This is a genomic window from Streptomyces sp. NPDC091387, from assembly GCF_044756945.1.
Lineage (GTDB): Bacteria > Actinomycetota > Actinomycetes > Streptomycetales > Streptomycetaceae > Streptomyces.
Genome location: NZ_JBIVTZ010000011.1, coordinates 111,841 through 333,531, shown reverse-complemented (window position 1 = coordinate 333,531; position 221,691 = coordinate 111,841). Strand labels below are relative to the sequence as shown.

Sequence of the window (221,691 nt, the reverse complement as noted above, 5' to 3'; positions counted from 1 at the left end):
ATGTCGATGCAGTAGACGTCCTCGTCGACCATGCGCTGCAGGCCGCGGATCTGGCCCTCGATGCGCCGCAGGCGCTTGAGGTGTTCCGCCTTCTGGTGGTGGTATCCGTGTATGCCCCGGTCGTGATCGGTGACGATCGCGTCCGCGGGAGCCGTGGCGTCCGCCGGGGTCGTGACGTCCGCGACGTCCGGCGACCGGTCCGCCCCGGTGGCCTCGGTGGTGCTCATTACTGCCTCCCGTTTTCCCTTTACCCTGCCGTTTATATACCCCTGGTGGGTATATCCTAACGAATTCAGCTGAAACGTGACCGGGGCCCCGTGCTGATCACTGTGCCTGATGCGCGACACTGAAGAATGCCGGTTAGCCGTGGCCGGATGATGCGCCTAGCATCAGCCTGACCGAATCCAAAGCACCCCGAGGACCCCACGTGCGCTTTCGTCTGACCCCCAGGGAGACGAGCTTCTACGACATGTTCTCCGCGTCTGCGGACAACATCGTCACGGGCTCGAAACTCCTGATGGAACTGCTCGGGGCGGATTCTGCCTCCCGAGTCGAGATCGCGGAGCGTATGCGGGCAGCGGAGCACGCGGGGGATGACGCCACCCACGCGATCTTCCACCAGCTGAACTCCTCCTTCATTACGCCGTTCGACCGCGAGGACATTTACAATCTCGCGTCGTCGCTCGACGACATCATGGACTTCATGGAGGAGGCGGTCGACCTCGTCGTGCTGTACCAGGTCGATGAGCTCCCCAAGGGCGTCGAGCAGCAGGTCGAGGTACTGGCACGGGCGGCGGAACTGACCGCCGCGGCCATGCCGAACCTGCGGACCATGGACAACCTCACCGAGTACTGGATCGAGGTCAACCGCCTGGAGAACCAGGCCGACCAGATCCACCGCAAGCTGCTCGCCCAGCTCTTCAACGGCAAGTACGACGCCATGGAGGTGCTGAAGCTGAAGCAGATCGTGGATGTGCTGGAAGAGGCTGCCGACGCGTTCGAGCACGTCGCCAACACGGTGGAGACCATCGCGGTCAAGGAGTCCTGAACCACGTGGACACCTTTGTACTGATCGTGACCATCGGCGTCGCGCTCGGTTTCACGTATACGAACGGCTTCCACGACTCGGCGAACGCCATCGCCACCTCGGTCTCCACCCGGGCGCTCACCCCGCGTGCGGCACTGGCCATGGCGGCGGTGATGAACCTCGCCGGCGCGTTCCTCGGCAGCGGGGTCGCCAAGACCGTCAGCGAGGGCCTGATCGCGACGCCCGTGGGCGACAAGGGGATGGGAATCCTCTTCGCCGCGCTGGTCGGCGCGATCATCTGGAACCTGGTCACCTGGTACTTCGGCCTGCCGTCGTCGTCCTCCCATGCCCTGTTCGGCGGCATGGTCGGTGCCGCGCTCGCGGGCGGGACGCTGGTGCACTGGAGCGGGGTGCTCGACAAGGTCGTCATCCCGATGTTCATCTCGCCGGTGATCGGCCTGGTGGTGGGCTATCTGGTGATGGTCGCCATCATGTGGATGTTCCGTAAGTCCAACCCGCACAAGGCCAAGCGCGGTTTCCGGATCGCGCAGACGGTCTCGGCCGCGGGCATGGCGCTCGGTCACGGTCTGCAGGACGCGCAGAAGACGATGGGCATCGTGGTGATGGCCCTGGTCATCTCCGGCCACGAGACGTACAGCGACCCGATCCCGGTCTGGGTGAAGCTCGTCTGCGCCCTGATGCTGTCGCTGGGCACGTACGCGGGTGGCTGGCGCATCATGCGGACGCTCGGCCGCAAGATCATCGAGCTGGACCCGCCGCAGGGTTTCGCCGCGGAGACGACGGGGGCGTCGATCATGTTCGGCTCGGCGTTCCTGTTCCACGCGCCGATCTCGACGACGCACGTCATCACCTCGGCGATCATGGGTGTGGGCGCCACGAAGCGGGTGAACGCGGTGCGGTGGGGTGTCGCGAAGAACATCATCCTGGGGTGGTTCATCACGATGCCGGCCGCGGCGCTGGTCGCCGCTGCGAGCTACGGGATCGTCGTGCTGCTGTTCGGCTGACGCCGGTCCGGGCAGCACGGGCTTTATGTGGGTCCGCCCCGCTCTCCTGTGGAGAGCGGGGCGGACCCTTCGCCTTGTGGTGGCACCGCCATGCAGCACCTCAAGGCCGTCTGTGGGGGAGGTTCCGGCTCAGCCGAAGCGGCCGGAGATGTAGTCCTCCGTGGCCTGGACGGACGGGTTGGAGAAGATGCGTTCCGTCTCGTCTATCTCCACGAGCTTGCCGGGCATGCCGACCGCCGCGAGGTTGAAGAACGCCGTGCGGTCGGAGACGCGGGCCGCCTGCTGCATGTTGTGCGTCACGATGACGATCGTGAAGCGTTCCTTCAGCTCGCCGATCAGGTCCTCGATGGCGAGGGTGGAGATCGGGTCGAGGGCGGAGCACGGCTCGTCCATCAGCAGCACGTCCGGCTCGACCGCGATGGCGCGGGCGATGCACAGCCGCTGCTGCTGGCCGCCGGAGAGGCCGGAGCCGGGCTTGTTCAGCCGGTCCTTGACCTCGTTCCAGAGGTTCGCGCCGCGCAGCGACTTCTCCACGATGTCGTTCAGGGCGCTCTTGCGGTAGTTGCCGTTCAGCCGCAGGCCCGCCGCGACGTTGTCGAAGATCGACATGGTCGGGAACGGGTTCGGGCGCTGGAAGACCATGCCGACCGTGCGGCGCACGGTGACCGGGTCGACGCCGGAGCCGTACAGGTTCTCGTCGTCCAGCAGCACCTTGCCCTCGACGCGGCCGCCGGGGGTGACCTCGTGCATCCGGTTCAGGGTGCGCAGGAAGGTGGACTTGCCGCAGCCGGACGGGCCGATGAAGGCGGTCACGGAGCGGGGTTCCACGGTCATGGAGATGTCGTCGATCGCCTTGTGGGCGCCGTAGTAGGCCGACAGGCCGCTGATGTCTATGCGCTTGGCCATCTGAATCACTGCTTTCTCTTGGCCGCCTCAGCGGCCGGCCACGCGGCGGAGCCGCATATTCAGTGCTGTGGGGCCTTCCAGCGGGCTATGCCGCGGGCCACCAGATTGAGGATCATGACGAAGGCGATCAGGACCAGGGCGGCGGCCCAGGCGCGGTCGTACGACGCGGTCTCGCCGATCTTGTACTGCTCGTAGATGTAGAACGGCAGTGAGGACTGGGCGCCTTCGAAGGGGTTCGGGTTGATCAGCTGACTGCCGAAGACCAGCAGGATGATCGGTGCGGTCTCTCCGGCGATGCGCGCGATGGCGAGCATGACGCCGGTGGCGATGCCGCCGATCGCGGTCGGCAGGACCACCTTCAGGATGGTCCGCCACTTCGGGATGCCGAGGGCGAGGGAGGCCTCGCGGAGCTCGTTCGGTACGAGCTTCAGCATCTCCTCTGTGGAGCGGACCACGACCGGGATCATCAGGATCGTCAGGGCCAGCGCGCCCATCAGGCCGGAGGGTTCGAGGCCCGCGATCAGCATGATCGAGAGGATGAACAGGCCGGCCACGATGGACGGGATGCCGGTCATCACGTCGACGAAGAAGGTGACGGCCTTGGCGAGCGAGCCCTTGCCGTACTCCACCAGGTAGACCGCGGTGAGCAGGCCGAGCGGGGCGGAGATCACCGTGGCGATGCCGACCTGTTCCAGCGTGCCGATCAGCGCGTGGTAGACACCGCCGCTGTCCTCGGACCCCAGGACACCGGCCATCGAGTGCGTCAGGAAGTAGAGGTCCAGGCGGCCCGAGCCGCGGCTGACGGCCGTCCACAGGAGCGAGGCCAGCGGGACGATGGCGATCAGGAAGCACACCCACACCAGGCTGGTGGCGAGGCGGTCCTTGGCCTGCCGGCGGTTCTCCACGAGGCTGGTCGCGACGTACGAGATCACCAGGAAGAGCAGGGCGGAGACCAGGCCCCACTGGACCCGGCTGTGCCAGCCGGCGGCCGCACCGATGCCGACGCCGAGGGCGATCGACAGGGCGGCGAAGCCGAGCGGGGCCAGGCGGGGGAGCGTCCGGCTGCTCAGGCTGTTGCCCGGTACGGGCGGTATCGGGGCCCGGCGGTCCTGGACGCTGGTGGATGAGTGGCTCATGCGTTGGCCCCCGAGTACTCCTTGCGGCGGGCGATGATGAGCCGCGCGGCGCCGTTGACCAGCAGGGTGAGGACGAAGAGGACCAGGCCGGAGGCGATCAGGGCGTCGCGCCCGAACGCGTCGGCCTCGCCGAACTTCGCGGCGATGTTCTGGGCGAACGTCCCGCCGCCCGGGTTGAGCACGTGCAGCGAGATGAGGAAGCTCGGCGAGAGGACCGTGGCGACAGCCATCGTCTCGCCGAGCGCGCGGCCCAGGCCGAGCATCGAGGCGGAGATCACGCCGGAGCGGCCGAACGGCAGCACCGAGAGGCGGATGACCTCCCAGCGGGTGGCGCCGAGCGCGAGCGCGGCTTCCTCGTTCATCTTCGGGACCTGGAGGAAGACCTCGCGGCTGACGCTGGTCACGATCGGCAGGATCATGATCGCGAGCAGGATGCCGACGGTGAAGAGCGAGCGGGCGACGCCGACCTCGGTCTTCTCGAAGATGTACGTCCAGCCGAAGAACTGGTCGAGCCAGAGGTTGAGGCCTTCGAGGTACGGCACGAGGACGAGTGCGCCCCAGATGCCGTAGACGATGCTGGGCACCGCGGCGAGGAGATCGACGACGTACGCGATCGGGGCGGCCAGTCGGCGCGGTGCGTAGTGCGAGATGAAGAGGGCGATGCCGACAGCGATCGGAACCGCGATGACCATCGCGATGATCGAGCTGACGACGGTCCCGAAGAGCAGGACCGCGATGCCGAAGACAGGGGGGCTGCCCGCCGGGTTCCAGTCGAAGGTGGTGAAGAAGTTGCCTTCGTCCTTCGAGAGGGCGATGCCGGCGCGGTAGCTGAGGAACACGGCGATCGACGCCATGAGCACGAGCAGCAGGATGCCGGAACCCTGGGACAGGCCCAGGAATATCTTGTCGCCGAGGCGACCGGACGGCCTGGGGCGGGTGCGCCCGCCCGGCCGGGCCGGTGGTGTCTCTGTCTGTGTGGTGGAAGCCATGGTCTTTCCGGTCTGTGTGGGGGAGCGGAGGGCTCCCCTGGCGGCGGTGCACCGGATGGGGGTGGTGGGGGCCGGCCGGTCCGGAGGGGTGTGCCGGACCGGCCCGCCTGTTGCGTCTGCGTGCGTTACCGCGGTGGTGCCTGTGGTGCGGTTCGGTTACGAGAGGGAGGCGACCGTCTCGCGGACCTTGGTGTTGATCGCCTCGGGGATCGGGGCGTAGCCGGCCTCGGTGAGGAGCTGCTGGCCCTCGGCGGAGGCGGTGTAGCCCAGGAAGGACTTGACGGTGCCGAGGGTGTCGGCCTTGTTGCCGGTGTCGCAGACGACCTCGTACGTCACCAGGACCAGCGGGTAGGCGCCCTCGGCCTTGGTGGTGTAGTCGAGGTCGAGCGCCAGGTCCTTGCCGGTGCCCTTGACCTTGGCGGCGGCGATGGCCTTGGAGGCGTTCTCCGAGGAGGCCTTGACCGGGGCGGCGCCGCCGGTGTTGATGTCGACGGTGGTGATCTTCTGCGACGAGGCGTAGGAGAGCTCGAAGTAGCCGATCGAACCGTCGACGGCCTTCACCTGGGAGGCGACGCCGGAGGAGCCGGACGCGGCCTGGCCACCGGGGGCCGGCCACTTCTTCTCGGCCTCGTACTTCCAGTCGCTCGGGGCGGTGGCGGCGAGGTACTTGCCCAGGTTCTGGGTGGTGCCGGAGTCCTCGGAGCGGTGGAAGGGCTGGATCGGCTTGTCCGGGAGCTTGGCGCCGGGGTTGAGCTTGGTGATCGCCTCGTCGTTCCACTTCTTGATCTTGGTGTCGAAGATCTTGGCGAGCGTCGGGGCGTCCAGCGTCAGGCTGTCGACGCCGTCGAGGTGGAAGCCGACCGCGATCGGGCCGCCGACCATCGGGAGGTTGATGCCCTGGCCGGTCTTGCAGACCTTCTTCGAGTCGGCGACCTCTTCGGGCTTCAGCGCCGAGTCGGAGCCGGCGAAGCCGACGGTGCCCTGGTTGAAGGCGACGATGCCCTCACCGGACGAGGAGGAGTTGTAGTTGATCTCCACGCCGGAACAGGCGGCCATGTAGTCCTTGACCCACAGGTCCATGGCGTTCTTCTGGGCGCTGGAGCCGGAGGCGCGCAACTGGCCCTTGGCGCCGTCGCACTTGACGTTCGAGGCGGCCTTCGTCTTGCCGCCGCTCCCGCCGGTGTCGCCGCCGCTGTTGTTGTCCGAACCGCACGCCGTGAGGACCAGGGCGCCGGAGACGGCGAGGGCACCGAGCGCGGTGGCACGAAGCCGGTTCTTGCGCTGAAGCTTCACTTTCGGGTGTTCCTTCCAGGAGCCGCCGAGGTTGTTTTCGTTCTACGACGGCGTGCGAGGTGATGGGTGGTACGGATGTTCTGCGCGGTGCGGGAAGCTTTTTTGGGTGGTGCGGTGGTTCGCCGCGCACCGTGTACCGCCGAAATTAGGCAGAAGAGGTGAAGCGGTTTGCGGGGGTGAGTGAACGGAAGGTGAACCGTGTCGGGCGGCCTGGTTCCGGGGCGCGGACCGGGTTCCGGGCAGCGGTTTCTCCCGGCCCGGACCGGACGGGGGCCGCGTCCTCGGAACGCCGGCCGGGCCGGAGCGGGCCGGGAGGGGCTACGGCTGCGGCAGCGTCGGGCGGGCCGTGTCCAGCAGGGCGCGGTCGCGCGGGTGGGTCAGGCGGGCGCGGGCGGCCTCCGGCGCGAGCCACACCACCTCGTCCACCTCGCGGTTCGGGACGAAGGCGCCCGCGGTGGCCTCGGCGGACCAGTACGTGACCTCCTTCGGGCGTCCGTTCGCCAGGTACCGGACCACGGGGAGCACGGCGCCCGGCACGCAGTGGTGGCCCGTCTCCTCCAGGACCTCGCGCAGAGCCGCGTCACGCGGGGACTCGCCGCGTTTCAGCTTGCCCTTGGGGAACGACCAGTCGTCGTAACGCGGCCGGTGCACGAGGCAGATCTCCACGCCGTCGGCGCCGCCCGCGCCGTGCCCGCCGTGCGGCGGGCGGCGCCAGAGCACGCACCCCGCCGCCCGCACCGTGGTGCTCATCGCGCGGTCACGGCCGCCGCGTACGGCCAGGTCTCCCGGAACACCGTGCGCGCCGCCCCCACCTCGTGGCGCTGGTCGGCGTGGAGCACCCCCAGGGCGTACGCGGTCGCCGGTGCGATCCGCGGTGTGCGGGCCGCGGACGCCGCGGCGGCGGCGGCCTCCGCCGCGTCCCGGTGCAGGTCGAGCGCGTGAACCGGGCCGGCCAGGACCGGGTCGGGGGCGCCGCGCACCACCTCGTGGGCGTACCGGTGCAGCCGCAGCAGCAGCCGGGTCTGGTGCCAGGGCGCGTCCTGCGCCTCGTTGTACGGCTCGGCCGTCCCGTCCGAGGAGAGGGCCGCCACCGCGCCGAGCAGCCGCTGTTCGGCCCGGTCGGCGGGCTCCCCCAGCAGTTCGGCGGCGGGTGCGGCGGCCGCCGGGGCGAGCGGGACCTCTGAGGCGAGCAGCGCGACCGCGTCGGCCACCGCGTGGAAGCGGGAGGAGCCGAGGGCCTGGAGCGCCGCGGAGTGGGCGCGGGTCCGGGCGAGGGTCAGCTGGCGTTCCAGCAGTGCGCCGGCGCGCGCCGCGCCGACGCCGAGGCCGGCGCGGTCCTTGGCGGCGCTGTCACCGGAAGAGGTGCGGGCCGCGGGCAGCGGTGTCCCCGAGAGCCCGTGCAGCGCGTCCAGGAGCCGGTTCAGCCGGTCCGCGTAGGCGTGCTCGCGGGCGAGCGTGCCGGACAGCCAGGCCAGTTCGGTGCGCAGCTGCTCGGCCCAGAGCGGGTCGAGCGCGGTCCGGAAGGTGTGCAGGGTGCCGCCGATCCGGCGGGACGAGCGCCGGAGCGCTCCGGCGGCCTGCTCGGCGGCCTGCGGACCGGCGTCCGTGGGGGCACTGTTCTCGCGGTGCAGGCGCAGACTCCGCAGGAAGTCCGCTGCCTGTGCCCGGAGATACGGTGCGAGCACCGCCCCCGCGGTCACGTCCGTCTGGGTCTGGTGGTCAGGGCGTCGCACGCCGGCGCCTCCGCGCGTCAATGAGCATTTCCTGTACGTGCCGCAGCGGCCGGCCCTCCGCGTCCGTGGCGTGCCGGGTCCAGTTCCCGTCGGGGCCCAGGTGCCAGGAGGAGGTGGTGTCGGCCATGCCCGTCTCCAGGAGGCGGTTGAGCGCGGCCCGGTGGGCGGGGTCGGTGACCTTGACCAGGGCCTCGATGCGGCGGTCGAGGTTGCGGTGCATCATGTCGGCGCTGCCGAACCAGACCTCGGGCTCGCCGCCGTTGCCGAACGAGAACACCCGGGAGTGTTCGAGGAAGCGGCCGAGTACGGAGCGGACCCGGATGTTCTCGGAGAGGCCGGCGACGCCGGGGCGGATCGCGCAGATGCCGCGCACCCAGATGTCGACCGGGACACCCGCCTGCGCGGCCCGGTAGCAGGCGTCGATGATCGCTTCGTCGACCATCGAGTTGACCTTGATGCGTACGTAGGCGGTGCGGCCGGCCCGCTGGTGCGCGATCTCCTTGTTTATCCGGGCGATCAGCCCGTCCCGCAGTGACTTCGGGGCGACCAGCAGGCGGCGGTAGGTCTCGCGGCGCGAGTAGCCGGAGAGCCGGTTGAAGAGGTCGGAGAGGTCCGCGCCGACCTGCGGGTCGGCGGTGAGCAGGCCGAGGTCCTCGTACAGCCGGGCCGTCTTGGGGTGGTAGTTGCCCGTGCCGACGTGCGAGTAGCGGCGCAGGGTGTCGCTCTCCTGGCGGACGACGAGCGAGAGCTTGCAGTGCGTCTTCAGGCCGACGAGCCCGTAGACGACGTGGCAGCCCGCCTCCTCCAGCTTGCGCGCCCACTTGATGTTGGCCTGCTCGTCGAAGCGGGCCTTGATCTCGACGAGTACGAGGACCTGCTTGCCGGACTCGGCGGCGTCGATGAGGGCGTCCACTATCGGGGAGTCGCCCGAGGTCCGGTACAGGGTCTGCTTGATGGCGAGGACGTCCGGGTCGCCCGCCGCCTGTTCCAGGAAGGCTTGGACGGAGGTGGAGAAGGAGTCGTAGGGGTGGTGCAGCAGTACGTCGCGTTCGCGCAGGGCGGCGAAGATGTCGGGCGCGGAGGCGGACTCGACCTCGGCGAGGTCGCGGTGGGTGCCGGCGATGAACTTGGGGAACTTCAGCTCCGGCCGGTCCAGCGACGCTATGCCGAACAGCCCGGTGAGATCGAGCGGTCCGGGCAGCGGGTAGACCTCGGCGTCGGACACCTTCAGCTCGCGGACCAGCAGGTCCAGCACGTACGGGTCGATGGACTCCTCGACCTCCAGGCGGACCGGCGGGCCGAAGCGGCGCCGCATGAGCTCCTTCTCCAGGGCCTGGAGGAGATTCTCGGCGTCGTCCTCCTCGACCTCCAGGTCCTCGTTCCTGGTGACCCGGAACATGTGGTGGGCGAGGACCTCCATGCCCGGGAAGAGCTCCTCCAGGTGGGCGGCGATGACGTCCTCGATGGGGACGTAGCGCTGCGGGGAGGCCTCCAGGAAGCGGGTCAGCAGGGGCGGGACCTTGACCCGGGCGAAGTGGCGGTGGCCGCTGACGGGGTTGCGCACGACGACGGCGAGGTTGAGCGAGAGGCCGGAGATGTACGGGAAGGGGTGCGCCGGGTCGACGGCCAGCGGGGTCAGTACGGGGAAGACGCGCTGGCGGAAGAAGGTGAACAGGCGGGCCTGCTCCTTCTCGGTCAGCTCGGGCCAGCGGATCAGCTGGATGCCCTCGTCGGACAGGGCGGGGGCGACGTCCTGCTGGTAGCAGGCGGCGTGCCGGGCCATGAGTTCGCGCGAGCGGGTCCAGATCAGGTCGAGGACCTCGCGGGGCTGGAGTCCGGAGGCGGAACGGGTGGCGACACCGGTCGCGATCCGGCGTTTCAGGCCCGCCACCCGGACCATGAAGAACTCGTCCAGGTTCGAGGCGAAGATGGCGAGGAAATTAGCCCGTTCGAGGAGGGGGGTCGAGGGGTCCTCGGCCAGTTCCAGAACACGTTCGTTGAACGCGAGCCAACTGCGTTCCCGGTCCAGGAACCGGCCCTGCGGCAGCTCGTCCCCGTCGACATCGGGCTCGTACGCGTCGGCGTCGGCGTCGATGTCGGGGTCCAGATCGGCCGCCGTGGACAGGGCGGCGCTGCCGGAGGAGGGGGAGGCGACGGCGTGCGGCCGGTGTGCGGCGAGGGAGCCGACGGACGGTTGAGCGGTGGGCTGGACCGGGACCTCGGAGCTGGGCTGCTGGCTCATGGACCCATTCTTCCGCGCGGAGCGCTCCGGGGGCGCGTCGGAGGGGTGCGAGATCGCGGAGATCGCACGCTCGGCGCGTTCTCTGCCGGGAGTTCTCCCGTTGCGGGGGGACGGCACAGCTGGCTGCATTGTGTGAGGGTCGCAAGGGCGTCTGAATGCCCGGTAACGACGACATGACATGCAGGAAGCGGTGTGGCCGTGTCCGGGGGCGGCCGCGGCCCCCGGACACGGCTTCCGGTGGCTCCTCAGCCGTGGCTGCGGCGCAGGATCCGGAAGGCGACGGCGACGGCGGCGGCCGCGAGGACCAGCAGGATGCCGGTCTCCATCAGCTGCAGCGGCCAGAAGTGCGAGACCGGGTGGTAGTCGACGTACTGCGCGGCGGCGCCGTGCCGGGTCAGGCACGCGTCGAAGTCATCGGCGCTGACGCAGGTGGCGTCGTCCAGCCGGGTGCCGCTGCCGGTCATCCAGCCGACGGCGACGTCCGAGGCCTGCGACGGGTAGCGGAACTCCTTCCCGAGGGCCGTGGTGTCCGTGCGCATCGGCCACAGACCGCTGCGTACGGAGTTCATGACCAGGGCCACCGCGGCGTAGGCGACGGCGGTGACGGCCATCGCGGGCAGCGTGCGTCGGATCAGTACCGCGGCGAGTGCGCCGAGGGCCAGGCAGAGCAGGGCGTACCCCACGGGGGCGGGGCCCATCGCCCCGTACACCTGCGGCTCGAACCACTGGACCGGGTAGTTCGTGCCGCGCGCCCGGAACCAGGCCCAGGCGTACACGGCCGACAGGACGGAGACCCCGGCCACGGTGAGGACGGCGGGTACGGCGAGCTTCGCGGCCAGCCAGCGGGTGGGCGTGACGGACTGGCTCCAGGAGAGCCGGTAGGTGCCGTCCTCCAGCTCCCGGCCGATCATGGGCCCGGCGACGAACAGGCCGACGACCGCGGGCAGGACCATCATGACGACGCCCGCGTACCCGAGCAGTCGGTTGAAGTGCAGCTCGACGCTGAGGAAATGGCGGACGGGGATGCCGCAGCCCTGGACGGTGTGCCGCACCGAGCAGCCGGTGCCGGCGAAGGTGGTGGCGGCGGCGGACGTCACCCACCAGGCCACGGCCACCAGGGCGATCCCGGCGAGCGCGAGCGCCCCCGTGATCCACAGGACGCGGCGGTGCTGGAGTACGACGACGCGGGCCGGGCCGCGCAGGGCGAGGGCGCTCATGCCGCGTTCACCGACTCACGGGTCAGGGCGTCCGCGCTCGGCGTGAGCAGCGCGGGTGCGCCGGGGGAGCGGAGGTGGGCGAGCAGGAGCTCCTCCAGGGACGGTTCCGCGGTCTCCCAGTCGGTGCCCACCGGGCCCTCCTTACGGACGAGTGCGGTCAGCAGCCGTCCCGTGGTGCGGGATTCGACGACGGTGTGCGGGGCGAGGTCCCGTACCGGGCCGGTGAGCAGGGTGTGCGCGGTGAGCAGGTCGTCCGTCTCGCCGCCGAGGCGGATGCGGCCGCCGTCGACGAGCAGGAGGTAGTCGCAGGCGCCCTCCAGCTCGGCGAGGATGTGCGAGGACATCACGATGGTGGTGGAGTGCTCGGCGGCCTCGGCCATCAGGGCGCCCATCAGCTGGTGCCGGCCGAGCGGGTCGAGGTCGGCCATCGGCTCGTCCAGCAGCAGCAGTTCGGGCCGCTTGCCGAGGGCGAGGGCCAGTGCGAGCCGGGTGCGCTGCCCGCCGGACAGGGCGCGGACCCTGGCGTCCCGGGGGAGCGGCTCGACGATGCGCTCCGCGGCGTCCTGGTCCCAGGTGTCCGGGTTCAGCTCGGCGCCCGCCCAGAGGGTCTCGGTGACCGTCAACTGCGGGTACAGCGGCTTGTCCTGGGCCACGAAGGCCATGCGGCGGCGGGCGTCTCCGGGCGCCGAGCCCAGCACCCGTACCGTCCCCTCGGCCGGCCGGAGGAATCCCGCGGCCAGGCTCAGGAGGGTCGACTTCCCCGCCCCGTTGGGCCCGACGAGGGCGCACACGCGCCCGGCGGGCAGCCGGAACGAGCAGTCGCGCAGCGCCCAGCCCCCGCCCCTGCCCCGATACCTCATTCCGAGGCCCTCGGCCTCGATCGCAGCGCCTGTCATCCGGCCTGGTCCCCCTCGAAAGTCTTGGTCAGTACAGCGGTGAAGAGCGCGCTCACGTCGTCCTTGTCCAGGCCGGCCGCGCGGGCGCGGGCGGCCCAGTCGGCGAGTTCGGCGCGCAGCGGGGCGTCGTCGGCCGCCGCCGCGCCGCCGAGGGTCCGGGTGACGAAGGTGCCGAGACCGCGCCGGGCCTCGACGAGCCCTTCGCGTTCCAGCTCCCGGTAGGCCTTGAGCACGGTGTTCGGGTTGATGGCGGTGGCCTCCACGACCTCGCGTGCGGTGGGCAGCCGGTCGCCGGGCTCCAGCAGGTTCAGCCGTAGGGCCTGTTTGGTCTGCTGGACGATCTGGAGGTACGTGGCGACGCCGCTGCGCCGGTCGATGCGGAACTCGACCGCTGCGGACTGTGCCATGTTCACCCCTTTCACTAATTGAGTAGTGAAAGGGTGGCGTAAAAAAGAGGCGGCGTCAACCGACGCCGCCTCCAGAGGTGTTGTGGCCGCTCAGGACTCCGTGCGGTACATCAGGTCCACCTCGTGCGTGGTGAAGCCCATCCGCTCGTAGACCGCCACGGCCGCGGTGTTGTCCGCGTCGACGTAGAGCATCGCGGTCGGCAGCCCCTCGGCGGCGAGGTGGCGCAGCCCGATCGCGGTGAGCGCCTTGCCCAGGCCGCCGCCCTGCGCGTCGGGCCGGATGCCGACCACGTACACCTCGCCGAGCTGCTCCTCGGCGTGCGCCTTCGTCCAGTGGAAGCCGACCAGCTCGGCGGCGCCGTCATCGGTGGCGCGCTCGGCGAGGAAGAAGCCCTTCGGGTCGAACCAGGGCTCGGCCTTGCGGTCGTCGAGGTCGCGCTGGGTCAGCGAACCCTGCTCGGGGTGGTGGGCGAAGGCGGCACGGTTCACGGCCAGCCAGGCGGCGTCGTCCTGGCCGGGCACGAACTCACGGACGGTGACACCCGGCGGCAGCACCGGCTCCGCGATGTTCAACGGGCTCAACGGCCGCCGCAACTGCCGCAGTTCACGGAAGAGCGAGAGGCCGAGCACCTGCGCGAGATGGCGCGCCGCGGACCTGCCGCCGTGCGCCCACACCCGCAGCCGCTTACCGGTGGCGGCCAGCAGCGCCGCCCCGAGCGCCCGCCCGTGCCCGTGCCCGCGGTGCGCGGGGTGCACGACCAGCTCGGCGGCCGGCGCCTCCACCGGGTCGGTGTCCTCCAGCTGCGCGTACCCGACCAGCACGCCCCCGGCGGTCAGCAGGAAATGCCGCACGCCTTCCCGGTGCCCGCCCCGGAGCTGAAGCCGCCCCTGCTCGGACACGGCCTGCCTGCCGTCGGAGCCGGCCGCCTCGGCGAGGAGCCCGGAGACGGCCTCCGCCTGCTCGGGGGAGAGGGCGTCGAGCGTCTGGATCTCGCGTCCGGGGGCGGGGAGGGGTACATCAGTCGTCATGCCTACGAGCGTACGGGGGCGGGGGCGCGGAACGGCGGGTGGCGCCGGGCCCGGACCCCCGACCGGCCGGAAGTCCGGCTCACCCGGCGTCCGGCGGGGTGTGCAGCACGTTGTCCGCGATGCGGGAGAGGTCCTCGGCGCTCGGGAGCAGGGCGCGGACCCCGTCGGGCAGCGCGGCGTACGTGCTGACGGCAAGGGGCTGGTTGTGGCCCCGCAGCGCGTACTCGACCATCGCCCGGTCGCGGCTCTCGGCGATGAGGATGCCGAGGGTGGGCCCGTCGTGCTCCTTGTCGCGGACCAGGTCGTCGACGACCGAGACGTAGAAGCCGAGCTGCCCGAAGTGCCCGGGAGCGGCCTTGCGGGTCTTGAGCTCCAGCACGACGTAGCAGTGCAGCTTGCAGTGGTAGAAGAGCAGGTCGATGCGGTATTCGCTGTCGCCGACCACGACGGGGTACTGGCGGCCGACGAAGGCGAAGCCGACGCCCAGTTCGGTCAGGAAGCGGACCAGGTTGGCGACGAGGGCGTCCTCCAGGTCCCGTTCGGCGGGCCGCCCCTCCAGCTCGGTGAAGTCGAGGCGGTACGGGTCCTTGAAGATCTGCCGCACCGCGTCGGAACCGGCGGGGAGCGTGACGTCGAAGTTGTTGGCCGCGGCACCTTCGGCGAGGTGCAGTTGGTTGTGGATCATCGAGCCCAGATGGTCGCGGGACCAGCCGTGATGAACGGCGTGCTGGGCGTAGAAGTCCCGCTCGAAGCGGGTCTTGCACTTGTCCATGAGGAGCTGGAGGTGCCCCCACGGCAATTGCGCAGCAGCTTGCTGCGCAAACTGCTCACCCCAGATCCGGGCCAGCTGCTGCATGTACTGAAGGTTGCGGGTGCTGAACCCCCGCTGGTTCGGGAACTCCGTCCGCAGCTCGGTGGCGATCCGGTCGACGACCTTCGTGCCCCACTTCTCTCCGCGCTGCCGCTCCAGGATCGTCCGTCCGATCGCCCAGTACATCTGGAGCATTTCGGTGTTGACCTTGAGCTGTGCGCGCACATGTGCGCCCCGCACGTTCGCCTTCAGGTCGTCGGTCATCTCGTGGAAGCCCGGCGGCAGTCCTGACCCTTCTGATCCCTGCTGAGCAGGGACGACGGTCTTCGGTGTGGTGTTGCTGTCCATGGCGTACAGATTTGCGGCCTTGATGCGGGCGGTGACGTTTCTGCTTGCATATGTACGCCATATGGGTGAACGGCCCTGTTCCGCTCAGTCGGCAACCAGTTCGTAACCCCGCACACCTGTCGCGCTACGCGCGTTGACTCTAGGCTGCGGCACGCAGGCTCCAGACTCGTCACCACTCTCAAACCTCCCGCTGAACTCACAAGGGGACCGATGTCAGCGACACCGCAGAAGAACCGCGCGTCCCGGCGGGTGCTCGCCGCCGCGGCCGGTCTTGCCACCGTCGGAGCGCTCGTCGCGGCCATGCCGGCCGGGGCGCAGGAGCGCGGCCACGGCAAGGACCACGGGCACCACAAGCCGGCCCGGACCGTTGATGTGCAACTGCTGTCCTTCAACGACCTGCACGGCAACCTGGAGCCGCCGGCCGGCTCGGCCGGTACGGTCAACGAGACGCAGGCCGACGGCACGACCAAGGCCGTTCCGGCCGGGGGCGTGGAGTACCTCGCCTCCTCGCTGCGCACCGCGCGCAAGGGCCACCCGTACTCGATCACCGCGGCCGGCGGCGACATGGTCGGCGCGAGCCCGCTGCTGTCGGGGCTCTTCCACGACGAGCCGACCATCGAGGCGCTCAACAAGATCGACCTCGACGTGACGAGCGTCGGCAACCACGAGTTCGACGAGGGCTCGACCGAGCTGACCCGCCTCCAGAACGGCGGCTGCCACCCGGTCGAGGGGTGCTACGAGAAGGGCAAGAAGTTCAAGGGCGCCGACTTCCCGTACCTCGCCGCCAATGTGACGAGCGAGAAGACCGGCAAGCCGATCCTCAAGCCGTACACGGTGTGGAAGAAGAACGGCGTCAAGATCGGCTTCATCGGGGTGACCCTGGAGGGCACGCCGAACATCGTGACCGCCAACGGCGTCAAGGGCCTGAAGTTCCACGACGAGATCGAGACGGTCAACAAGTACGCCAAGGAACTGGACCGGCAGGGCGTCAAGTCCATCGTCGCCCTGATCCACGAGGGCGGCGCGCCCGCCTCGTCGTCGTACAACTACGACTGTGACAGCCCGGCTGCCGGTGACGGCATCTCCGGGCCGATCACCGACATCGCCAAGGGCATCTCGCCGAAGGTCGACGCGCTGGTGACGGGCCACACCCACCAGGCGTACGTGTGCACCATCCCGGACCCGGCGGGCAACCCGCGCCTGGTCACCTCGGCCTCGTCGTTCGGCAAGCTGTACACGGACACGACGCTCACCTACGACCGCCGCACCAACGACATCGTGCGCACCGCGGTGAAGGCGCCGAAGGCGAAGGGGTCGAAGCACCACCCGCGGCCCAAGCCCGCGAACCCGGTCTCGGCGAACCACATCGTCAACCGGGACCAGGCCCCGGCCAACGACATGACGGCCCTCATCGCGCGCTGGAACACCCTCGCGGCGCCGATCGCGAACCGGCCGCAGGGCTACATCTCGGCCGACATCAACGGCCGCGGCTCCACGGCCCCGGAGAAGCCGCTCGGCAACCTGATCGCGGACGCGCAGCTGGAGGGCCTCGCGCCGGCGGACAAGGGCGGGGCGGTCGTCGCCTTCATGAACCCGGGCGGCATCCGATCCGACCTGGTGTACAAGGCGTCGGGCAGTGAGGGCGACGGCGTGGTGACGTACGGCGAGTCGTTCACCGTGCAGCCGTTCACCAACATGATGAACGTCCTCGACCTGACCGGCGCGCAGCTCGTCAGCGCGCTCCAGCAGCAGGTCAGCGGTGCGAACCAGGCCAGCCCGAAGATCCTTCAGGTGTCGAAGGGCCTCACGTACACGCTGGACATGACGAAGTCGGGTGCCGACCGGGTGGTCGCCGGCACGATTCGGCTGAACGGCGAGGCGATCGACCCCGCCAAGACGTACCGCGTCGCGATGAACGAGTTCCTGGCGGGCGGCGGCGACGGCTTCGCGGCGCTCGGTGAGGGCACCAACAAGCTGGTCGGCGCCTCCGACCTGGACCTGTTCAACGAGTACCTGGCCGCGCACTCCACGGCCGCCGCGCCGCTGGCGCCGCCGGCGACGGACCGGATCACGGTCGTCCAGTAGCACCGGCTACGAGGGATGGCCCCTGCGCCCGAGCGCATACCCGCTCGGGCGCAGGGACCGCGTTCGAAAACCGAAGGCCCGCCACGGGAAGTGGCGGGCCTTCGGCCTGTCAGGCCGGTCCGGGGACGAAGATCTCGTGTCCCCCGACTCGGCGCCACAGGACATGCGTCTCACCTGGACGGAGCTCGTCTCCGTACTGCCAGGTGGCACGGCCGTCGGGCGCCCATGTCATCTCCATGACGGGGCGTGCGCCCTGTCGCACGGAGATGCCCTGAACCGGCTTGACCCGGAGCCCGGGTCGGAACTGCCCTCGCTCCACATCCGGAATGAACTTCTTCCGGATGACGTCTTCGAAGCGCCTTCGCTCTTCAGGCTTCAGAGACTTGAAATCGCGCTTGAAGTGGGCAGTCGTCTCAAAAGTCGGCAATCGGGCCTCCCGGTGTCAGACGTCATTCCTCGTCGAGGTGCGCGAACATGCTGTCCGCGTCCTCATGGACGGCAGTGCGCCCGGCCGCGATGTCCTCGCTGGCCCTGCGCTCGCCGTCCTGCCACTCCGGAGTCCAGAACCAGGCCTGGTCGGAGCGGATCTTGGTGAGCCCGTGCACCGTGACTTCACCGGCGCTGGTGATCTCGAACTCAAGCTCGTCACCCTGATCCACCCCGAGGGCGGTGCGAATCGCCTTGGGCAGGGTGACCTGCCCGTTCGTGCGCAGTGTGGCTGTGGCTGTAGTCAAAGTGATGACCTCCTACCTCTGTCGCCATCCCCGCCAATCTATCACGCAGAATAAAAAAATTCGCACTCTGCGAAATTCGCAATATGACAAAATCTCTTCGGGTGACCGGATGGACCGGCCCGGACGTCGTCCCGCGGACCTCACCCGGTTCGGGCTGGTGAATCGCGGCCACTGTCATCTGTTCTCCATGACGTGCACCGGTCATAATCTGACGGCTGACCCCACACGGCACACGGAGGCCCTCCCGCATGAGCCCGTACACCGCCACCCGCCGGAACTTCCTGGCCGGCGCCCTGGCCGTATCCGCCACCGCCCTCCTGGGCGCGGCCCCCGCCCATGCCTCGGCCCGCAAGGCGCTCACCACCCAGGACTGGATGAGCGGCATCGCGGACGCCACCGCGTTGCAGCGGCTCACCATCCCGGGCTCGCACGACTCCGGCGCCCGCTACGGCGGCCCCTGGACCGCGTGCCAGAACACCACGATCGCGGAGCAGCTGAACAGCGGGCTGCGCTTCCTCGACGTGCGGTGCCGGATCACCGGCGGCTCCTTCGCGATCCATCACGGGGCCTCGTACCAGAACCTGATGTTCGGCGATGTCCTGGGCGCCTGCCGGGACTTCCTGGCCGCGCACCCCACCGAAACCGTGCTGATGCGGGTCAAGCAGGAGTACTCGGAGGAGAGCGACGCGGCGTTCCGCGCGGTCTTCGACGACTACCTCGACGTCAGGGGCTGGCGGCCGCTGTTCCACATCGATCCCGCACTGCCCTCGCTGGGCGGCGCGCGCGGCAAGGTCGTCCTGCTTGCCGACAACGGTGGTCTTCCCGGTGTGCGTTACGCCGATCCGGGGCTCTTCGACATCCAGGACGACTACATGGCGGAGCCGTTCGCCAAGTATCCCAAGATCGAGGCCCAGTTCCGCAAGGCGGCCGAGCAGCCGGGCAAGCTCTTCATGAACTACGTCTCGACGGCCGCCCTGCTGCCGCCTCGCGGGAACGCGGACCGGCTCAACCCGCAGGTCCAGTCGTTCCTCGACGGCTCGGGGACGGCCGGCTGGACCGGTCTCGGCATCGTCCCGCTGGACTTCCCGGCGACCCGGTCGGGGCTGGTGGAGTCGCTGATCCGGCACAATCCGGGGGCCTGAGAAGCCGTTTCCGGGTCACGACGGGGAGCCGGTGGCGCGTGCGGCCCTTTTGACGGCGTAGGCGCACAGCCGGGTTCCGTAGAGGTCCAGGGCGTCGTCGGGATCGTCGTCGTAGTGGGCAGCGACTTCGTACCACCGGTCCCAGGCGTAGAGCCGGGCGTGGCGGCGGTCGTCGTCGGTACGCGGCGGGGTGTCCGGCTGCCTGCTGCCCAGCCACCGCTGCCACTCCTGGTGGGTGGCGGGGTCGGCTGAGAGCTCGCCTTCCTGTGCGGCGGGCCGGTCCCGGGCGAGAGCGGCGGCGATGTACGCGGCCGGTCGTGCGGGGCGCCATCCCACGGCCATCCCGATGAGTTCGGCGGCGATGTCGTGGGCCTCCAGGCCCCGGTCGATCAGCGGGCGCAGTGCGAAGGCCAGACGGCGCAGGCCCTCCGGCTGGGTCCAGCCGACGAGCGGCCGCACCCGCCGCGCGATCTGGATGTCACGGGCCACCTGCCACGGGCTCCGGACCGGCGAAGTTCTGCTGCGTCGCGCCCTGTTGCGCGCTGTGGCCCTCGCGGGTCGCGCGCACGTGCGCGAGGTGTAGTTGAAGCCCCCGTCCAGATCAGCAGTCGGTACGTCGTGGTGCCGCCCAGGAGAATGGGGTGCAGCCTGTGCACAACCTCGCCTGCGAGTGAGCCCGTTGCCCACAGGGTGTGGATGCGGCCGGACGGCGGTCTTCGCCGCGAGCGCCCGTCCCTTGTCCGTCACTCCGGCGACCCGCGCCCGGTACCCGGCACCGTCGAGCCGGTGCCCCATCGCCTCGTCGTACGCGGCCGGGACCGTCGCCGCGTAGATCGTCGCGGTTGCCGTGTACGGGCGGCCCGGGAGCCGGAGGTTCTTCTTCGTGCCGTGCCGGTGCCACGCCAGCGCGCCCAGTTCCCGCAGCACCCGGACGTGTCGCTTCACCGTCGCCGTCGACACCCCGCACCGTGCGGCAGTGCCTTCGAGGTCGTACAGGACGAGGCCCAGCCGGTAATCCATCCTGGCCGCCAAGTCCCGGGCCACGGTCAGCGTCGTCTCTGTTGCGCGCGGGTGCAGACGGGCGCCGACCAGCCACGTCACGGCAGGCAGCCACGCCCGGGGCTGGGCTTGCCGAGCGGGCGTCGAATCGACCTCTTGCATGGCGCGGGGAACGGGTGCCCAGGCCGGAACCGGGCATGGCGAAGAAGCGCGGCGCGAAGCCGCGCCGGTGGTGGAGCGCATGACGGTCCGTCGGAGTAGGCGCAGGCCGGGGGCGGCGGGCCGGATGGCCTGCCGCCCCCGCTTGTGTGGTGTGCCGGGACGGTTACGCCCGGCCGTCGTCCGTGCCGGGCCGCCCGAGCGTGAACCAGACGACCTTGCGGCCGGGGTGGTGCCCGCCTGCGGTGTTCGCTCCCCACGCGAGGGCGAGGCTCTCCACGATCATGAGCCCCCGCCCGCGCTCCTGTTCGGGCCCCACGCACAGTGCGCGCAGGAGCGGCGGAGCGGCGGGACCATCGTCCGTGACGGCGACGGTGACCCGCTTGCGGTTGACCGCGACGTGGACGCGGATCAGGGGCGTCCGGGTGTGGCGGTGGGCGTTGGTGACCACCTCGGTGACGCAGATCTGCGCGTCCTCGACCAGGTCGTGGTGTCTGCTGAGGCTCAGCAGCGAGGTGACGAAGTCCCGCGCGAGTTTGGCCGCGCCGGCGGTGTTCGGCAGGGTCAGCCGGTAGGTCTCGCCGCCGAGTGGATTGCTGGGCCGGGGAGTTGCAGTGGCCTGGCTCATGTCGTTCTCCCAACGCGCTGCGGTCTGAACGGGTGTGTCGCTCGTTGAACGGTGGCAGTCGCCGTACGGGGCAACGCAGCTCTGTACGACTGCACTTCGGCTTTTCCTGCATGCCGACCGGTGCAGGTACTACCGTAGTGATGTGTATCAAGTGTTGTAGATCCATTCATAACTAGACCGCGAAATAGACCCCTTCGAGGGATGCGGACACACTGGGATTCGACAAGAGGAGAGGCTGATGCCACCGAGGAAGCCCCCTACCGCGCGACAGTGCCGGCTGGGTGCGGAGCTGCGCAGGATGCGCGAGCGGGCCGGCTTGCTGCCGACCGAAGCCGCCGCCCTGCTGGGTACGGACCGCACCACGATCAGCAACACCGAGTCGGGGAGATTCGGGGTCAGCGGCACGCGCGTGCGCACCTGGGCCGCCGCCTACGCTTGCCCCGACGCCGCCTATGTGGAAGCGCTGGTCGGTATGGCCGAGGAGCGGATAAAGGGGTGGTGGGAGGACTACCGCGGTGAACTCTCGGTGAGCGCGCTCGACCTGGCGGAACTGGAGCACCACGCGGCGGGGTTCCGGTCCGTGCAGATCATGCATATGCCCGGGTTGCTCCAGACGGAGGACTACGCACGTGCTGTCTACGCGGAAGCGCTGCCCGCGCCGACCCCGGCCGGTCTGCGGCGGAGGCTGTCGCACCGGCTCAGGCGGCGGGACGTTCTGGACCGCCCGGACCCGCCCATGTGTGTCTTCCTGATCCATGAGGCGGCCCTGCGGATGCGGTACGGAGGGCGGAAGGTCGCCGCCGGTCAGCTCGACCACCTGTTGAAGGAGTCGGAGCGGGACAACGTCACGGTGCGAGTGATCCCGTTCTCGGCGGGCGGCTTCCCGAACTCCGGCAGTTCCACTCACTATGTCTACGGTCCGGTCGCGCAGCTCGACACGGTGCAGACGGACACGCCGAGTGGTTCCGGCTTCGTGGATGCCGAGGCGCGTCTTCTGACCTTCCGTGCGGTGCTTGACCGGACGGAAGGCCGATCGCTCGATCCGCAGAGTTCAAGAGACTTCATCAAGGAAGTCGCAGAGCAAGTATGAAGGCGTGAGAAGCATGGATATTCAGTGGCGAAAGTCGTCCAAGTCCGCCGATGCCGAAGGCGACAACTGCCTGGAACTCGCTGAGAGCGGAGGGGAGATCCTCATGCGGGAAAGTGACAACCCGGACGTGATTGTCCGGACGACCCGCGTCAAGCTCCAGGCGTTCCTGAGTGGTGCGAAGGCCGGCGAGTTCGATGATCTGGTGTAGCTGACCGCGTTTCGCCTCTTTCGGTAGCCCCATCACGCAGGGTCGGGGCCACCCGTCCCGCTCGGTGGGACGCACAACAAGCGTGAAGGCGTGAGAAACATGGATATTCAGTGGCGCAAATCATCAAAGTCCTCCAATGCGGACGGGGCTGAGTGCCTGGAGCTTTCGTTTGGCGGTGGCGAAATCCTGATGCGTGAGAGCGACAACCCCGACGTGGTCATCCGTACGAGCCGCGCGAAGCTGCGGGCGTTCCTGGGCGCCGCGAAGGCCGGCGAGTTCGATGACCTGGCCTAGGGCCTGTCTCCCTGATGAGCCGATCCTCTGATCGGTACCCCCTGAGTGCCTGGGGCGTCGCGGCCGGGAGGCCGCTATCGCAGAAGTGTGCGATCAGCACACGCTGGTGCGGTGGAAACTTGTGGCGATGGTCCCTCTCGTGGGTGACGTTGAGCAGCGTGACCACGAGACCAGGGCGTGAGGTAGGCCGTGTGCGGCAAGATCGGGAACCAACGAGGCTGCTGTGCGGATGGGTTGAGACTTCGAACATCTCCCTCAGTGGCACGGCGGCCTCGTGCGTTCCGTCCCCGCGGCCGCCGGCAACTCCGCTACCCAATCGGTGGCCACCCTGAAAGGGTTCAATTGCGGCCGCGCCAATCACCAGGCGAAGGAGTCACCCATGGGAACCTTGCCCTCTGGCGTCTACCGCATCTTCACCAGCAGCGCCGACTCCACGGCGCAGTACCTCACTGCCCAGGAAAGCGGTGCGACCGTTCTGCCTCGGGGGTCCGCGCCCGCAAGGGAGCAGGAGTTCAGGGTGGAGGTCATCAAGGACGGCGTCGCCGCCATCCAGAGTCCCGCCAACCTGTTCCCCTCGCGTTCCGTGAGTTACAAGGAGCCGGAGAAGGGCGAGAGGGTGATCCTGGGGCCGATGAGTGACTTCCCCACCCGCGAGTGGAAGATCACCAAGGGTTCGAAGCAGGGAACCTTCACCATCGGCGTCGCAGAGGGCGGAGAGTCTCTGGTGCTGGCGCTGGCTCAGATTCCGCTCTTCCCGCCTCCGCTCGAACTGGCGACCTCCGACAGGGCTCTCGACTGGACGTTCGAGCTCGCCGAACAGGGCTGACATCCGCGCGGCGTCCGGATGAGGACACCGTCCCCATTCGCACGGCGTGCGGTCTCGTGAAGCACGTCGCTGTCGGCTCTCCGCCTACGGACGCGCGTGGGGTTCTCGATCACTGACGGCGGTTACCGCCGGGCCCAGATGAGGATCGCGGCGAGGTGGAGTGCTGCCTGGTAGGCGATGGCGAGCTTGTCCGTTCGCATGGCCAGGCCGCGCCACTGCTTGATGCGGCCGATGCACCGCTCGACGGTGTTGCGTTCCTTGTAGGACTCGGCGTCGAAGGCAGGTGGCCTGCCGCCCTGAGGGCCACGTCGTTGGCGGTGGCGGACCTGGTCTGCGGGATGACGGCCCGGATGTGACGGCCTCGCAGGTGGGCGCGGATCGCGCGGGAGGAGTACGCGCGGTCCGCGAGCACCGCGCCCGGCCGGGTCCGGGGTCGTCCCCCGCCGGTACGCGGGACCCGGATGGCGGCCATGACGGTGGTGAACGCGGGAGCGTCACCGGCCTGTCCGGCAGTGAGCACGATCGCCAGCGGACGGACGTTGGAGTCGCTGGCCAGGTGGACCTTGGTGCTCAGGCCGTCTCGCGAGCGTCCAAGCGCGTGGTCGGGCGGCTCACCTCGGCCGGTGTCACCCTTTGCGGGCACCCGCGGCGTGCTGGTGGGCCCGGCAGACGGTTGAATCCACCGAGACCGTCCAGCCGATGTCGTTGTCCGCGTCCGCTGCGGCGAGAACAGCCGCGAAGACCTTGGCCCAGGTGCCGTCGGCCGCCCACCGAAGCAGCCGTTTGTGCGCGGTCTAAAACGAGCCGAGCTCCTGGGGCAGGTCCCGCCAGGGCGCGCACGTGCGGTACTTCCACGCGATCGCTTCCAGGGTGCGGCGGTGGTTCGCCCATCGCCGCCCGCGGACCGGATCGGCCGGCATCAACGGCTCGATCCGGTCCCACATCACATCACTGATCACCAATCGGACAGACACATCCGATCAACAGCTCAACCCATCAAAGAGACACGCTCTAGCTGACCGCGTCTCGTCCGTCTCGGGTGGCCCCCACCGGCGCAGGGTGGGGGCCACCCGTTCTGCTGTCAGCTGCCCGCTGAGTGTGGCGGGTTGTCCGTCTCACTCGTTAGAAGTCAAACGCTTGATACGGATCTACGTCACGCGCTAGCCACGTGACGTGGCGCCACGGGCTGACCCGGTGGCGATCAACACCCCTGGCCTCTGCGCGGTTTGGTGGTTCCGACGGGCCTCCTTGCCCGCCGCTCGTCACGCCGGTTGCGGGCAAGGAGGTCCCTCGGGTGAGCCTCAGGAGGCGACGTGGTGAGTAATCCCGAACCCGCGGCCCCCGCCGCACAAGCGTTCTGGTGCGAGCGGGTCACGTTCCGGACGATAGAGGCGGACGAGATCGCTGAGGTCCGCTGCTCTTCCACCCCGAGGCCGACGGACGCGATCCGGCAGATCCGGGTGGACGTGCGTTCGCTCGCACCCGAACTCCCGCCCCTGGAGCGGCACCGGGCGCTGAGTTGGGTCGACGGCGGAGGCTGTATCGGCGCTCTCGGGTCCCTGCACCGGGGTGAGCCCTGCGGATTCTCGCTCAGTCATCGCGGTACGTGGATCGAGTGGACCGTGCGTCCCCACGCGGTCCTCCACGTCGGCGGCAGGACGCGGCTCCCCGTTCTACGTGACTCGCCTCGGGTTTTCACGGGGTGGGTTTGTCCGATGCTCGATCAATCGTCGACTTCACCCCGCCGCGCGAGCAGGACCTGACCGTTGCCGGCCTCGGCCATGCTGCTCGACCTGGTGCGGCAGTTCAGTGTGCCGAGACCGCGCTCCGTCGAAGCCACCGCCGCGCCGGCCAGCGCTGTGACCGGGATGGTTCACCGTGGCCAGGAGACGGCTCGCGGGGCGAGCGCGGTCCGCAAGACGACTGGTATTACTGATGCATGCAGGAAGAAGCCGCGCGCTCGGCGATCGACACGTTCATCTCCGCGTTCAACGCCTCGGACGACAGCTATGTGACGGAGCTGCTCTCCCAGGCCCTGACCTCGGACGTGGTCTTCTGGGGACCGTTGGGCCGCAGTGAGGGCATCGTGGCGGTCGAGCGGTTCGTGCTGGACATCCGGCGCCACCCTGCGGGGACCGGCACGATGGTGCGCTGTTCGGCGGTGGACATACCGGACGAGTGGGCCCGGTACCAGTGGGTCTTCACGACGCCGGACGGAGGCCCCCGCCTGGCGGGGACGGACGTCGTCCATCTGCGGCGGAGCCTCATCGACCAGATCATCGTCTTCGCGGGGGAGATCGAGCCGTCCGCCTGATGGCGAACGATCCGAAGGACCGGCATGTGCTGGCGGCGGCAGTCCGGGGACAGGCGCACGCGGTAGTCAAGCTGAACGTGCGGGATTTTCCGGCGGGCACGGTGGAGCCGTACGAGATCGAGGTGCTCAGGCCGGACGACTTTCTGCTTTACCTGCTCGACCCCACTCCGGTGGACGTGTTCGCGGTACTGCGGACTCAGGCGGAGAGCTACCGGCGCGATCCGCGTGATGTGCATGGACTGCTCGACCGACTGGCTGTCGGAGGGGCTCCACAGTTCGCGGCGGAGTTCCGGCGGCGCCTCTGAACCCGCCCCCTCACCCCACCGGCGCGTCCGGCGGCGGCTGCGGTGCCCCCGGCAGGCGGATCGTGGCCACCGTGCCGTCGCCGTCGTCCGCCGGGAGCAGGGCGATCTCGCCGCCCGCCTGCTGGACCGTCCGCGCGACGATCGACAGTCCCAGGCCGGAGCCGGGGAGCTGGCGGGCGGAGGGGGAGCGCCAGAAGCGTTCGAAGACGTGGGGGAGTTCGTCCTCGGGGATACCCGGTCCGTGGTCGCGGACCGTCAGTTCTCCCCGGTGCAGGACCACGTCGATCGTGCCGCCGGCCGGGCTGAACTTCACCGCGTTGTCCAGGACGTTGACGACCGCCCGCTCCAGCGCGGCCGGTTCGGCGCGCACGTACCAGGGGGCCAGCTCCGCCGTGATGGTCAGCTCGGGGCCGCGCAGGCGGGCCCGTTGCAGGGCGGTGCGGGCGATGTCGTGCAGGGCGACCACCTGGAGCGGGCCGGGCTGGGCGGCGTCCGGGCGGGCCAGTTCCTGGAGGTCTCCGATGAGCGAGGCCAGCTCCGTCATCTGGGCCTTGACGGAGGACATCAGCGCCTTGCGGTCGTCCGGCGGGATCGCCCGGCCCGTCTCGTCGCTGCGGGCGAGCAGCTCCACGTTGGTGCGGAGGGAGGTGAGGGGGGTGCGCAGCTCGTGGCCCGCGTCCGCGATCAGCTGGGCCTGGCGGTCGCGGGAGGTGGCGAGGGAGGCCGTCATCGAGTTGAAGGAGCGGGAGAGCCGGGCGATCTCGTCCTCGCCCTCGACCGGGATGCGGACGGTGAGGTCCTCGGTGCGGGCCACGTGCTCGACCGCCTCGGTCAGTTCGTCGACCGGGCGCAGTCCGGACCGGGCGACCCAGAGGCCCGCGGCGCCCGCGCCGACGACGCCGATGCCGGAGACGAGGAGGAGGACCCAGGCCAGGGTGGAGAGGGGTTTGTCGATCTCGCTCAGCGGGCGGGCGACGGAGACGCCGAGGGTGAGGTCGGCGGGCGGCAGACCGGGCCCGCGCGACACCGTCACCGGCACCGCGTAGGTGAAGACGCGCATCTTCACCCCGACGGCATCGGTCTCGGAGTGAAGTGTCGCGCTCCGCCGGCCATCGACGACCGCGAGGTCGGCCGCGGTCACCGGGAGCGCGGCCGAGTCCGGGGCGGTGCAGGCCGTCCCCTGGGCGTCGATGAGCTGGACGGTGAAGCCGGTGTAGGGCTGGGGCTGCAGCTTGCTGGCGCGGGTGCAGTACTGGTAGAGGCCCTTCAGATATTCGTTGTCGACCTTCGTGGAACGCAGCGTCGTGTCCCGCTGCTGCTCCAGCTGCGCCTTCGTCACGAACCAGCAGGCCGCCGCGACCGCCGCCACCGCCACGGCCACCGCCACGGTGACCAGCAGGGCGAGCCGGGAGCGGAGCGGCAGGGCGCGGAAGCGGTGCAGGGGCCCCGTCACCCCTCGCCCCCGCCCGGCCGCAGGGCGTATCCCACACCCCGCACCGTGTGGACGAGGCGCGGTTCGCCGCCCGCCTCCGTCTTGCGGCGCAGGTACATCACGTACACGTCCAGGGAGTTGGAGCTCGGTTCGAAGTCGAAGCCCCAGACCGCCTTGAGGATCTGCTCGCGGGTCAGCACCTGGCGCGGGTGCGCGAGGAACATCTCCAGCAGGGTGAACTCGGTGCGGGTCAGCTCGACGCGGCGGGTGCCGCGGCTGACCTCGCGGGTGGAGAGGTCCATCCGGAGGTCGGCGAAGGCCAGCACGTTGTTGTCGGGGAGCTCGCCCGCCGCGGCCGCGTACGAACTGCGGCGCAGCAGGGCCCTGATCCGGGCGAACAGCTCGTCCAGCTCGAAGGGCTTGACCAGGTAGTCGTCGGCGCCCGCGTCGAGCCCGGTGACCCGGTCCCCGACGGTGTCGCGGGCGGTGAGCATCAGGATGGGCGTGGTGGTGCCCGTGGCGCGGATGCGGCGGGCGGCGGTGAGCCCGTCCATCCGCGGCATCTGGATGTCGAGGACGATGAGGTCGGGGGCATACGACTCCGCCTTGGCGAGGGCGTCGAGACCGTCGACGGCGACCTCGGTGCCGTAGCCCTCGAACGCGAGACTGCGTTGCAGGGCCTCGCGCACGGCGGGCTCGTCGTCGACGATCAGGATGCGCTGCGGATCGTCCTCGGCGGGGCTCATCGCTGCTTCGTCCTCTTCTCGGTCCGTACGGGCTGCGGCGCCGCCCTCCAGCTTCTCAGCCTCGCACGGCCCGGACGCGGTGGCGTGGATCAGGAGCTGTCGCCGGCCCGCAGGGTGTCCAGGTCGGCCTTGAGGGTGTTGACCGGGATGGCGAAGCCGAGGCCGACGCTGCCCGCGGAGCTGCCCGAGCTTTCGGACGAGCTCGCCGAGTACATGGCGGAGTTGATGCCGATGATCTCGCCGTTCATGTTGATCAGCGCACCACCGGAGTTGCCCGGGTTCAGCGAGGCGTCGGTCTGGAGCGCCTTGTACGTGGTGGTGGAGTCGCCGGTGTCGCCGTTGAACTGCTTCCCGCCGAACTCGAACGGCCACTGCTGTCCGCCGCCCTGGCCGCCCTCACTCTGCCCCTGGCTCTGGCCGCTGTCGCCCTCCTTGGCGACCGTGACGTCCCGGTCGAGCGCGGACACGATGCCGCTGGTGACCGTGCCGGTCAGGCCCTCGGGCGAGCCGATCGCGACGACCTGGTCGCCGACGGCGACCTTGGAGGAGTCGCCGAGCGTGGCCGTCTTCAGCCCGCTCGCACCCTGGAGCTTGATCAGCGCGAGGTCCTTGTCGGGGTCGGTGCCGACGACGTCGGCGGTGTACGTCTTGCCGGTGCTGAGCGTCACCTTGACGGTGGAGGAGCCCGCGACGACGTGGTTGTTGGTGACGATCTCGCCGTCGGACGTGATGATCACGCCGGAGCCGGTGGACTGGCCCGCGGACGAGGTCGCGCTGATCTCGACGATCGTCGGTGACAGGGCCGCGGCCACACCGGAGACGGTGCCCTTGCTGCTCTGCGAGACGGTGGTGCCCGGGATGATGCCGCTGCCGGTGCTGGTGGTGCCCTGGTCGGTGAGCTGCCCGATCACGGTGGCGGTGCCGCCGCCGACGATCGCCGCCGCGACGGCCACCGCCGCGAGGAGCGCGACCGGGCGGCGGACCCGCCGCCGGGAGGCGGGCGGCTCCGGCGCGGGCTGCGGCAGTCCGGGGGCGGGCCACACGGGGTCACCGCCGCCCGAGCCCGCCGGCGGCGCGGGCTGGTATGACGGCGGCGGCGGGTAGGCCGCGTCGCCGTTGCCGTACGAGGGGTACATCGGGTACTCGCCGCTCGGGCGCTGGCTCTCTGTCATGTCTACGAGAGTGTCCAGCGAAGATGAGAGGAGCGTGAGGACGCTCTGAGAAGCCCGGCAGAACCTCGTATGCCCGATATAAGGACCCGTCCGAGCGGGTCTTCATATCGGGCATACAGGGTTCAGGACAGGACCCGGGCCGCCGGGGGTTCGCCGCAGCCGCAGGAGCGCCGGACGACCAGCGCCGAGGGGAACTGCTTCAGCCGCTCCCGCCGCGAGCCCGACACCCGGAGCGAGTCGTCGAGCACCAGGTCCACGGCCGCCCGCGCCATCGCCGGGCGGTCGGAGAAGACCGTCGTCAGCGGCGGATCGGTCAGTCCGGCTTCCTTCACGTCGTCGAAGCCCGCCACCGCGAGCTCGCCCGGCACGTCGATCCGCAGCTCGCGTGCGGCCCGCAGCACCCCGATGGCCTGGTCGTCCGTCGCGCAGAAGATCGCCGGGGGACGGTCGGGCCCCGCGAGGAGCTCCAGGGCCACCCGGTAGGCGTCGTAACGGTTGTACGGGGCCTGGAAGAGCCGGCCCTGGGTCGACCGCCCCGACTCGTGCATCGCCCGGCGCCAGCCCTCGACGTGGTCGGCGACCGGGTCGCCGACCACCGGGGTCGACTCCACGCCGCCGAGGCACGCCACGTACTCGTTGCCGTGCTCCAGCAGGTGACGGGTGGCGAGCTGGGCGCCGCCGACATCGTCCGTGACGACCGCGACGTCGTCGATCGCCTCGGGCCGCTCGTGCAACAGCACGACCCGGGCGTCCCACGCCTCGATCTCGGCGGCGGCCCGCTCGCTGGGGCCCTGGCTGACCAGGATCAGCCCGGAGACCCGCATGCCGAGGAAGGCCCGCAGATAGTGGACCTCACGCTCGTCGCGGTAGTCGGAGTTGCCGACGAGCACCATTTTCCCGCGCTCGGCGGCGGCCTGTTCGACCGCGTGCGCCATCTCCGCGAAGAACGGCTGCCGCGCGTCCGGCACGATCATCCCTATGAGGTCGGTCCGCCGCGAGGCCATCGCCTGGGCGACCCGGTCGGGCCGGTAGCCCAGCTCTTTGATCGCGGCGAGCACCCGCTCGCGCGTGGCCGGGGCAACCGGCCTGGGTCCGTTGTTGATGACGTAGCTGACGACCGCGGTCGACGTCCCCGCCAGTCTCGCCACATCGTCCCGCGTCACCTTGGCCACGCGCGGCAGTCTACGCGGATGGACCTACCTCTTGGCAGGCCGGACCGGGGCTTCTTCCGAGACCTCGGTAACCTCCGGCTGCTCCGAACGGGTGAGGGTTTCCGCGGCTGCCTTCGCGGCTGCCGCCTTGGCCTCCTCCGCGGCGGCCCGCTCCACCTTCTCCGGTGCCACGAAGCGGTAGCCCACGTTGCGGACGGTGCCGATCAGCGACTCGTGCTCGGGGCCGAGCTTGGCGCGCAGCCGCCGGACGTGTACGTCGACCGTCCGCGTGCCGCCGAAGTAGTCGTAGCCCCAGACCTCCTGGAGCAGCTGGGCGCGGGTGAAGACCCGGCCCGGGTGCTGCGCCAGGTACTTGATCAGTTCGAATTCCTTGAAGGTCAGGTCCAGGACCCGGCCCTTGAGCTTGGCGCTGTACGTCGCCTCGTCGACCGAGAGGTCGCCGTTGCGGATCTCCATCGGGGAGTCGTCGGAGGTGATCTGCTGCCGGCCGGTGGCCAGCCGCAGCCGCGCCTCGACCTCGGCGGGACCCGCCGTGTCCAGCAGGACGTCGTCGATCCCCCAGTCCGCGGTGACGGCCGCGAGACCGCCCTCCGTGACGACGAGGATGAGCGGGCAGCCGGGTCCGGTGGACCGCAGCAGCTGACAGAGCGAGCGGACCTGAGGCAGGTCGCGCCGTCCGTCGATGAGAATGACGTCGGCACCTGGGGTGTCGACGAGAGCGGGGCCTTCGGCAGGCGCCACCCGCACGCTGTGCAGCAGGAGGCCGAGGGCGGGAAGCACCTCCGTCGACGGTTGGAGGGCATTCGTCAGGAGCAGCAGTGAACTCATCGCCGCCCACCTGCCTGGGTCGTCGGTCGATGATCGTGCACGGTTGGCTCGCCCATTACGTCGGTCCTCCTCGTTCCCTGCGAGAGGGGCACTCCCGGGCGGGGCCCGGGGGAGTATGCGGCACTGCTTCGTACGCTTATTCGTCTGTTGCCGTACGACGTTTCGTCATACGGGATTTACGGGTGTGGCCTCGCGCCCGGGGCCGCTGAGCTTGTTGAAACGTCTCCGTAACAACGCGTGGAAAGCACAAAAGGACCCGGGGGCTGCATTGCCCGGATCCTCTTCCCAGCAGAATAGCCCACATGAGTTCTGTGTCCGAGGGGCGATTTCGGAGTTCCTCTGTTCCCTTGATCACGCGCGGGGCGTGCCGGACCACATTGCGGGCCGATGACGGGGTCCGGATCGAGGCGGTGTACGACCCGTGTACGGCGGATGACGGCGCGTGCGCGGAGCCGGGCGACGCCGGTACGGCGATCGTCGTCGCGCACGGTTTCACCGGTTCGGCGGACCGCCCGGCGGTGCGGCGCGCCGTGGAGGTGTTCGCCCAGCGTGCGGCCGTGATCACGTTCTCCTTCCGGGGGCACGGCGGATCCGGTGGACGGTCCACGGTGGGGGACCGCGAGGTGCTGGATCTGGCGGCCGCGGTGGCGTGGGCGCGGTCGCTCGGGCACCGGCGCGTCGTTACGGTCGGGTTCTCCATGGGCGGTTCCGTGGTGCTCCGGCACGGTGCGCTGTATACGGATCCCGCGGCGGAGAGCGAGGGCGTCCGATCCGTTCCGGTGCGCAGGGGGCGCACCGAAGCGTGTGAGGGGGCGTACGCCGATGCGGTGGTGGCCGTGAGTTCCCCGGCGCGTTGGTACTACCGGGGTACGGCACCGATGCGTCGCCTGCACTGGGTGGTGACCCGTCCCGCCGGCCGGCTGGTCGGGCGGTACGGCTTCCGGACCCGGATCGACCGCAACGACTGGGACCCGGTCCCGCTCTCCCCGGTCGCGGCGGTCCCACGGATCGCCCCGGCGCCGCTGCTGATCGTGCACGGCGACCAGGACCCGTACTTCCCGCTCGACCACCCGCGGATGCTCGCCGACGCGGCGGACGGGGCCGCTGAGCTGTGGCTGGAGCGCGGCATGGGGCACGCGGAGAACGCGGCGGACGAGGCCCTGCTGAGCCGCATCGCCGACTGGGCGACGGGCCGATGACGCCGTGAACGATGATGGACAGCCGATGCGTGAGCCGACGCGGGACGAGAGGAGCTCCACCATGCCTGCGGGAACGATCCGTTACTGGGCGGCGGCCAAGGCCGCTGCCGGGACGGCGGAGGAGCCGTACACCGCTACGACGCTCAAGGAGGCGCTCGACGAGGTGCGCGACCAGCACCCCGGCGAGCTGACCCGAGTGCTGCAGAGGTGTTCGTTCCTCATCGACGGCGACCCCGTCGGTACCCGGAGCCATGAGACCGTACGCCTTGCCGAGGGCGGCACGGTCGAGGTGCTCCCGCCGTTCGCAGGAGGGTGAACCGCAGAACATGAGCAGCAGCGATCAGCAGCATCCGTACCCGAATCAGCCGCAACAGCCGAATCAGCCGTACGGCCAGGAGCCGCAGCCGTACGGGGACCAGGCGTACGGGGACCGGGCCCACCCGGATCCCGCGTACGGGCAGCAGCAGTCCTACGGCGGTCAGCCGTACAACGGTCAGCCCTACGGCGGTCAGCCTTACGGCGACCCGTCCTACGGGCAGCAGGCGCCCTACGCGGGCGGTGCGGCGCCGTACGGGCAGCAGGCACCGCAGGGCACGTACGAGCCGCAGCAGCCGCCGCAGGGCACGTACGAGCCGCAGCAGCCGCCGCAGGGCGCATACGAGCCGCAGCAGGCGCCGCCGGGCACGTACGAGCCGCAGCAGGCCGTGCACCCGCCTTACCGGGGCGCGCAGCCCACCCACCCGCACCAGGCCGCACAGCAGCCGCAGCAGCCTCACCAGCCTCACGAGCCGCAGCCGGCTCCTCAGCCCTTCCAGGCTCCGCCGGCCGGGGACGACTGGCCGGCCGGGGAGCAGGGCGTCGCGCAGACCTGGGAGGGCCAGACCTGGGACACCCAGTACCAGCCCACCATCCAGCCGAGGCAGCAGCCCGCCCAGCCCGTGCAGGCCGCCGAGCCCGTGCAGGCCGCCGAGCCCGCCGAGCCCGCCCACCTGCCGCCGACGGGCGCGTCCGGCGCGTATCCGCTGCCCCCGGAGGTCCGGGCGGCTCCGCCCGCGGCGCCCGCGCCGGTGCCCGCAGCCACCGGCGCCGCTCAGGACGAGGACGGGTACAGCGCGCCCACCACGCTGGGCAACAGCCGCATCACGGACGCCCAGCGCGCACGGGCCGAGGGCCGTTCGCCGATCATCGCGCCCGGTATGCAGCCGGCCGCGATCACCGCGGGGCTCGGGCTGCTGCTCGCGCTCGGTGCGGCCATCGGCTCGTACGCCCTGCTCGTCCCGCTGGTGCTGCTCCAGGCGGTGACCGCGGCCGGGTGGTTCCGGCTCAACGGCATGTGGCCGGCCCGGCAGGGCATCGCGCTCGCGTTCGCCGGCGGTCTCGTCGCCGATGTGGTGCTGCTGGCCGCGGGCCGGGAGAACGGGCCGGCCGCGATCCTCGGCACGCTCGGTGTCTGGGTGCTGCTCACCGTCGTCCTCCAACTGCGCAGCCGGGCGGGTGCCGACGAGCGGATGCAGGGGCTGATGGCCACCGTCGCCTCGGCCGCGCTCGCGGTCCTGGCCGCCGGGCACCTCGCGGCGGTCCCGGACGCGGTGACGGTCGGCGGGGTCGCCGTCGCCCTCACGGTCCTCGCACGGGCGCTTCCGCTGCCCGGACCGGCCTCCGTCGTGGCGGCGCTGGTCGTCGCCGCGGGCGCCGGTGCCGCGGCGGGTGCCGTGACCGATCTGGGGGCGAAGGGTGCGCTGCTCGCCCTCGCCGCCGGTGTCTGTGCGCTGATCGGCCTGCGGGTGGCCAGCTATGACTACCCGTCACGCTTCGTGCACATGACCGCCGGAGTGGCGCTGCCGCTCACCGCGGCCGCGCCCGCCGTCTACCTGATCGGCCGCGCGCTCTCGTAACCGTCACAGAGCCCGTCACACGAGCCCGTCACACGGGACGCGTCACAGAGATGCCGAAGCCCTCCATCGGGAACCGATGGGGGGCTTCCGCTCGTCGATCACCCGGGGCGTGGTGTGTGGCCGCAGTAGGCTCACGGGCGCCAGGGGTCCGAACGGACGCGGGTGGGGAGGACAGTCATGCGTGCACTGCGAATACTGCTGGTCATAGGGGTGGTTCTGGCCGGCGTGTTCATCGCCGTCGACCGCGCGGCGGTGTATTTCGCCGAGTCCGAGGTCGCGGACCGGGTGCGGGTCTCCGGCGCGGAGATCGGTTCGACGGACGTCGACATCAAGGGCTTCCCGTTCCTGACCCAGGTCGCCGGATCGGAGCTCGACGAGGTCGACGTGAAGATCACCGGCGTCGAGACCAGCGCGAACGGCCACACCCTCCGGATCAGCCGGATGAACGCCGAACTGCACCAGGTCCGGCTGACCGACGGCTTCTCCGGCGCCACCGCCGCCCGCGCGACCGGGACGGCCGTGATCTCGTACGCGGACCTCACCAAGGCGGCCAGTGCGGACGTCGCCGTCGAGTACGGCGGCAAGGGCAAGGTGAAGGTGACCGGGGCGGTCGACATCCTCGGCCGCACGATCTCACGCAGCGTCCTGTCCACCGTCTCCCTGGTCGACGGCCACACCGTCCGGGTGCGTGCCGACGAGGTGCCGGGCGAGGGAATCCCCGGGCTCGAGGGCTTGGTGCGCAAGAAGACCGACTTCGAGCGCGAGGTCGGCGGACTGCCGAACGGGCTGAAGCTGGAGAAGATCCAGCCGACCGCCGCGGGCCTGGAGATCTCGGTGACCGGCACCGACGTCTCGCTCGCCGGCTGACCCCCGCCGCGACCGGCCGGGGCTGACCCCCCGGCCGCAGCAGGCCGCGCCACATACTGAGACGGCCGCGTCCGTTCCATAGATGCCCCACGGGCACGATGCTCCGGGGATCGTCCCGGGAGTAGGCGCGACAGCCCTCCTGTCCCGCATGGTGGACGATCGTGTCTCAATAGGTGACACAACGGTGACATCTCCGCCCGTACGTCCCTACGATCGGTCCCATGCAGTGCTCTATTAGCGGTCTCCCGCAGCGGGGACGGGCGGATCTCACGAAGCGGCGGGCAGTGGACCTGTGCCGCGTCGCCGCCATGCTCTGTCGCACTGTCTGAGCGGGATCCGTCGACTTCCCGCGTTCCCGGCCCTCCGACCGTCCGTCGGGGCCATCCCGATGCCTCTGTGCACGCGCCGAACCGGCTCCCGTACATCCGCATCCCGTAGCAACTCGCACCATCTCGCCGCAGACTGCCCCGGAGGAGAACACAATGAGCCGCAGTGACGTCCTGGTAGACGCCGACTGGGTCGAGGCCCACATCGACGACCCGAAGGTCGCCATCGTCGAGGTCGACGAGGACACCTCCGCGTACGAGAAGAACCACATCAAGAACGCGATCCGGATCGACTGGACCAAGGACCTCCAGGACCCGGTCCGCCGTGACTTCATCGACCAGGCGGGCTTCGAGGAGCTGCTGTCCGGCAAGGGCATCGGCAACGACACCACGGTCGTCCTGTACGGCGGCAACAACAACTGGTTCGCGTCCTACGCGTTCTGGTACTTCAAGCTCTACGGCCACCAGGACGTGCGCCTGCTCGACGGCGGCCGCAAGAAGTGGGAGCTCGACTCCCGCGACCTGGTCGACGGCGACCAGATCCCGTCCCGCCCGGCCACCCAGTACAAGGCCAAGCCGCAGGACGAGTCGATCCGCGCCTACCGCGACGACGTCGTCGCCGCCATCGGCAACCAGAACATCGTCGACGTGCGCTCGCCCGACGAGTTCAGCGGCAAGCTGCTCGCCCCGGCCCACCTGCCGCAGGAGCAGTCGCAGCGCCCCGGCCACGTGCCGAGCTCGCGCAACATCCCGTGGTCGAAGAACGCCAACGACGACGGCACCTTCAAGTCGGACGACGAGCTCAAGGCCCTCTACGAGGACGAGCAGGTCGACCTGGCGAAGGACACCATCGCGCTCTGCCGCATCGGTGAGCGTTCGGCCCTGACCTGGTTCGTGCTGCACGAGCTGCTCGGCGTCGACAACGTCAAGAACTACGACGGCTCGTGGACCGAGTACGGCTCCCTCGTCGGCGTGCCGATCGAGCTCGGCGCCAACAAGTAGTTCTTCGCGTGACCCGGTAAGTCCCCGGAATAACGGCGGACTTACCGGCCGGCACGATCACGACCGGCACGAACCGGACCGGCACGACCCCCGATCAGAAGGACAGAACACCATGTGTGGAGCAAAGGCCGGCGGCCCCGACGCTTCGACGATCAAGCCCGGTGAGACCACCATCCAGGGCAGCGTGACCCGCGACGGCGAGCCCGTCACCGGCTACGTCCGCCTGCTGGACTCGACCGGTGAGTTCACCGCGGAGGTCCCGACCTCGGCGACCGGGCAGTTCCGCTTCTACGCGGCCGAGGGCACCTGGACGCTGCGCGCCCTCGTCCCGGGCGGCAGCGCCGACCGCACGGTCGTGGCACAGACGGGCGGCCTCTCCGAGGTGGCCATCGCCGTCTAGGAGCAGCCACCGGCTGCCACCCGCTGCCACCGCTCCGCGGATGAGAACCGGCCGAAGGGCCGTACCCCAGGGGGTTGGACGCCCACTGAACCGGGGTACGGCCCTTCGTGCCGTTCCGGCGTGATCCCGTGCTGTCGCCCCGCTCCTTCCAGGAGCGGCTGGGCGGGCGGATCGGGCCTACGCTGGATTCATGTACGCCCGACGTCGTCGCGCATATTTCCTGATGATGGGCGGTTGTCTCGCCCTCTTCGTCTCGGCCTGGGCCTTCGTGAGGCTCTGGTCGGTTCCGGCCGCCATCATCATGTGTGTGATCGCCATGGTCATCCCGCCCGTCGCGGCGATCGTGGCCAACCGGAAGGGCCCTGAGGACCGCTGGTGGGACGATCCGCCGCCCGGTCCCCAGGACCGGGCGGGCAAAGTGAACCCCACCGGCGACCCGGAGTCCGACGAGTGGTGGGACGAACTCGACGGGAGGAAGCGCCGCCGGTGAGGGAGGGGCTCCGTCAGTAGACGAGGGCCTGCACGCCGTCGGCCATGATCTCGCTGACGAAGACCTGGGCGCCGGCGATCCGTACGCCCTCCAGGACGTCCTGCTCGGTGATGTCGCGGCGGGCCGCGCACTGGGTGCAGAGCGTGATGAGGCCGCCCGCCTGGATCGACTCGATCAGATCCGGCAGCGGCGCCGAATGCGGCAGCTCGAATTCGGCGGCCCGCCCCGGCAGCGCGAACCAGGCGGATTCCCCGGTCAGCCAGAGCGAGACCTCCACCCCGCTGGCGACGGCGACCGCCGCCACCGTGAACGCCTGCGAGCAGCGCTCGGCGGAGTCGGCACCTGCGGTCACCTTGATCACGAGCTTCTTCGGCATGTGCCGAACTGTAATCCTCGGCCGCGGAGCCCGCCGGGACGACCGCCCCGCGGCAAACCCCGAACCGGCGGGCCGGGCCCCCACCCATTAGGCTGGGACCCGGCCCGTACTGCTGCCATACCGCTCGTTCAAGGAGCTCCCGTGCTTGAGGCATTCTTCACCACCCTGCTGGTCCTGGTCTGTGTCGGCACCCTCGCCTTCGCCGGCCTGACCGTGAAGAAGCTGTACGAGGGCCAGCGCTGATCCCTCAGCTCCACGCGCGCCCTCCCCGTCCCTCCGCCTCACAGATCGTCTGAGCCGCTCATGATCGAGATTCCGTCCGACCTCCACCCGGACCTCGTCCCGCTGGCCTTCCTCCTGGGCAACTGGGCGGGCGCGGGTGTGTCCGACTTCCCCGGCGCCGAGAAGTGCAACTTCGGCCAGGAGGTCTCCTTCAGCCACGACGGCCGGGACTTCCTGGAGTACGCCTCGCACTCCTGGGTGCTCGACGCCGAGGGCGAGAAGGTCCGGCCCCTGGAGTCCGAGTCCGGCTACTGGCGCATCGACAAGGACCGCAAGGTCGAGGTCGTCATGGCCCGCGACCAGGGCGTCATCGAGATCTGGTACGGCGAGCTGGCCCACCAGAAGCCGCAGATCGACCTGGTCACCGACGCGGTGGCCCGGACCGCGGCCTCCGGCCCGTACAACGGTGGCAAGCGTCTCTACGGCTACGTGAAGAGCGACCTGATGTGGGTCGGCGAGAAGTCCACGCCCGAGGTGGAGCTGCGCCCCTACATGTCCGCGCACCTGAAGAAGGTCGTCACCCCCGAAGAGGTCGCCGCGATGGCGAAGAGCCTCGGTGACCTCCCGGACGACGGGATCGCGTTCTTCAAGTAGCCGGTGAAGGGCCCCCGTACCGCGGCCTCCGCACTCCGCTGGGTACGGCGGCCGCCCCCGCCTACACTGGGGGCTGTGGTGAGCACCGACTGGAAGACCGATCTTCGGCAGCGCGGCTACCGGCTGACGCCGCAGCGGCAGCTTGTCCTGGAAGCCGTCGACGCGCTGGAACACGCGACGCCCGACGACATCCTGTCCGAGGTGCGCCGGACCGCGTCCGGGGTGAACATCTCGACGGTGTACCGGACCCTGGAGCTCCTGGAGGAGCTGGGCCTGGTCAGCCATGCCCATCTGGGCCACGGATCCCCGACGTACCACCTGGCCGACCGGCATCACCACATCCATCTGGTCTGCCGGGACTGCACGAACGTCATAGAGGCCGATGTCGGCGTCGTCGCCGAGTTCACCGAGAAGCTGCGCGGCACCTTCGGGTTCGAGACGGACATGAAGCACTTCGCGATCTTCGGCCGCTGCGCGGACTGCGCGGCGAAGGCGGCGGAGCGGTCCGCGAAACCGGCCTGAGGGTCCGAGTCGTACGCTGGTCGCATGAAGAGCCCCCTGCTGTCCCTGCCCGGCGCCGTCCCCGCCGAGGGCTGCGACGAAGGCGTCGCCGCGCACTACGGCGACCTGTTCCGCGAGCAGCGTGCCCTCGCCGACGGCTCCGGCCTCGTCGACCTCTCGCACCGCGGCGTCATCACCGTCACCGGGAGCGACCGGCTGGCGTGGCTGCACCTCCTGATCACCCAGCACGTCACCGACCTCGCACCGGGTCAGGCCACCGAGTCGCTGATCCTCACCGCGAACGGGCACATCGAGCACGCCATGTACCTCGTCGACGACGGCGAGACCGTGTGGATGCACGTCGAGCCGGACACCCAGGGCGAGCTGATCGCCTATCTGGAGTCGATGAAGTTCTTCTACCGGGTCGAGGTCGCCGACCGCACGGAGGACTTCGCGGTCGTGTACCTGCCGGCCGGTTCCATCGCCGCGGTGCCGGACGGGGCCGCGGTACGGGAGACGCCGTACGGCCGTGACCTGTTCCTGCCGCGCGCCGGTCTCGAGGCGTACGCGGCGGAGCACGGGCCGGCCGCCGGGGTCCTGGCCTACGAGGCGCTGCGCATCGAGGGCCACCGCCCGCGCCTCGGCTTCGAGACCGACCACCGCACCATCCCGCACGAGCTGGGCTGGATCGGCACCGCCGTCCACCTCCAGAAGGGCTGCTACCGGGGCCAGGAGACCGTGGCCCGGGTGCAGAACCTGGGCAAGCCGCCCCGCCGCCTGGTCTTCCTGCACCTGGACGGCTCCGAGGTGCTGCTCCCCGGGCACGGCACCCCGATCCGGCTCGCCGCGGACGGGGCGGAGGGCCGTCAGCTCGGCTTCATCACCAGCTCCGCCCGCCACCACGAGCTGGGGCCGATCGCCCTGGCCCTGGTGAAGCGGAACGTGGCGGTGGACGCGGAGCTGCTGGCGGGGGAGAACACGGCGGCGGCGCAGGAGACGGTCGTCGAGCCGTAGCGCCTCCGCTGCCGCCCTCCGGCCGCCGGATCAGACCTCGATGACGACGGTGAACGGGCCGTGGTTCGTGAGCGAGACCCGCATGTCCGCCCCGAACCGGCCCGTCTCCACCCGCGCCCCCAGCGCCCGCAGCCGGGCGACCACCTCGTCGACCAGCGGCTCGGCGGTCTCGCCGGGCGCGGCGGCGTTCCAGGTGGGCCGGCGGCCCTTCCGGGCGTCCCCGTAGAGAGTGAACTGCGAAATCACCAGAAGCGGTGCATTCGCATCGGAGCAGGACTTCTCGCCCTCCAGGATGCGGACCGACCAGAGCTTGCGGGCGAGCTGCGCCGCCTTCTCCGGGGTGTCGTCATGGGTGACTCCGACCAGCACACACAGGCCCTCGCCGATGATTTCGCCGACCACCGCCGGGCCGCTGCCCTCGCCGTCGGCGTCGGCCACCGTGACGCTCGCGCCGTCCACCCTCTGTACCACTGCACGCATACAGACCAACCTATCTTGGGCTGAACGGGTACAGAGCATCTCCACCGGCACCCTCGGAGTGGCACCATGCTCGGAGGCGGTGCGCCGACGCACCGGTCGAGGGGATGGACACAAGCATGAGCACCCATGGAACCGGGCAGTCCCCGGGCACCGTGCCGGTCACGCGTGCCGGCGTCAACAGCAGTGCGGGGACGAGTACGAGCACCATGCGCCCACCCGTGCAGCGGACCGCACAGGGCTCCGACGACGGTCCGGCCGCGCCCCCGTCCGAACTGGTCGCCCTGCGGCTGCCGGAGCTGCGCACACTGCGCCGCGACTCGCAGCGCGACGAGGCCGACCTCAGCTATGTGCGGCGGCTGGTCCAGGGGCGCATCGACATCCTGCGGGCCGAGCTGGCCCGGCGGCGGGACCCCGAGTCGCCGGTGGTGGACCGGCTCTCCGAGATCCTCGCCGACGCCCCGTCGCTGCACCGCTCCTCCGCCCGGCACGTCACGCTGAGCACCCCGCGCAGCGACGAGTACCGGCAGCTGGCCGCGGAGACGCTCGCCGAGGTCGAGCTCTCCGACCTCGACGCCCGTACGGACGAAGAGCTGCACACAGCGATGGGACGCCTCGTCCGCTACGAGCAGCAGGTCTCCCGGCGCCGTCACCGGCTCCAGCGGACCGCGGACGGCTGCAGTGCGGAGATCGCCCGCAGGTACCGTGACGGGGAAGCACAAGTAGACGACCTGCTCGCCTGAGGCAATCCCTCCGGGGGCGGGTCCCGCCCGTCCCCGGAAGGCCACCATGACCTCCAGCGCAGCCCCGTCCGCCCCGTCCGGCGCCATATCCGACCCGGCACCCGCCCCGCCGGTGTTGGCCGAGGTCGTACGGTCCGGATTCGTCGAGGGCCACCATCGCGGCTCCCTGGTCGTCCTGGCCGCCGACGGCAGCGTCGAGCTGGCCCTCGGTGATCCGGCGGCCCCGGTCTTCCCCCGGTCGTCCAACAAGCCGATGCAGGCCGCGGCCGTGCTGCGGGCCGGGCTCGACCTGTCCGGGGAGCGGCTGGCACTGGCCGCCGCGAGCCACGCGGGCGAGGGCTTCCACCTCGATCTCGTACGCGAGATGCTCGCCGAGCACGGACTGTCGCCCGACGACCTGCAGACCCCGCCCGACCTTCCGCTGGACCCGGCGGAGGCGGAGACGTACCTCGCCGCGGGCCACGTCCGGGAGCGGATCACGATGAACTGCTCGGGCAAGCACGCGGCGATGCTCGCGGTGTGCGTGCGCAACGGCTGGGACCCGGCCACCTATCTCGACCCGGCGCACCCGCTCCAGCGGCTGGTCCACCAGGTGGTCGAGGAGGCGGCGGGCGAACCGGTCGCCGCGGTCGGCACGGACGGCTGCGGGGCGCCGCTGATGGCGATCTCCCTGGTGGGTCTCGCGCGGGCGTTCCGTACGTTCGTCACGGCGGCACCGGACACGGCGGAGCGCCGGGTGGCGGACGCGATGCGGGCCCACCCCGAGTACGTGGCGGGCACCCGCCGCCCCGACACCTGGCTGATGCGCGAGGTGCCCGGCGCGCTGTCCAAGATGGGCGCGGAGGCCGTCCAGGCGGTGGCGCTCGCGGACGGCAGGGCCCTGGCCTTCAAGATCGACGACGGCTCGGCCCGTGCGCTCGGCCCGGTCCTGGCCCGTGCGCTGGGGCTGCTCGGGGTGGACGCCCCGGTGGTGTCGCGGATCGGCCGGGCGCCGCTGCTGGGCGGCGCCGCGGAGGTGGGGGAGATCCGGGCGGCGTTCTGACCCGGCGCACCGGCTCCGGCCCGGTCCCGCGCACCGGGAAAAGCGGGCGACATCCCACACCGTCGTGTCTAGCGTGGAGCGCATGAACAGCCTTGAGGCCCGCCCTGTCACCGAGTCCGAGTTCGCCGACTGGCTGCGTGCCTTGAACACCGGCTTCCTGCGCCCGCCGACTCCCTCGGACGAGGAGGTGGCCGGACGGCTGCCGCACATGGATCTGGCCCGCGTCCAGGGGGTGTTCGACGCCGGCCGGTGCGTGGCGACGTTCCGGTCGTTCGCGCAGGAGCTGACCGTCGTCGGCGGGGCGACGGTGCCGACCGACGCGGTCACCAACGTCACCGTGACCCCCACCCACCGCCGTCGCGGGCTGCTCACCCGGCTGATGGCGAACGACCTGGCGGCGGCCAAGGAGCGCGGTGACGTGGCCGCCACCCTGATCGCCGCCGAGTACCCGATCTACGGGCGCTACGGCTTCGGTCCCGCGGCCTGGACCACGGAGTGGGAGATCGACATACCCCGGGCGGGGCTCGACCCCCGGCTGTCCGGCACGTCCGCGCTCGACGGCGGCCGGATCGACCTGGTGGACGGCGCGGAGGTGCGCAAGCTGGGCCCCGCCCTCCACGACCGGCTGCGGGCCAGGCAGCACGGGGTGGTGAGCCGCGGCGACCGCTGGTGGGACCTCACCACCGGCAACGCGCTCTTCCCGAACGACCGGTGGACCGAGCCGTTCCACGCCGTCCACCGTGACGCGGAGGGCACGGTGGACGGTCTCCTCGTCTACCGCGCCGACGACCACTGGGGCGACGCCAAGCAGCCGCTGAACCGGGCGACGGTGCGCAGCATGATCGCGACGACCCCGGCGGCGGAGCGGGCGCTGTGGCACTTCCTGTGCTCGGTCGACTGGGTCACCACGGTCCGTACCGGCAACCGCGCCCCCGACGACCTGCTGCCGCTGCTCCTCCCGGACCCGCGCGCGGCCCGTGTGGTGACGCAGGCGGACTTCCTGTGGGTGCGCGTCCTGGACGTCGTACGCGCGCTGGAGGCCCGCACGTACGCGGTCCCCGGCTCCCTGGTCCTGGACGTCCACGACGCCACCGGCCTCACCGCCGGCCGCTTCCACCTGGACGCCTCCCCGGCCGGCGCCACCTGCGCCCCGACGACGCGCAGCGCGGATCTCGCGCTGGACATCCGGGAGTTGGGGACGCTCTACCTGGGCGACGAGTCGGCCCTGCGGCTGGCGGCCCTGGACCGTGTCGAGGAGCTGACCCCGGGCGCGGCGGCGCTGGCGGACGTCCTGTTCCGGGCGGGGCGGCGGGCCTGGTGCCCGGACGTGTTCTGATCCCGCTGTGTGCTGAGGGGGTGTGCTGAGGGGTGCGTGCCCGGGTGCGGCGTCACCGGGTCCGCACCCTGAACAAGGGTTACGCGTACCTAGGATGGCCTTCGAGGGAAGGCGGGTTCAGGTGACGGAAGAGAACGGTTCGCCGGGCGGTACGGGCCTGCCGGTCAGCATCGAGGCCGCCTGGGGACTGCGGGCACGCCCGGTGAAGGGACCCAAGCCGCGGCTCACCCTGGAGCGCATCGTGGACGCCGCCGTGGCGGTGGCGGCGTCCGAAGGGCTCGGCGGGGTGTCCATGGGCCGGGTCGCCAAGGACCTCGGCGCCTCGACGATGTCGCTCTACCGGTACGTGGCCGCCAAGGACGAGCTCTACGTGCTCATGCAGGAGGCGGCCATGGGCCCGCCGCCCCCGCTCCCTGCCCTGGAGGAGGGCGCCGGCTGGCGGGAGGCGCTCGCGCAGTGGGCCTGGGCGCAGCGCCGGGTCTTCCACCGCAACCTGTGGATGCTCCGCATCCCGATCTCCGGCCCCCCGGCGAGCCCGCACTCCGTCGCCTGGTGGGAACAGGGCCTCCAGGCCCTCGAAAGCAGCGGTCTCGGGCCGGGCGACGCGGTTTCCGTCATCCTTCTGGTCAGTGGTTTCGTGCGGAACGAGGCGCTGCGCACGGGCGATCTGGACGCCGCCGTCGAGGCACGCGGCGTACCGGCGCGGGAGGTGATGGAGGGCTACGCCCGCACCCTGGACCGGCTGGTCGACCCCGAGCGCCATCCCGCCCTGTCCCGGCTGATGGCGTCCGGCGTGATGTGGGGCCCGGAGGAGCCCGACCACGAGTTCCGCTTCGGCCTGGAACGGGTGCTGGACGGCATCGAGGCGCTGATCCGGGAGCGGGGGTAGCTCAGGCGCCCGCACGGGGCCTGCCGGTGTGCGGAGGCCGGGCGGTGGACGTCAAGTCCGGTTGAGGTCAAAGGCGTACGCTTCATGGTCATGAGCGGAGAGAAGCCCAGGTCCGGCGCGGCGGCGGACGAGGACGCGTCCCGTGGGCCGAACGCGCCCATGAGCCTGCGCGAGCGGAAGAAGCAGCTGACGTACCAGGCCGTCTCCGACGCCGCCATCGCGATGTTCCTGGAGCGCGGCTTCGACAAGGTCTCGGTGGCGGAGGTCGCGGCCGCCGCGGACATCTCCAAGCCGACGCTGTTCCGGTACTTCCCGTCCAAGGAGGACCTGGCCCTGCACCGGTTCGCCGATCACGTGGACGAGTCGGCCCGGGTGGTCGCCGCCCGCGCGGACGGCGAAACCCCGCTGGACGCGCTGCGGCGCCACTTCCTGGACGGTCTGGAGCGGCGCGACCCGGTCACCGGCCTCTGCGACGTGCCCGAGGTGCTGGCGTTCCACCGGCTGCTGTACGGCACGCCCTCGCTGGTGGCCAGGCTCTACGCGTACCAGGGTGGCTCAGAGGCCGCTCTCGCCCGCGCCCTGGGCGACCGGGTACCCGACCGGCTGGCCGCGGGCCAGATCGTCGCGGTCCTGCGCATCCTGGCCCTGGACAACTGGCGGCGGATCAGCGAGGGGCAGAGCGCGGACCAGGTGTACGGGGACGCGGTCGAGGCGGCGGAGCTGGGGTTCGCCCAGCTGCGCTCGGGCCTGGGACGGTAGACGGGGCTGTCCGGCGGCGAGCCCGCTCGTGATCAACACGTTCAGGACCTGTCGTCCTCGGCGTGCTGCACCGCCTCGGCTATCTCCCGTACCCGGTCGAACGTGATCCCGTTCCGCTGCTCCACGGCCAGCGGATGGTCGGTGGGCTCCAGCTCGATGAGCGGGCGCCGGCCGATCGGGCGGGTGTGCGCGTTCGTCCTGAGGTTGGTCGTCCGGGGGGAGTAGAGCCCCAGTTCGGTGGTCAGCCAGCCGAAGTACGGCTTCTCCGACTCCCGGCCCGGGGTCTCCCACACATCGAGGGCGCGGCCGAAGTTCTCCCGGCTCAGGGACACCCAGACGCCCCAGGAGAACGGTTCCCGGCTGCCCGCCACCGGTACCTCGATGAGGCCCTTGATGAAGTAGTGCTCGTGCCTGACGATGCACTGGTCCGTCGAGAGCATGCTGTCGGGATCGCTCTCCAGGCTCGCGTCCCAGACATCGGGTGCCATGGTCGAGTACCCCATCGGGAGTTCCGTGTGGTGTCCGCCGCAGCGGGAGCAGGTGTAGCCGGGGTCGGGTGCCATGGGCGGGATCCTAGAGCCTCCCCGTCGCGCGCCGGTGCCGCACGGGCCCGTCCCGGCGGCGACGGACGGCGCACGCGAGGCCGCGGTGAGGGCCCCCGCGTGCGGGTCACTCCGCCGCCGGCACGTCCAGTGCCGTCCCGTACAGCCGGGAGACGCGGAGCCGGATCACCACACGCCGGTCGGCGACCACCTGGGCCAGGAAGGCCGCCTCCTCGGCCGGGTCCTCGAAACCGGGGGTCATGGCGAGCAGTTCGCGGCTCACCGCGTCACCGGGGACGGCGGCCGGCTCCGACACCTCGGCCGCGCCCTCCGCGACCGCGAACGAGAACACGTCCGGGCCGCTGACATGCAGCGCGGCATGCGGATCGGCGCGCAGCTGGCGGGGCTTGAGACGGTCGGCGGTGCTGGACACGCGCACCACGCGCTCGTCGGCGTCCCAGGCGTAGAGCACGGTCGTCAGATGGGGGTGTCCGGTGCGCCGCACGCTCGCCAGGACCCCGAACCGCTGCTCCCCGAGCAGCCGGGACAGTTCGGCGTCGGTGAGCACGCGCGGGGCCGGGCCGGCGCCGGGGCCGTGCTGCGGCTCGTTCTCTTCGGATGCGGCCTGCTGGGTGGGGATGGGAGTGGGCTGCTGTCCGGTCATGGGGTCGGGTCCTCAACTGGTCGTGGTGGACGCGTGCATGGGTGGACGGGCCGTGGGCGGCGGGCCGCGCCCCGGTCAGGCCGCGGGGGTGGCGTCGGTGCGGTGCGCGGTCTCGGATTCGGGCCCGCGCGCTCGGTCTGCGGACGGTGAACGGGTGCCGGGCTCCGGCCGCCCGAGCACCGTGAGCGCGACGAGGAAGGCGGCCGTGAGCAGTCCGCCGCCGACCGCGAACGCCAGGTGGTAGCCGCCGGTCAGCGCCTCCGCCCGGTCGCGCCCCTCGGCGAGGAGGGTGTCGGTGCGGGAGGCCGCCAGGGTGGAGAGGACGGCGACGCCCGTCGCCATGCCGATCTGCTGCGTGGTGTTGAACAGCCCCGAGGCCAGCCCGGCGTTCTCCTCGCCCGCCCCCGACATGCCGAGCGCGGTGAGCGCCGGGAGCGCGAGGCCGAAGCCCGCGGCCAGGAACATCAGCGGCAGCAGATCGGTGGCGTAGTGACCGTGGGCGGGCACCCGGGTGAGGAGGCCGAGCAGGGCGATCAGCAGGGCGAGACCCAGAAGCAGGACGTTCCGGTCGCCGAACCGCGCGCTCAGCCGGGCCGAGACGCCGAGTGACACGGCACCGATGACGGCGGCCGCGGGCAGCATCGCGAGACCGGTGGCGGCGGCGCCGTGGCCGAGCACCCGCTGGAGGTAGAGCGCGACCAGGATCTGGAACGAGAACAGCGCGGCCACCATGAGCATCTGCACCAGGTTGGCGCCGGAGACGCTCCGCGACCGCAGGATGCCCAGTGGCAGCAGCGGGGCCGGCGCGGTGGCCTGCCGGACGACGAACGCGGCGAGCAGGACCAGCGAGAGTGCGCCGAGGCCGAGCGTGTGCGCCGACAGCCAGCCGTACGACCCCACTTCGACGACGGAGTAGATGCCGAGCATCAGCCCTGAGGTGACCAGGACGGCGCCCAGGACGTCGGCGCCCGCGGCGAGGCCGGGCCCGCGGTCGGCGGGGAGCACGCGCACGGCGACGAGAAGGGCCGCGATCCCGATCGGCAGGTTGATGAGGAAGATCCAGTGCCAGCCGGCGGCGTCGGTGAGCACCCCGCCGAGCACCTGGCCGATCGACGCCCCCGCGGCTCCGGTGAAGCTGAACACGGCGATGGCCCTGGAGCGTTCGCGGCTCTCGGTGAACAGGGTGACGAGGATGCCCAGGCCCACCGCGGACGCCATGGCGCTGCCGGTGCCCTGGAGGAAGCGAGCGGTGATCAGCAGGCCGGGTGAGCCCGCCGCGCCCGCCAGTACCGAGGCGGCGGTGAAGACGGCGGTGCCGGCCAGGAACATCCGCTTGCGGCCGATGAGGTCGCCGAGCCGGCCGGCGAGCAGCAGCAGGCCGCCGAAGGCGAGCAGGTAGGCGTTCACGACCCAGCTGAGACCGGCGGGTGAGAACCCGAGGTCGTTCTGGATGGCGGGCATGGCCACGGTCACGATCGAGCCGTCGAGCACGGTCATCAGCAGGCCGGTGGCGATCACGCCGAGCGCGAGCCGGCGCGAACGGGCAGTGGCAGGTGCCTTGGCCGGCGTCATGGCAGGCGTGTGGGCAGGCAAGGGAGCGGACATTGGACTCTCCTGTCGGTCAGGTCGACAAGAGAGACGCTAACAGATGGTTTTGTTGCGGACTATTTCTTTCGGTCTGTTTTCTGCGAATGGCTCTGCGAATGGCTCTGTGGACGCCTCTGTGGAGGTGTCTACTTCCGGCTCTGGCGGGCCCGGCGGGCCGGTCCGGGGGTCTCGGCCGGGGTGGACAGGCGGTCGCCGGTCAGCTGCTCCAGGGCGCGCAGGAGCACCTCCCGGTCACCGCGCCCCAGGCCGGCCAGGGCGTCCGCGTGCACCCGGTCCACGATCTTCTGGCTCCGCGCGGCGACCTCGGCGCCCTTCTCGGTGACGGCGATGATCCGCGCCCGCCGGTCCCGGCTCGAAGGGCGGCGCTCCGCGAGGCCCGCGCCCTCCAGGGCGTCCACCGTCACCACCATCGTGGTCTTGTCCATGTCGCCGATCTCGGCGAGCTGGATCTGGGTGCGCTCCTCCTCCAGGGCGTGGACCAGGACGCAGTGCATCCGTGCCGTGAGCCCGATCTCGGCGAGCGCCGCCGACATCTGGGTCCTCAGGACGTGGCTGGTGTGGTCCAGGAGGTAGGAGAGGTCCGGTGCGGTGCGCGTGGGTGCCATGGCGGTCATGTCTGCCAGGGTAACCATTCGGTCTGTGGTGGATCGTCCGCAAGCGAACTGTTCCCGCGGGGTCGTGCCGCCCCGGGACTATTTCGCTGGCCGATCCGATTCCGTCCCCGCACAGTGGCCGTATGACCCACGCCGAAGCCGCCTTCCTGCCCGGTCTGGAGCTCTCCCGCATCCTGTACGAGGAGGGGGTGCGGCCGGTCCTGGACGCCGCCTTCCCCGGACTGCCGTACGCCGCCGCGCGGATCGGGCCGGGCTCGGAGGTGCTCGGCTTCGACACGGCCAGGTCGGCCGACCACGACTGGGGCCCGCGGCTTGACCTCTTCCTCGCCGCGGACGACGTGGCGGCACACGGCGAGGCGATCCGGCGGCTCCTGGCGGACCGGCTGCCGAAGGAGATCCGCGGCTGGCCCACCCACTTCCGCCCCGCCGATGACCCGCTCGACCCGGTCGGGCACATGGAGAGGACCGAAGGGCCGGTCAACCACCGCGTGTCCACGTACGACCTCGGCGGCTGGCTGACCAGGGAAGCCGGCTTCGACGCGTCGACCGCGGAACCGTCCGTCCGGGACTGGCTCGCGATGCCGCAGCAGCGGCTCGCCGGGATCACCGGCGGTGCGGTGTTCCACGACGGCCCCGGCCTCCTCACCGCCGCACGGCGGCGGCTGGCCCGGTATCCCGAACAGGTCTGGCGCTACCTGCTGGCCTGCCAGTGGCAGCGGATCTCCCAGGAGGAGGCCTTCGTCGGGCGCTGCGCGGAGGTCGGGGACGAACTCGGCTCGGCCGTGGTCGCGGCCCGGCTGGTGCGCGACCTCATGCGCCTCTGCCTGCTCCTGGAGCGGCGGTACTGGCCGTACAGCAAATGGCTGGGCAGCGCGTTCGCGCAACTGGACGCGGCCGAGGGCCTGTTGCCGTCCCTGCGCGGCGCGCTGGCGGCCACGGACCTGCCGGAACGGGAACGGCACCTCTGCGCCGCTTACGAGGCGGTGGCGATCCGCCAGAACGCGAGCGGCCTCGTCGATCCGGTGGACCCGTCGCCCCGCCCGTACCACGGCAGGCCGTTCCTGGTCCTGCACGCGGAGCGCTTCGCCCGCCCGCTGGCCGCCTCGCTCACGGACCCGGAGCTGCGCGGCCGGCCGCTGACCGGGGCCGTGGACCAATGGGCGGACAGCACGGACCTGTTGACGGGCGCGGGCGGGGACGCGCTTCGGGCGGCGACGGAGGCGGCGGGCGCGGCGACGCCCCACCCGTGACGCGGGGCGGACGCCCTTCCGCGCACCCCGGGCGCCCCGAAAAGCAGTGGCAGGCCGTTGGGCCGCCCGCATACCTTTGGCGCCCGTGACTCATGATCCGAAAGCGCTGCCCGACGGGTTGATACGTGTCCTGCGCACCCGGCCGACCGCCGTCCCCGCGACGGGCGGACGGGGATGACCGAGTGTGCTCCGGCGAAGCCGGAGACCGCCGACGAGGAGCGCCTGTTCTCCCGTAAGTACGCGGCCGCGACCCTGAGTTTCGCCGCGGTGATGTTCCTGACCGGGTTCGCCGCGCTCGCCGTCGTGCCCACCCTCCCGGCCGCCGCCAGGGAGCTGGACGGGGTCCACCTCTACCCGCTGGTGGCGGGCTGCTTCGTCGCCGCGAGCCTGCTCGGCGGGGTGCTGGGCGGCGACTGGGCGGACCGGGCCGGGGCGGGTACGCACGGGCGGGTCCGGGTGCCCGGCCGTGTCAGTCGGCGACCTTGCGCACGTGTGACGTAGACGCCGTGACGGGCCGGCCGCTCCGGTCCAGAACGCCGACGCGGGGCACGTCCCGTCCGTCGTGGTCGATCAGGACCGAGTGGTCCTCGCCGGGAGCGAAGGCGTGCCGCTCTCCCCACTGCCTGAGCGCGACGACGGTAGTGAACAGTTCCTGGCCGGCGTCGGTGAGCCGGTAGGTGTGGCGCTTGGCCCCGGGGGGAGTGGTGGTGGCCAGGATGCCGTGCGCGGTGAGCTTCCGGAGCCGGTCGCTGAGGATGTTGCGGGCGACGCCGAGGCTGTTGCGGAAGTCGGTGAACGACGCCGCGCCGTCCATGGCGTCACGGACGATCAGCAGGCTCCACCGGTCGCCGACGAGATCGACCGTGCGCGCGACCGGGCACGTCGGATCGGTCCACTGCTGATCCGCCCACTGCTGGTCGGTCCACTGCTGGTCGGTCGGCACCGCGTCCGTCATGGGGCTCCTCCCGTATGAGTTGCAGATCGAAACCATTGTGCCCTAGCCTTGAACGGTTTCATATTGAAACCAATGAAGGGTGGGCGGAGATGTCGTCGACGATCACGAGCGGTCAGCGCCTCGTCCTGGCGTCGGTGTGCGCGGTGGCGGTGTCCACGATCTACGCGATCCAGCCGGTGCTGGCGGCCGCGGGCAGCGACCTCGGCCTGGCCGGGAGGACGCTGGGGTGGCTGGTCGCGGTCGGCCAGCTCGGGTACTTCGCGGGTCTCGTCCTGCTGGTGCCCCTCGGGGACGTCCTCGACCGGCGCACGCTGATCGTCGGGCATCTGGTCCTCACCGGCGCGGGTGCGGCGATCACGTCCCTCGCACCCGGTGGGCTGATCGCCGGGGCCGGTCTGGCGGTCGCGGGCCTGTTCGCGGTGGTCGTGCAGATCACCGTCGCCTACGTGGCGGCCACCTCACCGGCGGGCGAGCGCGGCCGCAACATCGGCACGGTCACCTCGGGCGTGGTGCTCGGGATCCTCGGCGTCCGGGTACTCGCGGGCGCGCTGGGGGACAGCCTCGGCTGGCGGGCCGTCTACGCCGTACTCGCCGCGCTCTGCCTCGCTCTCGCGCTGATCGCGCGCCTGACCCTCCACCCCGACACCCGGCCCGCGCGGGCCCGCTACCGGGACGTCCTCGCCACCACCGGACGCCTCGTCGTCACCGACCGGCTCTTCCTCGGCCGCGGACTGATCGCGTTCTTCCTGTTCGCGTCCTTCGGCACCCTGTGGAGCGGCCTGGCCCTGCCGTTGGGGGCCGCGCCGTGGCACTTCGGCACGACGGCCGTCGGGCTCTTCGGACTGGCCGGCCTCGTCGGTGCCGCGGCTGCCGCCCGCGCGGGCATCTGGGCCGACGCGGGGCGCGCCCAGGCCGTCACCGGCTGGTCGCTGGCGCTTCTGGCCGTGTCCTGGACGCTCACCGCGCAGACGGCACCGACCCTGTGGCCGCTCATCACGGGCGTCGTCCTGCTCGACTTCGCCGTCCAGGCCGTGCACGTGAGCAATCAGCACCTCCTCACCGCCGCGCACCCCGAACACTCCAGCAGCGTCATCGGCGCCTACATGGCCTTCTACTCGCTCGGCTCCGCCCTCGGCGCCGTCACCACGGCATGGGCGTACGCCGCCGCGGGGTGGTGGGCGTCCTGCCTGCTCGGCGCCGCCTACGCCGTGGCCGCGCTGGCTGTGTGGGTACGCGCACGGCGCGCGGCGGTGGCCTCGCCGGCGCGGTGCCCGGCATGACGTCCTGACCCGGCGGAGACGGCGTGACGAGGGTGCTGCCGAAGCCCGAGCGGCGGCGGTCAGCCGCGAACCAGGAACACCGGCCACGATGCCGCGATCCCCCGTGGGCGCACGGGTGCCGAGCGTATTTCTACTCCAGCAGCTTCCACCCGGTCCCGTAGCTTGCCACTGCCGCCCGGAATCATCCGCTGCCGCGCATCAGACCGACCGGAGAGTCGCCCATGCCCCGAGAGGCGCCCTACCTTGCCGTGGCCGAGGTGCTGCGTGCACGGATTCTTGCGGGGGAATGGGCTGTTGGGGAGCGTCTGCCGTCCCGGGCGCGGCTCGCGCAGGAGTACGGGGTCGGGCGCAACGTCCTGCAGAGGGCCATGGATCTCCTGATCATCGGCGGCCTCCTCGAAGGACGCGCGGGCTCAGGTACATACGTGCGCAGGCCCCGCGAGCGTTTGCGGCTGGTCCGTTCGCGACACCGCGAACGCCGGGGCGGCGCCACCTCCCGCTCCGCCACGAAGGAGCGAGGCAGGGCCGACGCCTGGGACGCGCACAGCCAGGTGCGGGTCCCCGCTCCCGAAGTGATCGCCGAGCGGCTCGACATCAGTTCCGGGGACCTCTGCGTCAGGACGCGGTACGAGTTCCTCGCCGGCGGGCATCCCGTCCAGCTCTCCGAGTCCTGGGAGCCGATGGCCATCACGAAGGAAACACCCGTCGTGCTCCCCGAGATGGGCCCCCTGGCGGGGAAGGGCGTGGTCGAACGCATGCGGTCCATCGGTGTGGTCATCGAGACCGTCGTCGAGGTGCCGCGCCCCGCTCGTGCCACCCAGGCGCAGGCGAACCTGCTGGGGATCAGCGTCGGGGACCTCGTGCTCCAGATCGAGCGAACCATCTACGACACCGACGGGCGGCCGGTGGAAACCGCCGACATCGTCATTCCGGACGTGCGCCGGGAAGTGGTCTACGAGTTCGGGGCCGACCGGCCGTAGCCGTCGAATCCCGCGCAACCGAAATGGGTGATTCCTGTGTCAACGCCTTCTCGGCCCGGACTCCTGCGTGACCCGGACTTCGGACGCCTGTCTGCCGCCACCGCGCTCGGTCAGCTGGGTGACCGCATCATTTTCCTGGCACTGCCGCTGGTCGCGATCACGGCGCTGAACACCGATGAGTTCCAGGTCGGACTGCTGACCGCGATGACCACGGCAGGTTCGCTCCTCATCGGACTTCCGGCCGGCGCGTGGGTGGACCGCATGCGGAAACGATCGGTGATGATCAGCGCCGATCTCCTACGGGCACTGATGCTTCTGACGATACCCGTCGTGTGGTGGGCGGGATCTCTGACGATCTGGTGGCTCTACGCGGTCGCGTTGGCTCACGGACTGCTGACCGTCTTCTTCGATGTCGCCTACGTCAGCTACCTGCCGCACCTGGTGGGGCGTGACCGTCTCGTCGAAGGCAACTCGAAGCTCTCGGCGATACGGTCGGTGACCAGTATCAGCGGGCCGGCGATGGCCGGACCTCTGGTGGGCTGGACCGGAGCGCCTGCGGCACTTCTCGCGAGTGCGGCCGGGATGGCCGCGTCGGGTCTGCTCGCGCTCGGTATCCGCACACGCGAAAGAAGGCCGGAGCCGGGTGGCGACCCCAAAATGCTTCGAGACATCAAGGAGGGACTGAAGTTCGTCCTCGGGAGCCCCGTCCTGCGCGCGATCATGCTGGGGGACGCGGTCTTCAACCTGTTCCTGGTCATGTACCAGACCATGTTGCTGTTCTTTCTGGAGCGGGAGATCGGACTCCAGTCCTTCGGTATCGGCCTCCTCCTGTCGGGAATGGGCTGCGGTGCCCTGCTGGGCGCGCTGGTGGCCACCACGGTCTCGAAGCGGGTCGGGCAGGGACCGGTCATCTGGCTCGCCCCGCTGGTCACGTGTCCGCTGACCGCCCTGATGCCGCTGGCCCGGCCGGGATGGAGCGTGTACGTGGCCGCGGTCGGCCTCGCGGCACTCTCACTGGGCGGAGTCGTTCGCGTCGTCGCTCAGTCGAGCTTCCAGCAGGCCCTCACGCCGGATCGGCTTCTGGGCCGGATGAGCGCGACATCCCGTTTCGTGTCGTGGGGTGGCATTCCCCTGGGTGGGCTCCTGGGCGGAGCCTCGGGTTCTGTCCTCGGTGCCACACCCACGTTGTGGATCGGCGCAACCGGTATGACGCTGAGCTTTCTCCCCAACTTCCGAATCCGGGGCCGAGACGGCTGTCGTGGCGACCGTGACGACGACCGGCAGCGGCCGTCCGAGGACCCGCGGCTCAACGACCCTCCCGGCGAAGGCGCGTGAAGATCGGCAGCGTGGAACGATGGCTGCCATGTCCGGTCAAGTGTGGGTGTCACTCATATCGTTGGGCGGCGTCGCACTCGGTGGCGCGCTGTCCTTCCTCGTCCAGTTCGCGACGCAGCGGTCGGCTGAGCGGACGGAACAGCGGCGGCAGCAGACCGCGTTGTCGGAGGCCCGGCGAGGGGAGCGGCTCACGCTGCTGGAGCGGTTCGTCGAAGCGGGGGCCGAGGCGGAGCGTGCCGCTTTCAGTCGGCCGCACGAGTGGGATGACACGACGCCTTGGTTTCTGGAGACCCGAGACTCCATGAACCGGCTCTGGGTCGTGGAACGGCTGATCCGTATCCAGTTCCCGCTGCCCGTGCACGACGCGGCACGCAAGTACTTCCTCGACCTCAACCGCACCGTGTGGGAAGGCTTGCCCGACGGTGAGAGCGTGCGCGACTACCTGGAGGACAACAGACTGGCCTTTCTCGACGCGGCCCGAGCGGTCATGGGATAGCCCGCTACGGATCCCGAAGGGACTGTGGTCGTTCTGGCCCCTCCCCGGCTGCTGTTCGCGGCAGGGAGGCGGGACGCTCGAAGACCGGGTACGGGGTCTGGACGGTTGAGGCCCTCGACCGCTCCTTGCGCGAGGAGACTCCGCGTATCGGACTCTGGCTGGACACCTCGGGACAGACACCGGAGCAGACCGTCGCGACGATTCTCGACAACCTCCCCACTGCGCGCGTCGAGATCGACCGACCGCGTCAGTGAGGAGGCTTGCCGGCCCGGCCGCCGCGACGAGGCCCGAACGTGCGGCAGCCCACCCGGGCAGACGCCTCACTCGCGCGCAGGGCCTGACGCGGGTGAGGCGAGCATCGCTTTGAGGATGCGTTGCAGCTCGACGCGGTCCTGGGGGGTGACCCTCGCCAATCTGCGGTCGTACTCCGCCGCAAGGGCCGCAAGTGCTCGATCGCGTGCTCGCGTGCCATCGGCGGTCAGTACGAGCCGATGACGCCGCAGGTCCGCCTCGTCGATCTCGCGGCGGATGAAGCCCTTGGCGACGAGGTTGCGCACGTAGACCGTCACGCTCGCCTTGGGCAGCAGCAGTGCCGTCGCGATCTCGGCCGGATACGGCGACGCCTCCACCTCGGCCAGGACGAAGAACTCCTTCGTCTCCAGCCCGAGCTCGGCCAGATCCCGCGTGCAGGCATCCATCACGACGCCCAGCAGCCGCTGGTTCAGCGTCCACAGCTGCGCCCCGTCGACCGACATGCGGGCCTCCATCCAGGTGGTACCGTTTCGTACTAGGTCCATATTGTATCAGTAGCTGTTCTGTACTGGACTCCCATGGAACAACGACCTGACGAAGGAAACCACGCATGCTTCAGCACCTCACGATCCCGCGCGGTCCCATCGAACTCGCCGCCGACCTCCACCTCCCCGACAACGCCGACAGCGGCGCACCGCTGCGCGCCGTGGTGCTCTCCACCCCGGGCAGCAGCGTGAAGGAGCAGATCGGCGCCGACTACGCCTCCCGTCTCGCCGCCCGCGGCATCGCGGCGCTCGTCTTCGACCCCGCCCATCAGGGCCGGAGCGGAGGCGAGCCCCGCGACCTCGAAGACCCCTACCGCCGGGGCGAGGACATCTCCTACGCCATCGACGTGCTCACGACGACCCCCGGCGTCGACCCGCAGCGCATCGGCGTCCTGGGCATCTGCGCCGGCGGGGGCTACGCCGTGCACACCGCCCGCACGGACCACCGCATCAAGGCGGTCGGCACGGTCGTCCCCATCGACATGGGCACCTCGTTCCGCGGCTTCCAGCCCGACGGCCCGGCCGCCGCACTCAACGCCCTCGCGGACGCACGTATCGAAGAGGCCCGCTCCGGCGGGACGACCCGCGTGAACTGGCTTCCCGACACCCTCGGGGACGCCACGACAGCGGGCCTGACCGACATCGACACCACGCAGGCCATCACCTACTACCGCACCGAGCGCGGCGGCAACGAACACTCCACGAACCGGCGCCTCTCGCGCAGCGACTCCCTCCTGCTGGGGTACGACGCGTTCCACCTGGCCGATCAGCTCATGACCCAGCCACTCCAGGTCGTCCTCGCCGGACGCATCGGCAACACCGGCTCCTACGACACCGGCATGCGGCTGTGGAAGCTGGCCCCCAACCCCGTCGACCTCATGGTGATCGAGGGCGCCGGCCACTACGAGATGTACGACGAGCCCGAATACGTCGACGCTGCCGTGGAGCGACTCGCCGGCTTCTATGCGAACAACCTGTAAGGCGTCCGAATCGGTGAACCCGCGCGGTCGCAGGGCGATACGGCTAGGCGCTGTCGGCCCGGTTCAGGAGGATCACCACGCGATCAGGGAGCCTGCCCACGTTCCGAATCCCTGGCTGAACAGGGGGTTTCTGGACCGTTGAGCACGACAACTGCCGTGGGATTCGCATCGTTCTTGGCGTGTACCTCGCTTATCGCAAGCAAAGGCGGGCAAGGTCAGGACTGCGCGGTCCGGAACACGAGATACCGGCTGAAGGCCTCGTGGCTGTCGGGGGTGAAGCGCCACTCCAGCAGGGCCGACCGCAGCTCCGGCTCGGTCAGCCAGCCGTGCCAGGCGACCTCATCGGGATCGGCGGCCACGGCGTCCGGCACCAAGGCTTCGTGCACGCCGAGCCAGTGAGGGCTCAAACCGCCGCGGTTGAGGAACGTGAACAGCAAGCGCGGCAGCACCCGAATGCCCAGCTCTTCGGCCAGTTCCCGCGAGGCGGCCTGTTCATAGGACTCACCGACATCCACGGCACCACCGACCACGACCTCGTGGAGCCCGGGGAAGCGTGACAACTGTTCCGACCGCCGGTGGACGAGGATCCGCCCTCGCCCATCACGACACACCGTCACGGCGACCCGGTGCAGCCAGCTCTCCCGAATGGCCTGCCGGCGGCTGACCACTATCCCCAGCACACGATCTTGATCATCGACACGCTCCACCAGTTCGTCCATGACGGACACCGTGGCAGAGCCCACCGACAACGTCGCTTCCCGGAGCCCCGTGGAGGCCGACCCAAGAGAACCTGCGCCAGGAGACCGGACGTGGATGACGACAGTTGTCGCGCGGATACGACACCTATCGTGCTCAGTGTCCTGTCCCGGATAATTGTGGGCAGGACGAGGCTCTGACCTGCGGTGCCTACAGTTGAGTGGGACAGGTCTGCGGGCGGTGTCCCGCTCAACGGCAGGCAGCCGCCTCTAGGGTGTTCATCGCGGAAGTCCACCGATCGGTCCGGAGACGCCATGCCCCTGCAGATGAAGTTGGTTGCTATAACGCTCGACTGCCCTGATCCGCTGGCTTTGGCGGGGTTCTATAAGCAGGCCACCGGCCTTGAACTGCACCCGAAGTCGGACGTCGACTTCGCGGGTCTCAACGGCGAGCACGGGCTCCTCATCGGTTTTCAGCGGGTTGCCGACTACCGGGCTCCGAGCTGGCCCGACCAGATCGTTCCTCAGCAACTTCACATCTGCTTCAAGGTCGATGAGGACTTGGCCGTGGCCGAGGCCCGACTGCTGGAGCTGGGTGCGGGCAAGCCGGATCACCAGCCGCATGGCGACAAGGCGCGGGTCCTCACCGATCCGGCTGGGCACCCCTTCTGTATCAGCATGCGCTGATTGGCGCCCTACCTGGGACGCGTTGACCGGGGCCTACATATGACCGGGACTCAGCCGCACATGCCTACAGAAGAGCGGGACTGCCTACACATCGCAGGGACAGGACACTCAGGCTCACAGGCCCGTCCGAGTGGTTCGGAACACTTTTGCAAGCGCCTGCTTGCAATAGTTAGCACCGAGGGTCCACCATCGAGGCATGGCATCACTCAACGTCGGCAACCTCGGCGAGTACCTGCGTGAGCAGCGGCGTACCGCGCAGCTCTCGCTGCGGCAGCTCGCCGATGCCGCCGGCGTGTCCAATCCCTATCTCAGCCAGATCGAGCGCGGGCTGCGCAAGCCCAGCGCCGAGGTGCTGCAGCAGGTCGCCAAGGCGCTGCGGATCTCCGCCGAGACCCTTTACGTACGGGCCGGGATCCTGGACGAGCGGGAGCGGGACGAGCTGGAGACGCGGGCGGTGATCCTGGCCGATCCGTCGATCAACGAGCGGCAGAAGAGCGTGCTGCTGCAGATCTACGCCTCCTTCCGCAAGGAGAACGGGTTCGAGGACGAGCCCGGGGGTGAGGAGGGGAGTGCGTCCGGTGCGGACGCGCCCTTCAATGCCGACGGCAGTGCTGCCGATACAGCTTCAAAGCCTTCAAAACCCTCACACTGACTCTGATGATCCGGGAGGACCACAGTCATGGCCATCACCGATGACCTGCGCAAGACCCTCACCGACCCGACCCCCCTCTACTTCGCCGCCGGTACGGCCGAGCTCGCCGTACAGCAGGCGCGCAAGGTTCCGGCGCTGATCGAGCAGCTGCGGGCCGAGGCGCCGGAGCGCATCGAGGCCGTGCGCAACACCGACCCCAAGGTCGTCCAGGAGAAGGTGACCGGGCAGGCCAAGGAGGCGCAGGCCACCTTCCAGGCCAAGGTCACCGAGGTGATCGGGGCATTCGACACCGATCTGAAGAAGCTGGGCGAGAGCGCCCAGGACCTGGCGCTGCGCAGCGTGGGTGTGGCCGCCGAGTACGCGGTCAGGGCCCGGGAGACGTACGAGAAGGTCGCCGAGCGCGGCGAGCAGACCGTGCGGACGTGGCGGGGCGAGACCGCAGAGGAGATCGTCGAGATCGCCGTCGTCGTCGAGCCGCGCAAGGAGTCGGAGCCGGACGCCAAGGCCGGCCCCAAGCCGGAGGCAAAGGCGGAGACCCCGCAGGCAAAGGCGGAGACCGAGGCCGCGCCGAAGCCGGTCGCCAAGCCCGCGCCCGCGTCGGCCAAGCCCGCGCCCGCGTCCGCCAAGAAGGCGCCCGCGCGCAAGCCCGCCGCCAAGAAGACCACGCCGCCCACCGCCAAGTAGCCGCGGCGGCCGGCGGGTGTACCGGGGGACGGGTGGGCACCTTTCAGGGTGCTCCGGTCGTTGTCCCGGGTACCTTGGCCGCGAGGCGCTCATCCACGTACTAGGCGGTGCACATCATGTTGCTCGAAAGCTTCAACTCGGTCCTCGGGCTGATCTACACGGCCATGCTCATCCTCGCCGTGGTCGCCCTGATCATGGCCGCGGTCGCCCGCGAGGACGCCTACCGGGCCGCCAGTAAGCAGACCAAGCCCTTCTGGCTGATCATTCTCGGCATCACGGTGGTGGTGAACCTCTGGGTGCCCCTGCTCTTCGTGCAGCTCGCCGGGCTGGTCGCGACCATCGTGTTCTTCGTGGACGTGCGGCCCGCGCTCAAGGCCGTCACGGGCGGCGGCAACCGCCGCGGGGGTTCGAGCAGCGACGGGCCGTACGGGCCCTACAACGGCGGGCGTTGAGCGCCTGCGGGTGACACCTGTCCGGGGCGGGGGCGCGGAATGCTCCGGCCCCGGTCGCCGTTGTGCGCCCTGCGGCGCACGACGTCCTCGTCGCGGTCGAGCAGCAGGACCGCGACATCGTCGGTCAGCTCGCCGCCGTTCAGCTCGCGGACGTGGGTGACGGCCGCCTCCAGCAGGTCCTCGCCGGTCAGCCCCTCGGCCAGCTGGCGGTTGATCATCGCGACCATGCCGTCCTGTCCGAGGCGCTGCGTACCGATTCCGGTCCGGCCCTCGATCAGCCCGTCCGTGTACATCATCAGGCTCCAGGAGCCGCCCAGCTCCACCTGCCGGCGCGGCCACCGGGCGCGCGGCAGCAGCCCGAGCGCCGGGCCGCCGTCCTGGTACGGAAGCAGGTGCGCCGCCCGCCCCTGGCGGGCGATCAGCGGTGCGGGGTGGCCCGCCAGGCAGAGGCCCGCGCGGCGGCCGTCGGGGGCGATGTCGACCGTGCAGAGGGTCGCGAAGATCTCCTCGCTCTCCCGTTCGTGCTCCAGGACCTGCTGGAGCGTGGAGAGCAGTTCGTCGCCGCAGAGCCCGGCCAGGGTCAGCGCCCGCCACGCGATGCGCAGCTCCACGCCGAGCGCCGCCTCGTCCGGGCCGTGCCCGCAGACGTCGCCGATCATCACGTGGACCGTGCCGTCGGGCGTACGGACCGTGTCGTAGAAGTCCCCGCCGAGCAGCGCACGGCTGCGGCCGGGGCGGTAGCGGGCGGCGAAGCGCAGGTCGGAGCCGTCGAGCAGCGGCGTGGGGAGCAGGCCGCGCTCCAGGCGGGCGTTCTCCTGGGCCCGCAGCCGGGACTCGGTGAGCTGGTGCTGCGCGATGTCGGCGCGCTTGCGTTCGACGGCGTAGCGGATGGCGCGGCTGAGCAGCCTGCCGTCGAGCTCGTCGCGGAAGAGGTAGTCCTGCGCCCCCACCCGTACCGCTTCGGCGGCCAGCTCGGCGTCCTCCTGCGCGGTGAGGGCGAGTACGGCGTGCCGGGGCGCGATCCGCAGGACGTGCTTGAGGGTGGCCAGCCCGTCCGCCTCCTGCCCCGGCGCGGTACGTGCCTCGCCGCCGGACGGCAGGGCCAGGTCCAGCAGGATGCAGTCCACGTCGTCGGTGAGGAGCCGGCCCGCCTCGGTCAGATTGCGGGCGGTACGGATACGGACCCGGGTGCCGGCCGCGGCCGGCAGTTCCGGGACGGTGAGGGTGCCCGCCGGGTCGTCGTCGATCACCAGGAGGGTGAGGTCGGCGCCATAGCTGGTCTCCGCAGCGGGAACGGAACGCTGCTGCGGTACGGGTACGGGCATCGAAATCGGGTTTCCTTCCCTCCCCCCGAGGGCGCGGCGGAGCGACGATCGACGACCCGCCAGACGGGGACGATAGCGGTACGGGATGTGCGAACGGAATGGCGCTCGATACGTGCCGGCCGTTCCGGAGAGGGCGTTAAGCCGCGGAAGGGCGCAGATCCGGCGGGATGCGCCGGGGCCGCGGCCCTTTCCGGCACATGACAAAGGTCACGTGCCGCGCCGGGCCCCGGGTGGCGCGGGTCACGGCTGCGGGGCGGAGGCGGATCGGAGCCCGGCGGCAGGGACGGAAACGCACCGTTTCGGGCCCCCGCCCGCTCTCCGCCGGATCTCCGACCGGCCTTAAGGGTCCCTTGAGGCTCTCTTAAGGTTGGCCGTCAGCTCGGCCGTCAGCTCGGCCGTCAGCTCGGACGCCACTTGCCCGTCACTTGTCCGGGCGGACGACTCCGAGGATCTCCATCGAGCCCGCCCCCGCGAGGGTGATGTTGCGGCCGGGGCGCGGGGCGTGCACGATCGCGCCGTCGCCGACGTACATCCCGACGTGCGTGGCGTCACCGAAGTAGATGATCAGGTCGCCGGGGCGCATGTCCTTGATGGCGATGTGCGGCAGCTGCCGCCACTGCTCCTGCGAGGTGCGCGGGACCGGCCGCCCGGCAGCCGCCCACGCCTGGGACGTCAGCCCCGAGCAGTCGTACGACGAGGGGCCCACGGCGCCCCACTTGTACGGCTTGCCGATCTGCGAGGTCGCGAAGGCCACCGCCTTCTTGCCGCTCGCGCTCGCCCCGCGGTTGATCTCCTTCAGGGCGCCGGAACTCAGCCATTCCGTCTGCGACTTGTACTCCGCCTGCTGTTCCAGCTCGAGGAGCCGGGCCCGCTCCTTCTTCTCCAGCCGGGACTCCAGCTTCTTGGCCGCCGCGATCTGCGCGTTGATCTTCTTCTTGGCCTTGGCCTGCTTGAGGCGATTGGCCTCGAGCTTGGTCCAGTTGGTGCTCGCGTCCTGGGTGTACGTCTCCAGGTCCTCCTGGGTCCTGTTCAGTTCGCCCAGGACCCCCTTGGCGGCCTGCTGGCCCTGGCGGGCCCGGCTGACTCCGTCCAGGAAGAGCTGCGGGTCGCCGCTGAGCATCAGCTGGGCGCCGGCCGGCATTCCGGCGTTGCGGTACTGCTCGCGGGCCTGGGCGCCCGCTCTGCTCTTGAGGGCGGCGATCTTCGCCTGGCCCTCGACTATGGCCTGCGCCAGCTTGACGATCTCGCCCGACTGCTTCTTGGACCGCTCCTCGGCGAGGTTGTACGCGTCCGTCGCCGCGCCCGCCTTGCGGTAGAGGGCCTCGATCTCCTCGCGCACCTCTTCGAGGCTCTTCTTCCCGGGCTTCACCGGCTGTTCCGGCGCGGGGGGCACCGGGGCGGCGAACGCCTGGACCGGTGCGGCCAGTACGGCCAGCGCGCAGACCAGCGTGATCGCCGCGGCGGCACTGTGGCGTCGGTTCACGAGCTCCCCCTCCGGACAGACCCGAACGGATCTGATTTACCGTCAGTAACTTATGGCACCGACGAGATCGTGCCATGCCGTACCGAAAAGCAACAGAGGCTCACACGTCTCCGGTAATTCCGGCCGGTCGCCGGTGCCGCAGACGCGCTCCCCCCGTACCGCTCCCCGTATTTGGGACGAACGGTGCCCGGCCGACGTTCCCGGCGCAGCGGAGTTCCTCCCCGTTCCCGGCGTGTCGCTCTACTGGCGGGGTTTCAGCGCCTCCCAGTTCACCGTGACTTCACCCTGGCGCCACCGCCGCACCCCGTCCGTCAGCGGCCAGTCGCCGGACAGGGCCCGTACCGCCGTGATCCAGCGCTGCCGGGCCCCCAGCGAGGCGTACGGTGCCGCGGCGGCCCAGGCCCGGTCGAAGTCGCGCAGGAACGCGTGGACGGGCTCGCCCGGGACATTGCGGTGGATGAGCGCCTTGGGCAGCCGCTCCGCGAGGTCGGAGGGCCGGTCCAGGGAGCCGAGCCGGGTCGCGAACGTCACCGTGCGCGGCCCTTCCGGACCCAGCGCCACCCAGACGTGGCGGCGCCCGATCTCGTCGCAGGTGCCCTCCACCAGCAGCCCGCCCGGTGCGAGCCGCTCGCACAGCCGCTGCCAGACCGCGGCGACCTCGCCCTCGTCGTACTGGCGCAGCACGTTCGCCGCCCGGATCAGCACGGGCCGCTCGGGCAGCGGGATCTCGAAGCCGCCGTGCCGGAACGTGAGGCCCTCGCGTTCGTACGGCTTCGCCGCGGCGACCCGGTCCGGGGAGATCTCGATGCCGACCACCGCGGTGCGCGGCTCGGCGCCGCGCAGCCGCTCCAGCAGTTCGACGGCGGTCCAGGGCGCGGCGCCGTACCCGAGGTCGACCGCGACGGGGGTGTCGGCGCGGCGCAGGGCGGGGCCGTGGACGGCGGCGATCCAGCGGTCCATGCGGCGCAGCCGGTTCGGGTTGGTGGTCCCGCGGGTCGCGGTGCCGATGGGGCGCATGACACAGAGCGTAACGAGCGGCGTGGAGCGGACGCCGCGGAGGCGTCGCGGCGACGCGCCGGAAACATACTGTAATGATTTGGCAAAGCGGAAATGAAAGGAGGAGTTCCGCTGTTCCAGCCCTTCGAAGGGACCGTGCGCCCCTTCGGTGCCATGTCCGAACGAGCCGGTGTCAGTGCCCTGAGCGAGCCGGTGCCAGTGCTTTGAACGAGTCGGTACCAGTGCCCTGAACGAGGAGGACCGGACGACGTGAGCCAGTACGTCTCTCGGCTCGGCAGCAGCCGCGTCGCACCGCGTCTCAGGTTCCCCGCCGGTTTCTCCGGCTCCTTCGCGGGCGGCCCCCGCAAGCCCCGCCGGATCGCGATGCTCTCCGTGCACACCTCCCCGCTGCACCAGCCGGGGACGGGCGACGCGGGCGGCATGAACGTCTACATCGTGGAGCTGGCCGAACGCCTCGCCGCGCTCAACATCGAGGTCGAGATCTTCACCCGCTCCACCGCCGGCGCGCTGCCGCCCGAGGTCGAGCTGTCGCCCGGCGTCCTGGTCCGCCACGTCGACGCGGGGCCGTACGAGGGCCTGGCCAAGGAGGAGCTGCCCGCCCAGCTCTGCGCCTTCACGCACGGCGTGATGCAGGCGTGGGCCGGCCAGCGCCCCGGCTACTACGACCTGGTGCACTCGCACTACTGGCTTTCCGGCCATGTCGGCTGGCTCGCCGCCCAGCGCTGGGGCGTCCCGCTCGTCCACGCCATGCACACCATGGCGAAGGTCAAGAACGCGTCGCTCGCCGAGGGCGACACCCCCGAGCCCGCCGCCCGGGTCATCGGCGAGACCCAGATCGTCAGCGCGGCCGACCGGCTGATCGCGAACACCGCGGAGGAGGCCGACGAGCTCGTCCGCTTCTACGAGGCCGATCCCCGGGCCGTGGCCGTCGTCCACCCCGGCGTCAACCTGGACCGCTTCCGCCCGGCCGACGGGCGGGCCGCGGCACGGGCCCGGCTGGGGCTGCCGCAGGACGCCCTGGTCCCGCTCTTCGCGGGCCGCATCCAGCCGCTGAAGGCTCCTGACGTGCTGCTGCGCGCCGTCGCCGTCCTGCTGGACCGCGACCCCTCGCTGCGCTCGCGCATCGTCGTGCCGGTCGTCGGAGGCCCCAGCGGCAGCGGGCTCGCCAAGCCGGAGGGGCTGCACAAGCTGGCCGCCCGGCTCGGTATCGCGGACGTCGTACGGTTCCACCCGCCGGTCGGGCAGGACCAGCTCGCCGACTGGTTCCGGGCCGCGTCCGTGCTGGTCATGCCCTCGTACAGCGAGTCCTTCGGCCTGGTCGCCATAGAGGCCCAGGCGGCGGGCACCCCGGTCGTCGCGGCGGCCGTGGGCGGCCTCCCGGTGGCGGTACGGGACGGGGTCAGCGGCTTCCTGATCCCCGGCCACGACCCGGAGGCGTACGCGGAGGCGCTGGCGCGCTTCGCGGCCGCGCCGGAGCTGGTCGCCCGGATGGGCGGCGCGGCCGCCGCGCACGCCCAGCGCTTCGGCTGGGACACGGCGGCGGCGGCGACCGCGGACGTCTACACGGAGGCGATGCAGGAACACCGGCGACGGGTGCGGTCGCGCCACGTGTGAGGCCGGGCCGGGTGTGAGGCCGGGCCATGAGGTACGCGGCGGCCGGCGGATGTGGCGCCGCCCGTGGGGCGTCGTACGCTCGGACCATGGCTGACGCACCCGATGAAGCGGCAACGACGCAGGTCACGCAGGTCACGCAGGTCATCGAGGCGGCGCTCGACGACGCCGGGCTCGACTGGGAGAGCCCCGGGCCCGGGAGCTACGTCGTCCAGCTGCCCGGCACCCGCAAGCTCTCCACCACCTGCTCACTGCTCGTCGGCAAGCACTCGCTCTCCCTCAACGCCTTCGTCATCCGGCACCCCGACGAGAACGACGCGGCGGTGCACCGCTGGCTGCTGGAGCGCAACCTCCGCCTCTTCGGCGTGAGTTACGCCATCGACTCGCTCGGGGACGTCTACCTGGTCGGCAAGCTGCCGCTCTCCGTGGTCACGCCCGAGGAGCTGGACCGGCTGCTGGGCGTGGTCCTGGAGGCCGCCGACGGCGCCTTCAACCCTCTCCTGGAACTCGGTTTCGCGAGCGCGATCCGCAAGGAGTACGCGTGGCGGGCGTCGCGCGGCGAGTCCACGCGGAACCTGGACGCGTTCACCCACCTGACCCAGCGCCCCACCAGCTGATGCGCGCCAACTGAGCCTCACCGTCCGCAGGTTCCCCGCCTCAGGGCTCCACGGCGTTGCCGGAGCCATCACTCGGCGATTCCTCTGCGCATGCCCCTTTCGCTGCGCCGGGGGCCCGTGGCATGCTCACCGCCGACGCACATATGAACGTCGTTCACATCCATGAAAGGCGGGGTCGGGCTCATGGCGATCATGGGGAACATCAGCAGGCGTGGACTGCTCGGCAGCGCGGTGGCCGTCGCGGCGGCCGCGGCCACCGGAGCAGCCGGCGCCGGGACGGCGTTCGCGGCGGGCCGGCGCGACACCGCCGCCCGCGCCGCGGCCGGTGCGGGCGGCAGACCGCAGGCCACCCCGCTCTGGCGGGAGTTCGCCGCAGCGCCCCTCACCCATCCGCAGGTCCCGTTCATCGGCAGGGCCGGCTACCGGGGCGGGGCGGACCTGCCCCGCCGCACCGGCCACGGCTTCACCGCCAACGTCCTGCACTACGGCGCCGAGCCCGGCGGCTCCGCCGACGCCGCCCCCGCGATCAACCGTGCCATCGCCGCTGCCGGAGAGCGCGGCGGTGGCACGGTGATCGTCCCCGCGGGCACGTACCGCATCGACGACATCATCCGCATCGGCCACAGCGACGTCGTGGTGCGCGGCGCGGGCAGCGGCCGCACCACGCTGCACGCGACCCGGAACCTCACCGAACTGATCGGCGTCTACGGCAGCCGGTACGGCGGCGACAAGTCCAGCTGGTCCTGGGCCGGCGGCCTCATCTGGCTCTGCCCCGAGGCCCGTTGGGCCTCCCTCACCGACGCCATCAAGGCGAAGGACTGGCCCTTCGAGGGCTGGACCGGCAACAAGCGCGACGCGTGGCGGACCCTGACCACCGTCGCCCCCGCACGCCTCGGCGACCGTACGATCACCGTCGACGACACCCGCGGGCTGAAGCGCGGCGCACTCGTGCTGCTCCGCCTCGCCGACGACTCCGCGCACACCCTCCTGGAGCACATGGCCGGCGGCGGTCCGGGCCCCGAGGCGTACTACTGGGACGACAAGACCAAGCTGACCTCGTACGTCCCCTACGAATGGCCGGTCCGCATCACCGCCGTGCACGGCCGCAGGGTCACCCTGGAACGCCCCCTCCCGCTCGACGTCCGCCCCGAGTGGGACCCCCGCCTCACCACCCTCGCCGCCCCGCTCACCGGTTCGGGCGTCGAGGGGCTCACGCTCGAAGCGGTCGAGACCCCGCAGGCGCAGCACCTGCTCGACAAGGGGTACAACGGCGTCGCGTTCCAGTGCGCGTACGACTGCTGGGCCGACGACATCACCGTGCGCCACGTCGACAACGGCTTCGGCCTCATCGGCGCGTCCGCCTGCACCCTGCGGCGCACGAGGGTCGCGGGCCGCGGCTCGCACCACCCGTACTACTGCCGCGAGGGATCCCACGACAACCTGATCGAGGACTTCACCATCGAGCAGCGCACCGTCCCGGCGCCCGCCGGGACCCAGCTGCACGGCATCAACGTCGAGGGACTGTCCAGCCACAACGTCTGGTCGCGCGGCGTCATGGAGATGGGCACGTTCGACTCGCACCGCGGGATGCCGTTCGCCAACGTCCGCACCGACATCACCGTCAACAACAACGGGCGGCACGGCGGCGACGCGAGCGCCGGACCGCTCTTCGGCGCCCGCTTCACCCACTGGAACATCCGCGTCACCAACGGCCGGGCCGGGCTGATGCGGATCGACGGCCTCGCCCCCTGCAGCGCGACCGTCGGGGTCAGTGAGGTGACGGAGTTCGACCAGATCGACGTCCCCGACTTCACCGGCGACCTGCACACCCGCCTGGAGGCGTACGGCGCCCCCGGGACCGTCCGCCCGCAGAACCTCCACGACGCCCAACGGGCCCTGGGGTACTGACGAAACGCACGCCCGGACCGTCGGGCGCTGCGGTCACCCCCCTGTCCGCAGCGCCGACTCCACCTCGCCGAGAGCGGCTTCGAGCCGTGGCGCGACCTCGGTCCACGTCCACTCCAGGTCCTCCCCGGCCGTCTTCGTCGGCACGGTCTCCACCAGCATGATCAGGTAGAGGTACGAGCGGTAGAGCGCCGTCCGCAGCCGCAGCGAGTCACCGAACTCCACCGCTCCGCCCGGCGCCGACGCCCCGTAACCGTCCAGGAAGTCCTTGTCCCCCTCGATCCTCCCGAGGAGGGCGAGCGAGACGAAGTCGGCGGCCGGGTCGCCCCGGAACATCCGCTCCCCGTCGATGATCCCGCCGATCCGCCGCGCCCCCGGCTCCCCGGCGACCAGGATGTTGCCCTGCCACGGGTCGAAGTGGACCAGGGCGGGGCGCGTGACATCGTCCAGTACGTATGAGGCCGTACCGAGCAGTCCGCGGATGTCCGGCGCCGCGCGCGGCAGCCTCGCCGCGTAGCTCAGCGCGTCCGCCGGCACGGCGTCCGTCATCGTGGTGAACGCCTGCCACCAGGTGGGCGCCAACGGGGCGAGCGCCGCGCACGGGTAGCCGAACCCGCCGGGTGCCGGAACGGTGTGCAGCCGGCCGACGGCCCGGCCGAGATCCCCGCGCAACCGCGGCTCCTCGCCGTCGGCCATCGTGCCGCTCATGGTCACCCCGGGACGAATGGCCGGAGGCCGGGGCGAATACCCAGCTCAGAGCGTTCCCGGAGTGATCACGACGTAGTCACGATCAGGGGCACTGCCCGGTCTGACGGATTGCCAAACCACATACAGCTCATAGAGTTGGCCCACCCCCACGATCTTCCCCGGCCGCGCCGAACCCGGCGCCGGCCGCTCTCGTGCGGGCGAAACGACCTGATACAGAAGGATGGGCCATGCGACCCACTGCCATACGCCGTACCGCTGTTGCCGCCACCATGATGTCCCTGGCCCTGCTCACCGCGGCCTGCGGTTCGGACGCGGCGGACAAGGACGGCGGCAGCAAGGGCAAGGTGGACGAGTCCGCTTCGGCCAAGCCCGCCGCCGCCAAGGCGCTGACCGCCGCCGAACTGGAGAAGGCCTCGCTCGCCCAGGGCGACGTCAAGGGCCACAAGATCACCAAGGCCGGTCCCGCCGACGCCGTCTCCGCCGGTGACGTCACCGCGGACAAGGCCGCCTGCGATGTCTTCGCCGACACCCTGATGGGCGCCAAGGCCGGTTCGCCCGCCGCGTCCACCCAGCGCAAGGTGATCAGCGAGCCGAAGAAGGGCGCCGACCAGGACAGCGCCGACCCCGAGGAGGCGTTCGAGGCCGCCTTCGACATCACGACGACGCTCACCACGCTCTCCTCCTACGAGGGCAAGGGCGCCGAGGAGACGGTGGCCGCCCTGCGGACCGCCGCGACGGGGTGCGCGTCCGGCTTCACGATGAAGGCGGCCGGGACGAAGCAGAAGGTCGTCAAGATCGCGGAGGAGCAGGTCAAGGCCGGCGAGGACGCCGCCGCCTGGACGGTGACGGTCGAGTCGGACGGCGAGAAGAGCGCCATGAAGCTCGTGCAGGTCCGCCAGGGCGCCACGGTCGCCTCGTTCAGCGCGCTCAACCTGGCCGCGGCCTCGTCCGGCGGCGACTTCGAGCTGCCGAAGGCCGTGATCGACGCCCAGATGGCCAAGCTGGCCTGACCGTTGGCGTGACGGCTGCCTGAGTGCGGGCTTGACCTCTGTCTGACCGCCGGACTGACCAGTTGTCTGACCGACGGCCTGACAGCCGGTCAGGGCAGCGGTACGAGCCGCACCACGGTGACGGTGAGGACCGACCCGGAGACGTAATAGAGCACGATCGCCCCGGCGACGGTGGCCTCGCGGCGGTCGTGCTCCTCCTTGACGGCCGACGACCCGTGCCCGTACGGCTCGTGCCCCAGGGAACGCGCCATCCGGTCCCGGAAGACGTCGCCGTCCGGCATCTTGGCCAGGGTGTCATCGGCAGGTGGCGCATAGGAGATCCGGAAGCTCAAGCGACGCTCCGCCTCTCGGCCTCGTCCCGGGCCAGCCGGTCCAGAATCCGTTCCGCCTCGGGATCGGGCACGGCCTCCAGCATCCAGTGCCGCATCACGGCCTGGATGTCGTGCACACCGGCCTCGTTGATGGCACGGTCGAACTCCTCGCGTCTCGCCTCGGGCAGGGCGGCGCGGATGGCCGGGATGCTGTTGGGCACCTCGACCTCGGCACCGCCGACAAAGGTCTTCAGAGGCTCACCCATGGCTGCTCTCCCGATCTCCCCGCATGCGCCACAGGGTACGACGACGGGTGCGGGCCGTCACCTCCGCCCGCGCCACCACCGCGACTTGGCGGCGGGCGCGGTGCCGGTCCCGGCGGCGGACTGTCCGGACTGTACGGGCAGTTCACGTACGGCGGCCCGTATGAGGTCAAAGGTGGCGACGGGGTGCGCCAGCCCCTCGCTCGGCAGCAGGACACCGAGGCAGACCAGCTTGAACCGGTCGTCCTCCAGGTGGAGTCCGACGAAGACCGGCGCCCCAACACAGCCCTTCGGAGCGAGGCCGTCCATTAGAACCCCTGACCGTCGCCGTCGCGCACCACGTCCCCGACGACCACGGCCTGTTCGCGCTGGGTGCGGTCCGGCCCCACATCGTGTCCGAGCACGTACGCCGGTACCGGGGCGTCACCCAGCCGAGCGATGTCCTCGGCGGTCGCGGCCGTCCCGTCGGTGATCTCGTCGGTCGCCCAGGCCCACTTCTTCCGGCGCGCGAGGGCGTGCAGCACGGCGGTGGGCAACACCGAGACCCCGGAGTCACCGAGGGGGATCCAGCCCTCCTGGAACCGCAGCATCATCAGGCCGCCGGCACTCATGGCGGTCTCGGACAGGCCGGGCCGCAGCCGTATCTCGGCCACGTCGTACCGGGTCAGCGCCCCCGCGGTCAGGAGGTACTGCCGGTACGTCGCGTTCCCGTCACCGTCCTCGGCGAGGAGATCGTTGAACCAGAACGCCGTCCCGAAGGCGTCGCCGCGGTGGGCCTGTTGGTATGGCAGCGTGCAGCGGCCGCTGCTGCTGACGATGGCATCGATGATGGAGCCGTGATCGGCTGTCTGTTCGGGCACGGAAGCAGAACTTAGCGGAGACCGGCCGACCACGGCCGGGTCGGCGCCTTGGGCGCTGACGCAGCGGGGCCCCGCGCGTGGACGAACCACGAGCGGGGCCCATGTGGGAGGTGGAGGGCTACTTCTTCTTGCCCTGGGTCTGACCGGCCCGCTTTTGATTGCTGCTCAGGGGCCTACGCATGGCCGCTGGCCTGCGGTCGAGCGGTGGTCATTGGTTGTTGTTGGTCATCGTTGGTTGGTGTCTGACGGCCCACAGACGGCCCGGCTGGTCGATGCACCTTGGTCGCGTGAAAGGTGGCCTGCCCGCGATTCCCGTACGGCGCGAGGAAGGCGATGGCACGATGAACAGATGGCCCAGAACCCGAGTTTCACAGCATGGTTGAAGACTCACAAGAAGGACCAGAACGCCATCGGAGACCTGGCGCGTGATGTCGCTGCCGATCCCGACTGGCCAAGTCGGCGTCAGCTCAGCGGCCAACGGGAGTATCTGGAAGAGCGTGGGGCGATCCCGGCGGCGGTGGAGACCTTGGAACGCGCATGGGAGCTCTACGGGGCCCAGTAGGAGCGTTGAAGGTTCTTCCGGGCGCAAGGATCGTGATCTCCTGCCGGTGGGAGCCCCGGGCGTGGGGCGCGGCTTGTCGCTTGTCGTGGTGCAGGTCAGGCGGGGTCTGGCGACCGCTGAGCAGGGAAGGCAGGTTGCGGGCGACAAGCGACAAGCGACAAGCGACAAGCCGCAGGGGCCGCTACCGGTAGCGGCCCCTGCGGCGCTGGGAGAGGGATAGAGCGAGCGGCAAGCCGCACGACCCTTTGGCAGCTCGCTTCGCGAGCGCGCGCCATGCTGACCGACCGGAACGGCGTTGCGCGGTGCGGGTTGTCGGGGGTGAAGAGACCACCCCGCCCCGGGGCCGCGTGGTCTCTTCCCGTCGGACGGCTGCCCCCTGAAAAGCCTTCCAAGAGGCACGCCGGGCGGCAGTGCATGGAGCTCCCGGGCCCCCTCCCTGCGTAGCCTCCTTGGAAGGCTTTTCAGGGGCGAGAGCGGTTCCGGTTCCCTCTCCCTTTAACCCATCCTAGAGATTTGGTGTAAGACAGCGTCCGCAGCGTCCGCAAGGGGTTTGGCAGGGCATCTGACCTGTGGGAATGGTGCGGACGCTAAACAAACTGTTTAGCGTCCGCTAGCGTCCGCAGCGTCCGCAAGCCCCCGACTGCTTAAGAGCATCACCGCAGGTCAAGACGGCTCTTAAGGTGGAGAGGTGCGGACGCTGACCCCTCCTTCGGCGCGCAGTTCTCCCCTGCCGGAGGATTCCGCTTCATGCTGACAAGCAAGAGGAGCACCCCCGGCGGAGCGCCCCGGGGTGCTCCTCTTGCTTGTCAACGACTCCCGGAGGACCCGCACCGCGTCGCAGCGTCGCAGTCGGCCGGCGGGGGGTGCGCGCTCGCGGAGCGAGCTGCCAAGGGTCGTGCGGCTTGCCGCTCGCTCTATCCCCTCCGAGGCCGTAGGGAAGACGAAAGCCCCCGCTAGACCTAGCAGCAGCCCCTGCTAGGTCTAGCAGGGGCGCTAGCGCCCCATAGCGCCCCTGACCAGCCATCTAGCACCTAGCGGGTTCGGCGTCAGAAGCTCCGCATCCACCTGCATTCAAAGATCGAGAGGGGCAGCCCCCGTCTCGTGACGGACCCCACACGCGATGCACCTCGATCCTCTGTAAGCTAGGTGGTGGCCTAGTCCACCGCACTCCGAGGGATAGTGATGACACCCAAGATTGAAAGGCCGCTCCCGCCGTACCTCCAGATCATGCAAGCCATTCGCGCGCAGATCACAGACGGGGTTCTGGCCGCAGGAACTACGGTTCCTTCCGAGCGTCAGATCAGCTCCGACTGGGGCGTGTCTCGCGCCACCGCAACCAAGGTGCTCGCAGCCCTGCGATCCGAAGGGCTAGTTGAATCCATCCAAGGTGTCGGCACAGTGGTTAGCGCGCAAGCGTCCGCCGGCAGTTCCGCCCAAGGGCGTTTCACCACCATGCATCGCACTGGGCGAATTTACGCACCCGGCGAGTACGCCAAGATCGTGGCCGCTGAAACAGTCGAGGCGACGGACGAGATCGCTGCGGCCCTAGGTGTCGAACCGGGGGCTCCCGTGATTCGGAGGCGTCGGGTTACGTACAAGGATGACGCGCCCGTCTCGGCTTCTGACTCGTGGTTTGACGGCGCGTTGGCCGACGCCGCCCCCAAGCTGCTCGAAACGGAACGACTCACCGAAGGCACGCCCAATTACATCCAGGCTGCCACTGGCCGGACTTACGCGACCGGCCGAGACCAGGTGACGGCCAGGGCTGCCACGGCAGATGAGGCGGCCCGTTTGGACTGCGAAGCGGGCAGTCCGGTACGGGTGGGCCGCAACTGGCTCTACGACAACGAAGGTGCGGTAGTCGAGTACGGCGAATCCGTCTCGCACTCTGGCCGCTGGGCGTCTTACGACTACGAGATTACGGGTCGATAGCTGCGGCAACGAGGCAGGCAAGAGGGAGGGCGGAGAGAATCCGCCCTCCCTCTTTCGCGTGGACTACTAGACGGTGGCCTAGGCCACCGCTAGGCTTCGTGGTGTCGGAGGGAGCGGCTCCCTACCGCCAAGCATTGAGCCGCTCCCCTAACCCTCGAAGGGGTAAGTCCATGATGCCTGGAACTGTCGCGGAGCGGGACACCGAGCAAGTCACTGCGCTGCGTGCGGCACGGTTGGAGCGTGGGTTGAGCCTGCGGCAGCTGGTTCTGCTGCTGTGGGCCGAGGCCGAGCGCCAGGAGGTGCGGATCGGCACGCACCCGAACTCGGTCAAGTCGCTGCTGATCAATTGGGAGAAGGGGCGGCGCACACCGCACGCGGTCTACGTGCGCCTGCTGACTGCGGTCTACGGCACGTCGGCCGCCGCGCTGGGACTGCCGGAACCCAAGACGTTCACGCTGGACAACGACCAGTTGGCCGAGCTGTTCGAGAAGTACCGGGGGTTCGTGTGGGGATACCTCTACCGCCGTAACGGGCGTGACTTCGACCTCGCTGAGGACCTGATGATGGAGACGTTCATCAAGGCTGGCGAGGCGCTGGACCGTGGGCCTCAGATTGAGCTGGACAACGCCTACAGGTGGCTGGCTGTGCAGGCCCGCTGGACGCTCTCGGAGTACTACGCCTACCGGCGCCCCAAGGGTGAGCAGTTCTTCGACGTGGACGACAAGGGCCGCACGCTCGATTGGCCCGCCACCGACCAGTTGTCGCGCCCGGAAGAGAGCGTGACCGACGCTCTGAGCGTCCTGGACCTGGTTGCGGGCCTGTCGGACACCGAGCGCGAACTCATCGCGCTGCGGTTCTTCGACGGCCTGACCATGAACGTCATCCAGAAGCGCATGGGCCTGACCGCCAGCCAGTCCTACACGGTGCTGCGCAAGGCCCTGGCGACGATGCGCTCCAACGCGGTCGTGTCCTGGCCGATCCCCGCCACTGTGGGCGAACTGGTGACGGCGGCATGAGGCGCGGACACCCGCTCAACTCCGGACGGCGGCGCCTGCGCAAGGAACAGCTCGCCCGGCGTCATGGCGCTCGGTGCACGTACTGCCGCCGTCCGTTCGTGACGCTGCGGGAAGCGACCCTCGATCACATCGTGCCGGTCTCCCTGCTGCGTACGTGGTCGGTGGGTGCGCTCGTACTCGCCTGCCGACCGTGTAACCACGCCAAGGCCGATCGCTTCCCGCTGTCGATGGCGTTGCTGATCGTCTGGGCATGCGGGCTTGACCTGCGTGACGAGACGCGTCACACCTCCCGTCACGCGGACCCGGCCGGTGCGGTGTTCACGGGCGACCGGCCGATGTTCACCGACGCCGACGAGTGGAGTCGACCGGCCCCGATCGCGCTCGGTCCGGGGGAGGTGAACTGGCTGCTGCTGGCCCGGCTCGTTCACGCCCGTACGGTCGGTGAACGGTCGACCCCTGACCAGACGAAACACCGTAAACCGGATCGTCGTGCGGTGCGGGTCGGCCGACTCGAACACCCCCGACGGGCCGCCCGACTGAACACCTGTGAACAGTCGACCGATCGAGGGGTGAGCGCATGAACACCGACATCCAGCACGTGAACGGCCACCCCCGACCGATCGACCCCACCGACCCGGCCGGGCCGCCGCCCGTGAACACCGACCGGCCCGGCGTGAACGCCGGTCGGCCGACCGTGAACGCTCGCCGGTCGGGCGGGAAGTCGGGTGAGGACGGGGGCAAGAAGCCGTCGGCCGCGACCCGTCTGGTCGGGTTGGCGCGGGAGCGGTACACGTTCGTCATGTCGACCGACGCCCGCCCCTACGCGGTCGCCATCGACGGCCCGAACCTCGCGCTCCCACTGCGGGGGAAGACCGGGGTACGGCAGCGTCTGGCCCGCCTGTACGCCGACACGTTCGACGGGGACGTCGCCTCGCAGTCGGCCCTTGCGGACGCCATGACGGTCCTGGAAGGGATCGCGGAGGACTACGACCCCGTGCCCGTGCATCTACGGGTCGGCTCCGTGCCTGACGGGCGGATCGTGGTCGACCTCGGCACCGCTGACGGCCGCGCGGTCGTGGTGTCCGCCGGCCGCTGGGAAGTCGTGGACCGGTCCCCGGTCCTCTTCCGCCGCTCCGGAGCCATGGCACCCATGCCCGTGCCCTTCCGCACCCCGGACGGCCTGGCCCGCTTCCATGGGCTGCTGAACATGGACGAGGGCGCGTTCCGGCAGATGGCCGCGTGGATGGCGGCGGCCTGGCTGCCCGACATCCCGCACCCGATCCTGACGTGCAAGGGCGAGCAGGGCACGGGGAAGTCGAAGACCGCGCAGATGGTCATCAACCTCATCGACCCCTCACCGGCCGCCAAGCGCAGCCAGCCCCGCGACGAGAAAGCGTGGTCCCGGCAGGCGTTCACGTCGTGGGCCCTGTGCCTGGACAACATCAGCACGATCCCCCGGTGGCTGTCGGACACCCTGTGTAAGGCCGTCACCGGGGACGGGGTCGTGGACCGGGCCCTGTTCACCGATGACGACGTGGTTGTGCTCTCCTTCCGCCGGGTGCTGGCCATGACGACCATCGACGCGGGAGCTCTCGCGGGGGACCTGGCTGAACGGGTCCTGATGGTGGAACTGCAACTCATCGACGGCAACCGGCGCCGCTCGGAAGAAGAACTCGACGCCGCGTTCGCAGAGGCCCGCCCCGCGGTTCTCGGTGCGCTGCTGGATCTGCTGGCCGGGGTGCTGGAAGTGCTGCCCTCGGTACGGCTGGACTCGATGCCGCGCATGGCGGACTTCGCCCGCGTCCTGGCCGCCGTCGACCAGGTCACCGGCTGGCAGACCCTCCCGGACTACCTGGCCGCATCCTCGAACGTCGCCAGCGACGCCTTGGAAGGCGACCCCTTCGGCTCCGCCGTCGCCGCCCTGGTCGAGCAGGCCGGGACATGGACCGGCACCGCCGCACAGCTCCTCGAACAGCTGCAACAGTCCGGCGGAGTGAGGCCGTTGGACTGGCCCAAGGACGCCACCCGCGCGGGCGGGAAGGTCAAGCGCCTTGCACCGCTCCTGCGGTCCATCGGGATCACCGTGAACGACACGCAACGTAGCCGCGACCGGCACCGAAGCAAGCTCCTCATCCTCACCCGGACCGACCCGGAGGACACGTCAGCGTCCGCACTCTCCGAGCCCGACCAAGCCTCTCTCTGGCCGGAGGAACCCCCGCCGAACCTGGACGACTTCCCGCCTGAACTGCACTGACGCGACCGGAACCCTTCCGGGCCGGGCCGCCGCACAGCGGCCCGGACGCGTCACCCGCTGCGGACGCTGAAGCCGTCCAGCGTCCGCAGCGTCCGCACCTCTCACCGCAACTGACCTGCACAAACAGGAGGACGCGGACGCTGGAACGCTGCGGACGCTGTTTTACACCATCTCTCTAGGACGGCACCCCGGTACACCCTCCGCGCACCGCACCCCGGACACGAGGAGTCACCACCACCATGCCCACCGACCCCCGCGCCACCCTCCGCGCCGGACTCCCCGACCGCTACCTCACCCCCGAAGACCTGGCCGCGCTGCTGTCCGTCCCGATCGAGACCGTCTACCACTGGCGCAAGCGCCGCATCGGACCGCCCGGCTTCCGCGTCGGCCGGCACATCCGCTACGACCCCGCCGCCGTCCGTGACTGGATCGACCAGCAGACCGCCCGCGACGCAGCCTGACCCTGCCGGGGGTAAAGGGCCCCCTCTACCGGGAGCTCCCGGCGGCCCGCCCACCGAGGCACCGCCGGGGCCCTTCCCGTCTCTCTCCGGTAGAGGGGGCCCTTTACCCCGGTAGAGGGGCAGGTAAGGGCCTCCCACCTGCGAGGTAAGGGCGGTAAAGGGGGTCGCGGGCCGCTCCTCGAAACACCGCTCAACCCTGGGGAGGGAGTTGGGGAGGCGCGCACATCCTGGGGAGTTCTCCCCAACCGTCTCCCCAACCCGCCCCACCCAGACTGATCAGCGAAAACACCCCAGTTGGGGAGCCTGGGGAGCCTGGGGAGGCACCCCCAAAACCCTCCGGGAACAGCCCGTATCAGCCCCACCGGACACCCTCCCCAAGCCTCCCCCGGCAAGGCTCCGGACGCCAGGAAGTCAGGCAGGGAGGCGCCAGGGAGGCAGGGAGAACTCCCTCGCCGCCTCCCTCACCCCAACTCCCCAACCCCACCTGCGGAAACCCCTTTCAGGGAGGCAGGGAGGCCCCCCGGAACGCCTCCGGAAACCCCCGGGAAACGCGGTTCCCGACGCACCCCGTCTCCCTCCCTGAACCACCACACCGAGAGGAGTCAGCCCCCATGGCTGGCCACATCCAAGACCGCTGGTACAAGACCGAGACCACCGACGGCAAGACCACCCGCATCAAGACCGACCGCCACGGCTCGGGCCTCCGCTACCGCGCCCGCTACATCAGCCCCGACGGATCGGAGAAGTCGAAGTCCTTCCCGGACGGCCAGAAGCGCAAGGCCGAGCACTGGCTGACCGGCATCGAAGCCGACATGTCGCGCGGCCAGTACATCGACCCGCGCGCGGCCCGTATGACGTTCCAGGAGTTCGGGGAGAAATGGTTGGCCAGCCAGAGTGGGGACCCGAACACGCGGGCCTCCATCAGCTCTCAGCTCAAGCTGCATGCCTTCCCGCGTATCGGATCGCGGCCCCTGGGGGCGTTCCAGCCGAGCCACATCCGGGAGTTCGTCACGCAGCTCGAAGCGTCGAGCATGTCCGGCTCGTACGCCCGCGTCATCTTCTCCAACGTGCGGGCCATTCTGAGCGCGGCTGTTGAGGACGGGTACCTCTCGCGGAACCCTTGCCACTCGCGCACGGTCTCCCTCCCTGAGATGGGGGCACGTCGCGTCGTACCCTGGCTGCCTGAGCGGGTCTTCGCTGTACGGGAGGCCCTGAACGAGCGCTTCCGTCCCATGGTCGACGCGGGCGCCGGGTGCGGGCTGCGGCAGGGGGAAATTCTCGGCCTCACCGTCGAGGAGTTGGACTTCGGCAACGAGACCCTGCACGTCGTCCAGCAGCTCAAGCTGAGCCTGAGTCAGCCCGTCTTCGCACCGCCGAAGGGCGGCAAGCTGCGAGACGTACCCCTGCCCGCGCCGGTGGCCGACGCGCTCAAGAGGCACATGAAGCGCTTCCCGCCGGTTGAGATCACGCTGCCGTGGATGCGCGCCGGCGGACCGCCCGTGACGAAGCGGCTGATCTTCACTGGCCCTCTTGGCGGGCATGTCTGGCGCACGTCGCTGAATGAGGATCACTGGAAGCCCGCTCTTGCGGCTGTCGGTGTCATCCCCAAGGCGAAGAGCCGGGAGCACGCCGCCGCCCGTGAGCACGGAATGCACGCCCTACGGCACTTCTACGCGTCGGTGCTGCTGGACGCGGGCGAGAGCATCAAGGCCGTCAGCGAGTACTTGGGGCACTCGGACCCGGGCCTCACGCTGAAGGTGTACGCCCACCTGATGCCGAGCAGCCGAGACCGAGCGCGGAAGGCGATCAGCGCGGCGCTCCAGCCGCCCGAGCCTCAGGTCTGACGGCCCACGGACGGCCCGGGAAATGAAACGGCCCCTCACCTGCCTGAAAAACGCAGGTGAGGGGCCTGATCACTTTCTCTACTTCTTCTTGCCCTGGTTCTTCACGGCCTCGATGGCCGCCTTCGCCGCGTCCGGGTCGAGGTACGTGCCGCCCGGCTTCAACGGGCGGAAGTCCGCGTCCAGTTCGTATGCGAGCGGGATGCCGGTCGGGATGTTCAGGCCCGCGATGTCGGCGTCGGAGACGCCGTCGAGGTGCTTGACCAGGGCGCGGAGGCTGTTGCCGTGGGCGGCGACCAGGACCGTGTGGCCGGCCAGCAGGTCCGGGACGATGCCGTCGTACCAGTACGGCAGCATGCGGACGACGACGTCCTTGAGGCACTCGGTGCGCGGGCGCAGCTCCGGCGGGATCGTCGCGTAGCGCGGGTCGCCGCTCTGCGAGTACTCGGCGCCGTCCGGGAGCTCCGGCGGCGGGGTGTCGTACGAGCGGCGCCAGAGCATGAACTGCTCCTCGCCGAACTCGGCGAGCGTCTGCGCCTTGTCCTTGCCCTGGAGGGCGCCGTAGTGGCGCTCGTTCAGCCGCCAGGAGCGGTGCACGGGGATCCAGTGGCGGTCCGCCGCTTCCAGCGAGAGCTGGGCGGTGCGGATCGCGCGCTTCTGGAGCGAGGTGTGTACGACATCGGGAAGCAGGCCGGCCTCCGTGAGCAGCTCACCGCCGCGGACCGCCTCCTTCTCGCCCTTCTGGGTCAGGTTGACGTCCACCCAACCGGTGAACTGATTCGTCGCGTTCCATTCGCTCTCGCCGTGGCGGAGGAGGATCAGCTTGTACGGTGCGTCGGCCATGAGTCCGAGCGTAATCGAACCCGTGCGGGCCGCGCGCGCCCGGCCACGGAGCGGACAGCGGGACGGGGAACGGGGCAGGGAGCCGGGCAGGGAGCCGGGCGGCTTCGATTGACGGCAGGCGTCAATCGGGTGGCAGGGCGGAATCCGTGGTTCGTAATGTTCGGATCGGTGGCGGGCCTCTTACCCGCGCCGATCCGATTCCTGACGTCCCCGGGGGGAACCCGCATGTCTGTCGCCGGTCTCAGGCGGGCCACCCGTGACACCGTCTCCGGTCTCCCCAGGGAGTTCTGGTGGCTGTGGACCAGCACCCTGGTCAACCGGCTCGGGGCCTTCGTCGCCACCTTCATGGCCCTGTACCTGACCCTGGACCGGGGCTACTCCGCCTCGTACGCCGGTCTGGTCGCCGCCGTGCACGGGCTCGGCGGGGTCGTCTCCTCGATCGGGGCCGGGGTGATGACCGACCGGTTCGGGCGGCGGCCCACGATGCTGGTCGCGCAGGTCTCGACGGCCGTCTCTGTGGCGGTGCTCGGCTTCATGGTCCATCCGGTGGCCATCGCCGGTGTCGCCTTCTTCGTCGGCATGTCGAGCAACGCCTCCCGCCCCGCCGTGCAGGCGATGATCGCCGACATCGTCCCGGCCGAGGACCGGGCCCGCGCCTTCTCGCTCAACTTCTGGGCGATCAACCTGGGCTTCGCGGTCTCCTCTGCCGGTGCCGGGTTCGTCGCCGAGTACAGCTACCTCGCGGGCTTCGTCGCCGAGGCGGCGATGACCCTGGTCTGCGCCGTCGTCGTCTTCATGAAGATCCCGGAGTCCCGCCCGGAGCGGGCCGCCGCGCCCACCGCCGCAGGAGTGCCGGGCACCGCCGGCACCTCGGGCGCCGGTGAGGTGCGGCTCGGCACGGTGCTGCGCGACGGGCGGTTCATGGGCGTCGTCGGGCTGTCCTTCGTCATCGCCCTGATCTTCCAACAGGGGTACGTGGGGCTGCCGGTGGCCATGGGGACGGACGGGTTCAGCAGCTCCGACTTCGGCACCGCCATCGCCGTCAACGGCGTGATGATCGTGGTGCTCCAGATCCCCGTCACCCGCCTCATCCAGCACCGCGACCCGCGTCGGCTGCTCATCGTGTCGTCGCTGCTGGCGGGGTACGGGTTCGGGCTGACTGCGTTCGCCGGGTCGGTCGCCGTGTACGCGCTGACGATCTGCGTGTGGACCGTCGCCGAGATCATCAACGCACCCGTGCAGAACGGCCTGGTCGTCCAGCTCTCCCCGGCCCACGGCCGGGGCCGCTACCAGGGCATGTACACGCTCTCCTGGGCCGCCGCCGCGCTCGTCGCCCCGCTGCTGTCCGGCGTGGTCATCGACCACTTCGGAGCCGGGTGGCTCTGGGGGATGTGCGCGGTCCTGGGCACCGTCGCGGCGTTCGGGTACTGGCTGCTGATGCGGAACCTGCCGCAGGCGGGCGTGACGGTGGAGGCCGGCGTGACGGTGGAGAGCAGTGGGCCCGACGCCCGTACCGCCGTCGGTGCCGAGGCCGGTGCCGAGGCCGGTGCCGAGGCCGCCGTCGAGGCCGGTGTCGGCCAGGAGCCCGCCGTGGAGCGGACGCCCTGACCCGCCGGACGCCCTGACCCGGGCGCCTGACCCGGACGGCCGTACGCGGCGGGCGCCCCGCGCGGGGCCCCGCCGCTGCTCCGCTCCGCGTCCGTCAGCCCGAGCAGCCGCCGCACTGGCACGGTGCTCCGGACTGGCATCCGCAGCCGCAGCCCGAGCCGCAGCCGCAGGCGCCGAGGACGGCTCCGTGCGACAGGTCGGCGGGTGTCTCCTGCTGGGGTTCGGTCGTGGGGGAATCGGCCATGGTTCCTCCTCAAGGCGTACGGCAGGGCCGTACGCCCGCACGGGGCCCACGACCGGGGCGTACGGACAAGTCGTGCCGCCCCACCCCATTGCATGCCCACCCGGGCAGGCGCATCAACGGCGCACATGTGCAGGAACGCATGTGCGAACCAATGCGCCGTCGTACGCCCGTCGCCTCCCGGCCATACGCCGTCGTACGCCTGTCACCCTCCCCGCTGGGACGGCGTACGCCCGTCGCCTTCCTCCCGGCTACGCGCTCTCCACCGGCGCCGCCTGCTGGATCTCGTCCGCGTGCTCGCCCGTCACCAGGTACACCACGCGCTTGGCCACCGACACGGCGTGGTCGGCGAACCGCTCGTAGTAGCGGCCGAGCAGCGTCACGTCGACGGCCGTCTCGATGCCGTGCTTCCACCGGTCGTCCATCAGGTGCTGGAACAGCGTGCGGTGCAGCAGGTCCATCTCGTCGTCGTCCTGCTCCAGCTGGAGCGCCAGGTCGACGTCCTTGGTGATGATCACCTCGGCGGCCTTGGCCATCAGGCGCTGCGCCAGCTGCCCCATCTCCAGGATGGTGGCGTGCAGGTCGTGCGGCACCGCCGACTGCGGGAAGCGCAGCCGGGCCAGCTTGGCGACGTGCTGGGCGAGGTCGCCCGAGCGCTCCAGGTCGGCGCTCATCCGGAGCGAGGTGACCACGATCCGCAGATCGGTCGCCACCGGCTGCTGGCGCGCCAGCAGGGCGATGGCCCTGGCCTCCAGGTCGTGCTGGAGGTCGTCGACCTTCTGGTCCGCGGCGATCACCGTCTCCGCGAGCTTGAGATCGGCGTCGAGCATGGACGTCGTCGCCCGGCCGATCGCCGACCCGACGAGCCGGGCCATCTCGACCAGGTCCTCGCCGATCGAGTCGAGTTCCTCGTGGTACGCGTCACGCATGGGAAGTCCCTCTCCAGTCCTTAACCGAGGCCGGGGCCAGCTCTGGACCCCACGCTCCTACGGTGACGTGGGTACGCGTCCGGATCCGACCGGCCAAGTGAACCGGCGCTTGCTCCTCGGTGAACTCTGGGCGACGAGTGTTCGAGTAGGCACTCGGATGGCTGGGAGAGTGTCCGCCGGGCCGCATAACCTGGAGCTATGGACGTGAACGCGGCGGTCGCCGCAGCTGCAGCGATCGCCGGGGTGTGTACCGGTGTGATCGCCATGCTGGCGTTCCGCTGGAGCGAGCGCGACCAGAAGAAGCCGACGCGTACCTCCCTGCGGCCGGACAGCAATGCCCCCCTGCCCCCCGGGGTCGACACGGTCCTCTCCGTGCTCAGCTCCTCCGCGGTCGTGCTCGACGAGAGCGACAGCGTCGTCAAGGCCAGCTCCGCCGCGTACGCGCTGGGACTGGTCAGGGGCGGGCGGCTCGCCGTCGAACCGATGCTGAACATGGCCAGGGACACCCGCCGTGACGGTGAGATACGCCAGGTGGAACTGGACCTCCCGCGCCGCGGCACCGGCCGGGGCGAGGCCCTCGCGGTCTCCGCCCGGGTCGCCCCGCTGGGCTCCCGGCTGGTGCTGCTGCTGGTCGAGGACCTCACGGAGGCCCGCCGCATCGAAGCGGTACGGCGCGACTTCGTCGCCAACGTCAGCCATGAGCTCAAGACCCCGACCGGAGCGCTGTCCCTGCTCTCGGAGGCCGTCATGGACGCCTCGGACGACCCGGAGGCGGTGGAACGGTTCGCGGGCCGGATGCAGATCGAGGCGACCCGGCTCACCAACCTCGTACAGGAGCTCATCGACCTCTCCCGGGTGCAGAACGACGACCCGCTGGAGGACGCGGAGCCGGTCAGGGTGGACGAGCTGGTCGCCGAGGCCATCGACCGCTGCCGGCAGCAGGCCGGGTCCAAACAGATCACCATGGCCGCGGGCGGCACCGCCGAGCTCCGCATCTGGGGCAACCGCGGCCAGCTCGCCGCCGCTCTCGGCAACCTCGTCGAGAACGCCGTCAACTACAGTCCCGCGCGTACCCGCGTCGGCATCGCCGTCCGCCGGGTGGCCATGTCCGGCGGGGACGAGATCGAGATAGCCGTGACCGACCAGGGCTTCGGCATCTCGGAGAAGGACCGCGAGCGGGTCTTCGAACGCTTCTACCGCGTCGACCCGGCCCGCTCACGGGCCACCGGTGGCACGGGCCTCGGCCTCGCCATCGTCAAGCACGTGGCCGCCTCGCACGGCGGGGAGGTCACCGTCTGGAGCTCGGAGGGACAGGGCTCCACCTTCACCCTGCGGCTGCCCGAAGCGGGCGCCGTGAGGGAACGGGACCGCACATCAGGCGGACCGCTCATCGTCAACGGCGACGAGGGGCCCTGCCCGGCCGCCGCCCCCGACACTCTTGATTCATCCCCTGCCCCGGAGGCTCTTCCGTGACCCGAGTGCTTGTCGTCGAGGATGAGGAATCCTTCAGCGACGCCCTGTCCTACATGCTCCGTAAGGAAGGCTTCGAGGTCGCCATCGCGGCCACGGGTCCCGACGGCCTGGACGAGTTCGAGCGCAACGGCGCCGACCTCGTGCTCCTCGACCTGATGCTGCCCGGACTGCCCGGCACCGAGGTGTGCCGGCAGCTGCGCAGCAAGTCCAACGTCCCCGTGATCATGGTCACGGCCAAGGACAGCGAGATCGACAAGGTCGTCGGCCTGGAAATAGGAGCCGACGACTACGTCACCAAGCCCTTCTCCTCGCGCGAGCTCGTCGCCCGCATCCGCGCGGTGCTGCGCCGCCGCGGCGAGCCGGAGGAGGTCACGCCGGCCGCTCTGGAGGCGGGCCCGGTCCGGATGGACGTGGACCGCCACGTCGTCACGGTCTCCGGCGGCAAGGTCGACCTGCCGCTCAAGGAGTTCGACCTGCTGGAGATGCTGCTGCGCAACGCCGGCCGGGTGCTGACCCGGATGCAGCTGATCGACCGGGTCTGGGGCGCCGACTACGTGGGCGACACCAAGACGCTCGACGTCCATGTGAAGCGGCTGCGCGCCAAGATCGAGCCCGACCCGGGCGCGCCGCGGTTCCTGGTGACGGTGCGGGGCCTCGGGTACAAGTTCGAGCCGTAAACCGGCCCGCTGCCCCCTGGGGCGTCACGCGCATACGGCTGAGGCGCCTCCCGGCCCGGGAGGCGCCTCAGCCGTATGCGTGCGTGCGCGAGAGCCGCGCGTGCGAGGGAGTGCGGTCAGCCGTTCGGCTGGGCCGAGTCCGACGCCGCGTCGGTCGGCGTGGTCGTGTCGCTCGACGAGGCCGCCCCGGAGGGGGTGCCGGACGAGGCGCCGGGGGTCTCGGACGCGGAGCCGGAGGGCGTGGCGTCGGCCGAGGCCGTGGCGTCGGCGGAGGCCGTCGCGTTCGGCAGCTTCGGGAGCGCGCTGGGGCCGAAGCCCTTGAAGTAGCTGGTGGCCGGGACGACGAGGGCACCCAGCGGGATGTCGCCGGACTCGCTGAACTTGAAGACCAGGTTCTGCACGTTGCCGTCCTGCGTGGCCTCGCTGCCGTTCTCGATCACGGCGGCGGCGTTGCCCTGGCCGCCGAGCACCACCCGGCCGCCGGCCGGGACGACGACCGGGCCCGAGCCCTTGGCGGCGTGCAGCTGCACGGACGCGCTGGTGCCGGTCAGGGCGATGCCGTCGAGGGTCTCCGCCTTGCTGCTGTTGTTGAACAGCGTGGCGATCACGACGGCCGGGCCCTTGGCGCCGCGGTCCGGCTGGGTCACCACGTTGGCGTTCTGGATCTTGATGGCGCCGGCCGAGGTGGCGGCGTTGTCAGGCCTGACTTCGAGCGTCTGCGCGTTCTTTCCCGCACCACATGCGGAGAGCGCGGCGATCGAGAACGCGATGGCGGTGGCGGCGAGGGCGCCGTGTCGAAGGCTGCGGCTCACGGCGGTGGCAACTCCTTGAACGAGCGGATGTACGGACGAGGTCGGGCGGGTCCTTCGGGCGAGTGGTGCCGAAGTCGCCCCAAGGGTGTGACAGCCGTCAGGTTACCGAGCCGTCGCCCCGGCCCCGCACCCGACCCGCCCCCTGGGGCCCCGGGGATCGAGGGCCGGCTCACGTCGTGGCCCGGGGGACGATGATTCGCAAGCCGTTCACATAACACGCTTGATCAATTCCTCCGGACGTTCGGCCCGCGCTTCCCGTGGATGTTCCACCTGCCTTGCGTGTCCCGGCGCATTCATTGCGGATAATCCACGCGACGGCCGAACGTTGATCAATTTCATTGGGCATCGGCACTTACCGCCGTACGGGTGATCGATCCCTGAACGGAGTACGGAAAGTTCACCATCCTGAACCCGGCAAACCGGGACGTTAGGTCTCTTCCGAGCAGGTTCCGGCAGGTGTAACGTCCGCGTTTCTCCCCGCCCGTACAGCCGCTCCGACCTGCGAATACCGTCTCCGGCGAGCCTTCCGCAGCACGTACGTGTTGCAGTTGTCAAGCCCTGAGATATGCCCTGACCTGCGAAAACGCCATTCAGGAGAAGCTGTTCTCGTGTTACTCTGGATAGCCACGGAAGGGGTACCTGTCACATGACGTTCAAGGTTGGCGACACCGTGGTCTATCCCCATCACGGGGCCGCGCTGATCGAGGCTATCGAAACTCGCCAGATCAAAGGCGTGGACAAGACCTACTTGGTGCTCAAGGTCGCTCAGGGCGACTTGACGGTGCGTGTACCGGCGGACAATGCGGAGTTCGTGGGTGTGCGCGACGTAGTCGGGCAGGAAGGGCTGGACCGGGTCTTCGAGGTGCTTCGCGCGCCGTACGCCGAAGAGCCGACGAACTGGTCCCGGCGCTACAAGGCAAATCTCGAGAAGCTCGCCTCCGGCGATGTCATCAAGGTCGCGGAAGTGGTTCGTGACCTGTGGCGTCGTGAGCGCGAGCGTGGACTCTCCGCAGGTGAGAAGCGCATGCTCGCCAAGGCTCGCCAGATCCTGGTGAGCGAGCTCGCTCTCGCGGAGAACACCAACGAGGACAAGGCCGAGGCTCTGCTCGACGAGGTCCTCGCGTCCTGAACCGGATCGCACCGGTCTAAGGCGTACATAACGTGCCGCGGTGCCCGCTGACCAGCCGTATGAACGGCGTGTCGTCGGGCGCTGCGGCATGTCCGGATCTGGATTCCGACGCCCGGCCTATGGGCCCGGCGGCCGTCCGGCCGGTGGCTTGATCGGTTCGGCGGCCTGGTCGGTGGTTCGAACTGGCTGGATTCCGACGGTCCGACTGCGGATTTCGGACAGACGGATTCCAGACACATTCCGGATTCAGGGCATAGGGGAGCCGACGGGCGGTGAGGCCCGAGCATCCCGGATGTTGTTCTCGATGCGCCGACGCATTGGCCTCGTCGACGATCCCCCGGTACTTTGCTCGCGATCTTGTGAAGTCGACGTGTCAGGCCGATCCCGAGCGGCCGGGGCGGTCCTCGTCTCGCCCGGGGTCACGGAAAGGGTCCCGGTCGAGTCATGGCGTCGCGCCCGGCTCGATTGAGGCCATACCCACGTCGGCCGTGGAGACAAACATGCCGATGCTTCGGAGTGCAACCGATGTCTGATCAATCGCGTCCCTGCCGCACCGCCGCCGTGATTCCCGCGGCCGGCCGCGGCGTACGGCTCGGCCCCGGCGCCCCCAAGGCGCTCCGTGCGCTGGGCGGAACGCCCATGCTCGTCCACGCGGTACGGGCCATGGCGGCCTCCCGTCAGGTGTCCCTGGTCGTGGTCGTCGCACCGCCGGACGGTGCCCCCGAGGTCAGGAATCTGCTCGACGAGCACGCGCTGCCCGAGCGCACCGAGTTCCTCGTCGTGCCGGGCGGCGACACCCGCCAGGAGTCGGTGAAGCTCGGCCTGGACGCGCTGCCCGCCGATGTCACCGCCGTCCTCGTCCACGACGCGGCCCGCCCCCTGGTGCCCGTCGACACGGTGGACGCAGTGGTCGAGGCGGTACGGGACGGGGCGCCGGCCGTCGTCCCGGCGCTGCCGCTGGCGGACACCGTCAAGGAGGTCGAGCCGGGTGCGCCGGGGGAGCCGGAACCGGTGCTCTCCACGCCGGTGCGGTCCAGGCTGCGGGCGGTCCAGACCCCGCAGGGCTTCGACCGCGACACGCTGGTGCGGGCCCATGAGCGGGTCGCCGTCAGTGGCGAGGGCGCGACCGACGACGCGGGCCTGGTCGAGCAGCTCGGGGTGCCCGTCGTGGTCGTACCCGGCCACGAGGAGGCGTTCAAGGTGACCAGGCCGTTGGACCTGGTCCTGGCCGAAGCGGTACTCGCAGGCAGGAGGGCGAACGATGGCTTCTGAAGAACACGCCGTACCGGTGGAACACGCCGTACCGGTGGAACACGCCGTACCGGTGGAACACGCGGTACCGGTGGAACACGCGGTACCGGTGGAACGCGCCGCACCGGTGATCCCGCTCGTCGGGATCGGCACCGACATCCACGCCTTCGAGGAGGGCCGCGAGCTGTGGTGCGCGGGTCTCCTGTGGGAGGGCGAGGGCCCCGGGCTCGCCGGGCACTCCGACGCGGACGTCGTCGCGCACGCCGCGTGCAACGCGCTGTTCTCGGCCGCCGGGCTCGGCGACCTCGGGCAGCACTTCGGCACCGGGCGCCCCGAGTGGTCCGGCGCCGCGGGTGTGACGCTGCTGACCGAGGCGGCCCGGATCGTGCGGTCCGAGGGGTTCGAGATCGGCAACGTCGCCGTCCAGGTCGTCGGCGTACGGCCGAAGATCGGCAAGCGGCGCGACGAGGCGCAGAAGGTCCTGTCCGCCGCCGTGGGCGCGCCCGTCTCGCTCTCCGCCGCCACCTCCGACGGGCTCGGCTTCACCGGCCGCGCGGAGGGCATCGCCGGGATCGCCACCGCACTGGTCTACCGCACGGTCTGACCTGCCCCGGAGCCGTACCGCGGGCCCGGCCGGGCGCCGGGCCCGCAGCCTTCTTGCACATCAGTTGCACGTACCCTGGTACAGCAATGAAGTGACACGAGGGACTGGAGAGGTAGCGGGATGAGTACGACGACGGTGGCCGCGGTGCGGGCCGATGCCGACGGATACGTCCTGCGCACCGCCACCCCCCGTGACATCGGCGGCGCGCGGGCCGTGATGCTCGACACCGTCTACCGCGACCTGAGGTCCGGGTACGTGCCCCGCTGGCACGCCGACATCATCGACCCCGAGGCCGGTTATCTGCGGCCCGAGCGCTGCACGCTGCTGGTGGTCGAGCGCGACGGCGAGATCGTCGCGACGGGCGCCGTGCGCGACCGGGGGCCGCAGGCGCCGCCCAATCCGCAGTGGGTCGCGGACCGCTTCCCGTCCGGCACCACCGCCCAGCTGTGCCGGATCTACGTGACGCCGGAGCACCGCAGGCACGGGCTGGCGCGGCGGCTGGTGCGCGAGCTCTGCGACTTCGTCGCACGGGCCGGCGGGTACGAGGCGGTCTATCTGCACACCGACCCGGCCGTGCCGGGTGCCGAGCCGTTCTGGCGGTCGCTCGCGCGGGAGGTGTGCGACGAACGCACCCTGCCCGGCGGCGGCCAGGGCATCGTCCACTTCGAGCTGCCGATGCCCGACGCCCGTTGAGGCGCCCGTCGGGCTGTCCCGTGAGGCGCTCGCCGCATCATTTTCAGATGACAATCGTTTTCATATAAGGTCGTTGCCATGTCCCCGTCCCGACTCCGTCGCGCCGCGCTGCCGCTGACCGCGGCCGCCCTCCTCGTCCCGCTCGCCACCGCCTGCTCCGGCGGCGCGAACGACACCACAAGCGCGTCGGACGGCGGCGGACAACGCCTCAGGGTCGTCATGGCCTTCCCGCCCGCCCAGGCGATGTCCCCCTACGGCGACGACGCCGTGACCCTCAGCCGCCTCGCGGTCGTCGAGGGCCTCACCTCCCTCGACCGCGAGGGAGCCGCGAAGCCCGCACTCGCCGCCTCCTGGAAGCGCGAGAGCCCGAAGGCGTGGACCTTCACCCTGCGCGAGGCGTCCTTCCAGGACGGCACGGAGGTCGGCCCGGCCGCCGTCGTCCGCTCCCTGAACGCCGCTCAGAAGGCCTCGCCCAAGCCGCGCGTCCTGTCCGACACCGGCATCACCGCGACCGCCCAGGGACCCGGCACCGTACGGATCGTCACCACGGAGGCCGACCCGCTGCTGCCCCAGCGCCTCGCCAACCCCTCCCTCACGATCCTGTCCGCCGCCGCCTACCGGGACGGCAGGGTGAACCCGGCCGGACACGCCACCGGACCCTTCACCCTCGCCACCGTCAAGGGCGCCGTCAGCGCCACCCTGGAGCGCAACGACCACTACTGGGGCGGCAGGGCCGAGGCCCCCGGCGCCGACGTGACCTTCGTGGCCGACGGCACCGCCCGTGCCAACGCCCTGCGCACCGGGGCCGTCGACGTCGCCGAGTACGTACCGATCTCGCAGGCCTCCCTCCTCGGCGACGGGCTCGTCCACGAGTTCCCCTCCGCCCGCACCAACGGCCTCTCCCTCAACACCGAGCACGGCGTCTTCGCCGACCCCGCGATGCGTGCCGCGGCCCGCGAGGCGATCGACTCCAAGGCCCTCGTCAAGGCCGTCTACGAAGGCCGCGCCGACAGCGCGCAGGGCCTCATCGGCCCCGGCGTGCCGTGGGCCCGCGACGCCCGCCGGGCCCCGGTCGACCGGGCGGAGGCCGCAGGCCGGGCGCAGGTCGCGAAGACGGAGCAGATCGTCCTCGCCACGTACACCAACCGGCCCGAACTCCCCGAGGTCGCCACCGTCGTCCAGCAGCAGCTCCAGAAGCGCGGCTTCACCGTCAAGCAGGTCGTCCGCGACTACGCCCAGCTGGAGGCCGACGCCCTCGCCGGCAAGTACGACGCCTTCATCCAGGCCCGCAACACCCTCCTGGACACCGCGGACCCCGTCTCCTACCTCGCGTCCGACTTCACCTGCGACGGCAGCTTCAACATCTCGCAGCTCTGCGACAAGCGCGTCGACACCGACGTGAACAAGGCCGCCGCGGTCGCCGGAACCGAAGCCCGCCACCGCGCCGCGATGACCGCGGAGGCCGACATCCTCGGCACCGACGCCCTCGTGCCGCTGCTCCACGAGCGCTTCGTCCAGGGGTACGACGACAGCCGCGTCCGCGGTGTCTCGCTCGACCCGATGGAGCGCACCCTCATCACCGCAGACACCCGCGTCGGATGACCGGGTGAAGTACCTCGCCGGACGGTTCGCCGCGCTCCTCGCGGTCCTCGCCGTCATCGGCCTGCTGCCCCGGCTGACCCGCACCGACCCCGCGCTCACGATCCTGCGCGCCCGGTACGCCGACCGGCCGCCCACCCCCGAGACCCTCGACGCCATCCGCGCGGAGACCGGCCTCGACGGCGGCCCCCTCCACCTCCTCGGCGGCTGGCTCGGCGGACTCCTCCACGGTGACCTCGGCACCTCCTGGGTCTCCGGGCAGCCCGTCGCCCCCGACGCGATGTCCGCCCTGGGCGTCTCGCTCACCCTCATGGGCGTCTCCCTCGCCGTCGCCCTGCTCCTCGCCGCGGCGCTCGCCGCCGGAACCCTGCGGCGCGGGGCGGCGCGCCGCATCGTCACCACCCGCGCGGGCGTCGGCGCGGCCGTCCTCGCCGCCTTCCCCGAGTTCCTGATCGCCGCCGTGCTCGCCGCCCTCGTCGCCGTCCGGCTCGGCTGGCTCCCCGCGCTCGGCTGGGGAACCCCCGCGCAGGCGGTGCTGCCCGCCCTCGCCATGGGCATCCCGGCCGGCGCGCTGCTCGGCCGGCTGCTGGACGACGCACTGCCCGCCGCGTTCGCCGAACCCTGGGCCCGCGCAGCCACCGCCGGCGGACTGCCCCGAACCCGCATCGCCCGCCACGCCCTGCGCCGCACCCTGCCGGGACTGCTGCCCCAGCTCGGCCTGATCGTCGTCGGGCTCACCGGCGGAGCCGTCGCCGTCGAGACCCTCTACGCGATCCCCGGCCTCGGCGGCAGCGCCCTGGCCGCCGCACTCGCCCAGGACCTCCCGGTCCTCCAGGCCTGCGTCCTGATGCTGCTGCTCCTCGGTGTGGCCGCCGGACTGGCCGCCCGCCTCGCCTCCCGCGCGCTGCTCGGCCCCGCCCTGCACGACGGCGCCCTGCCCGCGCTCCTGCCGCCCGTCCTCCCGGCCCGCCGGCTGCTGACCGCGGCCGCCGTCGTCCTGGCCGCGCTCTTCGCCGCCGTCACCGTCGCCGGACTCCTGCGCGACCCGCTCCAGGTCGACGCCGCGGCCCGCCTCGCCGGACCGTCCGCCGCCCACCCCTTCGGCACCGACTCCCTCGGCCGCGACATCCTCGCCCGGCTCGGACACGGCGCCGCCCGCACCGTCCTCACCGCCGTCGCCGTGTCCGCGGCCACCCTGCTGATCGGCCTCGCGCTGGGAGCCGTACGCGCCGGAGCGCTCACCGAGACCGCCAACGCGCTGCCCGCGATCCTCACCGGCCTCGTCGTCGCCGGTGTCGCCGGACCCGGCCCCTGGAGCGCCGCCGCAGCGGTCACCGCCGTCGCCTGGGCCCCCCTCGCCGCACACACCAGCGCCCTGTACGCCCAGGAGCGTGCCGCCCCGCACATCGCCGCCGCCCGCGCGCTCGGCGCCGGTCGCGCACACCTGCTGCGCCGTCACGTCCTGCCCGGCGTCCTGCCCCCCGTCGTCCGCCACGCAGCCCTGCGCGTCCCCGCCCTCGCACTGGCCCTCGCCTCCCTGGGCTTCCTCGGCCTCGGCACCGCGCCCCCGTCACCCGAATGGGGCCGGATGCTCTCCGAGAACCTCCCCTACGCCGAACGCGCCCCCTGGGCCGTACTCGCCCCCGCCGCCGCCCTCGCCGTCCTCGGCGCGACGGCCGTCCTCGCCGCCGCGGCCGTCCGGGGAGTGCGACACCGCAAGGGCGCCGCGTGAGCGCCGCCCCGACCCCCGGCCTCGCTCCGGACCGCTACCTGCGCCTCCTCACCACCACCCAGTTCGCGTTCAACATCGGCTTCTACGCAGTCCTGCCCTACCTCGCCACGCACCTCGGCACCGGCCTCGGCATGGCCGGCTGGCTCGTCGGCCTCGTCCTCGGCCTGCGCACCTTCAGCCAGCAGGGCCTCTTCGTCATCGGCGGCGCGCTCACCGACCGGTACGGACCCCGCCCCGTCGTCCTCGCCGGCTGCGTCCTGCGCATCGCCGGATTCGGCTGGCTCGCCTTCGCCGGGTCCACCGCGACCGTGATCGGCGCCGTCCTGCTGACCGGACTCGCCGCCGCGCTCTTCTCGCCCGCCGTCGAGTCCGAGACCGCCCGCGAGGCCGTCCGGCACGAGAGGGAGACCGGTACCCCGCGCGCCCGGGTGCTCGCCCGGTTCTCCGCCGCCGGACAGGCCGGGGCGTTCCTCGGACCGCTCCTCGGCTCGGCCCTCCTGCTCCTGGGCGGCGGGTTCCGGGCCGCCGCCCTCGCCGGGGTCCTCGTCTTCGTCGCGGTCCTCGCCGGACACGCCCGGCTGATGCCGCGCCGCGCACCCGTGGCCCGTGAGACCCGGTACCGGGGCTCCGTGCGCGAGGTCTTCGGCAACCGCCCGTTCCTGCTGCTCTGCCTCACGTACAGCAGCTACCTCGTCGCGTACAACCAGCTCTACCTCTCGCTCCCGGCCGAGGTGCGGCGCGCCACCGGCTCGCAGGCCGCGCTCGGTTCGCTGTTCGCGCTCTCCTCGCTGCTGGTCGTCTGTGCGCAGCTGCCGGTGACCGGCTGGGCCGCCCGCCGCCTCGCACCGCGTACCGCGCTCGTCGCCGGGCTCGCCACCGTCGCCGCCGGATTCGCCGCCGTGCCCCTGGCCCCCGGCGGGCCCGCCGGACTGCTGCCCGCCGCCTCGCTCGTCGTCCTGCTCACCCTCGGGCAGATGCTGCTGGTGCCGGCCGCCCGCGGTCTCGTACCCGATCTCGTCGCCGACCGGCACCTCGGGCTGGCCACCGGAGCGCTGTCCTCGGTCTCCGGAGTGGCCGTCCTCGCGGGCAGCGCCGCCACGGGAGCGCTGCTCGGTGTCCCCGCACCCGTCCGGTGGGCGGTGCTCGCCGCCGTCCCGCTCGCGGGCGCCGCCCTCGCGCTGACCCTTCCGGCGGGCACGAACGCGGGCACGAACGCGGGCGCGAACGGGAGCGCGGACGGCAAGCGGGCCGGGCAACCGGTCAGCTCAGGAGGGCGTACGCCCTGACCGCCCGGCTCAACGCGCTTGCGGCCGGGCGGACCAGGGCCATAACAACTGTCATCGCAATCCTCCAAGGGGTCGCGGGGCACTGGTGCGCGCCCACTACCCTTGAGGCGTGACTATTCGCCTGTACGACACCAGCGCCCGGCAGATCCGTGACTTCGTCCCGCTCACAGCGGGCTGTGTCTCGATCTACCTCTGTGGCGCCACTGTCCAGGCCGCCCCGCACATCGGGCACATCAGGTCCGGACTGAACTTCGACATCATGCGCCGCTGGTTCGAGCACCGCGGGTACGACGTGACGTTCGTCCGGAACGTCACCGACATCGACGACAAGATCATCACGAAGTCGGCCGAGCAAGGCCGCCCGTGGTGGGCCATCGGCTACGAGAACGAGCGCGCGTTCAACGCCGGCTACGACGCGCTGGGCTGCCTCCCGCCCACGTACGAGCCGCGCGCCACCGGCCACATCACCGAGATGATCGAGATGATGCGGGGCCTCATCGAGCGCGGCCACGCCTACGCCTGCGACGGCAACGTCTACTTCGACGTGCGCTCGTTCCCCGGTTACCTGTCCCTCTCCAACCAGGACCTGGACGATCTGCGCCAGCCCTCCGGCGACGGCGAGACCGGCAAGCGCGACCAGCGCGACTTCGCCATGTGGAAGGCGTCCAAGCCCGGCGAGCCCAGCTGGGAGACGCCCTGGGGCCGCGGCCGCCCCGGCTGGCACCTGGAGTGCTCCGCCATGGCGCACAAGTACCTCGGCACCGCCTTCGACATCCACGGCGGCGGCATCGACCTGATCTTCCCGCACCACGAGAACGAGATCGCCCAGGCCAAGGGCTTCGGCGACGCGTTCGCGAAGTACTGGGTGCACAACGGCTGGGTCACCATGTCCGGCGAGAAGATGTCGAAGTCGCTCGGCAACTCCGTGCTCGTCAGCGAGATGGTCAAGGCCTGGCGCCCCATCGTGCTCCGCTACTACCTCGGCACCCCGCACTACCGGTCCATGATCGAGTACAGCGAGGAGGCCCTGCGCGAGGCCGAGTCCGCGTTCGCCCGGATCGAGGGCTTCGTCCAGCGCGTCACCGAGAAGGCCGGCGAGACGGTCGCCCCGGCCACCGAGGTGCCGCCCGCCTTCGCCGAGGCGATGGACGACGACCTGGGCGTCCCGCAGGCCCTCGCGATCGTCCACACCACGGTCCGCCAGGGCAACTCGGCCCTCGCCGCCGACGACAAGGAAGCCGCGGTCGCACGCCTGGCCGAGGTCCGTGCCATGCTCGGGGTACTCGGCCTCGACCCGCTCGACGACCACTGGGCCGGTGAGAGCGACCGCGGCGACGACCTCCACGGCGTCGTCGACACCCTCGTACGGCTCGTCCTCGACCAGCGCCAGTCCGCACGCGAGCGCAAGGACTGGACGGCGGCCGACGCCATCCGCGACCAGCTCAACCAGTCCGGGCTCGTCATCGAGGACAGCCCGGCCGGACCACGGTGGACACTCGGCCCGCGCCAGTAGTCCTCCCGAGTGCCGCCCGGCCCGCCGGGCGGCACACTTTCACTTACGTACACGTACGCACGTCTGAAGCAACGAAACAGGTAGGTCATGGCCGGGAACAGCCAGCGCAGGAACCGCCGCACGTCCAACAAGAAGGGCATGCAGGTCGGCAGCGGTGGTCAGCGACGCCGTGGTCTCGAAGGCAGGGGACCGACGCCGCCCGCCGAGGACCGCAAGAAGCACAAGAAGAACCGCATCGCGACCGCCAAGGCCAAGCAGGCCGCCAACCGCCGTCCCGCGCCCCGGCGCGGCGGCGTCAAGGGCACCTCCGAGATGGTCGTCGGCCGCAACCCGGTCTTCGAGGCGCTGCGCGACGGCGTCCCCGCCACCACCCTGTACGTCCAGCAGTACATCGACAACGACGAGCGGGTCCGCGAGGCCCTCCAGCTCGCCGGCCAGCGCGGCAACATCAACCTGATGGAGGCCCCGCGCCCCGAGCTCGACCGGATGACGAACGGCCTGAACCACCAGGGCCTCGTCCTCCAGGTCCCGCCGTACCAGTACGCGGAACCGCAGGACCTCACCGCCGCCGCGTACGACAACGGCGAGGACCCGCTGATCGTCGCCCTCGACGGCGTCACCGACCCGCGCAACCTCGGCGCCATCGTCCGCTCCGTCTCCGCGTTCGGCGGCCACGGCGTGGTCGTGCCCGAGCGCCGTGCCGCCGGAATGACCGCCGGAGCCTGGAAGTCCTCCGCCGGGACCGCCGCCCGCACCCCGGTCTCCAGGGTCACCAACCTGACCCGCGCGCTGGAGGCGTACAAGAAGGAAGGCATCACCGTCGTCGGCCTGGCCGCCGACGGCGAGCACACCGTCGAGGACCTCGAAGCACTCGGCGGCCCCGTCGTCATCGTCATCGGCAGCGAGGGCAAGGGCCTCGGCCGCCTCGTCGGCGAGACCTGCGACTACCGGGTCCGCATCTCGATGCCCGGTGGCGCCGAGTCCCTGAACGCCGGTGTCGCTGCCGGCATCGTGATGTACGAGGTCGCCCGCCGCCGCGCCTGAGTCCCGCCCCGCCCGAGGGGCCGCCGGGTGGCCCTCGGGCGCCCGGCAGGACCACCCGCACGGGCGGCGGCCGACGGAGGAAACCCCCGGCGCCCGCTGCTCCGTACGGCCCTCTCGGGGGGCGCGTCCGGCCGTGCGTACGCCCCTGCGCACCCCGCCACTACCGGTTGACGGGCCTCGGACACTTCGACGCGGTCAAGGCAGTGTCCTAAACACACATCACTCGGTTAGATGAGTGTGGACACCAGAACGCCTCGGTTCGACGAACAACCCGCCCTGAGCATGACCAAGGTGGACTGCGACCCTGCGCAGGTCATCGTCAACCACGCCAGCTTCCGGGTGCAGCTCGCACCCGGCCAGCGCGCACGGCTGCGCGGTGTGGCCCCCGCCGGTGCGCCCAGGATCCCCGTCATGAGCGGCCCCGGAGCGGGGCGCGGCCGGCGCGCCCCCGTCGTGTGGAGCGGCAGGTCCGCCCCCGGCGACCCCGGCGCCACCGGACTGCTCCAGGCCGTACGGAACTCCACCGCGGGCCGTCCCGGTGTCACGGGCCACCCCGACACCGCGTACGACCCCTACGAGCCGTACGCCTCGTACGAGCACGAAGGCGGCCGGGGCGGAGCCGGCACCCAGGTCATCCCGCGTCTCGAAGAGACCCAGCCCACCCCCGTCATCGGCGGCTCCCGGCCCGGCGGGCCGCTGCTCCCGCCGATGCGGCAGGCGGTCGGCGCCTTCGACCCCGTCGAGAGCGGACCCGGACGGTACGCCGCGGACGGCTACGGCCCGGACCGCGACGACCGGGACGGGTACGGCCGGGACGGCGCGGGCGGATACGGCCCCGACGATGACGACGCATTCGACGTCACCGACACCAGCGACCGCCGCCAGGGCACCGAATCGGTCCGGCACGCGTACTACCCCGACCGCCGGATGAACCTCGGCGTCGTCCTCCTGCCCATGCGGGTCTTCCTCGGCTTCATCTCGATCTACGCCGGCATGGGCAAGCTCTGCGACCCCGTCTACTTCGACGGCGGCGACCGCGGCTCCATGGTCAAGTGGCTGACCTCGCTGCACCCCTGGGCCCTCGCGGAGCCGCTGCGCGCATTCGCGCTCTCCCACCCGGTCGGCGCCGGACTCAGCATCGCCTTCCTCCAGGTCGTCGTCGGGGTCCTCACCGTCCTCGGCCTCTGGCAGCGCGTCGCCGCCTCGGTCGGCGCACTCCTCTCCGCCGCCCTCCTAGTCACCGTCAGCTGGCGCACCGTCCCCGTGTACGACGCGCCGGACATCATCTACCTCGCCGCCTGGAGCCCGCTGATCATCGCGGGCGCCCCCGTCTACTCCGCCGACGGACGCCTCGCCGGAGAGGCCTGGCGCAAGCTCGGCCCCCGCTCCGAGATCTGGGACCTCCGCCGCCGCGTGCTGCGCCGCGGCGCGGTCGTCGCCGCGGTCGTCGTCGGCCTCACCCTGCTCATCGGCTCCGTGCTCGGCGGCGCCGTCCGCTCGTCCGGGGTCGTCACCGTCCCCGGTCCCAACGGGGTCCCGACCAACCAGCTCCCCGGCTCCCCGCTCCCCGAGAAGTCCCGCAGCGGCGGCAAGGCCTCGCAGAGCCCGGCCGGACAGCAGCCCGCCCCGTCCCGCAGCACCGCCCCCCGTACCCCGTCCGCCCAGGCCTCCACGCCTGCCACGGGCACCGTCCGGGAGTCGGGCCAGGCAACGGCCGGCACGGGCCGGCCCAGCGCCACCCAGGGCACCGGCCAGCAGCCCCCGCAGCGGACGACCCCCCAGCAGCCCCCGTCCACCAGCGCCGGCCCCAGCTCCTCCGGCCCCGCCGGAAGCCCCGGGGGCGGCTCCGGGGGAGGCTCCACGGCGGGCGGCTCCGACCCCGGCGCCGGCTCCACCGGCTCCACGGACGGCTCCGGCGGCGGAAGCGGCAAGAACCCCCTCGGCGGCCTCCTGGGCTGACCGGGCCCACCGCACACACGCGAGAGGGGCGGGCACCGGAGAGGAATCCGGTGCCCGCCCCTCTCGCGTGTGCGGTGAGCGCATTCCGCTGTGCGGGGGATGTGCGGGGGAGCGGGCGGGCCTCGGTCGGCTTACCGCCCGTCCAGCTCCTTCGCCGCCTCCGTCAGGTCCTTGGCGGTGTCGATGGCCCGCCAGTACGCCCCGTGCGGCAGCGGGTACCCGGCCAGCCTGCGCTCCCGGGCCAGCCGGGGGAACGTCGTCCGCTCGTGATCGCCTCGGTCCGGCAGCATCGCCGTGAACGCCGGGGAGAACACGTACACCCCCGCATTGATCAGGTAGGGCGACGGCGGCGACTCGATGAAGTCGGTGATGTGCCCGAACGCGTCCGTCTCCACCGCGCCCCATGGAATCCGGGGACGGGCCAGCGCCAGCGTCGCGGTCGCGTCACGCTCCGCGTGGAACGCGGCCATCTCACGCAACGAGAAGCGCGTCCAGATATCACCATTGGTGGCGTACCAGGGCTGCTCCGGATCGGGCAGCCGGGCCGCCGCGTACTTCAGCCCGCCGCCGCGGCCCAGCGGTTCGGACTCCACCACCGTCGTGACGCGCAGCGGCAGCACCGCCGCGTCCAGCCACTCCTGCAGCACCTCGGCCAGATGCCCGCACGACACCACGGCATCGGTCACGCCCTCGGCGGCCAGCCAGGAAAGCTGATGGCCGATGATCGGAGTCCCGGTACCCGGGATCTCGACCATCGGCTTGGGGCGGTCATCGGTGTACGGGCGCAGCCGCGATCCCTGGCCACCTGCCAGGATCACGGCCTGCGTCGGAAACGTATGCATGTCAGGCACGATATGCCGTGCCTGTGCGGGACCGGTCAGCTGAACTGCGCGACACCCGAGGCGAACGACGTGTCGCAGACGGGACGCGAGAACCGGTGTGCGCGGGTCGGGCCGTACTGCTCGACCGCTGCCTTGCCCAGCGCCTTCGCGATCGACATGCAGTGCCTCGCGAGCGACGGACGCCCCTCGACGGCGCGCTGGAGGTCGGTCAACGCGACGGCGGGGTCCTTCTCCCGGAGCTCCAGGAGAAGCCTGTCGCGCAGGATGTCCTGCGAGGTGCGCGGCTTGGCGCGCTTGGAGACGGCGTGGGCGGATGCGGTCAGTACCTGCGAATCGGAGTTGTGAGCTGCCCACGGCACGCGGGTGACCGCGAGGGTCCCGGACAGGACCATGACGACAGGCAGTACGAGAGCGAGAGTTCGGCCGATGCGGCGCGCGGAGTGGGTCACGCAGTGAGCGTAGCGGGCAGTGATGAATCGACGACATTACGTCACTCTCGCGAGGGATGGTTCGAGAGTGTTTTTCGAATCCCGTGTTGACGAACCGGAGTGAAATGACCGTTGTGCCGGGGAATTTGGCGTCGACTGTCCAAACCCCCGGAACGCGCGCCGGCGCCCTCGGAACGCGCGTCGGCCCCGCACGGAGAACGTGCGGGGCCGACGTCGTACAGCGGGCGGTGCGAAATCAGTCGGTGAGACGCTCACCGGTCGAGCTCGCGAAGACGTGCAGCTCGTCCGGGCGGGGCACGACGTGCAGCTTGGTGCCCTTCTCCGGGACCGCGCGGCCGCCGACGCGGACGACGAGGTCCTTGTCCTGCTCGCCGACCTGGGCGGAGCCGTAGACGAAGCCGTCGGCGCCGAGCTCCTCGACGACGTTGACCGAGACGGCCAGACCGGCCGGGGCGTCGGCGGAGTCCTTGGTGAGGGTCTTCGCGGCGGCGCCGCCGTGCTCGACGATGTCGAAGTGCTCGGGGCGGATGCCGACCGTGACGGTCGTGTCGCCGCGGTCCGCGGCGGCGGTGAGCGCGGCACGGGAGACCGGGACGACGCTGTTGCCGAACTTCACGCCACCGTCGGTGATCGGGACCTCGATCAGGTTCATCGCCGGGGAGCCGATGAAGCCGGCCACGAAGAGGTTCGCCGGCTTGTCGTACATGTTGCGCGGCGAGTCGACCTGCTGCAGCAGACCGTCCTTGAGGACCGCGACGCGGTCGCCCATCGTCAGGGCCTCGACCTGGTCGTGGGTGACATAGACGGTCGTGATGCCCAGACGGCGCTGGAGCGAGGCGATCTGCGTACGGGTGGAGACACGGAGCTTGGCGTCGAGGTTCGACAGCGGCTCGTCCATGAGGAAGACCTGCGGCTCACGGACGATGGCGCGGCCCATCGCGACACGCTGACGCTGACCACCGGAGAGCGCCTTCGGCTTGCGGTCGAGGTAGTCGGTGAGGTCCAGCATCTTGGCGGCCTCTTCGACCTTCGCCCGGATCTCGGTCTTGTTGATACCGGCGATCTTCAGCGCGAAGCCCATGTTGTCCGCGACGGACATGTGCGGGTAGAGCGCGTAGTTCTGGAACACCATCGCGATGTCCCGGTCCTTCGGCGGCAGGTGCGTGACATCGCGGTCACCGATGCGGATCGCGCCGCCGTTGACGTCCTCAAGACCCGCGAGCATGCGCAGGGAGGTGGACTTGCCACAACCGGAGGGACCGACGAGGACGAGGAACTCGCCGTCCTCGATGTCGATCTCGAGCTGGTCAACCGCGGGCTTCGTGGAGCCGGGGTATACGCGGGACGCCTTGTCGAACGTGACACTGGCCATGCTGATGCTTCTCCTTCACCGGCAGGAACGTGCCGGACGATCCGTTGTAAGGGAGTGGTCTGGTCCACTTGAGTGAACCTTCAGCGACGCTACCTGGCCACTTCGAATCTGTCAGCAGTTCTTGGGCCATGAATATCCCCCGGCATGATCAGACGGGATCGGGGCGACGGGCCCGTGCGGACAGCCCTTAGTCCTGCGCGGTGGGGCGGACGACGATGTCGCCCACGTCGACGCCGTCCGGCTGTTCGACGGCGAAGGCGATCGCACGGGCCACCGCCTCCGGCGCGATCGCGATCTTCTCCATCCGGTCGGCGACCTGGGCCCGGATCCCGGGGTCCGACAGGGAGTCCGCGAACTCCGTACGGACGAAGCCCGGTGAGACGACGGTGACGCGCAGGCTGTCGCCGGCCTCCTGGCGCAGCCCCTCGGAGATGGTGCGGACGGCGTTCTTCGTGCCGGCGTAGACCGCCTGGAGGGGGACGATGCGCAGCCCCGCGGTGGAGACGGTGTTGACGAAGTGGCCGAAGCCCTGCTCCCGGAACACGGGCAGTGCGGCGGCGATCCCGTACAGCACGCCCTTGAGGTTGACGTCGATCATCTCTTCCCACTCCTCGACGCGGAGGTCGTCGAGAGGGGAGATCGGGCCGATGCCGGCATTGCTGACGAGGACGTCGAGCTTGCCGAACCGTTCGCGGGCCAGGGCGACGAGGCCGGTCAGGTCCGCGCGCTTCTTCACATCCGTGCGGGCCCAGGCGGCTTCTCCGCCGGCTTCTTCGATACGGGCGGCCAGGGCCGCCAGGCGCTCCGGACGGCGTGCTCCGAGGACGACCTTCGCGCCGCGCGAGGCGAGCAGGAGTGCTGTCGCTTCACCGATGCCGCTGCTGGCGCCGGTGATGGCCACGACCTTGCCTTCGATTCCCGACATGATCGGCAGTCCTTCCAGAAAGGGGGCGGGGGGTTGAGGGCAGGCCGGGGTTGCTGCCCCGGCGCATTGCCCTACAGTGAAAGTGGAGGCGCCGCCACTTCCTTCACAGTAAGTGGCGGCGCCTCCACTTAGCAAACGAAGAGCGAGAACGAGGGAGTGTCGTTGATGTCCCCAGCCGCGGAACGCCCGCTGAGGGCCGACGCACAACGCAACCGGGACAAGATCCTGGCCGCGGCGGTCCGTGTGTTCACCGAGGAGGGGCTGGACGCGCACTTCGAGCGCGTAGCCAGGGAGGCGGGCGTGGGCACCGGCACCCTCTACCGCAACTTCCCCACCCGGGAGGCCCTGATCGAGGCGGCGTACCGCAACGAGGTGTCCCGCCTGTGCGACTCCGTCCCCAAGCTCCTGGCGGCCATGGACCCCGGCGAGGCGCTGCGCGCCTGGACGCGCGGCTTCATCGACTACGCCACCGCCAAACGCGGCATGGCCGAGGCGCTCCGCGCGGTCGTCGCCTCCGGTACCAACCCGTACGCCGACAGCCACCGGATGATCCAGGAGGCACTGGCGTCCCTCATGGACGCCGGCACCGCGGCCGGTGTGATCCGGTCCGACATCAGCGCCACCGACATGTTCGCCGCCCTCGCCGGAATCGCCCTCTCCTCGGGCGGCCCCGAGCAGCGGGAACAGGCCGAACGCCTCCTTGACCTCACTCTGGACGGACTGCGATCCGTGCCCCGCGAGCAGGGGTGAAACGTCGTGGATGGGCGAGAGGGGCGCTGTGTAGAGTGAGAGCTCGCGCGCGTGCCTTCGGCGTGCGCGGTGCCTCCTTAGCTCAGTTGGCCAGAGCAACGCACTTGTAATGCGTAGGTCGTCGGTTCGAATCCGACAGGGGGCTCTGTGGAACCCCAGGTCACGTAGCCCGTGACCTGGGGTTTGTGCTGTTCCGGGGCTGGTGTGGCGGGTGGCCGGGGCGCGGTGGGAGGGCCTGCGTGAGCGGAGTCGCTCAGGAGCCCTTACTTCTTGGGCTTCCGGCGCTTGGCCTTCGCGGCCTCCTTGGCCTGCGCTGTCGCCTTGTTGCTCGGCTTGCCGCCCTTGGCCCTGCCGGCCGAGGAGTTGCCAGCGGGACATCATCAGAGTGGAGCTTGAGGACGATGGTGTCCTCTACGCCCGGGAGACGATCCAACCGTCGCGGAACTGCACGATCCGGTTGATCGTGCAGAAGGACGGGGTCAGCTCCCCCTCGGCATGGGCAAGCCGATTGCGTCCTTTGCCAGGTCTGACGTGCCCTCGTGGTCAATTCTCGATCGTTTCTACGATGTCCCTCGTGATCTGCGGTCGCCGAGAGAATCCTTTCCGGCCTCAGCGCGGGGTAGCGTTTCATGAGGTCGACGGAGAGGACGCTCGCAGCCATGCCGATGCCCGCCGGTACCCCCGAACCCACTGCCCCGCGTGGGCTCATCCTGGACTTCGCCGGAGTGCTGACCGCCGACCCCCGGCCGACCCACCGCCGCTGGGCCGAGGCGGAGGGCCTGCACGCGGAGGCGTGGCGCGCCACTCTCAACGACACCGCCGAAGGGCGGCGCCTGTATGCGGCGCTGGAGATCGGACAGCTCGGTCAGGTCGAGTGGAACGCGCAGACTGCTGCTCTACTCGGTACGAACGTCGACCCGGTGAACCTGATGGGCCGCGCCTGGGCCAAGGTGCCGGCGGCATCTCGCATGGCAGCCTTTGCCCGCGCAGCCAAGGAAGCGGGCTACCGGCTCGCCCTCCTGTCGAACAGCTTCGGCCTGGACCCCTTCAACCCGTACGAGCATGTGGGCATCTGGGACCTCTTCGACGTGCACGTCATCTCCGAAGTCGTCGGCATGGCGAAGCCAGACCCTGCGATCTACCAACTCACCTTGGACCGCCTCGGTCTCCCCGGAACGGCGTGCGTGTTCGTCGACGACCACTCCGTGAACCTTCCACCCGCCGAAGCCCTCGGGATCACCACCGTCCTTGCGACGGACGAGGACTCCGCAGTCGCCGAGCTGGAGCGCCTGCTCGGCGTGACGGCGACCCTCGCCGTGCAGAGCTGATTCCAGCCACACCAACGGGTCCCCTTTCGGAGAAGGAGTGTTGGCCCTCCATCCGCCATGGGCACGGCCAACTCCTGGCGGACCAGAAGGGGAAGTGGCTCTCATGCAATGGTCGGAGTACACCACCGCCGAAAGACTCAAGGCGCTCCGCAACGGCATGACGCAGGAGCAGCTGGCCGAGGCCGCCGAGGTGTCGGTCGGCGTCGTAAGGAAGCTGGAACGCGGCGGCACCGCTTCTCTTCCTTCACTGCTCTCCATCGCTTCCGCCCTCGGCACCGACATTGCTGTGCTCTTCGGACAGCAGGCGCCTCGTCGCTCCATGGACCGCGACGAGCGAGCGGCCCTGCGGTCCCTGTCCGGCGCCACCCACGACGCCGCCCTCGGTATCCCGGCCGAGGCCGAACCGGGGACGGTCGACGAGTTGCGGGCAGTTCTTCAAGACGCCGACGCCGCCTACTGGGCGGGTCGGTACGCCGAACTGGGGGTTCTGCTCGGCGCGTTACTGCCCGAGGCGCACGGACAGCGACAGGAGATGATGGAGGAACGAACACGGCACCTTCGTGGATCTTGCAGCGTAGAGAACTACACGATCCACAGGTGCGATGTTCATCTGCTTCCGGGGCTCGCCATCGAGATCAATCACCCCAGGGTGGGGCGATCCAGGTACTCGCCGGGGCCATGCCCGGAGCCCCCGGGCCCATTCGGTGTCCGTCAGAGCCCGACGGGCTCGCCGTCGATCCACTGGACGCGCCTGTTACGGCACAGGCAGAAGGGGTGGCCGACCGGGTCGGTGTAGACGCGCCAGCCGTAGCCCTCCTCGCCGACGAAGTCCTTGCGGAGGGTGGCGCCGAGGGCGGTGAGGCGCTGTTCCTCGGGTTCGAACTCGTCGACTTCGAAGTCGAGGTGGAACTGCTTGGGGTGCTCGTCGTCGGGCCAGTTCGGTGCGCGGAAGTTGTCGACGCGCTGGAACGCGAGCTCGATCTTGCCGAACTTGATGCCGGCCCAGTTGTCGTCGCTGTCGGGCTTGACGGGTTCGCCGGTGACCTCGGCGTAGAACGCCGCGAGCTTCTTGGGCTCGGGGCAGTCGATGATGAAATCGGTGAGCTTCAGCATCCGGCGATCTTGCCACGCGGCCCGCGAGGGTGGCAGGGGTGAAGCCAGGGCCCCGGCGAGTGCCTGGATCACCCCAGGGTGGGGCGATCCAGGCACTCGCCGGGGCCCTGCGTGACCTGGGGTTTTCTGCTGTCCGACGCACGGCGTGGAAGAGCCGTCCTCCGGCTCCCCTCAGGACGGTGCGCGCAGTGCGTCGACCGGTTCCATGCGGGCGGCGCGCAGTGACGGGTAGAGGCCGGCGAGCAGGCCGACGAGGGCTCCGGCGAGCGGGGCGCCGAAGGCCAAGGTCAGGTCGAGTACCGGGGTCCACTGTTTGAAGACGGCGACGCACACCACGACGGCGATGCCCAGGGCCGCGCCGACGATGCCGCCGAGCAGGCCGATGGTTGTCGACTCGAGGAGGAACTGGCCGGCCACCTGTCGCCTCGACGCGCCCAGGGCGCGCCGTAGGCCGATCTCCCCGACCCGTTCCATCACCGTCACCAGGGTGACGTTGGCGATGCCGATCGCGCCGACCACCAGCGAGACCAGGCCGAGGACGAGGAAGAGACCGTTGACGTCGTTCTGGACGCCGTCGCGGGCCTTGGACAGGTCGGCCGGTGCGGCGACGGTGAGGGATTTCTCGTGCCCGGGGGACAGGGCGATCGGTGCCTGGCGCGCCACCTGCCGGGCCGCGCCCATCTCGGTGTTGACGAGTACGCGGGTGACGTCGCGCAGGCCGAGGCGGTCCGCGGCGGTGGTGGGCGGGAGCATCACGGCGGTGGACAGCCGCTGCTCACGCTTGACGCCGCCGAGGATGCCGATGACGGTGTACGACTGGCCCTGGAGGAAGATCGCCGGGGAGTCCTGCACCCGGCTGATGCCCAGCAGCCGCGCCGCCTGGTCGCCCAGGACCGCCACCTGGGCGTGCCGGCCGATGTCGCCGGAGTCGTAGAACCGCCCCGTGGCCATCGCGCCGCGTACCCCGGTGGGAAGGTCCGCTGAGGCGGCGACGACGGCCAGGGTCTGGCCGGAGACGTCGCCGGGTGCTTTGACGTCGTTGGACCGCACTTGGATGCTGTTGGTCGCGACGGAGTCGGCGAGGGCGGCGACCGATTCCACCCCGGTCAGCCGGCGGACCGCGTCGGTGCCCGACCAGTCCACCAGGGGTTTACCGTCCGAACTGTCGGGCGGGGGTGGCACGGTCACGGTCACGGAGGTCGCGGTGAGTGCGTCGAACCGGCCGACGATCTGGTTGCCCGCGGTGGAGGCCACACCGATGGTGATGACGAGGGTGGCGATGCCGAGCACGGTGCCGAGTGTGGTCAGCGCGGACCGGACCGGGCGGGCGAGGACGCCGGCGAGGGCTTCTGTCCACAGGTCCCGTGGGTCCATCCAGGGGCGGTCGATACGGGCCCCGGCGGCCGGTGTCGGGGTCGGGGCCGGTGTCGTCCTTGGTCTGGCCGTGAGTTTCATTCGGCCTCCGGGGTGAGGTGGCCGTCGGTGATGCGGACGCGCTGTCCTGCACGGCGGCTGACCGTTTCGTCGTGCGTGATCAGGACCAGGGTCATGCCCTGGGCGCACAGGTCGTCGAAGAGTTCCAGTACGGACAGGGTGTTCTCGCTGTCCAGGTTGCCGGTGGGTTCGTCGCAGAGCAGGAGTGCGGGGTCGCCGATCAAGGCCCGTGCGATGGCGACGCGTTGGCGTTCGCCGCCGGACAGCCGGTCGGGTCTGAAGCCCGACCGGTGTCCGAGGCCCACGCGTTCCAGTGCCTGGCGGGCGCGGGTGAGGCGGGTGCCGCGTGCGCGCCCCGGGCGCGGTTTGCGGTACGCCTCCGCGAGCATGACGTTCTCGTCCACCGTCCGGTAGGGGAGGAGGTGGAAGGACTGGAAGACGAACCCGATCCGGCTGCCGCGCAGCGCGGTGCGTTCGAGGTCACCGAGTCCGGTGGTCTCCACCCCGTCGAGACGGTAGGAGCCCGTGGTGGGCCGGTCGAGCAGCCCGAGGGTGTTGAGCAGGGTCGACTTCCCGGAACCGGACGGCCCGACGATGGACAGGTGCTCGCCGCGCCGCACGGTCAGGTTCACCCCGCGCAGGGCGTGAACGGGCGGCTCGGAGTCGAAGGTCCGCTTCACGTCGGTGAGTTCGATGACGGCGTCCGGGCCGTCGGAGCCGTCCCGCGGTGCGGCGCCGACGGCGGTCGTGGCCGTCGTGGCGGCCGGGTCGGGGACGGGGGTCACTCGCCGACCACCACGTGGTCGTCCTGCTTCAGTGTGCTGCCGGCCGGCTTCACCTCGACGAGACCCGCTGCGGAGAGCCCGACGGTGACGTGGACGTCACTCACCTTGCCGTCGCGCTCGACCTGCACCCGGGCCTTTCCGTCCGACGAGGTCCGGATCGCGGCGAGTGGCACGACCAGTACCTTGCCGTCAGAGGCGCCGATCTTGATGGTCACCTTCACGGCGGTCTCGGCCTCGTCGGCCAGATCGCCGGAGGCGGGTACGGAGATGCGCAGCTGGACCGGGGCCGTAGTGCCGGTGGCGGAGGCGTCGGCGGCGCCGGTCCCGGTGCTCTGCGAGGTCGTCCCGGCGGTTCCCTCGCTGTCGTCGGTCGTCGTCGAGGACGCGGCGCCGGCGCCGAGTGCGGACACGGTGCCCTGTGCCTTCTTGCCGTCCGTCGTCGTCAGCTCGACGGCCATGCCCTTCCTCAGCAGTTCGGCGTCCGTGCCGGGGACGGTGGCCTGCACCTCCAGATCGGAGCTGGTGACCGTGCCGATCGGGCCGGACACGGTGTCCCCCGTCTTCACGGTCACCTTGTTCAGCCGTACGGGCAGCTTCGGGAAGAAGACGACCTCGCCGGCCGGGACCTTCGTCCCGTAGGAGGCCTGGAAGGTGCTGAGGGCGGCGTTGGCCAGGTCCAGCGTCTTGCGCGCGGAACCGAGCTGCAGCTGGTGGACCTGCGCGTCGGTGCTGGACTGCGGGTGCGGTGAACTGGAGCCGCCGTGCGTGTCCGTCTCCGTTCCGCTGCCGCTGTTGGCGGTGAGGAGTGCCTCCTGGGCGGCGGACACCGCCTGCTGCAGCTGGCCCAGCTGCTGCTGGTCGTCCGCGCTCGGCTTCTGCGCCTCGTACCCCGTGCTCGTGTACCAGCTGGTGACCGCCGCCGCAGTGCCCTGGCGGTAGTCGCCGCTGATCGCTCCGGGGTCGAACCCGAGCCGCCGCAACGCACTCTGGAGCTGCTTCACATCGCCGCCGGAGGTGCCCGGCCCCAAGGCGCGGTACATCGGTACGGAACCGCTCAGCGCGAGTACCGGACGGCCGCTGACCGTCATCAGCACGTCGCCCTCCTTGACCTCGGTCCCGGCGACCGGCGCCTTGGTGACCCGCTGCTCCCCCTCGCCGCCCGCGCCGTCGCCCGCCGTCGCCCCGGTGCCCACGGAGCCGGCCAGCGAGAGCGGACGTGGCGAGGCGAACTCGACGGACCCCGTCGCCACCACGGTCGCGGTGAGGGACTGCCGCCGCACCGCCACGGTCACCGGGCCGGCTTTCGGAGCCTGGTGCGCGGCGGCGGCGTCGGCGGGGGAGCGCACCTGCGAACCGGCGAACCAGCCGCCCGCCCCGATCAGGACGACCCCGGCGACCAGGGCGCCCAGCTGTTTACGGCTGCTGAACCGGCTCATGCGCCTTCGCCCCAGTACGGGTGGACCTTCTCCTTGGGGAAGTACGCGGCCCGGAACTTCTTCCCGCACTCCAGGTCCTTCAGGGAGATGTCGATCTCCTTGGTGAGCAGCGGCAGAGCTGCTTCCTTGCCCATGCTGAAGTGGTTCTCCGGCACGACCTGGGCCAGCCGGACCATGTCGACGATGCCGGTCGGCTGGGTGGTGGCGACCGCGATGCCCTGCCCCTTCAGGCAGGTGGCGAATTCCTGGGCAAGCGCCACCAGTTGGGTATCGCCGTTGAGCTCAAGACCGTTGGCGCGGTTCTCTTCCTGCCTGTCCTTCCACGCCTTCTCCTCCTCGGCCGCGCTGAGCGCCGGTCCGTTCGCCGCTTCCGATCCCTTGAGTTCGCAGCCGGCGGTCTTCTCCTCCGTCTTGTTCGTGGCCGGGGGCCCTGACAGCGCCTCCGAGTACGCCTTCCGCTGGGCGGCGGTGAGCCCCTTCTGGTCCTCGTCGTGCGTGAGCACCTTTCCCGCCCCTCTTCCCGTCACGTCGGCGTGGGGGGCGTCGGAGCTGTTCGGGTAGACGGCGGTCGAGTAGTTGCCGAACCCGTACTTCTGCCGGGACTTCTTCGCCAGCGCGTAGTCCTCGCCGTCGATCCAGCTTGTGCTGACGCTCTCCGCAGCCACGTGCGGGGTGAAGGTGAATCCCTGCTTCTTCATGCAGGCCGAGATGGCGTTCTGCTCGATGTACTTCTTCTTGGTCGCGTCATCCGCGTCGCCCGGGACGGTGAGCTGTACGGCCCCGTCGGCGTTCGTGGTGCTGCTGTTCCCGGCGTTCGAGGAGGCGGCGTCCGCGCCGGCCTTGTCGCTCGAACCGCCGCAGGCGGCGAGGAGCGGCAGGAGACCCACCGCCAGGGTGGTGGCGACGGACATACGGACTCTGTGCATGATCAGGCCTTTTCTCTTGCCGCGCCGGGACAACGGGAACGGGGACTCGAAGCCGTCGCATGGTGTGCGGTCATGGCGGTTGATCCTGAGCGCACGGTGTGATGGGAGCCGGTCCGGAGTGTGATGAAACGGCAACAGCCGCTCCGCCGAAGGCGCGGCCCGCGAGTATGTGATCATCTGGTAACAGCCGCTGACCTGGGCGTTCTCGTGCGGATACTGGACACATGCCACGTGTCCTGCTCATAGAAGACGACCGCGCCGTCCGTGAGGGCGTCCAGCTCGCCCTGCGCCGTCAGGGACATGACGTCGCCTGCGCCGCGACGGGCGAGGACGGGCTGGAGCGGCTGCGCTCGTTCCTGCCGGATGTCGTGGTGCTCGATCTGATGCTGCCCGGCATGCCCGGACTGGAGGTGTGCCGCCGCATCCGCGCCGCAGCCGACCAGGTCCCGGTCATCATGGCGACCGCCCGGGGCGACGACGTGGACATCGTCGTCGGACTCGAGGCGGGCGCGGACGACTACGTCGTCAAACCCGTACAGGCCAGGGTGCTGGAGGCACGCATCCGTGCCGTTCTGCGGCGGGTCGGCGGCCCACCCGCCGACGGTGGCGTACCGAGGACCGAGACCCACGGAGAACTGGTCATCGACCGGGCCTCACTGACCGTCACCCACCGGGGCGTGCCGGTCGCGCTGGCCCCGTCCGAACTACGGCTCCTGCTGGCCCTGTCCGCCTCGCCCGGCCAGGTCTTCAGCCGGCAGCAGCTCCTCGAAGCGGTATGGGAGCACAGCTACCACGGTGACTCACGGCTGGTGGACGCCTGCGTCAAGCGGCTGCGCACCAAGATGGGCGAGCCCCCGGGGCAGCCGTACTACATCCGGACCGTGCGCGGTTTCGGCTATCGGTTCATGTCCCGGTGAAGGCTCCACGGCTGCTGCGCGGCCTGCGAGGCCGGCTGATGGTGGCCTTCTTGCTGGTCGCCTGCGTCGCCACCCTGACCACCGGCGCCCTGACCTTCCGGGAAGCACGCACGGGGGTGCTCCAACAGAGCCAGGACACCGTGATCAAGCAGTTCCGCGACCATGTCAACGGCCTCGCCGCCTCCCTCGCCTATCCCCCGAGCCAGGTCGAACTGGATGTGTTCGCGTTGAACCTGGCCGAATCCGAACCTTCGGGAAACTGGCGCGTATTGGCGACCTACGACAAGCTCAGCGCCACCTCCGCACGGCAGGACCGGTTCAGCGAGCTGACCCCCGACATGCGCGAGGCCGTGAGCTCCCGCGGGAGCACCGTCTTCCAGCGGGTGACGACGCGCGGCCGGCCCGCACTGGTCGTCGGCCTGCCGGTCACCTTCGGCACCCGGCAGCAGCCCACCTCCGCCGCCTCCGGCCTCGCTGTCTTCCTGACGGTGCCGCAGACCAACGAGCGGGACTACGTGCAGGCCCTGGTCCCGGCCGTGGAGCGGGCCACCGTCCCCGCGCTGATCCTCGCTGTGCTGCTCGCCCTGCTGGCCGCCCGCGGCGTGCTGCGGCCGGTACGCGAGCTGAGCCGCGCCACCCGCAGCGTCGCCGAGGGGCACCTGGACACCCGGCTCGCCGTCAACGGCACCGACGAACTCGCCGACCTCTCCCACACCTTCAACGAGACGGCGGCGGCCCTGGAGGAGTCGGTGGCCGAGCTGCGCCGCATGGAGGCACGTGCCCGCCGCTTCGCCGCCGACGTGTCGCATGAACTGCGCACCCCGCTGGCCGCCATGTCGGCGGTCACCGACATCCTCGACGAGGACGCGGCCCAGCTCGCCCCCGACACCGCCACCGCGGTTCGGCTCATCAGCGCGGAGACCGTCAAGCTGGCCCGCCTGGTGGAGGACCTGATGGAGATCTCCCGCTTCGACGCGGGTGCGGCCGGACTGCACCTGGACGAGATCGACCTCGCCGACTCCATCCGCCGCACCCTCGCCTCCCGTGCCTGGCTGGAGACGGTGGACACCCAGCTGCCCGGACCCGGCGAGCTCCGCGGCCGTCTCGACCCGCGCCGCCTCGACGTGGTCGTCGCGAACCTGGTCGGAAACGCGCTGCGCCACGGGGCGCGCCCCGTACGGCTGCGCCTGTACGCGCGCGAACACCCGGACACGGGACGGTGGGCGGTCATCGAGGTACTGGACAGCGGACCGGGCATCCCCGAAAGCGTCCTGCCCCACGTCTTCGACCGCTTCTACAAATCGGACGCCGCCCGCACCAGGACCGAGGGCAGCGGTCTCGGTCTCGCCATTGCCTCGGAGAACGTCCACCTGCACGGCGGCACCGTCGACGCGGCGAACGGTCCGCACGGCGGCGCCGTCTTCACCGTCGAACTCCCGCTGTGGCCCGACGATCCGGCATCCGAACCGCAGGAGGGGAGTCACTCGTGAGGCCCGCCCACCGGGTCGCCCGGCCCGCACTACTGGTCGCGGCAGCGCTTCTGCTCTGCGCCTGCGGCATTCCCACGACCGGTGTGGTGGATTCGGGGGAGCCCGCCACCGGCATCCGGTCGACCATAACGGTCTACTTCCTCAAGAACCGTGTTCTGACCGCGGTCCCCCGCAAGGTTGCCCGGCGGACCGATGTCGAGGCGGCCGTGGCAGCCGTGTTCGACGGTCCGGACAGCTCGGAACGACTCGAGGGCCTGACCACCGGGCTTCCGGCGCCGGCGAACGATCCGACGGTCCGGACCGAAGGTGCCAGGGTGCGGATCGAGCTGGACTTTGCCACCAGGCCACAGTTTTCGGCGGCCCTCAAACTACTGTCCAGACGCTTCTCCCTCAGCCAACTGGTCTGCACGGCCGCCGGAGCCCGCCAGGCCGAAGAGCCGGGCATCGGAACCGTGTCGGTGACCGTGACAGCCTCCGTGGGGGGTGCCGAGCCTCGCTGGAGCGCCGACGGGGACAGCGGCACGAGGTGCTCCCACGCGGGCCGGATTCCCGACGCTGCCTCTCGGCCCGGATAGCGGAGAGCGTGCGCGCGAGCGGAATCGCACGGGCAGGCGTCCACGAAGCCTCTTCCGGACGTGCCGGTCCTGCGGCGCGGCTCGCCACCGGGGTTCCGTGCTGTCATCGGCCGGCCAGGCGATGGGGGGCCCACAGCTGGTCGGCGTCGCCGGCGGCGAGTCTGCCCCGCTCGATGGCCGGAGTGGCCACCTCGCTGACCTCCGCGGCACGGCAGACCGGCACGACCATCGGCGTCGGTGTCTCCGGAACGATCGTGGGGGCGGCCGTGGCCCATGGCGGACCGGCGTACACCGACGCGGAGCAGGGCGTGTGGTGGCTCACGGGCGGGCTCGGCATCGCGATGCTCGCCCTGTGCCTGCTCAGCACCGGACGCTGGGCCGAGGGCACCGCCACGCGGGCCGCGGCACTGTTCGAGGAGGTGGACCGGGGCCCGGCGGTTCCCGACGCCAACGGCTCCGGCCCACCCGGGATCGCCGAGCAGGCGGGGGCCGCCGACCCGATCGGGCCCTGGCCCGGCCCGGCAGCGGGAACGCTGCGCGCCTCACCCCGGGGCCTCCGCGTGAGCGATGCCCGAGCGGCGTCGCTCAGTGATCCACTTCTTGGGCGACCGGCGTGTGGCGACGGCCGCGCAGGGCTGCTGACACGACTGCTGCGACGATTCCGCCGAAGGCCCAGGCGCCGAGGATCCACAGGGCGCCTGTGGTGGCGTTGCCGTCGAAGTACACGGTGTTGCGCACCACGGTCGTGCCGGCGCCGGGCGGCAGTGCCTGGCCGATCGCGCGCCAGAACGGCGGCAGCAACGAGGCGGGATACACCCCGCCCGAGCTGGGGTTGCCGAGGATGGTGAAGATGAGGATGGTGAGGCCCAGGCCGACCGTGCCCGCCAACGACTGCAGGGCCACGCCCACGGCTCCCGAGGCGAACACCACCAGCGTGCCGATGCCGACGAGGTCCCAGAAGGCGCCCGGCAGGCAGTTCAGCACGGGTCCGACGATGATCGCGCCGCCGATACCGGAGACGAAGGCGTAGGGCACCATCGCCGCCAGGCGCACGAGAATGCGGCGGAGAGTGGGGCGTTTGGAACCGGCCGCCATGTTCAGGGCCGACGCGGCGAGGTAGCCGCCGATCGTCCAGCTGAGGACCAGGTAGAAGGACGAGAGCCCTCGCGAGTCGCCCGCGGCGGGAGGACGGATGTCGCGCACGACGATCGCGCGGTCCTGGGTCCGTTCGACCGCCTGCACCACCTTCGTCGCGGCGTCGGCTGCCGAAGTCCCACCCGCCGAAGCGACCAGCAGGGTGTCCGTACGCCCGGCCGCGTCGACGACGAGGGCCGCGTCCGTGCGCCGGTCAAGGAGACGGGACCTGGCCTGGATCCGGTCCGGGACGGAGCTGACGAGCAACGGGTCGCCCGGCAGCGCGTTGAGCCGGGCCACCAGATCCTTCTCCACGGCCTGCGGTGCGACCACCACGATCGGGATCCGGTGAGGCTTCGGGGCGTGGAAGGCCCCCATGTAGGAGAGGGCGAAGCCCAGCTGGAGCAGGAGCACCCCCACCATGACGAGCACGGCCCGGGTCGAGATCGCATCGCGCAACTCCGCCCACGCGCCGCCTCTGCCGGCTGCTGACCGATCCACCGCACTCGCCACATGAACTCCCGCACTCGGCCGTTGTTGCTCGGTTCAAACCGCAACCACCACATCCTCGGCCGCACCCCGTGCCAGACCGGGAGACCACGCCTCCCCCCGGGCGCCCCTCCCCCATTCGGCTGAATGGTGCCGGCGGGTTGACGGCAGGTCGTGCGCGGTGGGGGAGGGGTGGAGGTGCGGGCCAGCGCCGACCGGTGCTCAGCCTGACGAAGCCAAGCCCCTGGGAACGCGCGACGGGGAGCCTGTCGGTCCCACCGGCCCCTGACTCACGGTGCGGCAGCAGCCTGTGCTGCCTTCGCTGCGGCCCTGCACTTCGAACATCTCCGAGCCCCTCTTGCGACGAACAGGTGCCGGTACAACGTCACTTGGTTCGCATGGATGCCGCAGAGCGTGGCGCCCTTCCCCAGGGCATGCTCCAGAGCCGGTGCGTCCGTCTCTCGGCACGCGGTGAAGGGCGAGGGCTTGAGCGCGAGCGCGATACTGATGGATCGGAATCGGTGACCCGGGTTCGACATGGCCGTCAGCCTCGCACGACGCCCGACCGCCAGGGGGGCAAAGAGACGTCCCACCGCCGGCTCCGGGTGATGATCACGATGCTGCCGAAGCAGAGCCAGGAAGGAAGACGCCATGGTCGGCGCGCATGCAATCGAGCCGGGAGCCGTGGAGAAGCCCGCACCACAGCGTGTCTGGTACACCTCGTACGGCTCGAACATGCATCTCGGGCGGCTTGCCTCTTACATCGAGGGCGGTCAGCCGCCCGGCGCCGCCCGGGCGTATCCGGGGTGCAGGGACCGGCGTATGCCCAGCCGGTCCGTGCCGGTGGAACTGCGGGGCGCTCTCTACTTCGCCACGGAGTCGTCCGTCTGGGGCGGCGGGCGGGCCTTCTACGATCCGGAACAAGAGGGGCGGGTCTGTGCCCGCGCCCACCTTGTCTCGGCGTCGCAGTTCGCGGACATCGCCGCTCAGGAGATGTACAGGAGCCCCGGAGAGGACCTTGATCTCAGTGCGGTGCTCACGTCAGGCGTCGCACGGCTGGGGGACGGGCGGTACGAGACGCTGGTGTGCGCCGGACAGCTGGACGGCCTGCCTGTCCTCACCTTCACCGCCCCCTGGCACGCCGACGAAGTGACGTTGGTACCTCCCTCTCGGGCGTACGTCCACGTCCTCGCCTCCGGCCTGCTCGAGGCGGGTGCTTGGGACGCGGACACCGTGGCGGCCTACGTCGCCTCGTCGCCGGGGGCCGCCGGCCACTGGTCGGAACAGGCGATCCGGGCCCTGATCACGGCGTGACCCGCGGCTCGGCCGGCGGTGAGCGGTGATGACGGTCGGGCCGCGCAGCGCGGAAGACGCGCTACACGGGGATCACCGGTGGCTCCCGACGGGCGTACCGTGCGCGGATCTCGGCCGTGAGCGCCTCGGATTCGGTGACGGCTTCGAGGGAACGGCCGAGCTGCACCCGGGCGGCTGTGCGGTGTTCGGTGTCGGTGATCCCGGACAGGTTGGCCTCCGCGATCACCGCCGCGGTGTCCAGGGCCGCACGGGCACAGGACGCGGCCACCGCGAGGTCCGGGACGACATCCGCCCTGGCTACGGCGGCGAGTCCGCGGGCGAGGTGAATCACGTCGGCTGCGGTGCGCGCGGTGCGCAGCGGCACTCCGGTCGCCGCGGTCAGCGCCGCCTGGACGGCCGCGGCGCGTGCTCGGGTGCCCGGGGCGGTGGTTCTGGGCAACCGGTGTGCGGCGAGCACGGCGCCGAAGGCGGCCGCGTCGTCCGCCGCCAGGCCGAGGGCGGTGCTCCGTAGATCCTCGGCGGCCGCCCGCGCGGCGACCAGGTCGGATGCGTGGGCCGCGCACGCCGGATGACCGATGCTGAGGTTGCAGACCACGGAGATCAGGGCCGCGCCCACCGCCGTGTTCATCGCCGCGGCCGCCCCGGCTCCCGGCGGGAACGACGCGGAAGCCAGGGCGTCGAGCCATCCGCCGACGGTTTCGTCTCGCACGCAGATCTCCCTCGGGAAGGACGGTGTGTGTCTCGGGCAGGCGACGCGACGCCACCTGGCGGCCAGCCGACGACGATGACGGCACCGGGCTGCCAAGTGGCGTGACGGCACCGGGCCGCACGTGGCCGGATATCGGCGCTCGTGACGAAGATGTCAACAACGGGCACACTGTGCGTCATATCCACCGATACGCCTGGGTACTCATGCAGCTCATGACGACACCGGACATCGACTCGCTCCTGGAGCGCATCGGCTGCCCCCGGCCGCTCCGGCCGGACACCGCCGCGCTGCGCGGGCTGTACCGGGCATGGCAGCGCCACGTCCCCTACGAGAACATCGACACCCAACTCGGTCGCCCCATCACGCTGGAAGCCGGCGATCTGATCGGCAAGTTCGGGCGCCGGCGCCGCGGCGGCCAGTGCTTCGAGGCCAACGCCGCCTTCGCCCTGCTGCTGCGCGACATCGGCTTCGAGGTGACACTCGTCGACGGAGCGGCGGACCGCGAGACCTACGGTGACGAGCGATGGGGCGGGCACAACGCGCTGCTCGTACGGAGTCAGGACGAGACCTGGCTGGTGGACGTCGGCCTGGCCGACCCGTTCCTCGATCCGCTTCCCCTGCGCGAGGGCCGCTATCCGCGCGGTGAGTTCGAGTACGCGTTGGAACGGTTGGACGGGGGAGTGTGGCGGGCCCATCACCATCCCGCCGCCCTGCTGTCCTCCGTCGACTTCCGTACCGTTGCCCGCCCGTTCTCGCAGTACGTCGCACAAGCCAACAGCCAGCGCGGACAGTTGATGGTGCACCTGCACAAGGACGGCTACAAGCAGGCTCTGCGCTCCCGCACCGTGCGACGTGTCACCCGCGCGGGCGGCACCCACATACACACGCTGACCAGCGTCGACGAGTTCGCCCGGACACTCGCCGAGGTGTTCGGCGTGCCGCTGGACGATCTCGGATCCAGCGGCCTCCACACCCTGTGGGACATCACCGGCGAACAGCACGCGCGATGGCTGAGCAACCGGATCAAGGCCCGGTCATAGGGGCCCGGTTCAGTGCCGCCCCGCCAGCCGGTCCGCGATCTTCGCGATCGGGTCGGTCTCCGCGCGGGGTGAGGTGAGTTCGCGGCGGTCGGCGGCCCGGTAGGCGGCGTACATGCCGTGGACGCCGAGCCAGCGCAGCGGTTCCGGTTCCCAGCGGCGGACCTTGTGGTCGACCCAGGGCAGGGTGGTCAGTTCGGTGGGGCCGGACTGGCCGGAGTCCTGCTGGATCAGGTCGCGCAGGGTGCGGGCGGCGAGGTTGGTGGTGGCGACGCCGGAGCCGACGTAGCCGCCCGCCCAGCCCAGGCCGGTGGAGCGGTCCAGGGTGACCGTGGCGCACCAGTCGCGGGGGACGCCGAGGACGCCGGACCAGGCGTGGGCGATGCGGGTGCCGGCGGTGGTGGGGAAGAGGCGGACGAGCAGGTCGCGCAGGGCCTCGATGGTGGCGGGCTGGGTGCGGCCGTTGTCGTCGGTGGCCGAGCCGTAGCGGTAGGGGATGCCGCGGCCGCCCAGCGCGATGCGGTCGTCGGCGGTGCGCTGGGCGTACAGGTAGGCGTGGGCCATGTCGCCGAGGGTTTCGCGGCCGTTCCAGCCGATGGTGTCCCAGAGGGATTCGGGGAGGGGCTCGGTGACGATCATGGAGGAGTTCATCGGGAGCCACGTGCGCTTCTGGCCCTTGATGCCCGCCGTGAACCCTTCGGTGCAGCGCAGTACGTAGGGGGCGCGGACCGTGCCGTACGGGGTGATGGCGTGTTTGGGCTTGATCTCGGTGACCGGGGTCGACTCGTGGATCGTGACGCCGAGGGCCTCCACGACGTCGGCGAGGCCCTTGACGAGCTTGGCGGGGTGCAGGCGGGCGCCGTGCGGGGTCCAGGTGGAGCCGACGGCTCCGGTGACGCGGACGCGTTCGGCGGTCTCGCGGGCACCGTGCAGGGTGCGGTCGGTCTCGCCGAAGGCGATCTCGACGGAGTGGAAGGCCTTCAGCCGGGCGAGCTGGGCCGGGGTGCACGCGACTTCGAGGACGCCGCCCCGGTGGATGTCGGCGTCGATCTTCTCCTCGTCGGCGACGCGGATGACCTCGGCGACGGTGTCGTTCATCGACCGCTGGAGGCGGACGGCCGCCTCGTGGCCGTGGAGCTTCGCGTAGCGGTCGCGGCCCGCGATGCCGTTGTAGAGCCAGCCGCCGTTGCGCCCGGAGGCGCCGTAGCCGCAGAACTTGGCTTCCAGGACGGTGATGTTGAGGAAGGGGACGGCCTTCTTCAGGTAGTACGCCGTCCAGAGTCCGGTGTATCCGCCTCCGACGACGCAGACGTCTGCGGTGGCGTCGCCGGGCAGGGGTTCGCGGGGGGTGGGGGTGCCCTGGTCCGCGTACCAGAAGGATATGCCGCCGTTGACTGTGCTGACGGTGCTCATGTTGCCCCTGCTGTCCGTGTGACTGGCTGGCTGTCTGGCCGACTGCGAAGTGCGGTGTTCTGTTCGGCTGGACGTTACTGGGCAGGGGGCGGTTTCGTCTCGTGACGGTGAAGGCGGCGGTCCAGCCGTCGGTGGTGGTGGCGGGTCAGCGGGTAGCAGGCGAGGCCGATGAGGGCGGCGGTGAGGTGGCCGATGTCGGTGAACGTGGCGCCGGTGACGAGGGGGACGCCGTAGACGACGAGGACGGCGAAGAGGTACACGTACCGCCAGGGGCGCGGGACGTAGTAGGTGAGGACGGCGACGACACCGGCGAGCGCGTAACTGACGCCGACGTCGAGCGTGTTGGCGGCGGTCTCGGGTGCGTGGCCGTGCCGGATGGCCCAGGCCAGGACGCCCTCGCTGACGAGGGTGGCGAGGATGTGGGCGGCCGCGACGACGGCGAGCCAGCGCAGGGTGCCGAGGCGGCGCTCGGCGGGGGCGTGGAAGACGGTGTAGAGGACGGCGTAGGGGAGCCACTCGCCGCCGTCGATCCAGAAGGCGCTGCTGATCAGGACGCGCACGGGGTTCTGCGACAGCTCGTGGATGTTGGTGGAGCGCTGGCGGAGAAAGTCCTCCTCGAAGTCCGGTGACATCTGGTGGACGATGACGGTGGTGACGAAGAGGGCCGTCAGCCAGACGTAGGTGCCGGGGGCGCTGCGTATCCATGAGCCGACGCCGCGGAGCCACGTGACGGGTGCGGCGCGGGGCCGCGTGGGCGGGGCGGGGTGGCTCGGGGTCATAGCCGATTGACGCACGCTCCTACGATCGTGGGCGTGATTGACATTCCGGATGCGCTGATCGCCACTCAGTCCAAGTACAACGGTGAGGCCGGGCGGGCCTTTCTCGCCGCGTTGCCGGGGATGGCCGCGGAGTTCCTGGAGCGGTGGGGGCTGCGCCGGGACGGCGAGGCGCTGTACGGGGTGTGCGCCCTGGTTCTGCCCGTGGTGCGGGTGGCGGACGGGCGTCCGGCCGCGCTGAAGCTGCAGGCGGTGGACGCGGAGACGGTGGGGGAGCCGCTCGCGCTGCGGGTGTGGGGCGAGGCGTCGGCGGGTGCGGTGGAGCTGCTGGACCACGACCCGGCGACGGGGACGATGCTGCTGGAGCGGCTGGACGGGCACCGCCCGCTGTCGGGTACGGCCGATGTGCGGGAAGCGGTGCGGGTCGTCGCGGAGTCGCTGGCGGGGCTGACCGCGGTGCGGGCTCCGGCGGGGTGCGGCTTGCGTGGGCTGGGCGAGGTGACGGCGCGGATGCTGGCGGCGGCGCCGGGGGCGGCGGGGCTGCTGGTGGACGAGGGGGAGCGGCGGCTGCTGGCGGACTGCGCCGCGGCGGTACGGGAGGTGGCGGACGAGCCGGGGGACCGGCTGCTGCACTGGGACCTGCACTTCGGCAATGTGCTGGCCCGGAGCGACGGGCGGGGCGGGCCCGTGGGGTGGGTGGCGATCGATCCGAAGCCGCTCGCCGGTGATCCGGGGTTCGAGCTGCTTCCGGCGCTGCTGGACCGCTTCGACGCGGACACGGTGGGGTGGCGGTTCGATCTGCTGACGGAGGCGCTGGGACGTGACCGGGGGCGTGCGCGGGCGTGGACGCTGGGGCGGGTGCTGCAGAACGCGTGCTGGGGCGCCGAGGACGGTGCGCGGCGGCTGGCGCCGGAGCAGGCCCTGGTCGCGCGGTGGTTGCTGGGCCGGGAGTAGGAACCGGCACGGCGCTGCTTACGCTGCCCTCATGATTCGTACCGCTACTGCTGATGACGTCCCCGCCATTCACGCGATGATCCGTGAGCTGGCCGATTACGAGAAGGTGCCGCACGAGGCGAAGGCCACAGAGGAGCAGGTGCGTGAGGCGCTGTTCGGCGAGCGGCCCGCGGCGTTCGCGCACATCGCCGAGTCCGACGAGGACGGTGAGGTGGTGGGCTTCGCGTTGTGGTTCCTGAACTTCTCCACCTGGCGCGGGGTGCACGGCATCTATCTGGAGGACCTGTACGTCCGCCCGGAGCGGCGTGGCGGCGGGCACGGGAAGGCGCTGCTGCGGGAGCTCGCCCGGATCTGCGTGGAACGCGGCTACGAGCGGCTGGAGTGGTCGGTGCTGAACTGGAACGCTCCGTCGATCGCGTTCTACGAGGCGCTGGGTGCCCGGCCGCAGGACGAGTGGACGGTGTACCGGCTGACGGACGGGGCGCTGGCGGAGCTGGGCGGCGGGATCTCCTAGGCCGGGGGCGGGGCGCCATGGTCCCGGTCTCCTTCGCTGGAGGTGCCCTTTGGGTACATGACGGGCGGCGGGGGGCCGGGTGTGACATCGGCGGCGGGGCGTTGTCAGTGGGGTGCGTCACGATGGGGGGATGGTGCGCAGCGGCGGTAGTGGTCAGGGCAGCGGCAGGAGCAGGGCCGGCAAGGACGGTGTCGCGGCGGCGCGGCGTCCGGAGGTGCGGCTGCCACCGCTCGAGCCGTACGGCGGCGAGGGCCTGGAGCCGGACGGGGACTACGACGGGGTGCGCTTCGACGCGTTGGATCTGGCGGACGAGTCCGGTCCGGGGGCCCGCTTCATGGACTGCGCGCTGGACAACTGCGCCCTGGACCGTACGGAGCTGGTCAGGGCCCGTTTCATCGATTCCGTGCTGACGGGCGTACGGGGGGTGGGCACGGATCTCGCCGGTGCGTCCCTGCGGGACGTGGAGATCGTGGACGCGCGCCTGGGCGGGGTGCAGATGCACGGTGCGGTGCTGGAACGGGTGCTGGTGCGGGGCGGGAAGATCGACTACCTGAATCTGCGGAAGGCGCGGCTCAAGGACGTGGTGTTCGAGAACTGCGTGCTGTCCGAGCCGGATTTCGGGGGTGCGCAGCTGGACCGGGTGGAGTTCCGGGACTGCGTGCTGAAGCGGGCCGATTTCAGCGCGGTGCGGATGGAGTCGGTGGATCTGCGCACGGTCGCGGAGCTGGACATCGCCCGCGGGGTGGAGCGGCTGGCGGGTGCGGTGATCAGCCCGTCGCAGCTGATGGAGCTGGCTCCGGCGTTCGCGGCGCAGATCGGGGTGCGGGTGGAGGCGTGAACACGCCCTGAGGCCGGAAAGGGCCCCCTCAGAGCCGGGGGAAGCGGGCCTGGAGGTCCCAGACCACGGGGTTGTCCGCGAGGCCTTCGTGCATGTCGGCGAGGTCGGCGATCAGGTCGTGCAGGAAGTCGCGGGCCTCGCGGCGCAGCACGGAGTGGCTGAAGGTGAGTGGTGCTTCCTCCGCGGGCATCCAGTCGGCCTCGACGTCGACCCAGCCGAAGCGGCGCTCGAAGAGCATCCGGTCGGACGACTCGGTGAAGTCGAGCTCGGCGAACTGGCGGCGGTGCGAGCGGTTGCCGCGGGGGTCGCGGTCGATCTGCTCGACGATGTCGCACAGGGCCCACGCGAAGTCGAGCACCGGCACCCATCCCCAGCCTGTGGATACTTCGCGGTCCTCCTTGGTGTCCGCGAGGTAGACGTCCCCGGAGAACAGATCGTGGCGCAGGGCGTGGACGTCCGCTCGGCGGTAGTCGGTCTGCGGAGGATCGGGGAAGCGTCGGGAGAGGGAGTAGCCGATATCGAGCACGGTTCGATGGTGTCATGCCCGGCGTGTCGCTCCCGCACCAGTGGGATGGGGCCGGTGCAGTCCCGTTGCGGAGTCCGTTGTCGAGGGCGGGCCCCCAGGGCGAGGGGTAGTGCCTCATGGCCTCCTCTGCTGGAGGCCATAAGCCGAGCAGTTCTTGGATTTCCCAGAAATGACCTGGCGGGTGCTCCGGGCCGGTCTGCTGCCCAACGCCCCGTGGCGGCCTTCCATTGATGGGAATCACTTCCAATCCTATCCAATGATAGATCCACATGTATGCATATGCGCATATTGAACTGTCATCTTTGCGGGGTTGCCTCAATTTCCTCTTGTTCAGCTGGATGCCGCACGCCTAACGTGATGTTCGCTTTTGCGAATTTTCACTCATTCGGGTGCGGGGGTCGGGCGTGACGTTGGTGATGGCGGTCGCTGCTGTCTGGGGTGTGCTGCAGCTGTTCGCGCTGTCGTGGCCGGCGCGGTCGGTACGGCTGTCGACGGTGCTGTTGGCGGTCGTGGTGGGGGTGTACGGGTGCGGTGTGGCGACGGCGCTGCTGCAGCTCGCGTACACCCGTCTGTATGCGGACCAGTCCGGGCAGCCGTTGTCCGAGGTGGTGGGCACCTTCAGCTACACGGTCGCCCCTTGGGTGGAGGAACTGGTCAAGGTTTCCCCCTGTTGCTGGCCGGGCTGTACGTCAAGGTCCGCCGGCAGTGGGGGCTCACCGACTTCGTCGTACTGGGCGCGGGGCTGGGTGCCGGGTTCGGGCTGCTGGAGGCGGTGCTCCGCTACGGTCTGGACGCGAGCCGGGCGATCCCGCGGGAAGGCGGCGGATGGGTCATCCCGGACAGCCTCTTCCCGCCGTACATCCCAGGCCTGAAGCAGGTTTTCGCCGCCTGGCTTCCCGGCCCCACCGGCCAGTCGAGCATCGTCGGGCCACAGGCCGCCGAGACTTTCTCCCATCTGGTGTGGACGGCACTGGCGGGGCTGGGCGTCGGCTTGCTGTGGCGAACCCGGGGCTGGGTACGCGTGCTGGCGGTCGTTCCGGTGGCGGCCGCGTCCGCGCATCATGCGGTGAACAACTACGCCGCCGAGAAGTCCACGGAACAGGCCGAACGGTGGCTGGAGACGCTGAACGAGAAGGCCTGGGCCGTTCCGCTGGTCTGCCTGGCCATCGCCATGACAATCGACCTGTACCAACTGCACCGGGGTAAAAGCACGGTGCCGGGAGTGCTGCTGGCCACCGAGCGCACCGACGGCGACACGGCGGCCGCGATGCTGCGCTCGCCTCCTGGCGTCCGCGATGGACTCTGCTCATCGCGCTGCGCCACATCCGGCTGCGCCGCTCCCTTCTGTACGCCACCGCCCTCTCGCCTCCGCATGAGACCGAGCCACTGCGCCGGGCGGTCGCCCGGATCACCGCGCAGATGGACGCCACCGACGGGCAGGGGGCCTGGCGTCCTGACGAGATACGGGCCCGCCTCAGGGCCGTCCGAGCCGGGGCTTCCGCACGTAGACGGCTGCTGCTCATCCCGTGCGTACTCATGCTCCCCGGGCTGCTCTTCCTGGGCGTCGGCTCATTCAAGTCCACCGCCGGACTCCAGGAGTACTTCACCACCGGCGACGGCCCGAAGATCCTGATGGGCTTCGGTATCGCGGCCCTGGCCTGGATCGCCTGGCAACTGATCACCCTGCTCCGCACCTGGCAGCCGACATCCGTCCAGCCCCACGGCGAACCGCTGGCCGCCCACCGCTTCCGCATCGCCACCGCCCTGGGAGGCGCCACCACCGGACTCCTGCTCCTCTACCGAGGACTCGGTGACGCCGGCCCCGACGGCAAGGCGGTCCCCACCCTCCACCTGCTCGACGCCCTCGACAACTTCCTCGTCTACCTCGGCTTCGCCCTCCTCCTGCTCTCCCTCCTCGCCCTGTTCCCGCCCGGCGGACTCGCACTCGCCGGCGTCGGAGTGGTCGGCACGGCCACAGCCGAAGCGGCGACGAGCGCGGCACTCATCGGCACCGCCGGCATTGTCCTCATGGCGGCAGCGGGCGGCAGGGGTGCGGAGGGCGGGCACTCATCTGGAGGTGCGTCGGGCAACAAGGCCGGCGAGAAGAAGCCGTCAGAGGCCACCAAGGGAAAGCGGAAGTTCGAGGCTTCGCCAAAGCATGGCCGAACCCAGAGAGGTAACGCGGCACCCGAACCCACCCATCCACAGGAGACCCTGGACGACTCCCTGACGTTCAACCCCAACACGACGCGCAGGGTCGGAGTTGACCGTGAAACTGGCGAGTTCGCTCTCTTCGATGAAACACACAACGGGACCGGGATCTACCATGGGCATGTGCGCAAATGGGGCGAGCTGACTCAGGAGATGCAAAGCGCGCTACGCAAATCCGGTCTCGTGACAGGTAAGGGGAAGCTTAAAGTTTCGGACTAGACCACTCCTTATTTTGAATATAAAACCTATTGCAAAAAAGGAAAATGCATGCAATATGAAGAGCCGCGCCGGCTGTCGATGGATGACGCTGCGGAAATATTTGAGAACGGGAATCCATATGATATTGCAGAGTCTCTCATTTCGGCATCCCTCTACCTTCCTGACAGAGGGTGGGTGGAGCAATGGGTGATCCATTTCACGAGCCACTCCAGCCCCGATGTGCGGAGGGCCTCCGCACTGGCGCTCGGACACCTGGCTCGTCTCCACGGTGCTGTTTCACCGCAAGCAGTGGCGGCGGTGAGTTCCCTCCGGGCGGACGTGGGGCTGCACGGTGCGGCAAATGATGCCCTGGAGGACGTCGAGATATTCACTAGAGGCAATTGAGTATCCCGCTGTAGTTCAAGAAAGGGTCGAGGGGATTTCAGTTCGACATCTGTCTGGCTTTTTCTGGCGTGTGGAAATCGTTGTACAACGGGTCGAAGGCCAGGTTCGATGCGGCAGTCGCGCCTGCGTTTCCGGCCTCTCGCCTCGGTGACCTCCGCCATGCATTTTTGACATTCAGCGGCATGATTCACGGCGGTGCTGCGCCGCGCCTTACAGCGTTTCGGCTGCCGCATCCATGAACGCTGCCGAATCGGCCGCTTCGGTAATGTGCGCGGCAATCGCAGTGTCCAGTCCTCAGGAACAGCGCGTGGGTGTCAGGGACTGACGCGATGCGGCCCAACCTGGTGGACAGCCCGCTCGACCGCCGCTGCGGGGTAAGCGCGTCCACGATTTGCGGGGGTCGGGTCCGTAACCGTATCCCCGTGGCCCCACAGCCGTGGTTTGCGCGCTGACCGTCCGCGCTCCGGGCGCCACCGAACGCGTCGCCTACCTGGACGGTCCGCACGGGGACGTGGCGGTGTCCGGGGGCGGCCGGACGGTGTACGTCACCGGGGACTTCAACCGGGACGGGAACTGTAAGGGGATCACGGTTGTCGACCTGGCCGGCGGCACACCCCCGGTTCGGCCGGCGGCGGGGGACCGTTCGCTGGGAATCGCGGTGCTCTGACGCAGCGAGGACCGGCTTCGGGAACGGAACGGTCCCGCATCCCCGCAGTCCGACAATCCGCACATAGGATCATCGCCGTGGACTCACGCTCCCCGGCACACATCCCGGCACGCGGCACCGCACGCACCTCCCGCAGGGGCAGGACCGCCGTCCTGCTGCTCGCCCTGGCGGTCCTCACCCCCGGCTGCGACGCGAGCGCCGGTGGGGTGCACGGCACCCCGGGCGCCTCCGGGGTGCGCGATCCGTACTTCCCCAAGCTCGGCAACGGCGGCTACGACGTCACGCACTACGACCTCACGCTCGATGTCGGCCAGGACGCGAAGACGCTGCGCGGCACCGCCGGGATCACCGCGCGGGCCACCCAGGACCTCAGCTCGTTCAACCTCGACCTGGCCGGGCTGACCGTGGAGTCGGCCACCGTGGAGGGGCGTCCCGCCGCCGTCAGCCGGGCGGGTGACGAGCTGACGCTGCGTCCGGACATCAAGGTCCAGGACCGGCTGCGCAGGGGTCAGACGTTCCGCACGGTCGTGCGCTACTCCGGCTCCCCGAAGACGATCACGGACCCGGACGACTCCGAGGAGGGCTGGCTGCCGACCGCCGACGGGGCGGTGGCGCTGGGTGAACCGACCGGCGCGATGGCCTGGTTCCCGGGCAACAACCACCCGAGCGACAAGGCCACCTACGATCTGGCGGTCACCGTGCCCAAGGGGCTGACGGCGGTCTCCAACGGGGTGCTCGCCGGTCCGCCCAGGACGGCCGGGGACCGCACCACGTTCCGCTGGCACACCGCCGAACCGATGGCGAGCTATCTCGCGACACTGGCCGTCGGCCGGTTCGAGACGAAGACGTCGACCATGGCGGGCGGCATCACGGTGTTCACCGCGGTGGACCCGGTGTCGGCGAAGGCGAGCGCGCGGACGGTGGCCCGGGTTCCCGAGGTGGTGGAGTGGGAGGCCGCGCACTTCGGCCCGTACCCGTTCTCCGCCACGGGCGCGGTCGTCGAGCGCAAGGGGGACTCCGGGTACGCGCTGGAGACGCAGAACCGGCCGTTCTTCCCCGGGCCGCCGAGCGTCGCGCTGCTCGTCCACGAGATGGCGCACCAGTGGTTCGGTGACTCGGTCACGCCCGCGAGCTGGCAGGACATGTGGCTCAACGAGGGGCTGGCGACCTACGCGGAGTGGCTGTGGGAGGAGGAGAAGGAGGACACCCCGGCCCAGGACTCGTTCGACGACGCCTACGAGAACGACGACAACTGGGCCTTCCCGCCCGCCGATCCGCCGGCCGCCGCCAACATCTCCGACCCGCCGGTGTACGGGCGGGGCGCCATGGTGATCCACAAGATCCGCGAGGCGGTGGACGACGACGAGCGGTTCTTCGCGCTGCTCAAGGGCTGGACGAAGGCCCGCCGGCACGCCAACGCCACCACGGCGGACTTCACCGCCTACGTGGAGAAGGCGACCGGCCAGGATCTGACGGAGCTGTGGAAGACCTGGCTGTACGGCAGGAGCCGGCCCGCCGCGGACGGCTGACCGGCTCCCGGAGCAACGTGGGGGTGTTACTTCACGTTGACACCGCTCCAGGCGGCGTCGACCTGGGCCAGCTCGGCGCTGTCCGCGCCGTACAGGTCGGTCGCCGCCTTCTCGGTCGCCGTACGGGCGTCCGCGTAGTCGGTGGACGAGGTCATGTACTCGGAGAGGGCCTTGTACCAGATCTGGATGGCCTTGTCCCGGCCGATGCCGGTGACGGTGGAGCCGTCGGAGGTCGGGGAGTCGTAGTCGACGCCGTTGATGGTCTTCGCGCCGCTGCCCTCGGCCAGCAGGTAGAAGAAGTGGTTGGCGACACCGGACGAGTAGTGCACGTCCAGGTCACCGACGCTGCTGTCCCAGTAGTCGGCCGAGCCGCCGTCCTTGCTCGGCTGGTCCATGTAGCGCAGCGGGCTGCCGTCACCGTTGATGTCGATCTTCTCGCCGATGAGGTAGTCGCCGACGTCGGTGGTGTTGTCGGCGAAGAACTCCACCGCGGTGCCGAAGATGTCGCTGGTCGCCTCGTTGAGACCGCCGGACTCGCCGACGTAGTCGAGGTTGGCGGTCGACGCGGTCAGCCCGTGGCTCATCTCGTGGCCGGCGACGTCGAGGCCGGTGAGGGCGCTCTTGTTGTCGGCGCCGTCGCCGTACGTCATGCAGAAGCAGCTGTCGTCCCAGAACGCGTTGACGTACGCGTCGCCGTAGTGGACCCGGGAGTACGCGGCCTTGCCGTCGCCCGCGATGCCGTCGCGGCCGAGCGTCGACTTGTAGAAGTCCCAGGTCTGCGCGGCGCCGTAGTGGGCGTCGACCGCGGCGGTCTGGCGGTCGTTGCCGGTGCCGTCGCCCCAGGTGTCGTCGTCGTCGGTGACCAGGTCGCCGGTGCCGCTCTCGCCCTGGTTCAGGTCGTACGTCTTGTGGCCGCCGCGGTCGCCGTCGGTCAGCTCGAAGCCGGAACCGGAGGCGGTCGTGGACAGGTCGACCTTGCCGCTGTACTGGCTGTTGCCGACGCCGGCCGTCTCGACGGCCTCATAGCTGTGCAGCGTCTTGCCGGTGGTGGCGTCCGTGATGATGTGGCGGCGGCTCGGCGTGCCGTCCTTCTGCACCCCGGCCTTCACGGACTCGAGGGCCAGGACGGGCTTGCCGCTGCCCGCCCAGATCACCTTGCGGGCACTCGCCACGGTCTTGATCTTCGCCGTCGTGGACGGCACGGATATCTTGGCGCCGGTCGCCTTGGTGACGCTCTTGAGCTTGCCGTCGCTCGCGGTGTGGGTGACGAGGTCGCCGCCGATGACGGGCAGTCCGGCGTAGGTGCGCTCGTAGCGGGTGTGGACCGTGCCCTTGGCGTCCTTGATCACGTCACGGGCGATCAGCTTCTCCTTGGCGCCGAGCTTGAGCGTGGCCGCGGTCGAGGAGACGTCGGTCTGGGCCGACTTGATGGCCGCCGTGCGCGCAGAGGCGCTGCTGAAGGCGGGCGAGGAGGTGCGGGGAGAGGCGGAGGAACCGTCGTCGGGGGCGGCGGGCCTGGCGTTCGCCGTACCGGTCTGCACTCCGACGACGACCATCGCGGCCACGGCGGCCAGGGCTGCGGCGCGACGGGTGTTCATGTGGGGGGTCATGGGTTCTCCGTTGCTCGTTCCGTGGGGGGTTACGAGCGGAGAGCGTGCCACTGAATGACCGGCATTGACGGTGTACTAACAATTACCTCACAATTCTTTGACCAGTTCTTGTCCGACTGGGGTGCGTCTGTGTCCGCTATCCGGCGGACTTATGTCACTTGCGCAACACCGCGTGTCGTGCGCCCCATTGGGGGTGATCGGTGGTATGCGGGCACGCGGGAGCCCCCGGCCGCAGGACGTTCGGCCGGGGGCTCCGTTGAAGCGGGTGAAGCGGGTGGACTGAGCGTCAGAGAGTGACGCCGAAGTCCTGCGCGATGCCGCGCAGGCCGGAGGCGTAGCCCTGGCCGACGGCACGGAACTTCCACTCGGCACCGTTGCGGTACAGCTCGCCGAAGACCATGGCGGTCTCGGTGGCGGCGTCCTCGCTCAGGTCGTAGCGGGCGATCTCGGCGCCGCCGGCCTGGTTGAGGATGCGGATGTACGCGTTGCGCACCTGGCCGAAGTTCTGGCTGCGGGTCTCGGCGTCGTAGATCGACACCGGGAAGACGATCTTGTCGATGTCGGCCGGCAGGCCTGCCAGGTTGACGTTGATCTGCTCGTCGTCGCCCTCGCCCTCGCCCGTGACGTTGTCACCGGTGTGCACGATGGTCTGGTCCGGCGTCGCCTTGTTGTTGAAGAAGACGAAGTGACCGTCGGAGAAGACCTTCCCGGCGGCGTTGACCGCGATCGCGGAGGCGTCGAGGTCGAAGTCCGTGCCGGTGGTGGTCCGGACGTCCCAGCCGAGGCCGACCGTGACGGCGGTGAGGCCGGGGGCCTCCTTGGTGAGGGAGACGTTGCCGCCCTTGGACAGGCTTACTGCCATGGGAAGTCCCTTTCATCTGTCGTGTGCGGGCTCCGTGTCGTCACGAAGCTACCGTCACCCTCCATAACGCAGGCAGGGGACCGGGAGGTTCCTTCCGGCTTTGCTTTCTTTACCGAACTGACGGCCGTCACGGCCGGGGGCCGCGACGGAAGAACCAGGGCCGTGACTAAAGAAGGTGACGAACACCCGGTGGGCCGGGGAACATGGGTGTCATGTCCGGGCCCTATGTCATCCGCGGTGCGGTCTCCCTGCCGGAGGCCGAGCTCATGTGGCGTTTCTCGCGGTCCTCGGGGCCAGGCGGGCAACACGTCAACACCAGCGACTCCCAGGTGGAGCTGCGCTTCGACCTCGCTGCGACCGAGTCGCTGCCCGAGGTGTGGAAGGAACGCGCGCTGGAGCGGCTGGCGAACCGGCTGGTCAACGGCGTGGTGTCGGTACGGTCCTCGGAGCACCGCTCGCAGTGGCGCAACCGCGAGACGGCCGCCGTACGGCTCACCGCCCTGCTGGCCGAGGCCACGGCGCCGCCCCCCAAGCCGCGCCGCAAGCGCAAGATCCCGCGCGGCATCAACGAGCGCAGGCTGCGCGAGAAGAAGCAGCGCGGCGACACCAAGCGCGGCCGCTCGGGCCGCGACTGGTGAACGGACCGGCCGCGGGCGGCCCGGTGCGGTACGAGGCCGTCATGAGCCCTTGTCGCCGCCGGCCCGGTCGTCGTCAGTCTGCGGCTCCCGTCAGCCCAGCTGCCGGTAGCGCCCGCGGAAGTACGCCAGCGGGCTGCCGTCCCCGCTCGGCAGCTGCGCGCCGATCACCCGTCCGATCACCAGCGTGTGGTCACCCGCCACGACGCGCTGCTCCGTGCGGCACTCCAGGGTGGCGAGCGCGCCCCCGACCAGCGGGGCTCCGGTGACCTCCCCGCGTACATAGGGGATGTCCTCGAACAGCAGCCGGTCGCTGATCCGGCCCTTCATGGCGAACCGTCCGGCGATGTGCCGCTGGCTCTCCGACAGGACGGAGACGGCCCACAGCGGCTGCTCCGCCAGCAGGTCGTCCATCCGGGAGTCGTTGCGCAGGCTCACCATGACCAGCGGCGGATCCAGCGAGACCGACATGAACGCGGTCGCGGTCATGCCGACGTCCTCGCCGCGCCCGTGCTCGTCGAGAGGCGGCTCCTGCGCGGTGATCAGCACCACGCCGGCGGCCAGTCGGGCCAGGGCGCCGCGGAACTCGTCGTTGCTCACCCCCTCAGCATGGGGGATGGGCCGGGGACGCGGGGCGGGGGGCTTCGTCTGCAACACACCGGGCACGCTAGCCGCGCGCGGGCCGTCGGCGCATCGGGCCAGGGGACCAGCCAGGTCCTAGGACCAGCCGGGTCCTCGGACCTGTTCGTGGGGCCGGGCCGGAATCCTTTACCATCTGTTGTGACTTGGCTCACAGAGCGCGATATTTGTTGACCCTGTGTACCGGGTGCACAGCTCACTGTGATTCAGTGGCCGTGACACTGCAGTAAGTACGTCAAGTACGCCGATATGAAACCTGGAGTGCTGTCGAGGTCTCGGGGAGTGCGAGCGATGGAGGCCGAGTCGGAGCCGTACGTCCGTCTTGCGACGATGCGGCAGCTGCACCAGGCCGTGGCCGATCTCAACACGGCACGGAGCCTGGCCGACACGCTGCAGACCGTGGCCGACGGAATCGTCGCCGGTCTCGGCTACGAGCTTGCCTGCGTCAACCTCGTCCGTCCCGACGGTGATCTCGTGGTCGCCGCCTTCGCGGGCAACAGCGCCGCCGAGGCACTGATCACCGGCCGCGTCGGCTCCCGCACCTCCTGGGAGCGCCGGCTCGCCATGGGCGAGCCGTGGGACGAGCTCCGCTTCATACCGCACACCGACGGCTGGGTCCTCCTCGACGACGACGTCCCGCAGTGGCACACCGAGGGCCCCGAGCCCCGCTTCGAGGACGAGTGGCACCCGCAGGACCGGCTCTACGCCCCGATGTACGCCTCCGGCGGCGGCCAGGACCTCCTCGGCGTCATATCCGTCGACCGCCCCCGCAACGGCCGCCACCCCGGCGCCTGGGGCCGCGAGGCCCTCCAGATGTACGCCTCCCAGGCGGCCATCGCCATCAGCAACGCCCGGCTCCGCGCCAACATGCAGCGCGCCCTGGTCCGCCTGGAGCGTGAACAGCAGGCGCTGCGGGCCAGCGAGGAATCCTTCCGCCAGGCCTTCGAGTACGCCCCCAGCGGCATGGCCATCGCGGAGATGGGCGGCGACCAGCACGGCCGGCTGCTGCGCACCAACGACGCCCTGTGCCGGCTGCTCGGCCGCCCCGCCTCCGTGCTGCGCCGCTACTCCTTCGCCGACCTGGTCCACCCCGAGGACATCGGCACCCTGCTCCGCACCTCCGCCGAGGGCGGCCGCGCCGAACTGCGGCTGGGCCGCCGGGACGGCACCTACCTCTGGGTCTCGCTGCGCAACTCCGTCGTCGCGGACACCGCGGACGGGCCGCGCTTCCTGCTCACCCATGTCGAGGACATAGAGGAGCGCAAGCGCCACGAGCTGAACCTCGCGCACCGCGCCTCGCACGACGCCCTCACCGGCCTGCCCAACAGCGCGGAGCTGCGCTCCCGGCTCAGCGCCCGGCTCTGCGAGCGCCCGAACGCGGTGGCGTCCACGGACGTGCAGGCGCTGGACGCGGCGTACGGCGACGTGGACGAGGCCCGGGTGCACGGCTTCCCCGTCGACGGCTTCGACGCGGGGGCGGGCGTCGGCCCGTACGACCACCATGTGCATTCCGTCGCACCCGACAACGGGAAGGACGACGGGTCGAAGGGGCTCGCGGTCCTCTTCTGCGACCTGGACGGCTTCAAGTCGATCAACGACCGCTTCGGCCACCACACGGGTGACGCGGTTCTCATCGAGGTCGCCCGCCGGCTCTCCACCTGTGTCCGCGACGGTGACACCGTCGCCCGGCTCGGGGGTGACGAATTCGTCGTCCTCGCGGACGGGCTGGGGTCCGCAGACGCCGCGGACCTGGCGGTACGCCTGCGTAACGCCATCATTCCGCCCATTCGGGTCGACGGCCGGGCGGTGCGCGTCGGGGCCAGTTTCGGCATCGGCTGGGCCGCGTGCGGCATGACCGCCGAAGAGGTGCTGCGCTCCGCCGACCAGCGGATGTACATCGAGAAGCGGTCCAGATCGAAGGTTCACCGCAGGGCCGGCTGACGTTTGCCGACGTGTTGTGCGCTTACCCCGCCCCGGTTCCCGCAGCACCTCCGGCAATTCTTGACGTGGTGCGTTCGGGGTAGGCTCGGCCGGTCGGCGAGGGCTGACGGTATACGGCGAGGGCCGACGACATGGTGAGGAGTGACCCAGGGATGGCCGGGAACAACGGCGCGAGCACGCCCGAGGACGACGACCCGTTCGGCTACCTCTACGAGGACGGGCGAGCGGCCGGCGCACAGCCGCCGGGTCAGGGTGGCTACGGCTACCCGGGTCCCGCCTCGCAGCCCGGTGTACCGCGTACCTCGTACAACCAGGTGCGGACCGTCGGCGAGCGCCAGTACGGGCAGCAGGTGCCGCAGCAGGGGGCCTACGGCTACCCGCCGCAGGGGCAGAACGCCCAGTACGGCCAGCCCCAGGGCCAGTACGGGCAGCAGAACGCGCAGTACGCGGCCCCGGAGACGTACCCCGGTGCCTCCACCTCCCAGGTCCCGCACCAGGGCGGCCGGGGCAACGGCGGCGGTCCCGGCAAGGGCGGCCCCAACACCAAGGGCCTGCTGATCGGCGCGGTCGCGGTCGTCGCGGTCGTGCTCATCGGCATCGGCGCCGCCCTGATGACGGGCGACGGCGACAAGGACAAGAAGAACGACGACACGGCGTCCTCCTCCTCCGGCGCGCCCGGTGAGGTCGAGGAGTCGCCGAAGCCGCAGGACTCCCCGAGCGCCTCGGCCCCCGTCGAGCTCCCGAAGCAGGACGCGGCGTCGCTGAAGCTCGGTGGCACGGCGGCCGTGGAGAAGGGCGTCAAGGGTGCCGAGGGCCCCGACGGCTCCTACGTTTCCGGTTTCAACGCCGTCGGATCCTCCGTGACGTGGCAGGCCGCGATGGAGGAGGCCGGTTCGTACCGTCTGACGGTGCGCTACGCGATCCCCGGCAAGGACGCCAACGCCACGTTGACGGTCAACGGGAAGCCGAACTCGCAGCCGATCGGGCTCAAGGACTTCGTCCATTCCTCGGACCCGAACTGGGAGAAGAACTGGCAGACCACCTGGGCGCCCGTCGACCTGGTCAAGGGTGAGAACGAGATCGGTATTTCTTGCCAGGACGGCAATCAGTGCGACGTGATCCTGGACTGGCTGGAAGTCACCCCTGCGAAGGGTTAGCTCATTGCGGGTGAACCGTTTGTGGCCTCTCCCGGGTCCGAATCCGGGAGAGGCCACATGTGCGTTCTCTGCGCTGAGTCAGCAGGCGGGTGTTGTGCAAATGCCGCCTCCACCTACCCGCGCCCCATACGCGGCTACCCGCCGTAGGGGTGATGGCGGAGGTGTCAGCCCATCAGGGCCAGGAACCCCGCCACCGTCGCGGCCATCGCCTCGCGGCCCGGGGCGATGTACTTGCGCGGGTCCACGCCCGTGGTGTGCTCGGTCAGGTGGGCCCGGACGGCTCCGGTGAACGCGGTGTTGAGCGCCGTGCCCACGTTGATCTTGACCATGCCGGAGGAGGCGACGGCCTGGCGGATCTCGTCGTCCGGGACGCCGCTGGAGCCGTGCAGCACCAGCGGGACGGGGACGGCGTCGCGCAGCCGGCCGATCAGGGCGTGGTCCAGGGCGGCCGTGCGCTCCGTCATGGCGTGCGAGGAGCCGACCGCGACGGCCAGCGCGTCGACGCCGGTGGCGGCGACGTACGCGGCGGCCTCGGCCGGGTCGGTGCGGACGCCGGGGGCGTGGGCGTCGAGCGGGGCCTCGCCCTCCTTGCCGCCGACCTTGCCGAGCTCCGCCTCGATCCAGATGCCGCGCTCGTGGCCCCAGGCGACGGCTTCTGCGGTGGCCCGCACGTTCTCCTCGTAGCTCAGCTTGGAGGCGTCGAACATCACCGAGCCGAAGCCCTCGTCCGCTGCCTGGTGCAGCAGCTCGACGGACTCGACGTGGTCGAGGTGGAGGGCGAGCGGGACGGCGGAGGTGCGCGCGACGGCGGCGGCCGCGGCCGCGATGGCGGAGAGCCGGCCGCCGTGGAACTTCACGGCGTTCTCGGAGATCTGGAGGATGGCCGGGGCTCCGGCGCGCTCCGCACCGGTGGCGATGGCCTCCGCGTGTTCCAGCGTGATGACGTTGAAGGCGGCGATTCCGCGTCCCTCGGCCTGGGCGGCGGAGACGAGTTCACCGGTGCTGACGAGCGGCATGCTGACCTCTGTTGCTTCCTCGGACCCGCCGCCGTGCGGCGTGTCCGGTGCGGGTGCGGCCTCAGGCCGCGGGTGCGTGTTCCTCGATGGCGACGCGCGGCAGCAGCTCCTCGTAGGCCGCGCGGTCGAAGTCGCCGGCGGTGGGGGCCAGCACGGTCGCCGTCGACAGTGCCACCGCCCGTCGCAGCCGGTCAGGCCAGCTCAGGTCCTCGACGAGGCCGGACAGCAGTCCGGCCACCGCGGAGTCGCCCGCCCCGGTCGGGTTGCCCTTCACGGGGGCCGGCGGGGACGCCTGCCAGCTGCCGTCGGGGGTGACCGCCAGCATGCCGGCCGGGCCCAGTGAGGCGATCACCGCGTGCGCGCCGCGGCGGCGGGCGTCAAGGGTGGCGCGCAGGGGTTCGCGGGAGCCGGTGAGCTGGGCGAGCTCGTCTGCGTTCGGCTTGACGATGTCGGGTCGGGCGGCGATGCCGCGGCGCAGCGGTTCGCCGCTGGTGTCCAGGAGTACGGGCACGCCCGCGGCGCGGGCCGGCCGGATCAGTTCGGCGTAGGCGCCGACGTGGATGCCGGGGGGCAGGCTGCCGCAGAGGGCGACGGCGTCGGCGCCGGTGAGCAGCTCCTCGTACGAGCGGAGGAAGGCGGCCCACTCGGTGGCGGTGATGTGGGGGCCGGGTTCGTTGAACTGGGTGGTGTCGCCGGTGGCCCGGTCCGCGACGGCCAGGGTGCGGCGGGTGTCGCCGGCCACCGGGACGAGGGCGTCGGTGAGGCGCGCACGGCCGGGCGGGAGGGCCGCGAGCAGCTCGCGCAGTACGGAGCCGGTGGCGCCTCCGGCGAAGCCGGTGACGACGGTGTCGTGGCCGAGGGCGTTGAGGACCCGGGCGACGTTGATGCCCTTGCCGCCGGGGCGCTCGGAGAGTTCGGTGACCCGGTGACTGGAGTGCGGGACGAGGGCCGTGACGCCGTACGTCAGGTCGAGTGCCGTGTTCAGCGTGACCGTGAGGATCACCTCGGCCGCCACCTCGATCCGTGCTGAGCGCGGATCCCTTGGCAGAACGCGCTTTCCCTGGCTGGTTCGCGGACGATCATGCCAAAGAGCCGGCGGCCGGCCCAGACCTCGGGTACAACCGCCGTCTCTTCGTTACGTATCCGTCCCACCGTTCGGGCCCGCCGCCTTCACACCGCCGCGGGCACCGGCTGGGTGATCCAGTCGCCCTTGCGCATGACGCCCTTGAGGGTGAAATCGGCGTCCAGGATCACCAGGTCGGCGTCCTTGCCCGGTTCCAGCGAGCCGACCCGGTCGTACACGCCGAGCAGCCGGGCCGGGTTGGCGGAGATGGACTGCACCACGTCGCCGACCGGGATGCGGTCGATGGTGACGGCCCGGTGGAAGGCGGTGTCCAGGGTGAGGGTGGAGCCGGCGATGGAGTTGCCCTCGACGAGCCGGGCGACACCGTCCTTGACCTCGACGGCGAGCGGGCCCAGCTGGTACTGGCCGTCGCCGAACCCGGCCGCGTCCATGGCGTCGGTGATCAGGGCGACGCGGTGGGCGCCCGCGTGGTGGTAGGCCAGCTGGAGGGCGGCCGGGTGCAGATGGGTGCCGTCGTTGATCAGCTCGACCGTGATCCGCTCGTCCTCCAGGAGGGCGGCGATCGGGCCGGGCGCGCGGTGGCCCAGGGGCGGCATGGCGTTGAAGAGGTGCGTGGCGACGGTGGCGCCCGCGTCGATCGCCTCGACGGTCTGCTCGTACGTGGCGTCCGTGTGCCCGATCGCGGCGATGACGCCGTGCTCGGCGAGCAGCCGTACGGACTCGATGCCGCCGGGCAGTTCGGTGGCGAGCGTGAACATCTTCGCGGTGCCGCGGGCGGCGTCCATCAGCTTGCGGACCTCGGCCGGGTCCGGGTGGCGCAGCAGGCCCTCGCTGTGCGCGCCCTTGCGGCACGGCGAGATGAAGGGGCCCTCGAAGTGGATGCCGGCCAGGTCGCCCTGTTCGACGAGCTCGGAGAGGATGCCGGCCCGTTCGGCGAGGAAGTCCATCTCGCCGGTGACGGTGGAGGCGACCAGGGTGGTGGTGCCGTGCTCGCGGTGGGTGCGGACGCCGGTGAGGACGTCGTCCACGGTGCCGGAGGTGAAGGAGGCGCCGCCTCCGCCGTGGTTGTGCATGTCCACGAAGCCGGGGACGATCCAGTGGCCGGACAGGTCGACGGTCCGGGCGCCCTCCGCCGAACTGCCGGCGATGCGGGTGCCCTCGATGATCACCCGGCCGTTCTCGACGGTGCCGGTGGGGAGTACCACCCGGGCACCTGCGAGAACTGTGCTGTCTGCGCGTCCGGCCATCAGGCGGATACCTCCGTGGAGAGTAGATCCCAGGCGAGCAGCCCTGCGCCCAGGCATCCGGCGGTGTCCCCGAGGGCCGCCGGGACGATGTGGGGCAGCTTCTGGAACGTGACGCGTTCCTCGACGGCCGCACGGAGTGGTGTGAACAAGGTTTCTCCCGCCTCGGCGAGACCGCCACCGATGATGAGCGTGCGGGGGTCCAGCAGGGTGAGCGCGGTGACCAGTCCGGCGGCGAGGGCGTCGACGGCGTTCAGCCAGACCGCCACGGCCGCCGGGTCGCCCGACTCCACGGCCTTGGCGCAGTCCGCGGCGTCGGCCTTCGGGTCGCCGGAGGCGGCGGCCCAGGCCCGGCTGACGGCGGCCGCGGAGGCCAGCGTCTCCAGGCAGCCACGCTGGCCGCAGCTGCACTCCGGGCCGTCCGGCCGGATCACGATGTGGCCGATCTCGCCCGCGGAGCCGTGGGCGCCCGCCTCGATGGTGCCCGCGATCCCGATGGCCCCGGCGATCCCGGTGCCCAGCGGGATGAACACGAAGCGGTCCGCGCCCCGGCCCGCCCCGATCCGGCCCTCGGCGAGCCCGCCGGTCCTGACGTCGTGGCCGAGGGCGACGGGGACGCCGCCGAGCCGTTCGCCGAGCAGCCGGCGCATCGGGACGTTGCTCCAGCCCAGGTTGGCCGCGTAGAGCGCGATCCCGTTCGCGGCGTCGACGATGCCGGGCACGGCGACACCGGCGGCGAGAGCGCTCTCGCCGAAGTGCTCCTCGCCGTACGCGCGCAGATCCGCCGCGAAGGCGAGGATCGACTCCACGACGGCGTCGGGGCCGCGTTCTCTTCCGGTCGCGCGCCGTGCCTCGTAGAGCAGGGCGCCATCGGCCCCGACCAGTGCGGCCTTCATTCCGGTGCCGCCCACATCGAGGGCGATGACGTGTTTCACGGGAAACAGTTTCGCCCGACGAACCCCAAAAGGTCTAGTCCACTATCGCTGTTTGTTGCGCATCCATACAAAATCGGGTCCGCAATCGGGCGACAACGTGCCGACAACGCGCCCCGCGAGCCCTCAGCCCGGCAGGATCACGCTGCGCGACAGGTTGCGCGGGTGGTCCGGGTCGTACCCCTTCGACTCCGCGAGCGTCACCGCGAGCCGCTGGGCCCGGATCAGGTCGGCCATCGGGTCGGCGGTGGCGTGTGCCACCAGCGTTCCGCCGACCCCCGCGACCTCGCCCGCCAGGCCCTCGGGCAGTGCGCCGAACACCCACGCCACCCGGTTCGGACCGGTGATCGCGATCGGGCCGTGGCGGTACTCCATCGCGGGGTACGACTCCGTCCAGGCGCCCGCCGCCTCGCGCATCTTCAGCCCGGCCTCCTGCGCCAGGCCGTAGGTCCAGCCGCGCCCCAGGAACGTCCACTGCTCGGCCGAGACCACCGCCTCGTCCAGCGGCTCGGTCACCGCCAGCTCCGCGTCGACGGCGGCCTCCGCGACCGTCTTCACGCCCGCCGGGAGCGGGCCGGCCGCTTCGAGACCGGCCCGCAGGAAGGCGAGCGCGGTGGTGGCGAACCGGGTCTGCACGACGGACTCCTCGTCGGCCCAGTCCAGTACCGCCACCGTGTCGGCTGCGTCCATCACCGGCGTCCTCGGGTCGGCCGTCAGCGCGACCGTGGGGGTCCTGCCGCGCAGTTCGCCCAGGAGCGCCAGCACCTCGCTCGTGGTGCCGGAGCGGGTGATCGCCACGACCCGGTCGTAGGACCGCCCGGCCGGGAACTCCGACGAGGCGTACGCGTCCGTCTCGCCCTGCCCGGCCGCCTCGCGCAGGGCCGCGTAGGCGATGGCCATGAACCAGGAGGTGCCGCACCCGGTGACGGCGACCCGCTCGCCCGGACGCGGCAGCCCCTCGGCCACCGCGCCCGCCTCGGCGGCGCGGCGCCAGCAGCTGGGCTGGGTGGCAATTTCTGTTGCGGTACGGGACATGCGGTACGGCTCCTTGCGGCATGGGCGGTGGCGGGCGGCAACGGGGCGGCACGGCGGCACCGCACGGGTGCGGGTATAAAGGTCCGGACCATGAAGGGCCTTGTGTCCGGCCCTGGTTGACCGAGACCTACTTAGCAGTCACCGCGCGTTCCGTGCAATGCGGCCGCGTTGCCGAAGCGATACCGCAGTGGTGTAGACCTCATCGGGCGCGGTGGGGGAAAATCGCAGCTCATTCCGAGTGCCCCACGCAGACGTGGACGCCGCGGATGGCGCGACCGACGAGGACGGACTGGGCTGTGCAGCGGCGCTACTTGGGACTGACGGCGGCTGTGGCCGCTCTGGGGATGACGGCAACACTGTCGGGCTGCGGCGGCGACGGCGGCGGGGGCGACGTCACACTGAAGCTCGTCGCGGCCGACTACGGCACCGGCGAGGCGAACAAGTCCGACAAGTACTGGGACGGGGTCGCCAGCAGTTTCGAGGCGTCCCACCCCGGCATCGAGGTCGAGGTGACCGTCCTCCCGTGGACGGACATCGACCGCGAGGTCGCCGAGATGGTGAAGGCCGGAAAGGCCCCCGACATCGCGCAGATCGGCGCGTACGCGGACTACGCCAAGGCCGGCAAGCTCTACTCCGCCGACCAGATGCTCAGCGTCCGCACCCAGGCGAACTTCCTGCCGGTCCTCGCGGACGCGGGCCGGGTCAGCCAGGTCCAGTACGGCCTTCCGTTCGTGGCCAGCACCCGGCTGCTCTTCTACAACAAGAAGCTCTTCAGCCAGTCGGGTCTCGACGCCCCGAAGACCTGGAGCGACATCGCCGGCGACGCCGCCGCGCTCAAGCAGCACGGCGTGAAGTACCCGTTCGCGCTGCCGCTGGGCCAGGAGGAGTCCCAGGCCGAGACGCTGATGTGGCTGCTCAGCGGCGGTGGCGGCTACACCGACGACGTCGGCTCGTACGACATCGACTCGGCCGAGAACATCAAGACGTTCGACTGGCTGAAGTCGAACCTCGTCGACAAGGGGCTCGTGGGCCCCGTCGCCCCCGGCGACCTCAACCGGGAGAAGGCCTTCGCGGCGTTCACCACCGGTGACGTGGGGATGCTCAACGGCCATCCGACGCTGATGCGCGAGGCCAGGAAGCGGGGCGTCGATGTCGGAATGGTGCCGCTGCCCGCCGTCTCCGGGCCCACCACCAGCTCGATGGGCGTCGCCGACTGGATCATGGGCTTCAAGCAGAACAAGCACCGGGTCGAGATGGGCAAGTTCTTCGACTTCATGTTCAGCGACAAGAACGTCATCGCCTTCGCGGACACGTACGACATGCTGCCGGTCACCGACAGCGCCTCGGCCTCGATGGAGAGCGATCCCCAGTACAAGCCGCTGCACAAGTTCCTGCACGCCTTGCCGGACGCGCAGTTCTACCCGTTCGGCAAGACGTCCTGGGCCCAGGCCAGCGAGTCGATCAAGAAGAACATCGGTGAGGCGGTCGAGCCCGGCGCGAACCCCGAGAGCGTGCTCGGGCGCATAGCGCAGGAGTCCACGTCGGCGGAGAGTGCGGAGTAGCGGTCCGCGGGCCGCGCCATATATTGGCTGATATGACCGCCCCTCCTCCGAACGGCCCCGACGAGCCCGCCGCCCCGCCCCCCGGACTCTCCGACCGGGACCGGGCGGTGCTGGCGGTCGAGCGGCAGTCGTGGGCGGGGCCCGGGGCCAAGGAGCGGGAGATCAGGGAGCGGCTCGGCATCTCCCCGACCCGCTACTACCAGCTGCTGAACGCGCTGCTCGACGACCGGCGGGCCCTGGAGGCCGACCCGGTCACCGTGAACCGGCTCCGGCGCGTGCGGGAGGCGCGGCGGGGACGCCGCTGAGCCCCGGGTGCGCGGCGACGGTCCCGTCGGCCGCGCCAAGGGGCGAAGCCCCCGCCGGGCCTCACCGGCTATAGGCTCGGGACATGGGCAGCCACCCGCACACCCCATCCCTGCCGACACCGACGACCCCCGCCGGCCGGGAGGGCCTCGCCGCCCTCCTCGCCCGCCCCGACCGCGCCGTCGTCGCGCTCGACTTCGACGGCACCCTCGCCGACATCGTCCCGGACCCCGAGCAGGCCCGCGCGCACCCCGGCACCGTCGAGGCGCTCGCCGCACTCGCCCCCCAGGTCGCGTCGATCGCCGTGATCACCGGCCGACCGGCTGGCGTCGCGGTCCGCTACGGCGGCTTCGCCGGAGTCGCCGGACTGGACCACCTCGTCGTCCTCGGCCACTACGGCGCCGAACGCTGGGACGCCGTCTCCGGTACCGTCCGCGCCCCCGCCCCGCACCCCGGCGTCGCCGCCGTGCGGGCCGAACTCCCCGGCGTACTCGACACGTTCGACTCCTGGCGCGGTACCTGGATAGAGGAGAAGGGGCAGGCGCTCGCCGTCCACACCCGCCGTGCGGAGGACCCGCAGGCCGCCTTCGAGGCCCTGCGCGGCCCCCTCGGCGAGCTCGCCGCCCGGCACGGACTGATCGTCGAACCGGGCCGTCTGGTCCTGGAGTTGCGCCCCGCGGGCATGGACAAGGGTGTCGCCCTCACGCAGTACGTGCGGGAGACGGGCGCCGAGTCCGTGCTGTACGCGGGCGACGACCTGGGTGACCTGGCCGCCTACGCCGCCGTGGAGAAGCTCCGCGCCGAGGGCCCCGACGGCACCCCCGGCCTGCTGGTCTGCAGCGGCGAGGCGGAGGTGCCCGAACTGGCCGAGCGCGCGGACCTGTTGCTGCCGGGGCCGGGAGCCGTCGTCGACTTCCTGTCAGCCCTGGCGCAGCGCCTCTAGCTGGTCCAGGAACCACTGCTGCGGCGGCAGCGCGGTGGCCGCCGCGGCCAGCCGCTCCGTACGGGCAGCGCGCTCGTCGTCGTCCATCGTCAGCGCCTCGTGCAGCGCGTCGGCGGTGGCCGACACGTCGTACGGGTTCACCGTGATCGCGTCGTCGCCCAGCTCCTCGTACGCCCCCGCCTCCCGCGACAGCACCAGCGCGCAGCCGTGGTCGGAGACGACCGGGACCTCCTTGGCGACCAGGTTCATCCCGTCCCTGATGGGGTTGACGAGCGCCACGTCGGCCAGCCGGTACGCCGCGAGCGAGCGCGCGAAGTCGTCCTTGACGTGGAGCACGACCGGGGTCCAGTCCGCCGTGCCGTGCGCCGCGTTGACGGCGTCGGCGACGCGCTGCACCTCGGCCGTGTACTCCCGGTACACCGCGAGGTCCTGCCGCGAGGGGTAGGCGAACGCGATGTGGACGACCCGGCCGCGCCACTCGGGCCGCTCGTCGAGCAGGGCGCGGTAGGCGAGCATCCCGCGGACGATGTTCTTGGACAGCTCCGTACGGTCCACCCGCACGATCGTCTTCCGGCCGGGGCCCACCTGTTCGCGCAGCGCCGCCATCCGCTCGTCCACGTCCGCCTCGTGCGCGCGGCGGCGCAGGAAGTCCGCGTCGGCGCCGAGCCCGTGCACGCCGATGCGGGTGCGGCCGGTGCCGCCCAGGATCTCCGTGCAGCAGCCGATGAAGGCGTCCGCCCAGCGGCGGGTCAGGAAGGCCGCCCGGTCGGCGCCGAGGATGCCGCGCAGCACCTGCTCGGAGATGTCGTCGGGCAGCATCCGGAAGTAGTCGACGGGCGCCCACGGGGTGTGCGAGAAGTGGCCGATCCGCAGGTCGGGGCGGAGCTCGCGGAGCATTCCGGGCACCAGCACCAGGTGGTAGTCCTGCACCAGGACCGACGCGCCCTCGCCCGCCTCCTCGGCGAGCGCCTGGGCGAAGGCCCGGTTGTAGGCCTCGAAGGAGGCCCACTGCCGGCGGAACTCCGCGTCGAAGACGGGTTCCACGGGGGTCTGGTAGAGCAGGTGGTGGACGAACCAGAGCACCGAGTTCGCGATCCCGTTGTACGCGTCGGCGTGCACGTCCGCGTCGATGTCGAGCATCCGTACGCCCGGCTCGCCGACCCCGCGGCGCACCGCCTCGCGGTCGCCGTCACCGAGTGCGGCGCAGACCCACATCTTGTCGTCCACCGCGCTCAGCCCGGAGACGAGCCCGCCCCCGCCCCGTTTCGCGTCGAGCGAGCCGTCCTCGCGGAGCGCGTACGAGACCGGACCGCGGTTGGACGCGACGAGTACCTGGGCGGCGGCGGGCTGAGGGGCGTGCTCGGAGACCATGCTGCGGAATCTAGCCCGATCCCGAACGGTCCAAACGTGCGTGCGGCCGTGCTCCGGTCACGCCGCGCGGCGTGAGACGTACTCCTCGATCTCGCGCATCGGCGGCCGCTCCTCTGTGTCCACCGGGTACGTGTGCGGGACGAACCCGTGTTCGCCGCGCTCGAACTGGGTCAGCGAGGGGCGGACCAGATGCCCCCGGGAGAGCCGCAGCTGAGCGGTCCGGTAGATGGCCGCCGCCATCCGGCCGAGCGCCTGGCCGTCCTGGTGGCGGTGTTTCCTGACGCCGACGTCCACCTGGCCGAGCGCGTCCAGGCCGACCGTGTGCAGGGCGTCGACGAGCAGCCCCAGCTCCACTCCGTAACCGACCGGGAACGGCAGCTGTTCGAGCAGGGAGCGGCGCACGGCGTACTCGCCGCCCAGCGGCTGGACGAAGCCGGCCAGCTGCGGCCAGTGCAGATTGAGCAGCGGCCGCGCCACCAGCTCGGTGACCCGGCCGCCCTGGCCTGCGGTGTCCCCGAGGGGGCGGTCGTACATCGCCTTGACGAACTGGATCGAGGGGTCGGTCAGCAGTGGGCCGACGATGCCGGAGACGAAGTCCGCCGAGAAGTCCTTGAGGTCCGCGTCGATGAAGCAGACGATGTCACCGCCGGTCGCCAGGAGTGACCGCCAGAGCACCTCGCCCTTGCCGGGGACGGCCGGGACCCGGGGCAGGATCGCGTCCCGGTGGATCACCCGGGCGCCCGCCCGGCGGGCGACCTCTGCGGTGGCGTCCGTGGAGCCGGAGTCGATCACCACGAGTTCGTCGACCAGCCGGACCTTCTCCATGAGCTCGCGCCGGATCACCCGGACGATGTCCCCGACCGTCGCCGCCTCGTTGAGCGCGGGCAGGACGACACTCACGCTCCCGCGGCGCGGGTCGCGGTCCCTGGCGGCCAGGAGCTGCTCCAGCGGGCGGTCGGCGGAGGACCAGGAACGCCTGGTCAGCCAGCCTTCGACCTCTTCCAGCACGGTCGATACTCCCTGTATGTGATCCATCTCGCGGTTCGGACGACTATCTCAACAGTCCGGTGCTTCGGTTACAGTCTTGAACAACGCAGATGGCCGTGGCATGCCGGGGTCCATCCGCTGATAAACGCCTGGATCCATGGTCCAGTGCCACAGCGCTCATCCAGAGGGACAGAGGGAACGGCCCGTTGAAGTCCCGGCAACCATCCAGCCGACCGCGAGGTCAGGTGGGGAAGGTGCCAATTCCGTCTTGTGACGAAATGCGTCACGAGGAAGATGAGGAGAAAGGGCCTCGCCATCATGGCTGTGCAGACTGTTGCAGCAAACCCCGAGTCTTCTGTGGACCTTGGTCCCGCCGCGGCGCTTTCCTGCCGCGAGTGCGGAGAGCGATTCGAGCTCGGCCCCCTTTTCGCCTGTGCGACCTGTTTCGGGCCGCTCGAAGTGGCGTACGACCTGCCGAGCGGCTCCCCGGACGAGCTGAAGAAGCGCATCGAGGCCGGCCCCGACAACATCTGGCGCTACGCGCCGCTGCTGCCGGTCCCCTCCGACGTCGCGGACAAGCCCAACCTCAACCCCGGCTTCACCAAGCTGGTCAAGGCCGACAACCTCGCCCGTGAGCTGGGCGTCACCGGCGGCCTGTACGTCAAGGACGACTCCGGCAACCCGACGCACTCCTTCAAGGACCGCGTCGTCGCGATCGCCGTCGAGGCCGCCCGCGCCTTCGGTTTCACCACGCTCTCCTGCTCCTCCACCGGCAACCTCGCCGGTGCGGTGGGCGCCGCCGCGGCCCGCGCCGGTCTGCGGTCGTGCGTGTTCATCCCGCACGACCTGGAGCAGGGCAAGGTCGTCATGGCCGCGGTGTACGGCGGTGAGCTGGTCGGCATCGAGGGCAACTACGACGACGTCAACCGCTTCTGCTCGGAGCTCATCGGCGACCCGCTCGGCGAGGGCTGGGGCTTCGTCAACGTCAACCTCCGGCCGTACTACGGCGAGGGTTCCAAGACGCTCGCGTACGAGATCTGCGAGCAGCTCGGCTGGCGGCTGCCCGACCAGATCGTCATCCCGATCGCGTCCGGCTCGCAGCTCACGAAGATCGACAAGGGTCTCCAGGAGCTGATCAAGCTCGGTCTGGTCGAGGACAGGCCGTACCGGATCTTCGGTGCCCAGGCCGAGGGCTGTTCCCCGGTCTCCACCGCCTTCAAGGCCGGTCACGACGTCGTGCGGCCGCAGAAGCCGAACACGATCGCCAAGTCCCTGGCGATCGGCAACCCGGCCGACGGCCCGTACGTCCTGGACATCGCCCGCCGCACCGGCGGCGCCGTCGAGGACGTCAACGACGAACAGGTCGTCGACGCGATCAAGCTGCTGGCGCGCACCGAGGGCATCTTCGCCGAGACCGCGGGCGGGGTGACGGTCGGCGTGACGAAGAAGCTGATCGAGGCCGGCCTCCTCGACCCGTCGCTCACCACCGTCATCCTGAACACCGGCGACGGCCTCAAGACACTGGACGCCGTGGCCGCCACCTCGCAGGCGACCGCGACGATCCGGCCGAGCCTGGACGCCTTCCGCGCCGCGGGCCTCGGCACCGCCGGCTGACCCCACCCGAGACTCCAGGAAGGGCACCCACCATGAGCGTCAAGGTCCGTATCCCCACCATCCTCCGCACCTACACGGGCGGCCAGGCCGAGGTCCCGGCCGAGGGCGCGACCCTCGCCCAGGTCATCGAGTCCCTGGAGAAGAACCACCCGGGCATCGCCGCCCGCGTCCTGGACGACCAGGGCAAGCTCCGCCGCTTCGTGAACGTGTACGTCAACGACGACGACGTGCGCTTTGAAGGCGGTCTGGAAGCGGTCACCCCGGACGGCGCGGGTGTCTCGATCATCCCGGCCGTCGCCGGCGGCTGCTGACCCCCGGGACCCGCGCGGTCCCGCCCCACCGCGTCACCGGAATTGCCCCCTCCGCGACAGAAGCGGAGGGGGCAATTCTGCATGGTTGAACGCGGTAGAGTGTGGGAAGTCCCCTCCGCTGCCCGTGCCCCCGCATATGAGAATGCGCCCGGCCACGACAAGATGCAGCCAAAGTAACTGAACCTCTTGCGCCATAAGTCGCCTTTGCCTGGCCCGACTTGCCCTGGAATCTTATGAGTTACTCATATTCGGGCGATCGGCGCTGCCCAGAATTCTCGTCCGATTGACCTGTTGCAGAGGGCAGTTGGGCAGATACATTCGGCCGCGGTCGACGCGTTCCGGCGCACGCACCCTCTCCTGTCGGAGGGTGAGTTCTGACCCGGGCCCGCGAAGTGCGGTCCTGTGCAAGGGCCAGTAATAGGGGAGTTAGGCATGGCTCAGGGCACCGTCAAGTGGTTCAACGCGGAGAAGGGGTACGGCTTCATCGCGGTCGACGGTGGTGCGGATGTTTTCGTCCACTACAGCGCGATCCAGATGGACGGATACCGCACCCTCGAAGAGGGTCAGCGAGTTGAATTCGAGATCTCGCAGGGCCAGAAGGGGCCGCAGGCGGACATGGTCAAGCTCGCTGTCGGCTGAGCTCGGCACGGTCGGCCAACGACACTACTCACGCACGGAGGGCCCGTACCCCCTGGGGTACGGGCCCTCCGTGCGTCCCGAGCCCCTTCGCACGCGCGCTCCGGTTGTCCACACTCCGGAGAGGGACGCTTGCACTCTCGGGGGTCGAGTGCTAATCATTGGGCTTAGCACTCTCCGGGTGAGAGTGACAGAAACTTGGACCGGGCCGGTGAGGCCCGCAGGTCTGTCGGGGCAAGGAACCGGCAGGCGGCAGGCCGTCCGTCGCGGGCGCCACTCGGTCCGGAGAAATCCACCCCTGTCCGGGAGGACCACTTCATATGGCCAAGATCATCGCGTTCGACGAGGAGGCCCGGCGCGGTCTTGAGCGCGGCATGAACCAGCTCGCCGACGCCGTCAAGGTCACCCTCGGCCCCAAGGGCCGCAACGTCGTCCTTGAGAAGAAGTGGGGCGCCCCCACGATCACCAACGATGGTGTTTCCATCGCCAAGGAGATCGAGCTGGAGGACCCGTACGAGAAGATCGGTGCGGAGCTGGTCAAGGAGGTCGCCAAGAAGACGGACGACGTCGCCGGCGACGGTACGACCACCGCCACCGTTCTCGCTCAGGCGCTCGTCCGCGAGGGCCTTCGCAACGTGGCCGCGGGTGCGAACCCGATGGCTCTCAAGCGGGGCATCGAGAAGGCCGTCGAGGCCGTCTCCGCCGCCCTCCTGGAGCAGGCCAAGGACGTGGAGACCAAGGAGCAGATCGCTTCGACCGCCTCCATCTCCGCCGCTGACACCCAGATCGGCGAGCTCATCGCCGAGGCCATGGACAAGGTCGGCAAGGAAGGCGTCATCACCGTCGAGGAGTCCCAGACCTTCGGGCTGGAGCTCGAGCTCACCGAGGGTATGCGCTTCGACAAGGGCTACATCTCGGCGTACTTCGCCACGGACATGGAGCGCATGGAGTCGTCCCTGGACGACCCGTACATCCTGATCGTGAACTCGAAGATCAGCAACGTGAAGGACCTCCTTCCGCTGCTGGAGAAGGTCATGCAGTCCGGCAAGCCGCTGCTGATCATCGCCGAGGACGTCGAGGGCGAGGCCCTGTCGACCCTGGTCGTCAACAAGATCCGTGGCACCTTCAAGTCCGTCGCCGTCAAGGCTCCGGGCTTCGGTGACCGCCGCAAGGCCATGCTCGGCGACATCGCCATCCTCACCGGTGGCACCGTCATCTCCGAGGAGGTCGGCCTCAAGCTGGAGAACGCCGGTCTCGACCTGCTCGGCCGTGCCCGCAAGGTCGTCATCACCAAGGACGAGACGACGATCGTCGACGGCTCCGGTGACAGCGACCAGGTTCAGGGTCGCGTCAACCAGATCCGTGCCGAGATCGAGAACTCCGACTCGGACTACGACCGCGAGAAGCTCCAGGAGCGCCTCGCGAAGCTGGCCGGCGGCGTGGCCGTCATCAAGGCCGGTGCCGCGACCGAGGTCGAGCTCAAGGAGCGCAAGCACCGCATCGAGGACGCGGTGCGCAACGCCAAGGCCGCCGTCGAGGAGGGCATCGTCGCCGGTGGTGGCGTGGCTCTGCTCCAGGCCTCGGCCGTCTTCGAGAAGCTGGAGCTCTCGGGTGACGAGGCGACCGGCGCCAACGCCGTCAAGCTGGCGCTGGAGGCCCCGCTCAAGCAGATCGCCGTCAACGGTGGTCTCGAAGGTGGAGTCGTCGTCGAGAAGGTGCGCAACCTGCCGATCGGTCACGGCCTCAACGCCGCGACCGGCGAGTACGTCGACATGATCGCCGAGGGCATTCTCGACCCGGCGAAGGTCACGCGCTCCGCTCTGCAGAACGCCGCGTCCATCGCCGCGCTCTTCCTCACCACCGAGGCCGTCATCGCCGACAAGCCGGAGAAGGCCTCTGCGGCCGCTCCGGGCGGCATGCCGGGCGGAGACATGGACTTCTGATCCTGACGGATCGGTAGTTCCGCACAGCTGTACGACGCCGGCCCCCGGGGAGTGATCCCCGGGGGCCGGCGTCGTTCGTGTGCCCGCGGTCCGAGCGCCGCGCGGGTGCGGGGATCAGGCCGTCGTCGACGGCTTCTCGCGCAGGCCGTCGACGACCGCCCGCTCTAGGACCGCCGTCTTGCTGATCAGGGTGCCCTTCTTGCCCATGGAGGTGTTCCTGATGAGGTAGCTCCGTTCGCCCAGGTACTCCAGGGTGGTCGAGTCGAAGATCCAGGCGGTGCGCCAACCGGCCCGGGTGTTGTCACGGGCCACGCCGATCCCGTGCCGGCCGGCCGCGTCCACCGCGTCCGGGTCCACGCTCACGCCGGGGATCTTCGCCGCGGCCTGGTAGAGGGCGGCCGCGGTCCTCGGCGGCATCAGCGTCTCCCGCAGCAGCTCACCGATGGCGTCGAAGGTGTCCTGGTCCTTGTTCCGGTCCTTGACCGGGGTGTCGCGCGCGTCCTGGTCCCGGGTGATCTCGGTGCCGAGCCGCCGGAGCAGGGCGTCGGGGTCGGTGGGCAGCGAGGCCAGCCACGTGTACGTCGGCCGGTTGAGGCCCGCCGGGCTGCCGACGGGCTTCTCGCCGTCCGGGACCCCGACGACGATCGGGATGTACGAGCCGTCCTGGTGGATCAGGCCCTCCTTGAGCACCGGTCCCGCCTTCTGCGCCATCCAGACCTCACGCTCGCTGGGCCCGGTCAGCTGCACCGGGCCGCCGAACGTGCCCCCGTTGCCGCTCTGCAGCGACCTGACGTACACGAACTGGTCGCCGCGGACCTTCTGTTCGTCGCTCTTCTTGGCGACCGAGGCGATCCGGTCGAGCAGCACGGCCGCGCCACGCGGGGACGTGGCCGGGGAACCCGTGCTCGCGGCGGACGGTGCCGGAGTGCTGTCCTGGCCGGTCACGGCGAGGGTGGTCAGCAGTACCCCGCCCAGAGCCAGTCCGGCGGCGGGCAGCAGGACGGCGGGGCGCAGGAGGCGCGGGCGGGGACGGGCGGTGGCGCGGTCGCTGTCCTGGTCGATCAGACGCATCAGGGTGTCCTTGTGGTGGAGATGCCGGCCCGGGGGGAGGTCCCGTTCGGCCGGGGCCGGCAGCAGCCGGGCCAGTTCCTCGTGTTCGGCCCGCTCGGGGCCGGAGGTGCGGTCGTTCATCGGGCTTCCTCCTGGATGGGCAGGGCCACGAACGCGGCCCTGCTCCCTACCTCTCCGCGGCCGGGGCGGGGTTCCCGGCCGGACGACCGGGCCGTGTCCCCGGGCTGTGCCTCCCGGGCGGGGCCGGACGCTTCCCGCGCGGGGCCCGCCGTCTTCCCGTCCGGCGCCCGGCGGTGTTCCTCGTCGGTGAGCCGTCGCAGCCGGGTGCGGGCGCGGGAGAGCCGCGACCGCACGGTGCCCACCGGGATGCCCAGCGCCTCGGCCGCCTCGGCGTAGTCCAGCCCGGACCAGACGCAGAGGACCAGCACCTCGCGTTCCTGGCGGCGGAGCCCGTCCAGTGCCCGGCGGACCTCGGCGAGCCGCCGGGCGTCGTCGACGCGTCCGGCCGTGGCGTCCGCGATGTCCGCCACCGGTTCCGGGGCGGGGCGGCGCGCGAGGAAGGCCAGGCGCCGCCCGGTACCGCGGCCGGCGTTGCGGGCCTTGTTCGTGGCGATCCCGAGCAGCCACGGCCGCAGCGAGTCGCCCTCCGGCTCGACGGAGTGACGGTTGCGCCAGGCGGCCAGGAACGTCTCTGACAACACCTCCTCGGCCGTCGACCAGTCGCCGGACAGCCGATAGGCATGGTTGTAGACCAACCGCGCGTATTCCTCGTAGAGCGCGGCGAACGCGTCGTGGTCGCCCGCCCTGATCCGTGCGCGCATGCGCTCCCGATCTCCCTGTTCATCACATCTCACACCACCTACCTCTCCGGTTCGGCCGAGGGGTTCCGGTGACCCGCGCCACACCGCCCGAAGGCGCGTGCGCTGTCCCTACGGCGTGAACACCATCTCCGGGAAGCGGCCGGATGGGCCGTCCAGCAGACGGTCGTCGTGTCCGCGCAGCCACAGCCCGAAGAACGACGCCGCATGGGCGCGGCTCGCGGCCGGGGCCCGTTCCGGCCGCACCGTGCCGATCGCCGCCGCCCGGCCGCCGTCCGGCTCCGCGCCCTGCCGGGCCAGCTGCGGCAGCAGCACCTGCGCGTCGGTGTACGAGGCGTGGCGCGAACCGGTCAGGGTGACGTTCGCCTTCCAGCCGCGGGTGTTCTTCCGGAACGCCGCCCAGGGCGGCTGCCTCCGGTAGTCGCCCGAGCCCTTGCCGGCCGTCCCCATCAGCAGCAGCGGCCGGTCCAGCGCCACCGTGCTCAGCCGGCTGCCGTCCGGCAGCTCGCCGCCCACGTAGTCCATCTCTCCGTCCATGCTGATGCCCGCCCGGATCCGCCGGTCGTCGTGCATGGTCCGGGCCGCGGTGAAGCCGCCCGCGGAGTGGCCGAACATCCCGGTCCGGCGCAGATCGAGTACGTCCCCGAAGCGCGTCCGGTTCAGTTCCGGGAGCCGGCCGAGCACGAACCGGGTGCCGGGCGGTAGGTGTGCGGACACCTCCACGCTGCCGCGCGCAGCCTTTACCGCGCGTGATGCCCGGGTGCTCATTCGGTGGCGCGGCGGCCGTACCCAGGTATGAGGTCCGCCGCGCCTCTGGCCGGATCAGCCGGCGTCGAGGCCGTCGACCAGCCGGGTGAGGAAGCGGCCGAACGTCGCGTCGGGGGTGAGCGGCCGGCCCGGGGCGGAGAGCGCCTCGGCCAGCTCCGGATGACGGCCGTCCGCGGCGACGGACGCGAGGTAGAGCGCCTCGGCGGCGGCCCGGCCGGGTGACTGCGCGGCCTCGGCCCGTGCGACCTCATGGGCGACATGTCCGGCCACGAACGCGGTGAGCTGGGCGAAGATCTCCAGCCGCGCCGCCCCGTCGAGACCGCTGGGCCGCAGCGCGGCCAGGGCGTGCTCCAGGAACGCGAGGGTGTGGGGGCCGAGGGTCCGGCGGGTCTGCACGGCGGCGGGCAGCCAGGGGTGGCGGAGCATGTGGTCGCGCTGGAGGTGCCCGACGGCCTTGAGGTCGGTGCGCCAGTCGCCGCTGCGCGGAGCGTTCGCGGCCGCGCTCGGGTACGAAGTGCCCTGGCTGGAAGAGGTGATGGCCCATCCGGACGCGGACGACCCGTACTGGCGGGGCGCGGCGCCGGGCAAGGCGAGGGGATCTGTACGGGCCTCGGCGCGGGTCCCGGAACCGGGCGAGGCGGCGGGCTCGGCGCGGGCCTCGGAACAGGGCGAGGCGGCGGAGCGGCCGGGCGTCCCCACCGCCCTGATCACCGGCCGGCACGACGTCCTGGCCGGCCAGACCTTCGAGCACTACGCCCGGCTGCGGCGCGCCGGATGCGATGCCGCGCTGCTCGTCGGCCCCTGGACCCACACGTCCGCCCTGCGGAAGGGCTGGCCCGAGGTGTTCGCCGAGACCCTCGCCTGGCTCCGCGCCCACCTGTGCGACGACCCCTCCGGCCTGCGCCCCACACCCGTACGCGTCCACGTGGGCGGTGCGGGCGCGCAGTGGCGGGATCTCGACGCGTGGCCCCCGGCCCGGGCCACCACCTCCTGGTTCCCCACGTCTGACGGCCATCTCACCGAGCAGCCCCCCACGGACACCGCGCCCCTGGCCTCCTTCCGCCACGACCCGGCCCACCCCACTCCCTCCCTCGGCGGCGCCCTCCTCTCGCGTACCGCGGGTGCTCGCGACAACGCAGCCCTGGAGTCCCGGGACGACGTCCTCACGTTCACCGGCCCGGTCCTGGCCGAACCCGTCACCGTCCTCGGCCCGGTCTCCGCACGGATCAGCGCCTCCACGGATACCGGACACGGGGACGTGTTCACCCGCCTGTGCGACGTGGATCCCGAGGGGCGCTCCACCAATGTCTGCGACGGCTTCGCCCAACTCCGTTCCGCTGCCGACGAGTCGGTACACGTCACCGTCCCGATGGGCGATACCGCTCACCGCTTCGGCGCGGGTCACCGCATCCGCTGGCAGATCAGCGGTGGCGCCCACCCGCGCTATGCGAGCAACCCCGGCACGGGCGAACCCCGGTACCGGGCAGCTGAGTGCGTGCCGGTGCGGGTGAGTGTGCACGCGGATTCTGAACTGACGCTCCCTCAAGAGCCATAACAGAAGCGCAAGTTACCCGCCTACTGCGCGTCAGGAGTGGAACGCGAGGTAAGGGGCCAGTGCCAGGAGCATGCCGACGAGGGCGTACTTGAGACGGCGGTCCGGGACCGACCGGGCGATGCGCCAGCCCACGATCACCCCCACCAGTTCCGGCACGCCGACCACGGCGGCCAGGGTCCAGTCGACGGAGCCGTGCTGCACATAGCCGATGGTGCCCACGCTCGCGATCACCACGGACTGGGCCTGCGCGGCGGCCAGTGCGGACAGCACCGGGAGCCCGCAGACGACCAGGAGGGGCACGCTCAGCATCGGTCCGCCCAGGCCGAAGAGCCCCGCCGCGACGGCCACCGTGACACCCACCGCGACGGTGAGCGGGAGCGGTACGCGGACCGGGCCCTCGGCCGCCTGCGAGGGTGCCGCGCGGCGCTCGCGGAGCCACACCAGCAGGCCGGTCACGGTGACCGCGCAGGCCAGCAGGATGCCGAACCACCGCCCGGATACAAGGGTGTTGAGCAGCACGCCGACGGGTGTGCCGACGAGGGCACTCGCGGCGAGGACGACGGCGGTGCGGCGCGTGGCCGGGTCCCGCAGCTGTCCCGACCGGGTGTACGCGGCGGTACCGAGGACGCCGGTCGCCACGTGGGTGACGATGGCGGTGCCCGCGACACCGGCCGGGGTGAGCCCGGTCAGCAGGAACATGCCGATGGTGGGCAGCACCCCGCCCGGCCCGATCGCGGTGATCCCGATGCCTCCCGCGAGGCCGAACAGGGCGAGCAGAACCAACGTGAGGGCGTCGGGGGTCCAGGACATGAGGGTGCCTCCGCCGGCGGTGCCGGGAGTGGGGAGTGGGGGAAACGCTCTGGTCAGGCAGTACGGGGCGGTACGGCGCCGCGGTGCAGCAGCGTGTGCAGGGCGAACCGGTCGGCGCGTACCCGCAGGGATTCGCTGTCCACGGGGCGCCCGTCGGCCAGCCGGGTGAGGCGGTCGATCACGAACAGGGCCGCTCCGGTGGGGATGCCGAGGAGGCGTGCGGTGTCCGGTTCGGCGGTGACGGCGTGCACGGTGATCTCGGCGCTGCCGAGCCGGGTCCCGGTGGTTTCCTCGATGAGGGTGAAGACGTCCCGGTGGGCGAGGTCGCAGTCGAGGAGGGGCCGCCCGATGTCGGGGGCGAGCCAGGTCGAGTCGACGGAGAGCGGCCGGCCGTCCAGGCTGCGCAGCCGTTCCAGGTACACGGCATCGGAGCCGTCGGGCAGGTGGAGCCGCTCGGTGACGGCTTTCGGCGCATGCGGTACGACCCGGGCCGCGCGCACCGTGTTCGTCACCGTGCCGTAGTCGACGAGGGTCTCCGCGAGCCCCGTGAGGCGGTCGAGACCGTGCCCGTACTTCGCCGTCACGACCTGGGTGCCGATGCCGCGCCTGCGGGTGATCAGCCCTTCGTCGCGCAGCAGTCCGAGGGCTTCCCTGACGGTGTTGCGGGTCGTGCCGAGCACGTGACCGAGGGCGCGTTCGTCGGGCAGCATGCCGTCCTCGTAGAGACCGGAGGTGATCCGCTGGCGCAGCGTGTCCGCGATCCGTCGCGCTCGTTCGGCACGGGTCAGCGGCTGCCTCTCCCGGCGCGGGGAGTGTTCGTCACGCATGAGGTGTTTTCGTCACTTCCTCTCGGCCCTCACGCTAACCCGCCGCCGCGCCAAGGGACGTTACGCCGAAGTTACGCCACCCGATCTGACCTGCGAAAACGCCTGAGCTGCGGGTTTGTCCCGCACTCGGGGCGCTCCGCCAGGGTGGCCGGTACGGGAATCTTCAAGGAGAGGTGATCGTGGCCGGGTAGGTTCTCGCCATGGTTGATGACTGGCGCGGAGACCGGATCGGGAGCGCACTGCGAGGCGAAAACCCCGCGGTCCTGCGGCGCTTGGACGCGGGGTTCGCCGCCATCGGCGATGTGCAGTTCCTCCCGGGCTACTCGGTGCTCCTGGTGGACGATCCCGAGGTGGAAAGACTGTCGGACCTGCCCCGGGTCAAGCGGCTGGCCTTCCTGTCCGACATGGACCGGCTCGGAGAAGCGGTCGAGCGGGCCTCCCGTCGTAGGGACGCGGCATTCCGGCGGATCAATCTGGAGATCCTGGGCAACACCGACGGGTTCCTGCATGCACACGTATGGCCCCGGTTCGAGTGGGAGCCTGCCGACTTGGTGCGCATACCGGTGTGGCGCTATCCGCGCGACAGGTGGACCGACAAGCAGTACTCACTGGGTCCGCAACACGAGCCGCTGCGCGAGGCGATCGGGGAGGAGCTGGACCGTCTGCGCTCTGCGGACTGACAGCAGCAGATCATGCGGCGGCCGTCCTCGGCACGCGGGGGAGGCGGATGTGGAGGTGCTCGACTGCGACTTCGCGGTCTCGGGCTTGGGGCGGAGGCCCTTCAGGGCTGTGCCGTGTCGAAGGGCAGGGGCCGGTGGAAGACGACCATGGTGCGGCCCGGTCCGTCGTAGTCCTCGACGGTCTCGGCGTCGAAGCCGAGGCGGCGGTGGAACGCGATCGAGCCGGTGTTCCCGGGTGACGTGATCGCCTTCAGCCGCCGTGCGCCGTGGCGGAGCGCGGCCTCGGCGAACGCGGCGTACAGGCGGCGCCCGAGGCCGGTGCCGCGGGCGTCGTCCCGGGTGGCGATCAGGTGGACGTAGCCGGTGCCGGCCGGGGTGACGAACCCGAGGACGTACCCGTGGATCCCGTCCTCGGCCCGAGCGACCAGACAGGTCGAGCCGAACTCCCGGACCAGCGCCAGGAGATGCAGGGACCGAAGGTCGCGTTCTCCCCAGTATCGATGGTGGTCATCGAGCACCTGGTGGATGTCGGCCGTATCGGCTGGTGCGATCCGCATGGCAGGGATCATGCCAGGTGCCGTATCGCTCGCTCGGGGAGTGCGCCGGGGGACGCCGAGCGGCGCCACGCGAGATCTCGCAACGAACTGCTCTCGTCACGCAAAAATCCTACGAACATGTGTAGTTGAACGGCAATCTGACGGAACCTTCTGGCAGGAGTCTTGTGGACAGGGACGTACGGGTCCTACTGTCGCCTCACCTCCACGGCGGCCGCCCCTCCCCGAACTCCAGGTCGTCCCAGTTGCGCACTCCGCCTCAGAGAAACGGGCATGCGATGTCACGGAAGATCACCGGTACCGAAGTGAGGTCGCGAAGACCGCGGCGAACAGCCTTGTGCGCGGCCGCGGTTGCCTCGATGACCGCGGCCGCCGTCGGCCTCGGCGTACTGGCGGGCACGCCCGCGCTGGCCGGTCAGCAGGCCCCTGCCGCGTCCCCCGCCACGGCCTCCGCCGTGACCCGGGCCGCCCTCGATCCGGCGCTCGTCGCCGGGCGGGGCGCGGACGTGGCGTTCGTCGAGCAGGAGGCCGAGAACGCCGCGACGAACGGCACGGTCATCGGCCCCGACCGCACCGCGTACACGCTCCCCGCAGAGGCGTCCGGCCGCAAGGCGGTCAGCCTGGAGCCGGGCGAGCACGTCGAGTTCACGCTGCCGCGCGCCGCCAACGCGATCACCGTGCGCTACAGCATCCCGGACGCCCCGAACGGCGGCGGGATCACCGCACCGCTGGACGTCGCGGTGAACGGCAAGAAGCGCTCCACGATGACGCTCACCTCGCAGTACGCCTGGCTGTACAACCAGTACCCGTTCTCCAACGACCCGGGCGCCGGGCTGCTCCACCCCGACTGGTGGATCACCGAGTGCTCCTGCGTACCCAGTGAGACGACCCCGGCCCCGGTCATCGCGAAGCCGTACCGGCCCAGCCACTTCTACGACGAGCAGCGCCTCCTGCTCGGCCGTACGTACCGCGCGGGCGACACCGTGCGGCTCACCGTCCCGGCCGGCAGCCGGGCCGCGCGGACGGCCATCGACCTGCTGGACTCGGAGCTCGTCGGCCTCCCGCGCGTCGAGCTGCTCGCGGCCAACGTCCTTGCGTTCGGGGCCGATCCGACCGGCCGGCGCGACTCGGCGACCGCGATCGACAAGGCCATCGCCTTCGCGAGGCGCACCCGCCTCAAGGTGTACATCCCGCCGGGCACGTACCAGGTCAACCGGCACATCGTCGTCGACGACGTCACCGTCGTCGGCGCGGGCAACTGGTACACGAAGATCAAGGGCCGCGAGGTCGCGCTCGACCGCCCGGCCCCCGACGGCTCGGTCCACACCGGTGTCGGCTTCTACGGCAAGGACACGGCGGACGGCGGCAGCCGCAACGTCCACCTGTCCGGCTTCGCCATCGAGGGCGACGTACGCGAACGCGTCGACACCGACCAGGTCAACGGCATCGGCGGCGCGCTCAGCGACTCGACCATCGAGGGCCTGCACATCAGCCACACCAAGGTCGGCATGTGGTTCGACGGCCCGATGTCGAACCTGCGGATCACCGGCAACATCATCGTCGACCAGATCGCCGACGCCATCAACTTCCACACGGGCGTGACCGATTCACGCGTGGCCCACACCTTCGTACGCAACTCCGGTGACGACGGCCTCGCGATGTGGTCCGAGGAGACCGCGAACGCCCGCAACACCTTCGACCACAACACCGTCCAGACCCCGGTCCTCGCCAACGGCATCGCGATCTACGGCGGAACCGACAACACGGTCTCGAACAACCTGGTCGCGGACCCGGTCCGCGAGGGCAGCGCCCTGCACATCGGCTCCCGCTTCGGCGCCGAGCCCTTCGCCGGAAAGCTGAACCTCACGGCCAACACCACGGTCCGCTCCGGTACGTACGAACTCAACTGGAACATCGGCCTCGGCGCCCTCTGGATCTTCGCCCTCGACAAGAGCATCGACGCGGACATCCGGGTCACCGGCAACAACTTCCTCGACAGCACCTACAACGCGATCATGCTGGTCTCCGACTGGGGCGTGAAGGACCAGTACGTCATCAAGGGCGTCCACTTCAAGGACATCAAGGTCGACGGCACCGGTACGTCCGTGCTGAGCGCCCGCGCGGCGGGCGGCACCACGTTCGAGAACGTGGACGCGCGCCACGTGGGCGCGGTCGGCGTCAACAACTGCGGCTCGTTCAACTTCCCCGCGACCGGCTCGGAGTTCGCCCTCACGGACCTCGGCGGCAACGACGGCGGCTGGCTGGCCCCCTGGCTGCTCCCCAACACGATCACCTGCGACGACCGCCCGGAGGTCGTCCCGCCCCCGGCGCCGGGAGCGTGGTGACACCGGACGGCAGGCAGGGACATCCCGGCGGCGGTACGTCCTGGCGTGCCGCACCGACGACCGGCCGGCCCGCCGAGGGGGCGGGCCGGCCGGTCGTCGGCCCAGCCGCTTACTGCCCCACCCGCCCGTCGATGCACTCGCGCAGCAGGTCGGCGTGGCCGCAGTGGCGGGCGTACTCCTCGATCCGGTGCACCAGCAGCTCCCGTACCGCGATGCCGTCCTTGCCCAGACGCGTGCCCGGATCGGGGTGCGCCGCCAGGGCGGCGTCGGTCGCGGCCTGTTCGCGGGCCAGGTCGGCGTAGGCGGCGTCGACCACGGCCCGGTCCGCGACGGCCCCGTCGAAGTCCGCGTCCCGCTCGCCGTACAGCTTCGGCCGCGGTTCCCCGTCGGTGATCCAGTTGAGCCAGTCCCGCTCCACCTCCGCGAGGTGCCGGAGCAGACCGAGCAGGGACATCGTCGACGGCGGAACCGGCCGGCGGGTGAGCTGCTCCGCGTCCAGGCCCTCGCACTTCATCCGAAGGGTGTGACGGTAGTCCGTCAGGAACTCCTGGAGGGTGGGGAGTTCGCCGTCCGGGCTGGTCCCGTCGCTGTTGCGGGGGTCGTCGTCGGGGTCGGCCCACATGTCGGGGTAGACGGTTGCCTGGCTCCATCGTGCGGGTTGGTCGCTCATGGGGACCATGGTCGTCCGCGAGGGCCCGCACCCGCCAGTGGTTTGCGGCGTGCGCGGGGCCGTCGCTCAGTCCGCGCGGGCCTGTCCGGCCCGGCCGCGCCGCAGGTCGCGGTGGAGGAACCACGCCGTGAGCGCGACGGCCGTCCCGCAGACCGTGGGCACGATCAGCCACGGCAGGCCCGTCCACACGGTCGTCAGGCCCACGACGGCACAGCTCACCCCCGTGACGATGAACAGCCACTTGCCGTACGGGCGCCAGGTGAGGAATCCTAGGTGGCGCGGCCGGACCAGACGCACCCCGCCGAACACCAGGGCCAGCGCGGCCACCAGTCCCGAGAACGTTCCGGCGGCGACGATCATCTGGGGTTCGTCGCGCGGCGCGTCGGTCGACTCCTGCCGGATGTCCCCCTGGGCGATCTCCACGACGAGGCCGCGCCAGACGGTGCCGGTGATCCGGTCCTTCGGCTCGAGCCCGCTCAGCACCGGCCCCGAGTGGCCGAAGGACACCCGCGCCCTCGGGAAGGGCTCCGGACCGAGCAGGGTCGCGTCTATGCGCCTGGAGGCGTTCCGGGTGCTCTCGACGGTGAAGGCGACCTCCCGCAGGCAGTCCTCCGCCCTCGGTGTCACCGTACGGGCGGGGCACGTCTCGGCCGACCTGTACGCGTGGAGCCGGCCGTGACTGTCGGGCAGCCAGTCGGCGAAGGCGGAGTAGCAGGTCAGCGCGGCGAGCACGGACACAACGAGCAGCACCCCACCCACCAGCAGGGTGTCGCCGATACTCGACCGGGGCGGCGGGGGTGTGTCCGCCCCCTGGGCGGTGCCGGTTCTCCTCATGGCCATCGCTCGTCTCTCCCGCTGTTCCCCGCCGAAGCCCGCGGGGCGCCAGTCTCTTCCGGCCATGATCGAGCGGACAAGGAGGGCAACCGGCAGTCCGGCCCCTGTCGTCGCTGCCGCCTTCTGGCGGGCCCTGCCGTCCCTTACCGGTGTGTGCGCTCCGCGCGGGGTACCAGCCCCGCCCGTACCGCGCTCATCCTGGCCCGTACGCCCTGGACGGGTACGGCGTTCGCGGGTCCGGTGGGGGCGGGGGCGGTGCCCCGGCAGGTGCCGCAGAGGCCGCCCGGCATCGCTTCCGGACTGCCGGGTGCGCGGCACTGGCCGCACTCCAGGGTTCGCAGGACGACGTGGTGGGCGGGGGAAGCCTCGCGTACGGGCGGCAGTTTGTCCCGCAGGCGGCGGCGGACGAGTGCGGCGGCGTGGTGGACCGGTGTCGGCAGGCCCTCGGTCAGGGCGTGCAGGATCTCCGCCTCGGTGGCGCCCCGCTCGAACCACTCGCCGATCTGTGGTTCCAGCGCGACGCAGTCCGCCTGCGACAGCGACAGTGCGGGCGTCTTGCGCCCGAGGGCGGCAAGCAGGATGAACGACCTTGAACGGGTCGGACGTTGGGATGCCTGCTCCTGCGGTACGTCGCCCCGGACGAAGGCGTCCCACCACTCGTCGCCGCGCGAGGTGCGGGAGAAGAACGTCCGCGTGACCCAGAGCAGTGCCTCCTCGGTCGCGACGCACTCGCTGCCCCGGCGCAGGTGGCCCGCTTCCTGGAGCCGGTTGAGCGTGGTCCGCAGGGCGCACTGTCCGTACGGGAGCGCCTTGGCAAGCGTCTTCACGGAGATGTCGGAGCCGTCGCACAGGCCGTCGATGTACGCGGCGACGGCGGCGTCACGGGGGAGGAGGTGGGCGAAGTCGTGTCCGGTGCGCGGGCGTTCGCCCGGGGCCGAACGCTTGCCGTACCCGGGACTGGCCATCGGGTGGTCGAGCGTGGGCGGAGGTACGGGCGCAGCGGGAAGGGCGGCACTAAGCTGGCTGGCAGCCATGAGATCGGTCCTGACGATCGAAGTGGTCAGGCCCCTGTTCGGTGTTTCCGCACCGGCGGGGGCCGTCTTGGTGCGGCTGACGCTAGAGCGTCGCTACCACCCGTCGCAAGTCGGTCACAAACGGTCAACTTGCCGGTCAGGGTGGGCGGGTGGGTATTCAATCCCTCCACCCATTCCGCTGAAAGGGCGCTCGGAGCTCGACGCTTGAGCTCCGGGGTGTGGCGGGGAGCCGACCTGGGACCGGACCTGGAACCGGCCCGGAACCGTCAGATCTGTGCGCCCTCGGCCGAGACGTCCTCTGCGGGCAGGGGAGTGGCGCTGATGCCGTTGATCAGGGTCGCGATGCCCCACGACATGCGCTGCTCCGCCGTGCCGGAGACCAGCTGCCCGGCCAGGCCCGCGATGTGCGGGTGGGTGCGCTCCGATGTTCCGTGCAGGGCGCCCGTGAGGGAGTCCCACTCGGCCTGCGTGTCGGTGGACTGGTCCCGTGTCGCCTGCTCCGCCGCTGTCGCGGTCGCGTACTGAAGCAGTACGTCCACGCCCCAGGCCGCCTGGCCGGGCGGGATGCCGCCCTCGTCGAGCAGGGCGAGCAGCGACTCGACCAGCCGGAGGTAGTGCGGGCCGCTGGGGCGGATCACCAGTGCGGCGCGCGACAGGCCGGGGTGCGTGAAGAGGGTGTCCGTGTACGAGGTGAGCAGCCCCGTCAGGCGTTCGCGCCAGTCGCCGCCGTCCTCGACACGCAACGTGCCCAGGAGCTCGTCGAGGATCGCCGCGTGCAGCTCGGCCGTGTTGGCGACGTACACGTAGAGCGAGGCCGGGCCCGTGTCCAGCTCCTGCGCCAGGCGGCGCATGGTCACCTTCGCCAGCCCCTCGGACCGCATGATCCCGACGGCCGTGGCCACGATCCCGTCCCGCGACAGTGCGGGTTTGGCCGGGCGCTCCCGGCGGCTGCGTCGTGGCTGGTCGGTCTCGGATCCCATGCGGCCCACCGTAACGAACGGGTAGGAGGCGAACAAGTTCGGACCAAACGCGTTCGTGACGAACTTGTTCGTCACGAACATGTTCGTTACGGTGAAGAGGTGCCGGAGGCGCCCTGAAGCCCACTCCACTCCGCGCCACCCGTACCCCTCGACTCCGTACGAAGGAGATGGCCGCCATGTCCGTACCCGCCGCACCCGCACCCGCACCCGCATCCACGTCAACGCCGGCGTCAGCATCCGCGTCAGCATCCGAGTCGACCGGTACGTCCCCGACCCGGTTCGCCCTGTGGCTGATCCTCGCGCTGGTTCTCGTCGCCGACGCGCTCGACATGATCGACTCCACCGTCACCAACATCGCCGCCCCCACGATCGAGCACGACATCGGGGGCGGAGAGTCCCTGATCAAGTGGCTCGGCTCGTCCTACGCCCTGGCCATGGGCGTCCTGCTCGTCATCGGCGGACGCCTCGGTGACAAGTTCGGCCAGCGGCGGCTGTTCCTGATCGGCATGACGGGCTTCACGCTCGCCTCCGCCGTCTGCGGTCTCTCGCCCGATCCGGCGCTCATGATCGTCGCCCGTGTCGTGCAGGGGGCGTTCGGTGCCCTGCTCATTCCGCAGGGCATGGCGATCATGACGAAGACCTTCCCGCGCGACATGCTCCGCAAGGCGTTCAGCCTCTTCGGGCCCCTGCTCGGGCTGGCGACGGTCGGCGGCCCGATCCTGGCCGGATTCATCATCGACGCGGACGTCGCGGGGCTCTCCTGGCGCCCGATCTTCCTGATCAACATCCTGCTGGGCACCGTCGGCACGTTCGTGGCCGCGCGGATGCTGCCCCGCAGCGACCGCGACGCGTCGGTCACGGTCGACGGAACCGGCGCCGTCCTGCTCGCCCTGACGATGTTCGGCCTGCTCTTCGGCCTCATCGAGGGCTCCGGCAGCGGCTGGGGCGTGGTGCCCGTCGGCAGTCTGATCGCCGGCGCCGTGTTCTTCGTCCTGTTCGCCCGCCGCCAGAAGTCGGCCGCGAACCCGCTGATCAAGCCGTCACTGCTGAGGAACCGGGGCTTCACGTCCGGCCTGGTCGTCGGCCTGCTGTACTTCGCCGTCACCAGCGGACTGGTCTACGTCATGTCGCTGTTCATGCAGCAGGCGCTGCACGCGTCGCCCGGCGACACCGCGCTCGGGCTGCTGCCCCTGACCATCGGCATCATCATCTCCGCCGGTGCGGGGATGGTCCTCATCAAGCGGCTGGGCCGCACCCTCGTCCTCGTCGGCATGCTGATCACCCTCGCCGGCGGCGGCTGGCTGCTCGCCCTCGTCCTCACCCAGGGCACCGACCTCACCCTGTGGACGCTGACCCCGGCCGTCCTCCTCACCGGCATGGGCATGGGCGCCTGTTTCGGGACGATCTTCGACATCGCCCTCGGCGGCATCGACCCCGACGAGGCGGGCAGTGCCAGCGGTTCCCTCAGCGCCGTCCAGCTACTCGCCGCGGGCATCGGCTCCGCCACCGTCACCACGGTCTACTTCCACTCCGGCGCCCCCGCCCACGCCATGACGGTCAGCCTCGTCACGGTCCTCGCCGTCACCGCGGCCTGCCTCCCCGCCCTGCGCCTCCTGCCCCGGCACGCCCCGGCGCAGGAGCACGAGGCGGCGTAGAAGGTCCGGAACCGGCGTACAGGGTCCGGGCGGCGTGGAGGGTCCGGAACCAAGGCACTTGGTCCCAAGTGCCTGGCACGGAGAACCAACGCCTCGCGGTGCGTCCCCTGGCATCGTCCGTGAGTGAGCGGTCCGACGGGCGACACATCGGTCCGTGTCCCCCCGTATGCCGACTGGTGCACGGGGACGCGCACGAGCAACAGGAGGAAGTCATCATCACCACGAACAGGCGTGTCGCGGCGACGCTGATCAGCGCCGCCGCGGTCCTCACGGCCCTCACCGTTCCTGCCCAGGCCGCCGGTACCCACAGCAGCGGCGCAGCGGTCTCCTGCTACGGCAGCGCCCGCTCGTACTCGGCCGAGGCGGGCAACGGCGACAACGCGCACTGGCCCAAGCGCGGCCAGTGGACCAAGGTCAAGGGCAACTGCGACGACATCAACATCAAGACCAACTCCCGCCGGTCCGTGCGGGTGTGTACGCACAGCAAGTGCCACGGCTGGGTCGACGCCAAGGCAGGGGTGTGGACGGTCATCTTCAAGAACTCGACCAAGAACGCCGAGTACTACCTCCAGTTCAACGGCGCGAGCACCAACAGCGGGACCATCGCCGACTGACCGGTTCGGGCATCGGTGAAACCGCATCGGTGAAGCCGCATCGGTGAAGCCGAGGAGCGGGCGGTCCCTCATCCGCGGCAAGGGTGAGGGGCCACTCGCGTATGCCCGGATCGGCCGCGGGCCCTGCCTTGCCGTGAACCACCCCGCCTATGAACGGATCTCGTGTCCGCCGGGCGTGGCCGTGTGACGGTATTCGCTGGGCGGCATGCCGTACGTGGCGCGGAAGACGTGGGTGAAGTCGGCGGCGCGGGGGAAGCCCCACGTGGTCGCGATGGCGTGGATGGGGCGCGCGGCCAGCGCGGGGTTGGTGAGGTCGCGCCGGGCGCCGTCGAGTCGCTGCTGACGGATCCAGGCGGTGACCGTGGCGCCCTGGCGCTGGAAGACCCGGTGCAGGGTGCGCAGCGAGATGTGGTGGGCGGCCGCGATCTGGCGGGGAGTCAGCTGGGGATCGCGCAGGTTCTGGCGGACGAAGCTGCGGATACGTGTGGCGAGTGCCTCGGGGTGGGCCTCGGGCGGGGTCGTGTCGTCGAGGTGGTGGGCGAGCAACGCCGCCGCCAGGTCGATGGTCACCGCCCCGAGCCGCTCGGCGTCGGCCGGCCCGTACGAGGCGGATTCGGCGGTCAGGCGGGTGAGGAACTCGGCGAGGAGAACGCCGAGACCCGTCTGCCCGGAGAACGGCAGCGTGAGCAGCCGGTCCGCGGCCCCTCTGGGCAGGGGCAGCAGTGTCTGGGGGAAGAGCACGTCGATCATGGCCACCGACGGGTGGTCGGTGGCCATCCTGGTGCGCAGGGGCAGCGAGGTGCTGGACAGCATCAGATCGCCCGCGCCCAGCTGGATCTCCCGGTCGGCGTGGACGGCGCCGGCACTCCCGCGCTGAGTGAGGGTGAGGTTGTACAGCTCCGGATCGGACTGCCGGATCAGCCTCGGGGTGCGGTCCGAGCGGAGCGGCGGGCAGTCGAGGGCGGAGACGCTCACCGGTCCCAGGCCCAGCACCCGCAACGTCGCCCGGAAGTCGTGGGCCTGCTCGGAATCGACCTCGTTGGGCGCGTGGCTGTCACACGCCATGTCCCGCCAGCGCGGGAACCGCTCCTCCTCGGGTAACTCCTGCCAACAGAACACCGACTCGGCCATCTGTCCCCCTTCGGCATGATGTGCGTCCCCACAGCGCAGGACAAATAACAGCAAACCCTCGACAGGTCGTGAACACAAGGGAGCAAAAGCGCACGCGCGGCCGACGGGTCTCACGCCGGCACGCCGCGGTCGGCCTCCCCGGGATCCTGTCGGCTGCCGCGAGAAGGAAAGGTGCGAAACCTTCCTGCCGTCTCTATCTGGACATTTATGGCTGCATTCCGGACCGGGGGGTCGTGAGCGATTGCCATGCGCAGTCGCCTTGCTGGATCTTCGTGGAGCAGGAGAAACAAGCGGGGCGACGGAAGAGCCGTTGCGTCGTGCGGAGATAGGCAAATATGTTTTCGGCGCCTCTTCATTCGCCCGGCTGCAATATGGCGATTCTGTTCGAGTATCGAATGAAGGAGAACTTGTGATCTCAAGGACGAAGAGGATCGCCCGTTCCGTGGGTGCGGCGATCGCCGCCACCGCGGCGGTCACGATCGTCATGCCTACGGGCAACGCCTTCGCCATCGACCACGTCGAGTGCCGGGGTGGCGAGAACTTCCTGAAGGTCTGGTCCCACCTGGACGGACGCACCAGCGTGGACTGCTACGCCAACAAGGGGCGGACGTCCTTCGGCAGTTGGTGGGTCGACCGTATTTCGACGGGGAACAACGACCTCATCTACTACGACGCGAACGGCGACTCGGTGCGCATCAACCGGTGGACCGACATCACGTTCCCGAACAACCCCCCGCGGGTCAAGGACATCGAAATCCTTTAGCGGACGAGCGGGGCCGGTACCCGGCGAAGGCCGTACCGACTCGCGATTCTTCAGGGTTTCAATCATCTTCCGGGGCAGCTGAATTCTGGCTGGGGCTGAATTCGCCTGCGCCGGATCGTCGATGCAAGCCGTGCGATTTCCGCGCGGCTTGTATCGGCATGTTCCGTACAGGTTCCGGGTTCTGGGCTCCTGGTGCACCCTGACTCCTCCCTGACCCACCCCGGAAAGCACCCCGAGGCAGGCACCGGACGGCCACCGGCGGTCCTAGCGTGGCGATCGGGACCGGCAGGGGGCCGACCTCCTCCTGGGCAGGCCCCGCATGCTCACTCTCGCCAGGAGGACGACTCATGCTCGTCAAGGAGACCGGCGCGCTACGGCGCACCGTCGTGCGGAGCACGGCCGTGCTCGTGGGAACCGCGCTCGCCGCCGTCACCGGTTTCGCCGCCGGACCCGCCGTGAACGCGGCGCCGGTGACCGCCCCCGCCCTGCGGTGGACGCCCTGCGCCGACCCCGACCACCCCGGTGCCGACTGCGCCACGCTCGACGTCCCCGTCGACTGGGCCCACCCGGACGGGCCGACGCTCGGCCTCGCCGTGGCCCGCCGCAAGGCCACCGGCCCCGACGCACGGGTCGGCTCGATGGTGTTCGGCCCCGGGGGACCCGGCGACTCCGGTGTGGACCGGGTCGTGGGCGGCGTCAGCCGGTTCAGCCCCGAGGTCCGCCGCAGGTTCGACATCGTCAGCTTCGATCCGCGCGGCGTCGGCGGCAGCAGCCCGGTGACGTGCTCCGGCGACCTGCTCGCCCGGCGGCCGTCGGCGGACATGGCGAGCCAGGCGGACTTCGACGCCACCCTCGCGTACAACGAGCGGCTCCGCGCCGACTGCCGCGCCCGCACCGGCCCGGTGTTCGACCACCTCGACACGGCCCAGACCGTCCAGGACCTGGACGCGCTGCGGGCCGCCCTCGGCGAGGCCCGGCTCACCTTCCACGGGAGCTCGTACGGCACGCTGCTCGGGGCGCAGTACGCCGAGACCTACCCACGCAGGGTTCGCGCCATGGTGCTGGAAAGCGTGATGGACCACAGCGTGTCCCGTACCCGCGACTTCCTGCGGGACGAGGCCGCCGGGGCGCAGGACTCCTTCGGAGAGTTCGAGAAGTGGTGCGCCGACGACGCGGCCTGCGCACTGCACGGCCGCGATGTCCGCACCGTCTGGCGGGGGTTGCTGAGCCGGGCCGAACGCGGCGCACTGGAGAACCCCGGCAGGCCGGGAACCCCCGTCTCGCCGTCGGAACTCGTCAACCGGATCGCGTTCAAGAGGTTCTACGTCGTCACGTACGCCGAACTGGCGGCCGACATCGTCACGATGGAGGCGAGCACCCCGCTCCCCGCCTCGCCCGTCCCCACGCCCCCGCTCCCGCCGGCGACCCCCGTCTTCTGCGCGGACTGGCAGCTGCCGGTGCGCGACTACCGGGAGTACGCCTCACTGGTGGGCACGGTGCACAGGACCGCACCCGACCTGCCGCACCTGCTGCCGATACAGATGGCGGCGGCCTGTCTCGGCGCGCCGACCGCCAACCCGCAGCGCCGCCTCTCGGTCCACGGCGCACCAACGATTCTGCTGTCCAACGCTGTCCACGACCCCGCCACCGGCTACCCGTGGGCGGTCTCGGTGGCCCGGCAGCTCGGACGCGGCGGCGTGCTCCTCACGTACGAGGGCCAGGGCCACGGCAGTGTCACCCGGGGCCCCTGCATGGAACACACCGTGGACGGATACCTGACGGACCTGACGGTGCCGGCACGCGGCACCAGGTGCCCGGCCGGCCCCGCCTGAGACCGGCGCCGCACGACACCCGGAACATCGGCCCGGGGCCGCCCACCACCTTGGAGTCGCGGACGGGACCACCTTGTGGACCCGTCGAGAACTTCGAGGACAACGAGAGAAAGAACACGCTGGGTATGCATCGACACTACTCAGCGTGGAAGGAATGGATCATGACCACTACGGAACGGCGCAGGGTGACGGCGGGCGGAGTGCGTGAGGCGGAGGAGGCGGTGGAGAGGTTGCGGGAGGGGTTCGCGGGGCTCGGGATCACGTTGCCGTCGCTGCGGGTCGACCCGGTCTCGTGCGCGGGCAGCGGGCCGGCCGTGCTCGTCGACCTGGGGCGCTGCAACCTCGACACGGTGCGGCGGCTGAACAGTGTGCTGGACGGGAAGGCGGCCGGCCATGGTGGGTGACGACGGTGAGCCCGAGGCGTGTACGCCGGAACCGGGATCCTTCGCCGTGGACGTGCGGGACGGGCGGGTGGGCCGGGTGACCGGGTGCGTCGGGCCCTATGTGCGGCTGCGGCCCCCCGGCGGGGGCCCGGAGTGGGACTGCCCGCCCGACGCCGTCCGCCCGGCCCCGCCGGGGCTGGTGCTGCGGGCCCGGGTGACGGAGGTCAACCGGGAGGGACAGCTGCCGAGATGAGGGTGCGAAGGGATGTCCGGCCGCGGCGGGAACGGGCGCGGACAGCCCGCACTCATGCTGAGCATGAACATGAACATGAACACGGAAAGCGACGCACAACTGGCCGTCAGGGCGGCACAGTCGGGAGCGGCGGTGGTCCGGGACATGTACGGGACATCGCCGGAGCGCTTCGAGAAGTCCGGCGGTGACTTCGCGACGGCCGCCGACCTCGCGGCCGAGAAGGCCATCCTCGACATCCTGCGCACCGCCCGGCCCGATGACGCGGTGACGGGTGAGGAGAGCGGCCGCACCGGGTCGGAGGCTGCTGAACGCCGGTGGCTGGTCGACCCCTTGTGCGGCACGCTGAACTACGCCGTGAACACCATGCTGGTCGCGGTGAACGTCGCCCTGCGCGACGGGTCCGCCATCACGGCGGCAGCGGCGGCCGACCCGTTCGCCGACGAGGTGTTCTGGACCGACGGCGAGCTCGCCCGCCTTCGAAGGGGTGGTACGGACGAGGAGTTGACGCCCTCGTCCGGATCCCGGCTGGTGGACGTCAACCTCGACCCGCCGTTTCCCAACGCACCGGACTTCCGGGCGGTCGGCCTGCTGGCCGCACCGGAGTTCGCGGAGCGCTTCCGGCCGCGCGTCGTCTCCAGCACGCTGGCGGTGGCCTGGGTGGCGGCAGGGCGCAGGGCCGCGTACGTCACCGACGGCCGGCTGCGCGACAGCGTGCACTTCGCCGCCGGGATCGCCCTGTGCGAAGCGGCGGGCTGCGTGGTGACCGGCATTCACGGCCAGCCCCCGCACACCGGCGCGGGTGGCCTGGTGGTGGCGGCCGACCGGGAGACGCACGGCCTGCTGCTGGAGATGATCAGGAACCAGGTCCCGTCCGGCTGTTGAGCGGTCACGTGTCGGGTGCGTCCGTGGCCGGTGTCTCGGACCTCGGACGAGGTGTCGCCGTTGAGATGGCGCCCCGGGTCATGCGGGCCGCCCGAGCCGGTGAGGGGCGGCTGCCGTAGCGTTCGGGCGGCCCCCCGGCCATGAGGGGCCGCCCGCGATCCTCGCTCGTGGTCCTCGCTCGTGATCCTCGTTCGCGGCCTCGTCCGTGGTTCTCGCTCGTGGAAAGGATGCTTGATGCCGGCCGTTCTGGTCCTGCTGCTCTCCGGTACCTGGCTGCTCTCCGGCGCCCTCGTCACCGGGACCGATCCGCTGATCGTCGCCGTGGGCCGTACCGCCGTGTGCTGCCTGGTGCTCACCGTCGTCGCCGCGTCCAGCACCAGTGGCCGGGCGGATCTGCGGCGGGCCGCCGCCCGGCCGGGGACCGTCTGGCTGCTGGGCCTGCTCGGCTTCGCCGGGTACGCGGCGGGCACCCTGCTCGCCATCCCCCGTATCGGCACCTCCCTGACGAACCTCGTCGTCGCACTGATGCCGTGCGCCTCGGTGGCCGTCGGCGCGCTGTTCTTCGGCGAACGGTCAGGGCCCCGCAAGGCGGCGGGCGCCGCCCTGGCCTGCGCGGCGGCCGCCGGATACGCCGCGCTGGGCGCGGACGCCGGGGACCTGGACGCGATGGGTCTGCTGCTGGTGGCGGCCGCGACGGTGGCGTTCGCGGTGTACGGGTTCCTGTACCGGGACCGGCTGTCCGGGCTGCCGCCGCTGGCCGTGCTGCCCGTGCTGCTCGCGGCGGCCACCTGTCTGCTGCTCCCGATGTCGCTGTCCGCGCTGATCGCCCACCCCCCGACGCTCGCCGCGACGGGCGGGATCGTGGTGCTCGGCGCGGTCGTCTACGCCCCCGCCTACCTCGTCCAGCACCGCCTCATCCTGCTCCGCGGCCCGGTCTTCACGGCCGCCGTCCAACTGGCGGTGCCCTTCACGGTCCGGCTCGGCGACTGGGCCCTGGACACCGCGCCCGCGCCCTCGCCCGCCGAACTGCTGTTGCTGGCGGTGTGCTGTGCGGGGATCGCCCTCGTCACCGTCCAGCCGGCCCGGTCGTCCGAGCCGGTCGCCTCCGAACGCTGAATCGAGCGGGGTGGGTTCAGCGCGCCCGTCGCGTGGCGCGACGAGCACCCTGTTCACGGAGCCGAACGAGGACGGTACGTACAAGCGTTCCGACGCGGTGCCGTTCGGCAAGCCGCTCGGGCTGCCCGCGCCCTTCGACGTCACGCTGGCCACGGACGCCTTCCCCGTCTGAGGCGGAACGCGAATGCGGCGGCACCCTTCGGGGTGCCGCCGCATTCGCCGTTCCGGTGTGTCCGTCAGACCACCGCGGGTTCCTTCGCCGGGGCGTCCGGGCCGGACTCGGCGGTCGCCGGGGAGGCGGCCGCCGGTTCCTGCGACACGTTGAACTCCGTCAGCAGGTCCTTGCTGAAGCCGAAGAAGTACGTGGCGACGAAGCCGGCCAGGTAGCCGACCAGCAGGCCGCCCGCGTAGATCGCGATCGTCGCGCCCAGGCCGTGATTGCCGTCCAGCAGCGGGAACAGGGCCCAGCCGGACGGGCCGATCGCGGTGGAGCCGACCGCGTCGCCGAGCTGGTTGAAGAAGCCGACGAACGCGCCGCCGAACGCACCGCCCACGCACGCCGTGATGAACGGGCGGCCCAGCGGCAGGGACACCCCGTAGATCAGGGGTTCGCCGACGCCCAGGAAGCCCGCGGGCAGGGCGGACTTGATGGTCTTGCGGATCGACTCGTTGCGGGGGAGGCGGAAGTAGACCGCGATGGCCGCACCGACCTGGCCGGCGCCGGCCATGGCGAGGATCGGGAGGAGGACCGTGTAGCCCTGCTGCTCGATCAGCGTCGTGTGGATCGGGATCAGCGCCTGGTGCAGGCCCAGCATGACCAGCGGCAGGAAGAAGCCGCCGAGGACCAGGCCCGCGCCCGCGCCGCCGTTGGACAGCAGCCAGTCCGCGAACGTACCGATCGCGGTGGAGACCTCACCGGCCACGTACATCAGGCCGAAGATCGTCACCAGGCCGGAGATCAGGACCGTCAGGGTCGGGGTGACCAGGACGTCCAGCGCCTCCGGGACCCAGCGGCGGCACCACTTCTCCACGTACACCGCGAGCACCGCCGCGCCCAGGGCGCCGAGGACACCGCCCTGGCCGGGGGAGAGCTTCTGGCCGAACGCCTCGATGTTCGCGACGCCCGGGAAGACGATGATGGCCGCGACCGCACCGCCGAGGATCGGCGTACCGCCGAACTCCTTCGCCGTGTTGTAGCCGACGAAGACCGCGATCAGGGCCATGAAGCCGGACGCCATCGCCGCCAGGGCGGGGGTGACGGACGGCAGCCAGCCGAGGTTCACCAGCAGGCCGTTCAGGCCCGCGATGATGCCGCAGCCGATCAGGGCCGGGATCAGCGGGACGAAGATGTTGGCGATTTTGCGCAGGAAGAGCTTGAACGGGGTGGCGTTCTTCGCCTTCCGTGCCGCCTTCATCCCGGCGCCCTGCGCGGCGAGTTCATCGGCCGTGACCGGCACGGTGGCGGGCTCGGGCGCGGACGCCCGGCCCTCCTCGACCAGCTTCTCGAACTCCGGCGTGACGCGGGCGACCGTACCGGGACCGAGAACGATCTGGTACGTGTCGTCGTCGACCACGCCCATGACGGCGGGGACGGCCTTCAGCGCGTCGTCCTGGACGAGCGAACGATCGTGCAGACCGAGCCGGAGCCGGGTCATGCAGTGGGCGATGGAGCTGACGTTCGCGGCGCCACCGACGAGCGGAAGGATCGCGGCGGCAGTGGCGCGGTTCTTGTCTTCTGTAGCCATGGTGCGTGGTGCCTTGCTGTGCGGGGGGTGGGGCAGAAGGGTCAGGTGGTGCGGGGGGCGGCGGCGAGCGCGGCGCGGAGGTGGCCGTCCGACGCGGACAGGAGCGTGGCGGCGGTGGGGCCGTCGACCTGGCCGAGGATGGTGAGGATGGCGTTCTTCACCTCACCGTCGGTGGCGGCGAGCGCGGTCTCGATCTCGGCGTCCGACGCTCCGGTGGCCAGCGAGACGATCCGCCGGGAGCGGGCGCGCAGCTTCTCGTTGGAGGCGCGGACGTCGACCATGAGGTTTCCGTACGTCTTGCCGAGCCGGATCATCGTGATCGTCGAGAGCATGTTGAGGACGAGCTTCTGGGCCGTGCCCGCCTTGAGCCGGGTGGAGCCGGTGAGCAGTTCCGGGCCGACGACGACCTCGAGGGGGTGCTGGGCGGCGCCGCCCAGCGCGGAGTCCGCGTTGCAGGACAGGCCGATGGTCAGCGCGCCCTTGGCACGGGCGTGCTCGACGGCACCGATCGCGTACGGCGTACGGCCGGAGGCGGAGATGCCGACCACCGTGTCGTCGGCGGTGAGGCCCAGCGCGTCGAGGTCGGCGGCGGCCAGCTCCTTGCTGTCCTCGGCGCCCTCGACGGCGGTGACCATCGCGGACGGGCCGCCCGCGATGAGGCCGACGACGTCCGCCGGGTCGGTGTTGAAGGTGGGCGGGCACTCGCTGGCGTCCAGCACACCGAGGCGGCCCGCCGTGCCGGCGCCCGCGTAGATCAGGCGGCCGCCGCGGGACATGCGCGCCGCGGTGGCGTCGATCGCGGCGGATATCTCGGGCAGCCGGGCGGCGACGGCGGCGGGGACGGTCTGGTCCTCGCCGTTCATGATCCGGGCGATTTCCGCGGTGGCCAGCTGGTCGATATCGGCGAGCTCGGGGCGGAAGGCCTCGGTGGTGAGCGTCGCGAGCTGGGCGCGCAGCTCCCCGTATCCGTCGGGGGCGGTGGCGTCGGCGTCGGTGATGGAGGTCATGGAGAGCGGCTCTGCTTTCTTGAACTCGTACGGCTCTGCGGGTGCGGGTGCGGAGATGGATGGTGCCGGGGTCCTTGTGCGGAACCCCGAGGTCAGCGGGTGCGTGGGTTGTGGCGGTGGGCCAGCGCCTCGTAGGAGGCGGCGAGGGCCGGGGCCGCCGTCTCGTACGTGCGCTGCGCGACTCCGATGAACAGGCAGTCGACGACCAGGAGCTGGCTCGTGCGGCTCGACATGGCGGCGGGGCGCAGCTCGCTCTCGCGGGCCGTGGACGTGGTCAGCACGTGGTCGGCGTACTGGGTGACCGGCCCGTCGGGGCGGCCGGTGATCGCGATCGTCGTCGCGCCGCGGTCGAAGGCGACCCGCAGCGGCTCGATGACGTCACCGGTCGAACCGGAGTGGGTGATCGCGATGGCCACGTCACCGGCGCGGAGCTGCACGGCGTTGGTGACCGCGAGGTGCGGGTCCATGTTGGCGTGCGCGATCAGGCCGATCCGGGCCAGCTTCTGCGCCAGGTCCTGGCCGACGAGCGAGGAGGCGCCGACCCCGTAGATGTCGATCCGGCGAGCGGTGGCGGCGGCGGCCACGGCGGCACCGAGCTGCACGGTGTCGAGCCCGGCGGCGGTGTCGGCGAGGGTCTGCTGCTCGTCGTAGGCGAGCTTGGCGACCACGTCGGCGATCGGGTCGTCGACCGCTATGTCGGCGGTGACGGCGGGGGCCCGGCCGGACTGCTGGTGGGCGGCGAGACCCGCGAGCGCGAGGCGCAGGTCGCGGTAGCCGGGGTAGCCGAGGAGGCGGGCGGTGCGCACCACGGTGGCCTCGCTGGTGCCGGTGAGCTCGGCGAGACCGGTGACCGTCAGGGCGGCGCAGCCCGCCGGATCGCCCGCGACCGCCTCGGCGACCCGCTGCATGGAGCGGGTCATGGACGGCGCGAGCGTGCGCACCTTGGCGGCGAGGGCTGCCGGGGCGGGCGGCGAATCAGCGCTGAAACTTTCCTTCAGGTCATTGGTCACATTTGAAAGATATTTTCAACGCGCAGGTCCGTCAACCCCTCTTTGGTCCTGACCTCTGGCGGCGGCGGGGCGGTCCCGCGCGCAGGTGGACAATGGCGGTATGGAGCTGAATCCCCTGGAGCAGGCGCTGCACGCCGCCCGCGCACGCGTCATGGCCGACCTCGCCGCCGGAGACGTCGCGCAGGCGCAGATCGTCTCGATGGTCGAGGACGCGGTGACGCACCGGCGCTGGTGGGTCGAGCAGTGGCCGGAAGGGGCGGAGTTCGTGGTCGGCCTCGTCGCCCAGGACGTCCAGGACGCGCTGCTGGAGGAGTACGGCCGCTGGCCGCTGTGCCCGGTCTGCGACGCGGGCGACCCGCACGCCCTCGACGTCGAACCGGAACTGGGCCCGGACCCGCACTGGGTCTGCACGAAGGCCGCCGTGGCGGTTGCCCCGGTCGGCTCGCTCGGCGGGATACCGCGCCCGTGACCGTCTACATCGATCCGCCGGACTGGCCGGGGCACGGGCGGCTCTGGTCGCACCTGGTCAGCGACGAGTCGTTCGACGAGCTGCACGGCTTCGCCGCGTCCATCGGCTGCCCGGAGCGGGCCTTCGAGCGGGACCACTACGACGTGCCGGAGGCCCGGTACGAGGACGCGGTACGGGCCGGGGCCCGGCAGATCGGCTCCAAGGAACTGGTCCGCCGGATCACCGAAGCCGGTCTGCGCCGCCCGAAGGGCCGCCCGGCACCGGGCTGAGCGCGCTCAGGCGGTCGTCGAGGGCGCGGACTCCAGCGCCGCACCCTCCGGCGCCGTCCTGGCGGCCGGCGCGCCCGCCACCAGCAGGGAGGACGCGTTGCGGCTGCGCTGGAGCCGCAACGAGAACACCACCGCCACCAGCGCCAGTACGGTCATCGCCGCTCCCGCCCACGCGGTCGCCGCGTACCCGAAGTCCGCGTCGATCACCGTGCCGCCCAGCCAGGGGCCACCGGTGTTGCCGCTGTTGAACGCGGCGGTGGTCGTCGCACCGGCCAGGGTGGGGGCGGCGCCCGCGACGTTGAACATCCGGGCGTTCAGCGCCGGGGCCGTGTAGAACGCCGACAGGCCCAGCAGGAACGAGAGCACGATCACGGCGACCTGGTTGGAGGCGAACAGCGCCAGCGCGGCCAGGAAGACCGTGGACGCCATGATCCCGCTCAGCAGCACCCCGAAGAGGTGCGCGTCCGCGACCCGGCCGCCGATCGTCGTGCCGATCAGCGCACCGGCCCCGAACAGCGCGAGCACGGCCGGTACCCAGCCGGAGTCCAGCCCGGCGACGTCCGTCAGCACCGGCGCGAGATAGCTGAACGCGCAGAACACACCACCGGCCGCGAGCGCGGTGATCGCGATGGACAGCCACACCTGCCGGTCGCGGTAGATGCCCATCTCCCGCTTCAGCTGCGGCTTCTCGTCCGGGACGGGGATACGGGGGATCAGCGTCGCCACCCCGACGAGGGCGATCGCGGAGGCCACGCCGACCGCCCAGAACGCCGACCGCCAGCCGAGGTTCTCCCCGAGGAAGGCGCCCAGCGGCACCCCCAGCACGTTGGCGATGGACAGCCCGCCGATCATCACGGCCATGGCGCGGGCCCGCTGGTCCACCCGGACCATCGCGATGGCGACGGCGGAACCCACGGCCCAGAACCCGGCGCACGCGAAGGCGCTGATCACCCGGGAGGCGAAGAGGATCTCGTACGACGGAGCGAGCGCGCCCGCGACCTGGCCGAGGCCGAAGACCGAGATCAGCGCGATGAGCGTGGTGCGGCGCGGCAGCCGGAGCGTCGCGACGGCGAGCAGCGGGGCGCCCACCACCATGCCGATCGCGAAGGCGGATATGAGGAGTCCGGCGCGCGGTATCGACACGTTCATGTCGTCGGCTATGGGGGGCAGCAGTCCGGAGAGCATGAACTCGCTGGTGCCGAGGGCGAAGACGGAGAGGCCGAGAATGTATACCGCCAGGGGCATACGCGAGCGGCGAGCGGCAGAGTCGGGCATGACAGGTGCCAACAGCACGATTGCCTGTTACATTCCCGCGCCGCGCGGCTGCCCGGACCGGGATGGAGAAGGCCGGGCGTGGCCCGTCGGCTCAGCGTGCGAGCAGCTCCAGCTCCGTCAGCAGGTTGTGCCGGGCCCTCGGCTCCCACTCGGCCACCCCGTGCGGCGTACGGAACAGCCGCGGCAGCTCCAGAAGCTGCCGCAGCACGGCCGCCCGGCCCTCCCGGAACGCCTCGTCGGGGACGAAGCCGTACTCCTCGCGGACCTGGGCCGCGTACTGCGCGTACTCCTTCGGCGGCGACGCCAGGATCGCCAGGTCCGCGTCGCACAGCACCTCGCCGTTGCCGTCGCCGGCGGCCGGGTCGTGCGTGACCGTGAGCCGGACCAGCCGGGCCACCTCGGCGGTGGTCCGGGCGGGCACCCCGGCCTCGGGCAGCGCGCGCTCGGCGAGGACGGCGCTGCGCTCCTCGTTCTCGGACCGGTCGGGGCGGTAGACCGCGTCGTGGAACCAGGCGGCGAGCCGTACGGCGTCCGCGTCCGCGGCATGGCCGGCCAGCGTGTCCACCCGGTCCAGGACCGCCGCCAGGTGAGCGGTGGTGTGGTACTTGCGCTGAGGTTCGGCCCAGCGCGCCAGGAGGTTGTCGGCGTACGGCAGCGGGTCCGGACCGTCCGCGCCGCGCCGGGCCGCGACCAGGCAGTCGCGCCACCGGCCGCGGAGCGTGTCGTCGGTGTCCTGGCGGTGCGGCCGGGCGGTGTCGTCGTCCATGCCCCCGAGGTTACGACCTCCCCCGCGCCTCCGGCCGCCGCCCCCGCACCGGGTTATCGTTCGCGCGTTCGCCCAAATCCCAAGTCCGCCGGGGAGCGGGATGGTTGGCTTGGGGCATGGCTGACGAACGCGATCCCGAACTGCCCGGTCTCCTCCTGCGCACCGAGCGAGACGACCTCCTCCCGCTGCTGCGGGCCGCCGCCGTAAGCGATTTCGGCCTGCGCACCGCGTGCCCCGGCTGGACGGTGAGGCATGTCCTGGCGCACTGCGGTTCCGTGCTGAACCGGGTGGTGGAGAGCCGGTTCGGGCCGGATGTGTTCAGCCCCGAGTGCAACGACCGCGACATCGCCGAGCGCGCCGACTGGACGGACGCGCAGGTGGTGGACGAACTGGAGCGGGGGATGGCCGAGGCCGGTGCCGCCATCGCGAAGGCGGGCGGGGTGCTGGACGGCGTGGCGCTGGGGGAGTGGATCCACGCGGGGGACGTGCGCGAGGCATGGGGGCTCGAAGGGGCGTACCAGGGACCGGGCCTGGCGCACGCGCTCCGGCTCCTGGCCCCCTTCGCCCGGGGCCGCGAGACGCCGCTGCTGGTCGCGCGGCTGGAGGACACCGGCGAGGAACTGACCATCGGGACCGCGCACGAGGGCCGGGCCCCCGGACGCTACTGGGGGAACGGGGCCACGCTGATCCGGCTGTACGCGGACCGGCCGCTGGTCGGGACGCGGTACGAGCTGGAGGGCGTGAAGGAGAGCGAGCTGTTCGTATTCTGAGCACGCGTCCTGAGCGGGCGGAGGCGCTAACGTGCGCTTCGTGACGAATCTGATGAATCCGGCGGACCGGGGGGACGAGCCGGCCGCGGCCGCTTCCATGGACCTCAACGCGGATCTCGGCGAGGGGTTCGGGCGCTGGTCGCTCACCGACGACGAGGCTCTCCTCGCGTGCGTGACCAGCGCCAACGTGGCGTGCGGCTTCCACGCGGGGGACCCCTCGGTGATGCGGCGGGTCTGCGACACCGCGGCCGCCCGCGGTGTGCGGATCGGCGCGCAGGTCTCCTACCGCGACCTCGCGGGCTTCGGGCGTCGCTCCATGGACGTGCCGGCCGATGAGCTGACCGCCGAAGTGGCGTACCAGATCGGTGCGTTGCGGGTGTTCGCCGAGGCGGCCGGCACCACCGTCTCGTACGTCAAACCGCATGGCGCCCTCTACAACCGCGCGGTCCACGACGACGAACAGGCGGCCGCGGTGATCGAGGGCGTCCGGCTGGCGGGCGGGAACCCGGCCGTCCTCGGACTGCCCGGCTCCCGGCTGCTCGTACGGGCCGCGGAGGCGGGGCTGCCCGCGGTCGAGGAGGCCTTCGCCGACCGCGCGTACACCCCGCGGGGCACGCTCGTGCCGCGCACCGAGCCGGACGCGGTCGTGCACGACGCGGACGAGGTCGTGCGCCGCAGCGTCGGGCTCGCGGTGGACCGGAGCGTGATCGCGGCCGACGGCGGACGGATCGCGGTCGCGGCACGGTCCCTGTGCGTCCACGGCGACACCCCGGGAGCGGCGGCCATCGCCCGGCGGGTGCGGGCGGCGCTGGAGGAATCGGGCGTCGTGGTGCGGGCGTTCACGTGAGTACGCCACCGGCGGACGGGGAGAACCGCGGTCCGGCGCCGGTCGTGCTGACCGCGGGGGCGGACGCGCTGCTGGTCGAGCTGGGCTCCGGCGAGCAGACGGAGGCCTTCCACGCGGAGGTACTGCGGCGCCGCGCGGCCGGTGAACTGCCCGGCGTGCGCGAGGTCGTGCCCGGTGCGCGGACGGTCCTGCTCGACGGCATCACGCGGGACACGGCCGGGCTCGCCCGTGAGCTGGCGTCCTGGCGGGTACCGCCGCTGCGACGTGCCACGGGGAAACCGGTGGAGATCCCGGTCGTCTACGACGGCCCGGACCTGGCCGATGTCGCCGAGGCGTGGGGCGTCGCCGCCGCCGAGGTCGCCGCCCTCCACTCCGGGACCGAATTCCGGGTCGCCTTCTGCGGGTTCGCCCCGGGCTTCGGCTATCTGACGGGCCTGCCCGACCACCTCCACCTGCCGCGCCGGGCGACTCCGCGGACCCGGGTCCCGGCCGGCGCGGTGGCCTTGGCGGGCCCCTACACCGGGGTGTACCCGCGCCCGTCCCCCGGCGGCTGGCAGCTGATCGGCCGGACACCGGACCCGGCCGCCCTGTGGAACCCGGACCGCGAACCACCCGCACTGCTGACGCCCGGCGCCCGCGTCCGCTTCGTCGAGGCGAACGCGGACGCGGGGTCGGGCAGAGAGCCGGGCACGGGGGCAGGGGCGTGAGCGCCATGATCGAGGTCGTTCGCGCCGGGGCCCTGACCACCGTGCAGGACGAGGGGCGCTTCGGCCACGCGCACCTGGGGGTGGGCCGGGCGGGAGCCCTGGACGCACCGTCCGCCCGGCTCGCCAACCGGCTGGCCGGCAACCCCGTCGGCGCCGCGCTGCTGGAGACGACCGCCACCGGCTGCGCGGTCCGTCCGAGCCGTGCGGTGCGGGTGGTCGTCGGCGGTGCGCCCTGCCGGGTGACGGTGGACGGGCGGCCGGTGGCGTGGGGCGCCGCGGTGCACGTACCGGCGGGCGCGGTGCTGGACGCCGGTCCGGCGGCGTACGGGCTGCGCGGTTACCTGGCGTTCGCGGGCGGCCTGGAACCGGAGCCGGTGCTCGGCAGCCGGTCCGCCGACCTGCTCTCCGGGCTGGGCCCGCCGCCCCTGAGCGACGGCGACGTCCTGCCACTGGGGCCGCCCCCGCAGGCCGGTGCCCCGCCGGCCGCGGCGGTGCCGTGGCCGGGGGTGCCCGCGGAACTGGTGCTCCCGGTCGTGTTCGGCCCCCGCCACACCTGGTTCACGTCCGCCGCCCTGCGCACGCTCACCACGGCCGCGTACCGCGTCTCGCCGCAGAGCAACCGCATCGGCCTGCGCACCGAGGGCCCCGCGCTCGTCCGCGCCCGGCAGGGCGAACTGCCCAGCGAGGGGATGGTGCTGGGCGCGATCCAGGTCCCGCCGGGCGGCCGCCCGGTGGTGTTCCTGAACGACCATCCGACGACGGGCGGCTACCCGGTGGTGGGCGTCGTCCCGGAACCGGCGCTGGCGGCGGCGGCGCGGGTCACGCCGGGGACGACGGTGCGGTTCGTGCTCACCGGCGGGTGAGCCGAGGCGATCCGGCCGGCGGTTGAGCGGTCTCCCGCCGCCACCGCGTACCGGGAGCCGCGGCATTGGCTCGACGAGGACACGCTGAGCGCGATCGAGGCCGGGTTCACCTGGCCCGGCGCGTCCGCCCGGGGCACGGGACACGCCCGCGGGCGGCCGGAGGCCCGGCTCCCCGGAGGGAGCTGAGCCCGGCCGCCCGCGGGCGGGGACGCGCGGTCGGTCACACCCCGGCGCGGAACCCCCGCAGCCGCAGCGAGTTGCCGACCACGAAGACCGAGGAGAACGCCATCGCCGCACCCGCGATCATCGGGTTCAGCAGACCCATCGCGGCCAGCGGCAGCGCCGCCACGTTGTAGGCGAAGGCCCAGAACAGGTTCGTCCGGATGGTGCCGAGGGTCTTCCGCGACAGCCGGATCGCGTCGGCGGCGGCCCGCAGGTCCCCCCGGACCAGGGTCAGGTCTCCCGCCTCGATCGCCGCGTCCGTGCCGGTGCCCATCGCGAGGCCCAGATCGGCCTGGGCGAGGGCGGCCGCGTCGTTGACCCCGTCACCGACCATCGCGACCGAACGGCCCTCCGCCTGGAGGCGCTTGACGACGTCCACCTTGTCCTCCGGCATCACCTCCGCGTACACCTGCTCGATGCCGACCTCGGCCGCGACCGACTCCGCCACGGCGCGGTTGTCGCCGGTGAGCAGGATGGGGGTGAGGCCGAGTGCGCGGAGCTTCTTGATCGCTTCGGCGCTGGTGTCCTTGACGGCGTCGGCGACTTCGAGGACGGCGCGTGCTTCGCCGTCCCAGGCGACGGTGATGGCTGTGCGGCCCGCTGCCTCCGCTTCGGCCTTGTGGCGGGCGAGTTCGGCGGGGAGGTGGATTTCCCACTCGGCGAGGAGCTTCTCGCGGCCGACGAGGACGGCGTGTCCTTCGACGATGCCCTGGACGCCGAGTCCGGGGACGTTGGCGAAGTCCTCGGGGGTGGGCAGGGGGCCGGTGGTGCGTTCGGCGGCTCCGGTGGCGACGGCCTGGGCGATGGGGTGTTCGGAGGCGTGTTCCAGGGCGCCGGCGAGGCGCAGGACGTCGGTTTCCGTGGTGCCGGGGGCGGTGTGGACGGCCTGGAGGGTCATCTTGCCGGTGGTGACGGTGCCGGTCTTGTCCAGCACGATGGTGTCGACGCGGCGGGTGGTCTCCAGGACTTCGGGGCCCTTGATCAGGATGCCGAGCTGGGCGCCGCGTCCGGTGCCGACCATGAGGGCGGTGGGCGTGGCGAGGCCGAGGGCGCAGGGGCAGGCGATGATCAGCACGGCGACGGCGGCGGTGAACGCGGCCGTCAGCCCCGACCCGTTGCCGAGCCAGAAGCCGAGCGTGCCGAGCGCGAGCGCGATCACGACGGGGACGAACACCGCCGAGATCCGGTCGGCGAGGCGCTGGGCCGCCGCCTTGCCGTTCTGCGCGTCCTCGACCAGCTTGGCCATCCGGGCCAGCTGGGTGTCGGCACCGATCCGGGTCGCCTCGACGACGAGCCGGCCGCCCGCGTTGAGCGTGGCACCGGTCACCGGGTCGCCGACGCCGACCTCGACCGGGACGGACTCACCGGTGAGCATGGACGCGTCCACCGCAGAGTTCCCCTCGACGACGGTGCCGTCGGTGGCGATCTTCTCGCCGGGCCGGACCAGGAAGCGGTCCCCGACCTGGAGGTCCGCCGTGTCCACGGTCACCTCGCGGCCGTCACGCAGGACGGTGACCTCCTTCGCGCCCAGTTCGAGCAGGGCCTTCAGCGCCGCGCCCGCCTTCCGCTTGGAGCGGGCCTCGAAGTAGCGCCCGGCCAGGATGAAAGCGGTGACTCCGGCGGCGGCTTCGAGGTAGATGTTCCCCGCGCCGTCGCTGCGGCCGATGGTCAGCTCGAAGGGGTGTGTCATGCCGGTCATCCCGGCGGTGCCGAAGAAGAGCGCCCACACCGACCACAGGAACGCGGCCGAGGTGCCGACCGAGATCAGCGTGTCCATGGTGGCCGCGCCGTGCCGGGCATTGGTCCACGCGGCGCGGTGGAAGGGCCAGGCGGCATACGTGACGACGGGCGCCGCGAGGGTCAGCGAGAGCCACTGCCAGTTGTCGAACTGGAGCGCCGGGATCATCGCCATCGCGATCACCGGCACCGCGAGCAGGACCGCGGTGATCAGCCGCTGCCGCAGCGGGCGGAGCTCGTCCGTCTCCGCCTCCGCCTCGTCGGCGGGCGCGTCGGCGGTACGGACACGGGGAGCGGGCTCGTGCGCGCTGTACCCGGTCTTCTCGACGGTGGCGATCAGGTCCTGTACGGAGATGTCCTCGCCCCGGTAGCTGACGCGGGCCTTCTCGGTGGCGTAGTTGACGGTGGCCTCGACCCCGTCCATCCGGTTGAGCTTCTTCTCGATACGGGCCGCGCACGAGGCGCAGGTCATGCCGCCGATGGCGAGCTCGACCTCTGCGGCACCGGTGTCAGTGGTGCCGGTGGTGGCTGTGGTCTGCGCGGACACGTGGCCTCCTCGGTAGTGGATTGATACCCCTAGGGGGTATGTAGTTCTGATTCAGGTATACCCCCTACCCCTATGAATCCGCAAGGGCGGCCCATGGTGGACGCGCGGATTCCGGGCGTCCGGTTGCCTGGCACGCGTCTGACCTCGCGTATCTTCACGTGCGCGGTGAGGCTGCGCCCTCAACCGTCCGGCCCGTAGGCTGGCCATTGGACTAGACCTATAGCTGCTTCCTGGAGGATTGGGTTCCCATGAGCAACCGTGCAGTCCTGGAGGTGATCGCTCTCGACGCGGAGGACGCGGTCGCTGCCCAGGCGGGTGGTGCGGACCGGCTTGAGCTGGTCACCGACATGGCGGCGGACGGTCTCACCCCGTCCTGTGCGACCTTCGCGGCGATCCGTGCCGCGGTGGACATCCCCCTGCGGGTGATGCTCAGGGTGGCGGACGGTTTCGCGGCCGGTGACATCGATGTACTCGTACGCAAGGCGCGCGAGCTGCGGGCGGAGGGCGCGGACGAATTCGTGTTCGGCTTCCTGGACGCGGAGGGCCACCCGGATCTCGTCGCGGTCGAGCGGATCATCGCCGAGCTGGACGGCTGCCACTGGACGTTCCACCGCGCGATCGACCGCGCCTGTGACCGGGACGCGCTGCGCAAGGCCCTCGCGGACCTGCCGGGCCTGGACACGTATCTCACCGCGGGATCGGCCGCCGGGGTGGACGACGGCATCCCGACACTGCTGGTCGAGGCGGCGCGCAAGGGGGAGCCGGGGTACGAGCCGCGGATCCTGGTCGGTGGCGGGCTGCGGCTCGACCACCTGCCGGAACTGCTCGACGCGGGGATCGACGCCGTCCACATCGGCGGGGCGGCGCGGCCGGGCGGCTGGGCGGGCCCGGTGGACGCGGCGGCGGTACGGGAGTGGCGGGCGGTGCTGGACGCGTAGGGCGGCGGAGCCGCCGGGGCGCGGGCTCCCCGGGGCCGGTGCGGGGCCCGGGGGTGGGTGCCCGGCATCCTCGCGCGGCGTCCCGGCCCGGTCCCCCGCCCCGGCACCCGTCAGCACTCGCGGGCAGTCCTCGGGGCAACGTCTCGCGGCCGGTCTTGTCATGCCCCTGGCGTAGTAGCCGCCTTCGGCTCCACAATGGCGCGACGCGAATGGGAGCGCTCCCACTCTGTTTGTGTCCCGTTCCCGTCCCTTCTCACCGCCCGACGGACCGCCACCGCCCCACCCCCAACCGAAAGGTTTCCGGTGAACGCCTCATCGCCCCCGCCCCCCGCCGCCCGCGCCCGGCGCCGGAGCCGTGTGCTCGGGATACTGGCCGTCGCCACGCTGATGGGCAGCGCCCTCGGCGCGCCCGGCGCGGCCGCCGCGGACGACCCGGACCCCGCTCCCGAGCAGATCACCAACGGCGACTTCGCCGCCGGGACCGCCCCCTGGTGGTGGACGGCCAACGCCGCCGCCGCCGTCACCGAGGGCAGGCTCTGCGCCCAGGCACCCGCGGGGACCGCCAACCCCTGGGACGTGATCGTCGGCCAGAACGACATCCCGCTCGTCGCGGGGGAGACGTACACCCTCACCTACACGGCCACCTCCACCGTCCCGCTGTCCATCCACACCAACGTGCAGCAGGCCACCGAGCCGTACACCACCGATCTCTCCGCCACCGACACGATCAGCGCGGAAGCCACCCCGGTCACTCACGTCTTCACCGCCGCCGCGGACCGCGACGACGCACAGGTCGCCTTCCAGATCGGTGGCAACGACGACGCGGCCACCTTCTGCCTCGACGACGTGTCCCTGCGGGGAGGGGCCGAGCCACCCGTGTACGTGCCCGACACCGGCTCGCGCGTCCGCGTCAACCAGGTCGGCTACCTCCCGCGGGGGCCCAAGAACGGCACCCTGGTCACCGACGCGACGACCCCGCTGCCGTGGACCCTCAAGGCGGCCGACGGAACCACCGCCGCGACCGGGACCACCGTGCCGGGCGGCGAGGACCCGACCTCGCGGCAACACGTCCACACCTTCGACTTCAGCGATGCCACCGCCACCGGCAACGGCTACACGATCGAGGCGGACGGGCAGGTCAGCGAGCCCTTCTCGATCCGCGCCGACCTGTACGACAGCCTGCGCGGCGACTCGCTGGAGTACTTCTACCAGAACCGCAGCGGCATCGCGATCGACGCGGACCTGGTCGGTGAGCAGTACGCGCGCCCCGCCGGACACCTCGGCGTCGCGCCCAACAAGGGCGACACGGACGTGCCGTGCCGGCCGGGCGTCTGCGACTACCGGCTCGATGTGCGCGGCGGCTGGTACGACGCCGGCGACCAGGGCAAGTACGTCGTCAACGGCGGCATCGCGGTGGCCGAGCTGATGGACACCTATGAGCGGACCCTGACGGCCGACGGGGCGGAGTCCGCCGAACTCGGCGACGGGGCGCTGCGCGTGCCCGAGCACGGCAACGCCGTCCCGGACATCCTCGACGAGGCGCGCTGGGAACTCGACTTCATGATGCGCATGCAGGTCCCGGCCGGTAACCCGCTGGCCGGCATGGTCCACCACAAGGTGCACGACGCCCAGTGGACCGGGCTGCCGATGATGCCCCACCTCGACCCCCAGCAGCGCGAACTGCACCCGCCGACCACCGCGGCCACCCTCAACCTGGCGGCTGCGGCCGCCCAGTGCGCCCGGCTGTTCGCCCCGTACGACGCGGCATTCGCCGCCCGGTGCCGTACCGCCGCGACGACGGCGTGGACCGCGGCGAAGGCCCACCCGGACGTGCTCGCGGACCCGGCCGACGGCGTCGGCGGCGGGACATACGAGGACGGCGACGTCACCGACGAGTTCTACTGGGCCGCGGCCGAACTGTTCACCACCACCGGCGACGAGGCCTACCGGCAGGCCCTGCTGGCGTCCCCGCTGCACGGCGACACCGACGCGGTCTTCCCCGCCGACGGCGGCATGTGGTGGGGCGAGACTGCCGGGCTCGGCGTCCTGACCCTGGCCACCGTGCCCAACGACCTCACCTCCGCGCAGCTCACCCAGGTCCGCTCCGTGGTGACCACGGCCGCGGGCCACTACGCGCGGCAGACCGAGGACCAGCTCTACGGCGTGCCGTACGCCCCGGCCGGCCAGAACTACGCCTGGGGCTCCAACAGCCAGGTGCTCAACAACATGATCGTGCTGGCCACCGCCGCCGACCTGACCGGCGACTCCGAGTACCGTGACGCCGTACTGCGCGGCGCCGACTACCTGTTCGGGCGCAACCCGCTCAACCAGTCCTACGTCACCGGCTACGGCTCTCGCGACTCCGAGAACCAGCACCACCGGGTCTGGGCCCACCAGAGCGACCCCGCCCTGCCGCACCCGCCCCCCGGCTCCCTCGCGGGCGGGCCCAACCTCACCGCCGCCACCTCGGGCGACCCGGAGGCCGCGACCAAGCTCAAGGGCTGCGCGGCCGCGATGTGCTACCTCGACTCCAACGGCTCGTACTCCACCAACGAGGTCGCCATCAACTGGAACGCGCCGCTGGCCTTCGTCGCCTCCTACCTGGACGACGCCGGGGACGGCGCCGGCCCGGCCCGCTCCTGCCGCGTCACGTACTCCTCGCACCCCTGGAACACCGGCTCGACCACCACGGTGACGGTGAAGAACACCGGCACGAAGGCGGTCACTCCCTGGTCCCTGACCTGGCTGCTCCCCGGTGATCAGAAGCTCGGCCACACCTGGAGCGCCGAACTCGCCCAGTACGGACGCACGGTGACCGCCGCACCGCTGTCCTGGAACCGCACGCTCGCACCGGGGGCCTCGGTCGACTTCGGGTTCAACAGCAGTGTCGTGGGGCTGGCCGCCGACCCGGGCACGGTCAAGCTGAACGGGAGGGCTTGCGAAGCGGGCTGACCGGGAAGGTGTGCGGGGGCCGGACGCCCCCGCACACCGTATCCCTCCCTCAGCCCAACTCCGCCGGGAGCGGCGCCGCGTGGACCACGATCAGGCCGGAGACCGCACGGGTCAGGGCCACGTACAGGCGGCGCAGGCCCGTTCGTTCGTCGGGTTCGCCGTCGACCACCGCCGCCGGTTCGTCCAGCACCACGTAGTCGTACTCAAGGCCCTTCGCCAGGGACGCCGGGACCAGGGTCAGCCGGGACTCGGCGGTCGTCTCCATGCCGGGCGACAGATAGGCGTGGCCCGCCGCCGTCAGAGCGGCCGCCAGCGCCGGGACGCGGGCGTCGGCGGCGATCAGGCCGGTCGAACCCTCCTGCTTCAGCGACTCCTCGCAGGCCGCGACCACCGCCGCGTCCAGCGCGGTCACGTCCGCCACCTCCCGTACCGACAGCGAGCCGGGCGACTCCCGCACCGACTCGACCGCCGCCAGGCCCGGTGAGATCACCGGCAGCAGCCGGGACGCGTACGCGATCACCTCGCGCGGCACGCGGAAGCCCGCCGTCAGCTCCTCCACCACCGCGTCCGACTTGCCCAGGTGGTGCAGCGCCTGGGCCCAGCTCTGCGTCGACCACGGCGTCGTGCCCTGCGCCAGATCGCCGAGGACCGTGGCCGAACCGGTCGAGCAGCGCCGGCCCACCGCCCGGTACTGCATGGGGGAGAGGTCCTGCGCCTCGTCGATCACGACATGGCCCAGCGAGTGCGTGCGCGCCACCAGGTCGTTCGCCTCGTCGATCAGTACCGCGTCCGCCGCCGACCACTTCGCGGACTTCACGCTGCGGGCCGGCTTGGTCCACAGGATCGTCTTCTGCTCGTCCTCGGTCAGCAGCCCGTCCGCCTGGGCGGCCAGGAACTCCGGGTCGGACAGCAGCCGCAGCACCAGCTTCGACGGCTCGACCGCGGGCCAGACCGCCTTCACCGCCGCCTTCACCGCGGGATTGCGCGCCACCGCGTTCTGCACCCGGTCGTCCGGCGCCTCGCCCGCCTCCTCCATCCGTACGAGCACGGCATGGGCGATGCGCTGCGGAAGGGCCTCGTGCGCCGCCCCGTACCGCATGTCGCGGGCCAGCAGCTCGTCGACCATCTCCTCGATCTCGTACGCGGGCACCCGCCAGCGCCGGGAACCGCGCACCACCATCACCGGCTCCGTCGGCGGCTTCACGTGCGAACGGATCGCCCGCCGCAGCACCTCCGCCATCCGGGCGTCGCCCTTCACGACGGCGGCCCGCGCCTCGTCCGTGCCCCGGACCTCGACGTGCGCCGTCACCAGGTCGTCGACGGTCGCCTGCTTCACCTCCAGCTCGCCGAGGGCCGGCAGCACCTGCTCGATGTAGTGCAGGAAGGACCGGTTCGGCCCGATGACCAGCGTCCCGGTGCGCGCCAGCCGGTCCCGGTGCGCGTACAGCAGATACGCGACCCGGTGCAGGCCGACCGCGGTCTTCCCGGTACCGGGACCTCCCTGCACACAGACCGAGCCGCCCAGCTCGCTGCGGACGATCTCGTCCTGCTCCGGCTGGATCGTCGCGACGATGTCGCGCATCGGGCCGACACGCGGCCGCTCGATCTCCGCCTGGAGCAGCTTGCTGGTCTGTGCGGTCTCGGTCGGGTCGGTGAGGTGCTCGTCCTCGTACGCGGTCAGCTCGCCGCCGGTGTAGCCGAAGCGGCGCCGCTGGCCGACGTCGAGCGGGTCGTTGCGGGACGCCCGGTAGAACGGCTGGGAGACCGGCGCCCGCCAGTCGATCACCATCGGGTCGCCGTCGGCGTCGTGGACGTGGCGGCGCCCGATGTAGAACTGCTCGCCCTCCGCGCCCTCGGCCTTCTCCGCGCCGACCACGTGGAGGTAGTCCAGCCGTCCGAAGAAGAGCGGGGTGTGGGAGAGGTCGGCGAGCGACTTGATGCGGTCGGTGATCTGGGCCTGCAGCACTGCGGCGTTCACCCAGTTCGCCGTGACATCGCGGATGTTCAGGGCCTGGGCGTCCTCACGCATGGCGCGCAGCGCGGCGCGCGAGGCGGCGAGATGGGCGCGCTCATGAGCGAGGGGGTCGGTGGTGGTGTCGCTTTCGTGTTCGTGCGCGGGCACGGTGTTGCCTCCGGCATTCAACGCAGGACGGCGGACCGCACCCCGTCCCCGGCCGGTGACCGGGGGCGATGCGGTCCGCTCGGGGATCGATCACTGGTACGCACGAGGGCGTGCGTACGGCTGTCGGCCGGTTTCCGTCCGGTCGGCGGCGCTCCCCCGGCTGCCGGCGCGAGCCCTTCCGGGCTGCCGGTACCACGGTGCGGGAGGCGGGCAGACCGGCGATTGTATCGACGGGCCGGAACGGGCGCGAACGAATACCGGAGGACGACCGCGGGGTCCACCCCGTAGGGGACGGCATGAGACCACAGGGGTAGGCGCGGCGCCGTCGCCTTCCCCCTGCGGGGCGACGCGGTTACCGGCCGGGCGGAGCACCATGGAATACATGAGCACCGTCACCCTGAACCCGCGAAAGACCGGCCCCGCGCACGGCGCGACCGCGGCCACCGGTCACCCCTGCAGTCACCGCGCCGCCGACGTCCTGCGCGCCGCCGGAATCTTCGTACGGACCGCGTTCGGCGTCGTCGTCCTCGGCGAGTACGCGGAGGAGGCGGGCGTCCGCCGCACGCACTGAGCCCGGCGCACCCCCGCCCCGGACGGTCAGTTCTCCGTCAGCAGCTCGTCGGCGTCCACGATCCGGTACGCGTACCCCTGCTCGGCCAGGAACCGCTGGCGGTGGGCCGCGAAGTCCTGGTCGATCGTGTCGCGGGCGACCACCGAGTAGAACCGCGCCTCGTGCCCGTCCGCCTTCGGGCGCAGCACCCGGCCCAGCCGCTGGGCCTCCTCCTGGCGCGAACCGAACGTGCCGGACACCTGGATCGCGACGGTGGCCTCCGGCAGGTCGATGGAGAAGTTCGCCACCTTCGACACGACCAGAACGCTCAGCTCGCCCTGGCGGAAGGCCTCGAAGAGCTTCTCCCGCTGGGCGTTGCTCGTCTCGCCCTTGATCACCGGGGCGTTCAGATGCTCACCCAGCTCGTCGAGCTGGTCGATGTACTGCCCGATGACCAGGGTCTGCTCGCCCTTGTGCTTGCGCACCAGCGCCTCGGTGACCTTCCGCTTGGTCGCGGTCGTGGCGCAGTACCGGTACTTCTCCTCGGCCTCCGCGGTCGCGTACGCGAGCCGCTCGCTGTCCGTCAGGTTGACCCGTACCTCGACGCAGTCGGCGGGCGCGATGTAACCCTGCGCCTCGATCTCCTTCCACGGGGCGTCGAACCGCTTGGGACCGATCAGCGAGAAGACGTCCGACTCGCGCCCGTCCTCCCTGACCAGCGTGGCCGTGAGCCCCAGCCGGCGCCGCGCCTGGAGATCGGCGGTGAACTTGAAGACCGGCGCGGGCAGCAGATGCACCTCGTCGTAGATCACCAGACCCCAGTCGCGGGAGTCGAACAGCTCCAGGTGCGCGTAGACGCCCTTCCGGCGGGTCGTGAGCACCTGGTACGTGGCGATGGTGACCGGCCGGATCTCCTTGCGGGTACCGCTGTACTCGCCGATCTCCTCCTCGGTCAGCGACGTCCGCTTCACCAGCTCGTGCTTCCACTGCCGGGCGGAGACGGTGTTGGTGACCAGGATCAGCGTGGTCGCCTTGGCCTGCGCCATGGCCCCGGCGCCGACCAGCGTCTTGCCCGCGCCGCAGGGCAGCACGACGACTCCCGAGCCGCCGTGCCAGAACCCCTCGACGGCCTGCTGCTGGTAGGGCCGCAGCGCCCAGCCGCTCTCGTCCAGCTCGATCGGGTGCGCCTCGCCGTCCACGTAACCGGCGAGGTCCTCCGCGGGCCAGCCCAGCTTCAGCAGCGTCTGCTTGACCTGCCCGCGCTCGGAGGGGTGCACGGCCACCGTGTCGGGGTCGATCCTGGCGCCGACCAGCGGCTGGACCTTCTTCGACCGGAGGATCTCCTCCAGCACGGGACGGTCGGTGGAGGTCAGCACCAGTCCGTGGACCGGGTGCTTGGACAGCGTGAGGCGGCCGTACCGGCCCATCGTCTCGGCGATGTCGACCAGCAGCGCGTGCGGTACGGGGTAGCGCGAGTACTTCACGAGCGCGTCGACGACCTGCTCGGCGTCGTGTCCCGCGGCCCGCGCGTTCCACAGCCCGAGCGGGGTCAGGCGGTAGGTGTGGATGTGCTCGGGCGCGCGCTCCAGTTCCGCGAAGGGCGCGATCACACGGCGGCAGGCGTCGGCCTGCTCGTGATCGACTTCCAGGAGCAGTGTCTTGTCGCTCTGAACGATGAGGGGTCCGGTCACGCGCTTCGGCCCTTTCTACTGCGGGGTGGCCGTGTACCGGCCAAACGTCCAGTGTGCCGTACGCGGTCGCGGGATGCGGTGGTGCGGGTGCTCCGCCTGGGTGCGGGGTTCCGTCCTCAATCGCCGGACGGGCTTGGGTGCGGGTGCCCCGCGGGGCGCTCTGCGCGGTGGGTGGGGGGTGGTGCCCCTCCGGGGCGTCTCCTCGGAAATGGCGTGTTCACCCGGGTACGCGGGGTACCCGGGTCGTACGCCATTTCCTGCGGGGACTCCCCTGCACGTCCCCACCCCTGCATCGTGCGCGCCTGGACGCCGGTTTTGCGACTGTCGCAGACGTGGGACGGCCGGGTTCGGGGCCGTGCAGGGGAGTCCCCGCAGGACGACGAACAGATACCCGGGCTCGTTCGCGTACCCGCCGAAAGTTCGTCGTCCGAGGAGACGCCCCGGAGGGGCACCGGACCCCCACCCGCACGCCAGGCGCACCCCCGCGGGGGCACCCGCACAACCCAAGCCCGTCCGGCGATTGAGGACAAAAACCCCCGCCACGGGGACCGTCAGGGACCCTCGTCCGCCAGTTCCGCCACCCCCGTGATGCGGTGCAGCGGGTACGTGCGGACCTCGTCGGCCGTGTGGTCGTACGCCGTGACGTAGCCGCCCTCGACGCGGACCGGGGCGATCACGCGCTGGCTGGCGGCGCCCTCCGCGTTCACGTAGCCGATCCAGATCGCGGAGCCCGTCATCGCCGCGGCCTGGACGGTGACCAGGGTCTCGGCCGAGGTCGTACGGGGCAGGGCGTCGCCGGGCGCAGAGGGGCCGCTGTCCTTGTGGACGACCGTGGCGGCCGTGTCACCGGCCCGGATCGCCCGGACCGCCGCGCCCAGCAGGGTGGGGTCGGGGAGCGGCGGGCCCTCCGGGACGGGGACGGGGGCCGAGCGGGGCGGAGTGCGGCGGGCGCCCGCGCGGGTGATCAGGACGTCGCCGTCGGCGGACTCCGCGGCGGGCGCGTAGCCCATCTCGCGCAGGCCGTCGAGCAGGGACGCCGGGTCGATCTGGGCGGCCAGGGCCGTGGGGGCGAGCCGGCGCAGCCGCAGGGTCGCCGAGCGTTTGTCGGCGAGGATCTCGTTGAGGACGGCCTCGTCGTCGCAGCGCACGTACGCGGACGCGGCGCCGATCCGCAGGTGGCCGTGGCGGCGGGCGACGTCGTCGATGAGGTAGCTCAGCGGCTGCGGCACCGGCGTACGGCTGTGCGCGGCGAGGAAGGCGTGCAGGTCGGCGGCGGACTGCCCGGCGTCCAGGGCCCGCCGTACGGACCCGGGGGTGAACCGGTAGACCGTCGCGCCGCCCTTCGACTCGATGTCCGCGACCGCGGCGAGCATGTCCGCGAGCGGGCGTTCCAGCGGGCCCGGTGCGACGGCGGTCAGGTCGGCCTGGAGCAGGACGTGGTCGAGCGGCTCCGGGATGAGCGGGGCGAGCCGGGCCGCGGCCTCGGCGGGACCGGTGGTCAGCAGGGCGCGGGACTGCGAGGCGAGGGCGCCGCGGCCGGTGATGCCGAGGAGCTCGGACTCGTTCAGCGTCCACAGGGCGATCCGGGACCGCAGGTCGGTGGTGTCCCCGGCGGACGCGGAGGCGCCGCGCAGCGGCCGCTCCCAGCGGAGCCGGGCGAGCAGGGTCTCCGGGTCCGGGGCGGTGCCCGGGGGCAGCGCGGCGAGCAGGTCCAGCACGCGGTGGCGGACCTCGGGGGCGGCGGAGCGGTCCAGGTCGGGGCCGAGGGTGGACAGGGCGCGGCCCTTGGCGTCCTGGCCGCCCACCAGCCCCGGGGTGCGGGTGGCGGCGAGCCAGGCGGCGGCGAGGCGCACCCAGCGGTCCTCCGCGGGGAGTTCGGTCCAGTCGTCGTACGCGGGGGTCGGGGCGTACCGCTCGTCGGCCTCGCCGTCGGAGGCCAGCAGCCCGGCCGCGTGGGCGAGTTCGATCCAGAACGCGGCGACGGGCTCCGACACGTCGAGGACCGACGCGGTCTTCTTCAGCTCGCGGACGCTGAGGCCGCCGGCCCGCAGTATGGCGGGGCCGCCGCCGTTCCAGCTCTTCAGGAGCTCCTCGACGGTGGACACCGACAGGAACGCCTGGCCGGCCGCCGCGCTGTCCACAGCCTGTGGATCGCGTTCCGCGGCCGCGGTCACGGCGGGCGGCCGCGGCTCCGGCACCCGGTGGGCGCGTCCGGCCCGCAGGTGCAGCGCGGCCTCGCGCGGCAGCACGACGGTGCGGGTCGACACGGGCAGCAGCAGCCCGCGGTCGCGCAGCCACTTCACGGGCGGGGTGGGATTCGGGGTGACCTCGCCGTACGGCGGGCCCCAGACCAGCCGGTCCAGCACCGACAGCGCCTCCACGGGCGCGGTGTCGAGGAGTTCGCCCATCCGGGCCCGGTCGGTGAAGAGCCCGGCGAGCGCGGTCACCGCGGAGACCGGGTCGTAGGTGGCGGGCAGCCCGGCCGCGGTGAGGATCTCCTGGAGCCGGCCGGGCGACATGCCGGCGGTGGCCTCCGCGACGGTCGGGCCGAGGCCGGTGGGGGAGGGGTGCTGCGGCGAAGGCGCGAGGAGTTCGCGGGCGGTCCGCACCAGGTGCAGCCGCTCGTCCTCACCCCAGACGAGGGCCTGTTCGCGCAGGGTGGTGAGGGCCCCGGGCAGTGCGTCGGTGATGGCGGCGCCCGCGTCACCGTGATGCTCGCCGTCGTCCCGGCCGTCACCGGTGAGCAGGGCGAGCAGCGTGTCGTACGGGGCGGGATCGGGCGCGACCGCGAGTGCTTCGGCGGTCTGCAGGGCGAACCGGTCGAGGTGTTCCAGCGCGCGGACGACGGAGGCACGGGTGCCGGCCCGCGTCGCGAGCTGAGTGATGTCGTTGGGCACGGGGTTGAGAAGGTCGGGCCGGGCGCGCAGCAGCCCGGCCAACGACTCGTCGTCCCGGGCGCGCAGAGCCTCGGCCAGCGTCCGCGGTGGTGTGGTCATCCCCATCCGTCCCACGGTAGTCGCTCCGGACGGGCCCGAGGGCGCTACCGTCGGTGCAGGGCGGTAGAGGGGAACCATCGCGTGGGGATCGAGAGCGATCAGCTGGTCTACGACTACCTGAGCCGGGTCGGGGACATGGCACAGCAGCAACAGCTGTCCTCGGGCACCCGGATGAGGCTGGTGTCGGCGCTGCGGGGCGAGATCGACCGGCAGCGCGTGAAACAGGCCGCGGACACGCCTGCGGCGGTGCGCCGCATCATCGGGAAGCTCGGCAGCCCCGACGAACTGGTCGCCGCGGCGGCCTCGTCGGCCGACGGATCGGTGCCGCTGCCGCAGACACCGGAGCCAGAGCCGGGACCCGCGAAGGCGTCCGGGGTCCCCCGGCCGCGCAGGGCGAAGCTCCGTAAGGACAGCCGCGGGGAAGCCCGCGGGGACGGCCGGAAAGACAGTTCGGGCCAGGGCGCGTCGGAGTGGCCGGCGGAGCCTTCCGGGGCGCCGTCCTCACCGCACCGGGCGGGCACGGACGAACTCGGGCCGTCCGGGAGCGAGACGGACTGGTGGCGCGTCGAGCCGGGCCCGTTCGGCGAGTTCGGCGAGGGAACCGCGGTGCCGGGGTTCCGGGGCGGCGTGGAGATCCCGGCGGTGCTGCGCCCACCGGTGCCGGCGGAGGACGAGGAGTCCGAGGAGCCGGCGCAGGAGTGGGAGGACGGCGACGGCGAGGAGGAGGAGTACGAGGAGACGGCGGCTCCGCGCCGGCGGTGGCGGCCCAGGCTGCGCCGCGCCCGGGACGGCGAGGGCGCGGCGCCCCGCGGCTTCTCGCACCCCCTGCTGCTGCTCGCCGCCGCTCTGCTGGTGATCGGTGCGGTGATGGGCTCCCTGCTCGCCCTGGGGGGCGGCTGGCTCATCGCGTACAGCTCCCGCAAGCTGACCCGCGCGGAGGCGAAATGGGTGGCGATGGGGCTGCCCGGGACGGTCGCGGCGGGCGCCCTCGTCTGGCTGTGGGGCCGGATGGACGGCCGGTGGGGGACACCGATTCCCGAACACGGGATGGCCGACGCGCTGAGTGGCGTGTGGCCGGTGGTGATCCGCGTGGCGGCGGTGGCATCGGCACTGTTCCTGGTGTGGCGGGCGCGAAAGCCACGTACGTGACGGCCGGGCTTTGGCGGCCGGGCGCGTGACGGCCGAGGTGCGACGGCCGCGTGCGTGACGGCCGAGTTGCCACGCCACGTACGGGACGGCCGAGTCGTGGCGGCCCGGCTGGGACAAGTCCGGCCGGGCCGTAAGGCCTCGTCAGCCGGTCATCTTCGTCTGGAACTCGTCGAGGATCTGGTCCGCGGCGGTGTAGCCGATGCCCGCGATCCACAGCCGGTCGTCGACCTTGAAGACCTTGCCGTTCCTGGCGGCCTTCAGCCCCTTCCACAGCCCGCTCCTCATCGTGCGGGTCGTGCCCGCCTTGTCCGGGTCGCCGTACGTCGAGGTGAAGACGGCGTCCGCGTCCGCGAGGTCGATCTTCTCGGGCGACACGTCGTACGAGAAGCCGTCCTTGGCCTTGTCCGTGATGGCGGGGCGGCCCATGCCGAGGTCGGCGAGGATCGAGCCGATGTAGTTCTGCTTGCCGTAGATGCGGATGTCCGCGCCCTCGACGAAGCGTACGAAGTTGACGTCGGTGGCCGCCGCCCTCTTCTTGCCGCCGATCGCCTCGGTCACCTTCGCGACGTGGGCGTCGTACGCGGCGATGACCTTCTTCGCCTCGGCCTGCTTGCCGAGCGCCTCCGCGTGGACGTGGAAGTTCTCCTTCCAGGCCGATCCGGTGGACTCCGTCATCACGGTCGGGGCGATCGCGCTGAGCTGCTTGTAGCGGTCGCCGTCGCGGACCTTGCTGGTGAGGATCAGGTCGGGCTTCAGGGAGGCGACGGTCTCCATGTTGGGGTTGGCGATCTCGCCGACCTCCTTGATGTTCTTCGTCCTCTCCGCCGGCAGATAGGCGGGGAAGCCGTCCTCGGTCGCCGAGTGCGTCCCGCCGACGGGCCGCACGCCGAGGGTGAGCGCGGAGTCCAGCTCGCCGGTGTCCAGGACCACGACACGCTCGGGGTGCGCGGGGACCTTCACGTCACCCATGGCCGTCCTGACGGTGCGGGTGCCGCCGGCCGAGGAGGCGCCGTCGCTCTTGTTGCCGGAGTCGGAGGAGCCGCAGGCGGAGAGTGCGAGTGCGCCGGTCAGGGCGAGCGCGCCGAGGGTGAGGCCACGGCGGCGGACGGAGGTGGCCATGGATTGCCTTTCGTAGGTGTGTGCGGAATTCCGGTTCAGGACGCCCGCGCGGGCTGCCAGGGCGCCCCCGGCACGACGAGCGGTGAACCCGTCACCGGGTCCGGGACGATCACCGCCTCCAGGCCGAAGACCTCACGGACGAGTTCTGCGGTGACGACGTCCTCTGGGCGGCCCTCCGCGACGATCCGGCCCGCCTTCATGGCGACCAGGTGGTCGGCGTACCGGGCGGCCTGGTTGAGGTCGTGGAGCACCGTCACCACGGTCCGGCCCCGGCTGCCGTCGGCCGCGGGGGCGGCGAGCCGGCGCACCAGGTCGAGGACCTCCACCTGGTGGGCGATGTCGAGGTACGTGGTCGGCTCGTCGAGGAGCAGCAGATCGGTCTCCTGGGCGAGCGCCATCGCGATCCACACCCGCTGGCGCTGCCCGCCGGAGAGCTCGTCCACCGAGCGGGAGCCGAGCGCGGTGATGTCGGTGCGCTCCATCGCGTCCGTCACCGCCCGCTCGTCCTCCTGGGACCACTGCTGCCACCAGTGCTGGTGGGGCTGGCGGCCGCGGGCCACCAGGTCGGAGACGGTGATGGCCTCGGGGGCCACCGGGGTCTGCGGGAGCAGCCCGATCGACTGGGCGATCTTCTTCGTGGGGATCCTCGACAGCTCGGTGCCGTCCAGCAGCACCGCCCCGCCGCGCGGCTTGAGGAGGCGGCCCAGCGCGCGCAGGGTCGTCGACTTGCCGCAGGCGTTCGGCCCGACGATGACCGTCACCCGGCCGTCGGGGACGGCGAGGTCCAGCTCGTGGACGACGGTGCGGTCCTCGTACGCGAGAGTCAGCTCGCGCACCGTCAGCCGGCTGGTCACGGCGTCCTGCTGCCGGGTCTTGGTCATGCGTTGCCTCCCCTGCGGCCACCGTGACCGCGGATGATCAGCCAGATCAGGTACGGGGCGCCGACCGCCGCCGTCAGGACGCCCACCGGGAGTTCGGTGGGTGAGAAGAGCCTGCGGGCCAGCAGGTCCGCGAAGACGACGATCACCGCGCCGAGCAGTGCGGAGCAGAGCAGCGGGATCTGCGCGGTCCGGGTCATCCGGCGGGCGATCTGCGGGGCCAGCAGGGCGACGAAGTCGACCGGTCCGGCCGTCCCCGTGGCCACCGACGCCAGGATCACGCCGAGTGCGACGAGCCCCAGCCGTACCCGGCCCAGCCGGACGCCGAGCGCGGTCGCCGTGTCGTCGTCCATGGTCACGGTGCGCTGGGCGCGGGCGGCCCACAGGACGGCGGGCAGCAGGATCAGCAGCGTCCAGGCGATCGGCGCGGCCTCGTCGTAGCCGCGGCCGTTGAGCGAGCCGGTCATCCAGATCTGCGCCTGCTGGGCGACGAGGTAGTCGCCCTTGGTCAGGAACAGGGTGGTCACCGAGCGCAGGGCGATGGCGAAGCCGATGCCGATGAGGACGAAGCGGGTGGCGTGCAGCCCGCCGCGCCAGGCGAAGAGGTAGACGAGCGCGGCGGCCGCGACCCCGCCGATCACCGACAGGTAGGGCAGGACGGTGTACGAGGTGACGCCGAACGTCATCGCGCCGACCGTGAGCGCGCTCGCGCCCTGGCTGATGCCGATGATGTCCGGGCTGGCGAGCGGGTTGCGGGCCACGGTCTGGATCAGCGCGCCGGCGATGCCGAAGGCGAGGCCGACGAGCACCCCGACGACCATGCGCGGCAGCCGCAGCGTGCCGACGACGAGTTCGTCGGCGGACGGCCGGCCCAGCACCACCTTCAGGACCTCGCCGGGCGCGACGAAGCTCTCGCCGACACAGAGGTACGCGACGCAGACGACGGCCAGCACCGCGACGAGCACGGTGGCGGCGACCGCGGCCCGGCGGTGCAGCAGGAACCGGCCGCGCGCCCCGATCCGCAGGACGCTGTACCCGGCGGGCCGCACCGCGGCCGTGGTGGCGCTCATGCGGGCACCGCCTTCCGGCGTACCAGCGTGACCAGGAACGGCACGCCGATCAGTGCCGTCATCACCCCGGCCGGGATCTCGCTCGGCGGGAAGACGATCCGGCCGATCACATCGGAGACGAGCAGCATCACGGGTCCGATCAGGGCGGCCATCGGGAGCACCCAGCGGTGGTCGCTGCCGACGACTCCGCGGGCGATGTGCGGGACGGCGAGGCCGATGAACGCGATCGGCCCGGCCGCCGCGACCCCGACACCGGTGAGCACGGTGGCGCCGATGCCGCCGACGATCCGTACCGTCGCGATCTTCTGCCCGAGCCCCTTGGCCATGTCCTCGCCGAGCGCCAGCGCATCGAGCCCGCGGGCGACCGACAGCACCAGAACCGCCCCCACCAGCAGGAACGGCCATATCTGCTGGGCGACCTGGGCCTCGCGGCCGGCGATCGAGCCGACCTGCCAGAACCGGAACTCGTCCAGCGCGGACGCCTTCGTCGTCAGTACGGCCATGGTCACCGACACCAGCAGCGCGTTGATCGCGGCGCCGCCGAGGGCGAGTTTCACCGGGGTCGCGCCGCCGCGTCCGCTGGAGGCGATGGCGTACACCGCGACGGAGGCGACAGCCGCCCCCGCGAAGGCGAACCAGACGTACCCGGTGAGCGTGTGGACGCCCGCGTAGGCGATGGCCAGCACCACCCCGACCGAGGCGCCCTGGCTGATGCCGAGGATGCCGGGGTCGGCGATGGGGTTACGGGTGATGCCCTGGAGCACCGTGCCGGCGAGGGCGAGCGCGGCGCCGACCATGAGCCCGATCAGCGTGCGGGGCACCCGCATGTTCCGGATGACCTCGGCGTCGTCGGAGTGCCCGCCGTGCAGCAGGGCGTCCAGGACGGCCGACGGGGCGATGGAGCGCGCCCCCACGGCGAGGCTGAGCAGTACGGCGAACAGCAGCGCCAGGACGGCCGCCGCCGTCAGGAGAGCGCGTCTGGAGCGGCGTGGTGCGGCGGCTGGCATCGGACCCAATCGAAAAGCGAAGCAAAGTAAGGCTTGGCTAAGTCTAAGCACCGCCCGGGTGCGGCATCACTGGGGTGTGCCGGGTTCCGCGAGCGCTCGGCACAATGGCAGTCATGGCTTCGCACACACTGACGGTCGGTTTCGACCTGGACATGACGCTCATCGACTCCCGGCCCGGCATCAGGGCCGCCTACGTGGTGCTCGCCGCGGAGACGGGGGTCGCGATCGACGTCGACCTGGTGGTGAGCCGGCTGGGCCCGCCGCTGGAGGACGAGCTGGCGAACTGGTTCCCGGCCGCGGAGGTGCCCGCGGTCGCCGGGCGCTACCGCGAGATCTATCCCACACACGCGATCGTCCCGTCGCTCGCCATGCCCGGCGCCCGGGAGTCGGTCGAGGCGATACGCGGGCTCGGCGGCCGCACGATGGTGGTCACCGCCAAGTACGAGCCGAGCGCGAAGCTGCACCTGGACCACCTGGGGATCCAGCCCGACGTGCTCGTGGGCGGCTTGTGGGCCGAGGCGAAGGCGGAGGCGCTGCGGGAGTACCGGGCGGGCGTGTACGTGGGCGACCACACGGGCGACGTACGCGGCGCACGGGCCGCGGACGCGGTGTCGGTGGGCGTGACGACGGGCCCGTGCGACGCGGCCGAGCTGCGGGACGCGGGAGCGGACGTGGTGCTGTCGTCGCTGACGGAGTTCCCCGACTGGCTCAACGCGTACGCGTCGTAGGAGCCCGCCCTACGGCTTCGGCGCGGCTCCCCGGGCCGACCGGACGACGCCCGCCGCGGCGATCAGGAACCCCACTCCCATCAGCATGCAGACCGCGTACGCGATGGACGGGAACGGCTCGGTGCCGAGGAACAACGGGGCGATGGTGACCAGCGTCGCCACCGCGCCGACGAAGAAGACGATCGCGCCGACCCGGACCAGCAGGTCGCCTGCGCCAGAAGGAGAAGTACTCACACGGTCAGAGTAGTTCTTTCAGGACACCAGTCCGGATGACCAGGCTTGACGAGGGGTACTTCACCTGTGGAGGCTTCTGCCAGCAGGGGGAGCACGACCACTGGACGGCCTGACCTGCTGAGGCTTTGTTCCGGCATACGGGTTGAGATGGGGTGCGTGCTTTGCCGACTGGCAAGGTCAAGTGGTTCAACAGCGAGAAGGGCTTCGGCTTCCTCTCCCGCGACGACGGCAGCGACGTCTTCGTGCACTCGTCGGTGCTCCCCACCGGAGTCGACGCACTCAAGCCCGGCCAGCGCGTGGAGTTCGGCGTGGTCGCCGGACAACGCGGTGACCAGGCACTGTCCGTGGCGATCCTCGACCCCACCCCGTCCGTCGCGGCCGCCCAGCGCCGCAAGCCGGACGAGCTGGCGTCGATCGTCCAGGACCTGACGACCGTCCTGGAGAACATCACGCCGCTGCTGGAGCGCGGCCGCTACCCCGACAAGGCGGCGGGCGCCAAGATCGCCGGCCTGCTGCGCGCGGTCGCGGACCAGTTGGACGTGTAGTCCGACGTGCGGGGTGTCCGTGCCCGGGTGTCCCGCACGTGCGGGACACCCGGGCACGGACACCCGGTCAGGCCAGGATCTCGATGTACCCGTCGGTCCCGTGCACGCGGATCCGCTGCCCGTCCCTGATCAGCCGGGTGGCCCGCTCCACGCCCACGACGGCCGGCAGGCCGTACTCGCGGGCGATCACCGCGCCATGGGTCATCAGGCCGCCCACCTCCGTCACCAGGCCCGCGATTCCCACGAACAGCGGTGACCAGCTGGGGTCCGTGAAGGTCGTGACCAGGATGTCGCCCGCTTCCAGGTCGGCCTCGGCCATGTCGAGGACGACGCGGGCCCGTCCCTCGACGGTCCCGGCGGAGACCGGCAGACCGGCCAGGGCGCCGGCCGGCACGTCGTCGCGCCGGTACGAGCCGTTGAGGGCCTCGCCGTCCGAGGTGAGCACCCGGGGCGGTGTGAGCGCGTGGTACGAGCGGAACGCGTCCTTGCGCCGCTGGACGAGCCGGCCGTCCACCCGGTTCGAGCGCACGGCGTCGTGGAACTCCTGGAACGTGAGGTAGAAGACGTCCTCCCGCTCGGGGATCACGCCGGCCCGCACGAGGCGCCCGGCCTCCGCCAGCAGGGCCCGCTTGTAGACGAAGTAGCGGCTGACGATGGCGTACTTCGGGTACTCCCGGTACCCGATGAAGGTTCTGACCCGGCCGATCATCCGCTCGGTCTCGTCGGCCTTCCGGTCCCCGTCCGGCAGGGCCCGCAAGCGGGACAGCACGTCCTGCTCCTTCTCGCGCGCCTTCTGCCGCCCCTGCTCGAAGCGCCGCCCGGCCGCGCCCGGCCCGAAGATCCTGACGTTGTCGAGGATCACCGGCACGAGCGTGCTGGGACGCTCGCGCCAGCGCGGCCTGGTGATGTCGATCTCGCCGACGCAGCGCATCCCGTACCGGTCGAGGTAGGACTCGATGGCGTCGCGTGCCCCGGCCCCGCCCGCGAGCTTCGCCAGCTCGTCCAGGAAGCCGTCGTCCCCGGCGCGTTCGACGTCCCGGAGGAACGCCACCACCTCCGGGTGCGGGCGGACCACGTCCGCGACGTCGAGCAGCGCCAGCCCCATCTCCGAGGTGATGTTGCCGGGGGCGGACAGGGTGAGCGTGTCCGCCGCGTTCTTCTCGCCCAGCCACTCCAGCAGCTTGTCGTTGAGCCACCAGGTGGCCTCCATCCCCGCCATGATCGCCTGGAGGTTCAGCGGGTCGCCGAGGATCCGCTTGTGCTCCACGAAGGCTTCCCGCAGGAAGTCGAACAGCGCCGGTCCGGTCTTCGTCCGGATGCCGCGCTCCAGGGCGGCGACGGACGCCCGGCTGCGCTCGACCAGCTCGGTGACGATCGCCGGATCGGGCTCTGCCGGGGCGGCCGCACCGGCGGCCGGCCGGCCGCCGGGAGCCGCGTCCGGGAGCGACGGGACGAAGTCGTCGCGGTCGAGGACGGTCTCCAGGGCATCCCTGACCAGCGGATCGCCCCGCCCCATGACGTCCAGGAGGGCGGCCCGGCCCGCGGGCGGGGCCAGGCGCCCGGTGACGTCGACGAACAGCCTCCCGCCCGCCTCGTGCATCGGCACCATGGCCGTCAGCTGCCACATGGACAGCCCCAGGGGCCTCATGGGGTCGGTCATCATCTGCTGATGGCCGACGGAGACGTAGACGTGGTTCTCCTGGTCACCGGTCCCGGAGGCGCTCTCGGCCCCGGTCTCCGTCTCAGGGACCGGGAACAGTGTGGTGATCGGGCGGCTCTGCACGATCTGGAAGCCGTCGTCGTCCAGGCACCATTCGATGTCCTGCGGGCTGCCGAAGTGCGCTTCGATCCGCCGCCCGAGCTCCACGAGCCGTACGGCCTGCGCATCCGTCAGCGCCGGCTGCTCCTGCCGCCGCGGGTCGACCGCCACCTCCCGCGTGCCGCCGCCCGGCAGCGCGTGCAGGGCACGCCGTTTGGCGGCGATCACCTTGGCGACGACCTCGCCGTGCCGCACCTTGAAGACGTCCGGGTTCACCAGGCCGGACACCATGGCCTCGCCGAGGCCGAAGCCGGCGTCCACCGTGGCGACCTTCCGGTTGCCCGTGACGGGGTCGGCCGTGAACAGGATGCCGGCGGCGTGCGGGAGGACCATCCGCTGCACGACCACGGCCATGTGGACCGTGCGGTGGCCGATGCCGTTCCGTCGGCGGTAGACCACGGCCCGCTCGGTGAACAGCGAGGCCCAGCACCGGCTGATGTGCCGGAGGACCGCCGACGGCCCCACGACGTTCAGGTACGTGTCCTGCTGGCCGGCGAACGAGGCCGTCGGCAGGTCCTCCGCCGTCGCACTGGACCGGACGGCGCAGGCGGCCCGGTCGCCCAGCCCGCCGAGCGCGTGGGTGACCGCCGCCGCGAGGTCGTCCGGGACGGCGATCCCCTCGATGGTCCGGCGAACGCGCGCGCTGAGCGTGCGGACCGCCTCCCGGTCGTCCGGGTCCAGGCGGGACAGCTGATCGAGCTGACCGTCGACCGACGGCGCCTGCGCCATGATCCGCCGGAAGGCGTCCGTCGTCACGCAGAAGCCACCCGGCACCCGGATGCCCTCGATCCGCGACAGCTCGCCCAGGTGCGCGGCCTTGCCGCCGACGGCCGCGATCCGCGTCCCGTCGGTCTCGTGAAGATCCCGCACGTACTGCTCGGTCATCGCGGTACCCCCGCCCCCATAGGAAAACAACGCATTCGTCGTGCCCTCATTTCCACAAGTCGTGGCACAGGCCGACGATTCTGCGCCGTTATGGGGGGCTTGCGGCAAGTCCCCCAGGGCGCTATAACTTGAAAAAGGCAAGGAGAGCGTTCTCTCCTTGCCTTTGTCGTTTCCCGTCCCGCCGGGTGTGAGGTGCCGTCCCGTCGCGCTCAGACGAACGCGAGCGCGTCCGGTCCGAGTGCCGGTACCAGTCCCTCGGCCGCGGCGCGGGTCAGCAGGCCGCGGATCGCCGCGTAGCCGTCCTCGCCGAGGTCGGCGGTGAACTCGTTCACGTACAGGCCGATGTGCTGGTCGGCGACGGACGGGTCCATCTCCTGCGCGTGCTCCAGCACGTACGGGCGCGAGGCCCGCGGGTCGTCCCACGCCATCCGTACGGACGCGCGCACCGACTCGGCGAGCCGCTTCAGGGTGTCCGCGCCCAGCGAGCGCTTCGCGATGATCGCGCCGAGCGGGATCGGGAGGCCGGTCGTGTCCTCCCAGTGGCGGCCCATGTCGGCCAGGTTGTGCAGACCGTAGTTCTGGTACGTGAAGCGCGCCTCGTGGATGACGAGTCCGGCGTCGACCTTGCCGTCCCGCACCGCCGGCATGATCTCGTCGAACGGCATGACGACGATCTCCCCGACACCGCCGGGGACCGTCTCCGCGGCCCAGAGCCGGAACAGCAGGTAGGCGGTGGAGCGCTCGCTCGGTACGGCGACGGTCCGGCCCGTCAGGTCCGTGCCCGGCTCCCGGGTGAGGACCAGCGGCCCGCAGCCCCGTCCCAGCGCCCCGCCGCAGGGGAGCAGCGCGTACTCGTCGAGGACCCACGGCAGCACCGCGTAGGAGACCTTGAGGACGTCCAGCTCGCCGCGTTCGGCCATGCCGTTGGTGATGTCGATGTCCGCGAAGGTGACATCGAGGGCGGGCGCGTCGGGGACCCGGCCGTGCGCCCAGGCGTCGAAGACGAACGTGTCGTTCGGGCACGGCGAGAAGGCGATCCGCAGCGGGTCAGGAGTGGTCTCGGTCATGGTGGGTCGTCCAGCCTTCCAGTACGGGTATGAGCTTCCCGAACGCGTCGGTGAGCGCGGCCAGCGCGTCGCCGATGCGCCAGGCGTCGCGGTCGCGGGGGCCGACGGCGTTCGAGACGGCCCTGATCTCCAGGGCGGGCAGGCCGAGCCGGTCGGCCGCCTCCGCGACCCCGAACCCCTCCATGGCCTCGGCGACGGCACCGGGGTGCGCGGCGAGGAGGGCGGCGGCGCGCTCGGCGCTGCCGGTCACGGTGGAGACGGTGAGGATGTCGCCGGTCACGGCACCGGTCGCGGCGGCCACCGCGCGGACCAGGGAGCCGGGCGGGTCGTGCCGGTCGCGGCCGAAGCCGAGATCGGTGACGGGGACGAAGCCCGTGGGGGTCTCGGCACCCAGGTCCGCGGCGGCGATGCGGCCGGCCACGACGAGCGAGCCGACCGGGGCGACGCCGGTGAAGCCGCCGCCGATGCCCGCCGAGATCACCAGGTCATAGCGGTCCGAGGCCAGGGCGAACGCGGCGGAGGCCGCCGCGGCGGCCGGTCCCGCGCCGCCGGCGAGGACGTCGAAGGGGCCGGTGCGGTGGATCTCCGCGCCCGGCACCCCACGCACCGACACCTCAGTGCCGTCCCCGAACGCACGCGTGACCGCGTCCCGTTCCACCGGGACAGCGGTCACGACGAGCACACGCACGGGGGGAGCCTCCGAGGAAGCGACAGGAGGGAAGCGGGTCAGCTGGTCTTCTTGAGCTCGAAGTGCCAGATGCCCAGCAACTGCTTGCCCTTGGTCTCCACGATGCTGACCTGCGTCTTGTCCGCGGTGGCCTCGCCGGTCTGGCTGGCGAAGAAGGCGCTGCCCGGGATGGACCGGTAGGTCTTCTTGAACGGCTCCTGCTCGGCCTGCTGGCCGTTGATGAAGAGCGTCCAGCCGTTGTCCGAGACCGACGGGTCCACACCGAAGTGGACCTTGTCGTCCATGGCGACCTTGACGGTCTTGTCGGCCTTCTTGTTGAGGCAGCCCTTGATTTCGGCTTCCTTGAGGGCCTTGCCGTCGTTGTAGCAGGACGCCTCGGTGTTCACCGAGTTGTCGCCGACCGTCACGGTGGCGAGCGGCGTCGGCTTGTCGCAGGCGGAGAGGACAAGGAGTCCCGCGGACACGGCACCAAGAGCGACGCCGATTCGACGGCCCTTACCGGAGAAGAACGCAACGGTCATGGGCCGAAGGCTATCGGTCGCTCCGGCTCATGCCACGCGGGGGTGCGGCGAGCCGCGCCGCGCGGCGCCCAGCAGCCCCCGTACGGAGGCCGTCGCACCGAGCGCGAGGATGCCCGCGGCGACCGCCATGCCCAGTACGCCGTTGAGGGGGAGGGAGATCCCGATCGCGCCGCCGGCCACCCACGCCATCTGGAGCAGTGTCTCGGAGCGCGCGAACGCGGACGTGCGCACCTCCTCCGGCACGTCGCGCTGGATCATCGCGTCGAGCGACAGCTTCGACAGGGCCTGGGTGAAGCCCGCCGTGGCCGCGAGCGCGGCGACCATGACCGTGCTGAAGAGCGCCGAGGCCAGCACGGCGACGCCGAGCGCCAGGCCCAGCACCGAGGCGATGATGACCTCCGGGCCGCGGGCCCTGAGCCAGGAGCCGACCGCCGTGCCCAGCGCGTTGCCCGTCCCGGCCGCCACGCCGACGATGCCGAGCGAGATCGCGGCGCTCCGGCCGGAGAGCGGCTGTTCGCGCAGCAGGAACGCCAGGAAGAAGATCAGGAAGCCGGAGAGCGCGCGGTGCGCGGCGTTGGCCTGGAGCCCGTGCAGGACGGACGGGCCGACCGACCGCAGTCCCGGCCGCTTCTCGCCGTTCTTCTCCTTGGACCTGGACCTGGCCGGCTTCTTCCCGGTCTCGGCACCGGGCGTGGCGGTCTTGCGGAGCGGGTCGGGCCGGACGGCGCCGTCCTCCTGCGGGTGCACGAGGTGTGCCTTGCGCTCGCCCTTCGCCGAGTCCACCTTGGGCGGCAGGGTGAACGCGAGGATCGCGCCGCCGACGAAGATCGCGCACGCCCCGTAGAGCGGCCACGGCGGACCGATCGTCTGGAGCCCCGCCCCGATCGGGGCAGCCGCGCCCGTGGCGAGGAGACCGGCCAGGGTGACCCGTGAGTTCGCCTTCACCAGGGAGAAACGGGGCGGCAGAAGCCGCGGTACGACGGCGCTGCGCACCACTCCGTACGCCTTCGAGCAGACCAGGACGCCCAGAGCCGCCGGGTACAGCTCCAGGCCGCCGGTGGCGACCGCGCCCGACATGGTGAGCGCCAGCACCGCACGGGCCAGCATGGAGCCCGCCATCGCGGCGCGGCGGCCGTGCGGCAGGCGGTCCAGGAGCGGGCCGATGACCGGGGCCAGGACGATGAACGGCGCCATGGTGACGGCGAGGTACAGCGCGACCCGGCCGCGTGCCTGGTCCGTGGGTACGGAGAAGAACACCGTGGACGCCAGCGCGATCGTGATCATCACGTCACCCGCGCCGTTCACCGCGTGCAGTTCGATCAGCTTTCCGAGACCGGACTCACCCGCGCCGTGGGCGTGTGTCGCCTTCCGGATGCCCCGGGCGGTCCCGGTGAACGGGCTGCGCAGGGCATGGCCCACCGTCCGGCCCGTCCTGCGGAGCGGGCCGGATCCTTCGTGCGACCTGGCAGAAGCCACTTGGTCATAGTGCCCCAGGACCGGTCCTCCCGAACCGGGACAGGCGCGGGACGCGGTGCCTTCCGCCCTGTCGGGTCAGCGATCTGGCAGGTCGCAGGGGGTGCCGGACCGGTGGAACCCGATGGCCGGAGCGCGCTCTTTACAGGGGACACGGCACCGGATACGGCGTCGTTTGGGACGGGCAGGTGGGCGGGAAGCGGCGGAGAGGGTAGCGTGCGTAGCGCGCCACCGGCGGTTGTTCTTGGCCGCGCGCCTCTCGGCGATCCCGCAGAATGGGTTGCAGAAGGTGCGCCCGAGGCAGGCACAACGGGTGTGGACGTCGACGCGGCCCCCAGGTCCGCTCCGCCCGCAACCGAATGGCTGAAATCGATGGATGTGCTGGCGCGCTCGTGAGACTGGCGTAGGAGAGAAGCGAGACCTGTGAGTGCTGCGACGACGAGAAGCCGTACGGCCCGTACCCCTGTTCCCGACCGTCTGTGTGCCGAGGCGGTAGACCTCGCGCGCGCGGCGGCCGAGGAGGCAGCCGCGCCAGGGGTCGTGGGTGAGCATGTGGACGTGGTCCCCGAGGGGGACCGGGTCGTCACGCACTACTTCGAGTGCAAGGACCCGGCCTACCGGGGCTGGCGCTGGGCGGTGACGGTCGCCAGGGCCTCCCGGGCGAAGAACGTCACGCTGGACGAGACGGTGCTGCTGCCGGGCGGCGACGCGCTGCTCGCGCCGGAGTGGGTGCCGTGGAGCGAGCGGCTGCGGCCGGGCGACATGGGGCCGGGCGATCTGCTGCCCACCGAGGCGGACGACCTGCGTCTGGAGCCGGGTTACACCGGCGACGACGAGCCGCCGCCCAACTCCCCGGTCTCCGGTGAGCTGGCCGAGCTCGTCGAGTCGGAGGACGCGGAGCTGACGACGCGCCCGGAGCCTCCGCGCCGCGGTTCGATCGCGGCGGTCGCGGACGAGCTCGGGATGCGGCGTGCGCGGGTGCTGTCGCGGTACGGGCTGTACGCGGCGGCCGACCGCTGGGACGAGGGGTTCGGCGCGAAGACGCCGATGGCCCAGGCGGCTCCGGCCACCTGTGTGTCCTGTGCGTTCCTGGTGCCGCTGGCGGGTTCGCTGAAGCAGGCCTTCGGGGTGTGCGCGAACGAGTTCGGTCCGGCGGACGGGCACGTGGTGTCCCTGTCGTACGGCTGTGGCGGGCACTCGGAGGCCGCGGTGATGCCGAAGCCGCCGAAGCCGGCGCCGCACGCGCTGGACACGATGCAGGTGGACGAGTACCCGCTGCGTCCGGCGCGGGACTCCGGCTCGGTACCGGTGGAGCCGGACGCGCCGACGGAGGACCTCGGCCACTCGTAGGCGGTGGCCGGGCGGGGTTCCGGGGCGCGACCGGGGTGCGGGCTGCTCCGGCGTGCCGGTTGCGCCCCAGTCGCCGTACGGGTTCGAAGCGGTGCCCCCGCTCCGGGGCACAGCCCTGTCCTCAATCGCCGTACGGGCCTGATTTCTTTCGCCCACCCCGCCCCCGGCCCGTCCGGCGTTCTGAGGACGGCGCGGGCGCGGGTCCGGACCCGGTACCTTCGGGGCGCACACTTGGCGGCACGGGTACGCGTCACCGGAAGAGGGAGTCACAGCGTGAGCATGAATGCGACCGAGGGGGCCGACCCATTCGGCACCGCACGGCTGCGGCGCCGCGTGCTCGACGCCTGGGGCGCCGGCCCCGCCCGCTTCCGTGAGGACGCCAACGCCGAGGAGGACCTCGCGCTCGGCGGCTACCGCGACCGCCTCGTCGTCGAGCTGGCCCAGAACGCCGCCGACGCCGCCGCCCGCGCCCAGGCGCCCGGCCGGCTCCGGCTCACCCTGCACCCGGCGACCGCCGACGCCCCCGCCGTCCTGGCCGCCGCGAACACCGGCGCGCCGCTGGACGCCACCGGAGTGGAGTCGCTGTCCACCCTGCGCGCCTCCGCCAAGCGGGAGGGGCACGACTCCGCCGTGGGCAGGTTCGGCGTCGGATTCGCCGCCGTGCTCGCGGTGAGCGACGAACCCGCCGTCATCGGCCGGCACGGCGGGGTGCGCTGGTCCCTCGCCGAGGCCCGCGACCTCGCCGGGGAAGCCGCTGTCGGCAGCCCCGGGCTGGGCGACGAGCTGCGCCGCCGCGACGGCCACGTGCCCCTGCTGCGGCTCCCGCTGCCCGCAGAGGGCACCGCCCCGGACGGCTACGACACCGTCGTCGTCCTGCCGCTGCGCGACGGCACCGCACAGGACCTGGTCGGCCGGCTGCTCGGCGCCGTCGACGACGCGCTGCTGCTCACCCTGAGCGGACTCGACGAGGTCGTCATCGAGACCCCCGACAGCGTACGGACGTTGACCCGGTCGCAGCACGGCCCGTACACCCACGTCGCCGACTCCGCGCACGGGACGAACCGCTGGCGCACCGTCGCCCGGCACGGCCCGGTCGAGCCCGCCCTGCTCGCCGACCGCCCGCTGGAGGAACGGCTGCGCCCGCACTGGTCGGTGACCTGGGCCGTCCCGGTGGACGCGGAGGGCGCCCCGGTGCACCCCCGTACCGCCCCCGTCGTGCACGCGCCGACGCCCACCGACGAACCGCTCGGCGTACCCGCGCTGCTCATCGCGTCGCTGCCGCTGGACACCACCCGCCGCCACCCCGCGCCCGGCCCGCTCACCGACTTCCTGGTGCGGCGCGCGGCCGACGCGTACGCGGAACTGCTCGCCGACTGGCAGCCGGTCTCCGTCGCCACCATCGCTCTGGTGCCCGGACCGCTCGGCAAGGGCGTGCTGGACGGCGCGCTGCGCGGCGCGATCCTGGAACGGCTGCCGCGCGTTGCGTTCCTGGAGCCGGCCGCCCCGCGCGACCCCGCCGCGGAGCCCGACCGTTGGGACAGCTGGGACGCCGCGGCCGACGACGGCCGCAAGGCCACCACCGCCCTGCGGCCCCTGGAGGCCGAGGTGCTGGAGGGTGTCGGCGCGGAGACGGTCGCCGTGCTGGCCGAGGTGCTGCCCTGTCTGCTGCCCGCGGGCCTGGAGCGCCGCGTCGAACTCCGTACGCTCGGTGTCGCCCGGGTACCGCTGACCGAGGCGATCGACCGGCTCGCCGGACTGGAGCGCGAACCGGGCTGGTGGCGGCGGCTGTACGACAGCCTGGCCGGCATCGACCCGGACCGGCTCTCCGGGCTGCCGGTGCCGCTCGCCGGGACGACGTCCCAGGGCTCCGGCCCGCAGGCCCCGGCCGTCCCCCGCACCACCATCGGCCCCCGGCAGATCCTGCTCCCGCTCCCCGACGCGCTGACCGGGCCGGTCCTGGACCGGCTCGCCCGGCTCGGCCTGAAGGTCGCCCACCCGGACGCCGCGCACCCGCTCCTGGAGAAGCTGGGCGCCCTGCCCGCCACCCCGCGCGCCGTGCTGACGACCCCGCAGGTGCGGGCCGCCGTCGCCGGTTCGCTGGACGCGGGCGAGATCTGGGACGAGGACGCGCTCGACGGCGACGAACTGGTGGAGACCGTCCTCACCCTGGTCAGGGACGCCGACCTGGCGCCCGGCGACGAGCCCTGGCTCGGTGCGCTCGCGCTGCCCGACGAGGACGGCGAGCCCGCTCCGGCCGGTGAACTCGTGCTGCCCGGAAGCCCGTTCGCCGCGATCATGCGCGAGGGCGAACTCGCCCTGTGCGACGAGGAGCTGGCCGCCCGCTGGGGCGAGCAGCCGCTCACCGCCTGCGGGGTGCTGGCCACGTTCGCCCTGGTGCGGGCCACCGATGTGGTCCTGGACCCGGACGAACTGGAGCCCCGTGACGGCGACTTCGCCGAATCGGACGACGCCGGGCTGCTCGACGCCGTCGACGTGTGGTGCGAGGACATCCTCGACCAGCTCCCGGACACCCCGGTGCCGCCGGTCGCCACCGAACTCGTCGCCGTCCGCGACCTCGACCTGGTCGACGACGACGCCTGGCCCCAGGCGCTCGCGCTCCTCGCCCGGCCGCCGCTGCGCGACGCGCTGACCCAGCCGGTACGGGTGCTGCTCCCGGACGGCACGACGCGGTCGGTGCGCCCGTACACCGCCTGGTGGCTGCGCGACCACCCGGTGCTGGACGGCCGCCGCCCGGCGGGCCTGCGCGCCGACGGGGGCGATCCCCGGCTGGCGGGCCTGTACGACTCCGCCGACGCGACCGGCTTCGACGACGCCCAGGTGCTGCGCGCCCTCGGGGTCCGGACCTCGGTCGCCGCCCTGCTGGACGAGCCCGGCGGTGCGGCCGAACTCCTCGGCCGGCTCGCGGACGAGGACCGCCCGGTCGGTCCCGTACAACTGCACTCCCTGTACACGGCCCTGGCCGAGCTGGACCCGGAGCAGGTCACGCTGCCGGACGAGCTGCGGGCCGTGGTCGACGGCGAGGTGCGGGTCGTGGACGCGGCGGACGCGGTGATCGCGGACGCCCCCGACCTGCTGCCGCTGACCGCGGGGCTGCCGCTCCTGCCGGTCGCCCCGGCGAACGCGGCGGAGCTGGCCGAGCTGTTCCAGGTGCGGCGGCTCGGCGAGAGCGTCGAGGCGGAGGTGACGAGCGAGGGCGAGGAGCACCGGGTCCCGGAGTCCGTCCGCATCCTGCTCGGCGCGGGCACCCCGGACACGTATGTCGAGCACGCCGAACTGCGCGCGGGCGGCGTCGAGCTGGACTGGCGCCGCACCCCGGACGGCATCGTGCACGCCGCGACCCTGGAGGGCGTCGCGGCGGGTCTCGCCTGGGCGGCGGGCCAGTGGCCGCGCCGCTTCGAGGTCGCGGCCCTGCTGGAGGACCCGTCACGCACCGAGGAGCTGGCCCGGGACCGCTGGTTCGACTGAGCGCGGGCCGCCGGTCCTGCGGGGGCGTGGGCAGGGTCGTGATTCCCTCAGCGCACTGTTGCCGCGCCCGTCCGGGTATCCACGGAAATCCCGCAAGAAATCCTCAAGTTCCACACAACCCTTCATGGTTGGTGATCGTCTTGTCTGTGAAGCCACCAGGCTTCACCGACGATCTTGGGTCCGCGCTCCACCAGACGCGGCGGACCCCCTTCTCCACCTTGGGGAACGAAACATGCGTACTCGTGCCACCGTTGCCACCGTGACCGGCGCCCTGGCCCTTTCCGCCCTCGTCCTTCCTTCGGCCGCCCAGGCCGACGGCGCGCACGGTTCGGCCGGCTCGGCCGCCGCCGTCGCGCGCGCGGCCCAGTCCGCCGCCGGGCAGTCCGCCGCGAAGACCGGCGCGCGCTCGGCCGCGCCCGCGGCCGCGTCCGAGCCCGGCGAGATGGACCTCACCTTCTCCAAGCTCGTCGTCAATGGCGGCAAGCCGATCGTCGTGGGGACCACGTACACGAAGCGGGTGGCGACCACCTTCACCGTGACGCACGCCGCCGACGTGAACATCTTCGCCTCGGACTTCCTGCTCGACATCAACCTCTACCGCGGCTCGTACGAATCCCCGTCGAACGAGCTGTACAGCGATGACTTCCCCGTCTGCAAGAAGGTGTCCACCAAGGTCGCCACCTGCAAGGGCAACATCAGCGTCACGCCCGAATACGACCTGCTCGGCAACGCCGACGCCACGAAGTGGAAGGCGATGGGCTTCGCCGTCGACTACCGGGGCGAGGACCCGGAGAACCCCGACTTCAGCAAGATGGGCTTCGCGCTGCAGGACAAGCTGGGCAACGCCACCGTCCAGCGCGCGTCCAAGCAGTCCGTCAAGACCTCCGCGAAGTCGGTGAAGAAGGGCAAGACCCTCACGTTCACCGGGTGGCTGTCGCGGGCCAACTTCGACGACCTGAAGTACCACGGCTACACCGCCCAGCCGGTGAAGCTCCAGTTCCGCAAGAAGGGCAGCAGCACCTACACCACGGTGAAGACCGTCAAGACGAACAACAAGGGTGACCTGAAGACCACGGCCAAGGTCTCGGCCAACGGCTACTGGCGCTACAGCTTCGCCGGTACGTCCACCACCCCGGCCGCCACCGCGACGGGTTCCTACGTCAGCGTGAAGTAGCCCGCACGCCCGGCTCCTGCCGGCTGGGGCCGCCGCTTCCCCGCTACACCGGGAAGCGGCGGCTCACCAGGCGCCAGGCGTACTCCAGGGCGGCGGAGGCGATCACGGCGACGCCCACCGCCGTCCACGGCAACTGCGCACCCACCAGCTTCAGCGCGAAGAAGTTCTGCAGCCACGGCACCACGAGTACGACCAGGAACGCCAGGCCCATCGCCGCCACCAGGCAGATCCGCCACCAGGTGTAGGGGCGGGCGATGATCGCCAGGACCCACATCGAGACCAGGAACAGCGTGAGTGTGGCCGCGCTGGTCTCCGCGTCCAGCGAGCCGGGACCGGTGTAGTGGTGCCGGGCGAGCAGGTACGTCACGAAGGTGGCGACGGCCGCGATGGTGCCGGACGGGATCGCGTACCGCATGACGCGGCGCACGAAGTGGGGATGCGCGCGCTCCTTGTTGGGGGCCAGGGCGAGGAAGAACGCCGGGATGCCGATCGTCAGCGTCGACAGCAGCGTCAGGTGCCGCGGCAGGAACGGGTACTCGACCTGGAAGCAGACCACCAGGACGGCCAGCAGCACCGAGTAGACGGTCTTCGTCAGGAACAGGGTCGCGACCCGGGTGATGTTGCCGATGACCCGGCGGCCCTCCGCGACGACGGACGGCAGCGTCGCGAAGCTGTTGTTGAGCAGCACGATCTGGGCGACGGCCCTGGTCGCCTCGGAGCCGGAGCCCATCGAGACACCGATGTCGGCGTCCTTGAGGGCCAGGACGTCATTGACCCCGTCGCCCGTCATCGCGACGGTGTGGCCGCGGGACTGGAGGGCGGCGACCATCTCCCGCTTCTGCTGCGGGGTGACGCGGCCGAAGACCGTGTTCTCCTCCATGGCCGTGGCCATCTCGTCCGGATCGGTGGGCAGCCGGCGCGCGTCCAGGGTGTGTTCGGCGCCCGGCAGCCCGAGCTTCGCGGCGACGGCGCCGACCGAGACGGCGTTGTCGCCGGAGATCACCTTCGTGGCGACCCGCTGTTCGGCGAAGTAGGCGAGCGTCTCCCGGGCATCGGGCCGCAGCCGCTGCTCCAGGACGATCAGCGCGCACGGTTCGGCCCCGGTCGCGGTCGCGGGGTCGTCGAGCGGGCCCTGCGCACGGGCCAGGAGCAGGACCCGCAGGCCCTGCTGGTTGAGCTGTTCGATCTCGGCGAGTGCCGGGTCGTCCTCGGACAGCAGCACGTCGGGGGCACCGAGCAGCCAGCCGGAGGTCCGCCCGCCGTGCTCGTCGAAGGCGGCGCCGCTGTACTTGCGGGCCGAGGAGAAGGGCAGCGCCTGTGTGACGGTCCAGGCCTCGCCGTCCGGGACCGGACAGGCGTCGATGATCGCCTGGAGGCTGGCGTTGGGCCGTGGGTCGGAGGCGCCGAAGGCGGCCAGTACGCGGTGCAGGTACGGCTCGTCCGCGCCGTTCAGCGCGCGGACCTCGGTGACGTCCATGCCGCCCTCGGTGAGGGTGCCGGTCTTGTCCAGGCAGACGATGTCGACCCGGGCCAGGCCCTCGATGGCGGGGAGCTCCTGGACCAGGCACTGCTTGCGGCCCAGCCGTACGACGCCGATCGCGAAGGCGACCGAGGTGAGCAGGACCAGGCCCTCCGGGATCATCGGGACGATGCCGCCGACGGTCCGGGCGACGGAGTCCTTGAAGTTGTTGTCCTTCACCACCAGCTGGCTGAGGACCAGCCCGATCGCGGTCGGGATCATCATCCAGGTGACGTACTTGAGGATGGTGGAGATGCCGGTGCGCAGCTCGGACTGGACGAGCGTGAAGCGGGAGGCCTCCTCGGCGAGCTGCGCGGCGTAGGCCTCGCGGCCGACCTTGGTCGCGGCGAAGGCCCCGCCGCCCGCGACGACGAAGCTGCCGGACATGACCGGGTCGCCGGCGCGCTTCAGCACGGGGTCGGCCTCGCCGGTGAGCAGTGATTCGTCGATCTCCAGGCTGTCGGCCTCCGCGACGGTGCCGTCGACGACGACCTTGTCGCCGGGGCCGAGTTCGATGAGGTCGCCCAGGACGATCTCGGAGGTGGAGATCTCGGCCGCGACCCCGTCCCGTCGCACGGTGGGTTTCGCCTCGCCGATGACCGCGAGGCTGTCCAGGGTCTTCTTGGCCCGCCACTCCTGGACGATGCCGATGCCGGTGTTGGCGATGATCACGAAGCCGAAGAGGCTGTCCTGGATCGGCGCGACGAACATCATGATCACCCAGAGCACGCCGATGATCAGGTTGAACCGGGTGAAGACGTTGGCGCGGACGATCTCGCGCACGGACCGCGACGAGCGGACCGGGACGTCGTTGATCTCGCCGCGGGCGATCCGTTCGGCGACCTCGGCCGCGGTCAGCCCGCGACCGCCGCCCGGAGCCGGGAGTTCGACCGGATGCACCGGGTCGAGCTCGGTACCGGCGTCGATCATCACCGGCCGGTCGGTGCCGGAAGGTACGGAGGATCTGTTCGGCTCATCCCCGGAGGGGTCGAGTGCCCGCTGAGTCATGGTTCAGACGGTACGGGTGCAACGTCCGGTTCACCCCCCGGGTGGTCCGAAGATCAGACCGGGGGAGGACGGGAATCGTCCCGTGGTGGTACGGCGCGCGGAGCGGCCTGTGACCTGCGGCAGTGGTGCCGGGCCGTGAGGTGTGATTCCGGTCCGCGTCAGGCGGTGGTGCCGGGAGTGTCCCCGGAGCCGGCCTGCGGGGCGGCGGCAGCCGCGGCGGCCCGCTTGAGCGCTGCGTCGCGTCCTCGCACGTACCAGATGCCGATCAGGCCGAGGCCCGCACCGGCCAGGCACGTCCACACCCACCACAGGTGCCCGTGGTCGTCGAACCAGCCGTAGAACGGGAGCTGGACGAGGAAGAGGACGAACCAGAGGATCGTGCCGCCGGTGATGGTCGCGACGACGGGCCCCTCCAGGGGCTCGGGTGCCTCGTGCTTCGGTGTCCACTTCGCCATGCGATCAGTGTATGCGGCGCGTGCATAAAGGCCGCCCGACCAGTCGGCCCAGGGGTCTACGCGCGGAGATAGCGATCTTCGCCTTATGTATTCATACTGAATCTGCTCACGACTGGCTCGAATTATTCGTGTGAAAGTCCAAAGCTGACCAGTTTTAGTCCTCTTTTAGTCCCCTCTACGTATGACTGAGGTCCTCCATGCCCCCCTCGGCCACCGCTCCGGTCGATTCCGAACAGCCCCCGGCTCCCCAGCCTTCCGGCGGCCTGGACCGTTACTTCAAGATCTCCGAGCGGGGGTCGTCGGTCGCCCGTGAGATCCGTGGCGGATTCGCCACCTTCTTCGCGATGGCGTACATCATCGTGCTGAACCCGATCATCCTGGGCAGCGCGAAGGACATGTACGGGCACCAGCTCGACGGCGGCCAGCTGGTCACCGCGACCGTGCTGGTCGCGGCCTTCTCCACGCTCCTCATGGGCGTCATCGGCAACGTGCCGATCGCCCTGGCCGCGGGCCTCGGCGTCAACACGGTCGTCGCCCTCCAGCTCGCCCCCCGGATGAGCTGGCCCGACGCGATGGGCATGGTCGTCCTCGCGGGCATCGTGGTCATGCTGCTGGTCGCGACCGGGCTGCGGGAACGCGTGATGAACGCCGTGCCGACCTCGCTCCGCAAGGGCATCGCGATCGGCATCGGCCTCTTCATCCTGCTGATCGGCCTGGTCGACTCGGGCTTCGTCTCCCGCATCCCGGACGCCGCGCACACCACCGTCCCGCTCCAGCTCGGCAACGACGGCCACCTCAACGGCTGGCCGGTCCTCGTCTTCGTGCTCGGCGCGCTGCTCACCCTCGCGCTGATCGTCCGCAAGGTGCCGGGCGCGATCCTGATCTCCATCGTCACGATGACGGTGGTCGCGCTGATCATCGACGCGATCGCGGACCTGCCGGGCGAGGCCTGGGGCCTGACCGTCCCGCAGTGGCCGGGCAATCCGGTCGCCACCCCTGACTTCGGGCTGATCGGCGAGGTCAGCCTGTTCGGCGGCTTCGACAAGGTCGGGGTGCTCACCGGCATCCTGTTCGTCTTCACCGTGCTGCTGTCCTGCTTCTTCGACGCGATGGGCACCATCCTCGGCGTCGGCGACGAGGCCAAGCTGACGGACAAGGACGGCAACTTCCCCGGCATCAACAAGGTGCTGTTCGTCGACGGCATCGCGGTCGCCGCGGGCGGTGCGGGCTCCGCCTCCGCGGGCACCTGCTTCGTGGAGTCCACGGCGGGTGTCGGCGAGGGGGCCCGCACCGGCTTCGCGAGCATCGTCACGGGTCTGCTGTTCACGGCGGCGCTGTTCCTGACACCCCTGGCGACGATGGTCCCCTCGCAGGCGGCCACTCCGGCCCTGCTGGCGGTGGGCTTCCTGATCATCGCGGGCTCGGTGCGGGACATCGACTGGAGCGACTACACGCTCGCGATGCCGGCCTTCCTCGCCATGGTGATGATGCCGTTCACGTACTCGATCACCAACGGCATCGGCATCGGCTTCATCGCGTTCTGCGTACTGCGGCTGGCCGCCGGGCGCGGTCGCTCGGTGCCGGTGGCCATGTACGCGGTGTCGGCGGTCTTCGTCTTCTACTACGCGATGCCGGCGCTCGGCCTCACGTGATCCCTCGCGGGGGGCGCGGCCGGCGGGGTCAGGTGACCTCCTCGGCCGCGACGCCCTCCGCCTCCGCCCCGTAGAACTTCTCTGTCTCGTCGACGGCCGCCTGGAAGCGCTCGTCGAAGTCATCGCGAATGAGCGTCCGGACCACATAGTCCTGGACGCTCATTCCGCGTCTGGCGGCGTGCTGCTTGAGCCGGTCGAGCAGCTCACCGTCTATCCGCAGGCTGAGCACTGTCGATCCCATGCCATGCAGGGTTACGTCCTCCGGGCCCGACACGCGTGACTTTCCGGATGCGACTCACTCGTTTGGGTGATCGATTGGTGATTCGGCTCTCGCGCGTGTACCACCGAGTGGTCTTTAGGGTAGGTAATGAGTTACGCTAACAAACATGCCTGACCTGATCCACGACGGCGACAGTGCCGCCGCCGTGAGCTCCCTTCGTTCCGCCGTCATGCTGCTCGGCCGGCGCCTCAAGCACCAGCGCGTCGACGAGTCGCTGAGCCCCACCGAGATGTCGGTGCTCGGCACACTCGCGCGTTGCGGTTCGGCCACTCCCGGTGAGCTGGCCCGCAAGGAGCATGTGCAGCCGCCGTCGATGACCCGCATCGTCGCGCTGCTGGAAGCCAAGGGACTTGTCAGACTGGAACCGCACCCCGATGACCGTCGTCAGAAGATGGTCAGCCAGACCGAGCAGGCCGAGGCCATGCTCGCCGAGAGCCGCTCCAAGCGGAACGCCTGGCTGACCACCCTCGCCGAAGGCCTGGACGAGGACGAGTGGGAGACGCTGCGCAACGCGGCGCCCGTGCTGGAGAAGCTCGCCCACCTGTAGCGGAGCGGGCCGCGCCGCACCACAGCCGGCGCACCGCCCCACCGCCGCATCCCCGTCAGCCCGCGCAATGTCCACGCCCGAGGAGGCGAACCCTTTTGAGTACGGGATCCGGAGCAGACTCCGCCCCCGCACCGACTTCCACCCACGAGAGCAAGCCCGGCGGGACCTTCTCGTCGCTGAAGATCCGTAACTACCGCCTGTTCGCCACGGGCGCCGTGATCTCCAACACCGGTACCTGGATGTCCCGCATCACGCAGGACTGGCTCGTTCTGAGCCTCACCGGGTCCGCCGCCGCCGTCGGCATCACCACGGCACTCCAGTTCCTCCCCATGCTGCTCTTCGGCCTGTACGGCGGCGTCATCGCCGACCGCCTGCCCAAGCGCAAGCTCCTCCTCTTCAGCCAGGCCGCGCTCGGCCTGTGCGGTGTCGCCCTCGCCGTGCTCACCCTCTCCGGTGTGGTCCAGGTGTGGCACGTCTACCTGATCGCCTTCCTGCTCGGCATGGTCACGGTCGTGGACAACCCGGCCCGCCAGTCGTTCGTCTCCGAGATGGTCGGCCCCGCCCAGCTGCGGAACGCGGTCAGCCTGAACTCGGCGAACTTCCAGTCCGCCCGGCTCATCGGCCCCGCCGTCGCGGGTGTGCTGATCACCTCGGTCGGCAGCGGCTGGGCCTTCATGTTCAACGGCCTGTCGTTCCTCGCGCCGCTCGTCGGCCTGATGATGATGCGCACGAGCGAGCTGCACAAGGCCGTCGTCGTACCGCGCGCGAAGGGGCAGCTCCGCGAGGGGCTGCGTTACGTCTCCGGCCGTCCGGAGCTGATCTGGCCGATCGTCCTGGTCGGCTTCGTCGGCACGTTCGGATTCAACTTCCCGATCTGGCTGACGGCCTTCGCCGACGAGGTCTTCGACGGCGGCGCCGGGATGTACTCGTTCTTCAACATCCTGATGGCGGCCGGTTCCCTCGCGGGCGCGCTCCTCGCCGCCCGCCGCCGCTCCTCGCGGCTGCGGATGCTGGTGGCCGCGGGTACGCTGTTCGGCCTGCTGGAGATCGTCGCCTCCATGGCGCCGTCCGTCTGGCTGTTCTCGATCCTGCTCGTCCCGATCGGCATGATCGGTCTGACGACCAACATCAGCGCGAACACCAGCGTCCAGATGGCGGCCGACCCGGCCATGCGCGGCCGGGTGATGAGCCTGTACATGATGGTCTTCGCCGGTGGCACGCCGGTGGGCGCCCCGATCGTCGGCTGGATCAGCGATGTGTACGGCGTCCGGACCGGCATGGCGGTCGGCGGCGCGTTCTCGCTGGTGGCCGCGCTCGGCGTCGGCTTCATGCTGGCCCGCGTCGGCGGCCTGCGCCTCAAGGTCGACCTGCGCCCCGGCCACCCGCATGTGCGCTTCGTCCCCCGCGAGCAGCTGGCCACGGCGGCCTGAGAACCGCCCGACCCACACGATCACGGCCCCGACCGGGTATCCGGTACGGGGCCGTATCGCATATCGGCGCGGGCCTGGCCGTCGGAGCGGTGGGGTGGGCGGTTACGCTCGTCGGGTGGACCCCAAGACTAGAAACCGCGTTATGGCGGCCGTGCTCGTGCTGATGTTCGTCGTCGTCGCAGCGGCGGCCGCCCTCGGCTGACCTGTCTGCCGGGGGCGGCCGCACGCGGGCCCGTTCCTACCAGGCGAAGTTCTCCGGCGACGGACCCGGACCGGGGAAGATCTCGTCCAGGGCCGCCAGCACCTCGTCCGACAGCTCCAGCTCCACCGCCCGCAGCGCGGAGTCGAGCTGCTCGCGCGTACGCGGACCCGAGATCGGGCCGGTGACGCCGGGCCGGGTCAGCAGCCAGGCCAGACCGGCCTCGCCGGGCTCCAGTCCGTGCTTCCCCAGCAGGTCCTCGTACGCCTGGATCTGCGCCCTCACCTTGGGGTCGGCGAGTGCCTCGCCGGAGCGGCCCGAGGTGGACCGGGCGCCGCCGCCCTCGCGCTCCTTGCGGAGCGCGCCGCCGAGCAGCCCGCCGTGCAGCGGCGACCACGGGATGACTCCGAGGCCGTACTCCTGGGCGGCCGGGATGACCTCCATCTCGGCCCCCCGCTGCATCAGGTTGTAGATGCACTGCTCGCTGACCAGCCCGTAGCTGCCGCGCTGCTTGGCGACCTCGTTGGCCTGGGCGATCTTGTAGCCCGCGAAGTTGGACGAGCCCGCGTAGAGGATCTTGCCCTGCTGGATCAGTACGTCGATGGCCTGCCAGATCTCCTCGACCGGGGTGGACCGGTCGACGTGGTGGAACTGGTAGAGGTCGATGTGGTCCGTCTGCAGCCGCTTCAGGCTGGCGTCCACGGCCCGGCGGATGTTGAACGCGGACAGCTTGTCGTGGTTGGGCCAGGCCGCGCCGTCGGCGGCCATGTTGCCGTAGACCTTGGTGGCGAGGACGACCTTGTCGCGACGGTCGCCGCCCTGCGCGAACCAGGTGCCGAGGATC

The 221,691-nt window shown here is 71.2% G+C and carries 212 protein-coding genes, 1 tRNA gene, 8 pseudogenes and 1 riboswitch (2 of these 222 cut by a window edge); of the genes and pseudogenes, 118 read left to right on the top strand and 103 right to left on the bottom strand.

Annotated features, from left to right (window positions below):
- Positions 1-227, bottom strand: the 5' portion of a protein-coding gene (locus tag ACIQM0_RS24440) for a metal-sensitive transcriptional regulator (protein WP_363026773.1). The gene continues 169 nt to the left of window position 1, outside the view; 227 of the gene's 396 nt are visible here — the first part of the coding sequence; it begins with the start codon at positions 225-227; its stop codon lies beyond the left edge, outside the window.
- Positions 228-427: 200 nt separating this feature from the next.
- Here ACIQM0_RS24440 and ACIQM0_RS24435 point away from each other — a divergent pair, with 200 nt between their 5' ends.
- Entirely contained in the window at positions 428-1,048 is a 621-nt protein-coding gene (locus tag ACIQM0_RS24435; RefSeq protein ID WP_024493297.1) for a DUF47 domain-containing protein, read from the top strand.
- Between the two features lie 5 nt (positions 1,049-1,053).
- Positions 1,054-2,052 (top strand): inorganic phosphate transporter, encoded by a 999-nt coding sequence (locus tag ACIQM0_RS24430; RefSeq protein ID WP_363026771.1) that lies wholly within the window; start codon positions 1,054-1,056, stop codon positions 2,050-2,052.
- 129 nt (positions 2,053-2,181) lie between these two features.
- Here ACIQM0_RS24430 and pstB read toward each other — a convergent pair whose 3' ends face one another.
- The 12 genes from pstB to ACIQM0_RS24370 form a co-directional block, all read right to left on the bottom strand.
- Positions 2,182-2,958: a phosphate ABC transporter ATP-binding protein PstB gene (gene pstB / locus ACIQM0_RS24425; protein ID WP_363026770.1), complete on the bottom strand. Its 777-nt coding sequence runs from the start codon at positions 2,956-2,958 to the stop codon at positions 2,182-2,184.
- 59 nt (positions 2,959-3,017) lie between these two features.
- Positions 3,018-4,094: a phosphate ABC transporter permease PstA gene (gene pstA / locus ACIQM0_RS24420; protein WP_401290132.1), complete on the bottom strand. Its 1,077-nt coding sequence runs from the start codon at positions 4,092-4,094 to the stop codon at positions 3,018-3,020.
- On the bottom strand, positions 4,091-5,083 hold the full coding sequence (gene pstC, locus ACIQM0_RS24415) for a phosphate ABC transporter permease subunit PstC (RefSeq protein WP_401290129.1): 993 nt from the start codon (positions 5,081-5,083) through the stop codon (positions 4,091-4,093). Before pstC ends, pstA begins: the two co-directional genes overlap by 4 nt.
- A 156-nt stretch (positions 5,084-5,239) precedes the next feature.
- Positions 5,240-6,376, bottom strand: coding sequence for a phosphate ABC transporter substrate-binding protein PstS (gene pstS / locus ACIQM0_RS24410; RefSeq protein WP_401290126.1), 1,137 nt, complete (start codon positions 6,374-6,376; stop codon positions 5,240-5,242).
- A 318-nt stretch (positions 6,377-6,694) separates the two neighbouring features.
- Positions 6,695-7,126 carry an NUDIX hydrolase gene (locus ACIQM0_RS24405; protein WP_401290123.1) on the bottom strand — a complete coding sequence of 144 codons (432 nt, stop codon included), beginning with the start codon at positions 7,124-7,126 and terminating at the stop codon, positions 6,695-6,697.
- A complete protein-coding gene (locus tag ACIQM0_RS24400) occupies positions 7,123-8,109 on the bottom strand; it encodes a CHAD domain-containing protein (protein WP_401290120.1) in 987 nt (328 codons plus the stop codon). The genes ACIQM0_RS24405 and ACIQM0_RS24400 overlap by 4 nt, the downstream gene beginning before the upstream one ends.
- Positions 8,096-10,351 (bottom strand): RNA degradosome polyphosphate kinase, encoded by a 2,256-nt coding sequence (locus ACIQM0_RS24395; protein WP_401290117.1) that lies wholly within the window; start codon positions 10,349-10,351, stop codon positions 8,096-8,098. The genes ACIQM0_RS24400 and ACIQM0_RS24395 overlap by 14 nt, the downstream gene beginning before the upstream one ends.
- A gap of 245 nt (positions 10,352-10,596) precedes the next feature.
- Complete coding sequence (locus ACIQM0_RS24390) at positions 10,597-11,568, bottom strand: hypothetical protein (protein WP_401290114.1); 972 nt, start codon at positions 11,566-11,568, stop codon at positions 10,597-10,599.
- A complete protein-coding gene (locus ACIQM0_RS24385) occupies positions 11,565-12,464 on the bottom strand; it encodes an ABC transporter ATP-binding protein (RefSeq protein WP_401290111.1) in 900 nt (299 codons plus the stop codon). Before ACIQM0_RS24385 ends, ACIQM0_RS24390 begins: the two co-directional genes overlap by 4 nt.
- A complete protein-coding gene (locus ACIQM0_RS24380) occupies positions 12,461-12,871 on the bottom strand; it encodes a GntR family transcriptional regulator (RefSeq protein ID WP_401290108.1) in 411 nt (136 codons plus the stop codon). The genes ACIQM0_RS24385 and ACIQM0_RS24380 overlap by 4 nt, the downstream gene beginning before the upstream one ends.
- 90 nt (positions 12,872-12,961) lie before the next feature.
- Complete coding sequence (gene mshD / locus ACIQM0_RS24375; RefSeq protein ID WP_401290105.1) at positions 12,962-13,900, bottom strand: mycothiol synthase; 939 nt, start codon at positions 13,898-13,900, stop codon at positions 12,962-12,964.
- A 79-nt stretch (positions 13,901-13,979) separates the two neighbouring features.
- The gene (locus ACIQM0_RS24370; protein WP_401290102.1) at positions 13,980-15,059 is read right to left on the bottom strand and encodes a YhcG family protein; all 1,080 of its coding nucleotides are present in this window, start codon (positions 15,057-15,059) and stop codon (positions 13,980-13,982) included.
- Positions 15,060-15,269: 210 nt separating this feature from the next.
- Between ACIQM0_RS24370 and ACIQM0_RS24365 the strand changes: the two genes are divergently transcribed.
- The gene (locus ACIQM0_RS24365) at positions 15,270-17,144 is read left to right on the top strand and encodes a bifunctional metallophosphatase/5'-nucleotidase (protein WP_401290099.1); all 1,875 of its coding nucleotides are present in this window, start codon (positions 15,270-15,272) and stop codon (positions 17,142-17,144) included.
- 449 nt (positions 17,145-17,593) lie between these two features.
- On the opposite strand, the gene ACIQM0_RS24360 is transcribed toward ACIQM0_RS24365, so the two are convergent.
- Positions 17,594-17,878, bottom strand: coding sequence for an AbrB/MazE/SpoVT family DNA-binding domain-containing protein (locus tag ACIQM0_RS24360; RefSeq protein WP_385029903.1), 285 nt, complete (start codon positions 17,876-17,878; stop codon positions 17,594-17,596).
- A 248-nt stretch (positions 17,879-18,126) separates the two neighbouring features.
- Between ACIQM0_RS24360 and ACIQM0_RS24355 the strand changes: the two genes are divergently transcribed.
- The gene (locus ACIQM0_RS24355; RefSeq protein ID WP_401290095.1) at positions 18,127-19,020 is read left to right on the top strand and encodes a phosphatidylinositol-specific phospholipase C; all 894 of its coding nucleotides are present in this window, start codon (positions 18,127-18,129) and stop codon (positions 19,018-19,020) included.
- Positions 19,021-19,035: 15 nt separating this feature from the next.
- Here ACIQM0_RS24355 and ACIQM0_RS24350 read toward each other — a convergent pair whose 3' ends face one another.
- On the bottom strand, positions 19,036-20,121 hold the full coding sequence (locus ACIQM0_RS24350) for a cell wall protein (protein ID WP_401290092.1): 1,086 nt from the start codon (positions 20,119-20,121) through the stop codon (positions 19,036-19,038).
- 223 nt (positions 20,122-20,344) lie between these two features.
- On the bottom strand, positions 20,345-20,806 hold the full coding sequence (locus tag ACIQM0_RS24345) for an ATP-binding protein (protein ID WP_401290089.1): 462 nt from the start codon (positions 20,804-20,806) through the stop codon (positions 20,345-20,347).
- Positions 20,807-21,044: 238 nt separating this feature from the next.
- On the opposite strand from ACIQM0_RS24345, the gene ACIQM0_RS24340 reads away from it, so the two are divergent.
- The 4 genes from ACIQM0_RS24340 to ACIQM0_RS24325 all read left to right on the top strand — a co-directional run bounded on the left by ACIQM0_RS24340 (position 21,045) and on the right by ACIQM0_RS24325 (position 23,224).
- Entirely contained in the window at positions 21,045-21,896 is an 852-nt protein-coding gene (locus ACIQM0_RS24340; protein ID WP_363026743.1) for a helix-turn-helix transcriptional regulator, read from the top strand.
- 13 nt (positions 21,897-21,909) lie between these two features.
- Positions 21,910-22,104, top strand: a complete 195-nt coding sequence (locus ACIQM0_RS24335) for a DUF397 domain-containing protein (protein WP_306088653.1) — start codon at positions 21,910-21,912, stop codon at positions 22,102-22,104.
- A 99-nt stretch (positions 22,105-22,203) separates the two neighbouring features.
- A complete protein-coding gene (locus ACIQM0_RS24330; protein ID WP_401290086.1) occupies positions 22,204-22,398 on the top strand; it encodes a DUF397 domain-containing protein in 195 nt (64 codons plus the stop codon).
- 379 nt (positions 22,399-22,777) lie between these two features.
- Positions 22,778-23,224: a hypothetical protein gene (locus ACIQM0_RS24325; RefSeq protein WP_329357720.1), complete on the top strand. Its 447-nt coding sequence runs from the start codon at positions 22,778-22,780 to the stop codon at positions 23,222-23,224.
- 122 nt (positions 23,225-23,346) lie between these two features.
- Here the strand turns inward: ACIQM0_RS24325 and ACIQM0_RS24320 are convergent.
- Positions 23,347-24,168: pseudogene (locus ACIQM0_RS24320) on the bottom strand (IS5 family transposase).
- A gap of 995 nt (positions 24,169-25,163) precedes the next feature.
- Between ACIQM0_RS24320 and ACIQM0_RS24315 the strand changes: the two are divergent.
- Both ACIQM0_RS24315 and ACIQM0_RS24310 read left to right on the top strand, forming a co-directional pair.
- Entirely contained in the window at positions 25,164-25,538 is a 375-nt protein-coding gene (locus ACIQM0_RS24315) for a nuclear transport factor 2 family protein (protein WP_401290083.1), read from the top strand.
- Positions 25,538-25,843 (top strand): hypothetical protein, encoded by a 306-nt coding sequence (locus ACIQM0_RS24310; protein ID WP_401290080.1) that lies wholly within the window; start codon positions 25,538-25,540, stop codon positions 25,841-25,843. Before ACIQM0_RS24315 ends, ACIQM0_RS24310 begins: the two co-directional genes overlap by 1 nt.
- A 10-nt stretch (positions 25,844-25,853) precedes the next feature.
- Here the strand turns inward: ACIQM0_RS24310 and ACIQM0_RS24305 are convergent, their stop codons facing one another.
- The 5 genes from ACIQM0_RS24305 to ACIQM0_RS24285 all read right to left on the bottom strand — a co-directional run bounded on the left by ACIQM0_RS24305 (position 25,854) and on the right by ACIQM0_RS24285 (position 31,193).
- The gene (locus ACIQM0_RS24305) at positions 25,854-27,296 is read right to left on the bottom strand and encodes a sensor histidine kinase (RefSeq protein WP_401290077.1); all 1,443 of its coding nucleotides are present in this window, start codon (positions 27,294-27,296) and stop codon (positions 25,854-25,856) included.
- Complete coding sequence (locus ACIQM0_RS24300) at positions 27,293-28,021, bottom strand: response regulator transcription factor (protein ID WP_401290075.1); 729 nt, start codon at positions 28,019-28,021, stop codon at positions 27,293-27,295. The genes ACIQM0_RS24305 and ACIQM0_RS24300 overlap by 4 nt, the downstream gene beginning before the upstream one ends.
- Positions 28,022-28,110: 89 nt before the next feature.
- Positions 28,111-29,193: a S1C family serine protease gene (locus tag ACIQM0_RS24295; protein WP_401290072.1), complete on the bottom strand. Its 1,083-nt coding sequence runs from the start codon at positions 29,191-29,193 to the stop codon at positions 28,111-28,113.
- 122 nt (positions 29,194-29,315) lie between these two features.
- Positions 29,316-30,365, bottom strand: a complete 1,050-nt coding sequence (locus ACIQM0_RS24290; protein WP_401290069.1) for a LacI family DNA-binding transcriptional regulator — start codon at positions 30,363-30,365, stop codon at positions 29,316-29,318.
- Between the two features lie 24 nt (positions 30,366-30,389).
- A complete protein-coding gene (locus tag ACIQM0_RS24285) occupies positions 30,390-31,193 on the bottom strand; it encodes a response regulator transcription factor (protein WP_363026725.1) in 804 nt (267 codons plus the stop codon).
- A gap of 302 nt (positions 31,194-31,495) precedes the next feature.
- Between ACIQM0_RS24285 and ACIQM0_RS24280 the strand changes: the two genes are divergently transcribed.
- The 8 genes from ACIQM0_RS24280 to ACIQM0_RS24245 all read left to right on the top strand — a co-directional run bounded on the left by ACIQM0_RS24280 (position 31,496) and on the right by ACIQM0_RS24245 (position 37,372).
- Positions 31,496-32,392 (top strand): alpha/beta hydrolase family protein, encoded by an 897-nt coding sequence (locus ACIQM0_RS24280; RefSeq protein ID WP_401290067.1) that lies wholly within the window; start codon positions 31,496-31,498, stop codon positions 32,390-32,392.
- Between the two features lie 61 nt (positions 32,393-32,453).
- Positions 32,454-32,708: a MoaD/ThiS family protein gene (locus tag ACIQM0_RS24275; protein WP_401290064.1), complete on the top strand. Its 255-nt coding sequence runs from the start codon at positions 32,454-32,456 to the stop codon at positions 32,706-32,708.
- Between the two features lie 10 nt (positions 32,709-32,718).
- On the top strand, positions 32,719-34,287 hold the full coding sequence (locus ACIQM0_RS24270) for a hypothetical protein (protein WP_401290062.1): 1,569 nt from the start codon (positions 32,719-32,721) through the stop codon (positions 34,285-34,287).
- 177 nt (positions 34,288-34,464) lie between these two features.
- On the top strand, positions 34,465-35,154 hold the full coding sequence (locus tag ACIQM0_RS24265; protein WP_401290059.1) for a DUF2993 domain-containing protein: 690 nt from the start codon (positions 34,465-34,467) through the stop codon (positions 35,152-35,154).
- Positions 35,155-35,375: 221 nt separating this feature from the next.
- Complete coding sequence (locus ACIQM0_RS24260) at positions 35,376-35,483, top strand: putative leader peptide (protein ID WP_353962123.1); 108 nt, start codon at positions 35,376-35,378, stop codon at positions 35,481-35,483.
- 153 nt (positions 35,484-35,636) lie between these two features.
- The gene (locus tag ACIQM0_RS24255; protein WP_363026716.1) at positions 35,637-36,482 is read left to right on the top strand and encodes a sulfurtransferase; all 846 of its coding nucleotides are present in this window, start codon (positions 35,637-35,639) and stop codon (positions 36,480-36,482) included.
- Positions 36,483-36,594: 112 nt separating this feature from the next.
- A complete protein-coding gene (locus ACIQM0_RS24250) occupies positions 36,595-36,882 on the top strand; it encodes a DUF1416 domain-containing protein (protein WP_018490348.1) in 288 nt (95 codons plus the stop codon).
- Between the two features lie 190 nt (positions 36,883-37,072).
- The gene (locus tag ACIQM0_RS24245; RefSeq protein WP_401290054.1) at positions 37,073-37,372 is read left to right on the top strand and encodes a DUF3099 domain-containing protein; all 300 of its coding nucleotides are present in this window, start codon (positions 37,073-37,075) and stop codon (positions 37,370-37,372) included.
- Between the two features lie 13 nt (positions 37,373-37,385).
- On the opposite strand, the gene ACIQM0_RS24240 is transcribed toward ACIQM0_RS24245, so the two are convergent.
- On the bottom strand, positions 37,386-37,748 hold the full coding sequence (locus ACIQM0_RS24240) for a DsrE family protein (protein WP_123460672.1): 363 nt from the start codon (positions 37,746-37,748) through the stop codon (positions 37,386-37,388).
- 303 nt (positions 37,749-38,051) lie between these two features.
- Here ACIQM0_RS24240 and ACIQM0_RS24235 point away from each other — a divergent pair, with 303 nt between their 5' ends.
- The 3 genes from ACIQM0_RS24235 (at position 38,052) to ACIQM0_RS24225 (ending at position 40,139) form a co-directional block, all read left to right on the top strand.
- Entirely contained in the window at positions 38,052-38,624 is a 573-nt protein-coding gene (locus ACIQM0_RS24235) for an FABP family protein (RefSeq protein ID WP_401290051.1), read from the top strand.
- A 75-nt stretch (positions 38,625-38,699) separates the two neighbouring features.
- Positions 38,700-39,146 (top strand): Fur family transcriptional regulator, encoded by a 447-nt coding sequence (locus ACIQM0_RS24230; protein WP_401290049.1) that lies wholly within the window; start codon positions 38,700-38,702, stop codon positions 39,144-39,146.
- Between the two features lie 24 nt (positions 39,147-39,170).
- Entirely contained in the window at positions 39,171-40,139 is a 969-nt protein-coding gene (locus ACIQM0_RS24225; protein WP_363026709.1) for a glycine cleavage T C-terminal barrel domain-containing protein, read from the top strand.
- A 30-nt stretch (positions 40,140-40,169) separates the two neighbouring features.
- Here ACIQM0_RS24225 and dtd read toward each other — a convergent pair whose 3' ends face one another.
- Positions 40,170-40,619 (bottom strand): D-aminoacyl-tRNA deacylase, encoded by a 450-nt coding sequence (gene dtd, locus ACIQM0_RS24220; RefSeq protein ID WP_401290045.1) that lies wholly within the window; start codon positions 40,617-40,619, stop codon positions 40,170-40,172.
- 116 nt (positions 40,620-40,735) lie between these two features.
- Here dtd and ACIQM0_RS24215 point away from each other — a divergent pair, with 116 nt between their 5' ends.
- From ACIQM0_RS24215 to ACIQM0_RS24195, 5 genes are all read left to right on the top strand, one after another.
- Positions 40,736-41,359, top strand: a complete 624-nt coding sequence (locus ACIQM0_RS24215; protein ID WP_401290042.1) for an ABC transporter substrate-binding protein — start codon at positions 40,736-40,738, stop codon at positions 41,357-41,359.
- A 46-nt stretch (positions 41,360-41,405) separates the two neighbouring features.
- Entirely contained in the window at positions 41,406-42,401 is a 996-nt protein-coding gene (locus tag ACIQM0_RS24210; RefSeq protein WP_401290040.1) for an asparaginase, read from the top strand.
- A gap of 82 nt (positions 42,402-42,483) precedes the next feature.
- Entirely contained in the window at positions 42,484-43,737 is a 1,254-nt protein-coding gene (locus ACIQM0_RS24205; protein WP_401290037.1) for a GNAT family N-acetyltransferase, read from the top strand.
- 121 nt (positions 43,738-43,858) lie between these two features.
- Complete coding sequence (locus tag ACIQM0_RS24200) at positions 43,859-44,626, top strand: TetR/AcrR family transcriptional regulator (protein ID WP_401290034.1); 768 nt, start codon at positions 43,859-43,861, stop codon at positions 44,624-44,626.
- 84 nt (positions 44,627-44,710) lie between these two features.
- On the top strand, positions 44,711-45,385 hold the full coding sequence (locus ACIQM0_RS24195; protein WP_401290032.1) for a TetR family transcriptional regulator: 675 nt from the start codon (positions 44,711-44,713) through the stop codon (positions 45,383-45,385).
- Between the two features lie 41 nt (positions 45,386-45,426).
- On the opposite strand, the gene ACIQM0_RS24190 is transcribed toward ACIQM0_RS24195, so the two are convergent.
- From ACIQM0_RS24190 to ACIQM0_RS24175, 4 genes are all read right to left on the bottom strand, one after another.
- A complete protein-coding gene (locus tag ACIQM0_RS24190) occupies positions 45,427-45,948 on the bottom strand; it encodes a DUF2199 domain-containing protein (RefSeq protein ID WP_363026695.1) in 522 nt (173 codons plus the stop codon).
- A 106-nt stretch (positions 45,949-46,054) separates the two neighbouring features.
- Positions 46,055-46,591: a pyridoxamine 5'-phosphate oxidase family protein gene (locus ACIQM0_RS24185; RefSeq protein WP_401290029.1), complete on the bottom strand. Its 537-nt coding sequence runs from the start codon at positions 46,589-46,591 to the stop codon at positions 46,055-46,057.
- A gap of 75 nt (positions 46,592-46,666) precedes the next feature.
- Positions 46,667-48,163 carry an MFS transporter gene (locus ACIQM0_RS24180; RefSeq protein ID WP_401290027.1) on the bottom strand — a complete coding sequence of 499 codons (1,497 nt, stop codon included), beginning with the start codon at positions 48,161-48,163 and terminating at the stop codon, positions 46,667-46,669.
- 161 nt (positions 48,164-48,324) lie between these two features.
- Positions 48,325-48,813 carry a MarR family winged helix-turn-helix transcriptional regulator gene (locus ACIQM0_RS24175; RefSeq protein WP_401290025.1) on the bottom strand — a complete coding sequence of 163 codons (489 nt, stop codon included), beginning with the start codon at positions 48,811-48,813 and terminating at the stop codon, positions 48,325-48,327.
- A gap of 122 nt (positions 48,814-48,935) precedes the next feature.
- Here ACIQM0_RS24175 and ACIQM0_RS24170 point away from each other — a divergent pair, with 122 nt between their 5' ends.
- Together ACIQM0_RS24170 and ACIQM0_RS24165 are read left to right on the top strand one after the other, a co-directional pair.
- Positions 48,936-50,063, top strand: a complete 1,128-nt coding sequence (locus ACIQM0_RS24170) for a DUF4037 domain-containing protein (RefSeq protein ID WP_401290023.1) — start codon at positions 48,936-48,938, stop codon at positions 50,061-50,063.
- Positions 50,064-50,237: 174 nt separating this feature from the next.
- A pseudogene (locus tag ACIQM0_RS24165) lies at positions 50,238-50,498 on the top strand (MFS transporter); the annotation flags it as partial.
- 34 nt (positions 50,499-50,532) lie between these two features.
- Here ACIQM0_RS24165 and ACIQM0_RS24160 read toward each other — a convergent pair.
- Positions 50,533-51,018 carry a winged helix-turn-helix transcriptional regulator gene (locus tag ACIQM0_RS24160; protein WP_401290021.1) on the bottom strand — a complete coding sequence of 162 codons (486 nt, stop codon included), beginning with the start codon at positions 51,016-51,018 and terminating at the stop codon, positions 50,533-50,535.
- A gap of 89 nt (positions 51,019-51,107) precedes the next feature.
- Here ACIQM0_RS24160 and ACIQM0_RS24155 point away from each other — a divergent pair, with 89 nt between their 5' ends.
- The 5 genes and pseudogenes from ACIQM0_RS24155 to ACIQM0_RS24135 all read left to right on the top strand — a co-directional run.
- Positions 51,108-52,298, top strand: coding sequence for an MFS transporter (locus tag ACIQM0_RS24155; RefSeq protein ID WP_401290019.1), 1,191 nt, complete (start codon positions 51,108-51,110; stop codon positions 52,296-52,298).
- 221 nt (positions 52,299-52,519) lie between these two features.
- Positions 52,520-53,278 (top strand): GntR family transcriptional regulator, encoded by a 759-nt coding sequence (locus ACIQM0_RS24150; protein WP_401290017.1) that lies wholly within the window; start codon positions 52,520-52,522, stop codon positions 53,276-53,278.
- Between the two features lie 36 nt (positions 53,279-53,314).
- Complete coding sequence (locus ACIQM0_RS24145) at positions 53,315-54,613, top strand: MFS transporter (protein WP_401290014.1); 1,299 nt, start codon at positions 53,315-53,317, stop codon at positions 54,611-54,613.
- 19 nt (positions 54,614-54,632) lie between these two features.
- Positions 54,633-55,109, top strand: a complete 477-nt coding sequence (locus ACIQM0_RS24140; protein WP_401290012.1) for a hypothetical protein — start codon at positions 54,633-54,635, stop codon at positions 55,107-55,109.
- A 38-nt stretch (positions 55,110-55,147) separates the two neighbouring features.
- Positions 55,148-55,363, top strand: a pseudogene (locus tag ACIQM0_RS24135) (phosphotransferase); the annotation flags it as partial.
- 66 nt (positions 55,364-55,429) lie between these two features.
- Here ACIQM0_RS24135 and ACIQM0_RS24130 read toward each other — a convergent pair.
- On the bottom strand, positions 55,430-55,864 hold the full coding sequence (locus ACIQM0_RS24130) for a MarR family winged helix-turn-helix transcriptional regulator (RefSeq protein ID WP_401290009.1): 435 nt from the start codon (positions 55,862-55,864) through the stop codon (positions 55,430-55,432).
- Between the two features lie 107 nt (positions 55,865-55,971).
- On the opposite strand from ACIQM0_RS24130, the gene ACIQM0_RS24125 reads away from it, so the two are divergent.
- Positions 55,972-56,886, top strand: coding sequence for an alpha/beta hydrolase (locus ACIQM0_RS24125; RefSeq protein ID WP_401290007.1), 915 nt, complete (start codon positions 55,972-55,974; stop codon positions 56,884-56,886).
- 215 nt (positions 56,887-57,101) lie between these two features.
- Here ACIQM0_RS24125 and ACIQM0_RS24120 read toward each other — a convergent pair whose 3' ends face one another.
- Positions 57,102-57,605 (bottom strand): NUDIX domain-containing protein, encoded by a 504-nt coding sequence (locus ACIQM0_RS24120; RefSeq protein ID WP_401290004.1) that lies wholly within the window; start codon positions 57,603-57,605, stop codon positions 57,102-57,104.
- Between the two features lie 291 nt (positions 57,606-57,896).
- On the opposite strand from ACIQM0_RS24120, the gene ACIQM0_RS24115 reads away from it, so the two are divergent.
- From ACIQM0_RS24115 to ACIQM0_RS24100, 4 genes are all read left to right on the top strand, one after another.
- Positions 57,897-58,268: a VOC family protein gene (locus tag ACIQM0_RS24115; protein ID WP_401290001.1), complete on the top strand. Its 372-nt coding sequence runs from the start codon at positions 57,897-57,899 to the stop codon at positions 58,266-58,268.
- A 196-nt stretch (positions 58,269-58,464) separates the two neighbouring features.
- Positions 58,465-58,920: a helix-turn-helix transcriptional regulator gene (locus tag ACIQM0_RS24110; RefSeq protein ID WP_363073880.1), complete on the top strand. Its 456-nt coding sequence runs from the start codon at positions 58,465-58,467 to the stop codon at positions 58,918-58,920.
- A 27-nt stretch (positions 58,921-58,947) separates the two neighbouring features.
- The gene (locus tag ACIQM0_RS24105; RefSeq protein WP_401289998.1) at positions 58,948-59,604 is read left to right on the top strand and encodes a hypothetical protein; all 657 of its coding nucleotides are present in this window, start codon (positions 58,948-58,950) and stop codon (positions 59,602-59,604) included.
- A 116-nt stretch (positions 59,605-59,720) separates the two neighbouring features.
- A complete protein-coding gene (locus ACIQM0_RS24100) occupies positions 59,721-60,056 on the top strand; it encodes a DUF2516 family protein (protein WP_363026661.1) in 336 nt (111 codons plus the stop codon).
- On the opposite strand, the gene ACIQM0_RS24095 is transcribed toward ACIQM0_RS24100, so the two are convergent.
- The 3 genes from ACIQM0_RS24095 to ACIQM0_RS24085 all read right to left on the bottom strand — a co-directional run bounded on the left by ACIQM0_RS24095 (position 60,038) and on the right by ACIQM0_RS24085 (position 63,881).
- On the bottom strand, positions 60,038-61,381 hold the full coding sequence (locus tag ACIQM0_RS24095) for a fused response regulator/phosphatase (protein ID WP_363026659.1): 1,344 nt from the start codon (positions 61,379-61,381) through the stop codon (positions 60,038-60,040). The genes ACIQM0_RS24100 and ACIQM0_RS24095 overlap by 19 nt on opposite strands.
- A 421-nt stretch (positions 61,382-61,802) precedes the next feature.
- The gene (locus ACIQM0_RS24090) at positions 61,803-62,864 is read right to left on the bottom strand and encodes an NlpC/P60 family protein (protein ID WP_401289995.1); all 1,062 of its coding nucleotides are present in this window, start codon (positions 62,862-62,864) and stop codon (positions 61,803-61,805) included.
- Positions 62,865-63,104: 240 nt separating this feature from the next.
- A complete protein-coding gene (locus ACIQM0_RS24085; RefSeq protein ID WP_401289993.1) occupies positions 63,105-63,881 on the bottom strand; it encodes a class I SAM-dependent methyltransferase in 777 nt (258 codons plus the stop codon).
- A 249-nt stretch (positions 63,882-64,130) separates the two neighbouring features.
- Between ACIQM0_RS24085 and mshA the strand changes: the two genes are divergently transcribed.
- From mshA to ACIQM0_RS24070, 3 genes are all read left to right on the top strand, one after another.
- Positions 64,131-65,495, top strand: coding sequence for a D-inositol-3-phosphate glycosyltransferase (gene mshA / locus ACIQM0_RS24080; protein ID WP_401289991.1), 1,365 nt, complete (start codon positions 64,131-64,133; stop codon positions 65,493-65,495).
- A gap of 86 nt (positions 65,496-65,581) precedes the next feature.
- Positions 65,582-66,109, top strand: a complete 528-nt coding sequence (locus ACIQM0_RS24075; RefSeq protein WP_401289988.1) for a YbjN domain-containing protein — start codon at positions 65,582-65,584, stop codon at positions 66,107-66,109.
- Between the two features lie 192 nt (positions 66,110-66,301).
- Positions 66,302-68,017, top strand: a complete 1,716-nt coding sequence (locus ACIQM0_RS24070) for a glycosyl hydrolase family 28-related protein (protein WP_401290219.1) — start codon at positions 66,302-66,304, stop codon at positions 68,015-68,017.
- 33 nt (positions 68,018-68,050) lie between these two features.
- Here the strand turns inward: ACIQM0_RS24070 and ACIQM0_RS24065 are convergent.
- Positions 68,051-68,716 (bottom strand): annotated as a pseudogene (locus tag ACIQM0_RS24065) (phosphotransferase family protein); the annotation flags it as partial.
- 233 nt (positions 68,717-68,949) lie between these two features.
- Between ACIQM0_RS24065 and ACIQM0_RS24060 the strand changes: the two are divergent.
- Positions 68,950-69,732 carry a hypothetical protein gene (locus ACIQM0_RS24060; RefSeq protein ID WP_401289985.1) on the top strand — a complete coding sequence of 261 codons (783 nt, stop codon included), beginning with the start codon at positions 68,950-68,952 and terminating at the stop codon, positions 69,730-69,732.
- 89 nt (positions 69,733-69,821) lie between these two features.
- On the opposite strand, the gene ACIQM0_RS24055 is transcribed toward ACIQM0_RS24060, so the two are convergent.
- The 4 genes from ACIQM0_RS24055 to ACIQM0_RS24040 are packed head-to-tail and all read right to left on the bottom strand — an operon-like array spanning position 69,822 to position 71,166.
- Complete coding sequence (locus tag ACIQM0_RS24055; RefSeq protein WP_363026649.1) at positions 69,822-70,064, bottom strand: hypothetical protein; 243 nt, start codon at positions 70,062-70,064, stop codon at positions 69,822-69,824.
- The gene (locus tag ACIQM0_RS24050; RefSeq protein ID WP_362959612.1) at positions 70,061-70,309 is read right to left on the bottom strand and encodes a hypothetical protein; all 249 of its coding nucleotides are present in this window, start codon (positions 70,307-70,309) and stop codon (positions 70,061-70,063) included. Before ACIQM0_RS24050 ends, ACIQM0_RS24055 begins: the two co-directional genes overlap by 4 nt.
- Positions 70,310-70,366: 57 nt before the next feature.
- A complete protein-coding gene (locus tag ACIQM0_RS24045) occupies positions 70,367-70,615 on the bottom strand; it encodes a hypothetical protein (RefSeq protein WP_401289981.1) in 249 nt (82 codons plus the stop codon).
- Positions 70,615-71,166 (bottom strand): hypothetical protein, encoded by a 552-nt coding sequence (locus tag ACIQM0_RS24040; RefSeq protein WP_401289978.1) that lies wholly within the window; start codon positions 71,164-71,166, stop codon positions 70,615-70,617. The genes ACIQM0_RS24045 and ACIQM0_RS24040 overlap by 1 nt, the downstream gene beginning before the upstream one ends.
- 349 nt (positions 71,167-71,515) lie before the next feature.
- Here ACIQM0_RS24040 and ACIQM0_RS24035 point away from each other — a divergent pair, with 349 nt between their 5' ends.
- The 7 genes from ACIQM0_RS24035 (at position 71,516) to ACIQM0_RS24005 (ending at position 79,235) form a co-directional block, all read left to right on the top strand.
- Positions 71,516-71,728, top strand: coding sequence for a YozE family protein (locus ACIQM0_RS24035; RefSeq protein ID WP_401289975.1), 213 nt, complete (start codon positions 71,516-71,518; stop codon positions 71,726-71,728).
- A 1,182-nt stretch (positions 71,729-72,910) separates the two neighbouring features.
- Entirely contained in the window at positions 72,911-73,660 is a 750-nt protein-coding gene (locus tag ACIQM0_RS24030; RefSeq protein WP_401289974.1) for a GntR family transcriptional regulator, read from the top strand.
- Positions 73,661-73,905: 245 nt separating this feature from the next.
- The gene (locus tag ACIQM0_RS24025; RefSeq protein WP_401289971.1) at positions 73,906-74,676 is read left to right on the top strand and encodes a sigma-70 family RNA polymerase sigma factor; all 771 of its coding nucleotides are present in this window, start codon (positions 73,906-73,908) and stop codon (positions 74,674-74,676) included.
- Positions 74,673-75,257 (top strand): HNH endonuclease, encoded by a 585-nt coding sequence (locus ACIQM0_RS24020; RefSeq protein ID WP_401289969.1) that lies wholly within the window; start codon positions 74,673-74,675, stop codon positions 75,255-75,257. Before ACIQM0_RS24025 ends, ACIQM0_RS24020 begins: the two co-directional genes overlap by 4 nt.
- Complete coding sequence (locus ACIQM0_RS24015; RefSeq protein WP_401289966.1) at positions 75,254-76,930, top strand: ATP-binding protein; 1,677 nt, start codon at positions 75,254-75,256, stop codon at positions 76,928-76,930. The genes ACIQM0_RS24020 and ACIQM0_RS24015 overlap by 4 nt, the downstream gene beginning before the upstream one ends.
- Before the next feature lie 239 nt (positions 76,931-77,169).
- Positions 77,170-77,391 carry a helix-turn-helix domain-containing protein gene (locus ACIQM0_RS24010; RefSeq protein WP_401289964.1) on the top strand — a complete coding sequence of 74 codons (222 nt, stop codon included), beginning with the start codon at positions 77,170-77,172 and terminating at the stop codon, positions 77,389-77,391.
- A 611-nt stretch (positions 77,392-78,002) separates the two neighbouring features.
- Positions 78,003-79,235, top strand: a complete 1,233-nt coding sequence (locus ACIQM0_RS24005) for a tyrosine-type recombinase/integrase (protein ID WP_401289961.1) — start codon at positions 78,003-78,005, stop codon at positions 79,233-79,235.
- 78 nt (positions 79,236-79,313) lie between these two features.
- Here the strand turns inward: ACIQM0_RS24005 and ACIQM0_RS24000 are convergent, their stop codons facing one another.
- Positions 79,314-80,075 (bottom strand): phosphoglyceromutase, encoded by a 762-nt coding sequence (locus ACIQM0_RS24000; RefSeq protein ID WP_401289959.1) that lies wholly within the window; start codon positions 80,073-80,075, stop codon positions 79,314-79,316.
- Between the two features lie 225 nt (positions 80,076-80,300).
- Between ACIQM0_RS24000 and ACIQM0_RS23995 the strand changes: the two genes are divergently transcribed.
- Positions 80,301-81,683, top strand: coding sequence for an MDR family MFS transporter (locus tag ACIQM0_RS23995; protein ID WP_401289957.1), 1,383 nt, complete (start codon positions 80,301-80,303; stop codon positions 81,681-81,683).
- A gap of 94 nt (positions 81,684-81,777) precedes the next feature.
- Here ACIQM0_RS23995 and ACIQM0_RS23990 read toward each other — a convergent pair whose 3' ends face one another.
- Positions 81,778-81,927, bottom strand: a complete 150-nt coding sequence (locus tag ACIQM0_RS23990) for a hypothetical protein (RefSeq protein WP_401289954.1) — start codon at positions 81,925-81,927, stop codon at positions 81,778-81,780.
- 248 nt (positions 81,928-82,175) lie between these two features.
- A complete protein-coding gene (phoU, locus tag ACIQM0_RS23985; protein ID WP_401289953.1) occupies positions 82,176-82,853 on the bottom strand; it encodes a phosphate signaling complex protein PhoU in 678 nt (225 codons plus the stop codon).
- A gap of 198 nt (positions 82,854-83,051) precedes the next feature.
- On the opposite strand from phoU, the gene ACIQM0_RS23980 reads away from it, so the two are divergent.
- Together ACIQM0_RS23980 and ACIQM0_RS23975 are read left to right on the top strand one after the other, a co-directional pair.
- A complete protein-coding gene (locus tag ACIQM0_RS23980) occupies positions 83,052-84,326 on the top strand; it encodes a sensor histidine kinase (RefSeq protein ID WP_401289950.1) in 1,275 nt (424 codons plus the stop codon).
- Positions 84,323-85,003, top strand: coding sequence for a response regulator transcription factor (locus tag ACIQM0_RS23975; protein WP_123524569.1), 681 nt, complete (start codon positions 84,323-84,325; stop codon positions 85,001-85,003). The genes ACIQM0_RS23980 and ACIQM0_RS23975 overlap by 4 nt, the downstream gene beginning before the upstream one ends.
- A 116-nt stretch (positions 85,004-85,119) precedes the next feature.
- On the opposite strand, the gene ACIQM0_RS23970 is transcribed toward ACIQM0_RS23975, so the two are convergent.
- Positions 85,120-85,815 (bottom strand): DUF461 domain-containing protein, encoded by a 696-nt coding sequence (locus ACIQM0_RS23970; protein ID WP_401289947.1) that lies wholly within the window; start codon positions 85,813-85,815, stop codon positions 85,120-85,122.
- Positions 85,816-86,461: 646 nt separating this feature from the next.
- On the opposite strand from ACIQM0_RS23970, the gene ACIQM0_RS23965 reads away from it, so the two are divergent.
- The 10 genes from ACIQM0_RS23965 to ACIQM0_RS23920 all read left to right on the top strand — a co-directional run bounded on the left by ACIQM0_RS23965 (position 86,462) and on the right by ACIQM0_RS23920 (position 98,625).
- A complete protein-coding gene (locus ACIQM0_RS23965; protein WP_006380568.1) occupies positions 86,462-86,944 on the top strand; it encodes a CarD family transcriptional regulator in 483 nt (160 codons plus the stop codon).
- A 525-nt stretch (positions 86,945-87,469) separates the two neighbouring features.
- Complete coding sequence (gene ispD / locus ACIQM0_RS23960) at positions 87,470-88,216, top strand: 2-C-methyl-D-erythritol 4-phosphate cytidylyltransferase (protein WP_401289944.1); 747 nt, start codon at positions 87,470-87,472, stop codon at positions 88,214-88,216.
- Positions 88,206-88,799, top strand: coding sequence for a 2-C-methyl-D-erythritol 2,4-cyclodiphosphate synthase (ispF, locus tag ACIQM0_RS23955; protein WP_401289942.1), 594 nt, complete (start codon positions 88,206-88,208; stop codon positions 88,797-88,799). Before ispD ends, ispF begins: the two co-directional genes overlap by 11 nt.
- Positions 88,800-88,919: 120 nt before the next feature.
- Complete coding sequence (locus ACIQM0_RS23950; protein WP_401289939.1) at positions 88,920-89,492, top strand: GNAT family N-acetyltransferase; 573 nt, start codon at positions 88,920-88,922, stop codon at positions 89,490-89,492.
- Between the two features lie 78 nt (positions 89,493-89,570).
- Positions 89,571-91,094, top strand: coding sequence for an ABC transporter substrate-binding protein (locus ACIQM0_RS23945; RefSeq protein ID WP_401289936.1), 1,524 nt, complete (start codon positions 89,571-89,573; stop codon positions 91,092-91,094).
- Between the two features lie 4 nt (positions 91,095-91,098).
- Entirely contained in the window at positions 91,099-92,823 is a 1,725-nt protein-coding gene (locus ACIQM0_RS23940; protein ID WP_401289933.1) for an ABC transporter permease subunit, read from the top strand.
- On the top strand, positions 92,820-94,109 hold the full coding sequence (locus ACIQM0_RS23935; RefSeq protein WP_401289930.1) for an MFS transporter: 1,290 nt from the start codon (positions 92,820-92,822) through the stop codon (positions 94,107-94,109). Before ACIQM0_RS23940 ends, ACIQM0_RS23935 begins: the two co-directional genes overlap by 4 nt.
- 109 nt (positions 94,110-94,218) lie before the next feature.
- The gene (cysS, locus tag ACIQM0_RS23930) at positions 94,219-95,622 is read left to right on the top strand and encodes a cysteine--tRNA ligase (protein ID WP_401289928.1); all 1,404 of its coding nucleotides are present in this window, start codon (positions 94,219-94,221) and stop codon (positions 95,620-95,622) included.
- 87 nt (positions 95,623-95,709) lie between these two features.
- Positions 95,710-96,666, top strand: a complete 957-nt coding sequence (gene rlmB, locus ACIQM0_RS23925) for a 23S rRNA (guanosine(2251)-2'-O)-methyltransferase RlmB (RefSeq protein WP_363026621.1) — start codon at positions 95,710-95,712, stop codon at positions 96,664-96,666.
- A 231-nt stretch (positions 96,667-96,897) separates the two neighbouring features.
- Positions 96,898-98,625, top strand: a complete 1,728-nt coding sequence (locus tag ACIQM0_RS23920) for a DoxX family membrane protein (RefSeq protein WP_401289926.1) — start codon at positions 96,898-96,900, stop codon at positions 98,623-98,625.
- Positions 98,626-98,756: 131 nt separating this feature from the next.
- Here ACIQM0_RS23920 and ACIQM0_RS23915 read toward each other — a convergent pair whose 3' ends face one another.
- The 4 genes from ACIQM0_RS23915 to ACIQM0_RS23900 form a co-directional block, all read right to left on the bottom strand.
- Positions 98,757-99,467, bottom strand: coding sequence for a nucleotidyltransferase family protein (locus ACIQM0_RS23915; protein ID WP_362959562.1), 711 nt, complete (start codon positions 99,465-99,467; stop codon positions 98,757-98,759).
- Between the two features lie 35 nt (positions 99,468-99,502).
- Complete coding sequence (locus tag ACIQM0_RS23910; RefSeq protein WP_363026617.1) at positions 99,503-99,916, bottom strand: hypothetical protein; 414 nt, start codon at positions 99,914-99,916, stop codon at positions 99,503-99,505.
- A gap of 235 nt (positions 99,917-100,151) precedes the next feature.
- Positions 100,152-101,288 (bottom strand): ABC transporter ATP-binding protein, encoded by a 1,137-nt coding sequence (locus tag ACIQM0_RS23905; protein WP_401289924.1) that lies wholly within the window; start codon positions 101,286-101,288, stop codon positions 100,152-100,154.
- A 187-nt stretch (positions 101,289-101,475) separates the two neighbouring features.
- The gene (locus ACIQM0_RS23900) at positions 101,476-102,213 is read right to left on the bottom strand and encodes an SDR family oxidoreductase (RefSeq protein ID WP_401289921.1); all 738 of its coding nucleotides are present in this window, start codon (positions 102,211-102,213) and stop codon (positions 101,476-101,478) included.
- A 165-nt stretch (positions 102,214-102,378) separates the two neighbouring features.
- On the opposite strand from ACIQM0_RS23900, the gene ACIQM0_RS23895 reads away from it, so the two are divergent.
- The 4 genes from ACIQM0_RS23895 (at position 102,379) to ACIQM0_RS23880 (ending at position 105,087) form a co-directional block, all read left to right on the top strand.
- Positions 102,379-102,963 (top strand): TetR/AcrR family transcriptional regulator, encoded by a 585-nt coding sequence (locus ACIQM0_RS23895; protein WP_401289918.1) that lies wholly within the window; start codon positions 102,379-102,381, stop codon positions 102,961-102,963.
- Positions 102,964-103,034: 71 nt separating this feature from the next.
- Positions 103,035-103,108: transfer RNA gene (locus ACIQM0_RS23890), tRNA-Thr, on the top strand.
- A 514-nt stretch (positions 103,109-103,622) separates the two neighbouring features.
- Positions 103,623-104,291: an HAD-IA family hydrolase gene (locus ACIQM0_RS23885; protein WP_401289915.1), complete on the top strand. Its 669-nt coding sequence runs from the start codon at positions 103,623-103,625 to the stop codon at positions 104,289-104,291.
- A gap of 103 nt (positions 104,292-104,394) precedes the next feature.
- Positions 104,395-105,087 carry a helix-turn-helix domain-containing protein gene (locus ACIQM0_RS23880; RefSeq protein ID WP_401289912.1) on the top strand — a complete coding sequence of 231 codons (693 nt, stop codon included), beginning with the start codon at positions 104,395-104,397 and terminating at the stop codon, positions 105,085-105,087.
- Here ACIQM0_RS23880 and ACIQM0_RS23875 read toward each other — a convergent pair.
- From ACIQM0_RS23875 to ACIQM0_RS23855, 5 genes are all read right to left on the bottom strand, one after another.
- The gene (locus ACIQM0_RS23875) at positions 105,003-105,404 is read right to left on the bottom strand and encodes a VOC family protein (protein WP_401289910.1); all 402 of its coding nucleotides are present in this window, start codon (positions 105,402-105,404) and stop codon (positions 105,003-105,005) included. The genes ACIQM0_RS23880 and ACIQM0_RS23875 overlap by 85 nt on opposite strands.
- A 171-nt stretch (positions 105,405-105,575) precedes the next feature.
- Positions 105,576-106,778 carry an ABC transporter permease gene (locus ACIQM0_RS23870; protein ID WP_401289907.1) on the bottom strand — a complete coding sequence of 401 codons (1,203 nt, stop codon included), beginning with the start codon at positions 106,776-106,778 and terminating at the stop codon, positions 105,576-105,578.
- 77 nt (positions 106,779-106,855) lie between these two features.
- On the bottom strand, positions 106,856-107,623 hold the full coding sequence (locus ACIQM0_RS23865) for an ABC transporter ATP-binding protein (protein ID WP_401289904.1): 768 nt from the start codon (positions 107,621-107,623) through the stop codon (positions 106,856-106,858).
- Positions 107,620-109,059, bottom strand: a complete 1,440-nt coding sequence (locus ACIQM0_RS23860) for a peptidoglycan-binding protein (protein ID WP_401289902.1) — start codon at positions 109,057-109,059, stop codon at positions 107,620-107,622. Before ACIQM0_RS23860 ends, ACIQM0_RS23865 begins: the two co-directional genes overlap by 4 nt.
- The gene (locus ACIQM0_RS23855) at positions 109,056-109,970 is read right to left on the bottom strand and encodes a hypothetical protein (protein ID WP_401289900.1); all 915 of its coding nucleotides are present in this window, start codon (positions 109,968-109,970) and stop codon (positions 109,056-109,058) included. Before ACIQM0_RS23855 ends, ACIQM0_RS23860 begins: the two co-directional genes overlap by 4 nt.
- A gap of 239 nt (positions 109,971-110,209) precedes the next feature.
- Here ACIQM0_RS23855 and ACIQM0_RS23850 point away from each other — a divergent pair, with 239 nt between their 5' ends.
- The 3 genes from ACIQM0_RS23850 to ACIQM0_RS23840 are packed head-to-tail and all read left to right on the top strand — an operon-like array spanning position 110,210 to position 112,967.
- Positions 110,210-110,902 (top strand): response regulator transcription factor, encoded by a 693-nt coding sequence (locus ACIQM0_RS23850; RefSeq protein ID WP_401289899.1) that lies wholly within the window; start codon positions 110,210-110,212, stop codon positions 110,900-110,902.
- A gap of 38 nt (positions 110,903-110,940) precedes the next feature.
- Positions 110,941-112,392, top strand: a complete 1,452-nt coding sequence (locus ACIQM0_RS23845; protein ID WP_401290216.1) for a sensor histidine kinase — start codon at positions 110,941-110,943, stop codon at positions 112,390-112,392.
- Positions 112,389-112,967, top strand: coding sequence for a hypothetical protein (locus tag ACIQM0_RS23840; protein ID WP_401289897.1), 579 nt, complete (start codon positions 112,389-112,391; stop codon positions 112,965-112,967). The genes ACIQM0_RS23845 and ACIQM0_RS23840 overlap by 4 nt, the downstream gene beginning before the upstream one ends.
- Before the next feature lie 103 nt (positions 112,968-113,070).
- Here the strand turns inward: ACIQM0_RS23840 and ACIQM0_RS23835 are convergent, their stop codons facing one another.
- Together ACIQM0_RS23835 and ACIQM0_RS23830 are read right to left on the bottom strand one after the other, a co-directional pair.
- Positions 113,071-113,304 (bottom strand): hypothetical protein, encoded by a 234-nt coding sequence (locus ACIQM0_RS23835; protein WP_401289895.1) that lies wholly within the window; start codon positions 113,302-113,304, stop codon positions 113,071-113,073.
- Between the two features lie 248 nt (positions 113,305-113,552).
- Complete coding sequence (locus tag ACIQM0_RS23830) at positions 113,553-114,560, bottom strand: DUF3533 domain-containing protein (protein WP_401289893.1); 1,008 nt, start codon at positions 114,558-114,560, stop codon at positions 113,553-113,555.
- 681 nt (positions 114,561-115,241) lie between these two features.
- On the opposite strand from ACIQM0_RS23830, the gene ACIQM0_RS23825 reads away from it, so the two are divergent.
- A complete protein-coding gene (locus ACIQM0_RS23825) occupies positions 115,242-115,904 on the top strand; it encodes a histone deacetylase (protein ID WP_401289890.1) in 663 nt (220 codons plus the stop codon).
- A gap of 61 nt (positions 115,905-115,965) precedes the next feature.
- Here ACIQM0_RS23825 and ACIQM0_RS23820 read toward each other — a convergent pair whose 3' ends face one another.
- Positions 115,966-116,613 (bottom strand): cyclodeaminase/cyclohydrolase family protein, encoded by a 648-nt coding sequence (locus ACIQM0_RS23820; RefSeq protein WP_401289887.1) that lies wholly within the window; start codon positions 116,611-116,613, stop codon positions 115,966-115,968.
- 212 nt (positions 116,614-116,825) lie between these two features.
- Between ACIQM0_RS23820 and ACIQM0_RS23815 the strand changes: the two genes are divergently transcribed.
- On the top strand, positions 116,826-117,653 hold the full coding sequence (locus tag ACIQM0_RS23815; RefSeq protein ID WP_401289885.1) for an arylamine N-acetyltransferase: 828 nt from the start codon (positions 116,826-116,828) through the stop codon (positions 117,651-117,653).
- Positions 117,654-117,662: 9 nt separating this feature from the next.
- Here the strand turns inward: ACIQM0_RS23815 and ACIQM0_RS23810 are convergent, their stop codons facing one another.
- The gene (locus tag ACIQM0_RS23810) at positions 117,663-119,063 is read right to left on the bottom strand and encodes an NAD(P)/FAD-dependent oxidoreductase (RefSeq protein ID WP_401289882.1); all 1,401 of its coding nucleotides are present in this window, start codon (positions 119,061-119,063) and stop codon (positions 117,663-117,665) included.
- A gap of 74 nt (positions 119,064-119,137) precedes the next feature.
- Positions 119,138-119,842 (bottom strand): rhomboid-like protein, encoded by a 705-nt coding sequence (locus tag ACIQM0_RS23805; protein WP_401289879.1) that lies wholly within the window; start codon positions 119,840-119,842, stop codon positions 119,138-119,140.
- A 33-nt stretch (positions 119,843-119,875) separates the two neighbouring features.
- On the opposite strand from ACIQM0_RS23805, the gene ACIQM0_RS23800 reads away from it, so the two are divergent.
- The 3 genes from ACIQM0_RS23800 (at position 119,876) to ACIQM0_RS23790 (ending at position 122,145) form a co-directional block, all read left to right on the top strand.
- Positions 119,876-120,793: an aminoglycoside phosphotransferase family protein gene (locus ACIQM0_RS23800; RefSeq protein WP_401289876.1), complete on the top strand. Its 918-nt coding sequence runs from the start codon at positions 119,876-119,878 to the stop codon at positions 120,791-120,793.
- Positions 120,794-120,824: 31 nt separating this feature from the next.
- Positions 120,825-121,307 (top strand): GNAT family N-acetyltransferase, encoded by a 483-nt coding sequence (locus tag ACIQM0_RS23795; RefSeq protein WP_363030044.1) that lies wholly within the window; start codon positions 120,825-120,827, stop codon positions 121,305-121,307.
- A 130-nt stretch (positions 121,308-121,437) separates the two neighbouring features.
- Positions 121,438-122,145: a pentapeptide repeat-containing protein gene (locus ACIQM0_RS23790; RefSeq protein ID WP_401289874.1), complete on the top strand. Its 708-nt coding sequence runs from the start codon at positions 121,438-121,440 to the stop codon at positions 122,143-122,145.
- A 28-nt stretch (positions 122,146-122,173) separates the two neighbouring features.
- Here ACIQM0_RS23790 and ACIQM0_RS23785 read toward each other — a convergent pair whose 3' ends face one another.
- Entirely contained in the window at positions 122,174-122,671 is a 498-nt protein-coding gene (locus ACIQM0_RS23785) for a hypothetical protein (RefSeq protein WP_401289872.1), read from the bottom strand.
- A gap of 1,536 nt (positions 122,672-124,207) precedes the next feature.
- On the opposite strand from ACIQM0_RS23785, the gene ACIQM0_RS23780 reads away from it, so the two are divergent.
- From ACIQM0_RS23780 to ACIQM0_RS23765, 4 genes and pseudogenes are all read left to right on the top strand, one after another.
- Positions 124,208-125,101 carry a hypothetical protein gene (locus ACIQM0_RS23780; RefSeq protein WP_401289870.1) on the top strand — a complete coding sequence of 298 codons (894 nt, stop codon included), beginning with the start codon at positions 124,208-124,210 and terminating at the stop codon, positions 125,099-125,101.
- A 48-nt stretch (positions 125,102-125,149) separates the two neighbouring features.
- Entirely contained in the window at positions 125,150-125,485 is a 336-nt protein-coding gene (locus ACIQM0_RS23775; RefSeq protein WP_401289867.1) for a hypothetical protein, read from the top strand.
- Positions 125,486-125,930: 445 nt separating this feature from the next.
- Positions 125,931-126,152, top strand: a pseudogene (locus tag ACIQM0_RS23770) (hypothetical protein); the annotation flags it as partial.
- Positions 126,153-126,229: 77 nt separating this feature from the next.
- Positions 126,230-127,681 (top strand): M1 family metallopeptidase, encoded by a 1,452-nt coding sequence (locus ACIQM0_RS23765; protein WP_401289865.1) that lies wholly within the window; start codon positions 126,230-126,232, stop codon positions 127,679-127,681.
- 26 nt (positions 127,682-127,707) lie between these two features.
- Here ACIQM0_RS23765 and ACIQM0_RS23760 read toward each other — a convergent pair whose 3' ends face one another.
- Both ACIQM0_RS23760 and ACIQM0_RS23755 read right to left on the bottom strand, forming a co-directional pair.
- Positions 127,708-129,291, bottom strand: a complete 1,584-nt coding sequence (locus tag ACIQM0_RS23760) for a M4 family metallopeptidase (RefSeq protein WP_401289862.1) — start codon at positions 129,289-129,291, stop codon at positions 127,708-127,710.
- Positions 129,292-129,577: 286 nt separating this feature from the next.
- Positions 129,578-130,153, bottom strand: coding sequence for a TerD family protein (locus ACIQM0_RS23755; RefSeq protein ID WP_123460746.1), 576 nt, complete (start codon positions 130,151-130,153; stop codon positions 129,578-129,580).
- A gap of 203 nt (positions 130,154-130,356) precedes the next feature.
- Between ACIQM0_RS23755 and arfB the strand changes: the two genes are divergently transcribed.
- Positions 130,357-130,791, top strand: a complete 435-nt coding sequence (gene arfB / locus ACIQM0_RS23750; RefSeq protein WP_145764821.1) for an alternative ribosome rescue aminoacyl-tRNA hydrolase ArfB — start codon at positions 130,357-130,359, stop codon at positions 130,789-130,791.
- A gap of 90 nt (positions 130,792-130,881) precedes the next feature.
- Here the strand turns inward: arfB and ACIQM0_RS23745 are convergent, their stop codons facing one another.
- Positions 130,882-131,388, bottom strand: coding sequence for a flavin reductase family protein (locus ACIQM0_RS23745; protein ID WP_401289860.1), 507 nt, complete (start codon positions 131,386-131,388; stop codon positions 130,882-130,884).
- 330 nt (positions 131,389-131,718) lie between these two features.
- On the opposite strand from ACIQM0_RS23745, the gene cdgB reads away from it, so the two are divergent.
- Positions 131,719-133,368 (top strand): diguanylate cyclase CdgB, encoded by a 1,650-nt coding sequence (cdgB, locus tag ACIQM0_RS23740; RefSeq protein WP_401289858.1) that lies wholly within the window; start codon positions 131,719-131,721, stop codon positions 133,366-133,368.
- 152 nt (positions 133,369-133,520) lie between these two features.
- Complete coding sequence (locus tag ACIQM0_RS23735; RefSeq protein ID WP_401289856.1) at positions 133,521-134,525, top strand: CBM35 domain-containing protein; 1,005 nt, start codon at positions 133,521-133,523, stop codon at positions 134,523-134,525.
- 164 nt (positions 134,526-134,689) lie between these two features.
- Here the strand turns inward: ACIQM0_RS23735 and ACIQM0_RS23730 are convergent, their stop codons facing one another.
- From ACIQM0_RS23730 to ACIQM0_RS23710, 5 genes are all read right to left on the bottom strand, one after another.
- On the bottom strand, positions 134,690-135,541 hold the full coding sequence (locus ACIQM0_RS23730) for a ketose-bisphosphate aldolase (RefSeq protein WP_401289854.1): 852 nt from the start codon (positions 135,539-135,541) through the stop codon (positions 134,690-134,692).
- Positions 135,542-135,602: 61 nt separating this feature from the next.
- On the bottom strand, positions 135,603-136,544 hold the full coding sequence (locus ACIQM0_RS23725; RefSeq protein ID WP_401289852.1) for a 1-phosphofructokinase family hexose kinase: 942 nt from the start codon (positions 136,542-136,544) through the stop codon (positions 135,603-135,605).
- Between the two features lie 167 nt (positions 136,545-136,711).
- Positions 136,712-137,872 (bottom strand): N-acetylglucosamine-6-phosphate deacetylase, encoded by a 1,161-nt coding sequence (gene nagA, locus ACIQM0_RS23720; protein ID WP_401289850.1) that lies wholly within the window; start codon positions 137,870-137,872, stop codon positions 136,712-136,714.
- Entirely contained in the window at positions 137,872-138,765 is an 894-nt protein-coding gene (locus ACIQM0_RS23715) for an ROK family protein (RefSeq protein ID WP_385346914.1), read from the bottom strand. Before ACIQM0_RS23715 ends, nagA begins: the two co-directional genes overlap by 1 nt.
- A gap of 162 nt (positions 138,766-138,927) precedes the next feature.
- Complete coding sequence (locus tag ACIQM0_RS23710; RefSeq protein WP_401289847.1) at positions 138,928-139,836, bottom strand: SIS domain-containing protein; 909 nt, start codon at positions 139,834-139,836, stop codon at positions 138,928-138,930.
- Positions 139,837-140,180: 344 nt separating this feature from the next.
- Here ACIQM0_RS23710 and ACIQM0_RS23705 point away from each other — a divergent pair, with 344 nt between their 5' ends.
- The 3 genes from ACIQM0_RS23705 (at position 140,181) to otsB (ending at position 142,644) form a co-directional block, all read left to right on the top strand.
- Positions 140,181-141,398 (top strand): extracellular solute-binding protein, encoded by a 1,218-nt coding sequence (locus tag ACIQM0_RS23705; protein ID WP_401289844.1) that lies wholly within the window; start codon positions 140,181-140,183, stop codon positions 141,396-141,398.
- A 32-nt stretch (positions 141,399-141,430) separates the two neighbouring features.
- A complete protein-coding gene (locus ACIQM0_RS23700) occupies positions 141,431-141,703 on the top strand; it encodes a DUF3263 domain-containing protein (RefSeq protein ID WP_401289841.1) in 273 nt (90 codons plus the stop codon).
- 83 nt (positions 141,704-141,786) lie between these two features.
- Complete coding sequence (gene otsB / locus ACIQM0_RS23695; protein WP_401289838.1) at positions 141,787-142,644, top strand: trehalose-phosphatase; 858 nt, start codon at positions 141,787-141,789, stop codon at positions 142,642-142,644.
- Here the strand turns inward: otsB and ACIQM0_RS23690 are convergent.
- Together ACIQM0_RS23690 and ACIQM0_RS23685 are read right to left on the bottom strand one after the other, a co-directional pair.
- Positions 142,621-144,015: a trehalose-6-phosphate synthase gene (locus ACIQM0_RS23690; protein ID WP_401289836.1), complete on the bottom strand. Its 1,395-nt coding sequence runs from the start codon at positions 144,013-144,015 to the stop codon at positions 142,621-142,623. The two genes, otsB and ACIQM0_RS23690, sit on opposite strands and share 24 nt — an antisense overlap.
- Before the next feature lie 57 nt (positions 144,016-144,072).
- Positions 144,073-145,023 (bottom strand): glucosyl-3-phosphoglycerate synthase, encoded by a 951-nt coding sequence (locus tag ACIQM0_RS23685; protein WP_401290213.1) that lies wholly within the window; start codon positions 145,021-145,023, stop codon positions 144,073-144,075.
- A 153-nt stretch (positions 145,024-145,176) separates the two neighbouring features.
- A riboswitch (SAM riboswitch) is annotated at positions 145,177-145,303 on the top strand.
- Between the two features lie 17 nt (positions 145,304-145,320).
- Between ACIQM0_RS23685 and thrC the strand changes: the two genes are divergently transcribed.
- From thrC to groL, 4 genes are all read left to right on the top strand, one after another.
- Positions 145,321-146,616, top strand: a complete 1,296-nt coding sequence (gene thrC / locus ACIQM0_RS23680; RefSeq protein WP_401289833.1) for a threonine synthase — start codon at positions 145,321-145,323, stop codon at positions 146,614-146,616.
- A 32-nt stretch (positions 146,617-146,648) separates the two neighbouring features.
- The gene (locus ACIQM0_RS23675; RefSeq protein ID WP_401289831.1) at positions 146,649-146,927 is read left to right on the top strand and encodes a MoaD/ThiS family protein; all 279 of its coding nucleotides are present in this window, start codon (positions 146,649-146,651) and stop codon (positions 146,925-146,927) included.
- 432 nt (positions 146,928-147,359) lie between these two features.
- Positions 147,360-147,566 (top strand): cold-shock protein, encoded by a 207-nt coding sequence (locus tag ACIQM0_RS23670; protein ID WP_003967346.1) that lies wholly within the window; start codon positions 147,360-147,362, stop codon positions 147,564-147,566.
- Positions 147,567-147,883: 317 nt separating this feature from the next.
- Positions 147,884-149,506, top strand: coding sequence for a chaperonin GroEL (groL, locus tag ACIQM0_RS23665; RefSeq protein ID WP_385040723.1), 1,623 nt, complete (start codon positions 147,884-147,886; stop codon positions 149,504-149,506).
- Between the two features lie 114 nt (positions 149,507-149,620).
- Here groL and ACIQM0_RS23660 read toward each other — a convergent pair whose 3' ends face one another.
- The 4 genes and pseudogenes from ACIQM0_RS23660 to ACIQM0_RS23645 form a co-directional block, all read right to left on the bottom strand.
- Positions 149,621-150,697: a CU044_5270 family protein gene (locus tag ACIQM0_RS23660; protein ID WP_401289829.1), complete on the bottom strand. Its 1,077-nt coding sequence runs from the start codon at positions 150,695-150,697 to the stop codon at positions 149,621-149,623.
- Positions 150,694-151,398, bottom strand: coding sequence for an RNA polymerase sigma factor (locus ACIQM0_RS23655; protein ID WP_401289827.1), 705 nt, complete (start codon positions 151,396-151,398; stop codon positions 150,694-150,696). The genes ACIQM0_RS23660 and ACIQM0_RS23655 overlap by 4 nt, the downstream gene beginning before the upstream one ends.
- Before the next feature lie 108 nt (positions 151,399-151,506).
- Positions 151,507-152,112 carry a hypothetical protein gene (locus tag ACIQM0_RS23650; protein WP_401289824.1) on the bottom strand — a complete coding sequence of 202 codons (606 nt, stop codon included), beginning with the start codon at positions 152,110-152,112 and terminating at the stop codon, positions 151,507-151,509.
- A 105-nt stretch (positions 152,113-152,217) separates the two neighbouring features.
- Positions 152,218-152,649 (bottom strand): annotated as a pseudogene (locus ACIQM0_RS23645) (TetR/AcrR family transcriptional regulator C-terminal domain-containing protein); the annotation flags it as partial.
- Between ACIQM0_RS23645 and ACIQM0_RS23640 the strand changes: the two are divergent.
- Positions 152,624-153,718: pseudogene (locus ACIQM0_RS23640) on the top strand (CocE/NonD family hydrolase); the annotation flags it as partial. The pseudogenes ACIQM0_RS23645 and ACIQM0_RS23640 overlap by 26 nt on opposite strands.
- Positions 153,719-153,748: 30 nt before the next feature.
- Here ACIQM0_RS23640 and ACIQM0_RS23635 read toward each other — a convergent pair.
- Positions 153,749-154,528 carry a sulfite exporter TauE/SafE family protein gene (locus ACIQM0_RS23635; RefSeq protein ID WP_401289822.1) on the bottom strand — a complete coding sequence of 260 codons (780 nt, stop codon included), beginning with the start codon at positions 154,526-154,528 and terminating at the stop codon, positions 153,749-153,751.
- Between the two features lie 53 nt (positions 154,529-154,581).
- Positions 154,582-155,355, bottom strand: a complete 774-nt coding sequence (locus ACIQM0_RS23630; RefSeq protein ID WP_363030099.1) for a GntR family transcriptional regulator — start codon at positions 155,353-155,355, stop codon at positions 154,582-154,584.
- 200 nt (positions 155,356-155,555) lie between these two features.
- Here ACIQM0_RS23630 and ACIQM0_RS23625 point away from each other — a divergent pair, with 200 nt between their 5' ends.
- Positions 155,556-156,035, top strand: coding sequence for an HIT family protein (locus ACIQM0_RS23625; protein ID WP_401289819.1), 480 nt, complete (start codon positions 155,556-155,558; stop codon positions 156,033-156,035).
- A 101-nt stretch (positions 156,036-156,136) separates the two neighbouring features.
- Here the strand turns inward: ACIQM0_RS23625 and ACIQM0_RS23620 are convergent, their stop codons facing one another.
- Positions 156,137-156,592 (bottom strand): GNAT family N-acetyltransferase, encoded by a 456-nt coding sequence (locus ACIQM0_RS23620; RefSeq protein ID WP_401289817.1) that lies wholly within the window; start codon positions 156,590-156,592, stop codon positions 156,137-156,139.
- Between the two features lie 356 nt (positions 156,593-156,948).
- On the opposite strand from ACIQM0_RS23620, the gene ACIQM0_RS23615 reads away from it, so the two are divergent.
- The gene (locus tag ACIQM0_RS23615; protein ID WP_401289815.1) at positions 156,949-158,934 is read left to right on the top strand and encodes a glycosyl hydrolase family 28-related protein; all 1,986 of its coding nucleotides are present in this window, start codon (positions 156,949-156,951) and stop codon (positions 158,932-158,934) included.
- 109 nt (positions 158,935-159,043) lie between these two features.
- On the opposite strand, the gene ACIQM0_RS23610 is transcribed toward ACIQM0_RS23615, so the two are convergent.
- The 4 genes from ACIQM0_RS23610 to ACIQM0_RS23595 all read right to left on the bottom strand — a co-directional run bounded on the left by ACIQM0_RS23610 (position 159,044) and on the right by ACIQM0_RS23595 (position 162,452).
- The gene (locus tag ACIQM0_RS23610; RefSeq protein ID WP_401289812.1) at positions 159,044-159,604 is read right to left on the bottom strand and encodes a DinB family protein; all 561 of its coding nucleotides are present in this window, start codon (positions 159,602-159,604) and stop codon (positions 159,044-159,046) included.
- A 66-nt stretch (positions 159,605-159,670) separates the two neighbouring features.
- A complete protein-coding gene (locus ACIQM0_RS23605) occupies positions 159,671-160,444 on the bottom strand; it encodes a hypothetical protein (RefSeq protein WP_401289810.1) in 774 nt (257 codons plus the stop codon).
- A gap of 137 nt (positions 160,445-160,581) precedes the next feature.
- On the bottom strand, positions 160,582-161,403 hold the full coding sequence (locus ACIQM0_RS23600) for a hypothetical protein (protein WP_401289808.1): 822 nt from the start codon (positions 161,401-161,403) through the stop codon (positions 160,582-160,584).
- Between the two features lie 335 nt (positions 161,404-161,738).
- A complete protein-coding gene (locus tag ACIQM0_RS23595; RefSeq protein WP_401289806.1) occupies positions 161,739-162,452 on the bottom strand; it encodes a TetR/AcrR family transcriptional regulator in 714 nt (237 codons plus the stop codon).
- A gap of 176 nt (positions 162,453-162,628) precedes the next feature.
- Here ACIQM0_RS23595 and ACIQM0_RS23590 point away from each other — a divergent pair, with 176 nt between their 5' ends.
- Both ACIQM0_RS23590 and ACIQM0_RS23585 read left to right on the top strand, forming a co-directional pair.
- Positions 162,629-164,107, top strand: coding sequence for an MFS transporter (locus ACIQM0_RS23590; protein ID WP_401289804.1), 1,479 nt, complete (start codon positions 162,629-162,631; stop codon positions 164,105-164,107).
- 176 nt (positions 164,108-164,283) lie between these two features.
- Positions 164,284-164,721, top strand: a complete 438-nt coding sequence (locus ACIQM0_RS23585; RefSeq protein WP_401289801.1) for a hypothetical protein — start codon at positions 164,284-164,286, stop codon at positions 164,719-164,721.
- Positions 164,722-164,868: 147 nt separating this feature from the next.
- Here ACIQM0_RS23585 and ACIQM0_RS23580 read toward each other — a convergent pair whose 3' ends face one another.
- The gene (locus tag ACIQM0_RS23580) at positions 164,869-165,852 is read right to left on the bottom strand and encodes a helix-turn-helix domain-containing protein (protein WP_401289799.1); all 984 of its coding nucleotides are present in this window, start codon (positions 165,850-165,852) and stop codon (positions 164,869-164,871) included.
- Positions 165,853-166,261: 409 nt separating this feature from the next.
- On the opposite strand from ACIQM0_RS23580, the gene ACIQM0_RS23575 reads away from it, so the two are divergent.
- The 7 genes and pseudogenes from ACIQM0_RS23575 to ACIQM0_RS23545 form a co-directional block, all read left to right on the top strand.
- Positions 166,262-166,615, top strand: a complete 354-nt coding sequence (locus ACIQM0_RS23575) for a beta/gamma crystallin domain-containing protein (protein ID WP_363030112.1) — start codon at positions 166,262-166,264, stop codon at positions 166,613-166,615.
- Between the two features lie 347 nt (positions 166,616-166,962).
- Positions 166,963-168,447 (top strand): alpha/beta hydrolase, encoded by a 1,485-nt coding sequence (locus ACIQM0_RS23570; protein WP_401289795.1) that lies wholly within the window; start codon positions 166,963-166,965, stop codon positions 168,445-168,447.
- 161 nt (positions 168,448-168,608) lie between these two features.
- A complete protein-coding gene (locus tag ACIQM0_RS23565) occupies positions 168,609-168,851 on the top strand; it encodes a hypothetical protein (protein ID WP_401289792.1) in 243 nt (80 codons plus the stop codon).
- A complete protein-coding gene (locus ACIQM0_RS23560; protein WP_385037442.1) occupies positions 168,841-169,083 on the top strand; it encodes a hypothetical protein in 243 nt (80 codons plus the stop codon). Before ACIQM0_RS23565 ends, ACIQM0_RS23560 begins: the two co-directional genes overlap by 11 nt.
- 69 nt (positions 169,084-169,152) lie before the next feature.
- Complete coding sequence (locus ACIQM0_RS23555; RefSeq protein ID WP_401290210.1) at positions 169,153-169,965, top strand: inositol monophosphatase family protein; 813 nt, start codon at positions 169,153-169,155, stop codon at positions 169,963-169,965.
- A gap of 234 nt (positions 169,966-170,199) precedes the next feature.
- The gene (locus tag ACIQM0_RS23550) at positions 170,200-171,081 is read left to right on the top strand and encodes an EamA family transporter (protein WP_401289788.1); all 882 of its coding nucleotides are present in this window, start codon (positions 170,200-170,202) and stop codon (positions 171,079-171,081) included.
- A 28-nt stretch (positions 171,082-171,109) separates the two neighbouring features.
- A pseudogene (locus tag ACIQM0_RS23545) lies at positions 171,110-171,253 on the top strand (Uma2 family endonuclease); the annotation flags it as partial.
- Positions 171,254-171,317: 64 nt separating this feature from the next.
- On the opposite strand, the gene ACIQM0_RS23540 reads toward ACIQM0_RS23545, so the two are convergent.
- The 3 genes from ACIQM0_RS23540 to ACIQM0_RS23530 all read right to left on the bottom strand — a co-directional run bounded on the left by ACIQM0_RS23540 (position 171,318) and on the right by ACIQM0_RS23530 (position 174,843).
- Entirely contained in the window at positions 171,318-172,826 is a 1,509-nt protein-coding gene (locus tag ACIQM0_RS23540) for a PTS transporter subunit EIIC (protein WP_401289787.1), read from the bottom strand.
- Between the two features lie 41 nt (positions 172,827-172,867).
- Entirely contained in the window at positions 172,868-173,833 is a 966-nt protein-coding gene (gene murQ, locus ACIQM0_RS23535) for an N-acetylmuramic acid 6-phosphate etherase (RefSeq protein WP_401289785.1), read from the bottom strand.
- A 92-nt stretch (positions 173,834-173,925) separates the two neighbouring features.
- Positions 173,926-174,843, bottom strand: a complete 918-nt coding sequence (locus ACIQM0_RS23530; protein ID WP_073732940.1) for a MurR/RpiR family transcriptional regulator — start codon at positions 174,841-174,843, stop codon at positions 173,926-173,928.
- 100 nt (positions 174,844-174,943) lie between these two features.
- Between ACIQM0_RS23530 and ACIQM0_RS23525 the strand changes: the two genes are divergently transcribed.
- Both ACIQM0_RS23525 and ACIQM0_RS23520 read left to right on the top strand, forming a co-directional pair.
- Positions 174,944-175,312: a hypothetical protein gene (locus ACIQM0_RS23525; protein WP_401289783.1), complete on the top strand. Its 369-nt coding sequence runs from the start codon at positions 174,944-174,946 to the stop codon at positions 175,310-175,312.
- A complete protein-coding gene (locus ACIQM0_RS23520) occupies positions 175,309-175,581 on the top strand; it encodes a DUF4031 domain-containing protein (RefSeq protein ID WP_363031451.1) in 273 nt (90 codons plus the stop codon). Before ACIQM0_RS23525 ends, ACIQM0_RS23520 begins: the two co-directional genes overlap by 4 nt.
- A gap of 6 nt (positions 175,582-175,587) precedes the next feature.
- On the opposite strand, the gene ACIQM0_RS23515 is transcribed toward ACIQM0_RS23520, so the two are convergent.
- Both ACIQM0_RS23515 and ACIQM0_RS23510 read right to left on the bottom strand, forming a co-directional pair.
- Positions 175,588-176,826, bottom strand: coding sequence for a Cmx/CmrA family chloramphenicol efflux MFS transporter (locus ACIQM0_RS23515; protein ID WP_401289780.1), 1,239 nt, complete (start codon positions 176,824-176,826; stop codon positions 175,588-175,590).
- Between the two features lie 121 nt (positions 176,827-176,947).
- Complete coding sequence (locus ACIQM0_RS23510) at positions 176,948-177,622, bottom strand: hypothetical protein (RefSeq protein ID WP_401289778.1); 675 nt, start codon at positions 177,620-177,622, stop codon at positions 176,948-176,950.
- 116 nt (positions 177,623-177,738) lie between these two features.
- On the opposite strand from ACIQM0_RS23510, the gene ACIQM0_RS23505 reads away from it, so the two are divergent.
- The 4 genes from ACIQM0_RS23505 to ACIQM0_RS23490 all read left to right on the top strand — a co-directional run bounded on the left by ACIQM0_RS23505 (position 177,739) and on the right by ACIQM0_RS23490 (position 180,809).
- Complete coding sequence (locus tag ACIQM0_RS23505) at positions 177,739-178,392, top strand: maleylpyruvate isomerase family mycothiol-dependent enzyme (RefSeq protein WP_401289775.1); 654 nt, start codon at positions 177,739-177,741, stop codon at positions 178,390-178,392.
- A 97-nt stretch (positions 178,393-178,489) separates the two neighbouring features.
- Positions 178,490-179,239: a LamB/YcsF family protein gene (locus ACIQM0_RS23500; protein WP_401290208.1), complete on the top strand. Its 750-nt coding sequence runs from the start codon at positions 178,490-178,492 to the stop codon at positions 179,237-179,239.
- Complete coding sequence (pxpB, locus tag ACIQM0_RS23495) at positions 179,236-179,946, top strand: 5-oxoprolinase subunit PxpB (RefSeq protein ID WP_401289773.1); 711 nt, start codon at positions 179,236-179,238, stop codon at positions 179,944-179,946. The genes ACIQM0_RS23500 and pxpB overlap by 4 nt, the downstream gene beginning before the upstream one ends.
- Positions 179,947-179,951: 5 nt before the next feature.
- Positions 179,952-180,809, top strand: a complete 858-nt coding sequence (locus ACIQM0_RS23490; RefSeq protein WP_401289771.1) for a biotin-dependent carboxyltransferase family protein — start codon at positions 179,952-179,954, stop codon at positions 180,807-180,809.
- Between the two features lie 220 nt (positions 180,810-181,029).
- Here ACIQM0_RS23490 and ACIQM0_RS23485 read toward each other — a convergent pair whose 3' ends face one another.
- Entirely contained in the window at positions 181,030-183,315 is a 2,286-nt protein-coding gene (locus ACIQM0_RS23485) for a heavy metal translocating P-type ATPase (RefSeq protein ID WP_401289768.1), read from the bottom strand.
- Between the two features lie 248 nt (positions 183,316-183,563).
- Here ACIQM0_RS23485 and ACIQM0_RS23480 point away from each other — a divergent pair, with 248 nt between their 5' ends.
- Both ACIQM0_RS23480 and ACIQM0_RS23475 read left to right on the top strand, forming a co-directional pair.
- A complete protein-coding gene (locus ACIQM0_RS23480; protein ID WP_401289765.1) occupies positions 183,564-184,253 on the top strand; it encodes a copper homeostasis protein CutC in 690 nt (229 codons plus the stop codon).
- 303 nt (positions 184,254-184,556) lie between these two features.
- The gene (locus tag ACIQM0_RS23475; RefSeq protein WP_401289762.1) at positions 184,557-187,205 is read left to right on the top strand and encodes a glycoside hydrolase family 9 protein; all 2,649 of its coding nucleotides are present in this window, start codon (positions 184,557-184,559) and stop codon (positions 187,203-187,205) included.
- A gap of 49 nt (positions 187,206-187,254) precedes the next feature.
- Here ACIQM0_RS23475 and ACIQM0_RS23470 read toward each other — a convergent pair whose 3' ends face one another.
- Positions 187,255-189,327 carry a HelD family protein gene (locus ACIQM0_RS23470; RefSeq protein WP_401289759.1) on the bottom strand — a complete coding sequence of 691 codons (2,073 nt, stop codon included), beginning with the start codon at positions 189,325-189,327 and terminating at the stop codon, positions 187,255-187,257.
- 382 nt (positions 189,328-189,709) lie between these two features.
- On the opposite strand from ACIQM0_RS23470, the gene ACIQM0_RS23465 reads away from it, so the two are divergent.
- Complete coding sequence (locus ACIQM0_RS23465) at positions 189,710-189,898, top strand: hypothetical protein (protein ID WP_401289757.1); 189 nt, start codon at positions 189,710-189,712, stop codon at positions 189,896-189,898.
- A gap of 26 nt (positions 189,899-189,924) precedes the next feature.
- Here ACIQM0_RS23465 and ACIQM0_RS23460 read toward each other — a convergent pair whose 3' ends face one another.
- Together ACIQM0_RS23460 and ACIQM0_RS23455 are read right to left on the bottom strand one after the other, a co-directional pair.
- The gene (locus ACIQM0_RS23460; protein ID WP_401289754.1) at positions 189,925-191,568 is read right to left on the bottom strand and encodes a DNA repair helicase XPB; all 1,644 of its coding nucleotides are present in this window, start codon (positions 191,566-191,568) and stop codon (positions 189,925-189,927) included.
- Between the two features lie 551 nt (positions 191,569-192,119).
- Positions 192,120-194,570 carry a helicase-associated domain-containing protein gene (locus tag ACIQM0_RS23455; protein WP_401289752.1) on the bottom strand — a complete coding sequence of 817 codons (2,451 nt, stop codon included), beginning with the start codon at positions 194,568-194,570 and terminating at the stop codon, positions 192,120-192,122.
- Positions 194,571-194,645: 75 nt separating this feature from the next.
- Here ACIQM0_RS23455 and ACIQM0_RS23450 point away from each other — a divergent pair, with 75 nt between their 5' ends.
- On the top strand, positions 194,646-195,713 hold the full coding sequence (locus tag ACIQM0_RS23450; protein WP_401289749.1) for a hypothetical protein: 1,068 nt from the start codon (positions 194,646-194,648) through the stop codon (positions 195,711-195,713).
- A 141-nt stretch (positions 195,714-195,854) separates the two neighbouring features.
- On the opposite strand, the gene ACIQM0_RS23445 is transcribed toward ACIQM0_RS23450, so the two are convergent.
- From ACIQM0_RS23445 to ACIQM0_RS23430, 4 genes are read right to left on the bottom strand one after another with little or no spacing between them, the layout of a single operon-like run.
- A complete protein-coding gene (locus ACIQM0_RS23445) occupies positions 195,855-196,832 on the bottom strand; it encodes an ABC transporter substrate-binding protein (RefSeq protein WP_401289747.1) in 978 nt (325 codons plus the stop codon).
- Between the two features lie 35 nt (positions 196,833-196,867).
- Positions 196,868-197,713 carry an ABC transporter ATP-binding protein gene (locus ACIQM0_RS23440; protein ID WP_401289745.1) on the bottom strand — a complete coding sequence of 282 codons (846 nt, stop codon included), beginning with the start codon at positions 197,711-197,713 and terminating at the stop codon, positions 196,868-196,870.
- On the bottom strand, positions 197,710-198,780 hold the full coding sequence (locus tag ACIQM0_RS23435; RefSeq protein ID WP_401289743.1) for a FecCD family ABC transporter permease: 1,071 nt from the start codon (positions 198,778-198,780) through the stop codon (positions 197,710-197,712). The genes ACIQM0_RS23440 and ACIQM0_RS23435 overlap by 4 nt, the downstream gene beginning before the upstream one ends.
- A complete protein-coding gene (locus tag ACIQM0_RS23430; protein WP_401289741.1) occupies positions 198,777-199,787 on the bottom strand; it encodes a FecCD family ABC transporter permease in 1,011 nt (336 codons plus the stop codon). The genes ACIQM0_RS23435 and ACIQM0_RS23430 overlap by 4 nt, the downstream gene beginning before the upstream one ends.
- 113 nt (positions 199,788-199,900) lie before the next feature.
- On the opposite strand from ACIQM0_RS23430, the gene ACIQM0_RS23425 reads away from it, so the two are divergent.
- Entirely contained in the window at positions 199,901-200,515 is a 615-nt protein-coding gene (locus ACIQM0_RS23425; RefSeq protein ID WP_401289739.1) for an HAD family hydrolase, read from the top strand.
- A 9-nt stretch (positions 200,516-200,524) separates the two neighbouring features.
- On the opposite strand, the gene ACIQM0_RS23420 is transcribed toward ACIQM0_RS23425, so the two are convergent.
- A complete protein-coding gene (locus ACIQM0_RS23420) occupies positions 200,525-200,749 on the bottom strand; it encodes a hypothetical protein (RefSeq protein WP_401289736.1) in 225 nt (74 codons plus the stop codon).
- A 161-nt stretch (positions 200,750-200,910) separates the two neighbouring features.
- Between ACIQM0_RS23420 and ACIQM0_RS23415 the strand changes: the two genes are divergently transcribed.
- The gene (locus tag ACIQM0_RS23415) at positions 200,911-201,294 is read left to right on the top strand and encodes a cold-shock protein (protein WP_123460814.1); all 384 of its coding nucleotides are present in this window, start codon (positions 200,911-200,913) and stop codon (positions 201,292-201,294) included.
- Positions 201,295-201,361: 67 nt separating this feature from the next.
- Here ACIQM0_RS23415 and rph read toward each other — a convergent pair whose 3' ends face one another.
- From rph to ACIQM0_RS23390, 5 genes are all read right to left on the bottom strand, one after another.
- On the bottom strand, positions 201,362-203,998 hold the full coding sequence (rph, locus tag ACIQM0_RS23410; protein ID WP_401289733.1) for a rifamycin-inactivating phosphotransferase: 2,637 nt from the start codon (positions 203,996-203,998) through the stop codon (positions 201,362-201,364).
- Positions 203,999-204,207: 209 nt separating this feature from the next.
- The gene (locus ACIQM0_RS23405; protein WP_401289731.1) at positions 204,208-205,065 is read right to left on the bottom strand and encodes a 1,4-dihydroxy-6-naphthoate synthase; all 858 of its coding nucleotides are present in this window, start codon (positions 205,063-205,065) and stop codon (positions 204,208-204,210) included.
- Positions 205,046-205,753 (bottom strand): futalosine hydrolase, encoded by a 708-nt coding sequence (locus ACIQM0_RS23400; RefSeq protein WP_401289728.1) that lies wholly within the window; start codon positions 205,751-205,753, stop codon positions 205,046-205,048. The genes ACIQM0_RS23405 and ACIQM0_RS23400 overlap by 20 nt, the downstream gene beginning before the upstream one ends.
- Positions 205,754-205,791: 38 nt before the next feature.
- Complete coding sequence (locus ACIQM0_RS23395) at positions 205,792-206,274, bottom strand: DUF2771 domain-containing protein (protein WP_401289725.1); 483 nt, start codon at positions 206,272-206,274, stop codon at positions 205,792-205,794.
- 27 nt (positions 206,275-206,301) lie between these two features.
- Complete coding sequence (locus ACIQM0_RS23390) at positions 206,302-207,750, bottom strand: MFS transporter (protein ID WP_401289722.1); 1,449 nt, start codon at positions 207,748-207,750, stop codon at positions 206,302-206,304.
- 420 nt (positions 207,751-208,170) lie between these two features.
- Between ACIQM0_RS23390 and ACIQM0_RS23385 the strand changes: the two genes are divergently transcribed.
- The 3 genes from ACIQM0_RS23385 (at position 208,171) to ACIQM0_RS23375 (ending at position 213,757) form a co-directional block, all read left to right on the top strand.
- Complete coding sequence (locus ACIQM0_RS23385) at positions 208,171-209,097, top strand: DUF3027 domain-containing protein (RefSeq protein WP_401289719.1); 927 nt, start codon at positions 208,171-208,173, stop codon at positions 209,095-209,097.
- A 279-nt stretch (positions 209,098-209,376) separates the two neighbouring features.
- Positions 209,377-212,583 carry a sacsin N-terminal ATP-binding-like domain-containing protein gene (locus tag ACIQM0_RS23380; protein ID WP_401290207.1) on the top strand — a complete coding sequence of 1,069 codons (3,207 nt, stop codon included), beginning with the start codon at positions 209,377-209,379 and terminating at the stop codon, positions 212,581-212,583.
- Positions 212,584-212,815: 232 nt separating this feature from the next.
- Positions 212,816-213,757: a hypothetical protein gene (locus ACIQM0_RS23375; protein WP_401289716.1), complete on the top strand. Its 942-nt coding sequence runs from the start codon at positions 212,816-212,818 to the stop codon at positions 213,755-213,757.
- Between the two features lie 43 nt (positions 213,758-213,800).
- Here ACIQM0_RS23375 and ACIQM0_RS23370 read toward each other — a convergent pair whose 3' ends face one another.
- Positions 213,801-216,284, bottom strand: coding sequence for an HAD-IC family P-type ATPase (locus ACIQM0_RS23370; protein ID WP_401289714.1), 2,484 nt, complete (start codon positions 216,282-216,284; stop codon positions 213,801-213,803).
- Between the two features lie 158 nt (positions 216,285-216,442).
- On the bottom strand, positions 216,443-216,739 hold the full coding sequence (locus tag ACIQM0_RS23365; RefSeq protein ID WP_401289711.1) for a DUF2530 domain-containing protein: 297 nt from the start codon (positions 216,737-216,739) through the stop codon (positions 216,443-216,445).
- A gap of 197 nt (positions 216,740-216,936) precedes the next feature.
- On the opposite strand from ACIQM0_RS23365, the gene ACIQM0_RS23360 reads away from it, so the two are divergent.
- Positions 216,937-218,391: an NCS2 family permease gene (locus ACIQM0_RS23360; protein WP_401289708.1), complete on the top strand. Its 1,455-nt coding sequence runs from the start codon at positions 216,937-216,939 to the stop codon at positions 218,389-218,391.
- A 28-nt stretch (positions 218,392-218,419) separates the two neighbouring features.
- Here the strand turns inward: ACIQM0_RS23360 and ACIQM0_RS23355 are convergent, their stop codons facing one another.
- A complete protein-coding gene (locus ACIQM0_RS23355; protein ID WP_385036221.1) occupies positions 218,420-218,632 on the bottom strand; it encodes a hypothetical protein in 213 nt (70 codons plus the stop codon).
- Between the two features lie 145 nt (positions 218,633-218,777).
- Between ACIQM0_RS23355 and ACIQM0_RS23350 the strand changes: the two genes are divergently transcribed.
- Together ACIQM0_RS23350 and ACIQM0_RS23345 are read left to right on the top strand one after the other, a co-directional pair.
- The gene (locus tag ACIQM0_RS23350; RefSeq protein WP_123460825.1) at positions 218,778-219,218 is read left to right on the top strand and encodes a MarR family winged helix-turn-helix transcriptional regulator; all 441 of its coding nucleotides are present in this window, start codon (positions 218,778-218,780) and stop codon (positions 219,216-219,218) included.
- Between the two features lie 95 nt (positions 219,219-219,313).
- Entirely contained in the window at positions 219,314-220,648 is a 1,335-nt protein-coding gene (locus ACIQM0_RS23345) for an MFS transporter (RefSeq protein WP_401289706.1), read from the top strand.
- A gap of 238 nt (positions 220,649-220,886) precedes the next feature.
- Here ACIQM0_RS23345 and ACIQM0_RS23340 read toward each other — a convergent pair whose 3' ends face one another.
- Positions 220,887-221,691: the 3' portion of an aldo/keto reductase gene (locus tag ACIQM0_RS23340; RefSeq protein ID WP_401289704.1), read on the bottom strand. It continues 191 nt past the right edge of the window; only the last 805 of its 996 coding nucleotides appear in the window; the start codon falls outside the window, past its right edge; the stop codon is at positions 220,887-220,889.

Coding starts and splice junctions, on each gene's coding strand:
- ACIQM0_RS24170 (WP_401290023.1), top strand. CDS start 48,936: ATGACCCACGCCGAAGCCGCCTTCCTGCCCGGTCTGGAGCTCTCCCGC.
- ACIQM0_RS24180 (WP_401290027.1), bottom strand. CDS start 48,163: ATGACGCCGGCCAAGGCACCTGCCACTGCCCGTTCGCGCCGGCTCGCG.
- ACIQM0_RS24125 (WP_401290007.1), top strand. CDS start 55,972: ATGCTTCAGCACCTCACGATCCCGCGCGGTCCCATCGAACTCGCCGCC.
- ACIQM0_RS23365 (WP_401289711.1), bottom strand. CDS start 216,739: ATGGCGAAGTGGACACCGAAGCACGAGGCACCCGAGCCCCTGGAGGGG.
- ACIQM0_RS23735 (WP_401289856.1), top strand. CDS start 133,521: ATGGCCGGGAACAACGGCGCGAGCACGCCCGAGGACGACGACCCGTTC.
- ACIQM0_RS23565 (WP_401289792.1), top strand. CDS start 168,609: ATGACCACTACGGAACGGCGCAGGGTGACGGCGGGCGGAGTGCGTGAG.
- ACIQM0_RS23600 (WP_401289808.1), bottom strand. CDS start 161,403: ATGGCCAGTCCCGGGTACGGCAAGCGTTCGGCCCCGGGCGAACGCCCG.
- ACIQM0_RS23550 (WP_401289788.1), top strand. CDS start 170,200: ATGCCGGCCGTTCTGGTCCTGCTGCTCTCCGGTACCTGGCTGCTCTCC.
- ACIQM0_RS24240 (WP_123460672.1), bottom strand. CDS start 37,748: ATGCCGAAGAAGCTCGTGATCAAGGTGACCGCAGGTGCCGACTCCGCC.
- ACIQM0_RS24280 (WP_401290067.1), top strand. CDS start 31,496: ATGAGTTCTGTGTCCGAGGGGCGATTTCGGAGTTCCTCTGTTCCCTTG.
- ACIQM0_RS23595 (WP_401289806.1), bottom strand. CDS start 162,452: ATGGGATCCGAGACCGACCAGCCACGACGCAGCCGCCGGGAGCGCCCG.
- rph (WP_401289733.1), bottom strand. CDS start 203,998: ATGACCGAGCAGTACGTGCGGGATCTTCACGAGACCGACGGGACGCGG.
- ACIQM0_RS23555 (WP_401290210.1), top strand. CDS start 169,153: ATGAACATGAACACGGAAAGCGACGCACAACTGGCCGTCAGGGCGGCA.
- ACIQM0_RS23900 (WP_401289921.1), bottom strand. CDS start 102,213: ATGTCGGGAATCGAAGGCAAGGTCGTGGCCATCACCGGCGCCAGCAGC.
- ACIQM0_RS24370 (WP_401290102.1), bottom strand. CDS start 15,059: ATGGACAGCAACACCACACCGAAGACCGTCGTCCCTGCTCAGCAGGGA.
- ACIQM0_RS24045 (WP_401289981.1), bottom strand. CDS start 70,615: ATGGACGGCCTCGCTCCGAAGGGCTGTGTTGGGGCGCCGGTCTTCGTC.
- ACIQM0_RS24030 (WP_401289974.1), top strand. CDS start 72,911: ATGACACCCAAGATTGAAAGGCCGCTCCCGCCGTACCTCCAGATCATG.
- ACIQM0_RS24020 (WP_401289969.1), top strand. CDS start 74,673: ATGAGGCGCGGACACCCGCTCAACTCCGGACGGCGGCGCCTGCGCAAG.
- ACIQM0_RS24310 (WP_401290080.1), top strand. CDS start 25,538: ATGGCGAACGATCCGAAGGACCGGCATGTGCTGGCGGCGGCAGTCCGG.
- ACIQM0_RS23980 (WP_401289950.1), top strand. CDS start 83,052: ATGGACGTGAACGCGGCGGTCGCCGCAGCTGCAGCGATCGCCGGGGTG.
- ACIQM0_RS23880 (WP_401289912.1), top strand. CDS start 104,395: ATGCAATGGTCGGAGTACACCACCGCCGAAAGACTCAAGGCGCTCCGC.
- ACIQM0_RS24340 (WP_363026743.1), top strand. CDS start 21,045: ATGCCACCGAGGAAGCCCCCTACCGCGCGACAGTGCCGGCTGGGTGCG.
- ACIQM0_RS23445 (WP_401289747.1), bottom strand. CDS start 196,832: ATGGCCACCTCCGTCCGCCGCCGTGGCCTCACCCTCGGCGCGCTCGCC.
- ACIQM0_RS24155 (WP_401290019.1), top strand. CDS start 51,108: ATGTCGTCGACGATCACGAGCGGTCAGCGCCTCGTCCTGGCGTCGGTG.
- ACIQM0_RS23710 (WP_401289847.1), bottom strand. CDS start 139,836: ATGTCCCGTACCGCAACAGAAATTGCCACCCAGCCCAGCTGCTGGCGC.
- ACIQM0_RS23995 (WP_401289957.1), top strand. CDS start 80,301: ATGTCTGTCGCCGGTCTCAGGCGGGCCACCCGTGACACCGTCTCCGGT.
- ACIQM0_RS23855 (WP_401289900.1), bottom strand. CDS start 109,970: ATGTCCGTCGCCACCACCCTGGCGGTGGGTCTCCTGCCGCTCCTCGCC.
- ACIQM0_RS23700 (WP_401289841.1), top strand. CDS start 141,431: ATGACCGCCCCTCCTCCGAACGGCCCCGACGAGCCCGCCGCCCCGCCC.
- mshD (WP_401290105.1), bottom strand. CDS start 13,900: ATGACGACTGATGTACCCCTCCCCGCCCCCGGACGCGAGATCCAGACG.
- ACIQM0_RS23625 (WP_401289819.1), top strand. CDS start 155,556: ATGGTTGATGACTGGCGCGGAGACCGGATCGGGAGCGCACTGCGAGGC.
- ACIQM0_RS23635 (WP_401289822.1), bottom strand. CDS start 154,528: ATGTCCTGGACCCCCGACGCCCTCACGTTGGTTCTGCTCGCCCTGTTC.
- ACIQM0_RS23355 (WP_385036221.1), bottom strand. CDS start 218,632: ATGGGATCGACAGTGCTCAGCCTGCGGATAGACGGTGAGCTGCTCGAC.
- cdgB (WP_401289858.1), top strand. CDS start 131,719: ATGGAGGCCGAGTCGGAGCCGTACGTCCGTCTTGCGACGATGCGGCAG.
- ACIQM0_RS23605 (WP_401289810.1), bottom strand. CDS start 160,444: ATGGCCATGAGGAGAACCGGCACCGCCCAGGGGGCGGACACACCCCCG.
- ACIQM0_RS23455 (WP_401289752.1), bottom strand. CDS start 194,570: ATGGGGATGACCACACCACCGCGGACGCTGGCCGAGGCTCTGCGCGCC.
- ACIQM0_RS24215 (WP_401290042.1), top strand. CDS start 40,736: ATGAGCACCCATGGAACCGGGCAGTCCCCGGGCACCGTGCCGGTCACG.
- ACIQM0_RS24265 (WP_401290059.1), top strand. CDS start 34,465: ATGCGTGCACTGCGAATACTGCTGGTCATAGGGGTGGTTCTGGCCGGC.
- otsB (WP_401289838.1), top strand. CDS start 141,787: ATGGGCAGCCACCCGCACACCCCATCCCTGCCGACACCGACGACCCCC.
- ACIQM0_RS23630 (WP_363030099.1), bottom strand. CDS start 155,355: ATGCGTGACGAACACTCCCCGCGCCGGGAGAGGCAGCCGCTGACCCGT.
- pstA (WP_401290132.1), bottom strand. CDS start 4,094: ATGAGCCACTCATCCACCAGCGTCCAGGACCGCCGGGCCCCGATACCG.
- ACIQM0_RS23440 (WP_401289745.1), bottom strand. CDS start 197,713: ATGACCAAGACCCGGCAGCAGGACGCCGTGACCAGCCGGCTGACGGTG.
- ACIQM0_RS24295 (WP_401290072.1), bottom strand. CDS start 29,193: ATGACAGAGAGCCAGCGCCCGAGCGGCGAGTACCCGATGTACCCCTCG.
- ACIQM0_RS23835 (WP_401289895.1), bottom strand. CDS start 113,304: ATGCCGAGCCCGCCCGTGAGCCACCACACGCCCTGCTCCGCGTCGGTG.
- ACIQM0_RS23620 (WP_401289817.1), bottom strand. CDS start 156,592: ATGCGGATCGCACCAGCCGATACGGCCGACATCCACCAGGTGCTCGAT.
- ACIQM0_RS23845 (WP_401290216.1), top strand. CDS start 110,941: ATGGTGGCCTTCTTGCTGGTCGCCTGCGTCGCCACCCTGACCACCGGC.
- ACIQM0_RS24070 (WP_401290219.1), top strand. CDS start 66,302: ATGGGGAACATCAGCAGGCGTGGACTGCTCGGCAGCGCGGTGGCCGTC.
- ACIQM0_RS24050 (WP_362959612.1), bottom strand. CDS start 70,309: ATGGGTGAGCCTCTGAAGACCTTTGTCGGCGGTGCCGAGGTCGAGGTG.
- ACIQM0_RS23610 (WP_401289812.1), bottom strand. CDS start 159,604: ATGAGCGACCAACCCGCACGATGGAGCCAGGCAACCGTCTACCCCGAC.
- ACIQM0_RS23825 (WP_401289890.1), top strand. CDS start 115,242: ATGGTCGGCGCGCATGCAATCGAGCCGGGAGCCGTGGAGAAGCCCGCA.
- ACIQM0_RS24130 (WP_401290009.1), bottom strand. CDS start 55,864: ATGTCGGTCGACGGGGCGCAGCTGTGGACGCTGAACCAGCGGCTGCTG.
- ACIQM0_RS24175 (WP_401290025.1), bottom strand. CDS start 48,813: ATGACCGCCATGGCACCCACGCGCACCGCACCGGACCTCTCCTACCTC.
- ACIQM0_RS23730 (WP_401289854.1), bottom strand. CDS start 135,541: ATGCCGCTCGTCAGCACCGGTGAACTCGTCTCCGCCGCCCAGGCCGAG.
- ACIQM0_RS23760 (WP_401289862.1), bottom strand. CDS start 129,291: ATGACCCCCCACATGAACACCCGTCGCGCCGCAGCCCTGGCCGCCGTG.
- ACIQM0_RS24405 (WP_401290123.1), bottom strand. CDS start 7,126: ATGAGCACCACGGTGCGGGCGGCGGGGTGCGTGCTCTGGCGCCGCCCG.
- ACIQM0_RS24245 (WP_401290054.1), top strand. CDS start 37,073: ATGTACGCCCGACGTCGTCGCGCATATTTCCTGATGATGGGCGGTTGT.
- ACIQM0_RS23435 (WP_401289743.1), bottom strand. CDS start 198,780: ATGAGCGCCACCACGGCCGCGGTGCGGCCCGCCGGGTACAGCGTCCTG.
- ACIQM0_RS23660 (WP_401289829.1), bottom strand. CDS start 150,697: ATGAACGACCGCACCTCCGGCCCCGAGCGGGCCGAACACGAGGAACTG.
- ACIQM0_RS23525 (WP_401289783.1), top strand. CDS start 174,944: ATGGAGCTGAATCCCCTGGAGCAGGCGCTGCACGCCGCCCGCGCACGC.
- ACIQM0_RS23945 (WP_401289936.1), top strand. CDS start 89,571: ATGTCCCCGTCCCGACTCCGTCGCGCCGCGCTGCCGCTGACCGCGGCC.
- ispD (WP_401289944.1), top strand. CDS start 87,470: ATGTCTGATCAATCGCGTCCCTGCCGCACCGCCGCCGTGATTCCCGCG.
- ACIQM0_RS24115 (WP_401290001.1), top strand. CDS start 57,897: ATGCCCCTGCAGATGAAGTTGGTTGCTATAACGCTCGACTGCCCTGAT.
- ACIQM0_RS24255 (WP_363026716.1), top strand. CDS start 35,637: ATGAGCCGCAGTGACGTCCTGGTAGACGCCGACTGGGTCGAGGCCCAC.
- ACIQM0_RS24365 (WP_401290099.1), top strand. CDS start 15,270: ATGTCAGCGACACCGCAGAAGAACCGCGCGTCCCGGCGGGTGCTCGCC.
- ACIQM0_RS24005 (WP_401289961.1), top strand. CDS start 78,003: ATGGCTGGCCACATCCAAGACCGCTGGTACAAGACCGAGACCACCGAC.
- ACIQM0_RS23990 (WP_401289954.1), bottom strand. CDS start 81,927: ATGGCCGATTCCCCCACGACCGAACCCCAGCAGGAGACACCCGCCGAC.
- ACIQM0_RS24355 (WP_401290095.1), top strand. CDS start 18,127: ATGAGCCCGTACACCGCCACCCGCCGGAACTTCCTGGCCGGCGCCCTG.
- ACIQM0_RS24120 (WP_401290004.1), bottom strand. CDS start 57,605: ATGGACGAACTGGTGGAGCGTGTCGATGATCAAGATCGTGTGCTGGGG.
- ACIQM0_RS24035 (WP_401289975.1), top strand. CDS start 71,516: ATGGCCCAGAACCCGAGTTTCACAGCATGGTTGAAGACTCACAAGAAG.
- ACIQM0_RS24110 (WP_363073880.1), top strand. CDS start 58,465: ATGGCATCACTCAACGTCGGCAACCTCGGCGAGTACCTGCGTGAGCAG.
- ACIQM0_RS23905 (WP_401289924.1), bottom strand. CDS start 101,288: ATGGCCAGTGTCACGTTCGACAAGGCGTCCCGCGTATACCCCGGCTCC.
- dtd (WP_401290045.1), bottom strand. CDS start 40,619: ATGCGTGCAGTGGTACAGAGGGTGGACGGCGCGAGCGTCACGGTGGCC.
- ACIQM0_RS23430 (WP_401289741.1), bottom strand. CDS start 199,787: ATGCCAGCCGCCGCACCACGCCGCTCCAGACGCGCTCTCCTGACGGCG.
- ACIQM0_RS23950 (WP_401289939.1), top strand. CDS start 88,920: ATGAGTACGACGACGGTGGCCGCGGTGCGGGCCGATGCCGACGGATAC.
- ACIQM0_RS24330 (WP_401290086.1), top strand. CDS start 22,204: ATGGATATTCAGTGGCGCAAATCATCAAAGTCCTCCAATGCGGACGGG.
- ACIQM0_RS23510 (WP_401289778.1), bottom strand. CDS start 177,622: ATGGACGACGACACCGCCCGGCCGCACCGCCAGGACACCGACGACACG.
- ACIQM0_RS23670 (WP_003967346.1), top strand. CDS start 147,360: ATGGCTCAGGGCACCGTCAAGTGGTTCAACGCGGAGAAGGGGTACGGC.
- ACIQM0_RS24260 (WP_353962123.1), top strand. CDS start 35,376: ATGCAGTGCTCTATTAGCGGTCTCCCGCAGCGGGGACGGGCGGATCTC.
- ACIQM0_RS23780 (WP_401289870.1), top strand. CDS start 124,208: ATGCTCCCCGGGCTGCTCTTCCTGGGCGTCGGCTCATTCAAGTCCACC.
- ispF (WP_401289942.1), top strand. CDS start 88,206: ATGGCTTCTGAAGAACACGCCGTACCGGTGGAACACGCCGTACCGGTG.
- ACIQM0_RS23395 (WP_401289725.1), bottom strand. CDS start 206,274: ATGACCGTTGCGTTCTTCTCCGGTAAGGGCCGTCGAATCGGCGTCGCT.
- ACIQM0_RS24190 (WP_363026695.1), bottom strand. CDS start 45,948: ATGGCACCCGACCCCGGCTACACCTGCTCCCGCTGCGGCGGACACCAC.
- murQ (WP_401289785.1), bottom strand. CDS start 173,833: ATGACCTCCATCACCGACGCCGACGCCACCGCCCCCGACGGATACGGG.
- ACIQM0_RS24010 (WP_401289964.1), top strand. CDS start 77,170: ATGCCCACCGACCCCCGCGCCACCCTCCGCGCCGGACTCCCCGACCGC.
- ACIQM0_RS24380 (WP_401290108.1), bottom strand. CDS start 12,871: ATGGCACAGTCCGCAGCGGTCGAGTTCCGCATCGACCGGCGCAGCGGC.
- ACIQM0_RS23360 (WP_401289708.1), top strand. CDS start 216,937: ATGCCCCCCTCGGCCACCGCTCCGGTCGATTCCGAACAGCCCCCGGCT.
- ACIQM0_RS24210 (WP_401290040.1), top strand. CDS start 41,406: ATGACCTCCAGCGCAGCCCCGTCCGCCCCGTCCGGCGCCATATCCGAC.
- ACIQM0_RS23505 (WP_401289775.1), top strand. CDS start 177,739: ATGGCTGACGAACGCGATCCCGAACTGCCCGGTCTCCTCCTGCGCACC.
- pstC (WP_401290129.1), bottom strand. CDS start 5,083: ATGGCTTCCACCACACAGACAGAGACACCACCGGCCCGGCCGGGCGGG.
- ACIQM0_RS24225 (WP_363026709.1), top strand. CDS start 39,171: ATGAAGAGCCCCCTGCTGTCCCTGCCCGGCGCCGTCCCCGCCGAGGGC.
- ACIQM0_RS23810 (WP_401289882.1), bottom strand. CDS start 119,063: ATGAGCACCGTCAGCACAGTCAACGGCGGCATATCCTTCTGGTACGCG.
- ACIQM0_RS23815 (WP_401289885.1), top strand. CDS start 116,826: ATGACGACACCGGACATCGACTCGCTCCTGGAGCGCATCGGCTGCCCC.
- ACIQM0_RS23805 (WP_401289879.1), bottom strand. CDS start 119,842: ATGACCCCGAGCCACCCCGCCCCGCCCACGCGGCCCCGCGCCGCACCC.
- ACIQM0_RS23515 (WP_401289780.1), bottom strand. CDS start 176,826: ATGCCCCTGGCGGTATACATTCTCGGCCTCTCCGTCTTCGCCCTCGGC.
- ACIQM0_RS23570 (WP_401289795.1), top strand. CDS start 166,963: ATGCTCGTCAAGGAGACCGGCGCGCTACGGCGCACCGTCGTGCGGAGC.
- ACIQM0_RS24300 (WP_401290075.1), bottom strand. CDS start 28,021: ATGAGCCCCGCCGAGGACGATCCGCAGCGCATCCTGATCGTCGACGAC.
- ACIQM0_RS24140 (WP_401290012.1), top strand. CDS start 54,633: ATGGCTGCCATGTCCGGTCAAGTGTGGGTGTCACTCATATCGTTGGGC.
- nagA (WP_401289850.1), bottom strand. CDS start 137,872: ATGGCCGGACGCGCAGACAGCACAGTTCTCGCAGGTGCCCGGGTGGTA.
- ACIQM0_RS24150 (WP_401290017.1), top strand. CDS start 52,520: ATGCCCCGAGAGGCGCCCTACCTTGCCGTGGCCGAGGTGCTGCGTGCA.
- ACIQM0_RS24395 (WP_401290117.1), bottom strand. CDS start 10,351: ATGAGCCAGCAGCCCAGCTCCGAGGTCCCGGTCCAGCCCACCGCTCAA.
- ACIQM0_RS24250 (WP_018490348.1), top strand. CDS start 36,595: ATGTGTGGAGCAAAGGCCGGCGGCCCCGACGCTTCGACGATCAAGCCC.
- ACIQM0_RS24325 (WP_329357720.1), top strand. CDS start 22,778: ATGGGAACCTTGCCCTCTGGCGTCTACCGCATCTTCACCAGCAGCGCC.
- ACIQM0_RS23465 (WP_401289757.1), top strand. CDS start 189,710: ATGAGCACCGTCACCCTGAACCCGCGAAAGACCGGCCCCGCGCACGGC.
- ACIQM0_RS24335 (WP_306088653.1), top strand. CDS start 21,910: ATGGATATTCAGTGGCGAAAGTCGTCCAAGTCCGCCGATGCCGAAGGC.
- ACIQM0_RS23675 (WP_401289831.1), top strand. CDS start 146,649: ATGAGCGTCAAGGTCCGTATCCCCACCATCCTCCGCACCTACACGGGC.
- ACIQM0_RS23755 (WP_123460746.1), bottom strand. CDS start 130,153: ATGGCAGTAAGCCTGTCCAAGGGCGGCAACGTCTCCCTCACCAAGGAG.
- ACIQM0_RS24270 (WP_401290062.1), top strand. CDS start 32,719: ATGAGCAGCAGCGATCAGCAGCATCCGTACCCGAATCAGCCGCAACAG.
- ACIQM0_RS23560 (WP_385037442.1), top strand. CDS start 168,841: ATGGTGGGTGACGACGGTGAGCCCGAGGCGTGTACGCCGGAACCGGGA.
- ACIQM0_RS24100 (WP_363026661.1), top strand. CDS start 59,721: ATGTTGCTCGAAAGCTTCAACTCGGTCCTCGGGCTGATCTACACGGCC.
- ACIQM0_RS23405 (WP_401289731.1), bottom strand. CDS start 205,065: ATGACCGAGACCACTCCTGACCCGCTGCGGATCGCCTTCTCGCCGTGC.
- ACIQM0_RS23795 (WP_363030044.1), top strand. CDS start 120,825: ATGATTCGTACCGCTACTGCTGATGACGTCCCCGCCATTCACGCGATG.
- ACIQM0_RS24015 (WP_401289966.1), top strand. CDS start 75,254: ATGAACACCGACATCCAGCACGTGAACGGCCACCCCCGACCGATCGAC.
- ACIQM0_RS24285 (WP_363026725.1), bottom strand. CDS start 31,193: ATGAGTTCACTGCTGCTCCTGACGAATGCCCTCCAACCGTCGACGGAG.
- ACIQM0_RS23965 (WP_006380568.1), top strand. CDS start 86,462: ATGACGTTCAAGGTTGGCGACACCGTGGTCTATCCCCATCACGGGGCC.
- ACIQM0_RS24195 (WP_401290032.1), top strand. CDS start 44,711: ATGGTCATGAGCGGAGAGAAGCCCAGGTCCGGCGCGGCGGCGGACGAG.
- ACIQM0_RS24095 (WP_363026659.1), bottom strand. CDS start 61,381: ATGCCCGTACCCGTACCGCAGCAGCGTTCCGTTCCCGCTGCGGAGACC.
- ACIQM0_RS24085 (WP_401289993.1), bottom strand. CDS start 63,881: ATGCGCCCCATCGGCACCGCGACCCGCGGGACCACCAACCCGAACCGG.
- ACIQM0_RS23715 (WP_385346914.1), bottom strand. CDS start 138,765: ATGAAGGCCGCACTGGTCGGGGCCGATGGCGCCCTGCTCTACGAGGCA.
- thrC (WP_401289833.1), top strand. CDS start 145,321: ATGGCTGTGCAGACTGTTGCAGCAAACCCCGAGTCTTCTGTGGACCTT.
- ACIQM0_RS23590 (WP_401289804.1), top strand. CDS start 162,629: ATGTCCGTACCCGCCGCACCCGCACCCGCACCCGCATCCACGTCAACG.
- ACIQM0_RS24345 (WP_401290089.1), bottom strand. CDS start 20,806: ATGAGCCAGGCCACTGCAACTCCCCGGCCCAGCAATCCACTCGGCGGC.
- ACIQM0_RS24000 (WP_401289959.1), bottom strand. CDS start 80,075: ATGGCCGACGCACCGTACAAGCTGATCCTCCTCCGCCACGGCGAGAGC.
- ACIQM0_RS24315 (WP_401290083.1), top strand. CDS start 25,164: ATGCAGGAAGAAGCCGCGCGCTCGGCGATCGACACGTTCATCTCCGCG.
- arfB (WP_145764821.1), top strand. CDS start 130,357: ATGGGTGTCATGTCCGGGCCCTATGTCATCCGCGGTGCGGTCTCCCTG.
- ACIQM0_RS23540 (WP_401289787.1), bottom strand. CDS start 172,826: ATGGCTACAGAAGACAAGAACCGCGCCACTGCCGCCGCGATCCTTCCG.
- ACIQM0_RS24205 (WP_401290037.1), top strand. CDS start 42,484: ATGAACAGCCTTGAGGCCCGCCCTGTCACCGAGTCCGAGTTCGCCGAC.
- ACIQM0_RS24385 (WP_401290111.1), bottom strand. CDS start 12,464: ATGACAGGCGCTGCGATCGAGGCCGAGGGCCTCGGAATGAGGTATCGG.
- ACIQM0_RS23775 (WP_401289867.1), top strand. CDS start 125,150: ATGCAATATGAAGAGCCGCGCCGGCTGTCGATGGATGACGCTGCGGAA.
- ACIQM0_RS23690 (WP_401289836.1), bottom strand. CDS start 144,015: ATGGTCTCCGAGCACGCCCCTCAGCCCGCCGCCGCCCAGGTACTCGTC.
- ACIQM0_RS23705 (WP_401289844.1), top strand. CDS start 140,181: ATGACGGCAACACTGTCGGGCTGCGGCGGCGACGGCGGCGGGGGCGAC.
- ACIQM0_RS23850 (WP_401289899.1), top strand. CDS start 110,210: ATGCCACGTGTCCTGCTCATAGAAGACGACCGCGCCGTCCGTGAGGGC.
- ACIQM0_RS23490 (WP_401289771.1), top strand. CDS start 179,952: ATGATCGAGGTCGTTCGCGCCGGGGCCCTGACCACCGTGCAGGACGAG.
- ACIQM0_RS24235 (WP_401290051.1), top strand. CDS start 38,052: ATGATCGAGATTCCGTCCGACCTCCACCCGGACCTCGTCCCGCTGGCC.
- ACIQM0_RS23375 (WP_401289716.1), top strand. CDS start 212,816: ATGCGTACTCGTGCCACCGTTGCCACCGTGACCGGCGCCCTGGCCCTT.
- ACIQM0_RS24060 (WP_401289985.1), top strand. CDS start 68,950: ATGCGACCCACTGCCATACGCCGTACCGCTGTTGCCGCCACCATGATG.
- ACIQM0_RS23920 (WP_401289926.1), top strand. CDS start 96,898: ATGAGTGTGGACACCAGAACGCCTCGGTTCGACGAACAACCCGCCCTG.
- ACIQM0_RS23870 (WP_401289907.1), bottom strand. CDS start 106,778: ATGGACCCACGGGACCTGTGGACAGAAGCCCTCGCCGGCGTCCTCGCC.
- ACIQM0_RS23885 (WP_401289915.1), top strand. CDS start 103,623: ATGCCGATGCCCGCCGGTACCCCCGAACCCACTGCCCCGCGTGGGCTC.
- ACIQM0_RS23875 (WP_401289910.1), bottom strand. CDS start 105,404: ATGCTGAAGCTCACCGATTTCATCATCGACTGCCCCGAGCCCAAGAAG.
- ACIQM0_RS23915 (WP_362959562.1), bottom strand. CDS start 99,467: ATGCATACGTTTCCGACGCAGGCCGTGATCCTGGCAGGTGGCCAGGGA.
- ACIQM0_RS23860 (WP_401289902.1), bottom strand. CDS start 109,059: ATGAGCCGGTTCAGCAGCCGTAAACAGCTGGGCGCCCTGGTCGCCGGG.
- ACIQM0_RS24185 (WP_401290029.1), bottom strand. CDS start 46,591: ATGACCGGACAGCAGCCCACTCCCATCCCCACCCAGCAGGCCGCATCC.
- pstB (WP_363026770.1), bottom strand. CDS start 2,958: ATGGCCAAGCGCATAGACATCAGCGGCCTGTCGGCCTACTACGGCGCC.
- phoU (WP_401289953.1), bottom strand. CDS start 82,853: ATGCGTGACGCGTACCACGAGGAACTCGACTCGATCGGCGAGGACCTG.
- ACIQM0_RS23615 (WP_401289815.1), top strand. CDS start 156,949: ATGACCGCGGCCGCCGTCGGCCTCGGCGTACTGGCGGGCACGCCCGCG.
- ACIQM0_RS23655 (WP_401289827.1), bottom strand. CDS start 151,398: ATGCGCGCACGGATCAGGGCGGGCGACCACGACGCGTTCGCCGCGCTC.
- ACIQM0_RS23580 (WP_401289799.1), bottom strand. CDS start 165,852: ATGGCCGAGTCGGTGTTCTGTTGGCAGGAGTTACCCGAGGAGGAGCGG.
- ACIQM0_RS23425 (WP_401289739.1), top strand. CDS start 199,901: ATGGCTTCGCACACACTGACGGTCGGTTTCGACCTGGACATGACGCTC.
- ACIQM0_RS24160 (WP_401290021.1), bottom strand. CDS start 51,018: ATGACGGACGCGGTGCCGACCGACCAGCAGTGGACCGACCAGCAGTGG.
- ACIQM0_RS23380 (WP_401290207.1), top strand. CDS start 209,377: ATGAATGCGACCGAGGGGGCCGACCCATTCGGCACCGCACGGCTGCGG.
- ACIQM0_RS24390 (WP_401290114.1), bottom strand. CDS start 11,568: ATGAGCGCCCTCGCCCTGCGCGGCCCGGCCCGCGTCGTCGTACTCCAG.
- rlmB (WP_363026621.1), top strand. CDS start 95,710: ATGGCCGGGAACAGCCAGCGCAGGAACCGCCGCACGTCCAACAAGAAG.
- ACIQM0_RS23480 (WP_401289765.1), top strand. CDS start 183,564: ATGAGCAACCGTGCAGTCCTGGAGGTGATCGCTCTCGACGCGGAGGAC.
- ACIQM0_RS23350 (WP_123460825.1), top strand. CDS start 218,778: ATGCCTGACCTGATCCACGACGGCGACAGTGCCGCCGCCGTGAGCTCC.
- ACIQM0_RS23370 (WP_401289714.1), bottom strand. CDS start 216,284: ATGACTCAGCGGGCACTCGACCCCTCCGGGGATGAGCCGAACAGATCC.
- ACIQM0_RS23895 (WP_401289918.1), top strand. CDS start 102,379: ATGTCCCCAGCCGCGGAACGCCCGCTGAGGGCCGACGCACAACGCAAC.
- ACIQM0_RS24075 (WP_401289988.1), top strand. CDS start 65,582: ATGGCTGACGCACCCGATGAAGCGGCAACGACGCAGGTCACGCAGGTC.
- ACIQM0_RS24105 (WP_401289998.1), top strand. CDS start 58,948: ATGGCCATCACCGATGACCTGCGCAAGACCCTCACCGACCCGACCCCC.
- ACIQM0_RS23500 (WP_401290208.1), top strand. CDS start 178,490: ATGGACCTCAACGCGGATCTCGGCGAGGGGTTCGGGCGCTGGTCGCTC.
- ACIQM0_RS24275 (WP_401290064.1), top strand. CDS start 32,454: ATGCCTGCGGGAACGATCCGTTACTGGGCGGCGGCCAAGGCCGCTGCC.
- ACIQM0_RS23790 (WP_401289874.1), top strand. CDS start 121,438: ATGGTGCGCAGCGGCGGTAGTGGTCAGGGCAGCGGCAGGAGCAGGGCC.
- groL (WP_385040723.1), top strand. CDS start 147,884: ATGGCCAAGATCATCGCGTTCGACGAGGAGGCCCGGCGCGGTCTTGAG.